Origin of the sequence: Arthrobacter sp. StoSoilA2, from assembly GCF_019977195.1 — a bacterium.
Classification (GTDB): Bacteria; Actinomycetota; Actinomycetes; order Actinomycetales; family Micrococcaceae; genus Arthrobacter.
In genome coordinates this window covers 4417402-4642743 of record NZ_AP024643.1, presented here as the reverse complement: position 1 = coordinate 4642743, position 225342 = coordinate 4417402, and the positions used below count along the sequence as shown (strand labels likewise).

The window sequence follows — 225342 nt, the reverse complement described above, 5'->3', positions numbered from 1 at the left end:
CCAGCGACCTCGCGGGATACCTTGCCGATGCCGTGGATGCGGAGATAACCGATGGCGAACGCATCGACATCGGCTGGACCCGGCCCGTCAGCATGTCCGAGGCGGTGGATCTCCTGTCCAGGCACGGCGGGCCCGACGGCAAGGACATCAAAATCATGGCCGTCCCAACGCCTGTGCTCAAGGGCCTGGGCAAAGTCACTGAACGCTTTGTTCCGCTGATAAGCGACATGGCCAGCATGTCCGCCTGGTTCGAGACGGGCCGATATGTGGCCAACACGAGCCGGCAAGCCGAAGTTTTTGGTCCGCCGCCCACTCCGGAGGACGCCGTCGCCCGGTTTGCTGCAGGTTTTGGGCACTGATCCGCAGCCCACGTCGGGGCGGCCGGGAGGGGAACAATGGCGGGCACAATCTATCGCATGCCGCAAATTGGGAAGTATGCTTACGATATCGACGCAGTTCCGTGATCACCCGTTCGCGGGCCGGTCGGAAGTGAGAGGAGCACGACATGAGAATAGGTTCTTCCATAGCACTGATCGCCATTGGAGCGATTCTGGCCTTTGCGCTTGCCCCCGGACTCATCCCCTTCGTGGACCAGGTCCTGATCGGCTACATCCTGATGGCTGTAGGCGTATTGGGCCTGATCATTTCCATCATCATGGCAAGCCGCACCCGGCGTACGGACCATATCGTGGAGCGTCGCGATGCTCCCGAAACCATCATCGACAGGCGTCCGCGACCCGAGGTTTAGCTCCTTCCAAGGCAGGCAAAAACGCACGACGACGGGTGGTCGCCGTCGTGCGTTTTCTTGCCTGCAATCCGGGCGAAAAAGCTCGTATCCTCAGTCCAGCGGTGATTCCCAGGTGAAGCCGTCCGGGTCGGTGAAGGTGCCTGCATCGCCGCTGATGAGGAGGCGATGTGACCCGGTGCCGTCAAGTGATACCCCGGCGGTCTTAGCAAGCGCGCTGCGTTTATTGAGCGTCAGCTTGATGGTGCCGGTATCAAACTCGACGTACCGGTTTCCGAAACTCTTGGCCAAGGTGAGGCCCCGCTCGAGATAGAACTGCTTGCTGGCAGCCACATCCGCGACTCCGAGTTGGAGCACCATCGCATCAATGTTCATATTGGCCGGACCGCTGTCCTTCTTGGACGAGGAGGCGACTGTCCAGATGGTGCCGTCCGGAGCCTGGAGGACTCCGCCGTACCCCCACAGCGATTTGGCGGCCGGCTTGATGACCATCGCGCCGGCGTCGCGGGCGTTGTCCATAAGGCTGTTTACGCTGGCTGGCTGGGAGAGCACAAGCGACATCGTAAATCCACGAAAGCCCGTGGTCGGCGCCTCGGATGGACGCACCTGAACCCTGCCGCCCATGCTGAAAACGTCAGCGTAGAAGGCCTCCACCTGCTGCGTGGTGGGAGCGACCTCGATAATTACAGATTCGATGGCTGCCATGCAGTCATCCTAGTGAACAACCAGCGGTCACGGCTGAACACGACGTAGGCTGCTGCCATGGAGAAGTCATTCGATGTGGAACTCGTAAATCAGGATGAATACTTGGTGCGCTGGGAATCCGAAGGGCAGACCGCGGAATCCGTCTTCCGGATCACCCCTGAGTTCCTCGCCGAGGCCGGGCTGGACGGCCAGGATGGGCAGATCATCACTGAAGAGACGGCCAACTTTCTGGCCGGGCACCAACCCGTGATCGACTTTCCCCAAACGGTGGATCTGGAAGAGATTGCCGCGGCCTATCCCGACTTCGTACAGCAACTGCGAAGCCGGCTTGAGGCCCGTTGACCCAACCCGGGCCGGCTTGCTCAGCATTGGAACTGGACGTCGAACTCTTCCGGCTTCCGGCCGCTTGAGGCAGTTGCGGCGTCGAGCACAGTTTGTGCCGCCTCTTCCAGCCGGGAAACGTGGAGCACCAGCCCCGGTATTTGAATGACGCGAAGTTCAAACCAGCCGTCGGTAGCGAGAGTCACCCTTGCCGTCAGCGTGATTGCGTTGGCCCGGCAGGCTTCAGTGGTCACGAGTCGGGAGCCAACAAGTGTGAGAGCCAAGCTGACCTCCAGGGAACCGGAGCGAATGGCGCCAACTGCTTGACCCTCTTGAGCATACAGAAACTGGCATGCGCAATGTCAATAAGATTCGCTGAATTTCGCGGTTGTGTCAGCTGTCCACGTCAGCCGTCAGCAGCTCGCCGTTGAAGTACTCCAGCTTCCAGCCATCCGAGGCATGGTGATGGGCGAGGTTCAGCACGGCATTGTGGACGCTATCAAGCGCGCGTCCAATCGCCCGGCTAAGCGTCAGCCGGATCAGGGTGCCGTGGGTTACCACCAGGACGCGCTGTCCTGAAAATTCCTGTGCCAGCTGTTCCAGGGCGTCAATGCCACGGCTGGCTGCATCGTCATCGCTCTCGCCGCCTCGGAAACCGCCAGGGATGCGGAGTGCTTCGAGTTCCGGGCCAGCCTGGAGACCTTCGGCCGGTCCGAAGCTTCGCTCAATAAGCTCCGGAACCCGCCGGGCGACAGTAAGGCCCAGGCCCTCGGCGATCAGATCAGCGGTTTCTGCGGCACGGCTCAAGGGCGAGGAAACGATCGCGTCCCACTGGTAATTGGACAAAGTGGCAACGGCTTCACGCGCCTGTTCGCGGCCGACGTCGTTCAGTGGAATGTCGGTGGCCCCCTGCAACCGGCGCTCCGCGTTCCAGTCGGTCTGGCCATGGCGGAGGAGGGCGAAGGTAGTAAGGGTCATGCCTTCCATTGTGCCTTCCAGCCGTCCGGGCCGCAGTTTCGTCCGTCACGTAAGGAAAACGTCCGACGGCGGGAGGTCGCGTTTCCCTTCCGGGTCAATACTAAGTATCCTGATGACTTATCTGGTGAATTCCGGATGATGCTGTTTGACGCAGGACTGCTCAAGCCGTAGCGGTTTCGCCGAACAGGGCGGCCGCGCGGCTCTCGTGAAAGTTTGATCGGCGGCGTTGCCTGGTAGCAGCGGACACTGTTAGGGTCCGATGCACGCAGGTGGGCCTGAAGGGCGTGACAATTCGTGGGCAACAAAGACGAGGCCGTGGAGTTCCACGTGACCGATTCCAGTGCGACTGCTATTGATGGCCGCTATCTGCTGGGACCTGTTTTGGGCCGGGGAGCCATGTCCACGGTGTACCGGGCCACGGATTTGCTCCTTGGCCGGGACGTGGCAATCAAGATCTTCCTTCCTGGCTCCGGCGACGACTCATTCAGGGCCCGCCAGGAAACCGAGATGCGGCTGCTGGCCGCCTTTGACCATCCAGGCTTGGTGGCAGCCTTCGATGCGGGCGTGGATACCCGCAATGAGGAAGAACGCGCCTACCTGGTCATGGAACTCGTAGAGGGTCGTGACCTGAAAGCCGTATTGTCCGATGGGCCTCTGACGCATGCCGAAACAACCCGCATCGGCGTGCGACTGGCTGGCGCCCTTGCCCAGGTGCATGCCCAGGGCGTCATTCACCGCGACATCAAGCCGGCGAATATCGTCGTCTCCGAGGGGACAGATGGAGCCGAATCTGTGAAGCTGGCAGATTTCGGAGTCGCCCTGGTCATGGACGATAACCGCCTCACCGCAACGGGCTTCACCGTCGGCACCGCCCAATACCTCAGCCCGGAGCAGGCACAAGGGTTGCACCTGACGCCTGCCAGCGACATCTACTCTTTGGGCTTGGTCCTCCTGGAGTGCCTCACTGGCAAGACCGAATACCCTGGAACGCCGGTAGAGACGGCCTCGGCACGCCTTCACCGGGCACCTGAGATCCCGGAAGACCTACCCAATGGACTGCGCGGACTCCTTCAGGCAATGACCGACATGGATCCCGGACGACGCCCTACGGCGGGCGACGTTGAAGAAGTCCTGGCCGGCCGACGTCGAAAGCTGCCGCCTGTGGCAACGGCAACCCTGCCGGTAGTTCCAGCGGCGCCTGCCATTCCAGCGAAGCCGGCTTTGCCGTCGCGGCCGCCGCAGGTGGTTACCTCAAGCCCCGGGCCCGCTCCTTCAGCCGGGGGAAGGCGCGCTTCCGCTGCGGGTCCAAGGGCTTTTGGCAAGAAGTCCAAGGTGCTCGCCGGGCTGGTTGCGGCTGCCCTCGCCGTTCCGGTCGCTGTGGCGTTGGTCTTCAATGGCGTCTTTTCATCGGCACCTTCAGCCGAACCGACGCGGCAGACCGATCCCGGTGTCTCCGTCATTGAGTCCCAACCCAGCGGGCCGGCGACTCCCCTGGAAACGGCGCCCGCGGTGGCGCCTGCAGTCGAGGTGGTGGATGTGCAGGATCAGCAGCCCGTTCCGGCGCCCGCCGTTCAAGCGATCGTGCCTGCCGAAGATGGTGCAGGCACCGATCCCCAGGATCTCGCGGACGCCAAGAGCGGCGGAAAGAGCGAGACCAAGCCTGAAAAAGGTAAGGGGAACGGCCGCGGCTAGCGCCTGAGGCCGGAAACGCACGACGGCGGCAGGTCGACGTCGAGCGTTTTCTTGCCTTGCGTGCCGCTATGGTCAGGCCGGAAAGCTCACTGCCACCGTGGTTCCGCCGCCGGCAGTTTCCGAGAGCGTGAGTTCACCGCCATGGGCCTTGGCGATGCTGCTGCAGGTGGCCAGTCCCAGGCCGGAGCCAGGCCCGTCGCCTTGGCGGCGCAGGCGCACCAACGGTTCCAGGACTTTGGCCCGATCCTCCGCGTGGATGCCCTTACCGTTATCGGCCACGAAAATGGTGGCGCCGTGGTAATTGGAGACTCCACTGATCCGGACACGCAGGTCCCTTTCGGGGCTGCGGTAGTTCATGGCGTTGGACAGCAGGTTCTGCAGCAGAGTGCGCAGTTGGCCCTTGTCTGCCTGGAGGTTCAGGTCCTGCACTTCAAGGATGTCGTCCTCGATGCCGAGGTCCCTGGCCACCTCGCCCGCTGCCTCTTTAAGTGAAACCTGTTGCGGCTGGATGCCACCGCCCACCCTTGAGTAGCTCAGGACGTCTTCCAGCATCCCCAACATGCGGCGGCCGCTTGCCCCGATGCGGCTCAGGTATTTGGCTGCCGCGCTGTCCGTTTGGACGTCCGGATCGTCCTCCACCAACTCCACGTAACCCAGGATTGTGGTGAGCGGAATCCGGAGGTCGTGGCTGACGCGGCCCGCGAAACCAGCCAGCTTTGCGTTGCTCTCCCTCAACTCTGCATACGTGCGGTCCAGTTGGATTGTGCGGTGCTGCAGCTCCAACAGCTCCACCACTTGCTTGGCCAGGACTTCCAGCATGCCGACTTGCTCAGGCCGGATCTCTTTGGGCTTGTCAGAAAAGACGCACAAGGTGCCTGGAACGAATCCTGACTCGGTTTGCAACGGAACCGAAGCGTAGAACCGCACCCGGCCCAATTCACCGGTCACGAACGGGTTGTCAGCGGACCGCGGATCCAGCGAAGCGTCAGGGATAACGGTGATCTCGCGGGAGAGGAACACCTTGGCACACATGGAATCTTCGCGAGAGCACATGCCCGGTTCCACACCCCAGGCGCCAATTTGGTATTGGTATTCGGCGCTAATGATGTTGACTACCCCGAAAGGGGCGCCGCAAAGCTCAGTGGCAAGGCGCACGAGGTTCTGGAGGGCACTCATCACGGCGGCGTTGGGAAGCAGGGTGGAATCTTCTCCGGGGTCCAGTCCGTACTCCCGCAACTCCAGATCCCGGCTAACGTCGTCGGTGAAGGCGAGCTGGCCTTTTGCACCTTTCATCAAGAATTTCCCCCAGGCTTCTTTAGGATTCCCTGCCGATCCTACCCGGAGGTTGGCCGTGTTGGATTGTCACAAGGTTTGCGTTGGCGCCAACCCTTATCTGCGGCAATTGGTGTCAGTACACTGGAACGCATGACCGAGCAGGAACCGGCTGGGGTTACTGAAGTTATCGACCTCTCCCTGCGCACTCCGGCACAGCGATCCCGGACCTTCATGGGGATCCTGGTGAACACCGCCCTGGCAAATATCACCACAAGTTATCTCTGGTTCGCCCTGACATTCTGGGTTTATCTCGAAACCCGCAACGTGATTGCCACGGGGGTCGTCGGGGGTGCCTACATGCTGCTGATTGCACTCTCCAGCATCAGCTTCGGCACGTTCGTGGACAGGTATCGGAAGCTTGCCGTGATGCGCTTCGCTGCCGGGTTCACCCTGGTGATGTTCGTGCTGTCAGGAGTGCTGTTTCTCCTCACCCCTACAAGTCTTCTGCTGAACTTGGCACAGCCATGGTTCTGGATTTTCACGCTGATCATCCTCGTGGGTGCCGTCGTTGAGAATTTGCGCAACATTGCCCTCTCCACCACCGTCACCATCCTCATTGAGCCTGATCGCCGGGCCAATGCAAATGGAATGGTGGGGATGGTGCAGGGTCTCATGTTCATTGTCACCTCCGTCCTCTCCGGACTGTCGGTGGGCCTGCTGGGCATGGGCTGGACCATTGTGGCCTCCCTGGTTTTTACGGCGCTGGCGTTCGCGCACCTGCTCACGTTGCGAATGCCCGAAGAGGTGCAAGCGGCAGCCACTGACGCACATGGCGGTTTCGACTTCCGCGGCTCACTTGCCGCTGTGCTGGCTATCTCCGGGTTGTTCGCACTGATCGTGTTCTCCACGTTCAACAACTTCGTGGGCGGTGTGTACATGGCGTTGATGGATCCGTACGGATTGGAAATGTTCTCCGTTGAGATGTGGGGAACGTTCTTCGCCGTGGGTTCCACCGGCTTCCTTGTGGGTGGCGCGCTGGTAGGAAAGTTTGGGCTCGGCTCCAACCCCTTGCGAACCATGCTGATCGTTGTCGCCGTCATGGGATTCCTTGGTGCAGTGTTCACCCTGCGTGAATGGGCATGGCTGTACGTGGCTGGCATCTGGCTGTATTTGACCTTGGTTCCAATCGTGGAAGCGGCCGAGCAGACGGTTATCCAGCAGGTGGTTCCCCTGAACCGGCAAGGCAGGGTATTCGGATTCGACATGGCGTTCGAGTCCGCCGCAGCGCCCATCACCGCTTTCCTCATTGCCCCGCTTGCCCAGTTCTGGATCATTCCGTACGCGCGCTCCGCAGAGGGTGCCGCCCAGCTCGAACCACTATTGGGTCAGGGCACGTCCCGCGGGATCGCCCTCGTGTTCCTGATTGCCGGATTCGTTCTCATTGCGGCGGCATTGATCGCCTTCCTGACGCCCGTTTACCGGAGGGTCTCGGCGTCCTATATGGAGAAGGCAGCGGCCGGGGGAGCTGACACAACTCCTTCCGGGTGAGTGACGTGGTCATCTGTCGGCAAACCCGGGGACCGCATTCCAGTCGATGTGATGGCCGTACAGCCACTCGAAGTTGTCTGCCGCCTTCCGGGCAAGTCCCCGGAAGATGGCACGCATGGCCAGGTCCTGGAGTACGCGGGTGAACTGGTTCCTGACCTTGGGTTCGGAATTCCGGCGGCCCCAGGCAACCACCGTCTCCGCACGGGGGCGGCGCTCCGCCTCGTAGGCCGCAAACCGGGCAGTGAGGCTGGCTTCTTTGTCGTCGCCCGTGGCCCCCCGAAGGGCGCGGCCCAGCGTGACGGCGTCCTCGATCGCCATCGATGCGCCCTGCCCGGAGGAAGGGGACGCAGCATGGGCGGCATCGCCCACCAGGACCATCCTGCCGCGGTGCCAGCGGGGGACGCTGGGAAAATCGAACGTGGAATACGGCTTGATGATGTCTTCCGTGGCACAAATCAGGGCCGCCATCGGTGTCCGGTCTGCCTTTACCAAGCTTGTTGACCAAGCTCTGAGATCCTCCTGGCCGAGCAAAGAAGGATCAGCACTGGAGCGCTGCAAGGGATTTGCGAACCACCAGATCCTGCCGTCGGGGCTGGGCATGAAGCAGTAGAAGCAGCGCTTGCCGAACACCATCTTCATGCGCCCCGGGGACACGCCCAGGTCGACCTCCTTGAGCGCCAACGAGACGGTGTTGGCCGGAATGATGCCGCCCGTGTTGAGCAGCGGGATGGTGCGCGGTGCGGGCGAGGCGGGGTCGATCAGCGGCCGCACCGCCGAGCGCAGCCCGTCGGCACCAACCAGCAGGTCGCCGCGGGCGGAGGTGCCGTCGTCGAAAACGGCCGTGACGCCGTCGGGCCGGTCCTTGACCGCTGCCAAGCGCCTGCCGTGCTCGATCCGGATCCCACGGCGGACTGCCTGCTCCCGCAAGAGGGTGTACAGCTCCGAGCGGGTCATGGTCCGGGCCGTGGTGCCATCCGGGAGGGTGCCGCCGAAATCGAAATCGATCAGGTGGCGACCCGTGCTGCCCAGGTACATGGACATAAGGGGAGTGCTGAAGCCCAGTTGCGCGGCGTGCTCCTTGAGTCCCAGAGTGTCCAGGGCGTCGAAACCGTTGACGGCGAGGGTGAGGAAGGCGCCGACTCCGTCAGAAGGTCCATTGTGCGCTTCAAAAACGGTGGCGGAGTGGCCGGCTTCCTGGAGTGAGAGGGCCGTAGAAAGGCCGGCTACGCCCGATCCGATGACAACGCAGTTCAGCACGGGAGCTCCTTCTTGGATTTATTTCGTTCGGTTAAAAGAAAGATAATCCTGAGTCGCTAGCCCGTCAATCGTTTCGGGCAAGCGAAAGACTTTGCTAGCCTCGGAGTATGACGAATCAGGGGCAACGCGAAGCTCTGCTGGAAACTGTTTATGAGTCTGGCCGGGAGCTGTCCACTGCCGCGATCATGTTCCACACCGCGCTGTCTGAACTGCGCGGCCTTTCGGCGACGGAGGGCAAGGCCATCGATATCCTGCTGCGCCACGGACCAATGACGGCGGGTGAGTTCGGGGAACATTCAGGCCTGGCCCCCGCATCGGTCACCGGACTCATGCAGCGCCTCGAAAGCAAAGGCGTGGCCCGGCGGGTCAAGCATGGCGAGGACAAGCGGAAGGTCCTGATCGAGCTCGTAGGTGACCAGGTTGCTGCCGCGGCGCCCTATTTCACCGATTTCATGGCCGGGATGGCCGCGCTGCTGGAAGGCTACAGCGACGACGAACTCCGGATCATCGCCGACTATTCAAGCAAGGCTGCCCGCGTCCAGCAGGAGGCGGCCGTTCGGCTGAGCCAGGGAGCTGGTTGAGGCGGTCCGTTACCCCCGCCAAGGCGTCAGCCGCGGCCACCACCCCGGAACGTTGCGCCGGTACTCGAGGTACTGCTCACCGTACGTGTCAGTGAGGGTCGGTTCCTCGTAACTCTTCACGAAAGTGACGACGGCGATGAGGGCTATCGCAGCATAGATCACGAGCCACCAACTGCCGAAGAGCAGCGCCTGGCCGAGGATGATTGTGAGCACCGCAAGGTACATGGGATTGCGCACGAATCGATAAACCCCGGTGACAACCAGCGTCCGGGTTGGCGCAACCGGCGCGGGCGTTCCCTGGTGAAGGGCGAACAGCGCGAAGGCGTGAAGCAGGAAAGCTACCCCCAGGGTGATCGCGATCCAGGCGACCGGCACCACCAGCCACGTGCCACCGTCCCAGTCGTAAAGCCGCCATCCGGAGATGAGCCAGGGGATGAGACCCGCCACGATGCCAGGCGCGAGGAACAGGAAGACGATGGTCCCGATCCATGCGCGCGCTGACTGAGTCATGTCAGTCAGGTTAGTCCTCGGCTTGAGGGCTGACGTAGCTCACGCCGCCAGCCCCGCCCCTGCCAACACCGGAACAGTGTCAACCCGAACCGGCAACTCGTGAAGCATCGCGTAGCCCTGCAGTTGTTCAAGTGCATCCGGTTCGATCAAGGCGCCAGTAAGGTCCATCTCGACGTCCCTGCCGTCGGCCAGGCTGTTGGTGCGTTGAACGATTGGATACAGCGCGTGGAGATTGGAGGTGGTCACATGACCTGTTGCTGCGATCTGGATCTGTGCTCCGTCAAGGTCGACTCGAACAACTACAGAGAGCTTCTCGCTGGTCAATATGCTGCCTTTCATCCGTTCGCTGCCACGCTGCAGCCACCCCAGCGTAGGCAGCAAATGTGATCTGCGCAACATTACGGTCCGTCGGCGCGGCACCATGAGAGCCCGCCGGGAATGCGCTATGCCATGAACGCCAGGTCTTCCGCCGCCACTGGAAATTGCAGCGCTTCCCCCCTGGACAACCGCAAAGCTTCGCCTACTGCGCTCGCCGCCATCCGCTCCAGCTCGTTACCCAGCGACCCCGCCAGATGGGGTGTCAGCAACACGTTGGGATGCGTGTAGAACCGGGAATGGGAAGGCAGCACCCACGGCGTCGTCACGTCCAGCACAGCATATAGATCGCCGCGCTCAAGCCGGGCCAAGAGGGCGTCCTGGTCCACCAACTCGCCGCGCGAGGTGTTGATAAAAGTAGCCCCCGGACGCATCCGATCGATGCGACCGGCGTCGATCAGGTTCTTTGTGGACGGTAACGACGGCGCGTGGAGGCTGACGATGTCGCAGCCCGCCACCAGTTCGTCCAGGCTAACAAGCTCGACGCCGAGAGCGCCCGCCTCAGCGGCGGACAGGTACGGGTCGGCCACCACGATGTCCAGCTCGTAAGCGGTAAGCAGCCGGATGACGTGACGGCCGATCTTTGACGCCCCGATAATTCCGACGCGCTTGCGGTAGTTGCCCATGTCGGGGAAGAGCTGTTCAGGGAGGACCTCCATCCGGGTGCTGTGCAGGGCGCGGGCTATTTGCAGGACCCGTTTGTTGGCCAGGACGATCATGGCCACGGTGTATTCGGCCACGGGAATGGCGTTGGCGTCCGCGGCGGAACTCACCAACAAGCCCCGCTCCCAGCACGGGCCACTGATGTGGTGCTTGACGCTTCCGGCGGCGTGAAGGACGTAACGTAACCGTGGGGCAGCGTCCAGCACGTCGTCGTCGATCATTGGACAACCCCAACCAGTGATGAGGATGTCCGCTTCAGCCAGGAGTGCCCGGCCGGTTACTGAACCAAAGTCCTCGATCGGATTCCGGCTGAGGAGGTTCAAAGCAGGCTCCAGCGGGTCCAGGCTTCGGGGCGGGAACACGGCCCGGGCAGTGTGGACAGGCATGGCCAAGGCAACGTTCAGGCTCATTTAACGCTCCCTGCCGTGAGACCGGATTTCCAGAAGCGCTGGAGCATGATGAACGCGAGCAGCAGCGGAATGATGGACAAAAGTGATCCTGTGATGACCATCGGCGTGAACTCGGGCTGGGGGAGTGAGTATCCCTGCCAGATCGAAATTCCGACGCTGACAGGCAGCAGCTGCTGGTCCTGGAGCATTACCAGCGGGAGCATGAAGTTGTTCCACACGCCAACAAACTGGAACAACGCAATGGTGATGTACCCCGGCATCATCATGGGCAACCCCAGGGAAAAGAAGGAGCGGATCGGTCCGGCTCCGTCCACGCGCGCTGCCTCCAACGTTTCGCCTGGAACGTACGCCGCCGAATACACGCGGGCCAAGTACACGCCGAACGGGTTGCAGAGCACGGGGATGAGGATGGCCCAGATGGTGTTGGTGATGCCAAATACGGAGGCCAGCAGATACATCGGAAGGACTGTGGCTGTGTTGGGAATCAGCACGCCCACAAGGACCAGGCCGAAGAATGAGTCCTTGCCGCGGAACTGGAATTTATCGAAGGCGTAGCCAGCCATGACAGAGACCAGTCCACCAAAGATGGCCCCGAACGCGGCATAGAACATGGAGTTGGCCATCCAGCGGAGGAACACGCCACCATCCTGCCCAAGAACCGCGCCAACGTTCTCCACAAAGGAAGGTTGCCCGAAAGCATAAGCACCGGTGGAATAGAGGTCGGCGGCGTTCTTGGTGGAGGCAAAGAACAACCACAGGACAGGCAGCACCATGTAGGCGCAACCCAGTATCAGCAGCGCGTTCACGGTGAACGCACTTGCCAGGCCGCCGCGGGTGCCACGACTCCGGCGGCGTTTCCTCGACGGCGCAACCGGACCGGTAACCCCTGGACGGGACAACGTTGAGGTGCTCATGCTTTGTTCATCCTTGAGCTGAAGCGGGTGACGGCCCAGGACAGCACCGCTGCCATGAGCGCGATGATGATGGAGGCCGCGGCGGCCTGGTTGAGGTTGTGCCGGTTGAAGGCGGCATCGTAGGCCCACATATTTGGAACCCAAGTGCTGGTTACGGAGGCCGTTGCTTTGGAAATGATGGACGGCTCCGTGAACAACTGCAAGGTTCCGATCACTGTAAAGAGCATGATGACGCCAAGTGCAGGCAGGATCAGCGGCAGCTTGATGCTGATGGCAGCACGGATTTCGCCTGCGCCGTCCACCCGGGCGGCTTCCAGGGTTTCCCGCGGAACCGCCTGAAGCGCGGTGAACAGCACAATGACGTTGTAGCCCGTCCACTCCCACACCGCGATGTTCACGATGGACGGCAGGATCATGTGGTTGTCCAGGAAGTCCAGGGAAATGCCGCCGGTTTCCAGGACCGAAACGATCGGGCTGACACCGGGGGTGTAGAGGTAGGCCCAGATCAATGCAGCGATGACGCCCGGCACCGCGTGGGGGAGGAAGACGAGGAGCTGGAACAGCTTCCGGGCACGCGCTGCGGCAGCATCAAGCAGCAGTGCGAAGGCCAAGGCGCCGCCCACCATGCACGGGATGTACAGCAGGCAGTACATGATGAGGCGACCTATGCCGCCCACAAAACTTTCCGATTGCAGGACCTGCAGATAGTTCTCAAGTCCCACGAACGAGGTCTTGGCCTGGCCGAAGCCGAGTCCGGACTTCTGCTGGGCGAAGAAGCTGAGCACGATCGAGTAGATGACGGGTGCCACCATCGCCAGGGTAAACACCGCGAAGAACGGGGTCAGGAAGAGAGCGGCTGTGCGGCCGCCGGTTCCGGACTTCGTGCGGGGTTTCCTCCGGGAGGTAGCAGGTGCCTGGTTGGCCATGATGATTCTCCTCGCTGGTGGGGCGCCCCTATGAAGAGGCCGCCCCACCGTGCGGGCCTACTCCTTGACGGAGAGGCCGTTCTGCTTGAGTCCGGCTACGGTTGCGGTCTGGGCGGTATCAACGGCGTCCGCGACCTTGCCGCCGGTGGTCAACTTTCCATAGGCGTCCTTGAGAGCCGTGTTGGTGATGTCCCAATTGGGACCCCATTGCCACCCCGGGGTGATGGTGGAGTACGCGTTGTCGAAGACCTCGTAGATGTCGTTGCCGAAGTAGCTGGCATCGAATGCCTGCTGCGCAACCGGTGTCAGCCCCGGGAAGGCGAGGAAAGCCGAACCGGTGTTGCCGCGCGCTTTGATGGCGTCCGGGTTGGTTGCGAGGAACTCGATGAACTTGGCCGCAGCGGCCGGGTTCTTGCTGCTCTTGGTGATGTTGAAGCTCGAGCCGCCATAGAACGCATCTGCCGGAGTTCCCCAGTTGGGCACCTCCGCTGCGATCCACTGTCCTTTCTGGCCGCTTGCTTCGGTACGCTTCTGGATGCCGGTGGCACTCCAATTGGCGCCCAGAACACCGACGACGGCGCCGCTCGCCAAATCTGCCGACCATTCGTCGCTGAAGGACTGTTGGACCTTGACGATCTTTTGGTCGATCAGCTTCTGCCAGAAAGCAGCGACTTTTTGCGTGGGCTCATCGTTCACTCCAACCTTCCAGCTGTCGCCTTCGGTACCGAACCATTTGGCTCCGGCTTGCCAGGACAAGGCGGCAGTAAGTGCGGCTTCGTTGGGGTTGAAGCTGGCCAGGTGTGCTTCCGGGGCTACTGCTTTCAGCTTCCTGCCGGCCTCTTCGAATTCATCCCAGGTTTTGGGGACGCCGACGCCGGCCTTGTCCAGCATGTCCTTGCGATACCACATGATCATCGGCGCGGCGTCGTAGGGGAGTGCGTATGTCTCTTCGCCGAATTGAACCAGGGCTTTGGTCCCGTCCGTTAGCTTGTCCACTGTTTCGGCTTTGTTGATCAGCCCGTCCAGTGGCTGGAGCTGGCCGTTGCTCACGAACTGGGGAAGCTGTGGGTATTCGATGGTGGCAACGTCCGGGCCGTTGCCGGCGGTGATTGCTGTGGACAACTTGGCGTAGCCGCCGCTCGCTCCGTTGGGGACGGTTTCGAAGTTGACCTTGATTTTGCCCTGGCTCGCGTTAAAGGCTGCGGCCACCTTGTCCATCCCGGCCATCGACGACCAGAAAGTGATGGTCCCGGACGGGTCTTCAGCGGGCGTTGGCGTGGCTGCCGGGGTGCTGCCACAGCCGGTGATGAGGGCAGCACTTGCCATAATGCTGGCTGCTCCTAGCAGAAGCTGGCGACGCTTCATTCTGTTCTCCTTTGAAGTTCACGATGCGAAGTCTCGTGGTGTGCGCTGGGGGCACCTTGGACTAGGCACAATGAAAGCCACAAAAGTGAACACAGACAACGAAGTGAACAGAAGTAAACAACGATGAGGCGGGCTCTACACCTGTGTTGAGTCCCGAACCACCAACTCGGGCGAGAGGTTCACGCGCTGCAGCGCGGACGTGCTTCCACGACGTGCACCGATCCGGTTCAGGCACATCACCAAGGCTTGATGCCCGACGTCGTACTTCGGTGGTGCCACCGCGGTCAGGGGAACGGCCCCCAAAGCGGCGATTTCGTCGTCGTACGCAATGATCGCAAAGTCCTCCGGAATGCGAAGCTGCCGTTCCTGGCAGGCGCTGGCGAACTGGAGTGCGTCCTCATCAGTGTGGACAATCGCGGCTGTGACGTCGGTTTTTGTACACCAATCGAGGATGCCGCCCACCACCAGTCGATGGGCCTCGGGATCATTCAGGGCCCGGGACATCGAACGGACCATCGAATCAACGTCGCGATGTCCGGCACGCTGCATGGCGAGGTGGTAGCCATCGATAAGCTGCGGCGCGGTCGGGCTGTTCTCGCGAAGGCACATGGCGATCTTGCGGTGGCCAAGGCCCAGAAGATGGTTGACGGCGATTTCCGCGCCCCGCACGTGATCACTTCGCACGGCTTCGAGGCGGCCGTGGTCCAGTGCGTTGTCAATGGAACGCTCGACGACGACTACAGGCACCACAGCTTCAGCTAACAGGTCCATCGTTTCGGTGCCAGCCAAGGATTGCTCGCTCGGCGTGATCAGGATCCCGTCCACGCCGTGTTCATACAGGCGGCGGAGCTGGCGGCGTTCCTCCTCGCTTGAGTAGTTGGTCACGCCCAGCACCAACCGCACACCCGCTTCCTGGGCAGCCGCCTCGGCGCCGCGGATCACCCCCGGGAAGTAGTACGACGCCGAGGGAACGATCATGCCGATCGTCGCCAAGGGTCGCCTCCCGCCCGGTCGCCAGGACGTTGATTGCTGTGGTGTCGCACTACTTCCGGAAGCACGGCCGCCGATGGGAACAGCTCCACCATGGACCCGCTCGAGCAAGCCCTGCCCCGCAAGTAGTGCGAGGTCCCGGCGCACTGTCATGCCGGACGTTCCAAGCTTGGCCGCGAACTCGGCAGCGTTCAGGGATCCGTGAAGGGCCAATTCCCTCAGGATGAGCTGTTGACGATCCTCGGACAGCATGCAGGTTTCCGCCTTCAAGTTCACTAGTGTTCAGTTTGTTCATTATGAACTATCACGCAACATTCGGTCGCGGACGAGAGGTGCACGTTCAGTTTTGTTCAACTCGCGCCGTGAGGCCGATGAGGAGCCTAAGGTTAGGGCTCACCGTGTCCGCACCCCCGCAGGAGACCCATGGCCACCGGCTTCACGATGCCAGCACCGGATTACGGGCTCAGCCCCATCACCGGATGGACGCGCGAGCACTGGGTCGCTTTCGCGGATCAGCAACTTCTCGCGGTGCGCCCCTGCTTCTCCGCGCAGAAGGCACTGATCCGGCTAAACGGCCGCCCGTCGTCGTCGGGTGTTTTTTCCGACGGCATGGAGGGGTTCGCGCGCACCTTTATGCTGGCCGCCTTCCGGGTGGCGGGAGAGCAGGGCAACGACCCGCACGGCCATCTTGACCTGTACAGGACGGGCCTCCTTGAGGGGACGCGGCCAGGTAGTTCTGAAGCGTGGCTGCCCATTTGTGACCGCTCGCAGCCGATGGTGGAAGCCGCCTCCATTGCACTGGGCCTGCAACTGACCAAACCCTGGCTATGGGACACACTGTCCGGGGACGAGCGGGCCCAGGTGGCCGAGTGGCTGCAGGGTTCCTCGCGGAGCACCTGCGTGGACAACAACTGGGTGCTCTTCCAGGTCCTGATCGCCGAGTTCCTGGCTGGCGCCGGATTCGAGCACAACGCGGCGCAGATCGAACATGGACTGAAGCGGCTCGAAGACTGGTACGTCGGCGGCGGCTGGTACCGGGACGGGGACAACGACGGCACGGGCGATTTCTTCGACTACTACTGCGGCTGGGCCCTTCATCTTTATCCGGTGTTGTGGGCCGGGTTTGCGGCCAACCGGCACCCGGAAGCCCAAGCAAGGTCCGAAATCTACAGGTCGCGGCTCGCCAGGTTCCTGGCCGATCACGTGAGTTTTTTCGGCGGGAACGGCGCCCCGGTTTTCCAGGGCCGCTCCCTGATCTACCGCTATGCCGCCGTGGCTCCCTTGTTCCTCGGGGAGGCCATCGGCGCGACACCCCTCAACCCCGGACAGACCCGCCGCATCGCCAGCGGCGCAGCAAAATACTTCCTCGATGGCGGCGCTTACGACGACGGGCTGCCGTCGCTCGGTTGGCTCGGCGCCTTTGAGCCGATGACCCAGGAATACTCCGGTCCAGCGTCGCCGTACTGGACCTCCAAGGCGTTCGTGGGACTTCTCCTCCCCGCCGACCATCCAGTGTGGACCGCCGTCGAACAGCCCTCGCCCCTGGAGGGCATTGACGCCGTTCAACACGCAGAAGGCCCTAATTACCTGCTCCACTCCACTGCCGTGGACGGTATCGCCCGCGTGCTCAACCACGGCAGCGACAAGTACTACGCCCCCGGACCGGACGACCCCCACTACCGCCGCCTCGCATACTCGAGCCACACCGCGCCGCTCTTCACCAAGGACCCCGTGGACAACCACTTCGCCGTCCTCGATGCCACTGGAACACCCAGCCGTCGCGCGAGGATTCACCGGCTCAAAGCCGGGCATCTTCAAGCCGGGCATCTCCAAGCCGGGCATCGCCAAGCCGCAAGCTGGCATGCGCCAGTCTGGAGCGACGAGGAGGATCCCGCCAATTCCCGCTGGCGGGTGGCAACAGCGACAACTGCTGCCAGCGGATATGAACTCAGGGTCCACGTGGTTGAGGCGCCCAACGTGGACGTGACCAACCCAGGGCCTGCGCCGTCCGGGCTGCGCGTCCGCGACGCCGGATACGCGCTCGCAGATACCCGGCCGCCTGAGCTGCATGACCACGTTCTTGGAGTCGGCGGACTTTACACAGGCATATGGCCTTTGCACGGATACTTCGACAACGGCACGTTCCGGGCCGAGGGCGTCTCGCCGTTGGGTGGGCACGCTGCGTGCGGATACCTGGAAGGCCGTTTGGCAGGCGGCCGCAGCATCTTCGCCTCACTGGTCTACCTGGGAGGCGAGGCACCCGCAGCGGTTCCTGCCGACGTCGTGATTAACGACGACGGCACGCATGTAAGGGGGCACGTTACCCTGTCGACGGGGCAACAACTGGAGGTCCTTTTCGCCTTCTGAACCTGCCTTCGAAGCACGGCGGATTCTTGAGGGAATCTTGAGATGACCCGGCGTCCTTCTTGAGGGCCCCGTCCCATGGTTGAACTATCAGCCAATGGAGTTGATGGGAACTCTCAGGAAGGACCACCGAAATGCCTGACCAGATCGCAGCCACGTCCCTGAATACCGGAGCTGCCCACGTGAAGTCCGACCCCCTCGCGGGTACCGGGGAAGCTGACGGCCGTGGAGGCGAAGTCCCTGGCCAGGCCCGTGCCGTCACCAGCGTCCGCGAGCAGTTCAACCCTTTGGGTGTAGGGCTTCGGAGCATCTGGCCGCAGTCGGTGTGTGGCTTCTAGCAAGCCACTTGCGCCCCGTGGTCTTGTGCTCGTTCGAGTGGCACCATGGTGACAAGTCACAAAATAATAAGGAGGCTTGTTATCAAAGAGGAGATGAAGAAGGCCGCTGATGTGGCCGAGGAAGCCTCAAACTCACGTGCCCTGGTTGTTGTAGCGAGGGCTGGATACGCCGTCAGCGGACTCCTGCACTTACTCATCGGGGTTATTGCGTTTCAGCTCGCCTTTGGGCGCGGTGGTGAAGCCGACGTCAGTGGCGCTGTTGCCGAACTGGCCGCCCAACCGGTGGGTCCCATCCTGCTCTGGGCGTGCTTCGGCGCCTGCGCTGCCTTGGCGCTGTGGCAATTGGGCAACGCAACCCTCGGTTACCGCAGGGCATCGGACAACAAACCATCCAAGCGGCTTTCCGCTGTGGCCCAGGCAATCGTGTTTGCCGGCCTGGCGGCCACCATCCTGTCTTTCACTATGGGGCAGGGAAAAAACAGTCGGGAGTCTGCCAGCGATGTAACAGTGACGCTCATGAACGCGCCCTTTGGGATAGTCCTGCTTGTCGCAATTGGCGCCGGCATCATGATCACCGGCGTTGTGTTCGCGGTGCGTGGCTTTATGAGGACCTTCGAAAAGGACCTCGCGCTCTCCCTTAAGGAGCCGACCCGCAAGTTCCAATCGGGTGTTGGAGTGGTGGGCTACATCGCCAAAGGCATTGCCCTGTTGCTCGTAGGCCTGCTGGTGGTCATTGCCGCGGTCCGCGTTCAGCCAGAACAATCCACAGGACTTGATGGAAGCCTGCGGGCTTTGAGGGAGCAACCGTATGGTCCGTACCTTCTGGCCGCCGTTGCCGTGGGCCTGATCGCCTACGGAATATTCCTCATGGTGAAGGCCAAAACGCTGCGGACCTAGCCCTTTGCGTGCGTTTAGAGTCCAATGTGCCTGGGTACAGCCAACGGTAGCCTCGCAAGCCGGAAATCAGACATCTGAGAAAGGCCAGAACCATGACTCAAGCCGACCCAAACCACAGTGGACAGCAAGGAAGTGGGGATCATCGCCTCACCTCTGCCCCGAAGGATCCCCGCAGCGGATATCACTCCGACGAATTTCCCCAACAGGAGCAAGAACAGCCCGGCCTGACCAAGCCCTTGAACCCCCAGCCCGATCATGGCGAGTCCAGCTATGTGGGGCACGGCCGCCTGCAGGGCAAGAAAGCCCTGATCACCGGCGGTGATTCAGGCATCGGTGCCGCTGTAGCCATCGCGTATGCCCGAGAAGGCGCGGATGTGGCCATTAGCTATCTTCCGGAGGAGGAAGAAGACGCGAAGTCGACGGCGGAATGGATCCGTGAGTGCGGGGCGCAGGCGCTGTTGCTGCCCGGCGACGCGCGCGACGAAAAGTTTGCGGCTGAGATTGTGGAGCGAACGGTGCAGGAGCTCGGCGGCCTCAACGTTGTGGTCCTGAACGCCGCGTACCAAAAGAACCGCGAGGGTTTGGAGACCATTCCTACCGAGGAATTCGATCGGGTCTTCAAAACCAACCTGTACTCCTTGATCTGGACAGCACAGGCTGCGATTCCGCACCTGCGCCCGGGGGCGTCGATCATCGTCACGGCGTCTATCCAGGCTTTTAATCCTTCCGCCCAGCTGGTGGACTACGCCATGACCAAGGCCGCCCAAGTGGCATTCACCAAAGCCATGGCAGAGGAACTCGGGCCTACGGGAATCCGTGTCAACGCAGTGGCCCCGGGCCCTATTTGGACGCCGTTGATCCCCGCCACCGAGTGGCCGGACAAGCTTCCCACCTTCGGCCAGGACACGCCGCTGGGCCGTGCCGGACAACCTGCTGAGCTGGCACCGGCCTATGTGCTCCTCGCATCCGACGAAGGATCCTACATCTCAGGCGCTGTGCTTCCGGTGACAGGCGGCAAGGGTCTCTGACCCAGGATTGGAAAGGTGATGCCCGCATGATTGCTGTGCTGGTAATCGATATGCAGAACGCCTTTTTTGAGGAACCGGCCCTGAAGCGGCGTCAGGAAGAAGTTGTTGCTGCGTGCAACTCATTGACCAGTGCAGCGCGCGCTGCAGGGGCAAACGTGCTCCTGGTTGCTACTCAGCACGAGCGGGACAAGTCCACGTGGAGCCTGAACATGCTGGACGATAACCAAGGCTTCATCTTCAGGGGAAGCGAGCAGGCCAATTTCGTTCCAGGCCTGGTGACGGCCGACTTCCCGCAGATGGGCAAAACCCGCGACAGCGCGTTCTTCGGTACGGACTTGGGGATGCGCCTCAGGAACTGGGGTGTCGAAACTGTGGTTCTGGCCGGCGTCTCGGCCCACAACTGCATTGCCCAGACTGCTGCTGACGCTTTCGCCCATAACATTCGGGTGATCTATGCGGCCGAAGCCGTGGCAACAGAGAACCCGGAGGCTGCCGAGGCAGTCCTCCGGGTTCTTACCCGTGAATATCGTCAGAGGGTCTTGCCGCTTGACGAGGTGCTGAAACTCTTGAAGGCGCCCTAAGGGTGGCCCGAGCCGGAAGCTTCGTCATCCGGCTCGGACGAGAACGGCCTGTCCTCGGGCGTGTCCTCCGTATTGTGCTCGTCGAGCTCCGCATCCGCAGACGGGACCGTTTTCTCGGCGTAGTCACCTGCGGTGTAGTCCCCGCCGGCGTCCTCTTTCAGGGCTTCGGGCGATGCGCCGGCAGCGCCGTAATCACCTTCTGCGTATTGACCCTCAAGGTCGTCCTGGTTGGTGTTGGGCGTGGTTTCGTCAGCCATGGTGGGCCCGGCGTCCTCCTGTGGCCAGGCCGTAGATCAGCAGAACGATGATGGATCCGCCGATGGCCAGGAGCCACGTTCGAATGGCGAAGAATTCTGTCAGGCCCTCGCCGAAGATCAGCCCGCCGATCCAGCCGCCCAACAGGGCGCCGACGACGCCGAGCAGCAAGGTGACCAACCAGCCGCCTCCCTGGCGTCCCGGAAGAATAAGCTTTGCGATAGCCCCAGCCAAAAGGCCGAGCAAAAGAAAACCAAAGAAACCCATTTTTGCTCCTACTTTCTTGTTGATGGAAATTCCATGAACTCGGTGAAGCGGTTCCGTTCATCGGTTGTCAGTTCCAGCGGATAAGCGCTGTAACAGGGCCACAATGGGCCCAGTGGAATATGGGGCGGGACATTATTTTGCAAACGTCGATGAATTATTAAATGCAGCCAAAAGCACTCCTGTCCAAGGGGCCGGACCGTAGTACTACAACAGCAACGCTAGCTGGTCCCGGGAACAACAGCAAGTAACCTTGCTATTTTTGCCGGTCGGGGCCCCTTGCCCCCTGGACGGGGTTGTATGGCCGTGAAATCCGGCTACTTATCGCCGAAGGCGTCCTTCGCGGCGTCCTTGACCTTCTCTCCAGCCTGCTTCACATTGGCCGACGCCTGGTCGCCCATGCCCTCGGCCTGGAGGTCCCGGTCGCCAGTGGCTTCGCCGGTCTTTTCCTTGACCTTGCCCGTTGCTTCTTCCGTGGCATTCTTGATCTTGTCATCCAGTCCCATGGTTTTCACTCCTCGGGTTGCCATGTGGTTGTAGCCTGCGGGATTTCCGCTGGTTGGCATTAAAGTTTAGTCCTCTTTCTCAATTCAGCAAATGTCCATTAACCGCCCGCCCTTGAAAGCACACGTGACAGTGGGTGAAGGCCGGACTAGTGTCGTAGGAATAGCACCTCGAAAGGAGTGGGTCCTGTGAAAGGGAAAGCATTGTTCGCCGCTGGCATCGCTGTTGGCTATGTGTGGGGGTCCAAGTCTTGGCCGGAGGTGTATCGGCGCGTTCGCGGAGGCGCCCAAAAGGTCTGGAAGAACCCGGAGGTTCAAGAGAACGTCCATCACGCCACGGAAACCGTCCAGGAATCAGTCCCGGACATCCTGGACAATCTGTACGCCGCGGGCAAGAAGCTCCTGGAGAAGGCGGAGACCATGTTTCCGGGCATCCTGGAGACAAAGTCCGGGCACCAAGGCAACTCCAGCACGGGTTCTTCTGCTTCTGCTTCCGCTCCGGCTTCCACCTCAACGCCACCGGTCAGGTCGGACGTAGTATCCGATCCTGCACTCGACGATCAGACGGGAAGCGATTGGACGGACGAAGGCGGTGCAGCGCCCGAAGGGCCCGCGACCAACACGCCCGCCAAGCCCTGACGCATTACGGGCACGCCTCAGAATCTCGGCGTTTCAGGGGTGGCTCTGCCCCGAAAGGCTTATCCCGCCGTCGAGCGCTATTTCGCGCGCTCGACGGCCGACAGGATGGCTTCACCCAGTTCACGTGGCTTGGTGAACTGTGGCCAGTGTCCGGTGGGTAGGTCGATGAAATCAACGTCCCGGATCCGCGCGAGTTCCTCCGTGAACGGGTGCCCGGCATCCATCCATTCCTGAAGCAGTGATGATGGGAACTGGCAGGCGATGATGGTGGCCGGGACGTCATAGCGCCGGACATCGTGAAGGTGTTGTTGGTCGAAGGCAACGCCCTTCGGTTCGGGGATGGCCCGTGAACGGAAACCTTCCTTGAGGTCGTCAGTCAGGTCGATGAGATCCGCATCTTCAAAACCTTCCCAGGGCGGGAGGGGGATTTCGTCGCCGTCGTCGGGCAGTTCGTCGTTGATCACGCCGCCCTCACCCAGTGGCCCGCTGTCCACATAGATGGCCCGATCCACGCGATCCGGACGGGCGTCGATAACGCCGTGGATGATTGCGCCCCCGCCGGAATGGCCCACCAGGACCACATCGCCGCCGAGGGAATCCACCTTGTCCACCACGGCGTCGATATGTGTGCGAAGGCCAATCCCGGCGCGTGGCGTGTCAACGGACTCCAGCCCGGGAAGTGTCAGGGGGTGAACCGAGTGCCCGGCTGCGACAAGGGGCGGCGTCACCTCCGCCCATGATGACGCGTCCAACCAGAAACCGGGTACCAGGATGATGTCCATGCGGGTACCCTACGGGAGTCCATGCAGGGGATGCACGCATTTCTTGATGGATGATTTGGCAGGCCGCCTCGTCATATGCGCGCCGATCCAGCAGAAATTACGCTTCCCCCATCAGCTTCCCAAGGCAACGTGCCATTGCCTTGGCTCGTGAGTCCGCCGTGCGGGCCTTGAGCAACTGCAGGATGATGAGGTAACGCTGCGTCTTCCCGAGGCTTTCGAATGCTTCGCGGGCTGCTGGGTTGCTGGCCAAGGCGGCCGCGAGGTCTTCCGGAACCTCCGCGTTGGCCTGGGAAACGTAGGCAGCTTCCCAGCGGCCATCAGCCTTTGCGGCGTCGATTTCAGCCAATCCCGCAGGATGCATGCGACCGGATTCGATCAACGCCTCCGCCTTGCCGACGTTCACTTGTGACCATGAGCTTCGCGGCCGGCGCCGCGAATATCGCTGCAGGAAAGTCGAGTCGTCGTTGCCTTGGCGCTGCCCGTCGATCCAACCGAAACACAGGGCGCCGTCCAGGGCCTCCCCAATGCTGAGTAGTTGGGCACCGGCGTTCTTCTTGCCGATCACGAGCCAGGCTTCGGCCCTTTGTTCGTAGTTCGCGGCGAGCCAGGACTCCCATTCGGAACCGTTGGCGAACCTGAGCAACTGGAGGTCGTTCTTTTCCGGCACGTACTTCCTTCCCTGCTTTGGGGATCAAAACAACCACTATGTCCGGATGAATGCGTTTGGGAAAGGGGGTTGACGGCTTGCGCTTCAAAGGTAATAGTTATCGTATACGATTTCGTACTTGATGGATGTTCGAGCAGATATTTACAAGAGGAGGCGCCGTGACACTGGAGTTTCGGACCGGGGAAGTCAACCAGGACATGCTGGCCCGTACGCGCAAAGTCATTGCCGTCCACATCAACTACCCCAGCCGTGCAGCGCAGCGCGGGCGTACTCCCGGGCAGCCGTCGTACTTCCTGAAGCCGTCCACGTCTCTGGCGCTCGGCTCCGCTGATGCTCCCGGCACTGTTGAACGTCCGGTCGGCTGCGAACTGCTTGGATACGAGGGCGAGATTGCGTTGGTCATCGGCAAGTCTGCACGCCGCGTTGGCCTCGAGGACGCCTGGAGCCACGTCGAGTGGGTGACCGCCTCCAACGATCTGGGTGTCTACGATCTTCGCTACGCAGACAAGGGCTCCAACGTCCGGTCCAAGGGCGGCGACGGGTTCACGCCCGTGGGTCCCGCGCTGATCCCCGCCGACGCGGTCGATCCCGCGGCCCTGCGGATCCGCACCTGGCACAACGGCGACCTCGTCCAGGACGACACCACCGAAGACCTGCTCTTCCCGTTCACCCAACTCGTCGCGGACCTCTCCCAGCTGCTCACGCTCGAAGAGGGCGACATCATCCTCACCGGCACCCCGGCCGGGGCTTCGGTGGCCAAGCCGGGTGACGTCGTCGAGGTTGAGGTCAGTGGCGGTAGCTTCACCAGCGGCCGCCTGACCACCAAAGTAACGGAAGGTACGACGCCGTTCGCGGACTTTGGTGCCAAGCCCAAGACTGATGACACCCAGCGGGAAGAGGCATACGGATCCCGTGAAGCTGCGGGGCTCCCTGCTGACGTCTCCGTCCTGACGCCCGAGCTGAAGGCGAAGCTGGAAAGCGTCGCAACGGCCACGCTTTCTTCGCAGCTCCGCAAGCGCGGACTGAACAACGTAAGCATCGACGGCCTGCAGGCCACCCGCCCGGACCGCAAAGTAGTGGGCCTCGCGCGGACCCTGCGCTATGTGCCCAACCGTGAGGATCTGTTCAAGACCCACGGCGGCGGATTCAATGCACAGAAACGCGCGATTGATTCCGTGAATGAAGGCGAAATCCTCGTGATGGAGGCCCGCGGGGAGAAGGGCACCGGCACAGTTGGCGACATCCTCGCGCTGCGTGCCCAGGTCCGTGGAGCCGCTGCGATCATCACCGACGGTGGGGTCCGCGACTACTCAGCAGTGGCCGAGCTGGAGATGCCAACGTATTTCGCGAATCCGCATCCAGCAGTCCTGGGTCGCCGGCACATTCCTTGGGATACGGACATCACCATTGCCTGCGGCGGAGCCACGGTGCAGCCCGGCGACATCATCGTTGCCGATTCGGACGGCATCCTGGTGATCCCGCCAGCCATCGCCGAGGAACTTGTGGATGACTGCATCGAGCAGGAAAAGGAAGAGGCTTTCATCTTCCAGATGGTCAAGGAAGGCAACAGCGTGGATGGGCTTTACCCGATGAACAAGGAATGGCAGGCACGCTACGAGAAATGGGTTGCAACGGACTGGCAGAGCCGGCAAGTCCCGGAAGGAGCCCAAGGTGACTGAAACCGCCGTCGAAAGCGCCGCTGCCCAAAGCAAGTCGCAACAGGCGTATGACGCCGTCAAGGCCAGGATCGTGGAAGGCATCTACACGCCGGGTTACCGGCTGGTGCTGGCGAAGATTGCCGAGGATCTGGGCTTCAGTGTGGTCCCCGTGCGGGAAGCGATCCGCCGTTTGGAAGCCGAAGGCCTGGTGAAGTTCGAGCGGAACGTTGGCGCCACCGTCTCCGGAATTGATCCCACCGAGTACCTGTACACCATGCAGACCCTAAGCATCGTGGAGGGTGCGGCCACCGCGTTGTCCGCACCGTTGATTGATTCCGTTGCGATCGCCCGGGCCCGCGCCGTGAACGAGGAAATGCGGGAATGCCTGGAGCACTTCGATCCGGTTCGTTTCACTGCTTTGAACCAGGACTTCCACAGTGTCTTGTTTGAGCACTGCCCCAATCCGCACATCCTGGACCTGGTACATCGTGGATGGAACCGGCTGGCCTCCCTGAGGTCCTCCACGTTTCGCTTCGTTCCCGGCCGCGCCCAGGAATCGGTGCGCGAACACGAGGCGCTGCTCCAGCTCATCGAAACAGGAGCGGACGCAGACACGATCGAAAAAGCAGCCCGACGACACCGCGCCGCCACCCTCGACGCATACCTGGCCACCACCAACTAAAAGCAACCCGGGGTCACTTACGGCCCATAAACGCACCGCACATGGGCCATAAGTGACCCCGCGTCGGATGAAAGAGGAAGACAACGATGACGACCCCTGTAGAAACAACAGCAAAGCATTACGTACCCGAGAACCTGCCCACGCACATCCAGCACTTCATCAACGGTGAGTTCGTTGACTCGGTGTCGGGCAAGACCTTCGATGTCCTGGACCCGGTGTCCAACCAGAACTACGCCACTGCTGCGGCTGGTCAGAAGGAAGACATCGACCTTGCCGTCGCCGCCGCGCGCGAAGCGTTCGTCAACGGTCCGTGGCCGAGGATGAAGCCGCGCGAACGTGCCCGTGTGCTGAACAGGATCGCCGACGCCGTGGAGGCCCAGGAAGAGCGCCTCGCGGAGCTGGAGACGTTTGATACGGGCCTGCCGATCACGCAGGCGAAGGGCCAGGCGTTGCGTTCAGCCGAGAACTTCCGCTTCTTCGCGGACCTGATCGTGGCACAGTTCGACGACGCCATGAAGGTCCCCGGCTCGCAGATCAACTATGTGAACCGCAAGCCGATCGGCGTCGCCGGCCTGATCACCCCGTGGAACACTCCGTTCATGCTCGAGTCCTGGAAACTCGCCCCGGCCCTGGCCACCGGCAACACCGTTGTGTTGAAGCCTGCCGAGTTCACGCCTTTGTCCGCGTCTCTGTGGGCCACCATTTTCAAGGACGCGGGCCTGCCCGATGGCGTGTTCAACCTGGTCAACGGCCTGGGCGAAGAAGCCGGTGACGCCCTGGTGAAGCACCCGGACGTACCGCTGATCTCCTTCACGGGCGAGACCACCACGGGACAGACGATCTTCCGCAACGCCGCAGCAAACCTCAAGGGCCTGTCCATGGAGCTCGGGGGTAAGTCCCCGTGCGTCGTCTTTGCTGACGCCGACCTGGACGCTGCCATCGACTCCGCCTTGTTCGGTGTGTTCTCCCTCAACGGCGAACGCTGCACGGCCGGCTCCCGCATCCTCGTCGAACGGGCCATCTACGACGAATTCTGCGAAAAGTACGCCGCCCGTGCCAAGAACATCGTGGTGGGTGACCCGCACGATCCCAAGACCCAGGTCGGCGCGCTGGTCCACCCGGAGCACTACGAAAAGGTGGCCTCGTACGTGGAGATCGGCAAGTCCGAAGGTCGGCTCCTGGCCGGCGGCGGACGACCCGACCACCTGCCCGAAGGCAACTACATCGCACCCACGGTGTTTGCCGACGTCGCGCCTGATGCGCGGATCTTCCAGGAGGAGATCTTCGGTCCCGTCGTGGCCATCACGCCGTTCGAGAACGACGACGAAGCCCTCGCCTTGGCGAACAACACGAAGTACGGCCTGGCGGCCTACATCTGGACGCAGAACCTGACCCGGGCCCACAACTTCTCGCAGAACGTGGAAGCCGGCATGGTGTGGCTGAACAGCCACAACGTCCGCGACCTCCGTACCCCGTTCGGTGGCGTCAAAGCTTCGGGACTGGGCCACGAGGGCGGCTACCGCTCGATCGATTTCTATACCGACCAGCAGGCTGTGCACATCACGCTCGGCTCCGTTCATACGCCCAAGTTCGGCGCCTAGTACCCAACTAGGTCGCAATAGTGCGCGTTTTGAACGCTCAAAACGTGCATCTACTGCGACTCAGTTGGGTCCCCACAACCACCCCTTTCAACGAAGAGAGACCATCATGAGCAACCCCTTCACCGGCCCCATCCCCACACCGTCAGTCCCGGCTCCGGACATCGTCCGCTGCGCCTACCTCGAACTCGTGGTCACGGACCTCGCCAAGTCCCGCGCGTTCTACGTCGACCTGCTCGGCCTGCACGTCACCGAGGAAGACGAGAACGCCATCTACCTGCGCTCCTTCGAGGAGTTCATCCACCACAACCTGGTCCTCCGCAAGGGCCCGGTTGCCGCTGCTGCTGCCTTCGCGTACCGCGTGAAGTCCCCGGCCGAGGTGGACGCCGCCGAAGCGTACTACCGCGAACTCGGTTGCCGGGTGGAGCGCCGCAAGGAAGGCTTCACCAAAGGCGTTGGCGACTCCGTCCGCGTGGAGGACCCGCTGGGCTTCCCGTACGAGTTCTTCTACGACGTTGAGCACGTGGAGCGCCTCACCCAGCGCTACGACCTCTACTCCGCCGGCGAACTGGTCCGCCTGGACCACTTCAACCAGGTCACCCCGGACGTCCCGCGCGGCCGCAAGTACCTCGAAGACCTCGGCTTCCGTGTCTCGGAAGACATCAAGGACTCCGACGGCGTCACTTACGCCGCGTGGATGCACCGGAAGCAGACCGTGCACGACACTGCGTTGACGGGCGGCAACGGCCCCCGCCTGCACCACATCGCGTTCTCCACGCACGAGAAGCACAACATCATCCAGATCTGCGACAAGATGGGCGCCCTGCGCATCTCCGACCGCATCGAACGTGGACCCGGACGCCACGGCGTGTCCAACGCGTTCTACCTCTACATCCTGGACCCGGACGGTCACCGTGTGGAGATCTACACCCAGGACTACTACACCGGTGATCCGGACAACCCCACCGTCACCTGGGACGTCCATGACAACCAGCGCCGCGACTGGTGGGGCAACCCCGTCGTCCCGTCCTGGTACACCGAAGCCTCCCTGGTCCTGGACCTGGACGGCAAACCCCAGCCCGTCATCGAACGCGAAGAGAAATCCGAAATGGCTGTCACGGTCGGCGCCGACGGCTTCTCCTACACCCGGCCGGAAGGCGCGGCCGGTGAGGCCGCTGAAGGCTTCAAGCTGGGGGCGCAGGTCTAAACCATGATGGACGCGAAGACGATCGAAGCAATTGCCGACGAACTGCTCGAAGCCGGCCGGAACCGCAAGCCGGTTGCGCGCCTCACCGCCCGCTACCCTGACATGACGGTCGAGGATTCCTACGCCGTTCAACAGCTGTGGCGTCGACGGAACGAGGAAGCCGGTCGCACGTTGGTGGGGCGGAAGATCGGCCTCACGTCCAAAGCCATGCAGGCAGCCACAGGCATCACCGAACCGGATTACGGGGCGATCTTCGATGACATGGTGCTGGAAACCGGCTGCTCCGTGCAATGGGACCAGTACACGCACCCCCGGGTGGAGGTGGAGCTCGCCTTCGTGCTGAAGGACGGGCTCAAAGGGCCTGGTTGCACGATTTTCGATGTCCTCAATGCCACCGACTACGTGGTTCCGGCCCTCGAAATCCTGGACTCCAGGATCGAAATGGAGGGCCGGACCATCGTGGACACCATCTCGGACAATGCAGCTATGGGGGCCATGGTGATAGGTGGCCGACCAGTGCGTCCCGACGCCGTCGATCTCCGCTGGGTCTCTGCGATTCTCTACAAAAACCAGACCGTGGAAGAGACCGGAGTAGCCGCCGGAGTGCTGGATCATCCCGCCAACGGGGTGCACTGGCTGGCCAACAAAATCGCCGCGCACGGGGACTCAATGAAGGCCGGAGATATTATTCTTGCGGGCTCGTTTACCCGGCCCTTGTGGGTGTACAAAGGTGATACCGTGCACGCGGACTACGGACCGTTGGGAGTCGTGACATGCAATTTCGACTGAGCCCCACCTTCTATTCGGCCCTCTCAGAGGCTGGCCGTCCGTTGGCTGGCATGTGGGTTTGTTCCGGTAGCCCATTGGTGGCTGAGGTGTGTGCGGGATCCGGGCTGGACTGGCTGTTGATCGACGCCGAGCACAGTCCCAATGGCCTCGAATCGATTCTTGCGCAACTCCATGCCGTGAGTGGCTACCCCGTGCAGGCCATGGTCCGGCCGCCGGTCAACGACACCGTGGTCATCAAGCAATACCTTGACCTCGGAGTGCAGAATCTCCTGATTCCCATGGTGAATTCTGCGTTCGAAGCCGCTTCCGCAGTGGCAGCCGTCCGCTATCCGCCGCTGGGTGTACGTGGTGTGGGTTCTGCTTTGGCCAGGGCGTCACGCTGGAACCGTGTTCCCGACTACCTTGCTGCTGCTTCAGAATCGATCAGCCTCACAGTTCAGATTGAATCCGAGGCAGCGGCTTCGGCTGTGGAGGAAATCCTGTCTGTCGACGGCGTGGACGGCATCTTCCTTGGCCCCTCGGACCTCGCGGCCTCCATGGGTTTGCTGGGACAGCAGGAAAATCCCTTGGTGAGGGCCGTCGTCGAGCATTGCCTCGAAGCCGCCAAAGCGGCCGGCAAACCAGCCGGCGTCAATGCCTTCAATGAGTCCACCGCCCGCGCCTATCTCGACGCCGGTGCCTCCTTTGTGCTGGTGGGCGCCGATGTTGCTGTTCTGGCCCGCGCCTCGGAAGGGTTCGCCTCGACGTTCATTCCTGTGTCCGAAACGGCGGAGCGCGACAGCTACTGAGCCACTTCCCCGGTTGTACTGTCGGGCTCGGTGTCCGGCGTTGATTCCTTCCTGGCCATGTACCACTCGGTGAATTCGCGCGCACGACCATCCTGGGCAAAGCGGATGACCCAAAGGTTGTCGTAGGTAGGCTCGCCGTTGAGGTAGGTGGTCACGGCCTGGACGAAAGCCGTGTCACCATCCTGGCCAAGGAGCGTCCACTCGAAGGTCCAATCATCGGGCGTGTCGCCGGCGTCCAACCATGCTTTCACGATTTCTTCATGGCCGTTCCACGGTGATTCAGTGTTCGGCTTGTCGTAGTAGATGGCGTCCTCAGTGAACAATGCCCGGATGTCATCGGGCTCATTCGAGGTCCACGCGCGGATATATTGGCTCATCCAGGAGTTCACGTCGGTCATGCCTCCGTTCTACCCTCCACGACTCGTGGGTTCAACGATGGGCGCTTAGGTTCCGTCCCAGTTAGCCGGGCCGGCAGTGGGACTCCGACGGAGCGTCGCGCTACGCCGACCGCGCAAGGCCCCGGGATGCCCGTCGGATGTGGTCAGGAGTGAGCGCGGTCAACGAGGCGAGTTCGAGGTCATCGAAAACCTGGGTGCGGAGAGCCATGACGATCAGGGCCTCGCGTGCCTCCGTGATCCCGTCACGATGTAGTCCAGCTGCTTTCAACTCGTCACTCTTGGCCTTCAACCTGGCCACGTGCGCATCGCGGGGGACTCCGCTCGCGTGGAGGTCGTCATAAGCCAAACCGATGGTCCGGACAGTCCGCAGGTTCTCCCCGGTGACTGCGGCAACTGTGGTCAAGGTCAGCCCGTCTTCCAAGGCTTGGGCGATCATGTCGTTCCGCGCCGCGGTCAGGGTCCTGATGGCGCTGGAAGCATGGGACAGGAGCTGGCGATGCGCTGCAAGTGCATGGGCGAGCCTGGCGCGCTCACCTTTGGCCGCTGCATGAGACGGGGCTTCTGACCGTGACGCCTTGGCCCGGTAGGTGTAGCGGCCGGTAGCTGACCGGGCTTGAACGGAAACGGTTGCGGCTCGCATGGGCTCCTTTCCGACGAGTGGCGAACACTTCTGAGCTATGAATCTAGGCATCCTTCAGCCGCGGGAGGAAATACCAATACCGCGTGAACCCATAAGCAAAGTGCATGGAAGCGCGTCATAAGAGTCCCTTATTGATCCACGCACATTAGGTCTTATCCACAGCGCCCGCGGATCCCTAGTCTCGAAAAAGGGGATGCGCGAATCCGCGCGTCCTGAGTTCCACATTCCTGGAGGAGACATGTCCGACTACGTGCCGGCGTCGAGGGTCACCCGCATCAAGACCTCAGCGAGCGTCGCCGCCGCCGCCCGGGTCCGCGAACTGAAAGCTGAAGGCATCCCGATCATCGACCTGACCGTCGGCGAACCGGACTTCGATACCCCGGAGCACATCAAGGCTGCCGCCATCGAAGCGATCAACGCCGGCGAGACCAAGTACACCTCGGTGACCGGTACGCCCGAGCTGCAGACCGCGATCCTCCGCAAGATCGAGAACTACACCGGGCATCACTATGAGCCCAATCAGCTGACCATCGGCGGCGGTGCCAAGCAGGTTCTCTACGTTGCCCTGATGGCCTCGCTCAACGAAGGCGACGAAGTGATCGTCCCCGCGCCGTACTGGGTTTCCTACCCTGATATGGTCCTCGCCAACGACGGCACGCCTGTGATCGTCCCTTGCGGCGAAGACAAAGACTTCAAGCTGACACCGGCTGCCCTGGAACAGGCCATCACCCCCAAGACCAAATGGCTCATCCTCAACGCGCCATCCAACCCGACCGGCGCCGTTTACTCACGCGAGGAACTGCGGGCACTGGGGGCGGTCCTTGAGGAGCACCCGCACGTCTTCATTCTCACCGACGAGATCTACGACGAAATCCACTTCGGCGATGGCCGCGTCACCAGCCTGGTCACCGCCGCACCGGCGCTCAAGGACCGCATCCTGCTGGTCAATGGAGTCTCCAAGGCGTATGCCATGACTGGCTGGCGACTCGGCTACGGTGTGGGTCCGGCGCCCTTGATCGCGGCAATGAACAAGCTGCAATCGCAGACATCCTCGTGCCCCTCGTCCATCAGCCAGGCTGCCGCAGCAGCGGCGCTGAACGGCGACCAGTCCTTCGTCCGCGACAGCGTGGAGGTGTATCGCAAGCGCCGGGACGCCGCCGTCGAAGGTCTCAACGCCATCAACGGACTGTCCGTCGCTCCAGCGGAAGGCGCCTTCTACGCGTACGTGAACTGCAGCGGCGTTATCGGCAAAACCGCACCCGATGGCAAGGTCATCGAGAACGACCAGGACTTCACGCTCTACCTGCTGGACGCGGCCCGCGTGGCCGTCATCCAGGGCTCGGCCTACGGCTTGGGCCCTTACTTCCGGATCTCCTTCGCCACCTCGCTGGAGACCATCAACGCCGGCGTGGACTCAATCCGCGACGCCGTCAACGCCCTGTCCCAGGCCCCACAGAAAGATCCCTCAAATGATCCACGTTAAGACCAAGTTCGAGCGCCCTGATGCCGACGTCGTCAGCCGCCTCGCTGCCTTTTCCTCAGCGACCATCCATGAAGCACAGGGCCGCCGCGGCGCGTTGAGTTCCAGGATCAAACCGATCGACCGTTCCATGTCTTTCTGCGGCCCGGCCGTTACTGTCGCTTGTGCGCCGCAGGACAACCTCATGCTTCAGGTCGCCATCCACTACGCCCAGGCAGGCGACGTCGTCCTGGTGGGGGCGCAGGAAATGACCGAGGCCGGCACGTTCGGCGACGTCCTGGGCAACGCCATGAAGGCCAAGGGCATCGCCGCGATGGTCACCGATTCCGGCGTGCGCGACACCCAGGACCTGATCGAACTCGGCCTGCCCGTGTTCTCCGGCAGCGTCAGCATCAAGGGCACAGTCAAGGAAACCCTCGGCCCGATCAACCACCCCATCGTCTTCGGCGACGAAATCATCTACCCCGGCGACATCCTCCGCGGTGACGCCGACGGCGTGGTGGTTATCCGTCGTGAGGAGGCCGAGGAAGTCATTGCACTGTCCCAGGCCCGCGACGACCACGAGCGCGAACTCATCAAGCTGTACCACGACGGCGGCAACACCATCGAGCTCTGCGGCCTGACAGAGAAGCTCAAGGAGAAGGGCCTCCTGGTCGAAGACTAACCGTCCGCACAGGGCCGGTCGCGCGTCTTGGAAGGCGTTGCGGCCGGCCCTTTGGTGTGCACTCTTTTGGGCATGATAAAGGCGCCTTGCCAGTGGCAGGGCGCCTTAAGGTGCTACGGCTTTTGTTGATGTACGACGGCGGCTGGCCGGGTTTCGCGGGAAGCCTGGGACGGATGGGTCAGTCAAGTCCGGAGTGTCCGGGGCGGGTGTCCACGAGGTGCCATTCGATGCTGCTGCCGGCGTGGGCGGGCATCAGGCTTCCTTCGAAGACGAACAATGGTTCACCAATGCCACCGATCGGACGCCAAAAACCATTCCGTGGGCAGTGAAATCCGGTTCGTGCGCTCATCGTTCCGCGGGTTGGATTGGAAACCCATCCGGCCGTGCTGATCTTTTTCACCGTTTATTCCTTTGAACTTGCCCGCGGAATCCGTGAGCTGCTTTCGAATTTCTTGCTAATTCGATAGTAGGAAATTAAAACGGCATTGAATAAGACCAAAGCTGACTGTCCGGATAAGGCTTTGTTATGGATGGGCCGGTAGCTGCACGGGGTCGGTTCCGTACTTGTTGATCAGTTGTTGGTGCAGCATCTCCTTGACCACCAGCAGCACAGCGGAGGCAGCCTCGGAGAGTGGCTCGTGGTCGGGTGTGCAGAGGGCGATCTTGCTCTGCAGGCCAGGCTCGATGATGCGCAACACCTTGAAATCCTGGTCCGGGAAGAGGGCATCGGCAGCGGATTTGGGTAGGACAGTGCCGCCCAGGTTCGCTCGGATAAGCCGGATCAGCGAAGGGACAGACTCCACTTCCCCCACCAGGCGGAGCGGCAGGTCCTGGTCGGCCAGGCCCTTCTCAATGAGCTGCCGCAGCGTGTGGTTCTTCTCGGGAAGGAACAGTCCCACCGTGCTCGCTTCCGCGAGCGTGATGGTGTCCTTGCCGTCTTTGCCGAGGGCGAGGTCCACGTCCGGGTGGACCACCAGGTGAAGGTCTTCCACGATCATGGTGGTGAACTGAACCCCTCGGATCTTCCCGGGCTCGTAGATGAGGGCCATGTCGAGGCGGCCGTTCTTGATGGCTTCGCTCAACACGCCGCCGAAAATCTCTGTCAGGTGGACCACGATATCCGGGTAACGCCGTCCCACTTCCCTGATGATCTGGGGCGTCAGGCTGGAAGCCATGCTGTAGGGCGCGATCGCGATGGAGACCCTGCCGGAGGGTGCAGCTCCGGAGGTGGCAACGTCCTGCCGGGCCTGCTCAACCAGGCGCAGGATCGACTGGGCATGGCGGTATAGCGTATGCCCGGCTGCGGTCGGCTCAACACCTTGCTTGCTCCGGATCAGGAGCCGCTGCTTGAGGTCGTTCTCCAGTGCGGATACTTGCTGGCTGAGAGCAGGCTGGGCAACGTGCAGGGCGGCGGCGGCCTTGGTAATGCTTCCCGAATCAACGATCTGCACGAAGTATGAAAGCTTTCGTGTGTCCATGATCTGCCTTCCTAGAGAGCCACGTCCCCGGGTGGCATGCCATAAGGAAATTCTATCCGGGGCAGCACTGGGACCCCTGCCACAGTACAGGGTGGTGCAGGTCATAACGGAGAGCTATCACGGGATAGCTATTAGGTCTTTGTGCAACATGGTTGACCGGTGCGAGACTTTTGGAAAGAACTTCAGGCAACGCTTTGGAATCCATAAGCGTCAGACATTTACCGGGAATTCAACTAATCCTCGAGCAGATTATTTATGCCCTTCCCGGACTTGAATGCAAAACCACGGAAAGAGAACCACGTGAACCCGACAATTGATCTTGTAGCGGATCTTGGGGAGGGATTCGGCGCCTACACCATTGGCGACGATTCCGAGCTCCTGGAGATCGTCACAAGCGCCAATATCGCATGCGGGTTCCACGCCGGTGATCCCGACATCATGGCCTCCACTGTTGCTGAATGCGTTCGCCGCGGCGTAGGCATCGGCGCCCACCCGAGCTTCCCGGACCTGCGTGGCTTTGGTCGCCGTGACATGGGCCTGAGTGCTCAGGAAGTACAGAACGATGTGCTCTACCAGCTCGGCGCCCTGAACGGCTTTGCCGCCTTCCAAGGCACCAAGGTCACCCACATTGCTCCTCACGGCCGGCTGGGCAACCTCGTGGCCGTCCGCGCCGACTATGCACAGGCCGTGGCGGAAGCCGCTGCCTCTGTGGACAACGAGCTCATCGTGGTGGCGCAGGAAGGCGAACTGGCCAGGGCAGCGCGCAACGCGGGACTGGACGTGGCAATCGTTGGCATCGTGGACCGTGGCTATCAGGAAGACGGCACGTTGGTTCCCCGGAGCCAGACGGGCGCCGTCTTGCACGAACCGGCAGAGATCGTGGAGCGGACCCTGCGCATGGTTGTCGAAGGCAAGATCCGCTGCGCCAACGGCGTGGACATGGATATCGATGTCGACACCGTCCTCCTCCACGGCGATAACCCCGGTGCGGTGGAACTTGCCCGTCTGATCCGCTCGGAGCTCGTCTCCGCCGGCGTGCGCGTCACCCCGCTGGCCGAGGTCATGGACGCCAAGAGGAAGGCGGCCTGACATGTCCGTACTCTCAACGGCTCCGACCGAGATCTACGAATCCGGAGACTCCGCACTGCGCGTCGTGGCGATCTCGGAGGCCAGCGAAGACAACTGGCTGACCGTCCACAGCTTGGCCGACTGGCTGGAAAGCTGCGGCGCCGAGGGCCTTCACGGTGCGGTTCCTACGTACGACTCCGTGCTGGTTGAGTTCGATCCCATCCTGGTTTCCGCCCGCCAGGTTCGCGCGTTCGTCAGGCTCGGGCTCCTGGAGATCGCCCACGCGGGCGGGTCGCAGAGGGCGCCCCGGGAGTTCGATGTACCTGTGGTTTACGGCGGCGAATACGGCCCGGATTTGGTGCGTGTTGCTGAGCACCAGGGCATCCCAGTGGACGAGGTCATCCGCCTCCACACCGAAAAGACCTACACAGTCCGCTGCCTGGGTGCGCCTGCGGGCTCGCCCATGATGGACGGGCCCATGTTCCCCAAGCCCGTCCCGCGTTTGAAGGATCCCCGGCTCAGCGTGCCTGCGGGGGCCGTGGCGGTGGCCGGGCGCCAGGCAGTTATCGCGCCTGCTGTTGCCCCGGGCGGCTGGTGCGTCATCGGCCAGACCCCGTTGTCCGTACTGAATATCCGGCGCGAACCGCTGGTCCCGTACAAGCCAGGCGACATCCTCAGGTTCCGCCAGATCCGCGCGGAGGACTTCCACACCTTCGCTGGGGTGGAATTGGAGCCACTGGAGTTGGAGGGGCAGCCATGAGCGGGGCAATCCTGATCCAGCAGCCGGGCAACTCCGTGGTCACCGACCTCGGCAGGACCCGCGGACCGCGTTTCGGGCTTCCGGTCAACGGCGCCCTGGACCAGTACTCGGCCCGGGCCGCCAATATCCTGGCCGGCAATCCGGACAACGATCCCCTGATGGAGATCACGGCCCTTGATTTTCGGATGAAGGCCGACGCCGACATCCTGATCGCCGTCACCGGTGCCCCGCTCACGCTCACGGTCGGTGGACGACCGTGCAGTCAGTGGGAACCGGTCTCGGTGCGTTCCGGAGAAGCGGTGTCCATCCGCGGAATCCACCGCGGGCTCCGCGCCTACCTGGCTATCCACGGCTCGCTGGAAGCCGAAACTCTGCTAGGCAGCTGCGCACCGGACACCGTGGTGGGATTCGGACTTCAGCTTCGGGAAGGAACCACGCTCCCCACCCGTAGGAGTGTTGGCCCGGTACGCCAGCCGTACTTTGACCTTCCACTCTTCAGGCTGGGCCTTGAACGGCCAAGCATGGGAACAGATCTGTTGGTCGATGTGACCGATGGGCCGGATGTCGCCGAATTTGGCGAATCCGGTGAACTGCTCTTCACCTCGGAATACGCCGTCAGTGGCCGCAGCAACCACATCGGCCTGCGGCTCGGCGGAGAACTTCCGGAAAGAACTTCCAGCGGTGAGGTGCTGTCCCGCGGAGTGCCAGTGGGCGCCGTCGAGGTTCCCTCACGGGAAGAGTTGCTGGTACTGCACCGGGGAAGAGGCGTCACCGCCGGGTATCCCGTACTTGCAGTAGTAACCAGCACCGGACTGGATGTCCTGGCCCAAGCAAGGCCAGGGGACAAAGTCCGTTTTCGGAAAACCACAGTGGCAGAAGCAACTGCCGCCCACAGGCGCTCGCGGGCCCAACTGGAAACCCTCCGCGAATCCGTCAACACCGTCTTCGGACTTCTCGGTATCGGATGCCGACCCCAGTGGCAGGACCTACCAGTTGCGGCATGCAGCTAAAAACCCTGTCGTCATACCAGTAGGCGTTGCTACGCTCATCTCAGTAAGGAAAAGTCATGACCGCAAGCACCAACGCTGCGCCAGCGCAGCATGAGCGGCTCACGGGCCGCCAAACCCGCAAGGTTGTCACCGCAGGTTGTGTTGGCATCTTCGTGGAACTCTACGACAACGGCATTTTCGCCTTCATGGCGGGAACGCTGGCCCTGGTCTTCCTGGCCCCCGGCAACCCGGACAATGCACTGCTCTTCGTGTTTGCCGGTTACGCGGTCTCGTTCTTCGTTCGACCCCTCGGCGCTGTTGTTTGTGGCTACCTCGGAGACCGGATCGGCAGGCAAAAGCTACTGGTCTTTGTGATTCTCCTGATCAGTGTTGCCACGGCAGGCATCGGGCTCTTGCCGCCATATGCGGCCATTGGCATTGCCGCGCCGATCCTGCTGGTGCTCCTGCGTATGCTGCAGGGCTTCTCCGTTGGTGGCGAAGCTGCCGGCGCCATGACCTTCCTTGCCGAGCACGCCCCTGAAGGCAAGCGCGGTGTCATCACGTCATACGCCCAGATCGCCTCCTTCGCAGCGCTGCTTACCGGTACGCTCGTGGCGTTCTCCATGTCGCCGTGGCTCACCCAGGCAGCGATCGACGGCGGTGGCTTCGGTTCCTTCGCATGGCGCATCCCGTTCCTCGTTGCCATCCCCATGGGCATCATCGGCTGGTACATCCGCAAGGCCATCGCCGATACCCCCAACTTCGTAAAGCTCAAGGAAGAGGGCGGACTCTCCAAGAACCCGCTGAAGGAAGCCTTCAAATCCGCCGAGCACCGCCGTGCCATGCTCCTGGCCCTCTTCATTCCGCTCATGAACGGCTCCGGCTACTACGTCCTCTTCTCCTACATGCCCACGTTCCTCAAGGGCAAGCAGCTGAACTTCTCTATCGGCCAAGCCCTTCTGGTCACTGCCTGCAGCCTGGTGGTCATCTGTATTGCCATCCCCTTCATGGGTGCCCTCTCGGACCGTGTTGGACGCAAGAAGGTCATCGCCGGATCCGCAATAGCCATGGCTGTCCTCGGCATCCCCTCCTACGCCCTCATTGCAACCGGTGAAATGGGCCTCGCAATCCTCGGCGCCTGCATCATGGCAGTCGTTTTCGCTGGCCACACCGCCGTCATCCACATCCTCATCGTTGAACTGTTCCCCACCCGGGTCCGCTACTCCGCTTACGGCCTTGGCTACAACATCTCCTCTGCGCTGTTCGGCGGCACGGCTCCGTTGCTCATGACCTGGCTGATTTCATCCACGGGGAACATCTACATGCCGGCCTTCTACGCAGTGATCACGGCCTTGGGCACGCTGATCGCCGTCAGCACCGTCAAGGACCGCGCCCACGAACCGCTGCGCGACGCCTAGCCATCACTGACCTCCGGCTCTTACGTCCGGCCACGTGGCTGGATGTAAGAGCCCCTACCAATCCCCACCTTTTGGAGGACCAATGTCTTTTTCCGACTACACCACCGCCCTCGTCACCGGAGCTTCGACCGGTATGGGTGCAGCCATCGCTGAACGCCTCGCCAAGCGCGGCCTGACTGTCCACGCCGTGGCCCGCAACGAGGAACGCCTTGCGGAACTGGCCGACCGCACTGGAGCAGTCCCGCATGTGGTGGACCTGACCGACACCACCGCGCTGGCCGCTGTCGTGAGTGGACTCAAGGTGGACGTCCTGGTGAACTGCGCCGGAGTGTCCCGGCCGGGCAACATCCTGGACTCGTCCGAAGAGGACATCGACGAGCTCGTGGACGTGAACCTCCGCGGCCTGCTGCAGCTCACGCGCCTGGTCCTGCCCGGTATGGTGGAGCGCGATCTCGGCCACGTCATCAACATCAGCTCGATTGCCGGCGTCTACAACTTCTACGGCCACACCGTCTATCACGCCACGAAGGCGGCCGTGCACCAAATCTCCCGCCAACTCCGAAACGACACCGTGGGTAAGCGGATCCGCGTTACCGAGATCTGCCCGGGACGGGTGGAAACCGAGATCTTCGGGCGCAACATGGGCGGTACGCCCGAGGCAATGGAAGAAGCCTGGAAGACCTACTACGAGGGCTATGAGTCGCTGACCACCGACGACATCGTCAATGCCCTGGATTACGCGATCGAAACGCCGCGCCACGTCAACGTGGGCATGCTTGAGCTCATGCCGACGTTCCAGGTGCCCGGCGGGCTGACGTTCGACCGGCGCTGATTTTCTGAATCAGGCGCCCCATAGGTTCCGGTGACACTCACTCCCGTCACCGGAAAACATAGGCTGGCGGCCGCATTCCCGCGGCCGCCAGCACCCGTTAACGCGGACGATCCGACGTTCCTGCCCACTTACTGGATACTCCATCCCGCAGACCTAACGGGGTTCCGCGGGATTCCAAGGCGAACTTGGGCCTGGACAGGTGGCATTCAGGGCTCCGGGGGAGCTAACTGGGCGGGAGCCCTGGGTCGGGTGCGCGCACGACGCCGGGGTTCAGTCCTCGTGCAGGGTCTCCGTGAGGTGGTGCGTGGGGATGCGGTCGCGATCGTATGTGATTTCCGTGTAGCCGTGCGGCTGCGGGCGGCCATCAGCGCCCATGTTCACGAACACGATTTCCTCGATGGTCAGGATGCTCTGCCGGGTGATCATGTTCCGGACCTCGGCGCGCATGGTCAAGGACGTGCGCCCGAAGCGTTTGGCCGTCAGTCCCATTTCGATGAGGTCGCCCTGAACGGCTGAGCTCACGAAGTTGATTTCGGAGATGTACTTGGTGACCGCGCGGCCATTGCCCAACTGGAGGATGGCGTAGATCGCTGCCTCTTCATCGATCCACTTCAGCAGGCTTCCACCGAAGAGTGTGCCGTTGGCATTGAGGTCCTCGGGCCGCACCCATTTACGCGTGCGGAAGGTGATGTCTGCTTTTTCCATTTTCCGAGATTATCCGACTACCGCAGTGTGTGCTTGATGTTGCGCGACGCTTGGTTGCTGCCGGGGCTCAGGTGTTTACGCCATCGCGGTGTGGGAAGCGCTGTGGGAGTTGATCCGCTTGGAGTAGCAGTAAGACCCATTTACGCCGATATACGGTCCAAAATTGGGAACTTCGGCGAATCCGGCGCTTACATAGAAGCTTCGTCCATCAGACTGCGCTGATCCCGCCTCAGCTGCGATGACGCTGAATCCGTGTGAGTGGGCCTGTGCTTCGAGTGCGGCGAGGATGGAGCTTGCAACTCCTGATCCGCGTGCGTAGGGAACCACGTACAGTCGCTTGATTTCAGCTGTCTTCTCGTCCAACATCCTCAGGCCGCCGCATCCGAGCGGCTGTCCGGAGCATTTCTCGTAAGCCACAACAAAAACGGCCGTGTCAGCTTCCGAGGGCGGGGGACCGGGCTCGTGATCCGTGGTTCCGAACCGGGCGTCCAGTTCGGCCTGTTGCGCGGCGCGGAGGTCAGCGCCTACCGGGTTCGCCCAGGTGACCTGCCGGATATTGAGCCGGGGGTTGGTCTGCATCGATGCCTCATTTCGCTTGGTTTCGCTGAGGTGTTTATGCGTCTTAAGCCTAGGAAGCTGTGGTTACCGCCGTGTTTCCTGCGCGTAAGCTTCGGGAGAATTGCTGAATTTCCTGCGTTGCGGGGCCTGCTCTGCGCCTTCCCGTGGGAATTTGGCGCGCAGAACAGGCCTCACAACATGCTTAGAGCGCCTCGCCTGTTGGGTCCTCGGCCGTCTGGTCTGCCAATGCCAGGCCACCCACTGGAATCTGGTCCCAATGCAGGACCCGCCACCCTGATTCCGGATCACCTTCGAGTGCCACGATTCCGGTATTGGGCAATTGATGGGTCTCAGCGAAGAGGGTGTCGATATCCTCTGCCCTGCGGCCGGCCCAACAGCGGATGGCGGCGCCGTGGCTGACGATGGCGGCGGTCGAATGTCCTGCGGCCGCAACCTTTTCCACGGAGGCATCGAAGCGGGCAAAGAAGTCATGGCCGTTGAAAGCGCCCGGCATGCGAACGTCGAGGTCGCCGTCAGACCAAGCGAACACCGTGCTCATGTACCGCATATGCGATTCATGATCCGTCTTCTTCTCCAAGGCTCCTGCCTCAATCTCATGGACGCCGTCCAGGATTTCCGGTTCCAGTCCCGTTGCGGCGGCAAGTGGTATCACCGTCCGCTGGGTCCGGAGCAGGGTGGAAGTGTAGAGGGCCTGAATGGACTCGTCCGCTAGAGCCTCCGGGAGCGCTTCCGCTTGCCGCTCGCCGAGTTCCGTCAATCCCGGGCCGGGAAAGGCAGTATCCAGTTGACCCGCCACGTTGCCGGGGGTCTGTCCGTGCCTGATCAGTAGGAGCTTCATGGGTGCTCCGCTCCTTACGTCGTTGCTGTCTTGGCCATGCGTTCCTGCCCGGTGCGTTCCTGCTCGGTGCGTTCCTGCCCAGTTGCTTCAAGCCAATCAGCGGCTAACGCAAGCGAACGCCCCGACACGCCGTTTCTCCGCACATGGAAGGGCATGCCCCGGTGACAAAGCGGGCGGGAACGCGCCGGGTGCCCACTAGTTTAAACGCCGACGGCGGGCCTGTTTAAACGCCGACGGCGGGCCTGGGCATCCCGCCCCGGCCCGCCGTCGTCCAGCGTTTGTTGCTACTTCAGGTGGTCCACCAATTTGTCAGCGATGCCGGTGTACTTGCCCGGGGTGAGGGCGAGCAGGCGGGCTTCGGCGTCGGCGGACAGGCCGAGCCCTTGCACGAACTCCTGCATCCTGGCGCCGTCCACGCGCTGCCCCCGGGTGAGATCCTTCAGGCGCTCGTAGGGGTTTTCCATGCCTTCCACACCGGCAATGGCCTCTGCACGCATAACCATTTGGATGGCTTCGCCCAGGACCTCCCAGTTGGTGTCGAGGTCACCCGCAAGGACTTCCTCGGCCACGTCCAGGGCCTTGAGGCCCTTGGCGACATTGGAGATTGCCAGCAGGGAGTGACCAAAGGCGACGCCGATGTTGCGTTGTGAGGAGGAGTCCGTGAGGTCGCGCTGCCAGCGTGAAGTAACCAGCGTTGCGCCCAGAGTGTCCAGCAGGCCGTTGGAGATCTCCAGGTTGGCCTCGGCGTTTTCGAAGCGGATCGGATTGACCTTGTGCGGCATCGTGGAGGACCCGGTGGCACCAGCAACAGGAATCTGCCGGAAGTATCCGATGGAGATATAGCTCCAGATGTCCGTGCAGACATTGTGCAGGATGCGGTTGAAGCGGGCAATATCGGCGTAGAGCTCCGCCTGCCAATCGTGGCTTTCGATCTGCGTGGTGAGCGGGTTCCAGGTGAGGCCCAGTCCTTCGACGAAGGTCCTGGCAACAGCTTCCCAGTCGGCACTCGGGACGGAAGCAACGTGTGCCGCGTATGTGCCGGTGGCACCGTTGATCTTGCCGAGGTATTCGGTCTTGGCGATCCGTGCCAGCTGGCGGTTCAGGCGGTGCGCGATGACAGCCAGTTCCTTGCCGAGTGTGGTGGGCGTGGCGGGCTGGCCATGTGTGCGGGACAGCATGGGCACGGAGCGGTTGGCTTCGGCCATGGCCTCAATCTGCTGGACCAGTGCGGTGGCGTTGGGGAGCCAGACATTCTCTACGGCGCCCTTGATACCAACGGCGTACGAGAGGTTGTTGATGTCCTCCGACGTGCAGCCGAAGTGGACCATGGCTGTCAGGTTTTCGATGCCAATCGCGGGCAGTCGGCGGCCGATGTAGTACTCCACTGCCTTGACGTCGTGGACAGTGACGGCCTCGATCTCGGCGAGTTCGTCGACCGATGCGGCGTTGAATTCGGTGACGATGGCACGGAGCTGCGAAACCTGCTCGTCCGTCAGGGGACCCGCGCCAGGCAGCACAGACTGGCTGGTCAGGTGGATCAGCCACTCAACCTCAACGTGAACGCGATCGCGGTTCAATGCGGCCTCGGACAAGTAGTCAACGAGGGGCGCGACGGCGGCACGGTACCGGCCATCGAGGGCGCCAAGAGCGAGGGGTTCGGAAGCGAGGGACACGCGAGGGGATTCAGCCATGGTGCCTATTCTTTCATGTTCCGTGGAGGCGCCCGAGTTGATGACTGCGCTATGTGGACAGCCGTGCGCGTTATCCACATAGCCGACGGCGGCACTTCCGCCCGGTTTCCGGGCTCCGTAGCGTCATACCTACCGATCAGCAGAACAATCAATGGAGTACACGGACATGAGCGTCGGCCTGATGCCTGCAGCCACCCCACCCACCTTCGATCCCCTGGAGTGTGCCTCGCGCAGCCACGAGGTCCAGAGGCTCGCTTGGCGTATTAAGTCGTGCGTGGACCAGACGGATGCCGTGCTGGCATCCTTGCGGCGGACCCAGTTGGAGGAGTGGCAGTCTCCCGCCGGAAGTGCATACAGGACAACTATTGCCCTTCACGCGTCGGCGTTAATGCGTGCACGGGAATCATTGGAAGTCGCTGCTGCCTCCGTTCTCCGTCATTCCCAGAACGTAGCTGTCTCCGGTGGGAGGGGCAACTGATGGCTGATGTTGCTCCTGTTGGTGCGGGTTCGGCCCCCCAACCTACGGCGCCCGCCCCCGATGGCATCCTGGGCATTCGTGGCGGAGTGGGCGGAATATCCTGCCAGTTGGAAGAGCTCCTGCGTGGAGCGGCACTGCTTGACGAGTTGGTCCAACAGTTGGTTGGTGTGGAAGCGGAAGCCCGCCGGGTGAAGGCAGATTTGGGGTCCTACCTCTTCGACTCGTACGCCTCGGGGTGCGCCGCGATCGATGCGGTGGCCATAAGTGGTCAAGAGGTAGGCAGGGTACGGCAGGAATTGGTTGGTGTCAGCTCGAGTGTGCGGTCCAGCCATCACGATTACGTGCAAACAGAGGTCAAGAATCTGTTCCCGCGGATATTGAGGCTTGATGAGATGAAGATGTCAGGTGCTCCCTGGGTACCTGGCCCGGACATCACGCAAAACGTAGTCACAAGCATCATTCCACCGGGCATGGATGCGGGGGACATCATGCGTGGGCTTCTGCAGTCACCCGTCGTCCCCGGACTGAGGCCGCGCCCGGTGAGCATCGAGAAGATCGACGAGTCGATCGAGCAAGTGGATCCATCCATGGCGCAAAGCATCCGGCGACTCGAGCAACTCCATGCCCGGGGCGATGGAGAGATTGAGATCATTCAGCTCCACCACGATGGCTCGTCCTCGTGGATGGTGTTGATTCCGGGAACACAACCCGAAGCACCAGATACCAATCCTTTCGATATTCCCGGCGTTGGTGAAGCCCTCGGTTATGACTCGGAAGAAGTGGTGCCTGCTATTGGTCAGGCGTTGAGGGAAGCCGGAGCTGAAGCCGGCGAGCAGGTGGTAGCAGTGGGGCATAGCCAAGGAGGGGCACACGCCATGAACCTCAGCCGGAACAAGGCGTTCCTCAGCGAATTCGACCTCAGGTATGTCCTCACAGCTGGAGCTCCTGCTGGCGGCATTAGCTCGGAACCGGGAATTGCTGCGTTGCATCTGGAGCACGTCCAGGACTGGGTCCCGGGTTCGGATGGCCGCGTGAACCCGGATACCAAGGACAGGGTCACGGTCACGCTGAACAATGACGTCAAAACACCCGAGGGGGAGGACCCAGGCCTGGGGCCCGGTCACCGCCTGGAGAACTACGCGGCAGGTGCCGAATTGGTCACGGCGAGTCGGGATGCCTCGCTTGCAGCTTCGACAGCGGCGTTCGCTGGTGTTGTTGGTGTGGGCGGTGCGGCGAAGGTAACGCACTTCAAACTGGAACGGGCACCCTTGCCGGACAAGAGGCCGGGCCTTCGTAACCGCAATCTGCCAGAGACACGATCCGTGGCCGGGGCGCGGTAAGTCCAGCGCGATGGTGGGTGCAGCCCAAACGGTGCCGGGAGCGCGAGCGACGGGAACTGCTTCTAGCGTTTGCGGGCGCCTGGGATGAGTCCGGCAACCAGGCTGATGATGCTGATGATGATTGAGGCAAGGATGGCTGTCCAGAAGAACGAGTCAATGGTGAGGTGCACAGGCGTAAAGCTGCTCAGCCACGCTGTCAGGTACAGCATTGCCGCATTGATGATGATCGTAAACAGGCCCAGGGTCAGGATCGTCACAGGGAGGGACAGAATCTTCACCAGCGGGCGCACGAACGCGTTGACCACTCCAAAAATCAGGCCGATAAAGAGGTAAGCCAAGACGATGCCTGCTGCATCCGCGCCTTGAGTGATCCCCGCGTTGGCTGCCGCCTTTTCAGTGGCGGAGGAGGATATCTCCAGTCCGTCCAACAGCCAGCTGGCGACCCACAGGGCCAGGCCATTGATCAGGACGCGAACTATGAATGAACCCATGCGCCCATGCTTTCACACTCGTCTGTGGCTCGGCTGGGACATTACTAGGAGAAGGAACTTGAGGAGGATGAAGGTTGGGCGGGAGAACACCCAAACGCCGCAGGGGTACAAGTAGGCTTGAATCCATGACTACTACTGACAACGCACCGGAGGGCGTACTCCCTCGACCGGTCGTGGACAGGCTCCCCAAGTACGCGGCTGGTAAACCCCCCGCTGCGATTGAGGGCCTCACCAGCTACAAATTGTCGTCCAATGAAAACCCGCTGCCTCCGATCCCTGCAGTGTTGCAGGCCATCGCAGACCAGACTGACATCAACCGATACCCAGACCCCCTGGCAACCAAATTGCGCAATGCTTTGGCTGGTTTCCTGGACGTCCCCGCTGACGACGTCGTCACCGGTGCAGGAAGCCTCGGCGCACTCAACCAGATTCTTGCCACTTTTGCGGGCCAGAATGATGACGGCAAGTCGGACGAGGTGATCTACGCCTGGCGCTCCTTCGAGGCTTACCCCATTTGTGTGGGCCTTGCCGGGGCGGCCAGCGTGCAGATCCCGTTGCTTCCGGATGGCCGTCACGATCTCGAAACCATGGCCGCAGCGGTGACGGTGCGCACCAAGGTGATCTTGCTCTGCACCCCGAACAACCCCACGGGACCCATCCTCACGGCTGAGGAAACGGAGCGTTTCATCCAGTCGGTGCCACCCAACGTGGTGGTGGTGATCGATGAGGCGTACCAGGAATTCGTCCGCGACCAGGCTGCTGTAGACGGGATCAAGCTCTACCGGAAATACCCCAATGTCGTTGTGCTGAGGACTTTCTCCAAAGCCCACGGGCTGGCGGGACTGCGCGTTGGCTACAGCGTTTCCGGCCCGCAGCTCACCCAGCACCTTCGCGTCACGGCTACACCTTTCGCCGTTTCGCAAATTGCAGAGCGCGCCGCGATTACATCCCTTGAGAATTTCGACCAGGTTGTCGAAAGGGTACAAAGCCTGGTGGACGAGAGAGACCGCGTCACTTCGGGTCTTCGAGATCTCGGATGGTTCGTGCCGGAAGCCCAAGGGAACTTCGTTTGGTTGAACCTGGGTGCGAACAGTGGCGAGTTTGCAGCGTTGGCAGCCGAGCAGGCCTTGTCTGTCCGGGCCTTCGGAAACGAGGGAGTGCGGGTCAGTATCGGCGAAGTGGAAGCCAATACACGGTTCCTGAAACTCTGTGCAGGTTATACAAAGGCTCCGCACAGTTCCTAGCGGTTAACAAATGCGCCTACGCTACTTACTGCCGATAAAGTAAGGACGAAAGCCAAAATATATGCCCATTCCGGAATGCATTCCGGAATGGGCATATATCCCAGCGACAGACATTGCCCGGCACTAGCTGCGGCAAGCAAGGAGACGGAATGGGCTCGACACAACTGCCCCCCGGGACCGATGAAACTCTGGCGGCAACCTCAGCGGCTGTAGCTGCCTCGGGTGAACCCGTAGAGATGGTCCAGTTGCTCGGCCCTGACGGAAAGCTAGGCACCGATCCCGTCTTCTCTGACTATGCCAAGCGGATAGACCCCGAAAAGCTCCGCGTCTTTTATGCCGACATGGCCAGAATCCGCCGGTTTGACCAGGAAGCTACTGCTCTGCAGCGCCAAGGCGAACTCGCACTGTGGGTGCCCCTGACCGGTCAGGAGGCCGCCCAGATAGGCTCGGCCCACGCCAGCCAGCCGCAGGACTACATTTTCCCCACTTATCGTGAACACGGTGTCGCACTGGTGCGAAACGTGGACCTGGCCGAATTGTTGAAGCAGTTCCGCGGAGTCTCCAATGGAGGCTGGGACCCGCGGGGGAACAACTTCCACCTCTACACCCTGGTCCTGGCCGCCCAAACGCTTCACGCCGTGGGCTACGCCATGGGCATCCAGCGGGACCAGAAGCTCGCGGTTGCCGGTGATTCCAATGATCCCAAGGCTGCGGTGATTGCCTACTTCGGTGACGGCGCCAGCTCCGAAGGCGACGTCCACGAATCGATGGTTTTCGCTGCCTCCTACGATGCCCCGGTTGTCTTCTTCTGCCAGAACAATCACTGGGCCATCTCCGTGCCTACGGAAGTCCAGACCAAGGTCCCGTTGGCCAACCGTGCCAAGGGCTACGGTTTCCCGGGAATCCGTGTGGACGGAAACGACGTCATTGCCGTCCACGCCGTCACTGAATGGGCCCTTGAGCATGCCCGTGAAGGCAGGGGCCCGGTGCTCATCGAGGCTTACACCTACCGGGTTGGCGCACACACCACAGCGGACGACCCCACCAAGTACCGCGAACTGGCTGAAGAAGCCGCGTGGCGTGAGAAGGATCCGCTGGAGCGTTTGGAGAAATACCTGCGTACGGAGGGGCTCGCCGATGAGGCCTTCTTCGAGCAGGTGCAGGCCGACGGCGATGAGCTGGCCAAGTATGTCCGCAGCACTACGCATGGCCTTGAGGTGCCGGACATCCGGGATTCCTTCGCCAACGTCTACGCCGAAGCACACCCGCTGATTGCGGAGGAACAGGCGTGGTTCGAAGAATATTCGGCAGGCTTCGAAGCCGACCAGGAGGCAGCTAACTGATGGCAACAATGACCATTGCAAAGGCCATCAACGAAGGTCTCCGCGCATCGCTGAAGAGCAACCCCAAGTCCCTCTTGATGGGCGAGGACATCGGGCACCTCGGTGGTGTTTACCGGGTGACGGACGGCCTGATCAAGGAATTCGGGGCGGACCGGGTCGTCGATAGCCCGCTGGCTGAGTCCGGCATTGTTGGTACCGCTATTGGGCTCGCTTTGCGTGGCTACTTTCCGGTGTGCGAGATCCAGTTTGATGGCTTCGTCTATCCGGCTTTCAACCAGATCACCACGCAGTTGGCCAAGATCCATGCCCGCAGCCATGGCCGCCTGACTGTTCCTGTGGTTATTCGGATCCCGTACGGTGGCGGCATCGGTTCCATCGAGCATCACTCCGAATCCCCGGAAGCGTTGTTCGCCCACACCGCCGGCCTCCGTATCATTTCGCCGTCCAACGCGCACGATGCTTATTGGATGATCCAGAAGGCTATTGAGTGCCAGGACCCCGTGATCTTCTTCGAGCCCAAGCGCCGCTACTGGCTCAAAGGCGAGGTGGATGTTGAGAATGCCGGTCTATCAGAAGACCCGTTCAAAGCGCACGTGGTCCGTGAAGGTACGGACGCCACGATTGTGGCTTACGGGCCGTTGGTTCCGGTTGCCCTTGCTGCAGCAAACGCCGCAATTGAGGATGGACGCAGCATCGAGGTCATCGACCTCCGTTCCATCTCGCCTGTGGATTTCGACACCGTTGAGGAGTCGGTCAAGAAGACCGGCCGGCTGATCGTCGCCCACGAAGCACCCACGTTCGGTGGCATCGGCGGAGAAATCGCCGCCCGGATCAGCGAACGGGCGTTCCTGCACCTTGAAGCCCCTGTGATCCGCGTTGGCGGTTTCCACATGCCGTATCCCGTGGCCAAGGTTGAAGAGGACTACTTGCCGGATATCGACAAGATCCTCGAAGCGCTCGACCGCTCCCTGGCTTACTAAACCGCCCTGATCCAGTCCGGCTCCACAGCCGGGCAGACGGAAATCGAGGACCACCGTGACTGTAAAGAAATTCAACCTGCCGGACGTCGGCGAAGGCCTGACCGAGGCCGAGGTAGTGGCTTGGAAAGTCAAGCCCGGCGACACCGTTGCAATCAACGACGTCCTGTGCGAGATCGAGACAGCGAAATCGCTCGTTGAGCTCCCTTCGCCCTTCGCCGGAACGGTCACCGAGCTGTTGGTCGAAGAAGGCATCACGGTGGAGGTCGGCACGGCAATCATCGCCGTTTCGGACAACCAGCCCGGGGACGCAGGACCGGTGACCCAGGCTCCGGCGTCGGCTCCCGCGGCCGATGCCCCTCTCTACGGCAAGCTTCCCGCTGATACCGACAACGGCGAAAACGGCCCGGCAGGCGGGCCGCTGGTGGGTTCCGGCCCCAAAGCCGACGCCGTGAAGCGCCGTGCGCGCAAGCGTCCAGCCGGTGCTGGCGAGGCAACTACGGTCGCCGAAAACGCCGAAGGTACAGTCCAGGACCACCAAGCGGTTCTGGCTGCCCAAGCAGCCCAGGCGCCGGTGCCTCATCGCCCGACGGCGGCACGTGCCGCCGTCGCGCAGGTCACCCATGCGCCGGTCACCCAAGCGCCGGAAGTCACGACGCCAGAAGGCACAGCGCAGGGAGTATCAACGGCCCAGACCGCCGCATCACGCGGTGCCGCCATCAGCGGCACCATCAGCGGGCTCGTCAACAAAGTCCTGGCGAAGCCGCCGGTGCGCAAGTTCGCCCGCGATCTCGGCATTGACCTTGCCGACGTCGTAGCCACGGGACAGCGCGGCGAGGTGACCCGCGAGGACCTGGTCAGCTATCAGGCGCAGCGTGACGCTGAGCTGGATCAGGCGGAGTCTTTCTGGGGTGCTTCCAAGAAGCCGCAGGACCAGAGGATCGAGCGCGTACCCGTTAAGGGTGTGCGTAAGGCGACCGCCAAGGCCATGGTGGAGTCCGCGTTCACGGCACCGCACGTCAGCATCTTTGTTGACGTCGATGCGAGCCGGACCATGGAGTTCGTCAAGCGGCTCAAGGTTTCGCGGGACTTCGAGGGAATCAAGGTATCCCCGCTGCTTATTTTGGCCAAGGCAGTCATTTGGGCGGCCGCGCGGAACCCCAGTGTCAACGCCACGTGGGTGGAGAACGCTGATGGCAACGGCGGTGCGGAGATCCAGATCAAGCACTTCATGAACCTGGGCATTGCAGCTGCAACACCACGTGGCTTGATGGTGCCCAATATCAAAGACGCACAGGACCTCTCCCTCAAGGAGCTGGCCCTCGCCCTGAACGATCTCGCCACCAAGGCCCGGGCGGGCAAGACGCAGCCCGCCGAGATGCAGGGCGGCAGCCTGACCATCACCAACATCGGTGCGCTTGGCATTGATACGGGTACGCCCATCATCAACCCGGGCGAGGTTGCCATCATTGCGTTTGGAACCATCAAGCAAAAGCCGTGGGTTTTGGACGGGGAAGTGATTCCGCGGTGGATCACCACGCTGGGTGGCTCCTTTGACCACCGGGTGGTGGACGGCGACCTCTCGGCCCGCTTCATGGCCGATGTGGCTGCCATCCTTGAAGAACCGGCCCTATTGCTTGACTGATCGCCGTTGCTTGACTGATCGCCCGGCCGCCAACACGGCGGCTTCAGGGTCGAACACCGCTGTGGCTTCTGGCAACTCTGGTCATGTGCCTGTCCGGTTGCTGTCAGGACCCTGGCCCGTTGTTGCCCGGGTCCTGACGGAAGCCTTCCAGCCGCCCATCGTAGTGACGGCTCTCCTGTTGATCAGTCCGGCTATCGAACCCGGCTTTCCCGGGACCATGGGTTTTGGGCTGCTGGGAGCTCTCTTCGTCTGTGTCCTGCCGTTGGCGTACGTGCTGGTGATGGTCAGGCTGGGCAGAATCACCGATCATCATGTCAGCGACCGCCGGCAGCGGCCACCGTTGCTGTTGCTTGCCTTGATTTCCGTGCTGGCGGGCGTGGGGGTGCTCCAGCTGATCAGGGGTCCGACGAGCGTTTCACTGATGATCATTGCGCTGCTCGGAGGCATTGCCGTTCTTGCGGTGGTGAGTGCTTTTTGGAAGATGAGTGGACACGCTTCGGCCATCGCAGCCGCTGCAGTCATTACCGTTTTGATGTTTGGGCCAGCTTGGCTGCCCGTGTTGGTGATTGTTCCGGCCGTGGGGTGGTCGCGGGTGGTGCTTCGCGCCCATACGCTCGGTCAAGTCGTCGCCGGGTCTTTGTTCGGCGGTACCGTCATCGCGGGTTTGTGGTGGCTGCTGCGGGAGTGGATGCTCTGAGGCCAGGCCAGCACCTGCTGTAAGGGCGGCCCCGCTTTAGAACGCGGGGTAGTTGACCAGCAATGCCTGAAGTTCCGTGGTGGACATGTGGTTTGCCATCTCCACGCTGATGCCCATAGCCATGGCTGCGAAGGTGATCATTGCGACGCAGGCAAGGGAGAGGAACCGCCAGTCCTTGCGCATGATGCTGGTGAGAGTTTCCGGCATGTTCAGGCTGGGGGAAATCATGTTGGGGGCGCTGTCCCAGGAGCCGTCGTCGAGCATCGCGATGATGCGGTCATTCGCGCGGTCAAAACGCATCGTGCTGATGCTCTTGCCGTGGCGGGCAAGCAGGATGTCGTGTCCAACGCGCTGGCGCGGCTGCAAAGTAAGCAAGTGAAGTCCCCTGAAGTCAGTTGATGGAGGATGGCTCACGCCATTGGGGGCATCTCAATTTTATAACGATGACTTCGGGGGACAGGCCAAAATCACGCCAAAAGCCGGGTGAGGCTCCCCACCCGGCGGCGTGATTCAGGTCGCTTACGGCTGGTCGGTCTTGGCGATGTAGACATCGCAGGGGGCATTGTGGGCCACTGTGTTGGCTACGCTGCCAAGGACACGACCAAGGCCTTGCATGCGCCGGTTGCCCACCACGATCAACCGCGCTTCGAGCATTTCTGCTTCTTTGACCAAGGCTTCACCGGGTTTGCCGCGGGCAGCCGAGTACGTTACCTCGAGGCGCTCATCAGCCAGGCGCTCCGCCACTGTGCGGGCGACGGCTTCGGCTTCGGCAGCGTCTGACACGATCCATTTATCGGTCCCGATCTCAACTACCTCGGTCTTGTTGCTATCGAATGCGCTCACCACGCGAAGACTGGCGCCAATCCCGATGGCCAGTTGCTGGGCAGCCTTGGCCGCCCTCATCGCCGTCTCGCTACCGTCTACTCCTACAATGACAACCCCGGTCATAGTGATGCTCCTTCAGTGTTGGCTTTGATGGCCTCTGCGAGAACAGGGGCCAGACGACGTACGCCTTCGGCAATCGTATCCGGCGGTACAGCACTGAACGCCAGACGAAGCTTGTTGGATGGGCCATCTGCCGGCGAGAACGCTGCGCCGGGTATGAAGACAACCCCCGCATCGATGGCCTTCTTCAACAAAGGGTAGGTGTCCACGTTTTGGGGCAACGTGACCCAGACGAAGAATCCACCGTCGGGACGTGTCCACGAGAGCCCCGCTGGCATGTATTCGTCCAGGGCGCCGAGAAGGGCTTTGCAGCGTTCTGCGTACAGGCCGCGGTAGGTTTCGATTTGCCCCCGCCAGTCGTAGTCACGCAAATATGCGGAGACAAGCATTTGGTTCAGGGGCGGTGGGCAAAGCGTGACTGCTTCGGAGGCCAGGTAGAACCGACGCTGCAGGTGGGCGGGCACCAAGGCCCAGCCAATGCGGAGACCCGGCGCGAAAATCTTGGAGAAGGACCCCAGGTAGATGACGTCATCGGGATTTGCAGCCCGCATCGGTGCGATCGGGTGGCCGTCAAACCGCAGCAGGCCGTAGGGGTTGTCCTCCAGCACAATGATATTCGCTTTGCGGCATATATCTACGATCCGCTGCCTGCGCGACTCTGCCAGGGTGATACCCGAGGGATTGTTGAAGTTGGGGATCGTATAGAGGAACTTGATGCTCTTGCCCTCTGACTGGAGCGCGGCGATCCTGGCCTCAAGCAGTTCAGGTACCAACCCGTCGTCGTCCATTTCGATTGGCTCCACCTGCACCTGGTAGGCCTCGAACGTATTCAGGGCACCGACGTAAGTGGGGTTTTCGACAAGGACAACGTCGCCGGGATTGCAGAAGACCTTGGTGGCCACATCCTGCGCTGACTGGGAACCAGCAGTAATCACGATGTTTTCAGGCTGGGCGTCCATGATGCCTTCTGCGGCCATGATCTCGCAGACTTGCTGGCGCAGTTCAGCGGTCCCTTGGCCACCGCCGTATTGCAGGGCGGTCATCCCTTCTTCGGCGATGATCCTGGCGGCGGTCTGGCCAAGCTTTTCCAGCGGCAGCGACTGCAGGTACGGGTTGCCGCCTGCGAGCGAGACAAGGCCGGGCCGCATGGAGATATCGAAGACGTCGCGGACAGCGGACTGCTTGATGTTGGCGGCCCGCGCGGAGAACAGTTCCTCGTGCGGGTGGGCGGCGGCCGTGGCGGCCCGCTCAATGGCGTCGATGGCTTCAGCGGGCAGCTTGGTGCCGGCATCCAATGTTTCGTGGGTCACAGTGACAGGATACTCCTGAAGGTTGCTAATTAGGCAACATATGTTTTCAAGAACGCGCCGGTTTGCGTGGATTCCTTTACGCCGGGAACGGTAGGGGCTGGAATGTAGCTATGACACTGCACCGGGGATCCGTGACCAAAGCCGAACTCTTCCACAAGCTTCACGACGCCGGACCCACGCCGCTGGTCCTGGTGAATGTCTGGGACGCGGCTTCCGCCCGCGTGGTGCAGGAGGCTGGTGCGACGGCGATAGCTACCTCAAGCTCGGCAGTTTCCTGGAGCCTGGGCTTCCGGGACGGGGACCACGTGCCTTGGGGACTGGCGATGGCGGCGCTCGGGCGGGTGGTAGGGGCAACCAAACTGCCGGTAACTGCCGACATCGAAACTGGATACGGGCGCACGGACGATGAACTTCGGGCCACCGTGCACGGAGTGCTGGATGCAGGCGCGATCGGCATCAACATTGAGGATTCGGCTGCGGAGCCACTGACGGACATCAACGAACAATCGCGGCGTATCGCTTTGATCCGTGCCGTGGCGGACGAGCGTGGAATCCCTTTGTTCATCAATGCCCGAACCGACACATACCTCTCCGGACAATATTCGGACAACGCTTACGACGAGACCTTGCGCCGTGCTGAGTCCTACCTCACGGCGGGTGCGGACGGCATCTTCGTTCCCGGGGTCGTGGACCTTCACGTCCTGCACGAACTCTCCAGCAAGATCCCCGCGCCCCTTAATGCCCTTGCGGGAGTGGGTGCGCCATCGCCACTCGAACTTCACGACGCCGGCATACGGCGCGTCAGCATCGGCGGCAATACGGCTAAAGCTGCCTACGCAAAAGTCGCACGGGTGGCGAAGGAAATTCTGGGCGACGGCAACTGGGCAGGATTGGCAGGCACCCGCAGCCACGACGAGATGGATGCGCTCTTCGCCCAAGGGCCCAAGTACAGGCCTTAAGCAGCGCGGTTTGCGGCAGATGAAAGCGCACGACGCCGGAACCCGGCTTTAATGTCTGACCCCGCCATTAGCTTGGAATCAGTAGCAAAGACCGCAGGCAGGGGAGGGCGGATGGCAAGACGCAGTGTGCAGTTCTGGCGCATTGACCAACTGAATGGCGAGGACCTGCGCGCTCCGTTTCCGGCGCGCCGCGTTGCGGAGGTACTCAAGAAGGCCCAGGAAGCTGGGACGGACCGGCATTTCATCGGCATGGACGGCACGGTGTTGGTTGCCCAGACCGCATCTTTCTCACCGCATCCGGTGATCCTCCTGGATCGGGTCCGCGATACGAACCTGCCCAGCGTCGGGGATGCGCTTGGGCGCCGCAAGCCCCTCCCCTTGGAGCCGGGTGACCATCTTCTGGAAACCACCTACTTTGCCTTCCTGAAGCGGAACGTCATCGCCGTGTTGACCAGTGGCAACGGCCCCCGGGCTTCCAGGATGGGGGAGTACCTCGAAGGCATGCTGGGGCTTGAACCCGGACTGGTCCCGGTGGTCCGTGAGGATATCGAGGAGATCCTTACCAGGCTTGAGGTGAGTCGCTTCGAGTTCGCGCTTCCTGCTGAACGCCTCTCCGGAAAGTTGATGGAGGGTGAATGGGCTGACGTTCTGGAGAGTGCCTCACGCCTGGTGACTGAGGGAACCTTCCGGATTTCCCTCACTGTGGGCCGTTCGGGAGGGGCCGGGGACAAGCAGCGGATCCGGGAACGCATTCAGCAGCTCATTGACCTCTTCCGCAGGGCGGGATCCGTAGAGCACTTCGACTACGTCGTGGCCGAGGGCAAGGACTCCCTGACCGGTGACCGCGAGGTGGTTGACCTGCTGAAAGAGCGTTTCATCTCCCATGTCGAGGTGGACCCCGATGTGTTCAACGATCCCCGGAAGTCCGCTGCCGAGGCAGTCGCCATCCTGAACAAGCAGGCCAGGGACAACGAAGCATTCTTCGCCCTCACGCTGCCGGAAATCAGAGGCTCAGCAGACTCGGTCCCTGTGCCGGACATCGTCGCAGGTGGAATGGCGGCAGTGCGGGAAGCTCTGGCAGCGTCCACAAAGGAGGAAGCCGCCAAGGCAAAGCCCGGGGATGTTAAACCAGCGGAGGGATCAGAAGGCAGCGCGGATCATGAGCTTGTACGAGGTTGACGTAGAGCACGCCGGGCGACGCCGGACGGTGTGGAGGTGGTTTCTGCTCCATCCGCCGGCAGACTATGCGTGGGCGGTAGTGGCTGTGCTGATGTGGCTTGGGTTGGCCTGGCTATTGGAGCAGCCCTTGATGCTGGAGGGCGTCGATCCAGGTGCCCGTCGAACCCTATTCCAAACCCTCGCTACGTTGGCTGGTGCTACCGCTGGCCTCACGCTCACCAGCGTCTCCATGCTGATCAACGTGCTCGGCAAAAAGGCGGCGCCCGGGCAGCGTGAGCTTCCCCTGGAGAAGCTCACCGCCTTGCATCGTCGCCAGATCGGAGAAGTGTTCCTGTTCGCCATCCCGGGGCTTGGCCTGCTGGTGGTGGCTGCCCTCGTCACCGTGGTGCTGGAGGGCGATGGTCCCAGGGGCCTCTGGATCCCGGAGGCGGTTGTCTTCGTTCTCGCCTTCGCGTCCGTGCTTGCGCTGCTCCGCGTGGCGTGGGCGCTCCGGCGGGTGCTGGCCATCGCAACGGCTTGAGAGGCACTAACCGCACAAACCGCACTAACGCAGGCTCAGCGCCTCAGCCAAAGTCTTGCCATTGATGTAGATTTCGGCCCGGGATGCTCCGCTGGCGGAGACGATGGTGTGGGTCAACTGGGCTTCAATGCGCGGGATGTCGCAGACTCCTCCGGGGCGCAGCGTTCCACTCAAATTCACCACCACGGTTGCTCCGCTGACGTATCCCGACGCGAAGTGCAACGAGGAATCAGCCAGCGAATCGTAGAGGCCCGCGCCGGTGTCCAAGGGCATGCCGGCTTCCAGCAGGCGGCTCAGGGCCAGCGTCAAAGGGTCGCCGGGCGCCAGGGCGCCCCGGACCGGCACCAGGCTGTCGTTGCATCCGAAGCGGACACCTCTTGAGCCCCCGTCGTCAACGGCAACGTAGTAGACAGCCGGCCCCAAATTCAGGTCCTGGGGTACGGTCGCAGCCCGGGCGACGGGAGCAACAGCCGTCGGTGAAGGGCTCGGCGTAGCGACGGGTACAGGCTCGACGGCGTCACCTTGCTTGGGCGTTTCGGTCGCCCCAATGCCAGGGGTACCCGTGCCGGAACTGCCGGAGCTGCCGGAACTGCCCCTGCCCCCAGGGCCCGAAGTGCTGGAAGGTTCGGCTGTCGAATCACGGTCCGCAGTGCCCCCGGTCGTCGTGGACGGCAGAGACGGAGCGCCGGAAGCCCCATCCGCGGCAGCATTGCCATCACGCGCCGGACTCGAGGGGCCCGCCACGGGAACAGGCGAACCAGCCTCGGGCGATGGCAAACGACCCGGGTCCGAAGTGCAGCCGGCCAGCAGCAGACCCAGCACGAGGCAGGCAGCCGGGATCGCCGTCGTACTTGTTGGCCTCCGCCCGGCACGCATGACAGCCCCACGCTCCTGTCCGTCCACCTGTAGTTCAACGTTAGGCCCGTGTCACTTGGAGCAAAATGCCGCTACGGTGACGGTTCGGACAAGAGTTGATCACGCTGCGTCCCGTAGACACGGGAAACGCAAATGCCCCCGCTCCATCCTGCAAATTCGCAGGCACGGAGCGGGGGCAAGGAAAGCGCTAAGACTAGGCTGCGGCTTCTTCTTCCTGAACGGCAGTCAGGGGCTCGAAGATAGCCTTGATCTGCTCGACAACCTCGGCGTCGTCCTTCGGGTGGAGTTCAGCGAAGCGGATCATGGAACCCGGGACTGCCAGCTTGACGTCGTCAAGGACCTTGGCGCCGGCGATCCCGACAGCCTTGCGGGCCTCGTCCTGTGCCCAGACTCCGCCGAACTGGCCGAAAGCGGTTCCGACGACGGCGGTCGGCTTGCCGCTGAGTGCGCCGGCGCCGTAGGGGCGGGACAGCCAGTCAATGGCGTTCTTCAGCGATGCGGGCATGGTGCCGTTGTGCTCGGGGGTGACGAGGAGAAGGGTGTCGGCGTTTGCTGCAGCGGCGCGCAGGGCCGCAGCTTCGGCGGGAACCTGGCCTTCGACGTCGATGTCCTCGTTGTAGAACGGGATGGTGCCCAGGGAATCGTGGATCTGGACTTCGACGTTCTCCGGTGCGTTCAGCTGGATGGCTTCGGCGAGCTTCTTGTTGTGGGAATCAGCGCGGAGGCTGCCGACGAGGGTAAGAACGGTGCTCTTTGACATGGTGTCTCCTTTGTAAGTGTTGGGACCTTCACTGATACTAAACGGACTGCGGTCCGGTTTCTATTCCCGGGTCTAGAATGTTTCTTGTGAGCTCGATCCCAATCCAGCCGGACGTGCCCTTCGGTCCGCCGCATGAGCGCAGCGATGCCGCCCGGAATCGCGAGCGGTTGCTCTGCGCTGCCCGCGAACTGGTTGACGAGTTCGGAGTAGAGGCGCTCACCATGGACGCGCTCGCCTGCAAGGCCAAAGTAGGTAAGGGAACGGTGTTCCGCCGCTTTGGTAGCCGGGCCGGCCTGATGATGACCCTTCTGAGCGACTCTGAATCTGAATTCCAGCGCGGCTTCATGTTTGGCCCGCCACCACTGGGCCCGGGCGCGACGCCGAGCGAACGCCTGGTGGCCTTCGGCGAGGGCCGTATCTACTTCGTCCTGGAAAACGGTGAGCTCCTCAAAGCCGCCGCAACCAATGCGCGCAATCGCTTTGACGTGCCGGCCACCGTCCTTGCCCACCGACATGTAGAGGTCCTGCTGCGGGAGGCCGGCATCGCGGATCCGTGGGTCATGGCGATGTCACTGCTTTCCGCGCTGGATCCGGAACGAATCGTCAACGACGTGAGGGTTCACGGCATCTCGCCGAAGAGGCTCACGGACTCCTGGCGCGAACTGGTCACGCGCCTCATGCGATCTTCCTAGCCCACCTACGAGACTAGGCCGTAAGCGCCACAGTGCCGCGGACGTTGGGATCGTGACGCGAATACAGATAACAATCTGGCTGCAGGCTTGAAACGGGGCCTCTTTGAGCGAAACGTGAAGCAGTTATTGTGGTAGTTTCCTCTTGAATGTGACCCATGCCATAAAAGGGCGGTGTTCACGTGGAGGGGTCTGGGGGCCATCACCCTTCATGCCAATTCGTAGCTGATGCCGGCCACAGCCGGGAACCGCGGAAGGACGAGCATTGAGCTTTGCCACGATCCAGGGCAGCCGCCCGACATGCTGAAATATCTGACTAAGCGGTCGGGCATCTACCTGATCATGATCTTCCTGACCACGAGCGCGGGCTATTTCCTGGCAGTATCAACGCTCAAACCGGCGGTCCTGGAACAAGAGAAGATCCCGCGGCCAACCCCGGAACAGGTGGCAGCCTCCTTCCGTGGCCTTGGACTGGACCCTGACGCCAGTCCCTGGGAACGCTATATTGGCTGGCTCGGCGGCATCATTACCCGCTGGGACTGGGGCCGCAGCCCAAACGGGGCATTCGTCAACGCCGAATTCGCTGACCGGGTACTTGTTTCCACAAGGCTGTTTATCGCCTCCATCATCCTGACGCTGATCATCGGCGTCGCGCTCGGCGTTTATTCAGCAGCGCGGCAGTACAAGTACCAGGACCGCGTCATCACGTCCTACAGCTACCTGGTGCACATCCTTCCCGCGCCGATCGCCTACTTCCTGGTGCAGTTGGGGGCCATCAGCGTCAACGAAACCGTAGGCCAGCGCATCTTTTTCGTCACCGGCATCTCGACGCCGGGGATCGAGCCGGGTTGGCCGGCTTTCGTTGACCTCGTGGCCCACTACGCCGTGCCCACCTTCGCGATGACCATCTTCGGCTGGGCCGGTTACCAGATAGCCCAGCGGCAGTATCTCCTGGACAACGTGAATGCCGACTTTGTCCGCACAGCCAGGGCAAAAGGTTTGACCCGCAACCAGGCCATCAGACGGCATGCCCTGCGGGTCTCCTTCATTCCTGTGGCGCAAAGCATCGCCTTCACCATCCCCGCGATCTTTACCGGTGGCTTCTTTGCCGAGGCGATCTTCGCCTGGCCAGGCATCGGCCTGTGGAGTATCCAGGCAATCGGACTTCAGGACGTCAACGTCGCCACGGCTACGCTGGCCTACGGCTCAGTGATCTTCGCAATCGGTGCCATCCTTGCCGATTTCGCCACAACGCTGGTCGACCCACGAGTGAGGGTCCAGTAATGACGAACATCATTGACCCCATCGCGGAAATCGACGAATCCAGGGTTGCCGACCAGGACGTCGTCATCGGCAAGACCCGCATTATCTTCCGTCGCTTCATGCGCAACCGTACCGCCGTCGCCGGTTTGTTCATCTTCCTGGCGCTGTTCCTCTTCTCCCTGTTCGGCGGGTTCCTGACACCCTGGGACAAGGACACGATTGATCCCCTCAACATCGGAATGGGACCATCACCGGATCACTTCCTGGGCACGTCCCAAGCAGGGATCGACCTCCTGGCGCTCATCGTTGAAGGCACTCGGATCTCGATCTTCATCGGCCTGATCGTGGGAGGCGTATCTGTCCTGATTTCCGCCGTCTATGGCTGCACCATGGCGTTCTTCGGCGGCAAAGTGGACGCCGTGATGTTGTTCATCCTTGAAGCCCTCATCATGATGCCGGCCATCCTTGTGGTCGCCGTGGCCACCAGTGGGGGCGGCGGACTCAAGGACCTTCCCAGCTGGCTCCTGCTGATCATCGTGCTGCTGTTCTTCAGCTGGATGGGCACGGCCCGCCTGGTGCGCTCATTGTCGATGTCCCTCATGCAGCGGGACTACGTCAAAGCCGCCAAGTACATGGGTGTCCCGTCCCGCAAGATCGTCTGGCGCCACCTCGTCCCGAACATCGGCTCGCTGTTGGTCCTCGATTTCACCCGCGGTATCACCGGTGCGGTGCTGGCCGAAGTGGCGTTTTCCTTCATCGGCATCGGCATCAAACTCCCCGATGTCAGCCTGGGTGTCCTCATCGGCCAGGCCACTGGCCAGGTGTCCTCGTTCCCGTGGATGTTCTGGGTTCCGCTGACCGTCATGTTCCTCCTGACCGGTTCGCTCGCGATGATGAACGATGGCCTCCGTGACGCCTTCGACCCCAGCTCCAGTTCGATCGGCCGCGCGAAGCGGACCACAGCACGAACAGTAAAGAAGACCCGCAAATGAGCACCAACATCTCCCACACGCCCGCAGAGCGGCTTCGCGACGCTGGACTCTACGCCCCCGGCGACGCCGTCCTGAGCGTCCGGGACCTCAACGTCCGCTTCAATTCCGAGAACGGCGTGGTCCACGCAGTGCGCGGCGTGGACTTCGACCTCATGCCCGGCAAGACCCTGGGCATCGTGGGCGAATCGGGGTCGGGAAAGTCCGTGACGTCCATGGCCATCATGGGACTCCTCCCCGAGACTGCGGACATCTCCGGTTCGGTGCGCTACAAGGGCAAGGAACTCCTGGGCCTCAGCGACAAAGCCATGTGCAAGCACCGCGGCAGCGACATCGCCATGGTGTTCCAGGACCCGCTATCGTCGCTGACCCCCGTTTACACCGTCGGGAACCAGATCATCGAGGCCCTGACCGTCCACAACCCCACCATGAGCAAGCAGGCCAAAGAAGCCCGCGCCGTCGAACTTTTGCGGATGGTTGGCATCCCCAGTCCCAAGGACCGGTTGAAAGCCTTCCCGCACGAATTCTCCGGCGGGATGCGCCAGCGCGTGATGATCGCCATCGCGATCGCCAACGATCCACGTGTGCTCATCGCCGATGAACCGACGACGGCGTTGGACGTCACCATCCAGGCGCAGGTGCTGGAAGTCCTGCACACCGCGCAAGAGGAGACCGGCGCCGCCGTCGTCATGATCACGCACGACCTCGGCGTCGTGGCGGGCATGGCCGACGACATCATGGTGATGTACGCAGGGAAGCCGGTGGAAACCGGGACTGTGGAGGACATCTACTACAACCCACGGATGCCGTACACCATGGGTCTCCTCGGCGCCGTGCCCCGCGTTGACACCGCCAACAAACAGTCACTGGTTCCGATCGAAGGCACGCCGCCCAACCTGACGCTTCCCGTAACCGGCTGCTCGTTCGCGCCGCGTTGCCCGCTGGCCAGCGATGCCTGCCTGCACGGCGAGCCCGAGCTCTTTTCGGTGCCGGGTTCCGAAGGCCACAGGGCAGCCTGCATCAAAACGGACCAGCTATCGGGCGACGCGGACGTCCACGAGATTTTCCAGGCGCCGCCCAAGCCCGTTTCAAAGTTCGACGGCGTGGCTCGCCTTAAGCGGGACAAGGTCCTTGAGCTCAAGGACGTGAAGAAGCACTTCCCACTCCTCAAGGGCGCGCTGATCAAGCGCAGGATCGGCACGGTCAAGGCCGTTGACGGGCTGAGTTTCGACATCCGCGAAGGCGAATGCCTCTCGATCGTCGGCGAATCCGGCTGCGGCAAGACCACCACGCTCCTGGAAATCATGGAATTCCACCCGGACCAAGTGGGCGAAGTGGTCATCGGCGGCGTCAGCAATAAGGTTGCCACCGACGCCAGGACCAAGATGGCCATGCGCAAGGAAATGCAGATGGTGTTCCAGGACCCCACGGGTGCACTGGATCCACGCTTCACGGTGTACGAAGTCCTGGCCGAACCGCTGGAAAACCTGGGCATGCCCAAGGCCGCCGTCCGGAAGCGCATTATGGAACTCATGCGGCTCGTGGGCCTGCAGGCGGACCACGTCAACCGTTTCCCCAACCAGTTCTCCGGAGGCCAGCGCCAGCGCATCGGCATTGCGCGGGCGCTCGCAGTGAACCCGAAACTTGTGGTGCTGGACGAACCTGTCTCTGCTTTGGATGTCTCCGTCCAGGCCGGCGTTATCAATCTCCTGGACCAGCTACGTGCCGAACTGGGCCTGAGCTACCTGATGGTTGCCCACGATCTCTCCGTGGTCCGCCATATCTCGGATCGCGTGGCCGTGATGTACCTGGGCAAGATCGTGGAAACCGGCGACGTGGACGAAGTGTTCGACAATCCGCGGCATCCCTACACGAGAGCCCTGCTCTCTGCGATCCCGGTACCCGATCCCAATCTGGAACGCACGCGTGAACGCATCATCCTGCAGGGCGACCTTCCCAGCCCGCTTGATGCGCCAAAGGGTTGCAATTTCGCAACGCGTTGCCCGGTATTCGCCGCACTACCTGCCGCCAAGCAGGAGAAGTGCCTTACTCTGGAGCCGCCACTTGCTTCAGAAGGTCAACAGGAGTTTGCATGCTTCTTCCCGGACGGGGAAATAGATGCCGACATGCTGGTGGTGCATGCCTGACGACAAATGACTCATTGATTGAACCCTGTATTCAATTCGTAAAGATTTCCAGTCGTAAACATGAAGGGCAAACCATGAAGAAGTACACGACGATCGGCGGCGTAGCAGTTGCAGCTGCGCTGATGCTGACCGCTTGCGGCGGGGGAACGCCGTCGGGTCCGGCCTCCCAGAAGGCCGAAGAAGCTGGCGGTGACATCAGCAAGCTCATTAGCGTTAATGCCAAGGAAGCCAAGGACCTGGAGCAGGGCGGCACTGTCACCCTTGCCATAGGCAGCATTGGCCCTGACTTTAACGGCTTCTCCAATGTGGGCAACAGCGCAGACAACTCTGCGCTGATGACTCCGGTTAATACGGCCTCCATCAACAGCGGCGGCATCGGCGGCTGCTGGAAGCTGGACTTCGACGGCAAAGCAGAGCCCAACAAGGACTTCTGCGAAGACGTCAAGAGCGAAGTCAAGGATGGGAAGCAGACCATCACCATCAAGGTCAATGACAAGGCGACCTGGAACGACGGAACGCCGATCGACGTCAAGACCTTTGAGAACACGTGGAAGATGCTCAAGGGCGACGATAAGTCGATCGACATCGTTTCGGCCGGCGCTTACGCTTTCGTGGACTCGGTCAAGGCCGGCGCCAACGACAAAGAAGTCATTGTCACCACCACCCAGCCCGTCTTCCCTTTGGAAGGTCTCTTCTTCGGCCTGATCCACCCGGCAATCAACACGCCTGAAATTTTCAACACGGGCTTCGCAGGCAACATGCACCCCGAATGGATGGCCGGCCCGTTCAAGATTGAAAACTACGACACCACCGCAAAAACGGTGACTATGGTTCCCAACGACAAGTGGTGGGGCCAGAAGCCGGTCCTTGACAAGGTGGTTTGGCGCCAGATGGAGCCAAGCGCCACGATTGCCGCGTTCAAGAATGGTGAAATCGACGCAGCCAACGGCCGTACCCTGGGCCGCTACAAGCAGCTCGAAGGTACCAAGGATTCCGATATCCGCCGCGGCCAGCGCCTGTTCGCAGGTGGCCTCAACCTGAACGCCAAGCGCCCGGCCCTTACGGATGTGGCCGTACGCAAGGCAATCTTCACCGCAGTGGACCGCAAGGCCATCCGCGATGTCCGCTTCAACGGCTTGAACTGGTCCGAGGAAAGCTCGGGTTCCATGATGCTCATGCCTTTCTCCGAGTACTACCAGGACAACTACCCCGTGAAGGAAACCGGCCCTGAGCAGGCCAAGAAGGTCCTGACCGATGCCGGCTACGCCCCGAATGACAAGGGCATCATGGCGAAGGACGGTGTTCCTGTTTCCTTCAAGATCACCAACTTCGGAGACGACCCCACCACGGCGGCAACGTCGCAGACCCTGCAGAACCAGCTCAAGGCAGCGGGCATGGATGTTTCCATCGATCAGCGCGGAGACGCCGACTTCGGCAAGGTCATTGGTGGCCGCGAGTTCGACGTAACCATCTCCGGTTACACCGTGGGTGCAGACGCAACCGACGCCGTGAAGCAGTTCTACGACTCCACCACCAACGAGAACGGCCTGGGCGACGCTGAGCTGGATGCCGAGATCAAGCGCCTGGCAACCATCGCAGATGACAAGGAGCGCAACAAGGCGGCCATGGACGTAGAGAAGAAGCACATGGAGAAGTACTTCTCCATGGGCACCGTCCTCAACGGCCCGGAGATCCAGTTTGTACGTACGGGTCTGGCCAACTACGGACCGTCCCTGTTCAAGAGCCTGTCCAACGTTCCGGACTGGACCACTCTCGGCTGGGAAAAGGGCGCCAAGAAGTAACGCTTTGCCCTAGGACCTAAACACAACGAGGCCGGGAGCTTCCCTGAACCTGCTCAGCGGTTCAGGGCGGCTCCCGGCCTTTTCCGATCCTTCTCTCACGTCCTGCCGCCTTTTCCCGATCGTTCTCTCACGTCCTGCGGCCTTTTCCCGATCGTTCTCTCACATCCTGACCTTCCGCAGTGCGCACCGCCGGGAGGTTTACTGAATTAGCCTTGGGGCATGACTTCCAGGCCGATTCGCACCGCCATCGCAGGTTTTGGGCTATCAGGCAGCGTGTTCCACGCGCCCTTCATTGCAAGCAACAGTTCGTATGAGCTTGCCGTCATTGCAACATCCGACGCCCAAAGACAGGCCAGAGCCGCTGAACGATACCCGCAGGCAAAGGTAGTCAGCACGCCGCAGGACATCCTGGCGCTAGCCGGCGAACTGGATCTCGTCGTCCTTGGAACACCGCCCGCCACGCATTATCCGCTGGCGAAAGCCGCTCTGGAAGCCGGGCTCGACGTCGTCGTCGATAAGCCGTTTGTCGTCCACAGTGCCCAAGGTGAGGAGCTGATCCAACTCGCCGCGCAAGCGGGCCGTGTCCTCACCGTCTACCAGAACCGCCGCTGGGACGGAGACGCGCTCACGCTTAAGAAACTGCTCGACGCCGGGACGCTGGGTGCGGTGACCAGGTTTGAAGCGGGAATGGAGCGCTGGGCGCCGGAGATCGCGAAAGCGTGGAAGGCAAGCGCAACTGCCGAGGACGGCGGTGGGGTCCCGTTCGACCTCGGTGCACACGTGCTGGACCTGGCCGTCCAATTCTTCGGACCCGCGCACGTCACCTATGCGGAGATCATGGCACGACGTCCGCAGGAGAAGGCCGACGACGACGTCTTCATCGCGCTCCAGCACCAATCCGGCGTCGTCAGCCAAGTGACCCTGAACCTCAACAGCCACCTCCACGGCCCCCGCTTCCGCGTGCTGGGCACGAAGGGCGGCTTTGTTAAGTTCGGCACCGATCCGCAGGAACCCTTTATTCTGGGCGGTGGACTGCCGACGGCCGCGGAGTACGGCGTCGAACCTGCCGAAAACTACGGGACCCTTGAGTTGGACGGCAAGCGCCGAACCGTCGCCACCGAGCGCGGGGCCTACCAGGAGTTCTATCGCCTCCTCGCCGAAAAGATCGACGACGGCGGTGCGGCCTCCGCGCTTCCCTCACCTGTGGATCCGGCCGACTCAGTGGCGGTGCTGAAGCTGATCGAACAGGCCAGGGCATTGGCTTCCTGAGTGTGGATTTGTTCAGGCAGGTCCTGCCCGGAAACATTTTTTTGAGGAAGGCGTAACCTCAACGGTGCCCGGAACGATGTAGAGGGTGTGCGGGCCACGTCCGCACGCTGATCATCCGGCAGCGACCCAAACGCTGCCGGGGCAATCCCCACATCGTTTGTCGGAGGCTTTTATGTCCTTGTTCACTGTCCTTGCCACCAGCAAAGTCGCCGCCGGCGTCCTGGCTGCCGGAGCCGTAGCTGCCGGCGGAACCGGTGTCGCTGCCTTCAATGGCGCGCTTCCCACCGAAATCCAGCAGAGCGCCCACGACCTCGTCGGCGCACCTGCACCGCTCGCCACGAAGGCGGCAGACGCGGCCGAAGCCGGCCAGGCCAAGGCGACTGACGCCGTCGAGACCGCCCAGGCAAAGGCTACCGACGCCGCCAAGACTGGCGAAGACAAGGCAACGGACGCTGTTGACGCTGCGAAGTCCAAGGCCGAAGACGCCGTCGCCGCAACGCCTGAAGCTTTCGGTCTCTGCACTGCCTTCATCAACGGTGGCCTCAAGGCTGACACCAAGGTCCCCGGTTTCAAGTCCCTGGTTGTTGCCGCAGGCGGCGAAGCCAACGTTGAAGCCCACTGCCAGGCAGTAGTCGACGCCGGCAAGGCTGCCGGTCTGAAGGCTGAAGGATCCGCAGACGCTGACGCTTCCGTTGCAGCCAAGGTGCCGGCCGTTCCGGCTGTCCCGGCTGTTCCGGGAACGGACGGCGCCCCGGCTGTCCCCGCTGTCCCTGCAACACCGGCCGCTCCGGCGCTGCCGACGCAGGTGCCCACCGAGGTTCCTGCCGCTCCCGGTGCAGGCCTCGATTCGGTCCGCTAAGCGCTCAGCGGTTACGGTTTAAGGGTGGGGCTCCTTCGTCTGGTACGGGGAGCCCTACCACTTTACGGACGGTCGAGTACGTAACAGACGGCAGTGGCAACGGATGTCCTGACCCCGGGAAGGAACCGGGGAGGGTGCTCCAGAGAGGCCGCTGCGCTGCGCGGGATGGAGGCATCCACGGGTGCTAAACCCATTAGCTGATGAATATGTGCAGACGGACGATGACGATCCCGCTCTGCTCTTCACCGATGCCTACAACCAGTTCTCCGGCCCGGTTTTCGGCTACCTCCGCGCCCGCGGTGTGGACGATCCCGAGGCCGTGACACAGGACGTCTTCCTCGCCCTGTATCCGAAGCTGCCGGACCTGCAGGGCGGCCTCCAAGGCGCCAGGACCCTGCTGTTCTCGATCGCCCACGCGCGCATGGTGGACCATTACCGCAAGCGTGAACGGACCCCGGATTCAGCTCCGTATGAGGCTGAGCTGGATGCGCGGCGGGCGCCCTCGGCCGAGGACCAGGCATTTGGCCGCGGCAGCCTGGGCGTCACGGAACTTCTGGAGGACCTCGCCGCAGATCATCGCGAAGTCCTGGCGTTGAGGGTGGTGGCTGACCTCTCCGTGGAAGAAACGGCGGCCATTATGGGCAAATCCCAAGGGGCAATAAAACAACTGCAGCGCAGGGCATTGAGTGCACTGAGGAAAAGTGCACTACGAAGGAATGGCACACCATGAGTGAACACATCACCCCGGCCGGACGACGGACCGGTGGCGCCGACGGTTATACAGGCGAGCAGGCCGTTGACCGTCTGTTGGCCGATTCCGGATTCGACGACGCCCGCGACATCCGTGCCGAACTTCTTGAACTGCGCTCCCTCGCCAGCACCGCTCCGCCGCCCTCTGCGTCCGTCCGCGCGTTGATGATCGGCGGCCGGGCGGCCAGCGGCACAGGCACGACGGCGGAGGTCGCCTGCGCCACGGCGGGTGCACCGACGGCGGTACTTACGTCCGTCGAAGGATCCACTGACTTAACTTCCCTTGACGAACTCGCGGCCCGTCGTCGTCGTAAGCGGCGCACTGCGATCGCCGGGCTCGCTGTGGCAGTGTCATTGGCAGGCGGTGCTACGGCCGCGGCTGCTTCCGAGGGTGGCATCCCGGGTGCTTTCCAACATCTGGGCTCGACAATCGGCTCAGTAGTTTCGCAGCTCACGCCGGGATCAGGCAATGGATCGGGGCATAATCCTGGTTCCCCCTCCGAGCAGGAGCGTGGCCGCACTGTGACTCCGGCAACCCCATACCCATCCGGCCGCAACCCCGGGGGCAATGGCACCTCGGGAAATGGCGCCAACCCGGGCGAGGAGCCTCAAGGGGGCACCAATGGCGCGTCCGGACATTCCAATTCACCCAAGGCTCCCAACGGGGGAACGCCCGAAATACCCAGGATTCCCGGGAATGGTCAGCCCGGCAACATCAGCATCCCGACTCCCGCTGCACCCATCACCCCGCCGGGCATCGAGGCCCCCAACGTAACCCCGCCGACCCTTCGGCAATCGGATAGCCCTGTGCCGGTTCCCACTCACGTGGTCCCTGAGGAACCAGTCACCCCCGGCAACGGCTAGAGCACGGGATTTCTGCCCAGCAATTTTCTGCCCAGCACGTGCAAAGCCCGCTGTTCCGTTGCTGGACAGCAACGGAACAGCGGGCCGGCGACTTGTCACCGCCGCAAGGGGCAAAGCCTAGGCGGTAACCACGCTGTGCCAGTCGGCAACGAGGGGCAGGTTGTGCGCCTCGGAAACCGAGTGGTGTGCCACGTGGCCTGCGGCGATGTTGAGGCCGGCGGCCAGGGCGGGGTCTCGGTCGAATGCGGCCTTGACACCCAGGTTGGCCAGTGCCACGGCGTAGCGCAGGGTGACGTTGGTCAGTGCGTACGTGGACGTGTTCGGAACAGCGCCAGGCATGTTGGCAACGCAGTAGAAGATCGAGTTGTGGACCTTGTACGTCGGTTCCTGGTGGGTGGTGGGGTGTGTGTCCTCGAAGCAACCGCCCTGGTCCACGGCGATGTCCACCAGCACCGAACCCGGCTTCATCCGGGACACAAGTTCGTTGGTGACCAGCTTGGGAGCCTTGGCGCCCGGGATCAGGACGGAGCCGATCACGAGATCTGCGTCGACAACTGACTTCTCGATCTCGTAGGCGTTGGATGCCACGGTCTTCAAGCGGCCCTGGTAAAGGGCGTCGAGTTCCCGCAGGCGGTTGATGTTGATGTCCATGATGGTGACATCGGCACCGAGGCCCAGCGCCATGGCGGCAGCGTTGGTTCCGGCAACACCGGCACCGAGGACAACAACTTTGGCCGGACGGACGCCCGGTACGCCGCCAAGGAGGATTCCCTTGCCGCCAGCCGGTGCCATCAGCGAGGAAGCGCCGACCACCACGGACAGGCGGCCTGCGACCTCGGACATCGGGGCGAGCAGCGGAAGGGTGCGGCCTTCCTGCACCGTTTCGTAGGCGATGGCCGTGACGCCGGAGTTGATGAGCTCGGCAGTGAGTTCGGGCTCGGCGGCGAGGTGCAGGTAGGTGAAGAGGATGAGGCCCTTGCGGAAGCGGTGGTACTCGGCCTTGATGGGTTCCTTGACCTTCATGACCATGTCCGCGCGGCCCCAGACGTCGTCCGCGTCGGCAACGATTTCAGCGCCCGCGATCGAGTATTCCTCGTCCGTGATGCCAGAGCCCAGGCCCGCACCCCGCTCAACCAGAACGGTGTGTCCGTGAGTGCGGAACTCGTGGACACCTGCGGCCGTGATGGCTACGCGGAACTCGTTGTTCTTGATTTCTTTGGGGACGCCGATGATCATTTGCTGGCTCCATCGTTTGCGGCTTTTTCGGCCGGATATTTGCTGTGGGCTGTGATTCCAGAATAAATCCGGCTGTGAGGCAGGCGACATGGATCTTGTAGCCCGCCTGAATGGAAACCGCGGAAATTCAAGGAACTTTTGCTATGCGCCTCGACATTTGTCGAGGTCTGGGGCGTCAGGTGTCGCCTGATGTTGGTACGCTTTCTGGATGCAGCAGGACGTCGAGGAGATCGTTGAACGCGTGGCGCTCAAGCTTGGCAGGGGGCTGTCCCTGGAAGACCTCGACGGCGTCCTCCTCGCCTACAGTTCCAACCAATCGCACGCAGACCGCGTGAGGGTGAACTTCCTCCTGAGCAAACGCGTGCCCAGCGATGTCAGTGCCTGGCAGCTCTCCCACGGCATCGCGACGGCGGTGCGCCCGGTTGTTGTTCCGGCGAACGACGAGCTGGGCATGCTCGGCCGCGTTTGCGTCCCGCTGCTGGTGCGCGGTTTCCGGGTGGGCTACTTGTGGGTGCAGCAGGACCTTGAGGAGCAAACCGCGACGGCGATACTCGCCGAACTGCCCGGCGTACGTGACGAACTGGACCTGTTGGCTGCTTTGTTGCTGGACTCAAACACCGCGGAATCGGAGTTCAGAAGGAGGCGGGAGCAGGAGTTTCTGGCGGCCTGCACAGGCGAATCGAATGCAGTGGCAGCGGTGGCCGGTTGGAAGGAGATCCAAGGCCGCGGTCCTTGGCAACTGGTGACCATCCTGGACGCGGATGGCGGCGGAACCGACGTCGACCCCATTGCCGCAACGCTAACGCACCGAACAGCAGCGTTGCAGTCCACCATTGGTGTCAACGCCGCGCTGTTCAGCGCCGGGACGGAGACCCATTCCGTTGTCCTGTTCCGCGAATCCGGTGGCCGGGCTGATCACGCCCAGGTTCTGGTGCACTATCAATTGGAGCTTGCAAAGCGGGCTGGCCGCAAAGTGGACCGGGTGATCCTGGGCATCAGTGAGCCGTTCCAGGTTATCCGGCAACTGGCGGGCGCCTACAGGCAATCGAAAGTGGCAGCCCAGGCCGCAGCCGTGGATCCGCCCCTGGGGGAATTGGTGGAGAGCCGGGCGGTGGGCGTGTATCAACTCTTCGATCGTCTTCAGGCGCCGGGCGGTTGGGATGACACGGGTTCCGTTCATTTCCGGACGTTGGAGGACCAGGACAAGAACGGCGAACTCCTGCCCGTGCTGGAACTGCTCTATGACAACGACAGCTCAGTGCAGGACGTCGCAGCGAAACTTCATCTGCACAGGAGCAGCATCTACAACCGCCTTGGCCGGATCCGCCAACTCATCGGAGCTGATCCGTTGAGCGGGGCCATCAGGCTCGAGTTGCACGCTGCACTGAAGGCACAGCGCTGGGCTTCGCGGCCCCGGATCTAGCGAATATCCAGGGTTTCAGGCCGCCAAGTGTTTTGGGCCGCCGAGTGTTGTAGAACGTGTGCTGCGGAACGGCCGGAATTGGACAGTCCTCCAGGCGTCACTTACGCTGAGAAAACGGTTTCTGACGAATTCTTAGGAGCACTGTGGGCGGCGTTGTGTCGGGGATCCTCATCGTCGCCTCGGTCATCGCGGTGGGTTACTTCGCCGCCCGCTACAAAGTGCTGGCCCCGGATGTACAAAGCGCACTGACCCGGACGGCTTTCTACATCACCAATCCTGCACTGCTGTTCACGGTGGTAGGTGGAAGCGACATTCGTGCCGCCTTCGGCGTCGACGCCCCTCTTGCGCTCCTGTCAGCAACCGTCATAGGCCTTCTCTATTGTTTGCTGAGCTTTCTGTTCTTCCGGCGGCCGGTCGCGGAAACGGCGGTTGGTGCCATGGCAAGCAGTTATGCCAACGCGAACAACATCGGTATTCCTGTTTCCCTGTATGCAGTGGGCACGGCGCAGCACGTTGCTCCAGTCCTTCTGGTTCAACTCCTGATCATGGCGCCCTTCTACCTGAGCGTCCTGGGCGTGGCGGGCGGCACAAGAATCTCGTGGAAACGGATGCTGTTGCAGCCTTTCTCCAATCCCATGATTATCGCCTCGGGCCTGGGGGTGGTGATGGCCCTGACCGGGTGGGAGGCTCCGGAGCTCGTTCAGAGACCCATCGATATGCTGGCCGGCGCGGCCGTCCCCATGGTTCTGCTGGCTTTTGGCATGTCGCTGGCTGGCAAGGCGCCGCTCCAAAAGGGCGATGGCCGCGTGGAGACCGTAGTTGCCACCACCTTGAAGGTGGCTGGCATGCCAGTGGTGGTCTGGGCGCTGGGGCGCTTCGTGTTCGGCTTGGAGGGTCAGCACCTCTTGGCCAGCGTCATCATGGCCGCACTGCCAACCGCACAGAACGTCTTCCTATTCGCTTCTCCCTACGGACGCGGGATGACAATGGCCCGGGATGTCATCCTCTGTACAACAGTCCTGTGCATCGGGGCGTTGGTTATGGTTGCGTGGCTGCTTGGATAGAAGCGATCGAGGCCGGGAAAAAGCGACACACGAAACAAAAGAGGCAGGCACCCGGGTGGAGCAGTTCAGGGTCGGGTGCCCGCCTCATCTTGTTGTCGTGATTCCGGTTCCTGTGATTCCTTAGGCCCGGCGCAACCGCTGGCAGCTCCAGCGGCCCATCCGATTGCGGAAGGTGGCAGTGCGGCTGCTGCTGCAGTACCGGCCATGCCATCCGACGTGCGCGCTGGTCCTGGGAAGCCGCGTGCTCATTTCAAGATCCCTGTGGCGCCGTCAAGTATGCCGTCCAGGTCCAGGGGTGAATCGCTGGACGGTGTGGTGGTGCTGGGACTGCCGGTCGGCTTTGGCTTTGGCGCCGGAGCCTGTGTTGGAGTGGGTGCCGGAGTAGGTGCCGGAGTGCCGGTGGGGGTCGGCGTCGTCGTGGCAGGTGGGGTGGTGACCGTGTCCGACGGAACCGGGCTCGGGGCCGGCTGGGTTGGAACAGGAGTTGTCACGCCCGGGACGGGAACAACAGCCGACGGGACTGCCGAAGGCACCCAAACAGGATCCGCGAGTGACACTTGCGGAGTCGGAAGGGACGACGACGGCGCCTGGTCGGGTGCCTCTCCTGACGACTGCGTTGCTACGGTTGCCGGCTTTCCGGCCTCGCTGGTGGCCGACGACGCGGAGGCGCTGGCGTATGACGAGCTGGGTGCAGGGGTAGCCGAAGTTGACTGCCTGCTGTCGCTACCCGTCTTTGCGTCGCTTGCTTCCTGGGCCGGCGTTTCCTGCCCGAAGAAGGGAAGCTCGAAGGCCTGGCTCATGGTGCCAACGGTCAATACCAAGCCCAAGGCCCCAGCGACGACCGCCATGCGCTGGCCCATTGTTTTGACCGATGCGGCCTTGGTGAGCACGGCGTGTGGTTCATGGCTGAAGGATGACCCACCCAAGGACGAAGCTCCCAGGGACGAAGCTCCGAAGGCAGGGGCGCCGCCTGCCGGGGTTTCGCCAGCAGTTGCCGCCTTTCGGGCCGTACCGCTCCCGGATTCCTGTGCGCGAAGGGCTTTCCGGCTTGCGAGACCAGAGGCGGCGGTCGCGGCTGCGGCAAGCTGTGCGGGGCTCTTAGCCTGAACGATCGGGATGGCAGCGGTGGCAGGTTCGGGATTCGCTGCGGGTTCGGGCGCGACCGGTTCGGGCGCCTGAACGGTCGGGATGGCAGCGGTGGCAGGTTCGGGATTCGCTGCGGGTTCGGGCGCGACGGGTTCGGGCGCCTGAACAGCTGGAATCGCAGCAGTTGCCGGCTCAACGGGAGCAGGGTCCGCCGGAGCAGAGTCCGCTGTTGCAGAATCCGCTGGTGCTGTTTCTGCTGGAGCAGTTTCAGTGGGGACTGTCTCAGCAGAAATAGCTGCCTGGGCTGCCCGTTCACGCTCTGCCGCCCGAGCGGCCGCGCGCGTGGTGGGTGCCGCCGTTTGGGGATTGGAAGCAGAAGCGGGAATAGAAGCAGTGGCGGGTTCCGGCGTCGCGCCTGCTAAACCTGCTTCTGCTTCCGGCGTGCTGGTGGAGGATCCGCTGGGTTGGGCCCGACGGCGTCCGGTTGGCTGGGTACGCTCGCGCGCTATTTGGGCGCGGCGCGGCTGATCCATGGTTGGGGACATGGTGGTTGCCTCTCAACGCCTGCGAGGTTAGCTGTCGGGTTCGGACGAGGCCGTCCGGCCGCACATGGCGGCTTCACCCCAAGGGCCTAGGGAAAAATCAGGCCCGGGAACTCTGGGTCCCCCGTCTCTGCCGCGGGTCTGGCGGATTCCGGTTTGCGGCAGAGCTCGGCGTCAACCCGGAAGCGGCCCAGCGGAGATGAGGGTCGCTCTTCGACGGTACATGAGCGGCATAGCAAAGTCACATTAATGTAACGGGCGGGACGCCTTCCGGCTCGAAGGCCCGTTAGGACTTAGGCTCCGGGGCCGGAGCCGGGGCTGGCAGCTCGTACTGGATCCTTTGGACTTGGTGTGCGTAATGGGTCTCGGGTCGGAAAATTTCGTCGGCCACACCAAGCATCCCACCCGTGGCGCCGCGCCGGACTTTACCCTTGCTGTTCTGGCGCAAGACCCAGAACCAAAGGGCCGCAATGAGGGCAGGTGCTGCCAGCACTGCCACTAGTACGGCCAAGATATCCATGGCCCAAGACTAGCTTCCGCCGCGGGCGGCAGGTAGAACATAGTCGTATGGACCTCCCAGTGATGCCGCCCATTTCGCCCATGCTTGCCAAGTCTGTTCCTTCGATCCCTGATGTGGGCCATTTTGAGCCAAAGTGGGACGGGTTCAGGACCATCGTTTTCAAAGATGGCGATGAGATCATCCTGGGTAGCCGAAACGAACGTCCTATGACACGGTATTTCCCTGAGCTGGTGGAAGCCCTTCGGAAGAATCTCCCGGACAAATGCGTGATCGACGGCGAGATCGTCCTCATAACCGGGAACAGGCTCGACTTCGAGGGTCTTCAGCAGCGCATCCATCCCGCCGACAGTCGTGTGCGGATGCTGGCCGAAAGCACCCCGTCCTCCTTCATCGGATTCGACGTCCTAGCCCTGGGAGACGAGAACCTCATGGACAAGCCGTTTTCCGAGCGTCGCGCCGCCTTGGAGAAGGCACTGGCCAAGGCTGAGGCGCCCGTTTACGTAACACCGGCGGTGACGGACATTGATCAAGCACAGGAGTGGTTCGTGCAGCTCGAAGGTGCTGGGCTTGACGGCATACTTTCCAAACCGCTCGAGGGGACGTATCAACCGAATAAGCGCGTCATGTTCAAAACCAAGCATGAACGGACCGCGGACTGCGTGGTGGCCGGATTCCGCTGGCATAAAACGGGAAAGGTTGTCGGGTCGATGCTGCTTGGGCTGTATAACGACGCCGGTCAGCTGCAGCACGTGGGGGTGGTGGCTTCATTTCCCATGGCCAAGCGCGAAAGCCTGGTGGCTGAACTTGAGCCATACCAGACGGAGTTCAGCGAGCATCCTTGGGGTCAGTGGGCCGACCAAGGAGATGCCGCCGCTACTGGTTCCCGGATGCCGGGCGCGCAAAGCCGGTGGAGCGGCGGCAAGGACTTCTCCTTTGTTCCCCTTCGGCCCGAGCTCGTCATCGAGGTTGCCTATGACTACATGGAAGGCGACCGGTTCCGGCACACCACCCAGTTTCGTCGATGGCGGCCGGACCGGACTCCGGAGAGCTGTACCTATTCGCAGCTGGAGGAGCCAGCTGATTATGACCTCGGGGAGATACTGAGTCTGCCGTAACCGGAGTTGCCCCCGCTAATACGTTGCTGGGCCGCTGATACGTTGCTGGCCATCGACGGGATAGCGGCTTGGGGACGAGCTACTCTTCGTGTCCTTGGTCGCTGCTCATGCTGCCCTCCGCGGGTGGGGTTTCGCCCGGCGGTACGCCGCCTCCAGGCTCAAGTCCCGTGACGTTGCCGTCCAGGGGATCGGGGTTGGCGGAAGCTGCAGGATCGTCGTCCTCGTCCTGGCGCATGTCGGGATCCGTGTGGACATCGTCGGTGTCGCCGGCAGTGACGCCAGCGGTGTCGCCTGTCGTGTCGGCTGGCTCGGCGTCGCCGGAAACTCCGAAGGTCCGGGGATCGTCCTCAGGGTCATAGCTGGTCATGGTCACCCTTCCTAAGCAAACTTACTATTGTGCTTGCCCGGCCAGCCTAGTCTCCAGATCGCAAACCCAACAAGGGGCACCCACGCCGGGTTCCGCCGTCGTGCATCAGTGCTTGCATCAGTGCCTAACTCTGGCGGGAGGTGGCAGCGACGAAGCTCATGATGGCGTCGGCCACGGCCTTCGGCCGCATGTGTTGGGCGACGTGTCCAACTCCGGGGATTTCAACGAGGCGCCCTTGGGGCACCGCGCGGGAGAGCTTAAGCGCCCACTCCGGCCCGGCCACATGATCGCGGCTCCCTCGAAGCACCAGCACGGGAGTCCGGACTTTGGCCAACTGCTTCTCGGTCGGGTACTTCATCATTACCGGCAACTCGGTGAGGTACCAGCGGGGCCCGCATTGCAGGTAGTCCGTGATCACGATCCAGTTGGACGATGGGCTTTCGCGGAGAAGGCCATCCAGGAACAGGGCAAGCGACTGCCGCCCCACGTTCTTGTGGCGTGAGTCAACCACGGGACCCATGAGGACAAGATGCAAGGCGCGTTCAGGCGCATGGAGGGCCGCTTCAATGGCGAACTGCACGCCCATCGAGTGTCCTACCAGGATGTACGACTCGATGCCGCAGGCCTTCAGTGCTTCTGCGATGAACGCGCCGTAGTCTTCCACGGACAGTTGCCGCCCGGGCTTGGGAGTACCCGCAAAACCTGGAAGGTCCAGCGAGAAGGTGGGTGCGCCCGCTGCCAGGACGCCGTGAAGGCGCGCAAGGTAGCGGTGCGAGACGCCGATGCCGTGGATAAGGATGTAAGCGGGCTGCGCGCTCCCATGCGTCCCCGGAGGAGGCGAGCCCTCCGTCCAGAGAATCCGACCACCTAGACCGCGGGCCTCGACGTCGGCAGACAGCAGCGTGCTCCGCTTGCTTCGGCGCCCCGTCAAGGCCGGGCCTGTTCCAGGAATACCGGAGCCCCGGGGCCGGTTAGCTCGTCCTCAGACACTGGCCGTCCGGAAACAGCGAGAAGCAGGGAAATGGCCGGTCCTTGAACCTCCGAGCCGTCGCCGTGCTGGAAGTCGGTGTCCGTAGCAACCAGTCGCCAGCCCGCGGCTATCTCCTTGCCGCCGCCGATCCTTGTTGTTGTCTTGACCTGGTAAGCAAGAGCCAACGCGACCTGCCCGGCCGGATAGTTGCGTGTCATGCCAAGGGGGCGCCGGATGTCTTCGCCATGGACGAACGCTTCCACCAATCGTGTGGCAATCCCCGCCGGTGGTCCCGATGTCCGGGACACTACAGCGCGCAGCGCCGTCAGTGTGCCGCCGGGATCCTTGGCCTTTTCGCGTTCCACCCCCACGGCGTTGTCGCGGTCGAAGTCGAAGCGGGCTTCAATCATTCGCTTGAGGAAGCCCAAACGGGTGGTCTTTGCGCTGTCCACAACGTGCGCCAGTACGTCATGGATGTCCCAGCCCGGGCAAAGTGAAGGCGTCTCCCAGAGTGGCTCGGGGAGCGGTTCCAGATCCTGGATCAGCGCACGACGTTCATCGTGCACGGCGGGCCAAACGACGGAGCGGGAAGTCGAAGCCATACCGCTATTGAAACAGCCCTGGTTCGGGTTTGGGGCTCTTCGACCCGCCCGCATGCTAATCCCGGGTGGCGTCGTCCGATTCGGCGGGGTCGCCGGCGGCGCGCGAAGCGTCGGGGGCGGCGGCAGCGTCAGCCGCGTCCCGGCGTCGGGCGATCTTGGATTCTGTCCACATGGCGACCGCGACGAACGCGACGCACGCGAACATGAAGGTGGCTACGAAGTTCAATCCCATGGCCGATCCCAAGGGTGCGGCAAGGGCCATTGCGGCCACCCCGGCCACGATATGCCACCCTTTGAAATTGCCCACCAAACAAGCGTAACCCCGGGGTAATCAGGTGCTGGCCCGTTGGCTGGGATCGTTGCTTGATCCTTATCACTCCGACGCTTTTAGTCGCTGCGTGCGTCATTTCCGGTGTCATCGCGGCCATTGTCTTCGCCTTTATCTCCCACGGAGGTCTCGGCCTGCTTGCGCTTCTGGGTTTCAAGCCACTCCATGATCGCAGCCTGGCGGATTCGCCGGTGCGTGCCGCGGTATTCGACTGGGATTTCTCCGCGGTCGGTCATATTGCGCAGGTAGGTGTGTGAGATGCCTGCGAGCTCCGCGGCCTGGGAGGTCGTGAGCATTTCCTCCACGCTGCTGACCGTGACGGTTTCGCCGCGGCCCAGCCTCGCAAGAAGATCGACGACGGCGTCCCTCGCCTGGTCGGGGAGGCGGTGGACCGTGCCATCGACGAACACGGTGATGTCGTTGCTGTCCTGGAGGGAGCGTGCCAGGTTCCGGGCGTCGTCGGCCGGGAGGCCAGCTGTAACGCGGGGAGCTATCAATGCCATGGCAGAAGCCTAGCGCGGTGCCGGCTTTGTGGCTGCGCGGGACGAGGCTTGTGGCTGCGGGGGACGAGGGAGCTAGCCCGATTCGATGCTTCGCTGCGTGCAAGACGGTAGGAGTCGTCTTCTGCGCAGCGAGTCGTCGAATCGGGCGGTGGCGGCGCAAAAGAAACCCGTTGACAGGAAGCAGGTAACGCGCGTAACCTAAATCACACGTTCCAAGTAACGCGCGTTACGAACTTCCGCATTACCAACAGGCATCAGAACCAGGACCCGGAGCATTCAATGGCGAAAAGCACCAGCCCCAACAAAGCTGCGGCTGTGCGGCAGCGGGGAGTCACCATGAATGACGTCGCCAAGCACGCCGGCGTCTCCCGGACCGCAGTCTCGTTCGTGCTGAGCAACCGCGAAAATGCCAGCATCTCCGAGGAAACCCGCACCCGTATCAACGATGCCGTGCAGGCACTGGGCTACCGCCCGAACGCCGGAGCACGTGCGCTGGCATCCCAGCGCAGTGATTGGTACGGGATCGTCACAGAGATCGTGACGGCACCGTTCGCCGTCGACATCATCAAAGGAGCTCAGGACCAGGCATGGATTGATCGCCGGTTCCTGCTCATCGCGCCCTCCGACCAGGCCGATGCCGTAGGACCCAACCAGGGCTTGGAAGATGCCGCCATTGAAAAGCTGCTGGAACAACGAGTGGAAGGACTTCTCTACGCAGCCACTTTTCACCGGGGCGTGCACGTTCCGCAGAGTGCCAACGAAGTACCAACCGTGCTGATCAACTGCTTCGACGCGGACGGAAAACTGCCCTCGATCGTTCCTGATGAGCGTGCGGGTGGCAGGGTCGCCGTCGAGCGCTTGCTTCAAGCCGGCCACACCCGGATCGGAATCATCAACCTTGACCCGGTCATTCCCGCAGCAGTTGGGCGATTGGAAGGTGCCCGCGAAGCACTGGCCGTCGCAGGACTTGAGCTGGACCCGGAACTGGTGGTGTCCGGATACGCAACGGCCGACGGCGGCTACGACGCCGCCTGCCAAATCCTGGACCGCTATCCGGAAAAGGACAGGCCAACCGCCCTGTTCTGCCTCAACGACCGCATGGCGATGGGCGCGTATGACGCCATCAAAGAGCGGGGCCTGACCATCCCCGGAGACATCGCTGTGATCGGCTTCGACAACCAGGAGCTCATCGCGGCCTACCTAAGGCCAAAGCTGACCACCGTTGCCTTGCCGTTCCAAAAAATGGGAGCCCTGGGAGTCCAGACGCTCGCCGCTCTTACAGCAGGACAGCCGATCATTGCCGACCAGCAATTGGTCGACTGTCCGCTGCTAGAACGCTCTTCGGTCTGACCGCGAAATCAACCTCGAAGAGCAAACCCCTTACCCACCCCTTCACCTTGGACGATGAAGATAGGAAAGAGATAACCATCATGACACAACCCCGATTCCTGAGGTCTGCCCGCATCACGGCGGCCGGACTGGCGGTGGGCGCGATGCTGCTGACCGGCTGTGCCGCCACCGTCAACAAGACCGCCGGCACAGACGCCGCAGCAAACGCGAGCGCGTTCCTCACCATCCCGCGTGAGGACATGGGCACGTTCGTGCAGAACTTCAACCCGTTCGCACCCACCGTCAACCCGATGGTCCAGCAATCCATCTACGAGTCCTTGCTGATCTTCAACCCGGCAAAGGGAGACACGGTGCCGTGGCTCGCGACAGAGTGGAAGGCAGCCGACGACGGCAAATCGATCACCTTCACGTTGCGGGACGGCGTGAAGTGGTCCGACGGCCAGCCCTTCGTCGCTGACGACGTGGCTTACACGTTCGGCCTTCAGAAGAAGATCAAGGGTGGCTACGAGTACCTGGACAGCGTAACGGCTGATGGCACTAACAAGGTCACGTTCAACTTCAACAAGCCGTGGTCCCCGGCGCTTTACGACGTCGGACAGCTCAGCATCCTGCCCAAGCACATTTGGTCCGCGCTGGCCGACCCGGAGAAGGACCCCAACGCCAAGCCCGTGGGCACAGGACCGTACACCGAGGTGGACAGCTTCCAGGCCCAGTCCTTCGTACTGAAGAAGAACCCCAACTACTGGCAGCCGGAAAAGCAGAAGATCGCCGGCATCAAGATGCTCGCTTTTGCAGGGAACGACGGCGCCAACCTCGCCGCTGCGAACGGGGACGTGGACTGGGCCCCGCAGTACATCCCGAACATCGAAAAGACGTTTGTTTCCAAGGACAAGGAACACCGCCAGTACTGGTTCCCGGCAACCGGCGCCATGATCAACTGGCAGCTCAATACCACCAAGGCCCCCTTCAACGATGTTGAGGTCCGCAAGGCGCTGAGCATGGCCGTGGACCGCGACCAGGTGACCAAGATCGGCATGAGCGGCTACGCCAAGCCGGCCGACTGCACTGGCCTCTCCGGCAACTACGAAAAGTGGAAGAACTCCGAGGTCAAGGACAACTGCACCTGGACCAAGCTGGATGTGCAGAAAGCCAACGAGCTGCTGGACAAGGCCGGGTACGCCAAGGGTGCTGATGGCAAGCGCAAACTGAAGGACGGTTCGCCGTTCGAGTTCAAGATCTCCGTGGGCGCGTCTTCCTCCGACTGGCTTTCGGTAGCCAACGTGATTTCGCAGAACCTCGCCGAGGTTGGCGTCACGGCAAAGGTTGACTCCCCGGACTGGGCTGCCGTGGTTGCGGGTTACGAGACGGGCGACTTCGATTCCGGCATCGTGTGGAGCGCCAACGACCCCAGCCCGTACAAGTACTTCAACACCTCCATGGGCACGGCAACAGTGAAGCCGGTAGGAACCAAGACGTTCGACAACTACCACCGCTTCGGTGACACCAAGGCTGATGCCCTGCTGGCTGAATTTGCAGCAGAGTCCGACGAGTCCAAGCAGAAGGACATCGCCAACAAGCTCCAGGAAGAGTACAACGACGTCGCACCGCTGGTGCCGCTGTTCTCCGGCCCGGAATGGGGTGCCTTCAATGACACCCGCTTCACAGGCTGGCCCACCGAGGGCAACCCGTACGCAACCCTCTCGGTACGGTCACCCACCACAGTCCTGGTGCTGACCACGCTGGAACCGCGCAAGTAGTCCCCACCGCCGCCCTAACCTCGCTGCGCTTCGGCCAGGGAACCCGGGCGGCGTGGGCCCAGCCCCGCCGGCTCCGGCCTGCACACCGCCGTCCGGCGGCCGCCGTCCCACGGACCGGCCGCCGGGCGTGCCCCAAACTTTCCGTAATTCCCGAATGGAGGGAAACCGTGCGCTTTATCCTGCGCCGCCTGGGTTTCTACCTGATCGCCTTCTGGGCATCCATCACCCTGAATTTCCTGCTCCCGCGCTTCATGCCCGGCGACCCCGTCTCCCGCATGTTTGCCCGCTCCCAGGACAGAATGCAGCCCGAACAGATCGAGGCCCTGCGCAAGCTTCTTGGCGTGGACGATCGGCCCATTTGGGAGCAATACGTCGACTACATGCACAACATCTTCACGGGCCAGATGGGCGTTTCCATCTCCCGTTTCCCAACACCGGTCACAGAGGTTATCTCCTCGCAGATCGGGTGGACCCTCCTGCTGGGCGGAACCGCCCTGGTGATTGCCGCCGTCGTGGGTAACCTGCTGGGCATCCTGGCCGCTTGGCGACGGGGTGGCGCGATCGACTCGGCACTGCCGCCGGTGCTCGTGTTCATCGGCTCGTTCCCGTACTTCTGGCTCGCGATGGGTGCGCTGTACCTGTTTGGCGTGGTGCTGGGTTGGTTCCCGATCCGCCACGCGTTCACGGATGGTTTGGAGCCCGGGTTTACGTGGGAGTTTATCGGCGACGTCGGCGCGCACCTGGTGCTGCCTGCGCTGACGATCGTGCTGGTTTCCATTGGTGGCTGGATGCTGGGCATGCGGAACACCATGATCGCCACGAACTCCGAGGACTACATCACCATGGCCGAGGCCAAGGGTCTTAGGCCGGGCCGCATCATGCTCCGCTACGCAGCCCGGAACGCGATGCTGCCCTCGGTCACGAGCTTCGGCATGGGACTGGGTTTCGTGGTGGGCGGTGCGCTGCTCACCGAGGTGGTGTTCGCGTACCCCGGCGTGGGCTACCAACTCCTCAACGCCGTCCAAGGCCTGGACTACCCCCTCATGCAGGGCCTGTTCCTGACCATCACCGCCGCCGTGCTGCTGGCGAACTTCCTGGTGGACATCCTCTACGTCCGCCTCGACCCGCGCGTGCGCAGCAACTAGAGGACTGATCATGACAACCGCACTTCTGAAGCAGCCAACTCCAACCCCGGCTGTCCGCAAGCCAAACCGCAGCTTCGTCCACGGGCTCCTCACCAATAAGAAAGCCATGCTGGGCATGGCCGTGATGTTCGTGTTCATCGCCCTTGCGCTGCTGGCGCCCGTGCTGTTCCCCGGCGACCCATCGCGCATCACCGGGATGGCCTCACTGGAACCCTCCCCGGAGCATTGGCTGGGCACCACCGCCAAGGGACAGGACGTGCTCGCGCTGACCGTCCACGGCTCAAGGAGTTCCTTGTTCGTCGGGCTGACCGTAGGCTTCGCGTCCACATTCGTTGGCATCCTCGTGGGCCTGGCTTCGGCGTACTTCGGCAAGTTCATCGACGAAGCCCTCTCCTTGGTGACCAACGTCTTCCTGCTCCTTCCCGGCCTGCCGTTGCTGGTCATCCTGGCCGCGTTCCTGCCACCGGGCCTTGGCACAGTGATCCTGGTCCTCGTGGTCACGGGGTGGGCCGGTTCGGCACGTGTGCTGCGCTCGCAGGCCCTGTCCATCCGTTCCAAGGACTTCGTGGCCGCTGCCGTGGTGTCCGGTGAACGGGCGGGCCGGATCATGTTCCGCGAGATCCTGCCGAACATGGCCTCGATCGTCATGGGCACGCTGCTGGCTTGCGTCATTTACGGCATCGGAGCCCAGGCTGGCCTGGAGTTCCTGGGCCTCGGTGACGTCAGCACGGTCTCGTGGGGCAACAACCTCTTCTGGGCCGGTAATGAAGGCGCCCTGCTGACCGGTAGCTGGTGGGTGTTCGTGCCCTCCGGTGTCTGCATCGCTTTGGTCGCGTTCGCGCTGGCACTTATCAATTACGCCGTGGACGAGGTTACCAATCCGCGGCTGCGGAAAATCAAGACACCCAAGACACCTGAAACCACCGAAAGGAGCACGGCCAAGTGACTGTCTCCCAAGTCTCCTTCGGCTCCCACGAGCCCGTCCTGGACGTCAGGAACCTCACCGTAAAGTACGTGGGCGATACCCGCTCAACCACCGCCGTCGACCGCGTTTCCTTCAGCATCGGCACCGGTGAGGTGTTCGGGCTGGCTGGTGAATCCGGTTGTGGGAAGTCGACCATTGCCAACTCGATCATGCGGCTCCTGAAGGACCCGGCCAAGATCGTTGGCGGCAGCATCCGCTTCGGCGGCAAGGACGTCCTGGCCATGAGCCCGGAGGAACTGCGGCGCTTCCGTTGGCAGGACGTGGCCATGGTGTTCCAGTCGGCCATGAACTCGCTGAATCCGGTGCTGACCATCGGCGAGCAGATCGTGGACATCTTCACTACGCATGCGGGCTACTCCCGCAAGGAATCGCTCCGCCGTGCGGGCGAGTTGCTGGAGCTCGTGAGGATCGACCCCGCGCGCCTGAAGTCCTACCCCCACCAGCTCTCGGGTGGCATGCGGCAGCGCGCAGTGATTGCCATGGCCGTTGCCCTCAAGCCGTCGCTGCTGATCCTGGACGAACCAACTACTGCACTGGATGTGGTGGTGCAGCAGGAAATCATGGCGCAGATCAAGGAACTCCAGCGCGAACTCGGGTTCTCCGTCCTCTTCATTACCCACGACATGTCCCTCATGGTGGAGCTCTCGCACCGCATGGCCGTCATGTACGGCGGCCGGATCGTCGAAACCGCCAAGGCGCAGGACGTCTACGCCAACCCGCGTCACCCCTATACACAGGCGCTCATGGGTGCGTTCCCGCCGCTCACTGGTCCCCGCGTTCCGCTTACGGGACTGCCCGACGGCGTGAAGTTCCGGAACATCCCGGACCTCACCGAAGTGGCGCCCGGGCACCTCGTGGCACCGTTTGGTGCCGACACTGAAGCACTTGTTCTGGAAGGAGTCGCACCATGAGCCACTCTGCACTGTCCCCTGCGATCGAAGGCGCGGCGCGTCAAGCCGCTGCTTCCGAAACACCTGCCCTCGAAGTCCGCGGTCTGGGCAAATCATTCCCCATCGGCGGCCTGTTCTCCCGCCAATCCGTCCGGGCCCTGCACGGCGTGGACCTCACCATTGGCCGCGGCGAAATCGTGGCGCTCGTGGGGGAGTCCGGCTCTGGCAAGAGCACCCTGGCCCGCTGTGTTGCCCGGCTCGAAAAGCCGAGCTCCGGCGCCATCCTGGTTGACGGCGTCGACGTCCTTAAACGCGACCGGTTCCAAGCGTCCCGTGCCTTCCGATCACAGCTGCAGATGGTCTTCCAGGATCCGTTCGGCTCGCTGAATCCGGCCCACAGGATTGAGCATTTCCTGCGGAGGTCGTTGGCCATCCACGGGAAGGGCGGTTCGGAGTCCCAGACCCAGCGCCGCCTTGAGGAGCTCATGAGCACCGTCGGCCTGCAGGCCGACATGTTGAATTCCTACCCGCACGAGCTCTCGGGTGGGCAGCGCCAGCGCGTCGCGATCGCCCGGGCGCTCGCCGTGGAGCCACAGGTCATCCTGGCTGACGAACCCACCTCCATGTTGGATGTGTCAGTGCGGATTGGCGTGCTGAACCTGATGCGCAAACTCCGCGACGAGCAAGGCATCTCCATGCTCTACATCACCCACGACCTCGCCTCGGCACGCTACCTGGCAGACCGGACAGCGGTGATGTTTGCCGGTGAGCTCGTGGAGGAAGGGGAGTCCCTTGACCTGCTGGCAAACCCCGCCCACCCCTACACACAACTGTTGGTTTCTGCCGTTCCGGACCCGGCCCGCGCAGGCTCCTACGATCCCGTCCGCCGCGCTGAACTGCGGCAGGCCGTCATGGCCTCCACGGGCTGCGCTTTCGACGGCGATCCCCACCAGGCCTGCTCCGCCACCGAACCTGTGCGCCATCAGGTGGGCGATCCCGCGAACCGCCACTGGGTGCGCTGCCACCTCTACCAGCCGCGGGCTGGAGCCGGCGGACACGCGCTGGCGACTGAACCCGTGGCTACCGAACCCGTGGCGACCGAAAAGACTGACAAGAAGGCTTCCGCATGACTGAACTGACCCACCCGCTCGCCACCGTGCCCCGGGACGAGCTGGTTGCCCGCGCCGAGTCCGACCCCCTCCGACCCCGCTTCCACTTCGTTTCCCCAGCGGGCTGGCTCAACGATCCCAACGGCGTGAGCCAGTGGAACGGCACCTACCACCTCTTCTACCAATACAACCCGGAGGGCGCCTTCCACCACCGCATCCAGTGGGGCCACGCCACCAGCACGGACCTCGTCACCTGGACGGACCAGCCGGTTGCCCTGGAACCGTCCGCGGGTCCGGACGCCGACGGCTGCTGGTCAGGTGTGTTGGTGAACGACGGCGGTACGCCCACCTTGGTCTATTCGGGCCGGCTCGGTGAGCGCGAACTGCCCTGCGTTGCCGTGGGATCTGCCGATCTCCTGAGTTGGAGCAAGGTGCCCGAGAACCCGGTCATCGCAGCCCCTCCTGCGGGGGTGGACATCACAGCGTACAGGGACCACTGCGTGTGGCGCGAGGGAACCAAGTGGAGGCAACTGGTGGGCTCGGGCATTCGTGGGCGCGGCGGCACGGCGTTCCTGTACGAGTCCTCGGATCTGCGTTCGTGGGACTACATCGGGCCCCTGTTCATTGGCGATGCATCCCAAGGCGATCCCGCCGATACTGACTGGACCGGGACCATGTGGGAATGCGTGGACCTGTTCAGGGCGGGTGGAGGTGCTTTGGGTGCTGACTCGCTCGGTTCTGTTCAGCCGGACGCCGATCCTGATGTGCTGGTTTTCTCCGCGTGGGACGACGGCGAGACCCGTCACCCGTTGTATTGGACCGGTCGCTATTCGGGAGATTCCTTCCAGCCTGCAGCCCTGCACCGGCTCGACTACGGCGGACGGTTCTTCTACGCTCCGCAGTCGTTCGAGGACGGGTCCGGGCGGCGCATCATGTTCGGCTGGATGCAGGAAGGGCGTAGCGACGCCGCGATGGTGGAGGCCGGATGGTCTGGCGTGATGAGCCTGCCGCGCGTCACTACCTTGGCCAACGACGGAACCCTGGCTTTTGCGCCTGTCCCTGAAGTGGAGAAGCTCCGCCGGGATCACGTCAGCGTTCCGGGACAAGTCCTGGTGGGCTCCGGCAAGCCCCTGGATACGGGAGTGTCCGGGAACCAGCTGGACCTTGAGCTGGAAGTGCAGCTGGCACCGGGTGCGGTGCTGCGGCTGGGCGTGTTGGGGTCGGAGGATCGCGCTGAGGAGACGGTAGTCCAACTAAGCCGCGATCTTGAGGGCGAAAACGGCACGCTCAAACTGGACCGCACCCGCAGCAGCCTGGCTCGAGCCGATGCGGGCCTGGCCCTGGATGTGGAGGACAAGTCCGGCCCCGTTCCGATGCCCGACGGACGCGTGCGCCTTCGTGTCCTGGTGGACAGGTCCGCCGTCGAGATTTTCGCGAATGGCAAGCCGCTCACTGCCCGTGTTTACCCGACGCTGGGCGGGGAGCGCGTGACCCTCTCGGCGGCTGAGGGAACCGTCCGCGTCCTGACCTTCGACGCCTGGACCATGGCCGACATCTGGGGAGGACCGCGCCCGCTCTTCCCCTAGCACCGCCGCCCAAACCATCCCTCTCTCATATCCCGAGCGCTTTTCGCCGATCTTCTCTCACATCATGGGCGGTTTTGGCGAACGCTCTCTCACCCCTGAGATCAAAGGCGATCTGAATGCATCAGAGAATAGTTGCCGGCCTCACGGCCGCGGTCCTTGGTGTTGGCTTGGCTGGGACGGGGGTCACTGCTCCGGCGGTGGCCCTCGACCCTGTGCCCGTCACCCTCAACAGCACCACGAGCCCCGTTCCGGATGTCGTCGGAGTCAGCGGTTCGTGGACCCGGACAGAGCAGGGCGGGTACACCGCCGTCGCGCCTTCGGGGCAAAATGCGGCGGCTGTCAGCGAGCAGGTCGTGGCGGGAACCGCCCGCTACACGGCTTCGGTGACGGTCGACGCCGGGAGTCCCTACGGTGTTGGGGCGCTCGTCTTCCGAGCGACTCCCGACGCCGGTGCGGGTTACGCAGCGACGATCGATCCCAACCTGGACCGGGTGAGGTTGTTCGACCTCGCGACCGGACAGGACGTGGTTACGCCTGTGTCCCTGCCACTGAATTCGGGGCAGGCCTACACGGTGGATGTTCATGTGGACGGACCACGGATCTACGTTGCGATCGATGGCATCAAGAGGATTGACGCCACGGACTATCGCTACGAATCAGGCCGTGTGGGCCTGCATGCGTTCAACGGATCGGTGTCTTTCGGCACGCCCGGTGTGCGGACCATCGACGCAAACATCAGCGGCTGGGCTGTCACCGCGAACGGCTGGCAGGCCTCGGCCACAGGTTTCCGCGGTGTTGCCCCTGCGAACACCAATATCCGAGCCGTGGCCACCGGCCAGTTGCCCACAGACGTCGACTTTTCCACAGATGTTCAGGTCACGTCGCAATACGGCGTGGGCACAGCACTGTTTCGAACCAATGCGTCGGGAACGTCCGGTTACGCCGCGGAGGTCGACCCCAACGCTGGCCGCTTGCGCCTGTACCGGGTCTCGGACAACGCCACGCTCGGCACGTTCAGCACAGCCATCACCCTCAATAAGGTGTACCGCCTGCGGGTCACGGCGCTCGGCAACCAGCTGGCTGTCTATTGGCAGACCGATTTCCTGGACCCGAACGGCGTCATGCCGGCCATCACGGCCACGGATGCCGCCCATGCTTCCGGCCATGTCGGGCTGGGCTCCTACAACGGCACCGCGGTGTTCCAGAGCATGACACTTCGAGGACTCGAGACTTCGTTGCAGGGTTGGCGCTCGGCTGCAGGCTCGTGGGAGCCCGATGCCAAGGGCCTCCGGGCTTCCGCGGCGGATGGCACCGCGCTGAGGTACGTCCCGGCGGTGGCGTCCGACGTCGTTGCCTCCTTGGACCTGACCGTCACCTCACCCGCCACGGCCTCAGTGGTTGCCCGCAGCGGTACCGACGGCACCGGCGGCGTGGAACTGAGGATCGACCCCGGGGCGGGCACGGCGAAGCTGTACAACCGGACCACCTCGGCGTTGCTGCACTCCGGCAACATTCCCTCCACAAGTTTCCAAGCCGGCCAACTCAACCGTGTCCTGCTCACTGTCCAGGGCACCGAAGCGTCTGTGCTGATTAATGGCACAGCCGTGCTAAATGGCTCTGTGCCAGCGGCATCTGGCAACGGTTTCGCCCTGTTGACCGCCGGAACGGCCTGGTTCCAGAGTGTCCGCGCGGACAGCGTGGATCAGTACATGAACGGGCTCTACCAGCCGGGCTACCACTACAGCCAGAACTCGGGCAGCAGTTCGGACCCCAATGGCCTGGTGTACTTCGAGGGCGAGTACCACCTGTTCCACCAGGACCGCGGACGCTGGGCGCACGCCGTCAGCTCGGATCTGATGCACTGGAAGCAGTTGCCCATCGCCCTCCCGCACATGGCTGCGGGGGAGTCGTGGTCCGGATCGGCCGTGGTGGATGCCTCTGACTCGAGTGGTCTTTTCGACGGCGGCTCCGGCCTCATTGCCTACTACACCAGCTTCAATCACGACGCCTGGAACGGAAACCAGTCCGTCCGTGCGGCCTACAGCAAGGACCAAGGCCGCACCTGGCAGACGGTCCAGGCAGATCCGGTTGTGGAGAACCCGGGCGGCCCCGACGGCGGCTGGGACTTCCGCGACCCCAAGGTCACCTGGGATGCAGGGGCCGGCAAATGGGTCATGGTGGTGGCCGCCGGAGACCACATCCGCTTCTACTCCTCCACAGACCTCATCCACTGGACCTTCGCCAGCACGTTCGGCTACGGCGACTGGATCCGCGGGGGCGTGTGGGAATGCCCGGACTTCTTCGAAATGCCTGTGGAGGGACAGCCCGGGGTGAAGCGCTGGGTGCTGTGGTGGAGTACTGGGGCGGTCCGAGCCACGAATGGTTCGGCCGCGCAATACGTGACGGGTACGTGGAACGGTACCGCATTTACGCCGGACACTCCCGCCTCCCAGGTCCTGCAGGCTGACCATGGCCGGGACTACTACGCAGCGATGAGCTTCTACGGTGTGCCCGATGGCAGGCGCATCATGATCGGGTGGATGAGCAATTGGGACTACGCGTTCAGCCCGCCAACGGGCCGCTGGAACGGCCAGCTCAGCATCCCGCGCGAGCTCAAGCTCGTTGATGTTGCCGGCGCCGGACTCCGCCTGACGCAGACTCCCGTTGTGGAGGAAGAGTCTCTACGGACATCAACCTGGCAGGCCTACGATGTCACTGTGACGCCGAGCTCGGCGAACGCGCTCGCGGGAGCGTCCGGCAGGTCCTTTGAGCTCGAGGCGGAGGTCGGGATTCCCACCACCGGCGGGGCCAGCTCCTTTGCCTTCGGGCTGAGGAAAGGGGCCGGCACCTCTGGCGCGCAGGAAACAACGGTAAAGTACGACGCCGGTCCGGGAACGTTGACGGTGGACCGTGGCACCTCCGGACGGGAGGACTTCACGAGGTACTTCGCCGGGTCTCCGGCGGACAATTCCTCGGCGCCATGGAGCTCCACCGTGGTGGGTTCCGAGCGCCGCGTGAAGCTCCGGATACTGGTAGACGCGTCCTCTGTTGAAGTGTTTGGTGGCGATGGCACGGCCGCCGTCACCTCACTGATCTTCCCGGACCCTTCCTCCACAGGCCTGTCCTTCACGGCTACCGGAGGGAATGCACGGCTGGTGTCCGTCAAAGTACACCAACTCAGCGACACGGCCCGCCTGACTACCGCGCCGCCGTCGGACGTTCTGCCTTCCACCAGCGGGACAGCACGCCACAACCTGGGCGCGTATGCCGTGGTCCCGGGCGGCAAATGGGAGAGCACAGGCGCAGGCCTGGCTGGTACGTTCGACAAAGATTCGACGGCCATGAGCGCAGCCGCGTTCACCAACGCGAGGGTGCAGGCAACGGTGCGGTTCGACGGCGAACCGTTCAACGGCGAACTCCTCAACCGGGACCTGGCGCCGGAGAAAGGGTACGGCGGTGCAGGCTCGGTGTTGCTGAGATCCTCCGCGGACGGATCGAGCGCCTATTACGTGAACCTGGACCCCAACCTGCGCGAGGTCCGTGTGTTCAAGCTGGTCAGTGGCGTATTCACCGTCATTGCGAGCACGCCCGCAGCCCTGAGCCATGGAGTGAGCTACTCACTGGATGCCGCAGTGAATGGCAACCGGATCACGGTGTCCGTGGATGGAACGCAGCTGATCGACGTCACGGATTCTGCGCTGGTCTCCGGCAGGGTTGGCGTCAACGTGTTCGACGGACGTGCCGCCTACCAGGACGTAGTGGTGACTGCGCTGCCGTAGCTAGTCGAGCCCGATTCGATGGCTCGCTGCAGATCAGACGATTCCTACCGTCTTGTACGCAGCAAGCCGTCGAATCGGGCGCAGGGCACAGAAGGCTACTCCGCGTCCAAATCCGTCTCCAACAAGGCTACGAGCGCGTCCAAGGCAGCGTCGGCGCCGTCGCCCTCCGCCCGCAGCACGACGACGTCGCCCTTAGCAGCGCCGAGCGTCATGAGCGAGAGGATGCTGGCGGCGTCCAGGGCTTCATCGGCGGGTTCGCCTTGCATGGCAATGGTGACCTCCACCGGCTGCTCACCTGCCGCTTCGGCGAACAGGGCAGCGGGCCGGGCGTGCAGGCCGGAGCGGCTGGCGATGGTGGCTGTGCGTTCTGGCATGGTTTTCTCCTTATGGGTGGACGAAAAACGGGTTAGAGGCCGAGCTCTTCGAGTATGGGGAGCTTGGCCCGGACCCACTCGCGGGCCTCGGTGGCGCTGGGCGCAGTGAGAGCCAGGCGGGCGAGTTCCTGCGACTGCTCCAGGGTGACGGTCTTCAGGACAGTCCCGACGGCGGCCAGCGAGCGCGCGGTCATGGACAGCGTGCTGACGCCGAGTCCGGTAAGTACGACGGCGAGGGCAGGGTCCGCGGCTGCCTCGCCGCAGACGCCCACGGGTTTGCTGCTGCCTTCCCGGCCGGATGCTTCCTGCTCTGCACCTTCCACTGTGAGCTGCACCAGCCTCAGGACAGCTGGCTGCCATGGCGTGTTCAGTTCCGCGAGGGGTCCTAGTTGGCGGTCGGCGGCCATGGCGTACTGAGTGAGGTCATTGGTGCCCAGTGAAGCGAAGCCAACTTCCCGGAGCACGGAGGCGGCGGTCAAAGCAGCCGAGGGAACTTCCACCATGACACCCGGCGCTTGGATGCCGGCAGCAGCACACAATGAGGCGAAGCGTCCAGCTTCGGCGGCTGTGGAGATCATTGGGGCCATGACCCAGACGTCGGCCTCGGATTCAGAAGCTGCCCGGGCGATGGCTTGCAGTTGGCGTTCCAAAACACCGGGCGTGGTGAAGTCTGTCCGGTAGCCGCGAACACCCAGGGCGGGGTTGGGTTCGGTGGCGTCTGTGAGGAAGGGGAGGGGCTTGTCGGCGCCGGCGTCGAGGGTTCGCAGCACTACTTTCTTGCCGGGGAACGCGTCAAACACAGCCTTGTACGCGGCGGCTTGTTCGTCGACGGAGGGCTCGGTATCGCGCTCGAGGAAGCAGAACTCGGTGCGGAACAGGCCAACACCCTGGGCGCCGAGGCCAGCTGCTGCCACGGCATCCTTGGCTCCACCCACGTTGGCGAGGAGCGGGACCAGGTGGCCGTCCGCCGTCGTGCCGTTTCCGTCAAAGGCGGCGAGCGTTGCGGAGGTTTCCGCCCAGGCGGTCGCTGCAGCGCGCTGCTCCTCCGACGGCGGGGCAGCCACGAGGCCGGCTGCCCCGTCTACGTAGACCTCTGTGCCATCAGCAATGGAATCAACGCCATGGGCCGCAACGACGGCGGGCAGTCCGAGCGAGCGCGCAATGATCGCTGTGTGTGACTGCGGTCCGCCACCAGAGGTCACCAGTGCCAGCACTTTGGAAGGATCCAGCGTGGCGGTATCCGCCGGTGCGAGGTCCTCTGCCAGCAAAATGAAGGGCGTCTCCGAAGAAGGGATGCCGGGCGCGGACACGCCTCGCAGTTCGGCGACGATGCGGGCGCGCACATCCAGCACGTCCGTGGCGCGTTCGGCCATGTACCCGCCCAGGTTGTGCAACATTTCCGAAACCGAGGCACCGGATTCCCAGATGGCCCGTTCCGCGGACGAGCCCGCATTGATGAGCTTGGCCGCGGACTTCAGGAGCATGGTGTCCTTGGCCATGAGCGCGGTGGCCTCGAGGACGGCCTTGCCGTCGCCGGAGGCGGAATCCGCGCGCCCCTTGAGCTGGTCGTGGACGGCTTGCGCTGCGGCTTTCAAGCCCGCGACGGCGTCCTCCGGACTGACGTCTGCGGCCAGCCGCTCGCCCGACGGCGGTTCACTCACCGGTTTGGGCATCTGGCGGACGGAACCAATGATGCGGCCAGGGCTTACCCCTACTCCTTGGAAATTCTGCACTGAATCCTCTGTTCCTGCGTGTTGGTTCAGACCCACCGGCGACGGCACCACGAGCCTGCGAAATTAGCCTACAAAATTCTGTTGTGAGCCACTTCATATAGCAACGCTATAGGTGCTAGGGTAGCGGTTATGAGTTTCGATGACCAGCTTCCGCCAAAAATTCGGTTGCTCCGTGCAGCTGCTGAATTGCTGGCAAATTCGGAGGGGTCAGCGGTCTCTACGCGCCAGATCACAGCGTTGGCCGGGGTTACGGCCCCAACGCTCTACCACCACTTTGGAGACAAAGAAGGACTGTTCGACGCCGTCGTTTCCGCCGGCTTTGAAGAGTACGTGGCAGGGGAGAGGGACTTTGCTCCTTCCGGGGAGCCCTTGGAAGATGTCCGGCGGATGTGGGACAACCACGTCCAGTTCGGGCTGAGCCAACCCCACCTGTATTTGGTGATGTTCGGCAATATCAGGCCGGAAAGCCGCCCAGCAATCGTGGCCGATGCTGAAGCGCTTCTGGAAGAAATGCTGAACAAGGCCGCCATCGCCGGTCAGATCAACGTGCCGCCCCGCGAAGCGGCACGAAGCATCCTCGCGGCCAACGTGGGTGTAACGCTCATGCTCATCGCCGAACCGGTGGAAGAAAGGAACCTCGAGCTCTCAACGATGACCCGGGATTCCATGATTTTCGCCGTCTCCACGGATACCGCCCGTGGCGCCGCACCGGAGGACTCCGGTAAGTCCTCCGTGGTTGTTGCGGCAATCGCCCTGAATGCGGCACTGCAGGCCTCGCATTCGGACCAACTTTCCAGCTCTGAATTGAAGCTGTTCCTTGAGTGGCTTCACCGCATTTCCAGCAGCTCCTAAGGCTGTTCTCTCTCGATCTATATCGACTGACCCCGCGCCGCTGCGGGACACACGTTAGGAATTCACATGGCAACAGAGACCGTTGCGAAGCCCCGCACAAGTGCGCGCGTAGGTGTCCAAAAGTTCGGAACCTTCCTGTCCGGCATGATCATGCCCAACATCGGCGCCTTCATCGCCTGGGGCCTCATCACTGCCCTGTTCATCAAAGTCGGCTGGATTCCAGTCCCGGAGCTGGGTGGCTTCGGCACGAATGCCGAGGGCGCACCCAACGTGGGCATCGTTGGCCCCATGGTCACGTATCTGCTCCCGATCCTGATTGGCTACACCGGCGGCAAGATGGTTTATGACGTCCGCGGTGGCGTCGTTGGAGCCATCGCGACCATGGGCGTCATTGCGGGTACAAGTTCTCCGATGTTCATCGGCGCAATGATCATGGGTCCGCTGGGAGGCTGGACCATCAAGCAGCTCGACCGGCTCTGGGACGGCAAGATCCGTCCCGGCTTCGAGATGTTGGTGAACAACTTCTCGGCCGGCATTTGGGGCGCAATCCTGGCTCTGGGTGGGTTCTATGGCCTCTCCTGGCTGGTCAAGCTCTTCACGGCGGGCGCCGGAAATGTGGTCCAGTTCCTGGTCAACAATGGCCTGCTACCGCTGACCAGCATCTTCATTGAGCCCGCCAAGGTCCTCTTCCTCAACAACGCCATCAACCACGGCGTGCTTACGCCGCTGGGCATCCAGCAGTCGCTGGAGCAGGGCAAGTCCATCCTGTTCCTGCTCGAAGCCAACCCGGGGCCGGGCTTCGGCATCCTGCTGGCGTACATTTTCTTCGGCCGCGGCGCTGCACGCGCTTCGGCTCCGGGTGCTGCCATCATCCACTTCTTCGGTGGCATCCACGAGATCTACTTCCCGTACGTCCTGATGAAGCCGATCCTCATCCTCGCTGCCATCGGCGGTGGCATGACCGGCATCGCAACCCTGGCGATCACCAACTCCGGCCTTGTGGCTCCGGCCGCCCCGGGCTCGATCCTCGCAGTCATCTTCCAGACGTCGCGGGACAGCTACGTCGGCGTGATTCTGGCTGTGGTGCTGGCAACCACCGTTTCCTTCCTCATCGCTTCTTTGATCCTTCGTACATCCAAGAACAAGGGCGAGGATGACCTCTCCGCCGCAACGTCCCGCATGGAAGCCATGAAGGGCAAGAAGAGCTCCGTCTCATCGGCGTTGGTGGGCGACCGTGAAGGCCGCAGCGACGTTGCCGTGCTGACCCGGCCGGTTCAGAACATCGTGTTCGCCTGCGACGCCGGCATGGGCTCCAGTGCCATGGGCGCCTCGGTGCTGCGCAACAAGATCAAGGCAGCCGGCTTCCCGGACGTCAAGGTCACCAACTCCGCAATCGCCAACCTGAGCGATACGTACGATGTTGTGATCACGCACCAGGACCTCACGGAACGCGCCCAGCCGAAGACATCCAGCGCGGTGCACTATTCCGTGGACAACTTCATGAACAGTCCCAAGTACGACGAAATCGTGGAGCTGGTCAAGACGAGCAACACCGAAGGTCCGGCCGCTGCCCATCCAACCGGCGCAGCAGAAACAGAAGCAGCAGCAGCCGCCGCCCACGGTGCGCATGCCGCTGTGCCCGCTGCCGCCGTCGGGGGTAAAGAAGTCCTGCTCCCCGAAAGCGTTGTGCTGAACGGAACGGCGCACGACCGTGATGCTGCGATCGACGAAGCCGGTCAGCTCCTGCTTGACCGCGGTGCCGTGGATGTCAGCTACGTCCATGCCATGCACGAACGCGAGGAATCCGTGTCCACCTATATGGGCAGCTTCCTGGCGATCCCGCACGGCACCAACGATGCCAAGGAGCACATCCGGCACTCCGCAGTTTCCATCGTTCGGTACCCCGAGGGCATCGACTGGGGTGGAAAGCAAGTGAAGTTCGTGGTCGGCGTCGCTGGCCTCAACAATGAGCACCTCCACATCCTGTCCTCGATCGCCAAGATCTTCACCAACAAGGCCCAGGTGGCCCAGTTGGAGGAAGCGACCACCGTTGAGGAAGTGCTGGAGCTGTTCGGAAAGGTCAACGCATAGTGAAGGCAGTCCATTTTGGGGCAGGCAACATCGGACGCGGCTTTGTGGGGCTGTTGCTGCACGAAGCGGGCTACGAGGTGGTGTTCGCCGATGTTGCGGACGCACTGATCAGCCAGCTGGCCTCCGCGAGCAGCTACGAGGTCCATGAAGTGGGCGAGAACCCCGCGGTCAAAACCGTGGACGGGTTCCGTGCGCTGAACTCGAGCACGCAGGAAGCCGCCGTTGTGGAGGAAATCTCGACGGCGGATGTGGTCACCACCGCGGTGGGGCCGCACATCCTGAAGTTCGTGGCACCGGTGATCGCTCGCGGACTCGCAGCCCGGGAACCATCGTTGCCGCCCCTGCAGGTGATGGCGTGCGAGAACGCCATCAACGCCACGCACCTCCTGCAAGTGGAAGTCCGGGCGGCCTGGGACGACTCCGCAGCCAATTTGGACTCAGTGGCTGTGTTCGCCAACACCGCAGTGGACCGTATTGTCCCGAACCAGGCGCCGGGCCAAGGCCTGGATGTCACAGTGGAGACGTTCTACGAGTGGGTCATCGACCGCACACCGTTTGGTGACCACGTCCCCGCGATCCCTGGAGCGACGTTCGTGGACGAACTTGGCCCGTACATCGAGCGCAAGCTGTTCACAGTGAACACCGGGCATGCATCTGCTGCGTATTTCGGCTACGCGGCGGGCCTGGAAAAGATCTCCGATGCCATGGCCGATCCGTCCGTGGCCGCGAAGGTCAGGGCCGTGCTGGAAGAGACCAAGGAACTGCTGGTTGCCAAGCACGGATTCGTGGAGGCCGAGCAGGAAGCGTACGTGCAGAAGATCCTGTCCCGCTTCACCAACCCGTACCTGCCCGATACCGTGGTCCGCGTCGGCCGGGCACCGCTGCGGAAGCTTGGCCGGCACGAGCGGTTTGTTGGCCCGGCGGCTGAGCTCGCCGAGCGTGGTGTCACACCGGTCGCGTTGCTGGAGGCGATGTCGGCTGCCCTTCGTTTCGACGACGGATCCGACGACGAAGCCGTGGAACTCGCAAACATGCTCTCCGAGCTGGACGCAGCTGCCGCCGTCGAGCGCATCACCGAACTTCCGCCGTCACACCCGCTGTTCCCGGCGATCCAGAAACTGATAGAGGACCGCAAAGCCGAAGCCTAGTTCCTCCCCACAAATGGTTGACGGCGAAGGCGGGTGAGATTGATCGCCAAGCGAGAGAGCGTCTATGGGGCTGCGGCGTGGTGGGCATCGCGAAGCGGGCACAGCCCCATAGACGCTCTCAGAGCGCCGCTGCTACTTTGTCGCTGCCGCGGTTTCTGCTTCAGCCATCGCCTTCCATTCGGCCACGCGGGCCTGGTGCAGCGGCGACTTACGCACGACCGCATAGGCGATGCCGAGGATCGCGAACCAGATAGGCGTCACCAGCAGGGCCGTGAGAGTGTCCGGCTGCGTGGTGAGAGCCCAGACCAGGAAAGCGAAGAACGCGAAGACCACCCACACCATCGGGATGCCGCCAGGCATCTTGAAGGGTGACGCCGCGTGCTGCTCCGGGCGGCGCTTTCGGTAGACGAGGTAGCTGGCAAGGATGATCGACCAGACGAACATGAAGCAGACAGCGGACACCGTGGTCACCATGTCGAACGCGGCGCCGACGTCTTTGCCTGCGTAGAGGAGTACGACGCCGGCCAGCAGCAGAACGCAGGACAGGAACAGCGCGTTCTGGGGTACTTTGCGGCTGGAGAGCCGGCCGAAGACCTTTGGTGCGTCGCCGTCGTTGGCCAGGCCGAACACCATGCGTGACGTCGAGTAGATGCCCGAGTTGGCCGAAGACATGGCAGAGGTGAGCACCACGAGATTGACCACGGTTGCCGCCATGCCGAGGCCTGCCAGGGAGAACATGGCGATGAACGGGCTGTGTCCTGCCTTGAACTCGGTCCACGGGGTGACGGACATGAGGATGATGAGCGCGCCTACGTAGAACAGCATGACGCGCAGGGGGATCGCATTGATGGCGCGGGGAAGGTTGTGCTCAGGGTTTTTGGTCTCGGCTGCTGCCGTGCCCACGAGTTCGATGCCCACAAACGCGAAGACAGCGATCTGGAAGCCGGCGACGAAGCCCATGAATTCCTTGGGGAAGAACCCGCCATGGCTCCACAGGTTGGTGAAGCTTGCGGTTCCGGCGTTGGACTGGAAGCCGGTGAAGATCATGACCAGGCCAACGACGATCAGCGCCACAATGGCCACGATCTTGATGAGCGCGAACCAAAACTCGGTCTCGCCGAATGCCTTCACGGTGGGGAGGTTCAGGAGAAGCAGGATGATGATGGTCGCAATTCCCGGGACCCACAGTTGAACGCCTGGCCACAGCTCATTGGCATAGCCGGCGATGGCGATAACGTCCGCAACACCTGTGACTACCCAGCAGAACCAGTAGGTCCACCCGGTGAAGAAGCCTGCCCAGGGGCCGAGGAGATCGCCGGCGAAGTCGCTGAAGGACTTGTAGTTCAGGTTGGACAACAGGAGCTGGCCCATGGCGCGCATGACGAAGAACAGCATGAAGCCGATGATCATGTACACGAAAATCACGGAGGGTCCGGCGACGGAGATGGTTTTGCCCGAGCCCATGAAGAGTCCGGTTCCGATGGCGCCGCCGATTGCCAGGAGCTGGATGTGGCGGTTGCTGAGCGAGCGTGACAGGTGGGGCTCGCTGTCCCTGCTGGACGCGCGGAGTTGCGCTTGTGTTGTCTGGTCGGACATTAGTTCAAGAACCCTTCGAAGAGCCCACCAAAATGGTGACGGCCGTTACAAATCTGTTTCGATAAAGCTATAGCTAATGTCTGACCAATGGCTAATCGGCTCTCACGGCGAAAGCTCCCCTGTGGAAAAGGGGAGCTTAGGCCGGGGGGATTAGGCGATCTTCCGTCGGTAAGCGGCAATTGCGAAGGCGAACGCCAGAACCAGGATGCCGAAGCACCAGGCCAGCGCAATCCAAATGTCGCTGCCCACCGGCTGTTGTGCGAACAGCGCGCGAATGGAGTTCACGATCGAGGTCACTGGCTGGTTCTCGGCGAACCAGGCCACAGGGCCGGGCATCGTCGCAGTCGGCACGAAGGCCGAACTGATGAACGGCAGGAAGATCAGCGGGTAGCTGAACGCGCTGGCGCCGTCGACGGTTTTCGCGGAGAGCCCTGCGATCACGGCCAGCCAGGTCAGGGCGAGCGTGAACAGGACCAGGATGCCGGCGATTGCAAGCCAGGTGCCCACGGATGCTCCGGTGCGGAACCCCATAAGGAGGGCCACTCCGACGACGATCGCGACCGAGACGAGGTTGGCCACGAGCGAGGTGAGCACGTGCGCCCAAAGCACGCTCGACCGTGCGATCGGCATGGACTGGAAGCGCTCGAAGATGCCGCCCTGCATGTCCAGGAACAGGCGGTAGGCGGTGTAGGCGATGCCGGAGGCAATCGTGATCAGCAGGATGCCGGGGAGCATGTAGTTGATGTACGACTCGTCGGATCCGGTATTGATCGCACCGCCAAGCACATAAACGAACAGCAGCATCAGCGCGATCGGCGTGACCGCGGTGGTGATGATCGTATCGGGGCTGCGCAGGATGTGGCGCAGCGAGCGGCCGGTGAGGACGCTGGTATCGCTAAGGACGTGGGTGCTCATCGGGATGCCTCCTGTTCTTTCTGCTCTTCAGCCGTTTCGCCGACGAGCGCCAGGAAGATGTCTTCGAGCGAGGGCTGCTTCTCGACGTACTCGACCTCGGCCGCCGGCAGCAGCCGCTTGAGCTCGTCGAGCGTGCCGTTCTGGATGATCGTGCCCTTGTGCAGGATCGCGATCCGGTCGGCGAGATGCTCGGCTTCGTCGAGGTATTGGGTGGTGAGCAGCACTGTTGTGCCGTTCCGGGCGAGATCCTTGACGGTCTGCCAGACCTCGAGGCGGGCTTCGGGGTCCAGGCCTGTGGTGGGTTCGTCCAGGAAGATCACCTTCGGCTGCCCGATCAGGCTCATGGCGATATCCAGGCGGCGACGCATGCCGCCGGAGTACGTCGCCACCTTGCGGGACCCCGCTTCGGTGAGGCTGAACTGAGCCAGCAACTCATCTGCGATCTGAGCCGCGTTTTTCAGGTGACGCAGTTTCGCCACCAGAATCAGGTTCTCCTTGCCGGACAGCACCTCGTCCACCGCTGCGAACTGCCCGGTCAGGCTGATGGACTGCCGTACCTGGAGCGACGCGGTGGCAACATCAAAACCCTCGACGGCGGCAGTGCCGGCATCCGCTTTGAGCAGTGTGGACAAGATCTTCACCATGGTGGTTTTGCCTGCTCCGTTGGAGCCGAGGAGGGCGAAGATGCTGCCCGACGCCACCTCGAAGTCCACGCCGCGCAGAACATGGAGATCCTTGTACGACTTCTCGATGCCCTCTACCCGGATTGCGGTAGCAGTCATGATTCAGCCTCCTTCGCTTTATCAACGGCCTTCGTGAGGCGCTCGCGTTCCTTATCAATCCAGCGCTTTCCGCCGTATGCCTGGGCAAAGGCCTCGGCGAACTCGATGGGGTCCTCGCCGACGATCTCGCTCACAGGCGTGCCGTCGACTGCGGCGCGTTCCCATAGGTCGGCGAGGTCGGTGAACATCTGCACGATCGTGTCCCCCTCGGTGACCCCGCCGTAGTACATGAAGTATCGGTTGAAGGCGTTCGCCACGGAGGAGTAGGGCTCAGGCAGCGCATCCAGCCGCGCCTTGGCCTGCTTGTACTGCTTCTTCTGCTCGAGCGATCCGGTTACCAGCTCGATCCACTTTGCTGCCATGTTAATTTCCTCCCTTGCGGAGCTGTTCAAGCCGTTCGGACAAGAAGCTCCATGTGTTCCAAAATTCCTTCAGTTCTTTTTCGCCCTGCGCGTTGAGGGTGTACACCTTGCGGGGTGGCCCCTTTTCGGATGGTCGCTTTTCGACGTCCACCAGCCCTTTTTGTTCGATCCTGACCAGCAGTGCGTACACGGTGCCCTCAGCGATCTCGGTGAAGCCCTGCGCCCGGAGCAGCGTTGTGATTTCGTATCCGTACGCCGCCTTTCCGGTGAGGAGGGCCAGAACAATGCCCTCCAACGTGCCTTTGAGCATCTCTGTCATTTGCTTGCCCATCGGACACCTCCTTCACTACTCAGTAATACTAGCTACCGCTACATAGTAGAACTAGGTACCGGTACTTAGCAATACTGAGTTCTGATCAAAATGGCATGCTGGGGTGGTGACCCCAGACTCTGCCGCCATGCCCGCCCTGATGACTGCCGACGTCGGCTCCGGAACCTTTAGTCTTCGGCGCGCCACTAAAGCCGACTTGCCGCGCATCCTTGCGCTGCTGATTGATGACCAATTAGGTGCCGCGCGTGAAAATCCGGACGACCTCGTGCCGTACGAGCTGGCTTTTGACGCGATCGACGGCGATCCGGCCCACCTCCTGGTGGTGGGCGAACTGAACGGCGACCTGGTGGCCACTTTCCAGCTCAGCTATCTCCCGGGCCTGTCCCGCAAGGGCTCTTGGCGGGCGCAGATCGAAGCCGTGCGGGTTTCTGAAGTGCTCCGTGGCCAAGGCGTAGGCGCGCTCATGATCCAGTGGGCCATCGACCAGGCCCGGGACCGTGGCTGCTCCCTGGTGCAGCTCACCACGGACAAGTCGCGCGTTGCTGCGCACCGTTTCTACGAACGGCTGGGCTTCGTCGCGAGCCATGAGGGCATGAAGCTCACGCTTTAACCCGACTGAGTCGCATTTGTGCGCGTTTTCAGGGCTCTAAACGCGCTCACCTGCGACTCACTTGCGTGCTGCATCGCTTGACTCTTAGGTATCCTAACTATTAGGCTACCTAAGTATGACGAGCACTTCGGCTTTAGACCCACGGCTTCTCCATATTGCTCAGGAATTTCGCGAGTCACTCCGCCTTGGCGTGTACATGTTCCGCCGCCTGGATCCGGAGGGTGAACTCACCGCAGCGCAGCTCAGCCTGCTGTCCATGATTTCCGACGGCGGACTCCGCGTGGGTGACATCGCCAAGAACCTGGGGATCAAGGTCCCCAGCGCCACAGAGCAGATCATCAAGCTCGAACGCTCAGGGCTCGTCAGCAGGCAGCCTGACGTCAACGATTCCCGCGCCGTGCAGGTGGTCATCACCAAAGCCGGGAGGGTCGCCGTCGAGTCCGCCAACCAGCGGCGAAACGCGATGGTGGCCGGGCTGCTGCAGGAGCTGAGCAGCGACGAAGTCGAGCAACTCGCCGCGGCGCTCCCCATCATCAGCAAGCTCAACAGCTCATTCCAGAACTAACCACAACTAAACGCATCGACAAGGAGCCCTTGAATGTCACGCCAATTGGCTGACGCTTCAGAAAGCGCCGAGACAACTACTGAAACCACCCTTGCGGCTGAAAAGGCTTCATTCCTGAGGCAGCCGAAGGCCGTGTGGGCCACTGCGCTGGCTGCCGTGTTCGCGTTCATGGGCATCGGGCTCGTGGACCCGATTCTTCCGGCAATCGCCAAGAACCTCGAGGCCTCCACCAGCGAAGTTTCCCTGCTCTTCACGAGCTACTTCCTGGTGACGGCGATCGCCATGCTGATCAGCGGCTTCGTGTCCTCGCGCATCGGCGGCAAGAAGACGCTCCTGATCGGGCTGGCAGTGATCGTGGTGTTCGCATCGTTGTCCGGCTTGTCCGGCAGTGTTGAGCAATTGGTGGGTTTCCGTGCTGGTTGGGGCTTGGGTAACGCCCTCTTTGTCGCCACCGCCCTGGCAGTGATTGTCGGTGTGGCCAGTGGTGGGACCGGAACGGCCATCATTCTCTACGAAGCGGCGCTCGGCCTGGGTATCTCGCTGGGTCCGCTTCTCGGGGCCTTGTTGGGCGGCTGGCAGTGGCGGGCGCCGTTCTTTGGAACCGCGGTCCTCATGGCTGCCGCTTTTATCGCGCTGCTGGCCTTGCTTCCCAAGACGCCCGCTCCCGCCAGGAAGTCACGCCTGCGGGATCCGCTTCTCGCGCTGGGACACAAGGGCCTCAGCACCACCGCGGCAAGTGCCCTGTTCTACAACTACGGCTTCTTCACTATCCTCGCTTTCACGCCGTTCATCCTCGGCATGGATGCATACGGCATCGGGGGAGTGTTCTTCGGTTGGGGCGTTGCCGTTGCCGTGTTCTCGGTGTTCGTCGCGCCCGTGCTCCAGAAGCGTTTCGGCGCTGTTAAGGTCCTGACCGGCACTTTGGCAGCGCTCATGCTCGATCTCCTCGGACTGGGACTTGCTGCCGGGCACTCGGTGACTGCCGTCGTCGTGCTTGTGATCGTGGCGGGTGCCCTGCTGGGCATCAACAATACGATTTACACCGAACTGGCCATGGGCGTCTCCGATTCTCCGCGACCCGTCGCATCCGCCGGCTACAACTTTGTGCGTTGGATGGGTGGTGCGCTGGCCCCCTTTGCCGCCGCCCAGCTAGGCGAGCACTTTGGGCCGCAGGTGCCCTTCTTCGCCGGTGCCGTTGCCATGGTGATCGCGATTCTCATTTCCTTCGGAGGCCGCGGGTACCTGAAGTCGCACGAGCCGCACCTGGTGTGATTGCCCCGACTACTGCTCGTGGGAGGTAACCGGAAGCGGTGCCACCGGCGCGCCCTTGGGGACGAAAAGCGTCTCGGCCTGCTCCAGCGACATGCCGTTGGTCTCGGGAACCTTGAACATCACAAAGAAGAACGACGCCGCAGCGAACGCCGCGTACAAGGCGTACGTCAGCGGCAGCGAACCCGCCGCCATGATGGGGAAGCTGAGCGTGATGGCAAAGTTGGCGATCCATTGCGCGGCCGCCGCCAGTCCGAGCGCGCGGGCCCGAATGCGGGACGGGAAGATCTCGCCAAGCAGCACCCAGACGAGTGGACCCCAGGAAGCACCGAAGCTGATCACGAAGACGTTGGCCGCAACCAGGGCAACTGGCCCCCAAGCGCCCGGGAGGCTGATCTCGGAGCCCGTACCAACAGCTGAGGAGAACGCCAATGCCATGACGCCGAGCGAGGCGGCCATGCCGATGGAACCGGTCAGAAGGATCGGTCGGCGACCAATGCGGTCCACCAGTGCAATGGCTACCAACGTCACCAGAATGTTCGTCACGGACGTGGCGACGGAGATGGTCAGGGAGTCCTTCTCCTGGAATCCAACCGCCTTCCACAGCGTGGTTGAGTAGTAGAAGATCACGTTGATGCCAACAAATTGCTGCAGCACGGACAGGATGATGCCGATCCACACCACCGCCTGCAGGCCGAATGTGTTGCCCCGCAGCGAGCCCTTCTTGGTGGACAGCTGGTCCTGCTGGATGGATTCGCGGATATCGCGGATGTGCCGTTCGGTGTCGTCGCCCGGGATGAGGGTGTCGAAGATCTTGCGGGCGGCACCTTCCTTGCCGTTGAGCACCAGGAAGTGCGGCGACTCGGGCAAGCGGAATGCGATCCAGCCGTACACGGCAGCGGGGACGGCACAAGCGATGAACATCCAGCGCCAGGCCTCCATGCCGATCCAGAAGGTGCTGCCGGCGCTGCCGGCTGAATTAGCCAGGACGGCGTCGGACAACAGTGCCGCAAAGATACCCGTAGTGATGGCTAGCTGCTGAAGGGACGCCAAGCGACCACGCACGTGTCGGGGAGAAATCTCGGAAATGTAGGCAGGGGCGATCACCGAAGCAAGGCCGATGCCCAAGCCCCCCACCAAGCGCCAGAAGATCAGGTCCCACACACCAAAAGCCAGTCCTGTACCTACGGAACTCACCAGGAACAGGAGGGCACCGATCTTCATGGCCGGGATGCGGCCGTAGCGGTCGGCCACCTTGCCCGCAAGATAGGCTCCCAGTGCGCACCCCAGCAGGGCGACGGCGACAGCAAAGCCAGTGACGGCCTCGCTCATCAGGAATTCGTCCTTCATGGCATCCACGGCACCGTTGACCACGGAAGAATCGAAGCCGAACAGGAAGCCACCCACCGCCCCAGCGACGGCCAGGCCGATCACTTTCCTGGACACTGGTGGCACGCCTTCGGTGCTGGGATTGGACATGGGTCTCCCTTGGGAATGGTGGTGTGGGATTCACGGTGCGGGACGTCGTCGGCTGTTCCGACGGGGACGCCGGTGCACACGCGCTACACAGTGTGGCACGCCATATCCGCCAAGTTCCAGTCAAGGCGGTTCAGATGACGTGCATTCACTAAATTAACGCACCTCTCCTGATTGGCAGCTGGGAGTGGGCTGGAAGGTCCAAACACGCCCTCTCAAGGTCGGAAGGGTTGCCTTTGGCGTCACTACTTGAACGCAAAGCACGACGGCGGCAGGTGCGTTGGGATCGGAACGCACCATGCCGTCGTCGCCCCTTGGAGGAGCGCATCATGACGCTAGGAAAGCTCTTGCAGCGCCTCCGACAGAAGACTGCCCGGGCTGCCGAGCTGTGTGTGGACGCCGTGCGAGGCCACCAGTTCTCCGGCGATGATGACCTCGGTGACGTCGCTGGAAGTTGCGCTGAATGCCATCTGCAAAGGTCGGGACCCGGCAGTGCGGGTGGATGCCGGATCAATAACCATGAGATCGCACACGGCGCCGACCTCAAGGCCCGACGCGGCAATGGGCGTAGCCATGGACCGGGCACCCCCTTCGGTTGCGGCCCGCAGGAGTTCCTGAGGTGAGAACCTGCCCCGCTGTCCTGTGCCCAACCGCTCGCCGTGTTCCAACGTGCGCATTTCAGTCCATGGGTCGATCACCGCATGCTGGTCCGTGCCCAGCGCAATGGCTGCCCCGGCGTCGGCAAGCTCCCGCGCGGGACCTATCCCGTCTGCGAGGTCGGCTTCCGTGCTGGGGCACATGACCACCGTGGCGCCTGCGTTTCCGAGCAGGGCGATGTCTTCCTGCGTCAGGTGAGTTGAATGGACGGCGGACAGCCTGTTGGAAAGGAGTCCGTGGCGTTCCAAAAGACCCGCTGGCGTGGTGCCGTAGGCCTCGAGGCAGGCTTGGTTCTCGGCAGGTTGCTCACTGAGGTGGATGTGAAGGGGGATGTCTTCGGGCAGCTGCCTGGCTACAACTTTGAGGTCTTCCTCCGGGACGGCCCGGACGGAGTGAAGAGCAGCTCCGACGCTGACAAGTTCCGGCGGAAATTGCTGGGCAACAGCTGCCCGGAGTGAGCTTAGGCGATCGAGCCAGGCGTGCACATCCGCATCCCCGAACCTTGCCTGTTCGGGATTGAGGGGCGTACCGATTCCTCCGGCCAGATACAAGGTGTCCAGAAGAGTGAGCCGGATCCCGGCGGACATTGCCGCTCGCGCCAGGGCCAGCTCCATGGCATGGGGTTCCGCGTAGGGCCTGCCGTCGGGTTGGTGGTGGACATAGTGGAATTCGGCCACGCTGCTGAAGCCCGTGACCACCATTTCAGCAAAGACAGCAGTGGCGAGCTTCTCGTATTTCTCCGGAGTCAGCTCGGATGCGCTTCGGTACATCTGCTCCCGCCACACCCAGAAATCTCCGCGGCCGTCGTGGGTGCGTCCGCGCAGCACCCGATGGAAGGCATGGGAGTGGGCGTTGGCAGCTGCCGGGAAGGTAATTCCGGTCAGCCTCTTGTCGCCGGGCTGCGGTTCAGCTCCGGTGGTAATGCTGGAAATCCGGCCGTTTTGCGTTTCGATGCGTACTCCGGCGGCAGCCGTCAGCGTGGTGGGTCCGGCGGTGCGGTCCTTCGAACCGGCGGAATCGTCTGACGTGATGATGGCCGTTTCGCACCAAAACGCGTTCACAGGAGTCCTTCCAGAACATCCGCGAGGGCAACGGTGCCTGCCGAAGCGTCCTCGTCGGCCACATATTCTTCCGGTGAATGCGAGATTCCGCTGGGATTACGGACAAAAAGCATGGCCGAGGGAACATATCCGGCCAACACGCCGGCGTCGTGCCCCGCGCCGGTTGCCAGGACCGGGGCTCCGGGCAGCAGGCCGCTGATGCGTCGACTCAGCCCCGGGTCAAAGTGCACGGTGTCGCTGTAGGACTCTTCCGTGAGGGTTGCCGTGCACCCTTCGGCTGCGGCGACTTCCTGCGCCGTGCTGTAGATGGCCTCGATAAGGTGAGCCGTCACGGCGTCGTCGGGATGACGGGCATCCAACCATAGATCGACGCGCGAGGCGATCACGTTGGTGCCGCCGGGAACGGGGGTCAAACGGCCGACCGTGGCCCGGGCATCGGGCTGTTTGGCGGCCGTATCGCGAACGGCGACGATGATCTGCGCGGCAGCAACCATAGGATCGGCCCGGTCTGCCATGAGGGTGGTGCCGGCATGGTTTCCTTGGCCGCTGACGCTGATCTTCCAGCGTCCGTGACCCAGGATCGAACTTCCCACCGCGATGGCCGGCCCGTCTTGTCCCAGGCCCTTGCCTTGTTCCACGTGCAATTCAACGAAATCGCCGATCCGCGCCAAGGCCTCAGGATCAGGGCCGACATGCCGGGGATCGAGGCCGTTGTCCCGCGCGACGTCGGCGAAGGTGTTTCCGTCCGCGTCGCGCAGGTTCAGTGCCTTGTCGACGTCGATGGCGCCGGTGAGGAGCCGGGAACCCAAACAGGCCACTCCAAAGCGGGACCCTTCTTCTTCCGGGAAGACCGTGACGGCCAATGAACGCGGCGGCTGAACTCCGCGGGCTTTGAGGAGATCGACGGCGGCGAGCGCGGAAGCGACGCCGAGGGGTCCATCGAAGGCGCCGCCACCAGGGACGGAATCGAGGTGGCTGCCGGTGACGAGGGCGCCATCCTGTGGGTCTCCCCACCAGGCCCAGATGATGCCGTTGCGATCTGTTTCAACGTCCAGGCCGCGGCTTTTTGCCTGCTCAATGAACCAGTGCCTGAGATCAAGTTCGGGTGTCGAGTAGACGGCCCTGGAGTAGCCTCCGCGCACCGCATCGCGGCCCACATCCTGTATTGAGGCAAGGAGCTGATTGACGGTTTCCACGTGTTCCTCCGATTGATGAAGACTGCCACCAAGTAAAAACCAGATGCCACCACATGGCAAGAGTTCGAGTAACTATTAACAGGCTCGAAACCTGTGCGCGCCTTAAAGGAACAAGCGACGTCTCAAATCCCGGAATGTCAAGTAATCTGCAGCCAAGCCTTGCCATTTGATGAAAATTGAATTTTACTTAGTGGCAAGACATGGTGACTTGGACCACTTGAAAGCAGGTCAGGCAGTGGCAGCAGATTCCTCCACCCGCACAGTCGAAAGGGCGTTGGCTCTCCTTAGCGCAGTCTGCACTGACGGCTCCATCAGCCTCAGTGACGCTGCGCGGGTGGTTGACCTTTCTGCCAGCACCGCGCTCCGCCTCCTTCGCACTCTGGAAGGCAGCGGCTTCGTGACACGGGATCCGGGCGGCAATTTCCGTCCGGGAGCCAGCGTCATCCAGCTGGGAGCCCTCGCCTTGGGACAGGAATCCCTGGTGTCGCTCTGCACGCCGCACATGAAGCGGCTCGTCGCGGAAACCGGCGAGTCCTGCTATTTGAGTATTCCCGGTCCTGGGGAAACCGGGATCTACATCGCCATCGTCGAAGGTACGCGCTCTGTCCGGCACACCAGTTGGGTCGGAAGGAGCATCCCACTGGAAGGGTCCGCCGCTGGCAAAGTCCTGACCGGCGGGCAGAACGGCCGCGGTTACGCCATTGTGCGCAGCGGCGTTGAAGACGACATCACTGCTGTTGCCGCGCCCATCGTGATCGGCGGCCGCACTGTGGCTGCCCTCAGCATCGTCGTTCCCAGTTACCGCTTGGACGAGGCGAAGGCCCGGACATTTGGCGAGGAACTGGTGAAGGTAGCGAACAACATCCTCGTGGAACCCGACGGAAACCATGAAGTGCCCCAGGAAAGCATGGAAGAAAAATGATCAAATTTGAAAATGTCACCAAGGCGTACCCCGACGGTACTGTCGCCGTCGATGGCCTCAACCTGGAGGCCCCGACCGGCAAGCTGACCATTCTGGTGGGCCCGTCCGGCTGTGGCAAGACCACCTCGCTGAGGATGATCAACCGCCTCATCGAACCCACCAGCGGCACCATCTATCTTGATGACGAGCCCACCTCCGGCATGGATGCAGCGTTGCTCCGCCGGAGGATCGGATATGTCATCCAGCACGCAGGACTCTTCCCGCACAAGACCATCGTGGACAACGTATCCACCATGCCGGTCCTTCTGGGCGAGAGCCGCCAGAAGGCCCGCACCAAGGCCCTGGAACTCATGGAGCGGGTGGGGTTGCCCGCGAGCTTCGCCAAACGTTACCCATGGCAGCTCTCCGGTGGCCAGCAGCAGCGCGTGGGCGTGGCCCGGGCACTGGCATCTGACCCGGCATTCATGCTCATGGACGAGCCGTTCAGTGCCGTGGATCCTGTGGTGCGCGGGCAGTTGCAGGAGGAGTTCCTCCGCCTCCAGCGTGAGATCGGCAAGACCATCATCATGGTCACCCACGACATCGATGAAGCCCTCAAGCTCGGCGACCAGGTTGCCGTGATGCGTGTCGGTGGCAAGCTTGCCCAGATGGCAACGCCGTCGGAGCTTCTCACCTCGCCGGCGGATGAGTTCGTGGCAGACTTCGTGGGCCGTGACCGCGGTTATCGCTCCCTCGGTTTCACGAAGGCCGGCAGTGTGGCCATCGGTGAGGAAGCTGTGGTTCAGCTCGGCGCTTCCGGAGAAGAGGCCCGCGCCAAGGCTTCGGGTGCGTGGGTGTTGGTAGTCGACGGCGGCCGGAAGCCTCTTGGGTGGGCCCAGCCCGAACTTCTCAACGGTGAGCTCAAGCGTGAAAACCTGAACCTTAGCGGCATCCCGGCAGCTGCCTCGGGAACGATGCGCCAACTGCTGGACGCTGCACTCTCCTCGCCCAGCCGCCGCGGTGTCGTTGTCAACGAGCATGGTGAGCTGATCGGAACCGTGACAGCCACCGACGTCGTCAAGGCCATCGAGGCTGAACCACACCTGGAGACGGCCCGATGAACTTTGAGTGGCTGGGCCGCCAGTTCGACAACATTGTTTTCCTTCTCGGCTGGCACGTCCTGCTGGCCGTCATCCCCTTGGTCCTTGGTCTACTGATCGCCTTGCCCCTGGGCTGGTGGGCACACCGGAGCCGCAGGATCTATCCGCTGCTGGTGGGCGTCGCAGGACTCCTGTACACCGTCCCCTCCCTGGCACTCTTCGTTCTGCTGCCACTTGTCCTTGGCACCAAGATCCTGGACCCGCTGAATATCGTGGCGGCGTTGACCATCTACACGGTTGCGCTGCTGGTGCGGGTCGTGGCAGATGCCCTGGACTCCGTCCCTGAAGACACCGTCCAGGCTGCCAAGGCGATGGGCTACCGCGGGTACCAGAGCCTCCTGAAGGTAGAGCTGCCCGTGGGCGTACCCGTTATCTGCGCGGGCCTTCGCGTGGCCGCTGTATCCAACGTCAGCCTGGTCTCCGTTGCCGCACTGTTGGGTATCCCGCAGCTCGGCTCCCTGTTTACGCAGGGCTTCCAGCTCCGCTTCTTTACGCCGATCATCGCCGGCATCGTGCTCTGCGTGATTCTGGCCATGATCCTGGACGGGCTGATCATCCTTCTCAACCGGTGGCTGACACCGTGGACCCCCAAGGTGGTGGCATCGTGAACTACTTGTTCGACCCCGCGCACTGGAGCGGCGCAGACGGCATCCCGACCCTGATCGGTGAGCACCTCCTCTACTCCCTGATCGCTCTGGCTATCGCTGCCGTTATCGCCGTTCCCCTGGGAATCTACATTGGCGTAACCGGCAAGGGCGTGTTCATGATCGCCGGCCTGGCCAATGCCTTGCGCGCCCTGCCGAGCGTCGGCCTGCTGATCCTTTTGGTTCTGCTCATTTCGCCCGCGTTCCCATCGAGGATGGGCTACATCCTGCCAAGCCTCATCGTCCTGGTACTCCTTGCGGTGCCTCCGATCCTGACCAACACCTATGCCGGCGTGCGCGCAGTGGATGCTGCCGCCGTCGACGCCGCCCGGGGCATGGGCTTCCGCACCATGAAGATCCTTACGGATGTCCAGTTGCCGTGTTCGCTTCCGCTGGTTTTGTCTGGTGTCCGCAGCGCACTGCTGCAGATTATCTCGACCGCGACCATCGCAGCATACATTTCGCTTGGCGGCCTGGGCCGGCTCCTGATCGACGGGAAGGCCCAAAATGACTACAGCCAAATGGTCGCCGGCGCTGTCCTCGTTGCTTTGCTGGCCCTGTTCTTCGACCAGCTCCTCGCCTTCATCACCCGCCGCGTTGTCTCACCCGGACTGACACGGCGAACCATCAAGTCGGTTCCAGTAGCCGAACCCGTGAAGACCCCCGTCACGGTCTAAGCAACACACTGCGCTGGACTTCCAGCACGCAAGAATCACCTCCACCCACCCCCCACCTGGCCACTGCATGCCCTGTAAGCGCCATTTCAGGAGAGTTGACATGAAGAAGTACTTGACTGGTTTCACCCTTGCGGCCGTCGCCGCCATCACCCTGAGCGCCTGCGGCGGCGGGGACCCTATGAGCACATCCAACACCGCGGCAGCTGGGGGCTCCGGCGACAGCATCATTGTCGGTTCGGCTGACTTCCCCGAGAGCCAGTTGGTCGCCAAGATCTACGCCGAGGCCCTCAAAGCCAAGGGTGTCAATGTCACGGAAAAGCCCAGCATTGGCAGCCGCGAGGTCACCATCCCCGCCCTCAAGGACGGCTCCATCGACCTCATGCCGGAGTACGGCGGTGCGCTCCTCCAATACCTCGATTCCGCCACCAAGGCAGTATCGTCCGAGGAAGTCACCAAAGAATTGGCCACCAAGATCCCCTCTGGCCTGACGGTTCTGACGGCTTCGGAAGCGGAGGATAAGGACGTCCTCACTGTGAAGAAGGACATCGCCGACCAGTACAAGCTGAAGACCATCGAGGACCTCCAGCCGGTCGCCAAGGAACTCGTCCTGGGCGGGCCGCCGGAGTGGAAGACCCGCCTCAACGGCGTTGCCGGACTGAAGTCCGTCTACAACCTTGAGTTCAAGGAATTTTCAGCGCTCGACGCCGGTGGGCCGCTGACATTGAACGCCCTCCTTTCCGGCCAGATCCAGGTTGCCGACCTCTTCAGCACCGATCCCGCCCTGGCCGAGAACAACTTGGTGGCGCTTGAGGACAACAAGAACCTCTTCCTGTCCGAGAACATCCTGCCGGTCATCAACCAGAAGAAGTCCACGGATACCGTGAAGGAAACACTGGACAAGGTCTCTGCTGCGCTCACCACTGAGGACCTCATCAAGATGAACGGCCGCGTAGCGAAGTTTGAGGACATCGGCGAGATCGCCAAGGAATGGCTCAAGAGCAAGAACCTGGGCTAAACCCGGCCCTCGTGCTTCCGCTGGTTTGCAGGATTTATAGGAGTAAAGAATGACTGCCGATTTCACTACTGGTGCCCGTCCGGTTAAGGCCGCGCGGGGTACTGAGCTTACTGCCAAGTCGTGGCAGACCGAGGCGCCGTTGCGCATGTTGATGAACAACCTGGATCCGGAGGTTGCTGAGCGTCCGGATGATTTGGTGGTGTACGGGGGTACGGGTCGTGCGGTGCGTTCCTGGGCTGCGTTTGATGCGATTACCCGGACCTTGGAAACGATGGAGAAGGACGAAACGCTCCTGGTCCAGTCGGGCAAGCCGGTGGGTGTGTTCCGCACGCATGAGTGGGCTCCGCGGGTGTTGCTGGCGAACTCGAACCTGGTGGGGGACTGGGCGACGTGGCCGGAGTTCCGCCGCCTGGAGGCCGAGGGTTTGATGATGTACGGGCAGATGACGGCCGGGTCCTGGATTTACATCGGCACGCAGGGCATCCTGCAGGGCACCTATGAGACGTTCGCCGCGGTAGGGAACAAGCTCGCCGCGGAGGGCCGCCACCCGGCCCCCGCCGCCGAGGGCTCATCCGAGGGCCCCCTGGCCGGCACCCTGACCCTGACTGGTGGGTGTGGTGGCATGGGTGGTGCGCAGCCGCTGGCGGTGACGTTGAATGATGGTGCGTGCCTGATCGTGGATGTGGACGAGACCCGTTTGCGTCGCCGGGCGGGCAAGCGGTACCTGGACGAGGTCGAAACGGATCTGGACGCGGCGATCGCGAAGGTCCAGGCCGCGAAGGCCGAGCGCCGTGGCTGGTCGGTGGGGTATGTGGGCAACGCCGCTGAGGTGTTCCCGGAACTGCTCCGCCGCCACAAGGCCGGGGACGTGACCTTCGATGTGGTCACCGACCAGACATCCGCCCATGACCCGTTGTCGTACCTGCCGGAGGGCATCACCGTGGCGGAGTGGCACACCGAGGCTGAGGCTGATCCGGAAGGGTTCACGAAGAAGGCCCAGGCCTCGATGGCCCGGCACGTGCAGGCGATGGTGGAGTTCCAGGACGCCGGGGCTGAGGTGTTTGATTACGGCAACTCGATCCGTGATGAGGCACGCAAGGGCGGCTACGAGCGGGCGTTCGAGTTCCCCGGTTTCGTCCCTGCCTACATCCGTCCGCTGTTCTGCGAGGGCCTGGGCCCGTTCCGCTGGGTCGCGCTGTCCGGGGACCCGGAAGACATTAGGGTCACGGACGAGGCGATCAAGGAGTTGTTCCCGGAGAACAAGCACCTGCACAAGTGGATCGACGCGGCCCAGGAACGGGTGGAGTTCGAGGGCTTGCCGGCGCGTATTTGCTGGCTCGGGTACGGCGAACGGGCCAAGGCCGGCCTGCTCTTCAACCAGCTCGTCGCCGAGGGCAAGGTCAAGGCCCCGATCGTGATCGGCCGTGACCACCTGGACTCCGGCTCGGTGGCGTCCCCGTACCGGGAGACCGAGTCCATGGCCGACGGCTCCGACGCGATCGCTGACTGGCCGTTGCTGAACGCCCTGATCAATACCTCCTCGGGTGCTACCTGGGTCTCGATCCACCACGGCGGCGGGGTCGGTATCGGCCGGTCCCTGCACGCCGGGCAGGTCTCCGTCGCTGACGGCACCGACCTGGCCGCGGAGAAGCTCGAACGGCTCCTGACCAACGACCCCGGCATGGGCGTCATCCGCCACGTCGACGCCGGCTACGACCGCGCCGTCGAAGTCGCCAACGAACGCGGCGTCCGCATCCCCATGAACGAAAAGTAGGCAACAAAGTGACTCTGACTACCCACGAACCCCTGACCGTTACCCTCGGTTCCAGTGGCGTGGCCCCAGAAAACAAGTAAGCCCACCCTCCCCAACTAGGTAGCAGCAGATGTCGTTTTGAGGGCTGAAAACGGCATCAGCTGCTACCTGGTTGGTGGACCGAATTCACGAAGGGATCATTCCATGGTCGAGATCGACGGACGACGCCTTGGGCTTGCCGAGATCGTGGCAATTGCCGCTGGCGGCGAGAAGGTGGTTCTTGCGCAGTCGGCGATCGAACACATGGCCGCCTCGCAGCGCTCAGCCCGCGCAACGGCACAGAGACGTCCGGTTTATGGGCGCTCCACTGGTGTGGGGGCTAACCGTTCCGTAACCCTGGATACATCGGATGCGTCCGCAGACCAGCACGGAGTCAACTTGCTTCGGAGCCATGCGGTGGATGCCGGACGAGCCCTTGACCGCGAAACGGTGAGGGCCATGCTGGTGGTCAGAGCGTCCCAGCTGGCGGCTGGGGCATCCGGAATCAACCCGGACCTGGTCGAGGCCGTCGTGCAGATGCTGAACGCGGATACCCTGCCCGAAGTGCGGGAATTTGGCGGTATTGGCACAGCAGACCTGCCGGCCCTGGCAGGAACCGCGTTAACACTCTTGGGTGAGCGTCCCACGATGGATGGCACGCCGGTGCCGAAGGCTTTGGATTCCTGGCCCACTGAAGACGCGCTTCCCTTCATCAGTTCCAGTGCCCTCACCATCGGGCAGGCGATCCTGGCTCACCAGAAGCTGGTCACGATGATGGAGAACCTGACCACCATCAGTGCTCTGTCGTTCACGGCCATGTCCGGCAATCCGGAAGCGTTCGGCACCGAAGTCGCAAAGGCCACTGAATCGGACGCCATGGCTGATGTCGCTGCGACCCTGCAGGAATTGGTGGCTGGATCCGGCAAGCCTGCAAGGATTCAGGATCCGTACTGCTTGCGCATGTTGCCGCACTCTCTGGGGGCGGTCATGGAAGAACTCGAATCGATGAGGATCGCTCTGGAGCGCTTGTCCGTGGCGGGCCACGAGAACCCCATGGTCTTTGGCTCAGTGGAAGATGGCACGAACGGCGTGGCACATCACGGCCTGTTCCATATGTCCACACTGGCGCGGCGCATCGATGCCCTGCAGGTGGCCCTTGGGGCCGCGTGCACTACGACGTTGGGCAGGATCACCCGTCTCTGCGATCCCACTTTCACCGGCCTCCACCCATTCCTGGCAGGCAACGATGCAGGCCAGTCCGGAGTCATGATGCTGGAGTACGTCGCCGCTGCAGCGGTAGGCCGTATTCGCGCCAACGCCCAGCCCGTAAGCCTGCAAACCGTCAACTTGTCCTTGGGTGCTGAGGAAGACGCGAGCTTCGCAACTCTTGGTGCGGCGCAGTTGGAGTCCACTGCGCACGCATTGGCGACCGTCGCCGGCGTCGAGCTTCTTTGTGCGTCACGTGCGCTCCGCGCGCAAGGCAGGCGTCCGGGCGAATTCAGCAGCCCCAGGCTGCGAGCCATGATGGAGGCAGGCTTCACCTTGCCATCCGACGTTCAGGACCGCGACTTGCGGGATGACCTTGAGCAGGCGCAACGCCTTGTCCAGGACTCGTACTGATCTCAAGCCCTGAAATGCACTGACACCGAACGACAATGGCTTCACGACAAGAACGGCAGGCAATCCTCGGACTGCCTGCCGTTCTTGTCGTGGAAGAGCACGTACCGCTTAGTGCGCCGGGACGGATTCCTTGGCTGCTGCTTTCGGGTCCATGAGCTTCTTGTTGGGCAACGCGAAGCTGATGAGGAACGCGATCAGCATCAGGCCAGCTGCTGTGAGCATCACAGTGTCAATTGCCTGTGCGAAGCCCTCGGTGATGGGCCGGGTGAGGGTGCTGTTGGCCGCATGCAGCCAACTGGTGTCGTTCAGGGAATCGTTGGTGGCGCCATTCTTGAAGAAATCGAAGAGTTTGGCATTCGCGGGATCTGCGGCCACGGCCGGATCCTTCATGACCGCTTGGTAGTCCGGGCTGGAAGCAGCGGTTTTCATGCCATCGGCGATCTTGTCCGCTGCCAGGCTGAACAGCATGGAGATGAACACGGCCGTGCCCACGGCGCCACCCATGGAACGGAAGAACGCCGCAGTAGAGGTTCCGACGCCCATGTCCTTGGGCGGCACCGATACCTGCATGGCAAGTGTCAGCGGCTGCATGCAGAAGCCCAAGCCGACGCCGAAGAACACGGCGATGAGTCCGGGAACCCAAAGGCCAGTGTCCACGCCGAGCACCAGGCCCATCACAGCCGCGGCGCCTGTCAGGATTGCCGTACCGAGGATGGGGAAGATTCTGTAAACGCCCGACGACGAGATGGTGCGGCCGGCGCTGATGGAACCGAACAGGATGCCCACGGTGAACGTGATCATCATGAGGCCCGCTTCGGTGGGGGTAAGTCCCTTCACCAGCTGCAGGTACATGGGCAGCATGGCGATGGCACCGAACATGCCGATGCCGATGATGAAGTTCAGCAGGGATGACAAACCGAAGGTTGCGTTCTTAAAGAGACGCAAGGGGATCAAAGCGTAGTCCCCGGCCCGCATCTCTGCGAACAGGAACGCCACGATGCCGACGACGCCAAGGCCATAACACAGCCAGGATGCGCCCGATGCCCAACCCCAGGACCGGCCCTGCTCGGCTACAAGAAGGAGCGGAACGATTGCCAGGGTGATGGCTGCCGCGCCCCAATAGTCGATCTTCTGCTTCACGTGCCGTGCAGGCAGGTGAAGGAACATGAACACCACAGTGAGTGCCGCAAGGCCAATGGGAAGGTTGATGAAGAATACCCAGCGCCAGCCGTCGAAGCCCAGGATGGTCGATGTTCCCGCGAAAGCGCCGCCGATGACAGGACCGAGGACGGAGGAGATACCGAATACTGACATGAAGTAGCCCTGGTATTTGGCCCGGTCCTTCAGAGCAACGATGTCGCCGATGATTGTCAGTGCCAGCGCCAAAAGGCCACCTGCGCCCAGGCCCTGCACGCCACGGGCGATGGCAAGCTCCGTCATGGAATGGACGGACCCGGCATAGAGGGATCCGGCCAGGAAGATCAGGATGGCTGCCAGGTACAGCGGACGGCGCCCGAAGATGTCACTGAGCTTGCCGTAGAGCGGCGTACTCACAGTAGAAGTGATGAGGTAGGCGGTAGTTGCCCATGCCTGGAGTGACAAGCCGTCGAGGTCATTGGCGATGGTGTAGATGGACGTGGACACAATGGTCTGGTCCAGTGAGGACAGGAACATGCCGAGCATGAGTCCCACCATGACGGTGAGCGTCTGACGATGCGTCAGGACCTCGCCGGCGGCCCGGACGGGCGCAGATTTGGACATATCTTCTCCAGAGGTGGCAGAAAAGTGGATTTTAAGCAGGATAGTTGCTTTCAGTAACTATCCTAATGCCTGTTTGATTCCCGGAAGAAGAATGTTTCTTGAACAACCTTCGTAAGTCGGCCAGTCCCAGGGGTCAGCGTTCCACGAGAATGCCATCCGGGTCGCTGTAGATCATTACTCCGGGTTGGATTCTCACGCGGTCAATCACCAGCTGGACGTCAACCTCGCCTACACCCGTCTTTGCGCTCTTCTTCGGGTTGCTAGCCAGCGCCTTGATGCCCAGCGGGAGGCGGGCGAGTGCTTCCCGATCCCTGATGGCTCCGTTAATAATGACGCCGGCCCAACCATTGGCCACCGCGCTTTCAGCGATCATGTCCCCCATGAGGGCAGTCCTCAATGATCCCTGACCGTCAACCACCAGAACGGCTCCTTCGCCGGGCGTCCCGAGGACTGTCTTCACCAAGGCGTTGTCCTCGAAGCACCTGATGGTTCGTACCTGTCCGCTGAAGTGCGTGTGACCGCCGAGGTTCTGGAACTGGACAGCAACCGATTCCAATTCCTCGCCCCGATCGTCATAGAGATCAGCTGTATTAATCTGCTCGTTCATGTCCTTCTCCTCACTACGTTTGAGGCCACACTAACGCGTGCGCCAGGTAAGCGGCACGGACCGTCGAGGGCTATGTGGATAACTGACATGAACTTAGGTTCCATGCCCTCCACCCGCGCTAATCTGAATCCAGACGTTGAAACTAGGGGGAACCTGCCATGAGCCTGTCCGACCTGCCCGGTCCTGTGCCGGATCCTGCCATAGTCCGGGGCGGCACGGCCACTGCCCTCGCCGAACCAGTGGACCGGGTCCGCGCACTGTGGATTACTGGCGTCGTGCTCATCAACGTGGGCATCAATGCGGCGTTCTTCGGCCCCATCCAGGTGCTGTTGGGCCAGCAGGCGGCTCACTTCGATGAGGAACAAAAGGAAGCGATCCTGGCTCTGGTAACGGGCTGCGGCGCCGCCGTCTCGTTGGTTGCCAACCCCTTGTTCGGGGCGTTTAGCGACCGGACCGTCTCCCGCTTCGGACGTCGCGTTCCGTGGGTCCTCGTAGGAGCAATCCTGGGCGCTGTAGCACTCGTAGGACTGGCGGGAGCGCCGAACGTCGCGGTCATGACGGTGCTGTGGTGCTTGGTGCAGGCCGGATGCAACGGCGCTTACGCTGCCATTACAGCTGCGATTCCAGACCGCGTTCCGGTGCCGCAACGTGGCACTGTCGGTGGTTTGGCAGCGATGGGACAGACAGTTGGCATCCTGGCCGGCGCGGTGATTGCCGCCGTCGTAGCGGGAAACTTTGCTGCCGGGTACCTGGTGTGTGCAGCGGCGCTGCTTGCCGGCGTCGTGCTTTATCTTTTCAAGAATGACGACCAGCCGCTTCCAGCCCAGGCCCGCCCACCGTTCAGTCTTGCGCGGTTTTTCCAGGGCTTTTGGGTTTCGCCAGCACGCTATCCTGATTTCGCCTGGGCTTGGCTGACGCGACTGTTGGTAAACATTGGCAACCACATGGTCACCCTCTATCTCCTGTTCTTCCTCAGCGATGCCGTGCATGTGAAAGAAACCGAGGGCATCGAACCCGCGATCGGAGTGCTTATCCTGACAGGCCTGTATGCGGTCATGGTGATTATCACCAGCGTGATCGGCGGAGCTTTGAGCGACCGGATGGGCAAACGGAAGCCTTTGGTGATCGCGTCGTCCGTGATCATCGCCGTAGCGTCCTTGATTCTCGGGTTTGCGCCGACGTGGGCCGGTGCCATCACGGGGGCACTGGTCCTGGGCCTCGGCTTTGGAGCCTATCTTGCCGTGGACTTCGCACTGATCACCCAGGTCCTGCCGACGGCACTGGACCGTGGCAGGGACCTGGGCGTGATCAACGTGGCAAACTCGCTCCCGCAAGTCATCGCCCCGCTTATCGCTTTCCCGTTCGTCACGTATTTGGGCGGCTACGTCTCGCTGTATGTGGCCGCCGCGGTCATCGGGCTGCTGGGTGCGGTGTTCGTGGTCAAGATCAAGAGCGTGGCGTAAGCCTAGAGGCCTAGAAGACGGCCGTGAAGCCGCCCCAGCCCCAGCCGACTGCTGATTGGCCGAGCCAGTAGCTACCGGGCAGTCCCTGGGCCAGGTAATCCGCGCCGTTGCCGTAGTACATGGTGAGCTGGCCGCTGCGGTCGATGCCAAACACGTCAATCTTGTCGTCACCGTTGAAGTCCCCTGCAGAGCCGATCGTGGCGAGGGCCTCCCAGCCGTAACCGACCGTCGATCCCGTGTAGCGCTCGAAGGACCCATTGCGGCTGCTTGAAAAGACCATCAGGTTTCCGTATTGGCCCCTCGCTGCAACCTGCAAATCGCTTCTGCCTTCGAAGTGGCCAACGCTCATCAGGGAGTCATATCGGCCCCACCCCCAACCGATGGTGTACGAAGGCAGCCAACCGCCGTGCCCGTTGCCGGGGTAGAGGACCAGGTTGGTCGATGCGTCCCTTGCAATGAGATCGTTCGTGCCGTCACCGTTGAAATCGCCAGCACCAAAAATGGCTGTGAATCCGTTCCAGCCCTGACCGACCTGGATTGCCTTCTTCCAACCGCCGGACCCGTTTCCCTGGTACAAGTACAACCGACCCTGGGCATCGCGTCCCATAACGTCAACGGTGCCGTCGCCGTCGAAATCACCCGGTGAGAATAAAAGGTTGAAGGCATTCCATCCGGTTCCGATGACTTGGGTGGGTTGCCAATGTCCCCGCCCGTCTGTCGGGTACAGCAAGAGACGGCCAGCCGCGTCGCGGGCGAAGATATCCATGGTGTTGTCCCCATTGAATCCGCGAGCCCGGGGCTTGGCGGCGATCCGCAGCGATTCACGGGCTTGCAGGGTCAAGGTTGACTCGGCATCGTAGGTGACAGTTGCAAAGGCAGTCACCACCCGGCCGTAGTCAGCCATTGTTGCCCGGTACGTTTGGCCCGTGGCACCAGGAATGACCTGGCCATCGCGTGTCCAATAGAACGAAAGCGAAGGGGTTCCGCCGTCGGGCACCACCGTTGGCGTGGTCCAGCTCAGATCAGCCTTCAGCAGGCCGCCCACTGCAGGTTCACCAGTGAGTTCGGGTGGTGCCATGTACACCTGGCGCATCGGCACTGCCAAGGATGGAACGGCAGCCTGGGCGGGCAGGCCCGGAGCGATGAGAGCACCGGCCAGAGCCGAAACAGCGAGAAGGAATGACAGCCGACGCAGTCGGGTTGGCACGCTTGGGCGCGCGGGTTGTTGAGAGTTCAAGATTTCCTCATGAAGAAAGTTGGCCGAGGCGGCCTTGCGAACGTGATGCTGAAGAGAGCCTGACCCGGCGGACCAGGACCCGGATCTAGAAAACGGCGGTGAACCCTCCCCAGCCCCAGCCGACAGTGGATTGCCCCAACCAGCGGATCCCAGGCTGTCCACTCGTCAAATAGTCGGAGCCTTTGCCGTAGTACATGGTGAGTTGTCCCGCGGAGTCAATGCTGTAGACATCGATCTTGTTGTCACCGTTGAAGTCACCGGCCGAGCCCACAGTGGTGAATCCCGTGAAGCCCCAGCCGATGCCATCCGTGTGGCCATCGAACCATCCGTTGCGGGTGGACTCATGAAGGACCAGGGTCCCGAAGATATCGCGGGACACGATTCCGAGCTTGTTCTGGCCACCGAAGTGTCCCACGGTGAAGACTGGGTTCTGGTTGATCCAATAAGTATCAACGCCGTAGGGCTGCAGCCATCCGCCGCGTCCGTTCCCAGGGTAGAGAATAGCTTGGTGCCACTGGTCCACGGCAAGGAGATCGTTGGTGCCGTCGCCATTGAAGTCACCTGCAGCAGAGATTGTCTTGAACGCCTGCCAACCTTGACCAATCTGCAAGGCCTTCTTCCAGCCCCCCGTGCCGTTGCCCTGGTAAAGGAAGAGTCGGCCCTGACCGTCGCGGCCAATGACGTCCACTGTGCCGTCTCCGTCGAAGTCGCCCGGCGATACCAGCAGGTTGAAGATGTTCCAACCCGTTCCGAGCACTTGGGCCGACTGCCAATTGCCGCGGCCGTCGGTGGGGTACAGCAACAGTCGTCCGGCGGCATCCCTGGCGAAGATGTCCAGCGTGTCGTCACCGTTAAACCCCCGGGCCCGGGGTTTGGCGGCTATCCGCAACGGATAGTCTGCCTGCAGGGTCAATTTCGATTCGGCATCATAGGAAACCGTGACGAACGCCGCTACAACGCGGCCTTGGTCAGCTCGGGTTGCACGGTAGGTCGAGCCGGTTGCCCCTGCTATGGTTTGACCGTCTCGCGTCCACCTGTAGGTGAAAGCCGGCGTGCCACCCTCGGGTATGACGAATGGCGCATATCCCTCCAGGTCCGCTCTTAGCAGACCTCCAACGCTGGGGTCGCCGTTCAATTGCGGCTGGCCCATGTAAATCTCGCGGGCAACTGCTGCAACTACGGTAGGCACTTGGCTTGACGCGGCTTCCGCAGGGCCGGCCAGTGTGCAGGCTGCAGCCGCACAGGCAACGGCGGAGGCGGTCAGCAAAGTCAAGAATCGACGACGGCGGCTTGGTGCGCTTGGATACGAAGCAAGAGCTGATTCCATGGTTCCCCTACAAGAATGGCAATTCTGAAGGACCCCGCCCGATGCCTTGGGACGGGGTCCTGTTGATGGTGACTACTTAGAAAACAGCGTTGAAGCCGCCCCAGCCCCAGCCAACCACAGCGGAGCCCTTCCACCCGCCTGAGCCGCTGCCGTAGTACATGCGCATCTGACCCGAGGTGTCGATGCCCCAGACGTCGTTGGCGCCATCGCCGTCGAAGTCGCCGGCACCGCCGAGCTTGGTGATGGCGTTCCAGCCCTGGCCGATCACGCGGCTGCTAGTCCAGCCGCCGTGGCCATTGCCACCGTAGAAGATTAGGTTTCCGGCGCCGTCGCGGGCCAGGACGTCAGGCTTGCGGTCGCCATCGAAATCACCAGGGGAGAACACCGAAGTCATGCCGCCCCATCCCCAGCCGACTGTCGAGGCAGCCAGGAAGCCGCCGTGGCCGTTGCCCGGGTACAGCACGAGCTCACCGGAAGACTTGCGGGCAAGGAGGTCGTTGTTGCCGTCTCCACTAAAGTCGCCTGCCGCGAAGATGGTGCTGAAGATCCCCCAGCCCCAACCGATCTGCTGTCGCGGGTACCAACCACCATGCCAGCCAGCTGGGTAGAGGAAGAGCGAACCGGAAATGTCGCGGGCAATGACGTCATTCTCGCCGTCGTTGTTGAAGTCGCCGGCAGCGAACATCGTGTTGAAGATGTTCCACCCCGAGCCGACTTCATATGCCTGCTGCCAGGTGCCGTTTCCGCCGGTCGGGAACAGGCCGAGTCGCCCCCAGGAGTCCCGGACGAACAGGCTCATCGTGTACGAATCCCAATATTCGGCACGGTAGAAGCCGGACGTGTGGGGACGATCGATGTCTACGGGAGTCACATAGTTGAAGTCCAAGGCGTCCAAGGCCACAGCCGCGGTTCCGGAGGTGGGGAGGTTGCCGGGGTTGTGGATCAGGGAACCGTCGCGCCAGTAACCTACTTCCTGGCCGGCTGCGGTTTGAATCTGCATGTACTGGGCAAGGTAGGTTCCCGGCGGGGTCCCCTGTGCAAAGAAGACGTCGAACGAGTATGTCGAATCAGCGGAACTGTACGAGCCCTGCGTCATCGTCGTGTGGAGTTTACCCGTTGCTGTATTCCGGAACAGGACGTAGACGTCGGTAATCGGACCGGATGCCTGGAAGGTAACGCGTGATGTTGCCTGCCCTCCAGCGCCGATCGCGTCTGGCGTCGTGGAGACCGCTACAGGTACCGGTGCGAAGGTGTCATCAGCATGTGCTGCGGGTGCCAACCCCAGCCCGCCGACCAAAATAACGCTGCCCAAAAATGCGGCCAGCCAGCTGCGCACGCGGCGCAGAGGAGTGCTCCCCATGGTTCCCCCAAATTAGGCCGGTCACAGATGGCCGGCGGGTGTAAGTGACTTGAGAGTACATGGCGACACCGACAGTCTGGGAATTTGCTGGCAAATATTCACGCGAAAGACAAGTCAAACTCAAAACGCAACCAAAATCGGCTTAGAAAACCGCCGTCAGGTAACCCCAGCCGGTGCCGATCTCATGCGATTGGCGGTAGTAGTACCCGTCGGGACTCATCTCCTCGCCGCGGAAGGCACCCTGGTCCGTCACGTTAAAGAAGTAGTTGTACTGCTCCCACAAATTGAAACCACCGAGGGGCCCCATATAACGGCTTGACCCGTAATTTCCCAGCAATACCCGTGAGGAAGACCAGCCACCCTTGCCATCGGGATAGTAGGCATGCAGCCTCCCGTCCGTTCCTCTGGCAAGAATGTCGGAGACGCCGTCTCCGCTGAAGTCGCCGGGTGTGAACACTTTGTTGAAGACGTTCCACCCCTGCCCGACCTGCGATGCTGTGAGCCATCCGCCACGACCGTTGCCCGGGTAGAGGAACAGCCGGCCCTGCGCATCGCGGGCAAGGATGTCGCTTGTTCCGTCGCCGTTGAAGTCACTGGCGGGAATGATCTCGCTGAAACCACCCCACCCCGTACCAATGACCGAAGAACCCAGCCAGCCGCCGCGTCCGTTGCCCCGGTAAAGCCATAGCTGTCCGGATGTATCACGGGCCAGAACGTCCATGCCACCATCGCCGTCGAAGTCACCCGGGGATGACAAGGACGTGAAGTTGGCCCAGCCCCAGCCGATGTCTTTGCTCCCGCTCTTGAACTCGCCGCTGGCGCCTCCGGAGAACAGGGTGAGTGTGCCGTTCGGTTTCCTGGTGATAACGTCAGGCCTGCTATCCCCGTCGAAGTCACGCAGGAGCGAGTGCAACTTGACCCTTGGGTCGCTCGAGCTGCGGAAGATACCCACCACACTTCCGGCGTAGCTCACCACCGCTGCCACACCGAGCTCCTTTCCTGCCTCACTTGGCTTGGGGCTGTAGGTGGCGCCGGTTGCTCCGGCAATAGGCTCTGCGACGTCCACCAGCCATTGGTAGCTGACCGTCGGCTTGGCTCCTGCAGGGAGTCCTTTGATGGTTGAGGCGTCGAACGCGGCCTTGACGGGGTCCGTACGGAGACATTGGGTGGCAGGTGCGGATCAGCAGCGTCCACCAGGTAGAAGGGAGCGGTTTCCACTGTTTCCGGCAGGCGGCCCGCCGCCATTGCGGTGAGTTTCAAGGTCAATCCGGACCCCGTACCGGCGAGGTTGTCTGGAACGTGGAACCAGCTGGCGTCCGAAGACTGTCGGATTCCGTCCCGGAACCACTCGTAGGTGTACGCCGTAGGTGGAGCGGACCATGTGCCATATTGGACGGCGAACGACAAGTAGGAGTACCCGGCCTCTTTTCTGATCCCAAGACTGGGCGGATCCAGATTGTTGTTGGGCGTAAGGACCTTGGCGGGGTTGTTTACGGTGAAATCGAGGCTTTCCCACGAAACAGGAAAGTTGTATTGGCTGGGCGTGCCACGGAAGTACGTCAGGGTTTCCGAGCCGTAGTTGATAATCACGCTCTGCAGTTTGTGTGACCCTTGGAAGAACGCGTCCGCAGTGACGGATGCTGATGCAGTTGCGGTCAGCGGGCCGGCGGCGGGCGTCCCCGACCATTCAATGCGGTGTTCCGTTACTAGTGATTCATCCGTGAAAGTGAAGACCACGCGATCCGCCCGCTGGACGAGGGTGAAGCCTATCTGCACTGTGGATCCAGGGGTGGTAGTCGCAGGCGAAACGCGTTTCAGGGACGTCAGCTGGGGCACCGGTTGTTCCGCCGCCACGGCTGGGGCACTTGTCAACACAGTTCCTGGTCCCACCACGACGGCGGACATCGTGAGCCCCATGAAGAGAGCCAGGAACCGATGCACTGAGGTTTTGCGTCGGGGCGAGGCGGCCGTAGTTGTAGTCAATTGATCCCCCGGGGAAGTGAAGTAGATGCCAGCACAAGGTGCGTTAGAAGACGGTATTGAAGGAGTTCCAGCCCCAACCGATAGTGGCTTGGCGTTTCAGGGCGACGTGGCCCAATCCATAGAACATGGTCAATCGCCCGTCAGGGTAGATGCCGTACACTTCCGGGACGCCATCGCTGTCGAAATCTCCGGGTGCACCAATCCGGCTGAAGCCTCCCCAGCCGTAGCCGGCGTAAGAACTGAAGGCGTTGGGAGTCCATGAATTCTCGTGGAAGTAGCCGTTCCCGTCACCATCGTATTTTCGCAGGTTGCCGTCGCTGTCACGGGCGAAGACAATCCTCGACGACGGTGAGACGAACGTATCGAACTGGCTCCATCCACCGCTCAGGACGTGCGGTGTGAGGAAGCCGCCGTGGCCGTTGCCCGGGTAGAAGACCATGGTGTTTGAAGCGTCCCTGGCAATCAGGTCCGCCGTTCCATCGCTGTTGAAGTCTCCCGGGGCCACGATGTCCTTCATGGAACCCCAGCCCTGGCCGATCTGGTAGGCGCGGAGCCACCCGCCCTGGCCGTTGCCTTGGTAAAGGAACAGCCGCCCCACTCCGTCCCGTGCCATGACGTCCACATTCCCGTCGCCGTCGAAGTCGCCGGGTGAAAGGAGGGCGTTGAAGCCGTTCCACCCTTGGCCAATCTTCTGGGCTGCAAGCCAGCCGCCGTTTCCGTTGCTGGGGTAAAGCCAGAGGTTGCCGCCGGCATCACGCGCGAAGATGTCGCCTGTGCCGTCTGCGTTGAAACCCTTGCCACGGGTTTTGTCTGAGAGGGGACCCCTGAGGTCCACTACTTCGGTGACCGCCGAGCCTGCGTCGAAGCGAGCCGTTACTCCCGCCGTGATGACTACACCCTTGTCGGCAAGCGTTGGCCGGTAGTCCCGGGACGTGGCACCTGGAATCGGAGTCCCGTTCCGCTTCCATACATAGGTGTAGCTGGGCTGCCCGCCCACTGGGTCGACGCCGGCAGCATCGTGTTCCAGCCTGAGCTGGCCTCCCACGGACGCGTCACCAGTGATGCGTAGATTTCCAACCCAGACGCGGCGTGGCATTGGCCCGAAAGCCGAAGTGGACACGCTGGTGGGCAGATATCCAGCCGCCCGCGCAGTCATCTTGACCCAGATCATGTTGCCGGGGTCGAAGGACATGTTGGACTGGTATGTGTCATTGACGGCGTAGTCGATGGGTGTGCCGTTCCGGTACCACTGAAAATCTGACAACGAGGCTTCCACCGGCCACGTTCCGGGGTTGATGCCAAGTCTGGTGTTGTAGACCAGGTCGCCGGTGATGCTCGGATTGACAGTGGGAGTAAGTTTCGACAGCACCTTGGCGGGGTTGTTCACCGCAACATCACCGGTAGCAAGTCCTGCCCGCACCGCGGTACCAAGTGGAACAGGTGACGTCCGCTCCAAGGTGCCGTCCCGAAGATAGGTATCCTTGGCGAGACCGTCGAAGTAACTGATGACCACACGCTCCAGCGTGTAGCGTCCGGAGGCCTGCGCGGCTGTGATGGCCCCTGTCGCGGAAACGGTTTGCGGTCCGGGAGCGGGATTCCCGGTCCATCCGAGCTCAAAGGTGGTGACTTCGGACGGGTCTCGGTATATGAGCCGGACTTCCTGGGCCAGTTGGGACAACTTCACTTGAACGGCGGCGTTCTGGCCCGGCGCGAACGTGGTGTTGGCGGGAGTGAAGGCAACCGGAACGGCGGCAGCGTAAGGAAGCGCGGGATTGTTGATTTTGAAGTCGCGTGCGGCTGGATCCCCGAAGGGTGAGGTTCCCGTTCCGGGTGGGTAGACGGAACCTCCGCGATAATAGACCTGCGACGCTCCTGCCGTGGTTATCACTTGGATGTAGCTGACCTCGATGGTGCCGTTGGGCCACGAAGAGCGTGAAGCCGTGCCGGCTACCGTTCCGCTCGTGGCACCGGTCGACGACCACGCCAGGATGTGCGTTCCGGCCGCACTCCGTAAGCCCACTTCAACGCGTTTGGCCGAGACCGAAGTCGTGAAGTTGAAGCTGACCTGGGCCCCGGCGTCGACCGTCGCAGGGGAAGTCCGAACGAAAGTCGAAAGCACCGGGCCGGCCGCCTGGGCAGGCACCATCGGTGCCGCCACGAAAGCCGCCAGAGTCAAGACAAGAGCTACAAGAAGAGTTTGCGCAGCTTTGAATGCGGCATGAAGGCGCAGAGCAGAATGAGACCCCAACTGTCCCCCAAAAAGTCCCAAGTTTCCCCCAAAAAGTACAGGCCAGAGCGGCCTGTCGAGGCCAATTGACTTGACACTACAGCCACTTGCTTTCAGGAACAGCAATTGGGATTGAATTACCGCATTTCACAGAAATGTGTCGTGCATCAAACTCAAAACGCAACCAAAATCGACTTAGAAAACCGCCGTGAACCCGCCCCAGCCCCAGCCAACGACACCGGCGCCTTTCCATCCACCGATGCCGCTGCCGTAGTACATGTTCAGTTGGCCGCCGGCGTCGATGGCCCAAACGTCGTAGAAGCCGTCTCCGTTGAAATCTCCGGCCCCACCAATGCGTGACATGACGTTCCAGCCTGTGCCGATGGACCGGGCAGTGGTCCATCCGCCGTTGCCGTTGCCACCGTAGAGCCGTAGGTTTCCTGCGCTGTCACGGCCCAGGACATCAGGGTTGCCGTCACCGTCGAAGTCGCCGGGCGAGAAGACCTCGCTGAGGGCGTCCCACCCTTGGCCTACGGCGCCAGGGGATTTGAAGCCGCCCGTCCCGTTGCCGGGGTAGAGCACCAGGGCGCCCAAAGGCGTGCGGGCAAGGACATCGTTGTTGCCATCGCCCGAGAAGTCGCCTGCGGCGATGATCGAATCGAAGACGTCCCATCCCCAGCCGATCTGCTTGCGTGGAAGCCAGCCGCCGGTTCCGTTGCCCGGGTACAGGAACAGCGATCCATCGTGGTCCTTTGCGATGACGTCGTTGAAACCGTCTCCGTCAAAGTCGCCCGCGTTGAAGGCGGTATCGAACACGTCCCAACCAAGGCCGATGGTCCGCGGAGCTTGCCAGCGGGCCGCGCCATCGGTGGGGTACAGGAGCAGGTTCGCCGCAGCATCGCGCGCGAACAGGTCAATGGAGGCCCCGGCGTCGAAACCTGTTGTGTGCGGTTTGTTTCGAACTACGGAGCGGCCGAAAACCGTAAACGGACGCGTGGCCGTCACTGGATTGCCCGCTTGGACTACTGCCCGGAAGCCGACGACGGCGCCACGGTCCGCTGCCTGAAGGGTGTAAGTCTTCGACGTGGCACCGCTGATCGCGGTACCGTTGCGCACCCATTCGTACCTGATGATGACGGGGCCGCCGAGTGTCCCGCCGGAGACGCTGCCCTCGTTGAAGACGCCGGTGAGCTTCTCTCCGACGATCAGCTTGCCTTGGAGTGTGGGAGCGGTAGCTGTGATGGGTGACGTGGGCGTCAGTGGGAGCGAGGATGCCGACACAGCCCGGAAGCCTGCCCTTGTGGCCGTGACCCGTACTGACAGGGTCTGGTCAAGGTCTGCTTCTGCGATGCGGTAATTGCTGAGCGTGGCTCCAGGGATCGGCTGGCCGTTGCGCAGCCATTGGTAGGCGAAGCCGGTGGGCGGTTGGGTCCAGGAGCCGTTGTCCGTGGTCAGCACTTGGTCGTAGCGTGCCACGCCTGTGATGGTTGGTGGCTTGATATTTGGATTGTCCACCAGTGGGAAGCCGGGATTGTTGACGGCGAAGTCGACGCCGTCCAAGGCCCCTGGCCGCTGTGTTGGTGCTTCCAGTCCTTGCGAAAGGAAGATGATGTTGCCATCGCGCCCGTAGCGGATTACCCCCTGGCCCAAGGGGAGCATGATGTTGACGCTGAGGAGTTTGTAGCGCCCGGTTCGCTGGAAGGCGCTCCCGTCCACCGGCAGTTTGGCTTGCGCGCTGTAAGGCCCGGACAGCTGGCTGGCAGGTCCGTAGAGGGTGGCCTGCTCCAGGGTGTCCTCATTGACGTACGTGAAACCTACTTCCTTCGCGGGACCGCTCAGTGTGAAGGACAAGGAGACAATGCTCCCGGGACCCGCCGTTGCCGCCGACGTCCGGGTAACCACGGTGGGAAGGGGGACGATTGTTCCCCCAGCTGTAGCGCGGGGCGGCGGGACTGCAATTGCCAGCGCAGAGCAGAGGAGCATGGCTAGAAGGATGTGAAAACCCGACCGCACCGAATGCACAAAAGCCGCTGGGCGCACGGAAGAAAAAGTCGTCATGGTCTCCCCCAACCCCCTAGAACAAGGCGTTAAAACCGCCCCAGCCCCAGCCAATGGTTTGGGCGCCGTTCCAGCCGCCGTCGCCGTCGCCGTAGTAGGCCAGCAGCTGGCCGGATCCGTCCACTGCATAGATGTCCACATTGCCGTTACCGTCGATGTCGCCGGCGGCGCCAATGGCTGCCATGCCGTTCCAACCTTGCCCGATCACGGCCATGCCTGCCCAGCCGCCGCTGCCGTTGCCCTTGTACAGGCGCAGGCTGCCGGCGGAGTCCCTCGCCAGGATGTCCACGTTGTAGTCGCCGTCGAAGTCGCCCGGCGTGATGATCTGGTTGACCACGTTCCAACCACTGCCGGCCAGTGAACGGTTCAGCCAGCCGCCGCTGCCGTTGCCGGGGTAGAGATAAAGCAGTCCGCCGGAATCACGGGCGAGGATGTCGTTGTTGCCGTCGCCGTTGAAGTCGCCGGGGGAGACGATCGACGTAAAGCTGTTCCATCCGCTGCCCACTTGGCGTCCGGCAAGGAAGCCGCCGTCCCCAGTACCTGCGTAGAGGAAGAGCCTTCCGGAGGAGTCCTTCGCAAGGATGTCGTTGGTGCCGTCGCCGTTAAAGTCGCCGGGGGAGAGGACCGTGCTGAACCCGTTCCAGCCGGAACCAACGGTCCGGGGGGCCTCCCAGGCGCCGCCAATCCGGGGATACAGCATGAGGGTGCCATCCGTGCGGCGAGCCAGCATCTCATAGGCGCCCCGACCGGTGAAGCCGTTGGCCCTGTTGGATGCTGAGATGGGCGCTGTTTCCTGGCTGGAGACTTCCTGCGGTTCACACCCGTTTTGGCTGGCTGCGACATGGGCGGCGATGGTCTTGCCGCGGTCTTCTTCGCCGAGCTTGTAGTTCCACCACTCCCAGTGGTCCCCGGCTCGAACACCGTCGCGGGTCCAGTAAATCTGGTAGTCCGGGCCGGCCGCTTTGCCGCAGCCACGGTAAGAGTCAGGATCGATCTCCAGCGTGAGCGTTGAGCCAACAAACGGCGCACCGTGAACCACGGGATCTGCGGGGTCCATGGTTGCCATGGCAGGTGCCGGGGCGAAAGCGACGGCGGCAATAAGCGCAGCCGCAATTCCGGCTACCGCTCGGCGCACGCCTGATACACGGCATGATAGAGCGTTCATTGTGTCCTCCCCAGACTTATGCGGCTAATCTTACCGCGGCTGGGACTCAGCTAGAAGATTGCTGTGAAACCGCCCCATCCGTTGCCCACGGACTGGGATGTGCGCCAGCCGGTCCGGCCATCGCTGTAATAGATCACCAGCCGGCCCTGTTGGTCCACGCCGTAAACGTCCTGGAAGCCATCCTTGTCGAAGTCACCCGCGGCACCCGCAGCTTTGAGGGCATTCCAGCCGACACCGATGAGCCACGACCGCGTCCAACCGCCCGCCCCGTTGCCGCCGTAGAAATACAGGTAGCCGCTGCGGTCACGGGCAAGCACGTCCACCTTGCCGTCGCCGTTGAAATCGCCAGGCGTCAGCAAGGCGTCCATCACCTGCCAGCCCTGCCCGACGGCGGTCCTCGCCAGCCAGCCTCCGGAACCATTGCCCGGGTACAAATACAGGGCGCCGCCGGGTTCCCTGGCCAGAATGTCGTTGTTGCCGTCCCCGTTGAAGTCACCAGGGCTGACGATTGAGTCGAAAATGTTCCAGCCTTTGCCGATGGTCTGGGCGGGCTTCCATCCACCGGTTCCGTCGCCGGCGTAGAGATACAGCGTCCCCGCCGAATCCCCTGCGATCGCGTCACCCTTGCCATCACCGTTGAAGTCGCCGGGGGAAAGGACAAGGTTGAAGACGTTCCACCCCCAGCCCACGGTGCGGGCGGCGTCCCAAGCGGTGCCTGTCCGCCCGTACAACATCAACGAGCCGTCACTTGCGCGTGCCAGGAGTTCGAAGCTGCGGCCCGTGAAACCACTGGCCCGGTTGGGCGCAGCGACGGGTCCGGTCTCGTCGCTGTGAAGGGTTTCACCCCCGCAGGCAGTCTTGCTGGCGGTCAGGTGCACAGCCATGCGTGCGCCCGTGTCATCCTGCTGCAGGAGGTAGCTGCGCCCGGTTTCGCCCGCCACCAGGAAGCCGTCCCTTGTCCAGTAGACAGTGAAGTCGGGGCCCTTGCCGCCGCCGCAACCATAGAAGGTGTACGGGCCTATTTCGGCTGTTAGCGTCTTGCCGACAAACGCTTCACCATTGACTATGGGGTCCGGCCCGTTGCTGGCCGCCGACGCCGGCAGGGGGCCAAGTGCCACGGCCGCCACAGCGGCGGCCAGCAGCGCTGCTGCCATCCGGCGTCGAAAATTCCCCATAGTGGTCTTCCTCCCGTGCGTGGACCCAACTGGGTCGCATTTAAGCGCGTTTTGAGCGTCCAAAACGCGCTCTACTGCTACCTAGTTGGGTTTACCTGAGCTTCCTGCAGTTTAGGGGCGCAGCGGGGGAATCCTGGGAACGGCATGGACGCGTTGCAAGCAGGGCGCTCTCAGGAAACGGTCATTTTGCTCACGTATCATTGGTGCGATCGGCCTGCCGCGGGTCCTGTGACCTGAGCCGGCCGTTTCCTTGCCAGCCTGCCAAGAGATCGCCGGAAATGCCCGAACCGTTTTCCCTGGAACCGTACTCCCTTGACCTGACGACGGGGTTGCCCCGTATGGCTGCCGCACCTACCACCCCGCGGCAGCTTTTGCGCTATGCCCGCATCCTGAAGACAGCCTCCGGCTTTGCGCAACGTCAATTCGACACCTTGAGTTTGTCGGACGTTGCCGCCAAAGCGGACGTTCCGCTGGGCACCCTCTACCGTTACTTTCCCTCTACGGCGCACCTCATGTTGGCCGTCTACCGGCAGCAGTTGCGCGAGCTTCGCGACGGCGTGCGCCAGAGGAAAGGCAAGGGCCATGCACTGTCAGGTTTGATGATGGAGATCTTCCACCTGAGGGTTATGCAGCCCGGCGTGGAGCACTGCCTCATCCGGCCTGCCGGCAAGGACAGCGATACCGCCCAGCTGCTGCGGGAGATTGACCTCTTGTCCGAAGAAGTTGTGGGTTCGTTGAGCAAAGAGCCCGGAAATGACGCACCGAAGGCCAGGATTCTGTTGCATCTGGTCAGTGGTCTGGTCCAGGCCGTCCGGTGTCGTCGCTTGTCGCTCTTTGAAGCCGAAAAGGACCTCAAGAAGGCATGCAGCCTCATGACGGGGGAATGACATATAGCTCTTCCGGTCTAGACCACCGGCCCCTGAGAATGCGTTTTTTCGCGTGAGCTGAGTCACTTTTAGACCTGCATAAACGTTTTACTCTCGAATCGTCTCTCTTGGTATTGAATCTTGTACCCTCCGGGCTTCCCTACGCTGGAAAGACCGAAGCGGCTAGCAGCCCAACCTGCAGATGCACCTTCCGGGCCAGCCACCCTTGGTCCGAACCAGCAGTTCTGTTCCTGCCCGAACCATGCCGTGGGTCCACGGCTAGCCTGAGGAGACAAAGACGTGTCCATTGAGACAATCGCTACTGACAACGACGCCTTGGTATTGAGCGAAGAAGAGATCTTCGCAGCACACGAGGGCGGCAAGCTGACGATTTCCAGCACCGTTCCCCTGAACAACAAGCGTGACCTTTCCATCGCGTACACCCCGGGCGTCGCCCAGGTTAGCCGCGCAATCCACGCCAACCCCGAGCTTGCCCGCACCCACACCTGGGCTGAGCGCCTGGTTGTTGTCGTCAGCGACGGCACCGCCGTACTGGGCCTGGGCAACATCGGCCCCAGCGCTTCCCTCCCGGTCATGGAAGGAAAGTCTGCCCTCTTCAAGTCCTTCGGCGACCTCGACTCCATCCCGCTGGTTCTCAACACCACCAACGTGGACGAGATCATCGAGACCCTGGTCCGCCTCCGCCCGAGCTTCGGTGCAGTGAACCTCGAGGACATCTCCGCGCCGCGTTGCTTCGAACTCGAAGAGCGCCTCATCGAAGCACTCGACTGCCCCGTCATGCACGATGACCAGCACGGCACCGCCGTCGTGGTTCTCGCGGCCCTGACCAACGCTGCCAAGGTGACCAAGCGCGAACTTTCCGGCCTTAAAGTAGTTGTCTCGGGCGCAGGTGCCGCCGGCATTGCCATCGCCGAGATTCTTCTTGCTGTTGGCATCGAGGACGTCATCCTGCTCGACTCCAAGGGTGTGGTCAACGCTGACCGTGCCGACCTCGTGGCCGATCCCGGCAGCGTCAAGGCCCGCATGGCGCAGCGGACCAACCCCCGCGGCGTCACAGGTGGTCCCGGCGAGGGGCTGACCGGCGCCGACGTTTTCGTAGGCGTCTCCTCCTCCAAGCTGGACGAAGAGCACCTGAAGTTGATGAACGATCAGTCGATCGTGTTCGCGCTGTCCAACCCGGACCCCGAAGTACTCCCCGAGGTTGCCCAGAAGTACGCGGCAGTTGTCGCCACCGGCCGCAGCGACTTCCCGAACCAGATCAACAATGTGCTGGCCTTCCCCGGCATCTTCCGCGGCGCCCTCGACGCCAAGGCCCGCCGCATCACGCCGGCAATGAAGATCGCCGCTGCACGAGCCATCGCAGAGCTGGCCGAGGAAGACCTCTCCGCTGACTACATCGTGCCGAGCCCCCTGGACGCCCGTGTAGCACCGGCTGTCACCGCGGCAGTTGCCGCAGCCGTGACCGAGTAGCGGTAACCAACTAAAAACCGACGACGGCGACGACTCCCAGGCAGGGGAGCGTCGCCGTCGTCGGTTTGTTAAGGAGCAACGCGGGGTCACATACGGCCCGTGTTGCCCCGTCGGATGGGCCGTAAGTGACCTCGCGTTGCACGTTGGGGGGGGGGGGGGGGGGGGAGGGGCCACACCTAGACTGGGGCCATGAACGCCGAACTCGTTGTGACCATCCTCTGCGGCCTGGCTATTGCCGTGGGTGTGGCCGGAACCATCATCCCTGTCCTCCCGGGAAGCATCCTCATTGGGGCGAGCCTGCTCGCGTGGGCCATTTGGGGTGGTGCGGGAACGCTCGGCTGGGTGATCTTCGCCATCGGCATGGTGTTCGTGGTGGCAGGGATGGCCGCCAGTGCTGTGCTCACAGGGCGAAAGCTGAAACAGCATGGGATTCCCAACAGGTCTGTGCTGATTGGGATAGTCCTTGGCGTCGTGGGGATGTTCGTGATTCCAGTGATCGGGCTCCTGGTGGGGTTTGCCGTCGGGCTTTTGCTGAGCGAAGTCCAGCGGACCCGTGACTTCCGGACGGCCGTCCGCTCAAGCGGCGCCGCGCTGAAGGCCACCGGCATCGGGATTCTCGTGGAGTTCGGCCTCGCATGTGCCGCCGCGAGCACATGGGTCATCGGGGTGTGGCTGTCCTAGTTCACCGAGATGGCAAAAGATGACAATCCCAGGGCCTGGGATTGTCATCTTTTGCCATCTCGGCGGGACTAGCGGAGGCTGGGTACCCGCACCTGGGCTGGACGGAATGAAGCACCGGCTCCTGGGAACAAAGGGACGTCGATCCGGGCGTGGGTGTGGATTTCCTGAACCGTGTCCTTCGTGTGCTGTGCGATCTCAGCAAGCGTGGTGACCCACATACCTTCGAGGCCCTTGACCCGTTCGATCAGCTGCTCCAACGCGACGGCCCGGGACGGCCTGCCGGAGATGAACGGGTGGTTGGTCAGGACGAAGCAGCTGCCCTGGGCGTGGTGCGCCTGGGCCTCGAGCGTCCACATTTCCAAGGCTTTGGCCGGGCTTTCAATGACCCCGCTGCCCGTGATGCCGGGGTAGAACGCGTACTGCTCCCAGTCGTCCAGGGCCCAGTCCACAGGAATTTCCACGATGTCCCGGGGATCATCCCCGGCCACTGACATGCGGTAGGGGGCATCGCCGTCGAGAAGGCTTGAGTCATACAGGAAGCCGCGGTCCGCGAGCAGCGCGGGAGACTGCCAGTTCAACTCCCACCACGGAGCCCGGTAGCCCACGGGCCGAACACCGGCGACATTGGCGAGAGCCTCCAGGCCGCGGTCCAGGTAACTGGCTTCGGTTGCGGCGTCGATTCCCTGCATGGGCTCGTGAAGGTAGCCATGGTGGGCGATTTCGTGCCCACCGTCAGCGATCTTGCGCACCACGTCCGGGTAGCTCTCCGCCGTGAAGCCGGGGATGAAGAACGTTCCCTTGATGCCCTGGCGATCAAGGATCTGAAGGAGCCGCGGGACTGCGATCTTTGGGCCATAGGACTGGTGGCTCATGAGGGACATGCGCCGGGTGCTGGACGGATCGTGGGCGATGGTGCAGGACTCGGCATCGACGTCGAAGGTGAAGGACGCGGCGGCCTTGAAGCCCTCTGGCCAGGTGATCGGGTGCAGGGAGTCCGCGAAGGCGGGCTGGCTCATGCTGTGGTCCTTTCGGGAACGACGGGAGTAGCTGATGCGGCCGACGCACTGGCGGAGACGTGGTTTTCGTCCGCGAGGACGTATTTCCGGTGCGCCCGCGGGCCGAGGATTGCGTAAGCTGCTGCGCTGGTAAGTCCGCCGGCCAGCCACGAGAGATCCCAGCCACCAAGTGCCACGGCGATGGGGCCTTGCATTACGGGTATCAGCCCGTACATGAACAGCCAGGTGCAGAAGATGCCGACCAACAGGGAGACGATGCCGGCCCAGTTGATCACGGGGAGGCGGCGTGTGCCGACGCCGTCGAAGAGCCGTTCCACCTTGCCCGGCCAACGCTTCTCCAGCCAGAAATAGTGCACCAACATGACGCCGCCCCAGGCAGCTACCCACGCCACGAGGCCGATCAGCCAGGCGTCCAGTACGGAGGCGAAGTCCTCCTGGAAGATGAAGAACACCACGGCGAGGAGCGAGAAGACGCCCACGAACAGGTTGAGCTTGCGACGATTGATGTTGATATCCAGGGCCTGCGTGGCCACGGAGAAGGTGTAGATGTTCAAGATGTTGGTGGCGATGGGGCCATGCAACACCATGAGGAGGACGGGAAGGGCAAGGACTCCGAAGTTCTGGACGATCAGCTTGCCGGGGTCGATCTCGCCGCTGTTTGTCGCAAGGCTCGCGCCGAGGACACCGAGCCAGACCACGGGAATGAACTGGCCAAGGACCGAGGCCAGGTAGACCTTGCGCTTGGGAACCGAGGTGCTGACAAAGCGCGAGTAATCCGCGGCGTAGGTGAACCAGGTGATGCCCCAGCCGATGCCGATGGCAGTCATGACCGCACTCATCGCCGCGATCCGCTCGGATCCTTCAAGAATGTTGCCGGCCGGACCTGCGTAACCCCAGTCGATCTTCATACCGAACCATGCCACGGCGGACATGACGGCCAGGATGATGATGGTGGGCGGAACGGTCCACTTTTCAAAAGCGGCGATGGCCTTGTAACCGAACCAGGCGATGGCAACCTGGGCGGCCATGATGACGGTGGCCACGCCGATCTTCCAGGCGTAGTTCTTTTCAGTGGGGTCCACCCAGCCCAGCGTTCCGAAGAGCGCCATGACCAGGTCCAGGATGATCCATGTATTGACCGCGCACCAGCCGATGACCAGGAGAGCCTGGATGGCGGCGGGGAGATAGTTGCCGCGACGGCCGAACGCGGCCCGGGCAAGCACCATGCCGGTGGCACTGGTCTTTTGGCCGAGGAGGACGAAGCAGCCAAACAGCAGCATGCCGATGAGGTTGCCGAGGACGAGCACAAACACAGTATCGGCGAAGCCGAGGCCGAGGTGGATTCCGAGTGCGCCCAGCACCCAGTTGATAGGGGCAAGGTTGGCGCCGGCCCAGATCCAGAACTGGCCCGAGACCTTGCGCGTGCGGTCTGACTCGGGGATGGGCTGCAGCCAGGCTTCGCTGTCATGGGCCGGCGCCGTTGCCGGAACTGACTGCGATGAGCCTGACTGCGATGCGCCTGGCTGCGATGCGCCTGGCTGGGGTGAGGCAGGGGAGAGGTTGTCTTGCATGAGGGGGAGCCTCCGTGTGTGAAAGGGACTCTTTCAGCGTATGTGCCACAGATCACAGCAACAAGATACGATGTGTCTAAAGAAACTGCATTCGACCATACGGAGTGTCATGCCTATCCTTCTGGGCCAGGCCTTGGAACGTGAAAGCCTCAAAGCCGCTGAGCCACGCCTGCTTAATTCAGTGGCGGACGCCCTGACCCGCCCCGTCCGATGGGTGCACTCCAGCGAGGTTTTGGACATTGCTCCGCTCCTCAGCGGTGGCGAACTGCTCCTCAGCGGTGGCCAGGCGCTTGCCCTTGAGAGCTCCGGGCGGCAAGCCGAATACGTCCGGGAACTCGCGGCACGCGGGATTGCGGCACTGGCACTGGAGACGGGCCCGGCCCTGCCCCAGGTGCCGGCCGGCATGCTGGAAGCCGCCGAAGCCGCAGGCCTACCCGTTATTGAATTGCGTCACGTTGTACCGTTCGTCGCCGTCATGCAGGAGATCAACTCACTCCTGGTCAGCGAGTCCGTCGAACAGCTTCAACGCGGCGACCAAACCAGCCACGCGATGGCCGCCGAACTCGCCCATGGCGGCGGACTTGACCAACTTCTGGCTGTCCTGGCGGAAAGGACGGGTGCCAGCGCGCGGTTGGTATCGCCGTCGGGCCTTACCCTGGGTTCGGCAGCAGGCTCCGCAGCAGGTTCCGCACCAGGCTCAGCGCCGCCGGTGGAGGACCGCGGGCTCATCACAGTTGATGTGCCTGTGCGTGGCGTCCTCGCCGCCCGCTTGGAGCTGCGAGTGCCCGACGACGGCGACAGCGGCCTCGCGCGCGTGGCGGGAGAGCGGTCCGTGGACATTCTTGGCCTGGCCCTGTTGCAGCGGATGCCGCCGGGATTGAAGGAATTGGCGGGCATCGAACTGATGCGGGCCATCAATTCCGGGAGCCAATCGTGGCAGCTCCAGCAGCTCGGGCCGGCGTCGGGTTTTCCCGCCAATGGCCCTGTTGCTGCGCTGGTGATCCGCTCCACGGGTGCCGGGCATCTCCGCTCGGCCTTGGATTCATTGCTGCGTGCGAACGTGCCGCACAGCGCCAGCTATGCAGATAATGCGGAGCTGATCGCACTCGCGTCCGTTGGCGATGGCGCTGCGACCCGGGCTGCCTTGATGGACGCGCTCAGGGCATTGGAGACGCCGGCCGGTTCAGCGATAGCGCTTGGCCCGGTGGGCAAGGGGATCGATGAGGCCCCGTGGTCGCTGGCCGAGGCTCGCCGGACCTTGGACCTGGATTTGGCGGAAGGTGGCGTGGTGGATGCTGAAGCTTTCGCCGTGGAACGCCTCGCCGAGGAACATCTGGACTCAGCCACCCGGGAAGGGTTCGTTCAGCGGCAGCTGGGGGCCGTCGTCGAGCATGACCAACTGCGGCGATCCGAGCTCCTCCGGACGCTGACCGTCTGGCTGGACACCGGCTGCAACACAGCCCAGGCCGCACGCGAACTGCACCTGGAACGGCAGTCCATGCACCATAGGCTGCAGCGGATCTTCGAGCTGTGCGGGGGAGATCCGCGTGGAACGGGACGGCTCGCGGCCCTGCATGTGGCTGCGCGGTTGGCTCGCCTGCAGAACCTTTAAACGCCAAAACGACGGCCCGCTGCGCACACGACGTTTTAATACGTCCAATGCGTAGCGGACCATCGAAATGGGGCGCGCAAGGCCTTACTTCAGCACAATCGTCCTGTTCCCATTCAGGATGATCCGCCCTTCGCAGTGCCAACGAACGGCGTTGCTGAGGGCCTTGCACTCCGTGTCCCGACCGGCGGCTACGAGATCGTCCGGTCCGAACGTGTGATCCACCTCAACCACCTGCTGGGAGATGATCGGGCCCTCGTCCAGCTCGCCGTTGACGTAGTGGGCGGTGGCGCCCACGGTCTTCACTCCACGGGCGTAAGCCTGGTGGTACGGCTTGGCACCCTTGAAGCTCGGCAGGAACGAGTGGTGGATATTGATGGCGCGCCCGTCGAGCTTGCGGGCGAGATCGTCGCTGAGCACCTGCATGTACCGGGCCAGCACAACGAGTTCCACGTCCAACTCGTCGATGATGTCCAGCAAACGCGCTTCCGCCGCAGGTTTGGTCGCGGCGGTGACAGGGACGTGGAAGAAGGGAATCCCGTGCCACTCAGCCAAGCCCTGGTGGTCCGTGTGGTTGGACACGACGCCCACCACATCGATCGGCAGCTCACCGATCCGCGCACGGAACAGCAGGTCATTGAGGCAGTGCCCGAACTTCGAGACCATGATCAACACGCGACGCTTGGACCCCTGGCGTTCCAGCTGCCAGTTCATGTTGTACTTCTCGCCCACAGGGGAAAACGCAGCCCGCAGCGTGTCCACGGTTGATTCGTCACCGGAGGAAGCGAAGTGCACCCGCATGAAGAAGTGGCCCTCGGCACGGTCACCGAACTGCTTGTTGTCGATGATGTCGCAGCCATGCTCCAGCAGGAAGCCGGACACAGCGTGCACAATGCCGGGACCTTCAGGGCAGTCCAGGGTAAGGACGTGCTCCACGGTGGTTTCTTCGGCAGGGGTAACAGAGGTTTCAGTTTGGATGGCAGTCATGGCTAGCACTCCACTACGTTGACGGCGAGGCCTCCACGGGAGGTCTCCTTGTACTTGGATTTCATGTCGGCGCCTGTCTCGCGCATGGTCTTGATGGCTTTGTCCAGGGACACCTTGTGGCTGCCATCGCCGTGCAGGGCAAGGCGGGCAGCGTTGATCGCCTTGACGCTGGCGATGGCATTGCGTTCGATGCACGGGATCTGCACCAGCCCGCCTACGGGATCGCACGTGAGGCCCAGGTTGTGCTCGATGCCCACCTCGGCCGCATTCTCCACTTGCTCCGGCGTCCCGCCCAGAACCTCGCAAAGACCAGCGGCGGCCATGGAGCAGGCGGAACCCACCTCACCCTGGCAGCCAACTTCGGCGCCGGAAATGGACGCGTTGATCTTGAACAGAATTCCGACGGCGGCTGCCGCGAGCAGGAACCGCACGACACCGTCGTCGTTGGCCCCCGGAACAAACTTGGTGTAATAGTGCAGCACGGCCGGCACAATTCCGGCGGCACCGTTGGTTGGCGCGGTGACGATCCTGCCGCCGGCCGCGTTTTCCTCGTTGACGGCAAGGGCGAACAGGTTTACCCATTCCATGGCGAGCAAGGGGTCCGCTGAGGATTCGCCGTTCAGCTCGGCGTCGGTCTCGGAAAGCTTCTTAAACAACGACGGCGCCCGTCGCCTGACCTTCAGACCTCCAGGAAGGATTCCCTCGGCAGAGCAGCCGTTGTCCACGCATTCGCGCATGACGGCCCAGATGCTGAGGAGGCGCTCCCGGAGCTCGTCCTCGGATCGCCACACCAGTTCGTTGGCCAGCATGACATCGGAAATCGACATGCCCTCGCGTGAACAAATAGCGAGCAACTCGTCAGCAGTGGAGAACGGGTAGGGGAGCACGGTGTCATCGGCTACCACTTTGTCCGTGCCCGTGGCGTCCCCATCCACCACGAAGCCGCCACCGATCGAGTAGTAGCTGCGCTCACGCAGTACTGCCCCGGTGTGGTCAAGTGCCCGGAACGTCATGCCGTTGGGGTGTGCCGGAAGGGACTTGCGGCGGTGGAGGACCACGTCCTCGTCCCAGTTGAAGTCCACCCGGTGGTCGCCACCCAGGCGCAGTTCGGCGTCGAGGGCAGCTGCGGCCACCTGGTCATCAGCCGTTTTGGTGTCGACAGTTTCGGGTGATTGGCCCTGCAGCCCCAGCACCACGGCTTTGTCGGAGCCGTGGCCCCGGCCGGTGGCGCCCAGGGAGCCGAAGAGCTCAGCCTGGACGCGCACCGTGGCCGGAAGCTGGCCGGACGATTCAAGACCGTCCGTGAACTGCTTTGCCGCCCGCATCGGGCCGACCGTGTGTGACGACGACGGCCCGATGCCAACAGAAAACAGGTCAAGCACACTCAGTGCCATTAGGGGACCTCGGGGGAGGCGTACTCCCGCATGGCATCAAGAAGCCAGCGTCCCAGGAAATCGGCAAACGAGGCCCGGGGAAAGATCCGGTAGTTCTCGTCCGAGGTCTTCCAAAGCATTACGGGGATGTGTGCGAGCTCCGTTGAGACGGCGGTGCCTGCCTTGAAGACGCGGGGGTGAAGGTCCAGCGAGCACGTCTTTTCGAGCACAGCGCGGGCGTGGCTGCCGGAGAGCTCGAACGTGGTGCGGTTGGCGGACAGGTCCACCACCTGACCTTCACCGTTGCCCAGTGCCTTGGTCAGATCGCTGACCAAGGAGCCGCCGAGTGAGTCATGGGACTCCTCCGGAGCGACTACCAGGAACTCGGTGGGGCCAAGCCAGAGTGTGTTCACGGAACCGGCCTCCGTCACTTCACCACAAGTGGCAGGCAAGCCGCCGGTGATGGAGGCGACGCGGGCACCGGCGTCGGACGTTCGCTCAACCCGGATACCCACCATGGCCTGGTACGGGATTTCCTTGAGCGTCACCGTGCCCGGCACTGAGCCGGAGGTGAAGGCGTCAGCGAGGTGCTCGGCCGGGCTGCGGCGGGCTCCCCGTACGCGGTCGACGTGTGCGGTTTCTGCTGGTGTTGCTGTTTCAGCCATCTTTGCGGGTCCCTTCAGCATCGAAAAGTACGGTTTCGCCAACAACCACGTCCACCAGTTGGTCTCCCACCGAGGCCACGAGGGTCTCGCCGATGCGGTTGCGGCCGTTTTGGATCAGGGCCAGGCCGAAGGATCGGCCCAAAGCGGCACTGTGGTAGCTCGAAGTTACGAAGCCCTCCATGGGGACGGGTCCGTATGCCGGGTTGACCGGGATGCCCTTCTCCACAAGCTGCGTGCCTTCGGGCAGCCTCAGCGAGTGGTCCACGGGAAGGACGCTCACCAGGTGCTTGCGGTCCTCGCGCTTGGCATCCTCACGGAGGTAGGAGCGCTTGCCGATGAAGTCCTTGGCCTTGGAAACAATCCAGTCCATGCCGGCGTCCTGCGGGGTGACCGTGCCGTCGGTGTCCTGCCCGACGATCGGGTAGCCCTTCTCGGCGCGGAGCACGTGCATGGTTTCCGTGCCGTACGGGGTGATGTTGAACTCAGCACCCGCGGCGGCAACGGCTTCCCAGGTGTTCAGCCCGTACCAGGACGGAACGTTGATTTCGTAGGCCAGTTCACCGGAGAAGGAGATACGGCAAACGCGTGCCTGCACTCCCGATGCCAGCGTGGTTTCGCGGAAGGTCATGAACGGGAAGGCTTCAGCATCCAGGCCGCCGTTTTCGGCGAGCTGCGGGGCAACCTTCGCGATCACTGCACGGGACTTGGGACCAACGACGGCGATGGTGCTCCACTGCTCCGTGACGGAGGTGAAGACGACGTCCAGTTCGGGCCACTCCGTCTGGTGCCACTCTTCCAGCCAATCCAGCACCTTGGCAGCGCCGCCGGTGGTGGTGGTCATGAAGTAGCGGTCCTCGTCCAGGCGCAGGGTCACGCCGTCGTCGAAGATCATGCCGTCCAGGGTGCACATGACACCGTAGCGTGCGGATCCCGGTGCGAGTTTCTTGAAGGCGTTGGTGTACACACGGTTCAGGAATTCGCCGGCGTCCGTGCCGCGGATCTCGATCTTGCCCAGCGTGGTTGCGTCCATGAAGCCCACGGAATCGCGGACTGCTGCGCATTCACGCAGGACTGCCGTGTCCATGTCCTCGCCGGACTGCGGGTAGTACCAAGGGCGCTTCCACTGTCCGACGTCTTCGAACAGTGCACCCTGGGCAACGTGCCAGGGGTGGATGGAGGTCACTCGGGCGGGATCGAAAAGCTCCCCGCGCTGGCGGCCTGCCAATGCGGCGAATGCGACCGGGGTGAACGGTGCGCGGTAGGCGGTGGTGCCGATCTCGCCGACGCCGGGTACGCTTTCCGCGCCGCCGAACTTCAATGCAGCGGCGATGACGCCGATTGCGTTTACGCCGGAGGTCTTGCCTTGATCGTTGGCGGTGCTGATGGAGGTGTACCGCTTCACGTGTTCCACCGAGCGCATGCCGGCGCCCGTGGAGCGAAGGACGTCAGCCACGGACTGGTCACGCTGGAAGTCAACGAAGTGGTGGTGCCACTCGCCAGGTTCGCCTTCCTGGCCGGGAACCAGCCACAGCTGCCGTGTCGGCGCACTAGCCACAGGTGCCTGCAGGTCCACCGGGGTGGTTGCGGACTCAAAACCAGCAGCGATGGATGCTGCCGCTCCAGCCGAGATGCCCTCTGCGAGGCAGTCCTGGAGTTCGTAGCTGCCGCGGCCTGCGCCAACTACCTGCTGGTCCCGAACCACCGTGGACGGAACAAACGCAGCGAGCTCGTCGTCCCAGCGCAGCTTGCCTTGGCGCTGGCTGTGGAGGTGCACCACCGGGCTCCAGCCGCCGGAAACAGCAAGGAGATCTGCGGCGATCTGCTCGACGCCCGAGGTGAGTTCGCCGTCGTCGTTAATGCTGCGGACGGTGACGCCGTTGAGGCGGCCCTTGTCATCGGCGCTCGTGTCAGCAACCGCGCTGCCAATGAGGACCCGGATACCGGACTCGACGGCGGCAGCGGCCTTCGCGCTGATCTGCGGACGGGCATCGACGACGGCGGCAATCGCCACGCCTGCTGCCTTCAGGTCTGCGGCGAGCAGGTAAGCGGAGTCGTTGGTGGTGCTGATGACGACGCGTGAACCGGCCGCGACCGCGTAGCGGTTGAGGTACGTGCGGACAGCCGAGGCGAGCATGATGCCCGGGCGGTCGTTGTTCTCAAAGACCAGCGGACGCTCGTGGGCACCCGGTGCCAGGACAACCTGCTGTGCGCGGATGTGCCAGATACGCTGACGCGAAACGCCCGGCGCGGCCGGAACGGTCAGGTGATCCGTGCGGTTCTGCGCTGCGATGAAGTAGTTGGAATCGTAGGAACCGAAGGCAGTGGTGCGGTTCAGCACGGTGCATTCTTCGGCGGAGACCAACTCGGCTTCCACATCGGCAACCCATTCCAGGGCAGGCTTGCCCTCGATGGTTTCCTGCAGGCCTTCGGCCGTGGAACCGGAGAGCAGTGCACCGCCCAGTTCGGGCTGGTCGTCGATCAGGATGACGCGGGCACCGGTGCGGACTGCTTCACGGGCGGCTGCCAGGCCGGCAACACCACCGCCGACCACCAGGACGTCCGTGTGGACGTACTTCTTGTCGTACTCAGCCTTGTCCTCGGCAGGGTCAAGCTTGCCCAAACCGGAGAGCAGCTCAACGTTCATGCCGTCCACGAGTGAAACGGCGGTGGCGGGGAGCATGGATTCGGCAACGTGGCCCGGGAAGCGGGGAGCGATCTTGACCAGGGCGTTGGATTCCTCCACGCCGGCGGCCATGATGCCGCGGGGGCGGTCCTCGTAAAGGGAGTTGCCTGCGTTGATGTGGCCGTTGGCCAGCAGCGCCGAGGCGATGGTGTCGCCGGGGTGGCCGGTGAATTCCTGGCCGTCCACAGTGAAGCGCCAAGCGATGCTGCGGTCAATGCGTCCGCCAGTGGCGAGGCGTGCGTTCTTGCTGGTCACTTCTAGACTCCTTCCGAGGAGGTGGGGGCGGCAGTGGCCGTCGGGGTGGTGGGGGCGCCGGGGGCGAGGCCTGCTCCGCCGGCCTGGCCGTACTCGCCGGTTGTATCCGGGCGGGGCTGTCCCATCGCGTAGATGGAGTGGATGTCGTAAGTCACGGTGTCCCGCAGCATGTTGAACCACTGGCGGCAGCCTGTGCTGTGGACCCAGCGTTCTGCGAATGCACCCTTGGTGTTCTCGCGGTAGAACAGGTACTCGGCCCACTCGCGGTCGGTGAGTTCGTTCGGGTTCTCCGGGTAGGCAACGTGCGCCTGGCCGCCGTAGTGGAATTCGGTTTCGTCGCGTGGCCCGCAGTTGGGGCATGAAATGAGAAGCATGTCTTTTCCCGTCCTTATTAGTGGGCCACGGCTGCGGCGCCGTGTTCGTCGATGAGCGCTCCGGTTTCGAAGCGTTCCAGGGCGAAGGGCTTGTTGAGCTTGTGCGGGGCGCCGGTTGCGATGGTGTGCGCGAAGGTCAGGCCAGCCGCAGGAGTGCCCTTGAAGCCACCCGTTCCCCAACCACAGTTGACGAACATGTTCTCCACCGGGGTGAGCCCAACAATGGGCGAGGCGTCCAGTGTGGTGTCCACGATGCCGCCCCAGGTCCGGAGCACGTGGGCCCGGGCGAAGATCGGGAAGAGCTCCACGGCGGCTGCCATCTGCTCCTCGATCACGTGGAACGATCCGCGCTGGCCGTAGCCGTTGTAGGAGTCCACGCCAGCGCCCATCACCAGTTCGCCCTTGTGTGCCTGGGACACATACACGTGGACGTGGTTGGACATGACCACCGTGGGGTGGACCGGCTCGTGCAGTTCAGACACGAGCGCCTGGAGCGGGTGGGACTGGATCGGGAGGCGGAACCCGGCCATCTCGGCAAGGACCGAGCTGTGGCCTGCGGCGCAGAGGCCTACCTTTTCGGTGTTGATGGTGCCACGGGTTGTCTTGACGCCCGTAACCCGGTTTCCGTCCTTGATGAAGCCGGTGACTTCGCAGTTCTGGATGATGTCCACGCCGAGTTCATCGCACTTGCGGGCGAAGGCCCAGGCCACGTGGTCGTGCTTGGCGATGCCGGCACGCGGCTGATACGTGGCGCCCATGACGGGGTAGCGGATGTTGTCGCTGGTGTTCAGGATGGGGCAGAGTTCCTTGACCTGGTCCGGCTCCAGCCACTCTGCGTCCACACCATTGAGGCGGTTGGCGCCCACGCGGCGCATGCTTTCGCGGACATCGCCCAGGGTGTGGGCAAGGTTCATTACGCCGCGCTGGCTGAACAGGAAGTCGTACTCCAGCTCTTCCGGCAGGATTTCCCACAGCTTGAGGGCGTGCTCGTAAATCGCAGCGCTCTCGTCCCAGAGGTAGTTGGACCGGATGATGGTGGTGTTGCGGGCCATGTTGCCACCGGCCAGCCAGCCCTTTTCAAGGATGGCGATGTTGGTCATGCCGTGGTTCTTGGCCAGGAAGTAGGCCGTTGCCAGGCCGTGCCCGCCGCCGCCGACAATAACGGCGTCGTACGAGGATTTCGGTTCCGGGTTGCGCCAGAGGAAGTCGGGGTGTTCGGGGAGGTGGTCCGCGCTCACTGGGCTGCTCCAATCATTTCTTCGAGTTCAGCTGCGGCGTCCTTGCCGTTGCTGAGGTGTGGGTAAAGCGGGAACTTGTCGGCCAGCGCGCTCACGCGGCGGCGGAGTTCGACGGCGGTCGCATCGTCAAGGGTGACGTCACCATCGGTGCCTGCTTCGGTTCCCTCGCCGTTGGTGCCGCTGTTCGCTGCGGCGATCAACGCCGTCGCAATGATGTCCGAGACTTCGGTGAAGTCCTCGGCGCCGAAGCCGCGGGCTGCGAGGGCGGGGGTGCCGATGCGCAGGCCCGAGGAAACCATCGGCGGGCGGGGGTCGAAGGGGACGGCGTTGCGGTTGACCGTGATGCCGATGCGGTGCAGCGTGTCCTCGGCCTGCTGGCCATTAAGGACGGAGTGGCGGAGATCGGCGAGTACCAGGTGGACGTCGGTCCCACCGCTGACCACGGAAATGCCGGCTGCGGCCACGTCGTCCTGGAGGAGGCGCTCGGCAAGGATCTTGGAACCCTCAAGCACACGGACCTGGCGTTCCTTGAACTCCGGCTCGGCAGCCATCTTGAACGCTACGGCCTTGGCTGCGATGACGTGCTCCAGCGGGCCACCCTGCTGTCCGGGGAAGACTGCGGAGTTAACCTTCTTGGCGATGTCGGCGTCGTTCGTCAGGATGACGCCGCCGCGGGGACCGCCCAGGGTCTTGTGGGTGGTGCTGGTGACGATGTGGGCGTGCGGGACCGGGCTCGGGTGCAGTCCAGCTGCGACGAGACCCGCGAAGTGGGCCATGTCCACCATCAGGTAGGCACCCACGAGGTCCGCGATGCGGCGGAACTCTGCGAAGTCCAGGTGGCGGGAGTACGCGGACCAGCCGGCCACGATCAGTTGCGGCTTGTTTTCCAGGGCGAGGCGCTCCACCTCCGCCATGTCGATGGTGTGTGTGTCCTCCTGGACGCCATACGGGACAACCTTGTACAGCTTGCCGGAGAAGTTGATGCGCATGCCGTGCGTCAGGTGGCCGCCGTGGGCGAGGTTCAGGCCCATGATGGTGTCGCCAGGGGTGATCAGTGCGTGCATTGCGGAGGCGTTTGCCTGGGCGCCGGAGTGGGGCTGGACGTTGGCGAATTCTGCGCCGAACAGGGACTTCAGGCGGTCGATGGCCAGCTGTTCGATCACATCAACGTGTTCGCAGCCGCCGTAGTAGCGCTTGCCCGGGTAACCCTCGGCGTACTTGTTGGTAAGGACCGAGCCCTGTGCTTCCATGACGGCCGTGGGGGCGAAGTTCTCAGAGGCGATCATTTCCAGCGTGGACTGCTGGCGGATGAGTTCCAGGGCGATCGCCTGATCGACCTCCGGGTCCGCCTGTGCGAGCGGGCGGATCAGCGGTTCAACCATGGTGTTCTCCTTCAAAAGCTTGTCTAGTGGCCGACTGTTAGGCAACTGATATATTAGAACTATTGCCATAGTATGTTGAAGATCACAAGGTCGTCAACAGGTCTGCGGCAATCCACCCAAACTGGATTGGCGACAACGGGAGAGAGCAATGAGCGCAGCATTGGAAGCACTGGAATCAGCTCCACAGGGTTCGTCCCTGGCGGAGAACGCCTACCTGCTCCTGCGCGACAGGCTCATCATGCTGGACATCAAGCCCGGCGACCCCATCAACGACGGCCAGATTGCAGCCGAGCTGGGCATTGGGCGCACACCCGTCCGCGAGGCCATCAAGCGTCTCGAAAGCGACCACCTGGTGGTCTCCTACCCGCGGCGCGGGACGTTTGCCACGGGCGTGGACATCACCCAGCTCGCTGAGGTCTCCGAGATCCGCGAGCTCCTGGAGCCACTCGCCTCCAGGAAGGCCGCCCGCATGGCCAGCCCTGCAATGCGTTCAGAACTCCGCGCTGTCGCTGGTGCAATTCGCGATCTTGAAGGCCAGGACAATTCCTCCCAGGAACTCATGCGCTACGACATCCAGGTTCACCGCCTGATCTACAAGGCCTCCGCGAACGCACATCTGGAAGACGTCCTGATCCGGTATGACAACCTGGCTACCCGCATCTGGTGCTACATGCTGGAACGGATGCCCTCCGTCTCAGGCCACATCTCCGAGCATGCGGAATTGCTGACAGCCATCGCCGATGGCGACGAAGACCGCGCCGCCGAACTTGCCCTGCACCACGTAGTCAGCTTCGAAGAGACGATCCGCAAGGTCCTCTAGAGCCCCCGCCGGCTCCGCCGCCGGCACGTTCTCTCACATCCGACGGTCTTTTGGCGGATGTTCTCTCACGTCCAACGGTCTTTTGGTGGACGTTCTCTCACGTCCAACGGTCTTTTGGTGGACGTTCTCTCACGTCCAACGGTCTTTTGGCCGATGTTCTCTCATTTCCAGCGGTTTTTTGGCCGATGCTCTCTCACGTCCGACGGTCTTTTGGCCGATGTTCTCTCAAATCCTGCGGCGGCATCTGACTCGCTGTCACGCGCTAAGCCCGACGTCGGCAGTCACCGTGGGAGTGTCCGCTTAACGGTGGATTGGGTGTTGGCGCTATGTGATTCTTCCTTCGAAGCTGATGGCAAAGGCGTTCAGGGCCGGTTTTCATCGTGCAATCCGTCGTGCTCTGCTCCTCCCGGTGGGATCCAGTGCGTGGGTGGCCGGGTAGAGGCAATTAACGGCCGCCGGGATGGTCGGGAAGTGTCCGCGGGCCCTGACTGCGCGACGATAGCGGGCGTTGAGGATTCGATGCGTTCGTGCTGCAGATGACGCGACAGATCTCCACGTCGTAGTCCAGGAAGGGGACGAACTCGCTCCACGCGTTCTCCCACAACCGGATGATCGCCGGATACGGCTTGCCCCATTTACCGGTGAACTCTCCAGGGCGTTCCTTGGCCGCGGGCTCGGACGGCGCCGTGTAAACCGGGCGGAGGTCCGGGCCATTTCGGTCCAGTCCTCCTTGAGGCGTAGCGGAAAGTGTTCCGCACCAGATGCACGATGCAGGTATGGACCACAGCCAAGGGCCAAACGGTGTTGATCGCTTCCGGCAGGCCCTTGAGGCCGTCGCAGACAGTGATGCACACGTCCTCCACGCCCCGGTTCTTGATCACAGTCAGTACCGCGAGCCAGAACTCCGCTCCTCACCGTGGGTGTCCGACGTCGGGCTTTCTTTATGAAAGTGAGAGAACGTCCCGCAATGGGCCGTTGGATGTGAGAGAGCGTCCGGAAATGGGCCGTTGGATGTGAGAGAGCGTCCGGAAATGGGCCGTTGGATGTGGGAGAGCGTCCGGAAAAGGGCCGTTGGATGTGGGAGAGCGTCCGGAAAAGGGCCGTTGGATGTGGGAGAGCGTCCCGCAATGGGCCGCTGGATTTGAGAGAGCGTCCGGAAAAGGGCCGCTGGATGTGAGAGAACATCCGGGGGTTGGGGCGACTGGTGCAACTCAGTCGCTTCGGCTGCAACAACCATAGGATCGGGCTCGCGAACGCTGAACATACCCGAAGCGCCCAACAAACCCCTGAATGACTTTTGAAAACACTCTTGACCGTGACGCGGCCCACACGTAGTCTGGTGCAACAGCGTTGCTTCTAATGCAACCCCAAATATTCTTGGTGGACACATGAGTAATGAACTTTCCTCTGTGGCAGCCGTTCCGGGAGATCAGTCCAATGGTGGACTCGGCACTTCTCCCGAAGCCGGCCCCAATCACACAGTCAGCAAGGACACGCGCCGACGCGTAGTCACTGCAAGCTTCATCGGCAACTTCGTGGAGTGGTTCGACTACGCCGTCTACGGATACCTGGCCGGCATCATCTCGACCGTCTTCTTTCCCGAGTCGGACCGGCAGACAGCCCTTCTCGCGACCTTCGGTGTCTTCGCCGTCAGCTTCTTCGTAAGGCCGCTCGGTGGATTCATCTGGGGCCACATCGGAGACAGGCTGGGCCGGAAGCAGGCGTTGTCGCTCTCGATCGTCCTGATGTCGGTAGCCACGTTCTGCATCGCCCTGATTCCCGGCTACGCCACTATCGGGGTCATGGCCCCGATCCTGCTGTTGCTCGTAAGAGTGGTCCAAGGCTTCTCCGCTGCAGGGGAGTACGCCGGCGCGTCCGCCTTCCTGGTGGAGTATGCGCCGTCGAATCGTCGCGGACTCTATGCCGCCGTCGTGCCTGCCAGTACCGCAGCGGGTCTCCTGCTGGGCTCCTTGCTGGCCGCCTTGCTGAGTTCAGTCCTGACGCCGGAACAGCTGAACGAATGGGGCTGGCGGCTGCCGTTCCTGTTGGCGGCGCCCATGGGCTTGATCGGCAGGTACATCCGCACCAAGCTCGAGGACACCCCTGCGTTCCGTGAACTGTCCGAGAAGGAGACCCCTGTCAAGGCTCCGGCCCTGGCGATGTTCAAGACCTACCGCAAGCAGCTCATCATCGCCACGGGCGCAGTGCTGCTGAACGCCGTCGGCTTCTACGTGATCCTCAGCTACATGCCCACATACCTGTCCGTGGAACTGGGCTTCGGAGCAGCGGAATCGTTCCTTGCCACTACCATCGCCCTGGCAAGTTACATCGGCTTCATCTTCCTGACCGGCATCGCGTCGGACAAGTTCGGCCGCAAGCGCATGCTCATCACGGCGTCTGTACTGTTCGTGGTACTGACGGTCCCGGCGTTCATGCTCCTGGATACGCGCAACTTCCTGGTGATCGTGCTGGTCCAGATCCTGCTGGGCGGAATGCTCACCCTCAACGACGGCACCCTGCCGAGCTTCCTGGCCGAACTCTTCCCGACGAAGGTCCGCTACACAGGGTTCGCTGTCAGCTTCAACCTCTCCAACGCGTTGTTCGGCGGTACTGCGCCGTTCATGGCAACGCTCCTCATCGGCATGACCCACAATCAACTGGCCCCCGGCTGGTACCTCGTGGCTGCCGCCCTTGTTTCCCTCATCGCAGTCCTGTTCGCCGCCGAGACTTCCAAGAAGCCACTGCAGCAGGACTGAAACCAACCAACCCATTGAAAGGAACACCATGACCATCACCGAGAACGAGGCCATCAACGATGTGGCCAAGCTCGATCGACTCAAAGTCCTCAACAACGGCGAGAAGGTTTCCCTGACCTTCTCCGACACAGAGTTCGAGCGTCGACTCGCCGGACTTCGCAACATCATGGCCGAGAAAGACCTCGACGCCGTCATCCTCACCAGCTACCACTCCATCAAGTACTACTCCGATTTCCTCTTCACCTATTTCGGCCGCTCCTACGGCATGGTGGTCACCAAGGATGACACCGTCACCATTACGGCAAATATCGACGCCGGTATGCCTTGGCGCCGCAGCTACGGCGACAACCTCGTGTACACGGACTGGCGCCGGGACAACTACATCCACGCCATCCAGGAAGTCCTGCGCACCCGCGGCATCAACCCGCGCCGCATCGGCGTCGAGGATGACTCCCTGCCGCTGGACAACCGCAACAAGATCCAGGCCGCATTCTCCGGGGCCACGCTGGTGGACGTTGCCCAGGCTGCGATGCGCCAGCGCATGATCAAGTCGGACGAAGAAATCGCAGTCATCAAGCACGGCGCCCGCATCGGCGACCTCGGTGGAGAGGCCATCCGCAACGCCATCACGGCGGGAATCACCGAGTACGAGGTTGCCCTGATCGGCACCGAAGCCATGGTCCACGAGATCGCCCGAACGTTCCCGGACTCCGAAATCCGTGACACGTGGGTCTGGTTCCAGTCCGGTATCAACACCGACGGCGCGCACAACTGGGCAACTACACGGAAGATCCAGGAACACGACATCCTGTCCCTGAACTGCTTCCCTATGACAAGCGGCTACTACACGGCACTGGAACGCACCCTGTTCTATGGCGAACCGGACGCCCGCTCACTGGAACTGTGGAACATCAACGTGGAGGTCCACAAGAAGGGCCTGGAACTCATCAAGCCCGGCGCGGTCTGCAAGGACATCGCCGCCGAGCTCAACGAGATCTACATCGGTCACGGGCTCCTGGCCAACCGCACGTTCGGCTACGGCCACTCGTTCGGCGTCTTGAGCCACTACTACGGACGCGAAGCAGGCCTTGAACTTCGTGAAGACATCGATACAGTGCTGGAACCGGGCATGGTGGTTTCCATGGAGCCGATGATTACGGTGTTGGACGGACAGCCGGGTGCCGGCGGTTACCGCGAGCACGACATCCTGGTGGTGGGTGAAGACGGAGCGGAGAACATCACCAAGTTCCCGTTCGGCCCCGAGTACAACATCATCGGAGCCTAGGTGATCCGGCCGGTGGACGCAGTGCACGGCGTCCACCGGCCGAAACCTGTCCCTGTCCGCGAGCTTCAGCCAAATATAGTGAACCCATGACTCCCACGGAATCCAGCGACGTTTCAGGCAACGGCGAAGCCAAAGGTACCTCGGTCATTGTCAACGCCATCGCGGTCCTGCGCAGTTTCAGTGCCGAAGAGCCGCTGTTGGGGGTCACTGAAATCGCAGGGCGCATTGGCCTGCACAAGAGCACAGTCTCCCGCATCCTGGCCACGTTGGAGCAAGAGCATTTGGTGGAGCGCGACGTCGATTCGCGCAGGTTCCGCTTGGGGCTGGGAATGATCGCCATGGCGGGCCCACTCCTGGCGGAACTCGAAGAGCGACGCGTGGCGTATCCGGTACTGCGCGAATTGACCGAGCGAACCGGGGAGACCAGCGCCCTCATGGTCTGGAACGGCACTGAATCCATGAGTGTGGAGCAGATCCCCAGCCGGCACCAGGTCAAGCACCTGGCCCCTTTGGGCGTGCGTTACAACGAGGCACTCAGTTCCTCTGTTCAGGTCTTCCTGGCCGCGGAGGACAAGGATCGCGTCCGGAATCTGCTCAGGAGCGGTGCGGTCACTCTTCCGGGCCTCGATGAAGAAGCCGTGGAGGCGTACCTGCAGCGCCTGGAGGACTCGACGAAGCGCGGCTGGACGGTGAACTTTGGCGAAACGTCCATCGAGGAAGTGGGCGTGGCCTCGCCCGTCTATGACCACAGGGGAAACATTGTGGCGTCCGTGCTCATCCCCGCACCAAAGTTCCGCGTCTCCCAGGACACGCTTACGAGCCTCGGTGAAGCTTGCGCCGATGCCGCCGCCAAGGTCACCACGCGCCTTGGTGGGCGCGCACCACGCTGAGCCCCGCCGAGATGGCATTTGATGCCAATCCCAGAGCCAAGGATTGGCATTAAATGCCATCTCGGCGGAGTCAAAAAAGAACGGCGACCGTCCCCACGCAGGGTCCGACCGCCGTCGTTCGTTGAACCGACGTCCGCGACGTTACATCCTCCGCCGTGCCGCCGTTGTCTCGTCCATGACATCCCTGCCCAGCCAAGCACCCAGACCGATCATGGCTACGCCAAGAACAAAGTGCAGCCAGTTGTCAGCGGTGTTGAACGGAACAAAGTTGGCGCCCGTTTCCTGGTTGATGATCAGGCCGTAGATCCACAGAACGAGATATACGGCGCCGCCACCAATGAGGAAGAGGCGAGCCATGCGTGCTGTCCTGGCCATGGCCAAACCGGCTACGCCAAACAGCAGATGGACGATGTTGTGGAGAATGGATACTTGGAACACACCAAGCAGCATGGCGCCGGATTCATGTCCCGCGAAGGTCATGGCGCCGTAGTTGGTGGTGATACCCGGGATGAAGCCCAGGACACCCACGAGCAGAAATACAATGCCAACGCCCATGGCGGTGTTGTGAAGAGTCAACCCCATCGCATGATGGTGTTCGGTGGGGTGCGAAGCGGTGGTCATGAAGTCCTCCCTTTCACGCAGTTACACGGCTCTTCTCATGGAGAGCCGTCCCGCGGCAAGGGTGTCGGAAAACCTTGCCGACGCCGCCATAATACTCCTGAAATGCCTCCAATTGCAGGGGAATGGCCAGTCAGGTGGCAGTTAGCATGGGTTCATGAGCCAGGCTCCCAACGGCGATTTCCAATCAATCTTCCATGACACCCGGGATCTCACTCCCTTCCGCGAAGGATATGTGCGCACGACTGTCCGTGGATTGGCCGATGGCGTGGGCGAAGTGTTGTCCGGTGTTCTGACTGGCCGGGATCCTGCCCGCCTTTCCGTGCTGGGCGATGTTCCCCGTTTGAAGCGCCTGTCCACCAAGCAGGCCAAAGCAATGCACGAGGCCGTTTTCACCTCTACTGAGCCTGATCGGCTGATCTCCCTGGGTCGGGTCTACCCGGGGTGGGCGGGCTTGTGTTACGTGATGGCGGGGCTGTTGGCGTACAAACACGGCGGCTATCTGCGGGCGTCGGAGTTGTTGCGGCGCGGCTTAACAACAAGGATCGACGACGACGCGAGCCAGTTCTCGGCTCTCTACCTTGGGCAGGTGGTCACCCGGGTTGAGGTGGCCGAACGCATTGAAGTCCCGGTTTTGTTCAGCGAGGAGTCCGTGTTCCTAGCGTTGGCCCATTGCCTTCGGGAGATGGGAATGATCGAGTCGGCGTTGGAAGCTGTGGTGGGTTTGCCGCCGTCGTTGCCTTCTGCTCTGGCGCGCTGCACCGCAGCGTTTGCGCTGGGCCGGCACCGGGATGTGGTGATGTGTACGGAGGGGCTGTTGAATACGGATGATCTCTCGGCGGCATTGCTCCTGATCCGGGCTCGATCGCAACGGGCGCGTGGCGACTTTGAATCGGCCCAGGCGGCGCTGAAGGAGGTCCTTCGGCGCAGGAAGACCAGCCTGGCCTTGCGCAATGACGCCCTCACGGACCGCGCCCTTCTGGCGTTGGACCAGGGCCGCCGGACCTTGACTCCCCGGTCCAAGCGCCCCGCCCCGCCGGCAGAGCTGGAGGCCTTGGAAGTGATCCGCAAGGACGCCGAGATGCGCCGTTTGTGGGAGAACGACTTCAGGCAGCTAAGCGGGGAATAAGGCATTGTGCACGCCCTGATGCGAGCGTAGTCTTGTAATCAACCAAGTGATTGATAAAGCATTTGGTTGACAAAGAAAGGTCGCGCAGGGTTATGGATCCAGACGCTCTGGACAAGGCCTTCATGGCCCTTGCTGATCCCGTCAGGCGGGGAATCGTTGCCCGGCTGTCCCGGGGAGACGCAACGGTCAACGAATTGGCGGAGCCCTTCGCGATCACCAAGCAGGCTGTCTCAAAACACATCCAGGTCCTGGAGCACGCAGGGCTGGTGACCCGGTCCCGTGATGCCCAACGCAGGCCCGTGCACCTGGATGCAGCTGCCCTCGAAGAGCTGACGGCGTGGATAGACCAATATCGACTGATCGCCGAGCGTCGCTTCCGGCAGCTCGACGAACTCCTGGTCGAGTCCGGCCCCGGGGTCCTCCAGGGGTCACAACAACAAGATGAAGAGGAATTGAAATGAGCAATCCAACAGCAATCACTGCTGATGACGGCGTTCCGTTCGTCGATACTGTCCGTGAATTCGATGCGCCAGTCAGCGCGGTATTCAAGGCCCACGTGGACCCGGATCTCCTGGCCAAGTGGCTTGGTCCGCGGGACGCGATACTGAACGTCACCGAATACAACGCCACCACGGGCGGCAGCTGGCACTACGAAAGTGGCCACGAAAACGCGATGTACGGATTCCGCGGGGTCTTCCACACCGTGGACACCGACGAGCTGATCATCATGACCTTCGAATTCGACGGTGCCCCTGGCCAAGTGGGCATCAGCACCACCAGGTTCGAGGAAATTGACGGTCGCACCAGGATCGTCGTCCACGAGGTCTACCCATCGGTGGAAGCGCGTGACATGGCCCTCGCCACAGGCATGAATTACGGCGTGATCGAAGGGTACGAGCGACTCGATGAGGTACTTGCCGGCTAGGCCCGGCTTACCAGGATGGGAAGGAGTTGCTCCGTCAACAGCACTGCTCCCAGCCCGATCATGATGATCCCGCTTGCCAGCGTCACCACGCGTGCAGCGCCTGGACGTGAAGCGAGCAGTTTCCGCGAGGTCAGCGCGACCCCGGTGTACACCAGGCCGGCGAGGATCACGAACGTTAATCCGAGCAACCCGGACTGAACAGGAACAGGCAGTGCGGCTTCCGGGCTGACGAATTGCGGCACCAGCGCCACAAAGAACAGCAGGCCTTTGGGGTTGATGCCGCTGGTGCCCATGCCTTGGAAGAACGTGCGGAGCTGGTTTCCGGACTGCACGACGGCGCCTTCCGCACTAAAGCTGGCCCCTCGCCAGGAACGGATGGTCCCGAAGCCAAGCCACAACAGGTACGCGGCGCCGGCAACCGTGAGCCACCCCAGCAGGCCTGGCACTCCCGCCAGCAGGGCTGCCATACCTGCCGTCATGAGCACGGTGTGAATCACGTATCCGCTGCATAACCCGGCGACAGCGGGCACGAAGCTGCGCTGGCGAAGTCCAGCCGAGATCGAGTAAGCCCAGTCGACGCCGGGGGTGCAGGCCAATGAGACTGCGACGAGCATGAAGGCGAGGAACAGCTGTGGGTTCACGATCTCTCCAGGGGGTTAGTGGTAGGAAAACTCTAGGGAAAATCGCCCGATAAGTGTTCCCTTATTTATCCCCAAAACCTTCAATCTGGGTAAGATCATTGCGTGATTGACCACATTGACAGAAGTATTTTGCGCCACCTTCAAGAGGATGGCCGAATGACCGCCACTGCCTTGGCATCGAAGGTGGGATTGACGGTTGCTCCGTGCCATCGCCGGCTCCGGGATCTGGAGGCTTCGGGAGTTATCCGCGGGTATCGCGCGGACGTCGATCCAGCAGCGGTGGGGCTCGGATTCGAGGCAATTGTGTTCGTCACGCTCCGGCAGGTGGAGCGCACCATCATGGCGGAGTTTGAGGAGCGCGTGACGGCAAGCCCCAACATTGTGGAGGCGCAGCGGCTGTTCGGCTCGCCGGACTATTTGTTGAAGGTCATCGCGGCCGACCTCCCTGCCTATCAACGCTTCTATGACGACGAACTCGCAGCCCTCCCGGCTGTTGAGCGACTCACTTCAACGTTGGTGATGAAGAACCTGAAGACCAATATCGGACCGCCGGTCTGAGCGCTACTCCTTCAGCAGCCCGGTAGTCCGGTAGGGAATCACTTCGCGTAGGAACATGCTGGTGGATGTACGCACGATTCCCGGGCAGAGCCTGATTTCCTCCGAGACGCGGTAGAGGTCATCCGGGCTCTTGGCAACCACCCTGATGATGAGGTCGGTATCGCCCGCGGGTGCATGGCATTCGAGTACCTCAGGGATCTCCCGTAGCGCCGCGATGGCTTCGTTGAGGTGGCTTTGATCGAGTTCGGCGCTGACAGCGGCGGCCACACCCCGGCCAAGTGCCGAGGGCAGCACGCGGCTGCTGTTGGCGCGCAATGCGCCCGATGCCGTCATCCGCTCCAGCCGCGACTGGACCGTGCCGCGCGCCAGGTGAAGTTTCTGGGCAAGGACCATGATGGGGACGCGGGGATCCTCATCGAGTGCGGCGATGATCCTACGGTCTGTCGCATCGAGTTCCTGCAAAATGACCACTTCCTGTCTACAAATTCAACTGTGATTAGTCAGATCGACCACTTAATGCCATGTCTATTGCACCTACTGTATGCGTACTGTTGAAATGGTGACAACGAAGCAGGGCGAGGCTACCGCCGGATCCCGCAGGCAGCAGGCACCTGGAACACCACCCGGACCCCTGTACAGGTTTCCCGCAAGGAAGCAGCCGCTGATTGACTCTTGTTCACAGCATTGTCATTCTGCACCCGCCCGTCCTGACGGGCAGCACAGCAAGAGCCCCTGAGCCACCGGATCGTTGCGGTAGCTGAGGGGCTCTTGTGTTGTGCCCGTACGCATAGGCTTGGATCATGACGTCTGCAGGCCGCTTCGCCCCGAGTCCTTCCGGGGAACTGCATGTAGGCAATCTCCGGACGGCGATCCTCGCCTGGCTCTTCGCCAAATCGACTGGCCGCGACTTCCTGCTCCGTGTTGAGGACCTGGACCGTGCCCGGTCCGGCGCGGAAGCTGAGCAGCTCCGCGACCTGAAGGCCGTCGGCGTCAGTTGGGACGCCGACGTCGTACGTCAGACTGAGCGCGGGCCGCTGTACGAGGACGCAATTGGCCGCCTGACTGCCCAGGGCCGCACCTACGAATGCTTCTGCACGCGCCGCGAAATCCAGGAAGCGCCGTCTGCGCCGCACTCTCCACAAGGCGCGTATCCGGGGACGTGCCGCAGGCTGTCCGAGGCCGAGCGCGAGATCCGCCGGGCGTCGCGTCCGGCCTCGATCCGCCTCCGGTCGGACGTCGCTGAGTGGGCTGTTGAGGACCAGTTGCACGGACACTACGTGGGTGTGGTGGATGACTTTGTACTGCGTCGCAATGATGGCGTCACGGCCTACAACCTGGCAGTTGTAGTAGACGATGCCGCCCAGGGAATCGACCAGGTGGTCAGGGGCGATGACCTCCTTCCGTCCACTCCGCGGCAGGCGTACTTGGCCACCCTGTTGGGCTTGCCAGTGCTGGAATATGCCCACGTTCCGCTGGTTGTAAACCACGACGGCGTGAGGCTGGCAAAGCGCGACGGTGCGGTGACGCTTGGCGACCTCGCCGCCGTCGGGGTTTCAGCGGTGCGCGTGCGCGACCTCCTCCTTGAGTCGTTGGGATTGCCGGCAGGTTCCTTGCAGGATGCGGTGCCCGAATTCGACCCCGAAAGGCTGCCAAGGGAGCCCTGGGTGTGGAAAACGCCCAAGAGCTGAAGGCAGGCCAAGTAGGCTGTCTGGATGCATTCACAGGTGATCGCCCCAGGGTTCGAATCCGTAGCCGGGCTCTTCGAAACTTTCCTCGAACAAGACCCTGAATATTCCGCCCAGCTGGCGGCGTACCATCGGGGTGTCAAGGTGCTGGATATCAGCGGCGGGCCCCATACTCGTGCAGATTCAGTGACAGGTGTTTTCTCGTGCTCCAAGGGCATGGCAGGCCTTGTTATGGCTCTGCTCGCTCAAGACGGCGAGCTGGATCCCGACGCGGAAGTGGTCAAATATTGGCCGGAGTTCGGTGTTGAAGGGAAGGCCTCCGTCACTGTTTCCCAACTCCTTTCGCACCAGGCCGGTCTGTTGGGCGTCGAGGGCGGCGTGAGCCTTGAGGAAGTCAACAATTCCGAACTCGCGGCCGCGAAGCTCGCCAAACTTCCGCCCCTGTGGAAGCCCGGTGCGGCGTTCGGCTACCACGCCCTGACAATCGGCATTTTCATGGAGGAGCTGTGCCGTCGAATCACGGGTTCCAGGCTCCAGGAGGTCTTCGAACAGCGCATCCGCTCCGTCACCGGTGCCCACTTCTACCTTGGCCTACCGGATGCTGAGGAAGAACGCTTCGCGCCTTTCCGCTGGGCGGCCGACCCCACCTGGCCCTGGGTAGACCCCGCCAGCCACTTCGGATTGTCAGCCAATGCTGCAGAGGGCGACATCCTGGATCTTCCGAACATCCTCGAGGTCCGCGCCGCGGGTATGAGTTCGGTTGCAGGCGTCTCCAGCGCTGAGGGGATGGCCAGGATCTACGCTGCGGCGGTAACGGGGTTGGCCGCCGGCGGTCAGGACGCCGTCGCACCCTTCCTGACGGAGGAGACCATCCGCAGGGTTTCCGCTGAGCAAGTGTTCGGAATTGATCGCGTCTTCGGCGAGGCCGGTTGCTTTGCCACTGTCTTCATGAAGCCCCACAGCCGCATGCCCTTCGGCAGCTACCGCGCGTTCGGGCACGACGGCGCCAGCGCGGCTTTGGGGTTCGCGGACCCGGTGTATGAACTTGGCTTTGGATACGTCCCGCAACAGGCCGAGCCGGGAGGAGTTGGATGCCGCAACCTCCTGCTCAGTTCAGCCGTCCGGGAGGCAATTGCAGGGCTTTCGTAGTCCTGCCTGCGCCCTCACGCTCGCTGGCCCTCAGGCTGGCCGGCCCTCAGGCTGGCTGGCCCTCATCAGGCTGGTCAGGCGCCCGCTGTCTGTGAGAGCTGCGCGGCTGGAACTCCCGCCGCCATGCCGGCCCACAGGGTGTCAGTAGTGGCAGCAACAACGTCCTCAACACTGTTGCCGTCCAGTTGCTTGCCTGCTGCCAGGAGCGCGGCGCCATGCAAGCTCACGAAGCACACCATTGCCAGGGTTTCGGTGTCGCCCGGGGCCAAGGCCCCATCATCCTGTGCCTCCGCAATGAGGGCGCGGGCTACATGGATTCCTTGCTCGCCGATGTTCCGCAACTCGGTGCTGGACCCGGGGTGATGCTTGGTGGAATACATGACGGTCAAGAGCGCCGGGTGGGTGACTGCGAAGTCCACATAGGCAGTGGCCACGCTTGCGAAGCGCTGACGAAGGTCATCTCCGGCCTGGGAGGCAGCGAGGATCCGATGGTTCATTGATTCGAACCCAGCCAACGCCAAGGCGTCGATGAGGGATTGCTTGTCGCGGAAATGTTTGGCCGGGGCCCCATGGCTGACATTGAGGTCCCTGGCCAGCTGCCTGAGGGAGAGTCCGTCGACGCCGGCTTGCTCAATGGTTTCCATGGCGCGCTCCAGTAAGGCCTCGCGCAGCTTGCCGTGGTGGTAGGGCTGGTCCGTCATACCGATAGTCTAGCGGAGAAGTAGTCATTGACAACAATGTAGACAGTGCCTACGATGTTGGCATTGACTACATCGAGTCAGCGGGCTTCATCCGGAGCCGGCGCTTACAGATTGGACTTGCCATGACCATGACCTATTCGGGTACTACCGCATTGATCACAGGCGCCAGCTCCGGGCTTGGCGCTGAATTCGCGAGCCGCTTTGCCGCTCGAGGTTCCAACCTGGTCCTCGTAGCCCGCCGGGCAGACCGTCTCGAAGAACTGGCCGGGAAATTGCGCTCCGAGCATGGCGTAGCCGTCACAGTGCTTCCCATGGACCTGGGCCGGGCCGGTGTTGGCGCCGAACTCGTGGACGAAATGGCCAAGCGCGGAATCACCGTGGACACCCTCATCAACAATGCCGGGTTCGGAACACGCTCTCCCTTGGTAGAGGAAGATCCGGAAGTCATCGCTTCCGAGATCGCACTCAATGTGGCTGCCCTGGTGGATATCACCCGGGCCTTCCTGCCAGCCATGCTCTCTTCGGGCAAGGGCGCCCTGTTGAATGTCGCCAGCACAGCCGCTTTCCAGCCCATCCCCGGCATGGCCGTCTATGGTGCCACGAAGGCGTTCGTCCTCAGCTTTACCGAGGCCGTCGCCCACGAGGTCAAGAGTTCAGGACTTCGTGTACTCGCTCTCTGCCCGGGCGCCACCCGCACCGAGTTCTTCGATGTCCTTGGCAGCGAATCGGCTGCAGTTGGCCGCATGCAAACTTCGGCGCAGGTTGTGCAAACAGCGCTCAAAGCGCTGGACCGCCCCGGAACGCCGGCAAGTGTCGTGTCCGGCTGGGCCAACCGGATCGCCGCCGGTCTGGCGCAGCGCGTGCCGAGGGCGCTCGCAGTAGGCATCGCCGCCCGCGCCGTTCAGGAGTAGGACCTGTTCAGGAGTAGTGCCAGTGCCTGGGTAGGCGCTGCGAGGGACTTTACGGATAGCCTGAAGAGAGGTCCGATTCCTGTTCGGTGCCTACATCAATCCGGAGGCCCGCATGACCGAACCACGCTTCACCGTTGAGACGGCGAAGATACTCGCCGAGGTGGCCCACAACCGCCAAAAGGACAAGCTCAAGCGCCCTTATCGGGAGCATGTCCTGGCGGTGGGGGACGCGCTCGCCGACTTTGACGAGGACATCCGGATTGCGGGCTACCTTCACGACATCGCCGAGGATACTCCCATCACGCGGCAAGCCCTGTTGGACATGGGAGTGTCCGATCGCGCCCTCGCCATCATCGAACGTGTCACCCGCCGCTTCCACGATGACCCCGACGATTATGAAGCAGGAATCCGGTTTGTGGCCGAGGACCACGACGCCACCTTGGTCAAAATCGCCGATAATGCCCACAATTCCCTGCCGGAACGCGTCCAGGCACTGGCGGAGAAATGGCCCGACAAGCCGCCCATGACGCGCTACGCCGACGCCCGACCGGTGCTCTACCGGGCCGTGCCGCGTGATGAAGTGGCGCTGATCCTGCAGCGGGTGAACCCGTATCTGCTTCCGGAGCTCGACGAAATCGTTCCTGGGTAACCCGGGAGTCAGCCCTCCATCAGGCGCCGACGATGCTTGAGCTCCTTGGTCCACTCCTTGGTTTGCCTCGCCGCGAAGGGCGAGGCGCCGCCGTCGAGGTCGCTGATCAAGGAGCCGGTTGCTTTGAGGGCGATGTCTACCGAATGCAATGCCGCCCGTTCAGTCAGCCCAAGCTTCGCGGCCCAGGCGAGGAAGTGCTTTCGGGAGATACCGGTCTTCTTCCCGCCGACGGCCAACGCGAGCGTCTTGTCGCCGTAAACCACTGTGGAGGGAATGTCGTAGACCGGGGCGATGGTGAATTCGCGCGCGCCAAGAACCCCGGGCGCCTCCACCATGGAAACGTTCTTGGCGTGCAGATCCCCGTTCCCCGTCAGCCAGGCAAAGGCGAGTTGGATGACCAGATTCCGCAGTGCTGGAAGGCGGGCAGGGCAATGCCCGGCCAGCGCCGCGCAGACCTCGCTGAACGGAACACTGTACTTGTCCGCGGGGTACAGCCCCAGGATCTGGGCGCCGTCCTCCACCGCCAGCCGCAGAGGCGAGCCGTCGGCTGCGGTGACCCGATCAAAACGCTCCACCAGGAGACCGGCCCTGCCACCGACGTCGTGCACCAACTGCACGTTGCTCACCGGAATCCGCAGCCGGCGCGCATAACGGAACATCAGGAACTCGTTTTCCACCACAGAGGGGAACTCCGGGGCGTTGAGCTTAAGGATGTACCGCTTGCCAGCCTGCGCCACGGGCAGTGAAATCATCCCGGCAGACAACTTGTCCTGCACACCCGCCAGCGCCACGGGATCGATCAATCCGGAATCGCCCAGCAACGCATCGAAGTCCAGCGGCAGTTTTGAATCAAGCACGACGGCGGCGCCCCCTTCCGCCAGTGCCTCGCCGTGGGGGACCGTCTGGACGTCGCCCACTGCGTCGCCGCCCGCTGCCATGAGGAGGGCGAGTTCGTCGTCGGCGCTCGCCTTGACACTGCGCCGCAGGGAGTTGAGCCGCCGGCCCTCAGGCAGCAGGCCGGTGAAGTAGGGCGGTACTGCGCCGCTCGGCGTGAAAACAGGCTCGGCGCTCACAGGGAGCGTCGTTGCCACGGCGGGTAGGCCGGCGTCGAGGTACTTCGGAAGGTAGCTGAACTTGGTGCCGCCCTCATGCCGTTCGAGGCGCGCCGCGAGGATGCCCCGTTTGTAGACGTCGGCGATGCGGTGGAAGGTCATTGTGCTGGCTCGGAAGCTGTCCAGGAAGCGCCAGGCCTACCGGCTTGTTGGAGGGAAAGTTCCAGGCCGAGGGTGTCCAGCACTGCCACAAGGGGCTCAAGCTGGACTGTGCTCTTGCCTGTTTCCACGAACCGGACGAACCGTTCGGAGACGCCCGCGAGATCGGCGACGTCCTGCTGGCTCAGGCTCAATGAGGCGCGGCGGGCGCGGACTTCAGAACCGAGAGTTGCCATGAGGCTGTTGGCTGGCATGAGGTCCTCCCACTTCGTGAATCGGTACGAACGTGCCGATTCCCCAAGTTTGCACCCGGAAACAGCGGCAAATCAAGGCATTCCTGTGAAAAACCGGCACGAACGTACCGACTCCATCCGTGCACCCTCAGCCCGCCGCCGCCTCCAGCCGACGCAGGGCTGCTGCCCGTCCCTTGTGTCCACGGCGTTCATCGAAAATGATCGAGAGCCCAAGCACCACCATCATTTCCAACATGCAGAGGGGTACGGACGCGCCCGCTGCCGCCATGGCGATGCTTCCCGCCAAAGCGATCACCACCAGCGCTGAGCTCCAGAGAAGCTCCCGGTCCGGGCCGAGCATAATGCTGTAGAGCGTAGTCAGCGAGACCTTGAACAGGATGACAGGGATGGCGATCGAGGCGACCGCGCCAGCCGCCGGGATGTGTGCCTCATGATCGATGAAGTAGGCGGCAACGTGAAGTCCGGCGCCGGTTGCTGCGATAGCTGCGAAAAGGGGGAGGTGCCCGTAGCCGAAGATCCACGAGCGGTGCCGCTGTACGTGGAGGGCAGGACCTGAGGGCAGGATGAAGTAAATCCACCACAGGGCGAAGGCCAGGCCCGTCCCGCTCAAACCAACCAGCGCAGCATCCAAGGTCCAGCCGTGGAGGGCAACGATTGCGCGAAGCGTTTCAATGGCGCCGATCAGGCACTCGCCCAGGGCAATAATGGCCAGTAGACCGTACCGTTCGGCGATGTGATGGGCATGCCAAGGGGTACGGATCTTCCGTTCTGCGAAGTATGGCGCCGCCATCTCCAGGATGAACAACGGGGCTGCCATGAGGAAGGTAGTGGCGATGCTCGCATCGATCAAGAGGACTGCGACCCACCCCACTTGTACCAGTGCGACGTATTTTGCATACCGCAAACACGTTTCTCGGCGGGCAGGATCCTGGCGGGCGGCGCGCAGCCACTGGAAGATCAAGGCGACACGCATGATGATGTAGCCCAGCACCATGGTCACGTTGTCCACGTGCTTGCCTTCGATGATGGAGTGGAATACCGGCTCTATGCCCATGGCCAGGATCAGCACACCCACCATTTGGACCATGGTGACCACACGGAACACCCAGTCGTCGGTGTCGTAGGCGCTCGCGAACCAGGTGAAGTTTATCCAGGCCCAGATCACGGCAAACATGGCGAACGCGAACGCCAGGAGTCCTGGCCAGAAATGCGCCTCTGCAACAGCATGGGCGAACTGGCTGCCGGCAACCCCGAAGGCAATGACAAACGTCAGGTCGAAAAACAGCTCCAGCGGAGTGGCCGTGCGGTGCTTCTCGTGGGGATCTCGGCCGCCCATGCGGGCCAGGGCATGGCGAAGTGGGTTTGTGGACATGCGTCAAAGATTACCGTTGCCAAACTTTACACGCGCCCCAGCACATCGATGTCTTCGAGGAACTCCTGGTACACCTCGTCGCTCACCGTCGTGCGGGTATCGGCGATTGCGTCGAGGTAGTCCTGTGTGACCGGCCCCTTCCGTCCGTTCGACGAGACTGCGGACGACGCACCCGAAGCAGCACCGTCGTCGTACACGGCCTTTTCCAAGGCGCGCTGGGACGCGCTGCGCGCGGCAAACTCGATGTCTGCCGGCGAGAAACCCTGGGTGCGTTCCACCAACTGGGCAATATCGACGTCGTCCACAACGGTGGCGGGGATGAACCGCTGCCACATTGCTTCGCGGGCGTGGACGTCCGGCAGGCCGATGGGGATGACGTAGTCGAACCGGCCGTGGCGCAGGAACGCGGTGTCCAGGGCGCGAATGAAGTTGGTGGCGCAGACCAGGAGGCGGCCTGGCTGTTCGCGGAAAGCCGGGATGATCTTGAGGAGCTCGTTGGTGACGCCCTGCAGCGGCGACGGGGGATCGCCCGCGCGCTGCGAGGCGATCTCCTCCACTTCGTCAATGAACACCACTGCGTGTTCCAGCTCGGCGATTTCCAGGAACGTCTCCCGCAGCGCCCCGGCCAGGCCCTTGGGGTCAGAAGCCAGGCGCGACGGGAACACCTCCACGAACGGCCACTCCAAACGTGAAGCGATCGCCTTGGCAAAGGTCGTCTTGCCGGTGCCCGGAGGACCAAAAAGCACGACGGCGCGCGGCGGCACCACACCGTATTCGTCGGCGAGGTCCGCCTCAGCCAGCGGAAGGACCAAACGGCGTTCCAAGAGTTCCTTCTCGCGCTTCATGCCCGCCACGTTTTCCCACAGGTCGCGGGCCAGGATCCGGCCACCGAGAAGGCTCAGCGGTTCCAGCTCCTGGCGCTGCACGGGAATGGTCCGTTCGAAGTACCGCAGGTTCTTCTTCACCACGAAGCCGCGCCCCAGGAACGCTTCCACGCGGGTTTCGGTTTCCGGCATGAGCGCGGACAGCTTGTTGAGGCCGTGCGGAGCCATGCGGTTCTCGACGGCGGACAGCAGCGAAGTGCCGATGCCCCTGCCACGGAACTCCGTCAGCGTGGCGAGGAAAACGACCCAGCCTTGGTCATGCGCCGCACGTCCAACCGCGGCGCCAACCACTTGATCGCCCTGGACAGCCACCACTGCATGGTCCTTCTCACACGAGGCAAGGACCTCAGAGAGTGCGTACACGGGCTCAACACCATCAGCCTTGAGTGACTCCCAGAGGTGCAGGATGCCGTCAAGATCGGACGAATGGAAGTCCCTGATACGCCAGTTGGTCATGGGGTTTCTCCTGGGTGTGCTTGGTGGATCGCCGTTGATTCCTTGGAGTTGAGCATAGGGGAAGCATCCGCCCTGGGACGTTGCAGGCCCGTTGCGTTACGCAGCCAACACCCGACGGCGGCCTGTCGCCACCCGCTTTCGTCCCGGCGTCGTTTCCCGCACCTAAGATAAGCGCAACACCTGGCTGGGCCACGCCGTAAAGAGGGGGATCCGTGGGTTTGCTGATTGGCACAACGTTTGCTCCGCCCGCGGAAGCTGTCGACGCCGATGACCTCGTGATGTACTACGGCGATGGCCGCGGCGGTTGGAAGGGCGTCGAGACCATCGGCTGGGGCTGGAACATTTTCAACGGGCTCCACTGATTCAAGGCCCACTGAGGGGGAGGGCGAACATGTCACCAAAGAACTCGATCATCAAAAGCATTGCGGCGCTGTTCTTCGGTCCGGCGCTCGTTGTTTCGGGCTTCGTTTCCCCTGCCCACGCTGCGGATGCGTCTGGCGTGAAGATCTCCGGTGCACCTATTGTCGGCTCGGCGCTGTTCGTTCAGGGTGCCCAGGACTACTTTTCGGGCTGCGGAGGAGACGGGGATCCTGGCTACTCCGTCCAATGGCTCCGGGACGGCCAACCCGTAGACGGGAACCCGCTCTACAACCGGAATCTCTACGTCCTGGAGAAAGACGACATCGGCGGGCGAATCTCGGCAATAGTCAAGGCTTCGCCCGGCAAGTGCCCCGGCCAGGAACTGGTCACGGAAGCAACACCGGCCGTAGCGCAGGGACCGGTGCGCGCGGCTGGCTTCACCGGCCGTGGGGTTTTTGAGCTGCTTGGCCGTACCCATGGCGGCGCACTCATTTTGTACCTCGGTAAGGACAACGTCAAAGGGTGGAAGGAATCCCGCTATGTAGGTCCGGGGTGGGGCTTCTTCACCACGATCATCGCCCCGGGCGACGTGACCCACGACGGCATCGCCGACCTCATGGTCGAGAACACCTCGGGGACGCTCTACCGCTACCCGGGAACGGGCGACGGAGGGTTCCATACGCTGTACCCGCAAGCCACTTGGGAGTGGCAGCCGACGGTTCTTGCGATTGGACCAGGGGACTTCGACGGGGACGGAATGAACGATCTCCTCAGCGCAGAGACGAACGGCGACCTTTACATCTATCCGTCCAAGCCCTTCGGCAGCTGGAATCCTCGCGTGAAAGTCGGCCAAGGCTGGGACGTCATGGACCTGCTCATCGGGCCTGGTGACTGGGATGGAGACGGCAACGTGGACGTCCTGGCGAAAGACAAAGCCGGACGACTGTATCTGTATGGCGGTGACGGCCACGGTGGCTGGACCATGGTGCGCCAGATCGGCCAAGGCTGGAACGTCCTGACCATGGTTGGCAGTGCTGGCGACTTCAACCGGGACGGTTTCAATGATGTCCATGGCGTGAATGCCGCCGGCGATCTGGTGATGTACTACGGCGATGGTCGCGGTGGTTGGAAGGGCATGGAGACTGTCGGTTGGGGCTGGAACATCTTCAACGGGCTTTACTGAAACGCCACGTCAAACCAGCCCCAACCGAGGCAGTCCCAATCACAGCGCCCCTACTGAACCGGCCTTAGCCGCAAACCCTGCATGCCGCCGTCGACGGCCAGGGAGGTTCCCGACGTCGAACCGGACAGCGGGCTTGCGAGGTAGGCGACCGCGCCTGCAACCTCGGCAGGGTCCACCATCCGGCCTGACGTGGCTCATTTGCTCAGTGCGTGAGTTTTGGACTCCGGATGGCATCGAGAATGGCTTGTTGCTCGTTGGCGATGTCGGGTGCGAAGGTCTGCGTGTGCCGTTGATGGTGATGGTCGCTGAGCGCCAGATGCCGTCCGCACCCTCCTGATCAATGCCACACCGTGACACTAGATCAAGTTCCATCAGTGCGTGAAAAACTGTACATCCGCAAACATCACCACAGGTCAGCGGCCTGCCGCTCCGCGAGACCACTGCCCGTGAGCCAACTCAGGCCCGAAGCGATTCCTGGGGTGGAGGCGGCGGCGAGGGAGCACCGGCAGGCCGGGCATCGTCTGGATAAGACCGTTGCGGCTGCGAAAGCGGCAGGCGCTTCCTGGACGGATATTGGCCGGGCAGCTGGCATCAGCCGCCAAGCTGGGCAGGTTGCCGTGACGAATTGACAGCACATTAAATGGATATCCTCCTAGCTGCTGCATTGGTTTTCTGAGCAACCAGGAGGACATCCCATATTTAGTTTGTATTAGCGAGCAAACACGTTTGCCCAGCTACCGCTTCCGGAGACTCCCACTAGTCCAGGATCAGCTGCACACCATCGGCGGCTGTGAGTACGGGCGGGAGCTCGTTGCTCGGGCTTGGAGGCATCAATTCTTCCTCTGAAACTGTCCCACGAGCTGCGTACGCTGGCCAGAAGTTCATGCTCGCTCCCCACTGACTCAAAAGAGTGTCTATGGGGATGTAGCAACCGAGAACGGAACCGTTGTAGTTAAGGGCCCCGACGTGCATGCCAACAGCTCGCAGACCTTGGCTGTCCTGTCGCCAAACGGGACCGCCGGAATCACCTCCGGCTCGGGCATAGTTGGCGCAGTAGACGTAAACTCCGTTCCAATCCAAAAAGCGGTATTGGATCGTTCCTTCAGTCCAGCCTGTTGTATTGCCCATCTTGCCGACCGCAGTGCCGAGAGTCTGATCAGCACTGGGCATCTTTCCCGTTACATGTCCGCTGCCAGGAGCATTCCCTGTCTTCGGATCAACAATGGTCTGGTACACGTCGACGCCGGCGTCGGGTCGAACGAGCCCGGAGTCACCGTCAGTGCCGTTGTTCTTTCGGTACTCCAGCGTGCCGAACTGGGCGCCCGTGCCGGACACCCGTTCGCCCACAGAAAAGCAATGGCCAGCCGTCAGGATAAAAGTCCCGCTCGTGCCGTTAATGACATAACTGCCGGTACACCAAGGCGAAGTGCCTTTGTACATCGGGTGACCAGCCAAATAGTTGTACCACCCTGCGTGAGCCGGCTGCACGCCGATCACAACGACAAAAAGTGCCGCAATCAGGGCCGAGATCCCAGAGATCCCGCCCTTGATTAACTTCCGCATATTGCCCCCATAATTGAGATTTGGTTGTCGACCACGCCGACTGGAGCAGACTCTAACCTGTTCCTCAGACAATCTGGCTTCGCCACGCCTTTTGCGATCTGGAGCCGCCGTCGTAAGGAAAATACAAGGGCGGAAAGCGGGAGTAACGGGCTCGCTGTTTCTGCCGGTGAACTCGCCTAGGACGCCGCAGCAATGGGAAACTGCTCAATACTGCTTCGCGTGGGCGGGAATTGGCTGGCTAAGTGAAGCCGACGATTCTTCCTCTAACGAAATGATGTTCTGCTGAACGTGCCTCGCGACGTTCGGCGTCCTGTTGCTGTCGAATCGCAAAACAAGTTCATAGGGCGTGACAAACGAGAATCACTTTCCGGATACTCTCCAGCACTCCTTCGGTCAAAGATTTCCGAATCTCAAAATCTATGCCAGATTAAAGGGGTTTAGCGTCCCTGGGGTTCATCCCAGCGGTGAGGAGAACCATCATCGCGAGGTAGGCATGCAGGGCCGGTGGACGGACCGTTCGGGCTCAGTCCGTCCACTTGGGGCGGTCATCCCCCAACGGCGACCGCCCCGCCGTGATGTGGGGCAAATCTCTCTGGGGCGACAGCTTAGGGAGCGAAGTCCACCACTGAGGTCCTCAGCGAGGTCCAAGTCGTGACGGTCCCCGCGGGATATCCGGGATAGTCCTTGAGCAACACGGACTGTACCCCGATGACCAGACCCGAGGCAGGATCGATAACGATGTTCGCTCCCGTCACTCCGTCAGATGATGCGATACCGATGGCGATGCCTGTGCGGTCGTCGATCATTGCGTGCCTGTCAGTCACCGTAACGCCGGGAATTAGAGCAGCTGCCTTGTACAGCGCAGCGCGCAGGTCAGCCGGAACGACTCCTGTCCGCAGGCCGTCCGCGATTGCCGTGAAAGCCTCACCGTCGGGAGACTTCCCGGCGCCCTTGATGCGTTCGTAGATCAAATCCAGGAGAGCCCGTGGATCCCTAGGCAGACTCGCGGCCTCCCTTAACGGCGTACCAACGATGACGGTCGGCTCACTCCCATAGAAGACACCTCCCGGGGAACGCAGAATCCCGACGAACTCAGGCTGCCCATCCCACTCGGCTTCCTGAGCCTCACGGACCTCGTCTGGCAGAGCCTTGGCTTCCTCGCTCGGCGAGTCCAAAATCAGGCGAGGTTCCCGGTTCCAGACCCATACATCTGCCCTGTCGGCTGGCACGTACATCTGACTGTTTGTGGTCTCTTCCCATCTCACGTCGCTTACATTGGCAGCCTGCCCCCCCGTTCCAAAGACCGACCTCGTTGCGATCTTCAGATACTGGCCGGGTCCCACCACAGGGTCGGACGTTTGAATGGTTGCAGCAGCGGCGTTGTTCAGCACCTCGGCCGCCTCTGCCGTGGTTCCCGGACCTCCAGGTCTGACGACATCGGCAATGACGATACCGCCGACCAACAGCGCGGCAGCGGCAGAAGCGAAAAGGGCACGTCGCCGGAACCGAATAGGCGAAACGGTGGGTTTCCGCTGAGACGCTGAGCTGACGGACGCTTGCACTTTGGCCATGACTTTTTCCCTGCCCCGGGCCAACGTAGCAGGTGGTGCTGAGCCGACATCGCTACGCATCTCGCGGAGCAGCTGAAGGTCGTCCATGGTGGTTCTCCGTTTCGGTAGGTCTTTCAAGGTTGAGCTGGGCTTGAAGTGTTTGCCGCGCACGGTTCAAGCGGGAGCGAACCGTCCCGACCGGAACGCCCATGGCCTGGGCAATGCCTTCGTAAGTCAGATCAGCCCATGCGTAGAGCAACAACGTTTCCCGGTCGATCGCAGCCATATCCCGGAGGGCTTGAGCAATTCTCCCGGTGGCTACCTTGGCGTCGACCTCAGCAGCGATCCGGTCGGAGTCATCGGCTATGGCCTCACTTGAAGCCGTTTTCGCGGCTGTTCTGAGGACGCTGGCTTCGGCCCGGTGATGCTGTCGAAGCAAGTTGGTAGCGATGCCGAACAACCATGGCCGGGCATCGTCCCGGCTCGTGTCGTATCTTTCCAGATGCTCCCAAGCGACCAGGAAGGTTTCCGAGGTAACGTCGTCCGCGGCGAATTCCCCTGCCCTTCTGGCCGCATACCTGTAAATGGCTGAGGCATGCCGATCGTACAGCTCCCCGAAAACTGCGGGGCTGTCCCGGGACCGCCTGATGATTTCGCTGTCTGTGCTCACACTATGTATTGACCGCTGGCCACAAAAGAGTTCACGCAGCGGCCCTTCTTCCTCCCTTGGACCTCGACCACAGACTATCCGTGCCTCGTCATCTCATCTGGGACGCGGCCTTACTCAAGCACTTTGACAAGGTGCAGTGAAGAACCGTCCCACTTGGGTTCTTAGTGGGAACCGCGTGGGAGCGCAGGCGGACCGGGGAGGGTTTGGACGAGTTTCGCAAGGGCAACGGAACTGGTGGTTGCAGTGCAGTGGGATGGAATCGGCCGCAGACCCTTCGGTCGCTGCCCAGCTGTTCCAGCCCGTCAGTCGCCGGGCATCTGCCAGCAGACCGAGCAGACAGGGCGTCGCTCGCTACGCTCACCCGTGCCTGGCACAAACCGAAATGCCACAACAAGCGACAACCGATGGGTACCCCGTAGGCGACACAGGAAGCCGCGCAAGTGGTAGTAAGCTTTGCTCTCATCGGTACGATAACCAGCGCCCCATTGTCACTCGGCATCCAACGTCAAGTATGGACGAGGGGCACGACAGGATAACCACGCCGGATCGGCTGGACGGCTAGCAGTCGGCACAGCCAGCTTCGAGGCCAGGGGTTCCGGCGCCTGCCTCGGAAGGTTCGAAGTCCCACTGTCCATCTCTCTTTTGACACAACACCGCAGCTCAGCGGCCTGCCGGTCCGCGAGACCTGAGCCCGTGAGCCAACTCAGGAGCCATCCCCAACCAACGCACCCCCTACTGAACCGGCCTTAGCCGCAAACCCTGCATGCCGCCGTCGACGGCCAGGGAGGTTCCCGACGTCGAACCGGACAGCGGGCTCGCGAGGTAGGCGACCGCGCCTGCAACCTCGGCAGGGTCCACCATCCGGCCATGAGGTTGACGGGCATTGAGCGCGGCGCGCTCAGCTGCAGGGTCAGCGGCGGAATCCAGGAGGCGGCCCACCCAAGGAGTGTCCACGGTGCCTGGGTTGACGCAGTTCACGCGGATGCCCTCGCGGACGTGGTCGGCAGCCATGGCCAGCGTCAAGGACAGCACCGCACCCTTCGACGCCGAGTACAGCGCCCGCTGGGGCAGCCCGGCGGTCGCGGCAATCGAGCACGTGTTCACGATGGCCGCGGACGGCGACTCACGCAGGTAGGGCAGCGCCGCTCTGCTGACGCGCGCAATTCCCACGACGTTGATGTTCAGGACCCGGAGCCACTCGTCGTCGTCGTTTGCGGCGATGTCACCTTGGGCGCCTATACCGGCGTTGTTGACCACGATGTCCAGGCGGCCGAACTGCCTGGCAACGGTCTCGACGGCGGAACGCACCGAGGCGTCATCGGCCACGTTGCATTCCACGCCGAAGTGCGGGCTGGTTTCAGGTGCCAGGTCCAGGACGGCGACCTGCGCGCCACCGGCGGAGAGCCGGTGGGCGATGGCAGCACCAATCCCGGAGGCCCCGCCGGTTACGAGTGCTGCCAGGCCTTCGAATTCCTGGCCCATAGGGGTTGCCATCAGGCGCTGATGTGGGCAGGGACGGCGGAAACGGTGCCGGCCTGCGCGCGGTAGTATTCCTGGCGCTGCCGGCCCAAGCCGTCGATCTCCAGTTCCACGACGTCGCCGGGCTGGATGTACGGGAACCTACCGGAGAGGGCCACACCTTCGGGTGTGCCGGTGATGATGACATCACCTGGCTCCAGAACCATGTACTGGCTGAGGTGGTGGACAATCGTGGCGGGATCGAAAATCATGTCCGAGGTGTTCGAGTCCTGGCGGGCTTCGCCGTTGACCAGGGTCCTCAGCCGGAGGTTGTTGGCATCAACGTCAGCGGCGGGTACAAGCCACGGGCCCAAGGGAGTGGAGGCGGGGAGTGACTTGCCCTTGGTCCATTGTCCGGCGGCTCCGGGAATCTGGTAGTCGCGCTCGGACAGGTCGTTGGCCACTGCGTAGCCGACGATGCATGCTTCGGCCTCGTCCAGGGAGGAAAGGTAGGACGCTTCCTTGCCGATCACGATTGCCAATTCCACTTCCCAGTCGTACTTTTCCGACGACGGCGGGATGGGCGCTGCGTCGAAAGGTCCGCTGATGGTGTTGGACGGCTTGAGGAAAACCACTGGTACCTCGGGCGGCGTGGCCCCGGATTCGGCGGCGTGCGCGGTGTAATTCAGGCCGATGGCAATCACCGAGCCGGGCCGGGCAATGGGAGCGCCGATGCGCATGCCCTCGACGGAAATTTCCGCAAGTTCCCCCGATTGGAGGGCTGCGCGGGTCCGGGTGAAACCGTCGGAGGCGAGGAAAACGCCGTCGATGTCGTTGGTCAGCGTCGAGAGATCGAAGTACTTCTCTGTGCCGTCGGCGTCCTGGGCGATGACGGCCGGTTGTTCGTTTCCGGCCGTACCCAGCCTGGCGAATTTCAAGGTCATGGCTTCCTCCGTGCGTTTGGGACTAACATCCGAGCTCTAGTGTGCTGTTTCACTACATAATACGGAAATGTGACCCATTGACAAGGTAGACATCGGATGTTTAGCTCTACCTAGATCAACCGCCAGCTGCCAAGCAAGGAGCGCAATGAGCGTCGTCACCGCAGTGGACACTTTCGATATCCGCTTTCCCACCTCACAGGACCTCGATGGCTCCGATGCCATGAACCCGGACCCCGACTATTCAGCCGCGTACCTGATCATTCGCACTGATGCCGGTGACGGTCATGAAGGCCACGGCTTCGTGTTCACGATCGGGCGCGGAAACGAGGTTGAGACGGCAGCCCTCGACGCCCTCCGGGAGCACATTCTGGGCCGTAACGTGGAGGACCTCCTGGGCGACATGGGTGCCACCTGGAAGCTGATGGCCCACGATTCCCAGCTCCGCTGGCTTGGACCGGAGAAGGGCGTCATACATATGGCCATAGGTGCGGTGGTCAACGCTCTCTGGGATCTGAAGGCCAAGCGGGCAGGCTTGCCGCTCTGGGAACTGCTGGCAGACATGAGTCCCGAGGAACTCGTGGCATTGGTGGACTTCAGATACCTCTCCGACGCCCTCACGCCGGATGAAGCGCTGGCGATCCTCCGGATGGCGGAGCCGGGAAAGGAGCTACGCAAAGCAGCCCTCCGCGCTGAAGGCTACCCCGCCTACACCACGACGCCGGGTTGGCTGGGTTACAGCGACGAGAAACTTACGCGCCTTGCCAAGGAAGCCGTGGCCGATGGGTTTGCGCAGATCAAGCTCAAGGTGGGTGCCTCCTTGGAGGACGATATCCGGCGCGTCGGGATTGCCCGGGCGGCGGTGGGTCCGGACACCAGGATCGCGGTGGACGCCAACCAGCGCTGGGATGTCCAGGAAGCCATCGATTGGATGGCCCACCTGGCTCCCTATGACATCGCCTGGATCGAGGAACCTACCAGCCCCGATGACGTCCTGGGGCATGCGGCCATTGCCCGCGGGGTTGCCCCCATCCCCGTGGCAACAGGCGAGCACGTCCAGAACCGGGTGGTGTTCAAGCAGATGCTCCAGGCTGGCTCCCTCCAGGTCCTGCAGATAGATGCGGCCCGTGTAGCCGGGGTCAACGAGAACATTGCCATCCTGCTGCTCGCGGCCAAGTTCGGGATCCGGGTGTGTCCGCATGCCGGCGGCGTGGGGCTGTGCGAGGCCGTTCAGCACCTGTCCATGTTCGACTTCGTTGCAGTCTCTGGTACCAAAGAAGGCAGGATGATCGAGTTCGTGGACCATCTGCACCAGCACTTCATCACACCCGTGGACGTCCGAAGCGGCGTCTACTGGCCGCCGTCGGCTCCTGGCGCGGGCAACGAAATGGTGCGTGAAACACTGACGGAATACGCCTTCCCCGACGGCCCCGTCTGGGCCCGATAACGTACCGCGACAGCACGTGCACGCTCACAAGGAAGTGATCGCATGACCCAGCAAGCACCACCGCTGCTCTCCCTTCATGGAGTCAGCAAGAGTTTCCCCGGAGTCCGGGCCCTGAACAACATGGGGCTGGAGCTTCGCCATGGTGAAGTCCTTGCGCTCGTGGGTGAGAACGGCGCCGGAAAGTCCACGCTGATGAAGCTTCTATCCGGCATCTACACACCGGACAGCGGCGCCTTCGAGCTGAACGGAACGGCCTTTGTCCCCAACAGTCCCAAGCACGCGCAGGAACTGGGCATCAGCATCATCCACCAGGAATTCAACCTGATGCCGGACCTCACCGTGGCCCAGAACATCTTCATCGGCCGCGAACCCCGGCGCTTCGGAGTGCTGAACGAACGGGCCCTCAACCATCAGGCCCGGGAACTGCTGGACAGGATCGGGCTGCAGTTGAATCCCCGTCAGAAAGTGGGGCAGCTGACGGTCGCCAAGCAGCAGATGGTGGAGATCGCGAAAGCACTGAGCCACGATTCCAAAGTGATCATCATGGACGAACCAACGGCAGCACTGAATGACGCCGAGGTGGCCGCCCTGCACCAGATCATCCGTGGATTCATCTCTCCCACCACAGGCGTCATCTACATCTCCCACAGGATGGACGAACTCAAGCAGATCTCACAGCGCATCACCGTCATCCGCGATGGCGAGTACGTGGACACCGTCAATACAGCGGAAACCACCATGAAGGAAGTCATCTCCCTGATGGTGGGGCGTCGGATTTCGGGAGAACAGCGCCCGACGGCGGTCCCCGCCGAGGTGCGTAACGACGTCGTGCTTTCGGTTGAGGGGTTATCGACGCGAGCCTTGCTGCGGGATGTCGGATTCGAACTGCGACGCGGCGAAATCCTTGGCTTCGCCGGGCTCATGGGCGCAGGTCGGACGGAGGTGGCACGGGCCCTGGTGGGCGCCGATCGTGCCACGTTCACCCGGCTACAGGTACGCGGTGTTGATGCGGCCATCCCGAACCCTGCCGCTGCCGCGAAGCTGGGCATCGGCTACCTGTCCGAGGACCGAAAGCATCTTGGCCTCATGCTTGAGCGGGACGTGAAGGAAAACATCATGCTCTCCTCACTCGCGGCGAACGCGCCGGGTGGTTTCATCAAGGATTCGGCGTTGCGCAGGACCGCTGAGGAATACAGCAGGAAGCTACGGATCAAAACGCCATCCATCAACCAGCTGGCGCGCAATCTCTCCGGCGGCAACCAGCAAAAGATCGTGATCGCCAAGTGGCTGGTCAAGGACTGCGACATTCTCATTTTTGATGAACCCACGCGTGGAATCGACGTTGGTGCCAAGGAGGAAATTTACAGGCTCCTTAACGAACTGGCCGCCGGTGGGAAATCGATCATCATGATCTCCTCGGAGCTTCCCGAGATCCTGCGCATGTCCCACCGGATCGCCGTTATGGCCGAAGGCCGGATCACAGGCTTCCTCAGCAACGCTGAAGCCACCCAGGAACAAATCATGGAGCTGGCCACCCGCCGCGCCATCGCCACACCAGGAGCAATGACAGCATGAGCCTTGTAGAGACCCCCGCGTCCCGCAACCAGGGTACAAAGCCCGGACCCGCCGAACAGAAGCCCGTACGTGACCTGGCAACCCGGTTCCGTTCATCCCTTCAACAGCTCCTGGCCTTCGGTTCACTCATTGTCCTGGTCATCTTTTTCGGTGCGATGAACTCAAGGTTCCTGGTGCCAAGCAATCTTTCGGACATCCTTCTCTCCACCGTCGTGATCGGGTTGCTGGCCCTGGGCGCGACGTTCGTGATCATTACCGGAGGCATTGATCTCTCCGTAGGTACCGGCATGAGCCTGTGCTCGGTCATGACGGGCGTGGTCCTGACCTATCTCGGGCTGCCGCTGTGGGCCGGCGTCATTGGCGGCATCCTGATGGGTGCTGTGATCGGTGCCGTCAATGGGTTCCTTATTTCGTTCCTGAAGATCCCACCGTTCATTGCCACCTTGGCCACGATGCTCGTAGCACAGGGCATGGCCCTGGTGGTTTCCGGAACCAAGCCCATCTATTTCACCAGCACTGAAGGCTTCGCCAACCTTGCCCTCGGCAAGCCCATCCCGGGCCTGGTAGTTCCCAACGCAGTATTCATCTTCTTCGCGGTGGCCGTACTGGCCGGACTCGTCATGAGCAAGACGCTCTTGGGCCGCTACACCTTTTCCATCGGCTCCAACGAGGAAGCAACAGCACTTTCCGGCATCAATGTGCGGAACTGGAAATTGTGGATCTATACGGCCGCCGGAGCCTTCACAGGCCTGGCCGGCGTCATCATTGCAGCCCGCCTGAACTCCGCCCAGCCGGGGCAGGGCATGGGCTACGAGCTGCAGGCGATTGCCGCCGTCGTGATCGGTGGAACATCCCTGGCCGGAGGCAAAGGCTCCATCGTCGGAACGGTGATCGGCGCCCTCATCATGTCCGTCCTGACCAACGGCCTGCGCATTATCTCCGTGCCGCAGGAGTGGCAGAACGTGGCAATCGGCGTCGTGATCCTCGTGGCGGTCTATCTGGACATGCTGCGCAGGAAGGAGACCACCAAATAGCCGCTGCGTTTCGGCTCCAACCACCCGCTTCCGCTCCACCCAATCGCATCCTCTCCAGAACGCATCTTCTCCAGAACGCATCCTCAGAAAAGGGAGTCTTCAATCGTGAGCAAGTCCATCCACAACCGCCGTTCCTTCCTTACCCTCACCGGCCTCGCCCTAGGTGCCGTTGCCATCGCCGGCTGCGAGGCACCGGCCGGATCCGCCTCCGCCAGCGGAGCAGCAGCCGACGGCGCCAAGCCGTACATCGCCGTCGTGTCCAAAGGTTTCCAGCACCAGTTCTGGCAGGCCGTCAAGCAAGGAGCGGACAAGGCTGCCAAGGAATTCAACGTCGAGATCAGCTTTGAGGGCCCGAACACCGAGAAGGACGTCGACCAGCAGATCCAGATGCTCACCACGGCACTGGGCAAATCGCCTGCAGCCATCGGCTTCGCAGCGCTGGACTCACAGGCCGCCACGCCCCTCCTGGAGCAGGCCAAGAGCAAGAACATCCCGGTCATTGCGTTCGACTCCGGCGTTGACTCCACCATCCCGGCCACCACGGCTTCCACCGACAACAAGGCTGCAGCAGCTGAGGCTGCCAAGCACCTTGCTGAACTGATTGGCGGATCAGGGGAGATCGCCATCATCGGCCACGACCAGACGTCCAAGTCCGGCACGGACCGTCGGGACGGCTTCAAGGAATACATCGAAAAGAACAACCCCGGCGTCAAGATCGTCGCCATCCAGTACGCCGGTGGTGACCAGCTGCTCTCGGCAGACGCTGCCAAGGCGATCATCACCGCCAACCCGAACCTCAAAGGCATGTACGGAACCAACGAAGGTTCGGCAATCGGCGTCGTCAAGGCCGTGGAGGAGCTTGGCCTCAAGGGCAAGCTGACGATCGTCGGATTCGACTCCGGCAAGGCGCAAATCGACGCGATCAAGTCCGGGCTCATGGCAGGCGCCGTCACCCAGAACCCCGTTGGCATCGGCTATGAGACGATCAAGGCCGCCGTTGCCGCGATCAAGGGTGAGAAGTTGCCGGGCAAGATCGATACCGGCTTCTACTGGTACGACGCCAAGAACATCGACTCCGAGACCATTAAGCCCAACCTCTACCAATAGAATCAGCCCGGATTGGGAAGCGCTGAGCGGCTCCCAATCCGGGCCTGACGCTCCAAAAAGCACTGCCAAATCCCGGCACACGGAAGGTATCCCGTTGATCCAGCACGCACCTTGGTTCGAAGAGGCACGCTTTGGCATGTTCGTACACTGGGGCCTGTATGCCCTGCCCGCCCGGCACGAGTGGGTGATGAACCGCGAGGAAACCACTGTGGAGGAGTACTCCAAATACTTCCGGCGCTTTGACCCCGATCTCTACGATCCCCACGAATGGGCACGGGCCGCGCGCAGGGCCGGCATGAAATACGTGGTCCTCACCACCAAGCATCACGATGGCTTCTGCCTATGGGACTCAGCCCTGACGAACTACAAAGCCACCAACACCCCAGCGGGCCGTGACCTGATTGCACCCTACGTGGACGCGCTGCGGGCTGAAGGGCTCAAAGTCGGTTTCTACCACTCGCTGATCGACTGGCACCACCCGGACTTCACCATCGACGGCGTGCACCCCCAACGCAACGCAGCCGACGTCGAAAACCTCAACGCCGGACGCGACATGGCACGCTACCGCGAGTACCTGCACGGACAGGTGCGCGAGCTCCTGGGCAACTACGGCACCATCGACTACCTGTTCTTCGATTTCTCCTACGCAGGAGACGGACACGCAGAGTTCTGGGGCGGCAAGGGTGCCAAGGACTGGGACTCCGAAACCCTGCTCGCCATGGTGCGGGAACTGCAGCCGGGCATAGTGGTCAACGACCGCCTTGGTATCCCCGGCGACTTCGTCACCCCCGAGCAGTACCAGCCGGCCGGACCCATGATGGTCGACGGCGTCCCCGTCACTTGGGAGGCCTGCCAGACCTTGAACGGCAGCTGGGGTTACGACCGCGACAACCTCAACTACAAATCCGTGGACCTGCTCATCCGAATGCTGGTGGATGGCGTCTCCAAAGGCGGCAACCTGCTGCTTAACGTAGGCCCAACAGGCCGGGGCAGCATCGACCCCCGGGCGCTCGCCTCCCTTGAAGGCATCGGCGAGTGGATGGAACTGCATTCCCGCTCGATTTACGGCGCGGGGACTTCACAGTTCACAGCACCTGCGGATGCCCGCTACACCCAGCGCGGGGACCGCCTGTACGTGCATCTCTTCGCCTGGCCCTTTGAATACGTCCATCTCCCGGACCTGGCCGGCAAAGTGGAGTATGCCCAACTCCTCAACGACGCATCCGAGGTCTTCCTCCAACAGGTGGACCCCGCACAGCAGGCCATGAACATGACCCCCGGAGGCCAACCAGCCGGGACCCTGACCATCAAGCTCCCCGTCCAGCGGCCCGACGTCGCTGTGCCCGTGCTTGAACTTTTCCTGAAGCCGGGGAATCTCAATGACTGAAAGCATCGCCCTCCACACCCGGCTCAAACCCGGAACCGAAGAGGCATACGCAGACGCCCACGCGAACATCCCGCCCGAACTCGTTGAAGCCCTCAAAGGAGCCGGCGTACGGAATTGGCGGATCTGGCGCAGCGGGCTGGACCTTTTCCACGTGGTGGACGTCGAGGACTACCAAGCCATGCGCCATGCGCTCGCGGATCATCCGGCGAACGTTCCCTGGCAGGCCCGGATGGCAGAACTTCTTGAGGTTCAGGACGATTACTCCGGAAACGATTCGGGTATCCAGAAAGTATGGGAACTGCCATGAACTCTGAACCACTGACTCTCGGCAGGCTCGGATTCGGTGGGGCCGGCATCGGAAACCTGTACAAAGCCATCCCGGATGGGGAAGCATTGGCCACTGTCCTGGCGGCCTGGGATTCAGGGGTCCGCTATTTCGACACCGCACCCCACTACGGCCTGGGCTTGTCCGAGCAGAGATTGGGCGCCGTCCTCCGGGACAAACCCCGGGAAGAATTCGTCATCTCCACGAAAGTGGGGCGCTTGCTGGAAGCCAACCCCCATGCCGGCTCGGCAACGGACGGCTCGGCAACGGCTGGCCCGGCAGCGGCCGGCTCGGCAAAGGACGACGAGGGCTTCGACGTCCCCGCTACCAGCAGGCGCGTATGGGATTTCACCGAAGCCGGCATCCGGCGCAGCATCGAGGACTCCCTGGAACGCCTGGGCCTGGACCATGTGGATATCGCATACCTCCACGATCCCGATGTCCACGATCTCCAGAAGGGCATCTCCCACGCCCTTCCAGCGCTGGAGAAACTGCGCGCCGAGGGCTTGGTCAAAGCCATCGGCGTCGGCACCAACTCCGCGGAAGCAGCCTTGGAATGTGTCGAGGCCGCGGACCTGGACCTCATCATGCTCGCAGGACGCTACACGTTGCTTGAGCAGCCCAGCGCCCCGCTGCTCGAGCGCTGCGTGGAGCACCGCACCGGCGTCGTGGATGTTGGCGTCTACAACTCCGGGCTGCTGGCCCGTCCAGAAGTCCCCGACGACGCGCATTACAACTACGACCGCGCACCGCGTGCAGTGGTTGAGCGTGCGCGTGCGCTCGCGGCAGTCTGCCGCGACTTCGGGGTGGAACTCCCGACGGCGGCACTCCAGTTCCCCCTGCGGCATCCGGCCGTGGTGAATGTGACAGTCGGGGCCAGCAGACCTGAACAGGTCACTTCGAACGCCAGCCGTATGCAGGAATCGGTGCCCGAAGAATTGTGGGACGCGTTGGAGGCCCTGCGGCGTGATTGACGCGCATCTGCATCTCTGGAATCTCGATACCTTCGTAACGGGAGGTGCCCGGCCCTACTCATGGCTCGGCCCGCAGCACGGTGGGCTGTTCCGCAGCTTCGGCGAGGATGAGGCCGAAGAGGTCCTGGCCGCAGCGGGGGTCAGGGGAGCGGTCCTGGTCCAGGCCGACGACTCAGTTGCTGACACCGAGAGCATGCTGGGGGTGGCGTCGCGCAATCCGTGGGTACTCGGCGTCGTGGGGTGGATCCAACTGGACTCTCCCGCGGAAGCCGCGTCCCAACTGGACCGCTTCGCCACTCATTCCGTCTTCAGGGGCGTGCGGCATTTGGTGCACGATGATCCCCGGGATGACTTCCTTGACCTGCCCCCGGTACGCGAATCCCTGGCTTTGCTTGCCGCACGCGGCCTGGCCTTCGACGTCCCCGATGCCTTCCCACGCCACCTGGGAGGCACTGTACGGCTTGCCCGCGAACTTCCTGAGCTGACCGTGGTCCTGGATCATCTCGGCAAGCCACCCCTTGCGGACGCAACTGCGATGGACCTTTGGCGCGCTGATTTTCGAGAACTAGGGCGTCTGCCCAACACCGTGGCCAAGTTGTCCGGCTTGCACTTGCCCGGCGTGGAGTATTCCGCAGATTCGTTGCGGCCCTTGTTCGACGAAGCGCTGGAAGCCTTCGGTCCCGATCGCTTGATGATCGGCAGCGACTGGCCGGTCAGCACACTGGGTGCGCCTTACGGCAGGACCTTGGATGTGTTGTTGGAACTCGTCTCTTCACTGAGCGTCCCTGAACAGGATGCCGTGCTCGAGGCGACAGCAATCCGTGCCTACGGGCTGCCGGTCACGCCGCTTCCACAGGACTAACTCTTTCCAGGGATTAGGGCTTCCCCGGACTAGAGCGCCTGCCGCAGCCAGTTCTCCACGCCGCTGATGTGGACAGTCACGAGGGCCCGGACCAGTTCGGCATCGCCGCGTTCCAGGGCGTCGGCGATAGCGCGGTGTTCTGCCAGCGTATGGGCCACGGCTTTTTCCTGCGTCAGGCCACGCCAGATCCGGGCTCGGACCGTACTGCTGGACAGGGCTTCCAAGAGGCTGCCAAGGTAGTCGTTTCCGGCGGCTTCGGTGATGATTCGGTGGAATTCGAGATCGTGGGCTACGAGTTCTTCGACGTCCGTGTTTTCGTCGATGCCGTCCATGGTGGCCCGGAGCGCCATGAGCTCTGCCGGTCCGATCTTGCCTGCAGCGAGGTGGGCGGTGGCCGGTTCAAGGATTCGTCGGACCTCAAAGAGTTCCAAAATGGAGCGGTCCTGATGCAGGTCAACCACAAATGCCACGGCTTCGTTGAGCAGCTTGGCATCGAGGCTGGTGACGTAGGTTCCGTCGCCGCGGCGGACGTCGAGCACGCGGATCAGCTCCAGTGCCTTAACCGCCTCACGCAGTGAACTGCGCGAAAGGCCGAGCCGCTCGCTCAGTTCCTTCTCGGGCGGAAGCCGATCCCCGGCCTTGAGTTCCCCGCGGATCAGCATGTCCTTGATCTTGCCAATCGCCTCATCTGTGACAGCCATGGGTCCATAGTAGTCGCGAATCATCGGATGTTTGGCTTTGGCGCGCTCTCACCCAACTAGGTAGCAGCAGATGCCCTTTTGGGTGTTCAAAACGGCATCTGCTGCGACTTACTTGGGTTCGTTAACCAACGACGGCGGCACTTGCGTTCCGTTGTTACGGAACCCAGGTGCCGCCGTCGGGCGTTACTCGGAACTGGCGCTATTGGGGCTTGTTAGGAGTCGCCGCCGCGCATGGGGCGGTTGGCAATAACCGGGGCGCTGCCGGTGTAGCCATCGCGGGTCGCAGCAAGCTCGTGGATCTGCTTGCGGCACAGGTACCAGCCAACCACCATAAGTGCGCATGCGATCGCCGTGACCAGCATGGTGAGCGGGGAGTCGATGAAGACCATCACCAGCACGCCCACCAGGAACAGGAGCGAGAGGTAACCGGTGTACGGCGCACCAAACATCCGGAAGGACGGGCGCTTGAGCCAGCCCTTGTCCGCCCAGCGTTTGAGTTGCATCTGGCACAGGACGATGGTGGCCCACGTGACGATGATGCCCACGGAAGCAACGTTCAGGACGATTTCGAACGCCTGTGACGGGACGAGGTAGTTCAGCGGAACGCCGAGGAGCGAGACACCTGCCGTGATCGCAATGCCACCGTAGGGGACACCGGCCTTGTTCATGCGCTGGGCAAACTTCGGGGCGGACCCTGCAACGGACATCGAGCGCAGGATACGGCCGGTGGAGTACAGGCCGGCGTTCAGCGAAGACAGCGCGGCGGTGAGGACCACGAGGTTCATGATCACGTCCACGCCCTGGATGCCGATGGAACCGAAGAACGTCACGAACGGGCTGACGCCCTTCTCGTAGGACGTGTAGGGGAGCAGCAGAGCGAGCAGGATGACCGAGCCAACGTAGAACACTGCGATACGGAAGACCACGGAGTTGATGGCCTTGGGCATAATCTTCTCAGGGTTCGGAGTTTCACCGGCGGCGGTGCCGATGAGCTCGATCGATGCGTAAGCGAACAGCACACCCTGCATGAGGATGATCATGGGAAGGATGCCATTGGGGAAGATGCCGCCGTTGTCGGAGAGGAGGCTGAAGCCAACTTCCTGGCCCTCCACCGGGGTGCCGAAGATGACGAAGTAGCTGCCTACCACCAGGAAGGCCACCAAAGCAGCGACCTTGACCAGGGCGAACCAGAATTCAAGCTCGCCAAAGACCTTGACCGAAACCAGGTTCAGGCTCAGGACCACGACAAGTGCGATAAGCGCCCATGCCCACTGTGGAACCACGCCGATCCACGGGACGTATTTGCCGAAGAAGTTCATGTACAGCGCCGCTGCTGTGATGTCCACGATGGTGGTGGTGGCCCAGTTGATCCAGTAGAACCAGCCGGAAACGAAAGCTGCCTTCTCACCGAAGAACTCACGGGCGTAAGAAACGAAGGATCCCGACGAGGGGCGGTGGAGAACGAGCTCACCGAGAGCGCGGAGGATCAGGAATGCGAAGAAGCCACATACGGCATACGCGATGACGAGCGAAGGGCCCGCAGCGTTGAGGCGGCCACCGGCGCCCAGGAACAGCCCGGTGCCGATTGCACCGCCGATCGCGATCATCTGGATCTGGCGGGGCTTCAGATCCTTGTGGTAGCCCTTGTCCTCCTTGTGGAGGGCTTTCTCGCTGGCATGCGCTTGGGCCGGGACCGTGTGGTCCGTGATGGGTGGGTTGGTCATTGGAATCCTTAGGGGTGTCCTGTTGGGGGTGTCCTGGACGCGTCCGATCGGGGGCCGGAGCGCAGGACAGGGCCTCGTGGGGGTGTGCCTTATCGGGCGGGACGGCTCTCTTGAGCCGCTGGGCTTACTGGCCGGATTCGGCTTACTTGCTCAGGTTTGCCAGACGTTCCGGGCTGAGCAGTTCCTCAAGCTGGGCAGCGGTCAGCAGACCGTGCTCCAGGACGAGTTCTGCAACACCCTTGCCGGTAGCCAGCGCTTCTTGGGCGATGGCCGTGGCGGAGGCATAACCGATGTGGGGGTTCAATGCCGTGACGAGACCGATCGACTGCTCCACGGTAAGCCGTAGCCGTTCGGTGTTTGCTGTGATGCCCCGGACGCAGCGTGCCGTAAGGGTGCGGCACGCTGCTTCCAGGTGGGAGATGCTCTTGTGCAGGCTGTGCACAATGATCGGTTCGAAGGCGTTCAGCTGAAGCTGGCCCGCCTCCGCGGCCATGGTGACTGTGACATCGTTGCCGATGACTTCGTACGCCACCTGGCTGACCACTTCCGGGATCACCGGATTGATCTTGCCGGGCATGATCGATGAGCCGGACTGAACAGCCGGCAGGTTGATCTCGCCCAAACCCGCACGCGGTCCAGAGGACAGCAGGCGGAGGTCGTTGCAAATCTTGGAGAGCTTCACTGCCACACGCTTGAGGACGCCGGACAGATGAACGAAAGCGCCAACATCCTGGGTGGCCTCAATGAGGTCCGCCGACGTCAGGAGCGGAAGGCCAGTGATTTCGGCCAGGTGACGGCAGGCGGCATCTGCGTAACCGACTGGCGCGTTCAGGCCTGTGCCAATAGCGGTCGCCCCAAGGTTGATCTCGTGGATCAGCATGTGGGACTCGTCCAAGCGGGCACGGTCCTCGCCAATGGTCACGGCGTACCCACCGAATTCCTGGCCCAAGGTCATGGGAACGGCGTCCTGAAGCTGGGTGCGGCCCATCTTCACAACCGTGCGGAATTCACGGCCCTTCTCGGCAAAGGCCAACTCGAGTTCTTCCAGGGCGAGGAGGAGTTCCTTCACTGAGAAGATCGTGGCGAGGTTCACCGCCGTCGGGTAGACGTCGTTGGTGGACTGGCTCAGGTTGACGTGGTCATTGGGGTGCAGCTTTGAGTAATCGCCCTTGGGGTGACCAAGGATTTCCAGTGCACGGTTGGCGATGACCTCGTTTGCGTTCATGTTGGAGCTGGTGCCCGCGCCGCCCTGGATCACGTCCACCATGAACTGCTCCTGGAGCATGCCATCCATGACGTCCTGGCATGCCTGGTCAATGGCTCCGGCGCGTTCGGCATCCAGGAGGCCGAGCTCATGATTCGTGCGGGCCGCCGCTTGCTTTACCGCGGCGAGGCCGCGGACCAAGTGGCGGTTGGTGGACAGAGGCTGTCCTGTGATGGGGAAATTCTCGATGGCCCGCAGGGTGTGGACGCCCCAGTAGGCGTTCCCGGGAATATCGCGGTCCCCCAGGAGGTCGTGTTCGGAACGGATGGGGATCGCCTGATCGACGGTGGTCATAGCTGTCCTTGGTTTAGTTCTTGCTGAAAAATTGCGCTGCGCGGAGCTCGCCGACCGGAAGGCCGCCGCCCAACACCGGTGGGCTTTGAAGCGTGTCCAGGCTGCCGCCGTCGACGCCCAACTGGCGGAGAACCTCAACGGTGACGGGCATGCGCGCGCGGTCACCGCCGTCGGAAATCTTCACGGCCACGCCGCGGCCGTCCGGCAAGCCCACCAACTGGAGGCCTTCAAAACCGTCCTTGGCCAGCAACCCCGGGACTGCGCGCATCAGAGCAGTGACGTCGCGGCCTTCCCCGGCCACCATCTCCGGGAAGCGGCGCATGGCGTGGGCAACCTTGCCTTCGACGGTGCTTTGGTCAGCGGCGGCGAGGCGGCCATAGGCGCCGGCCATGCCGTGAAGCGTGTGGGCAAAAAGCGGCGTACCGCAGCCATCCGTGCTCACCGCGGCTGCATCCTCGCCGGTCAGTTCGGTGATGGTGTCACGAACCAGGACCTGAAGCGGGTGCTCCGGGTTCAGGTATCCCTCCACGGGCCAACCGTTAATAACGCACACTGCGGTCATGGACGCGTGCTTGCCGGAGCAGTTCTGGGCAAGTTGGGTTGGGCCGTTGCCAGCGCGGAGCCATTCTTCGCGCTCAACGACGCCGTATGGCAGGTCGGTGCTGTTGCCCAGTGCCGCTTCGGTCAGGCCGTGAAGCGCCAGGATCTCGGCGGCGCCGTCGCGATGCGCTTTGCTGCCCGAGTGGCTGGCCGCCGTCAGGGCGAGGAGGTTCTGGGGGATGTCCAAGCCCGCGCGGAGGAGGGCAACGGCCTGCAGCGGCTTAAGGGAAGAACGCGGATACATCGGCGCGTCCGGCTCGCCGGCTTCGATGGCACTGCTGCCATCGGCGTTCAGGGCGATCAGCGATCCATAGTGGATGCTCTCCACCAAGCCGTCGCGGGTCTGTTCGACGAGCGGGACGTGGTTGGGTGTTCTCTGTGCTGTTTGGGCCGCTGCTGCTGCGGTCGCTTGAGGCATGGTGTCCTTTGGGTGGTTCATTTGCTGAGGATCGTGTCCAGTGCGACGCTGACGGCCTGAAGGTGATCGGCCATCGCTTTGCTCGCTGCTTCGGCGTCGCCTGCTTCGATTGCGTTCAGCACGGCAACATGTTCCTCGTCCGAGCGGTGTTGCCGGTCAGCGACGAGGTTGAGGGTTTCGGATTGGTGGGCCAAGGCGTCGCGGATATCGGAGACGACGCTGGCGAACACCCGGTTGCCACTGGCCCGGGCGACGGCGGAATGGAAGCTGGCGTCCAGGTTTACCCACGCTTCGGGATCGTTTTCGTTGAGCATTTCCTGGACGATGTCCTTCAGGTGCTCAAGTTCTTCCTCGGTGCGACGCTGCGCTGCCAGTCCGGCTGCGGGAATCTCAATGTGCGGACGTGCCTCGTTCAGATCACGCGCACTGTACTGGCCCAAGGTAAGGTCATTGGCGACCTTGTTGGCCACAATGAACGTGCCCTTGCCGGTCTTGGTCACAGTCAAGCCCAGCGTGTTGCAGGACCGCAGGGCTTCGCGAATGACCGAGCGGCTCACGCCATACTGGGCTGCCAGCGTTGCTTCAGAGCTCAGCTTGGTGCCGATATCGAACTGGCCGCCCTCGATAGCCCTTCTGAGTGCCGCGAAGACAGCCTCAGCCGCGGAAATGCGCGAGATCGGCGTATGCCCAGCGGAAGAGCCCTGAGGGGCTGGCTGTCCGGCTGTCCGGCTGTCTGACAGGTTCACGTTATCGAATATGGCACGGGTCACAAGGCTGTGTCAACGCTGAAAGATTCGCTTCACGCTTTGGGGCCGGGGCGCTCCGCTGATTGCGGCGGGGACCTAGCTCACGCGCGCATGACCCTCGATAGACCGGAGGATGCCGAACAGCTTCACCACACCTTCGTCGCCGAACAACACGTTCACGACCGCACGGTGCCAACTCGTTGTAGGCCGCATTGGGTCCCACCCATAAACGCGGCGAGTGCTCGGGCATTTACCATCGGACCAGGCCAGTCTCGCTGTTGCGTATGGCAATTTCGAATCCCAAGGCTTGGAAGACGTCCATGAATTTCGACGTCTCCACCGTGGCCTTGCCGGACTCAAGGTCGCAAGCCCGGCACCGCAGACGCGCGGTTGACACAATGGACCATGCTCTTCACCAAAAAGTCCCTCACCGCCGAAGGTTTCACGGGCTTCCGAGCCTTGGACGACCTCGACGTCATGCGCATCCCCCAGGGCCCCGGGGTCTTTGCCCTGCTTTGCCCTGCCGGCTTCGAGCCCGTTTTCCTCAACAAGGGCACCGCCGGAACCTTCAAGAAGAAAGACCCATCCCTCAAGCGTGACGCTTTGGAAGCGGAGTGGGTTCCCGATGCTTCCCTGTTGTACCTGGGCAAAGCCAGCGCCGGAAGCCAGGGAAACCGGGGGCTTCGGAAGCAGATCCAGGAGTTCATGGATTACGGCCGAGGGCGACCCACTGTCGTCTGGGACGCCCGCCTCATCTGGCAGCTTAGGGACGCCTTGGACCTGATCATCGCGTGGAAAGAACTACCTCCTTCGGAAGTGAACGCAGCCGAGGCTGCCTACCACGCTGATTTCGTTGCGACCTATGGCCGCCTGCCGTTTGCGAATCTGGTTCAAGCCCGCTCCAGGAAGTAGGGCGTCAAGCACGACGGCGGCACTGGGCTTCTGTTCGGGGCCTGCCATGGGAGCGGCGGGCGGCGCATAATGTCATGCATGACGGCCAGTAACCCCGCTGGAGGCAAACCGCATGAATCCCGGATCACTGTCGAGGTGCCTGTCCTCCGCATAGGCGCCGGGCAAACCGATTACGAGGGACTAAGCCATTACGTCGACTTCCTTCGGAAGCCGCAAGGGCTGCACATGACGTTGCTGCACGTGGGTATCCTCGATGATTTGGTCCAGGACATCGAAGCCTGGACCAAAGGAATGTCGCGGTCAGAGAAGGTACTTCCGGAGATTGCGGGTTGGCTGACAGGGTTGCCCGTACTGCAAGGATTTCTGGGAAAGTCGGACAAACTGATCCCCTTGGGCGGTGGCCGCCTCATGGGCCTGGAAGTGGACGTTCCCCAAGAGGTGCACGACTATCAGGCCCTTCTGGTCCAGGGGCTCCATGTGCTTCTGGACGACCTGGGCCTGGACAACATCGACGACTTCATCCTGAGCTCACCTGCCCTTGGTTACAGGTCACCCCGCTGGTTGCCCCATATCGCCGTTGGCAAGGCCCGGACCCGCCATGAGCCGCCGATGGAAATTGCCCCCGTGCCTGTCGAATTCGGGGACTCGCAGATCCGGAACCGGGACTCGCTTCCTCTGCCGGGGTGAACGTGTTTGTCCTGTCACGGTAAATTGGACGTGACTCCCGTTTCCCAGCTGAGGACTTCCATGCTGCCCCGCACCCTGTTTCGTACCGTTGCTTTTGCCGAAGCTGTGACGTGGACGCTGTTGCTGATTGGGCTGTTCCTCAAGTACGTCACGCACACCACGGAAGTGGGCGTCAGCGTAGCGGGAGGCATCCATGGCTTTGTCTTCCTTTGCTATGGAGCGACAGCAGCCTTCACATGGATCAACCAGAAATGGACTGCCCGCACAGGACTGCTCGCAATCGTCTCTGCCGTGATCCCGTATGCCACGGTTCCCGTGGAAAACTCGCTTGACCGTCGAGGCCTCCTTGCCGGCGATTGGCGCTTGGCTGCCGGAGGAGAGGAACCTCAAGGCGGGCTGGAGAAGCTGCAAGCTTGGGTTCTCAGATACCCGATCCAGGCCGTTGCGATTGTTCTGGTGGGCGTCGCGGGCGTGTTCAGCTTCCTGCTCTTCATGGGTCCGCCGGACACGTGGTTCTCCTGATCTCCTTGCCTGTGTTCCTTTTGGGTGCTGTGGTTTCCTGACCTTCTTTGCGGGCCAAGGCTGCTGTTTTCGGGCGATTTGGCTCCCTTTTAGTCTCAATGAGGGTCGGGAAGCTGCGGGCTCCGTCATTTTTCGGCGTTGGGGCAGCCCCAGGATGTGGGGTTTTCCTGGCAGGTGTCGGCGACGAGTGCTTTTTCTGTTTTCCAGACCTGGATGGTTTTTGGTGGGGTGGTCAGGTCCAGGGTTCCGTTGATGGGCAGTGGTGGGCCGTTGTTCACGGAGTAGGTGCCGGTGAAGCTGGTGGTGATGGTGGCGGGGTAGTTCCCTGTTGCCGTGTAGCTGTGGCTGGTGCGGGTGTCGTTGAGGAGCCAGTCGGCTTCGGGGATCGAATAGCCGGCTGCGGGGGTGGGGCCGAGGCTGGTGCCGTCGCCGAAGGTGTAGGTGAAGCTTGCCGGGGTTGCTCTCAGGTGGACGGTCTGGCCGAGGATGGTGACGTTGAAGCCTTGTTCGGTGGCGGTGGTGTAGAAGTTTGTTGGTCCGCCTTTGAGGGTGTGGGGGAAGGGTTGGGCTTGCAGGGTTCCCGGGTTGACGGGGAGTTGGCGGAAGTCGTTCAGGATCCGGGCTGCGATGTTCGCGAGAACGTTTTCGGGTTGGGTGTCGTACAGGCAGGTGGGTCCGCTGATCGCCGGGTAGTCTGTCCACTGCGGGTTCGCGATTGACTTTGGAGCTTGTTTCCAGATCACGGGTGTTCCTTCTTCGCCACCCGGCGTTTTAGCGGGGCATTCCATCGTTAGGCACCCCCTGTCCGGAGTGTCTGACCCTCCCGAGCGGCAGTGAACATCCGGCATGTACTGGTTAGGATCTTCCGCAGCGGACGGGCCGTCCAGCTTCGGCACGAAGCTTCCGGTGGCAGGGTCCTTCCTCCAGTGCGTGGCTGTCAGGTTAAGTCCATTGTCTACGTACCCGATGTCGATCTTGGGCTCCTTGGCGGTGGCCCCGGGGCCCTGCAGTAGGAGGATAACGCCCGCAGCAATGACAAAAGTTGATGCGGGGAGCCAAAGTTTGATCACCATTGGCTCAACGAATCAGGCCGAGATCGACCATGATCCAACATTCATCTTTGAACTCGAATTCAGCCCGACTGGCTGAATTCGTCGCTGGCGTGGGGTCTTGATACAGGGAGCCGTCGCCGTTTCTGATTTCAACAGCTTCTTGTATTACTTGAACAATGGCCACTTGCGAGGATCTTGCAGGATCGAAATCCATTTCCAGTGAAGCGGTAAGTATTCCCGCCCCAGCGACCCACCGACCGTCCTTCCATGCAGCCTCAACACTTTCGCGAAGTGAGGTGCACCAAGAGCAGTTCGCGGCACTGAGGGACCGAAGCGTTCCTGTCTCACCAGACTCATAGCTGTAGTTCAGTTGCGCGTACCAATACCTGATAAACGCCTCCAGCCCCTCCTTCGTGTTCTCCTTCGCCAGCTCGGGCATCACAGGAACTGGCACATTCTCTGCCTTGCCCTTCGCGTCGGCTGGCTTGTAGACAGCGGCGGGAGTAGCACTCCCCGAAGATTCAGTAGCCGAAGGACGCGGCGACAAAACCCCTGAGGTGGGTGACGCCGTCGTCGAGCTTGTTTCGGAAGGAGGACCGCCGGGCTGGCCGCCCTGACAGCCAGTGAGCAGCAACGCGGCTGTCAGTCCGAGTCCGAAGACCGATCCTCGAACAAGGGCACGTGAAGAATTGGCAAAAAGGCGTGACATGACAGGCTCCCCCAGCAGCTGTTTGGCGATGTGTCGGCCAGTCTAGGCGGGGCAGAGGCAGGGTTTCACGTCGAAGGGGGCCGCTTGTGGATAACTATTGTCATTTGTGGTGATGTTGCCCGCAGCCTACGAGACGTCGCGCCGAGGCTTCTCGGCCGCGAGCTGCCTGACCCAGTCGGGAGTTTCTTTTCCCAGCCGGCGGTCTGTGACCAGGCGTAGCTGGGCGGCTGCGATTTGCACGCCGCGGTCACGCGCGGCAGCGCCGCGGTCGATCCTGTCGGTTGCCCCGTTGCGTTCGCCGTGGTGTGCCGGTGTTCTCATTGGCTCCGTCATCGTCGACCTCTTATCTGGTATCGCTTGCCACCATTCTGCCCTGTTATCGGACGCCGTTTTCTGCCGCAGCGACTTCCACGCTATCCAAGCAGCAATGACGGCTGCGGCCAGCGCAGCCAACGGCGCCAGCCCTGCAACAGTTTGCCACCACTCGACCGGCCCAGTATGGATGTTCACGTCGATAGGAGCAGGGGGCAGAGGGATCACTCAACCAAGCTAAACGGCCGCAAGCCAGCAGCGGGTCAGCGGGTGACCGTATGTGGAAAACTAACCCCGCAATTTCTCCATGTCCCGCCGGTCCTTCTTGGTGGGTCGTCCGGCGCCGCGGTCGCGCTGGGGAAGGCCGAGCTTGGGGGCGACGGGCCGTGGGGGAGTGTGGTCGGTGAAGCAGTGCGACGCAGCCTCGGCTCCGACGCGTTTGGCGATCAGTCGCCTTACTTCGAGGATCCGTTCCCAGCCGGATTCGCGGACCCTGATGGTGTCGCCGATAATCACGCTTTGCGAGGCTTTCGCGGGGTTTCCGTTGATGCGGATGTGGCCGGCGCGGCAGGCAGCGGTAGCCGCGGATCGGGTCTTGTAAGCGCGGATCGCCCACAACCAGGCATCCACCCGGACATTCGCTGGAGATGAAGACGGGATACTCATGATTTGAACGAGTCTAGTCCGGCGTTGACAGCGATCTCGAGAAGCCGGACGGACAAGCCCTACCGAACTGTCACCTCAACCCGCTGGGCCATGTTGTTCCCTATGCCCTGGTAGTTCCACACTTGATCGCTGGGCTGCAGCGCACCCGAGGAGTCCATCGCACGGCACCGCAACTCGTGCTCTCCCGGGCTCGCGACCCACACCATGGTCCACGAACGCCAAGCAAAGTCACCGACAGCAGGTTCGAGGTGGGCCGGCATCCACTCGCCGTCGATTCCTACCTCCACGCGTTCCACCTCGCCGTGCCCGGACCACGCCCTGCCCTGCAGCATGACTGGGCCGGCGTCCACTACCCGGCGTCGGGTGAAGAAGTCAGGAATCCCGGGCGGCACCATCAGGGAGCGGACGCGAATGTGCGTCACGGGCAAACCTGGCCCATCGGGTCCCTGGAGGTAGTGATAGGCCACGGCCTGTTGGAATCCCATGAAACGTGAAGTCACTGCCTCAATGGACGTCAACCACTTCACGCTTGCCATGCCATACCAGCCCGGCACCAGCAGCCGCAGCGGGAAACCGTGCTGGATAGGGAGCGGGTTGCCGTTCATGGCGTAGACCAGCATAACTTCGGGGTGCATCGCCTCGGCGATCGAAAGACTGCGGGCGTATGGTTCCTCAACTCCGCCTTGGATACCGCTGTCGGCGCCCGTAAAGACAAGCTCGACGGCGTCATCCGCCAACCCTGCCTCCTCCAGCAGGGGTGCCAGAGGGGTTCCGGTCCACTCCGCAGTGCCTACTGCTCCCAGCACCCAGGGCTGGCTGAGGGGACGTGGTTGCAGGAGCGAGCGTCCATTTCCGGCGCATTCCATGGTGACTGGCATGGTCACAGAGGGCCGCGCCTTGATGTCGTCGAGGCTCAGTTCCAAGCTGTGATCAACCGCGCCACCGAGCCGCAGGCGCCATGCCTCGGCGGAAACGTGCGGGATATCGAAGTGTATGAGCAGATAGTGCAGGCCCGCCGGCGTGATGTCGTCTTGGAGGGCTTCGAGCGGCATTGAATGGTTGCGGCCGGAGAGCTGCAACTCTTCGTGGGTCAGGGGACCTTCGGTCGGCTGTCCCGGGATGACGGCTTTCGCCGCTTCTTGCTTGACATGGGGTTTGGACATGGGAGGCGGCGTTCTACTGGACCTGACGCTGCGGGCGTGCCGCAGCACTTAGGACAAGGATCACGCCATGGTCCAATGCCGTCAATAGGCGATTGTGCGCCCTGCCCGACGTGCTTCACTAGGACTGAAGGCCACGGAGCGGGCCTCACAGCGCAAGGAACCTAGCGGCGTCGAAGTTCCGGGTACTCCAGATGGGGAGCGACCGTGCCGGCGTCCCGCTCAAGGAAGTTGACGGCGGGGGCCACGATGTCATCGATTTCATCCAAAACCGCTTCGCTGAGCACCACGTCGGCGGCCTTCAGGTAGTCGGTGAGATGGTCCTCGGTCCGCGGTCCAATGATCACACTGGTCACGGCGGGGTGGTTCAGGGCAAAGGCGACAGCAAGCTGGATGAGGGACAGTCCATACCTGGCCGCCAGTTGTGCGAGTGCGTCCGCCGCGTGCAGCTTGCCCTGGTTGAAGGGAGCGGCCACGTCGAAGCGGCCGGGAACCGCAGCCGCACGTGAGCTTTCGGGCTGGCCCGCGCCAACGCGGTAACCGCCAGCCAGCCAACCGCCGTCGAGTGGTCCATAACTCAAAACCCCGACGCCGTATTGCTGGGTGATGGGGAAAACGTCGCGTTCGTTGGCGCGAACCAGAAGGGAATAGGGAACTTGGTCCACCACCGGGGGCGTCAGGTGGTTGGTGTTCGCGATCCACTGTGCCTCGACGAGCTGCGCCGGACTGAACACTGAGGTGCCGTAGTAGAGGATCTTGCCCTGCCGGATGAGATCGTTCAGGGTGGTGATCGTCTCAAGAAGATCGGTGTTGTAGTCGGGACGGTGCGCTTGGTAGAGGTCGATCCTGTCCGTGTTCAGCCGCCTCAAACTGTCCTCAACAGCCCGGACGATCCACCGGCGCGAATTTCCGGCATGCGCTGGATTGGACCCCATCTGGCCGTGGAATTTGGTGGCGAGAAAAACGTCGTCGCGCCGTCCGTGGATTGCCTGGCCCACCACGACTTCGGCCTCACCCTGCGAGTAGATATCGGCGGTGTCGATGCTGGTGATGCCGCCGTCCAATGCCGCCTGAATGATGCGGATGCTCTCCGCAGGGCCGGTGGGAGCGGTCCCGGTGCCAAAGTTCAAAGTACCCAGCGTGAGGGGGCTGATCAGGGCGCCAGTGCGTCCAAGCGTTCGTAGCTCGTTGAGGCTCATGTCGGCTTCCTGTGGTGGGTCAGTGGTTTGACAGCTGCGGGCCAGTGGATGGCTCAACCGTCATCAAGGGATGTCCAATCGAGGCTACACAGGGCCGTGGGACCCCGAAATGCAAACGGTAGAACTTCTTCGTTTTTCGTCTTGCGAGGTAATGGAAGGGGCCTTACTTCGCGACATTTCTTGACACGCGGCAACACAAATGTCTTTCGAATCAACAAATATTGCCGTTCCCGGAAGCGGGTGAATTATGGGAAAGGAACTCAAGCAACGCACGATAGGGGACAGCACAATGACACAGACGACCGTGGAAGAAACGGCGGCCATCAAGGCTGCATTTGCGCAGTTCCCGTCCGGAGTGGCTGCCTTCAGTGCCATGGTGGATTTCACGCCGGAGGCACTGGTGGCGTCGTCCTTCACTGTGGGCGTGTCATTGGAACCGCCGTTGGTGATGTTCGCGGTACAGAACTCCTCCACAACGTGGCCCAAGCTTCGGCAGGCCAGCAGGTTGGGTGTGTCCGTGCTGGCCGAGGGCCAGGAAGCTGCCTGCCTTCAGCTGTCCTCCAAGACCCGGGACCGCTTCGCCGGATTGTCCACCAGTGTCAGCGACTCGGGGGCCGTTCTTATCGACGGCGCGGTGCTGGGTTTCGAATGCGAAGTTGTCTCCGAAACGCCGGCGGGGGATCACGCGATCGTTGTCCTCGAGGTCAAGGCCACCACCATCAACCACGAATCCAAGCCACTGATCTACCACGGAGCATCGTTCCGGCAGCTCGCAGCCTAGGAGTTGCGGCTTGCCCCGCTGAGCGATCCTTTACGGATGGGGCTCGAAGACTTTCCATTCTTGGAAGTGTTCGGGCCTGATTTCTTCGGGCTGTTCCCTTGGGTGGGGCCGTTCCCTTGGCCGGACCTGTTGGATTGAGGCCCGGACTTTTCAGGACCGCTGCCAGGAGACTGCTGCGCGTCCGGGGCCTTCGGGGCGGACGGTTCGTCTTTGCTGGACGGCGGTGTTGGCTCGTCCAGCTCCCGGACCGTCACCTTGATGGCGGGCGGTTCCTCTGCCTTTGCGCGCTCGGCCGCCCTCCGGTCAGCTTCCGCGACGGCGTCGGCCCAGTCCTTTGCAAGTACGGGGGGTTCCTTGCTGGCGGCCACAAGCAAGGGGTGGTGGGCGGTTTGCGTTTCCACCACTTCCTTAACGTGGACCGGCTTGGGCACCTTTTTAGGGCGAACCTTCCACGCACCGTCCTTGACGGCAGAAGTGGCATCCGAGACCCGGCGTCGAACATCGCCAAGGAGGTCCTTCTTGGGTTCCGCGGCAGCAGGATTGTGTGCGGGCTCGGCAGCGGATCCGGCAGGAACGTAGGCAAGATCTTCAAGCGGCGACTCAACACCGCGACTGGAGTAATCGACGTCGTCACCCGCCGGTGAGGGTACGCGTTCCGGAGCCGGGGGCAAGTGGACGATGGTGACTGTTTCCTTCTTGGGGAAGATGCCGACCATCGCCAAAAGAATCACCGACACAAGCCGTCCCACTCCGGCAACTACCAGAGTGATGATGACGACCACACCCAGGCCCAGGAACATGAGGATAGCCATCCCCACTGTGCCCAAATATGTCAGGTTGATGGCGAGTGTTGTCGGATCCTCCACGTAGCCTCCCCTGGCTGTCGTTTTGCGATGCGCGCATTGCCCACCCAGCTTGCACATCTAGCCTACGGTCCAGCACCGACGGAATCACGCCGCGCACCACCCTCGGGCAGGGTTGTTTCGAAGCTGTTATACGGCGTGGGAAAATGTGTTGCCCAGCTCTCATTTTCAGCCTCAGATTGGGACCCAGTGACCCCTGATTTCAGCCGACTCCGCGACGGTGCATGCCCCTGCCTCTCCGGAGAGCAGTACGACGATTGTTGTGGGCGGTTCCACCGCGGTGAGGCCGACGCACCCACAGCCGAGCAGCTGATGCGCTCCCGGTATGCGGCATTCGTCATTCTGGACCCGGCGTACCTCCTGCGAACGTGGCACGCCTCAACCCGCCCGGCTTCCTTGGAACTGGACGCTGACATGCACTGGCGCAGGCTCGACATCCTGGGCACGTCCAAGGGCGGGCCCCTGGACAGCACCGGGACTGTTGAGTTCGCTGCGCACTATCGGTCCGACGGGGAACGGGGCGTCCAGCGGGAACTCAGCCGTTTCGTACGCGAGGACAAGGTCTGGTACTACGTGGACGGCGACGTGCGCTAACGCTCCTTCCCGGTTGCCACGGCAAAAACGGCCGAACCGGAGCTTCAGCCCGCGTATCCTTGCGGACGCGGCGAGGTGCGCCTGGGACTAAATGGGAAGGAACGCGCCGGATTACCGATACTTGCGGTGCAGGTTCTCCTTGCTTGAGGCACCAGGGGACGCATCGGCGATCCACGGCCCGGTGCCTTCGGACTGGTCCAGGACTCCGGCCTCAAGCCAGGCGTAATCCCCGGCGAGGACTTTGCGCGAAAGGTGGTGGTCGCCGTCGTCGGTGTTCCGCCACAGCTGGTCGAAGTATTCGTCCACCCGCACCCGTGCCTGCTCACAGTAGGCCTCGGCGAGTTCAAAGGCGGTGGCGCCGTGTTCCGGATGGGTACGAAGCAGCATTTCGGCACGTGAGCAACATGCTGCCATGGCGAACAGTTCGGCGCCGATGTCCACGATCCTGCCCAGGAACGCTTGCTTGTGTTCCAGCTTCGCCTGCCAGCGCCCCATGCCATAGAAAGTCTGCCTGGCGAGCCGTCGCGAGGACCTTTCAACAAACCGCAGGTGCTTGCCCAGACGCCCGAACTCGCCGTAGGAGCGCGGGTCCATGCCTGCCCCGGCAACGAGTTTCGGCAGCCAGCGGGCGTAGAAACCTGAAGCGCCGACGGCGGCTCTCGCCTTGTCCTGCAGGCTCGCGTCCGCTGAGGCGAGGTCACCTGCGGCGGCAAGGTGCGCGTCCACGGCTTCGCGGGCGATGAGGAGTTTCATGATCTCGCTGGAACCCTCGAAGATCCGGTTGATGCGGAGGTCCCGGAGGAGTTGCTCGGCCGCCACGGCGCGCTCGCCCCTGGCTTCAAGGGACTCGGCGGTTTCAAAGCCACGGCCGCCGCGGATCTGAACCAGTTCATCGGCGATCCGGCAGCTGAGTTCGGTGGACCAGAGCTTGGCCAGCGCGGCTTCGATGCGCACGTCCTTTTGGCCGGCGTCGGCCATCTCGGCCGACAACTCAAACACGGCTTCCAACGCGAAGGTCGTGGCGGCGATGAACGCAATCTTCTTTCCAACGGCCTCATGCTTGCCTACCGGACGGCCCCATTGCGTACGGGCGTTTGACCATTCGCGGGCAATCTTCAGGCTCCACTTCCCAGCCGCAACGCAGAGCCCGGGGATGGAAAGACGTCCCGTATTGAGCGTGGTGAGGGCGATTTTGAGGCCCTGGCCCTCGCGGCCCAGGCGGTTCTCCACCGGCACGCGCACTTGGTGGAAACGGGTCACGCCATTCTCGATACCGCGCAGGCCCATGAAGCTGTTCCGGTTTTCCACCGTAATGCCGGGGGAGTCCATCTCCACGACGAACGCGGAGATGCCGCCTTTGTGCGTGGTGCCGTCGGCGTCGGTGTGGGCCGGAACTCTTGCCATGACTACCACGAGTTCGGCGATCACACCGTTGGTGGTCCAGAGTTTCACGCCGTCCAAAAGGTAAGACCGGCCGTCGTCCGACAGAACGGCAGTGGCGCCCATCCGGGCGGGGTCGCTGCCGACGTCGGGCTCGGTCAGGAGGAAAGCCGTGATGGCGCCGGCGGCGCAGCGCGGAAGGTATTCCTGCTTCTGCTCGGGCGTGCCGAATTCTTTGACGGGCTCCGGAACGCCAATGGACTGATGCGCCGAAATCAGTGCGCCCAGGCTCGGATGGACGGAGCCCACCAAAGCCAGCGCGCGGCCATAATAGACCAGGGACAATCCCAGGCCACCGTATTCGCGGGGGATTTTCATGCCGAAAACGCCCAGATCCGCGAGGCCTGCAAGGTACTCATCCGGGATCTTCGCGTCGCGTTCGATCACCCGTCCGGACATGGACCTGCAGAACGCATCGAGCTTGGCCATGAACTCTTCGCCGCGCTCCACGTCCTCCGTTTTGGCTTGTGGCCACGGATGGATCAGGCTGAGGTCGAAGCTGCCCAAGTACAGGCCCTTGGCAAAGCTGGGCCGGTTCCATTCAGTTTCGCGGGCAGCCTCGGCGACGGCGCGGGCTTCTTCTGCTGTGGCGTTGACGCTTGCGGCGGTGAGACTGTTGTCAGTAGCGGACGTCATGGAATAACTCCTCTAGCCGGTTGTGCCGGATGGAGCCAGGGTCCGCCTCGGGTGGGAACCCTTCAGCTGTCCCTCAATGCTACCCGCGGGTAGCTACCCGTGCCAGAGGAAACCTGGGGCTGGAATTCGGCCGGGATTTCCACTTGTCCTGCGTGATGGACCAGGCTGTCCCACGCAAAATTGATGCCATGCACCAAGCCGCCCAGGACTGCCTTGACGGTGTACCAGGCCATTCCCATGGCACCGATCAGAACGATTGTTGCTATGGCCGCTGCTGCGATAAACGCCACCAAAATGGCGGCGAAGACCAGCGTTCCAATGAATACGTAGGTGGCTGTTTCCAGAGCAGTGAAGTCGAAATCCATGGTTCCCCCTATGCGACAGTGCGTGGGTAGACGCGGCGTGGCTGCGTCGATGATCCGACATTAGGGGTGGGCGTGGTTTTCGGCCAGCACGGAATCGCGCCGCGGCCGTGTCGATATGGGATCGAAACCGAACCGGGCGGTATGTAACGGAATGAGTACGACGGCGGCGTGCGGCTTCGGCACCTGCCCCGCCCAACTGGGAGTCTAGGTCGCAGTAGAGCGCGTTTAGGGGCCCGTAAACGTGCTCTGCTGCTACTTAGATGGGTAGGGACGCTCTGCGTTAACCTTGTACGGGGCAGTTTCCGCTGCCAGCCAGGTTTCGCAGCAGCTGAAGGAGAGTAGTTGTCCCGTTCAGCGATGTCCTCCGCCGACGCCATCAGTGCCCGGCTTCGCGACCTTGAGCAACTGACCAAAGGTCCCGCCTGGGCCCTGACACGTTCGGCACCTTGGGTGATCGCGGTGCTGCAGGCTTCCTTCACCCGCACCCGGCCGCAGCTTCCGCTGGAAGAGTTCCATGCCGACGTCGACGCCTTCCTTGAGCAGCTCCGCCGCCAGGAACCAGGGCTGGGCGGCCAGCAGAACGGCAAAGCCTTCGGCGACGAATGGACGCGCAAGCAATTTCTGACACGCCGCAACCAGTCCGGCCAGATCGTCTACGAGGTCACCGAAGCAGCGGCTCGTGTGCTCGCATTCCTGGACAGCCTTTCCAGCGAGCGCTCCACGCTCAACGGTTCCCGCCTGGGCACGCTGCTTGGCGATGTGGAGAAGCTCGCCAACGAGACCAACCCGGACCAAAGCGCACGTTTGGAGGCACTGGAGGAAGAAATCCAGGAGCGCCAGCAACTCGTCCAGGACATTAGCTCCGGCGAATTCGACGGCCTCCTGGACGACGAAGAAGCTGTTGAGGCCGCAGGCAATATCCTTGACCTCGCCGCCAGCCTTCCCGCTGACTACAAGAAAATGCGCGACCGCATCGAGGAGTTGGTGGGCGAGCTCCGCAACCAGATCATCGAGGAGTCGCTGAGCAAGGGCGCAACCATGGCCCAGGTCCTGGAGGCCGACAAACGCCTGCGCCAAAGTCCCGAGGGCAGGACGTTCCGCTCCTTCACAGCCTTCCTGGAAGACCCGCAGCAGCAATTGCGTTTCCGATCCGCGATCGGCGAGGTCCTCAGCCGGCAGTTCGCGGACGATCTTTCGCACGAAGACCGCGAAACGCTGAAGAACCTCGTGGCTGAACTGCGAACCCAGCACAGCCAGATCCAGAGAATCTACGGCAAGCTCTCCGAAAGCCTGAACACCTACATCCAGAGCGACGACGTCCGTCAGTCCGTCAGCCTGCGCAAGGTTCTGGCTGAGGCAGAGCAAGCCATCCGGTCCATGCCCTACGAACGTGACCGTCCCGGCCTGGTACGCGGCCCCGTCCTGTATAACGCCGGATTCGAGTCGTTGGCCATGGTCAAGCTCTTTGACCCGGACGAGTTCGCGACCCCGCCCCGGCTGGCGGACCCCATCGCCTTCAGCGATTCGGACCGGGTGCGCTCGGCACGCACCGGCAAGGCCAAGCCGGCCGTTGTGCGGGCCGCGATGGCCGGCGCAGCCACCCTGGGCGAGGCATGGGAAAACCTGCCCGCCGAGGAACGACACATCAACACCGTCCGATCCCTGCTGTCCAGGGCGCTGCACAGCGGCGCGGGGTTCGACCGGGCCGCCTGGGAACACATCGACTTCGAACAAATCGACGGCAGTATCCGCACTGCGTACCTGCCTGTCGTCACGCTGAATGAGGATTCTGATGACTGAGGAAATCACGACGACGGACGTCACCGAGGAGGAGCAAGTCACCCTTGAGGAGGCTGAAGTCCCGGCTGAAACTGCGCCCCCCGCCAGCCAAGGCGACCCATTCCGCATTACCCCGCGGGACACGTTCGTTGACGGCGCTGCGCTTTTCCCCGGTGACACAGGCGTGCTGCCGATGAAGGTCCGTCACGCGCTGGTCAAACTGCTGAAAGGCCCCTACATCGACGGCGGCCGGGACGAGAAGCTCTGGACCACCCTCCTGGACAACCAACTCATCCTCCGCAGCCGCCTTTCGGAACTGTTCCTCACCCTCCAGCTCGATCACGACCGTAAGATCGCAGTCCTCCGCCCCGTTGACCCTGAGATCATCGGCGCCAGTTCACGATCAAGCATCCTGCGGCAGCAGCGTGCACTGAGTCGTGTGGAAACCATCGTCCTGCTGCGCCTGCGGCTCCTCCTTGACCGCCACGTCACAGCCCAGACGGACCCCACCATCACCCGCGAAGAGATCTCGGACCTCGTGGCCAATTACACTCCCCCCGGCCAGCAGGATGCGCTCCGCGACTCCGACGTCGTCACCCGCACCATCACCAAACTCCTGGCCCGCCAACTCCTCCTCCCCACCCCCTTGGACGACACCTACACCATCAGCAACGCCCTCCCCCTGGCTCTCCCGTTCGAAAACATCGGCGACATCCCGGCCCAAATCGAAGCCCTCATCGCCGTAGCCGCCGACGAGTCGGGCACGGAGCCCGTCCTGGACATCGACCCAGACTCAAATCAATCCACAACCTCAGATGACGACCTGGACGACGACGCCGCGCCCGGGGCTGGGGACGACGACGCCGATGCCGCCCCCGCCCCTTCGCCGGACGACTCTGCTGCAAGCAGCGAGCCGCCCGGCTCCGGAAGGCCCGATGCCACTCCCGGGGCGGCATCGGCGTCGTCTACCTCGGGCGCGAACCTCACCGAAGCGAGCGGCGATCCCGGAGACATGCGGCAGCATGCGTCCAAGGTGGGCCCACAACCGCAGGGTTCCCTAACCGAGCTTGCGAGGTCAGGGGGCGGTTGGGGAGGTACGAGCGAGCATGCAGAGCATGTGTCCGGTACCGCCGCGTTAAGTGACCCAAAAAGCGACCAGGAGCCAGCCAAGTGACCATCGCAAGCATGCTCCCGCTCGGCGAGCTCACCAACCCGGGCCAGATGCGTTTGGCACTCGTGCAGGTGGTCAACTGGGGCACCTTCCATGGGGCCCATACGATGCACGTGGATCGCAACGGGACCCTCCTGACGGGCAATTCGGGCGTCGGCAAGTCAACGCTGTTCGATGCCATGCTCCGTGTCTTTGATGCCCGACCGCGCTCGAATGAGGCTGCTGCGCAGCGTTCCGGTGGCGCTGTGGAGGACAAGAGGACCACGTTCACTTATATGCGCGGCAAGGTCGGTGATAAGGCTGTTGGGGATGGTTCGGCCAGTGCCTTCCAACGCCCTGGTGCCACTTGGTCCGCCGTCGCTCTGACGTTTGATAACGCGGCAGGCACGAAGGTGACGGTCTCTGCGCTGTTTGATTTGCCGAAGAATGGCACGGAGTCCAGCGTCGGTCGTTTTTACGTGATCGACAACAAGCCGCTGGACTTGGAAGCGATCGAGGGGATCGCCCGGAAGAGGTTCACCAAGGGCGCGCTGGAATCGATCTTCCCGGATGGGCAGGTCTTCGACGTCCATAAGGCGTTCGCGGAGCGGTTCCGTAGGCTCCTGGGCATCAACTCTGACCAGGCGCTTCCCCTGCTGCGCGTCATCCAGGCCGGGAAAGGCCTTGGCGGAAGCGTTAATACGTTTTTCCGCGACCAGGTACTCGATGCTCCGGCTACGTTGGCTGCGGCTGATGATGTGGTGGAGGAATTCAGCAACCTGATGTCCATCCGGCAGCGGTTGGAGGATGTCCGGCAGCAGCGCGATCAGCTGGCGCCGGTACCTGGGCTGAACAAGGATTATGCGCAGGCGTTGTTGGACGCGAACAGGCTTCGCGAGTTGGCTGGCGAGGAATTTGAGGCGTACAAGCAGCAGCTTGCTGTCACCGTCCACGCCAAGACCTTGGCGCGTTTCAAGGAATTGGCACAGTCCAAGGCACAGGAACTCGCTGCCGAGCGCACGGTCCGGGATGCTTTGGCCAAGGAGCTCCGTGAGCTGGAGCTGGATTACAACAACCGCGGCGGTAACGCCATTTCGGCTATCGAGCAGTCGTTGGAGAACGCCCGCGTCAGTTTGAAGTTGCGCCAACAGGTGGAGGAATCTGCCCGGAAGGCGCTGGCCGATGCCGGGCTGAACCTTGAGTGGTCGGCCGAGGGCTGGGACCAGGCCCATGAGCAGGCGGCTGCCCGTTCGGCGGAGTTGAAGGACGATTCGGAGGCTTTGAAGGAGCTCCGTTTCGAGGCCTTCGACGGCCACGCGACCAAGAAACGCGAGCTGGCTGCGGCTGAGCAGGAGCTGTTGTCGTTGCGGTCGCGCAAGTCCCTCTTGCCGCCGTCGAGCATAGAAAACCGGGCCGCGATCGCAGCCGCGACCGGCATCCCCGAGGAACGGATGCCGTTTGGCGGTGAGCTGATCGACCTCGCCGAGGGCCAGGATCAGTGGCGTCCGGCCGCGGAACGTGCGCTCCGCAACCTCGCCACCACGCTGTTGGTCCCGGGAGAGCACTTCGCTGCGGTTACGCGGTACTTGAACGACAACACGGTCCGGGGTGCACTGCGTGCGGTTGATGTGTCCAAGCCCGTTGCCGGTGGCGCGCTGGCTGTGGAGGACGTGTCCGACGGCGACCTCTTGACTAAGTTGAGCATCCTCACCTCGGGCGCCAACGCCGACGCCGGGGCATGGATCCGCGAGCGGATCGCCTTGGACTTCGCGTACCCGTGCGTGGAGAACCCGGACGAGCTTGCAGCGATGGACAAGGGCCTCAGCCTGGGTGGCGTGGTCAAACGCAACCGGCACACCGTGGAAAAGGACGACCGTTTCACGAGCCGGCAGGATTACGTCCTCGGCTTTGACAACGCATCCAAGCTCGAACTGGTGGCGGCCCGCGTGGGCGAGCTGGAAAACGAGCTGGCCAAGGCTGCCGAATTGGCGCAAAGCCGTGAGGATTCCCACCAAGGGATGGCCCGGCAATTGGAAGCCCTTCGCAGGGTGGCCGAGGATGAGCGTCCATGGGAACAGGTCTCCGCAGCTGTTGCCGCGGACGAGCTTGCCCGGATTGAGCAGCGGCTTTCCGATGCGTTGGCTGCCCAGGCGGACCTTGAACCGTTACGCGCCAACATCGAGGCAGTACGGGAAAAGCACCAGTCCTCCACAGGTGCGGCGGCCGTGCTGCAGAGCGAATACAAAGCGCTCGACCAAAAGATGATCACGGCTGACGGCCTGCTCGATGCCGCCAGGTTGAAACTTGAGCAAGCACCGCCGTCGAGCTCCACCGTGGCCGCGCTGGAACCGTACTTTGCCGGCGTCGGCGAGGTATCCGAACTGTACGAACTCGACAACCTGGCCAACAGCGTCCGCAACAAGCTGCTCGACGAGCTGCACGCCGCCGAATCGCGCAGCCAAGCGACGGCCGAGCGTTTGACGCGAATTTTCGAGGCCTTCGTGCGTGATTGGGGCAGCGCCATCAGCGCTGACCATGGCACGTCCATCGGGGCTGCCGGGGACTTCGAATCGCGCTATCACGCGATCGTGAGCGATGGCCTACCCGCCCAGGAGGCCGAGTTCCGGCTGTTCTTCAACCAGCGCACGCACGAATCGTTCAGTACGCTGCTGCACCTGCTGGATGAGGAGCGCCGGAGTATCACCAGCCGGATCCTGCCCCTCAACGGCATCTTGTCGGAGGTCAATTTCCACGAGGGCAGCTATCTGGAGCTGGACATCAAGCAGACGCTTCCGGCTACGGCCAAGCAGTTCAAGGATGCGATCCAGAACGCGCTGAAGGCCAAACACACGCGGCCCTCCCGCAGCGCATCTGCCGCAGCTGGAACGGAGGTCGACGACGACGCCGAGCTCACCGCCCGCTACAAGTCGCTGGAGACCCTGGTGAAGCGTCTCGGTTCCCAAACCCCTGAGGACCGCCGTTGGCGCGCCGAAGTGCTGGACGTCCGCGGCCACCTGTTTATCCAGTGCAAGGAGCACAAGGAGGTGGCCGGGAAGTCGGCGAAAACCGGCAAGGCCGGCAAGAAGAAGACCGAGGTCTTCATGCATGCCGATACCGGCTCCATGTCCGGCGGTGAACGTCAGCGCTTCACGGCGTTCATCATGGCCGCGGCCCTGAGCTACCAGCTGGGTATTGCCGAGCAGGGCTTCACTACCTACGGCACCGTGATGATGGACGAAGCGTTCGTGCTGGCATCCGAGGAATTTGCAGGAGCCGGAATCAAGGCGCTTCACGAGTTCGGCTTCCAGTTGTTGCTGGCCGCGCCGGAAAACGTGATCGACCTGTCGCGTCACCTTGGTTCGGTTACGGAAATCCTCCGCGACAAGCGGACCAACCGGTCCGGCGTGCTCACGTCTCCCGTCATTGCGGGCCCGGGAGAGCCCGGCGCATGGCGGTCCGAGGCGAATCCCGTGGATATCGTCCTGCGCTAAAGCAACGCGGGGTCACCTACGGCCCATGCTGAGGCCATTTATGGGCCGTAAGTGACCTCGCGTTGCCTTAGCGGGTGGAGGTGCCCCGGACCCGGTCCAGGAACTGGCCTGTGCGCTCCTCAAGCCCGGCGATTTGCCGAGCCACGACGACGGCCGGGTCAGGGTTGATTTCATTGGCGGGCGGCTCCTTGCGCACATTGGCGCTGCAGCCGAACTCGGCGCAGATCAGAGTCCCCACGGTGTTGCCGTCCTTGCCTGACTGTCCGGCCTTCTTGGCGACCCACAGATAGACGTCGTCTTTGGAGAAGACGTCACGGCACAATTCACAGAGGACCACACGCTTCTTTCCGGAGCCTCCTTCAGGCGCCCGGAGCATGATTCCGGTGAGCTTGCCCCGGTGCGGGACCACCAGGTAGCCGCGCTGGGGCATTTTTTCGTCGCGCCAGCCGAGGAACTCAAGGTTTTCCCAGTCGATGGTTTCCAAGTCGCGCGGAAGGTTGAGCCTGGCGGCTTCGGACCGGCTGGCATTGATGAATGACGAACGGATTTGTTGGGCAGTAATTTTCTGCATGGCAAAGTTTCTTTCGGAGTTGATCGACGGCGCGCTGAGCATGAGCGCCAGCTGGAAAGGAGCGTCGGTCATCTGTGAAAGCGAGGCACAGCAAAGAGACCCAAACAGGAGTTCGGAGTGCGTGTACCTAGAGTGATGCCGACGGGTGGGGGAGTGCCAAGCAGGCCAAAATGGCCACCTCGCCCTCCATGGCTGCAGCAACTGAAATCGTGCGCACGCTCATCTCCTCGTCGTTCTCCTTGGAAGCGGTAGTCCGCTGCCGATATCTTAGCAATGTGCAAGAGGGGCATTACGTGACGCAAACGTTTCGTAATTATCCAAAGGGTAGGCTAGCCTTACTTAGGTTCGCATCCCTTACCTAAGGAGTCCCGTGGCTTCCCTTCTTCCACGCCGCGCCCTGCTGAAGACCGCAGGCACCGCGACAGCCGCTTTGGCCGCCGTCGCCCTTTCCCTCACTGGCTGCTCCACCGGGCCCGCCACCTCCACTCCGGCAACGGAGCAGGCAGAAACCGCTGCTTTCCCGGTGACCATCAAGCACGCTTTCGGTGAGACCACCATCAAGGAACAGCCCAAGCGCGTAGTCACCATCTCCTGGGTGAATGACGACGTCGCAATAGCCCTGGGCGTTGTCCCGGTTGGCCTTCCCAAGAACGAGTGGGGCAACAACGACAAGGGCTCCACCCCGTGGAAGGATGCCGCGCTGGAGAAGCTTGGTGCCGGATTCGGTTCGGACAAGGCTCCCGTGCAGTTCTCCGAGGCGGACGGGATCAACTTCACTGAGATCGCCAAGCTGAACCCGGACGTCATCCTCGGCGCCTACTCCGGCCTGGAGGAAGCCGATTACAAGAAGCTTTCCGAAATCGCTCCCGTGGTTGCCTACCCGGAGCTCGCCTACGGTACGCCCTGGCAGGAAAGCACCACCATCATCGGTAAGGCCCTCGGCAAGGAAGCCGAAGCCAAGAAACTGATTGAAGACACTGAAGCCACCGTCAAGGACAAGGTTTCCAAGTACCCGCAGATCAAAGACAAGACCTTTATCTACGGCAACCTGGAACCGGCCAAGGGTGACGGCGTGAACGTCTACACGGCCATCGATAACCGCCCGCGCTTCCTCTCCGAAATCGGCATGAAGCTCGCTCCGGTAGTGGAGCAGAACACGAAGACCAACAAGGACTTCTTCATTGCGTGGTCCGCTGAAAAGGCCAACGAGCTCGAGTCCGATGTCTTCGTGACGTGGGTGCCCGAAGCCGCCACGGCCGACGCCATCAAGGCCGACCCCCTGCTGGGCCAGATACCCGCGGTCAAGTCCGGCGCACTCGTCGCCGACGCCGATCAGACCCTGACGCTGTCCATTTCCGCCTCCTCGCCGCTGAGCCTGCCGTGGGCCCTGGACACGTTCCTGCCGCAGCTGGGCAGTGCAGCGGACAAGGCAACGGACGCGGCAGGCAAGTAACTGCAATGAAATTGAGTACGACGACGGCGGCTTCCGTGGGGCAGGTTGGCGGCACATCTGTGCCTGGTAACCAGCGCGATAGCGCACCCCGGAGCAATGTGGCCGGAGGGGGAACCGGTTCCAGGGCAACAAGCGGGCGGAGTGCCTGGCTGCTGGTCGCCGTCGTCGTACTCGTCGCCGCGTGCGCAGCATCCTTGGCGATCGGCGCGCGCGGGCTTCCCCTGTCCACCATTTGGGAAGCCATCACCAACTTCAATCCTGAAAGTGGCGACCACGCAGTGGTCATCGCACGGGTTCCCCGAACAGTATTGGGTCTCCTGGCAGGCGCCGCCCTGGGCTTGGCTGGAGCGGCAATGCAAGGAGTGGCCCGCAACCCCCTGGCTGATCCCGGGATTCTGGGACTCAATGCGGGTGCGGCCCTTGCGGTTGTCGTGGGCATCTATGTTTTCGGCGTCGGTTCGCTCACCGGCTACATTTGGTTCGCCTTCATCGGCGCCGCAGCGGCCGCCGTCGTCGTTTACGCCATCGCGTCCAGGGGACGTGACGGTGCGACGCCGGTCAAGCTCGCCCTCGCGGGCGCGGCGCTGAGTGCCGGCCTGTTCTCGCTGATGAATGTCATCCTGGTCTCAAGCCAGGACACCCTGGACCGGTTCCGGTTCTGGCAGGTGGGAAGTATTGGCGGACGCGACTGGTCCGTTCTGCTACCTGCTCTTCCCTTCCTGGCCGTCGGCGCCGTAATCGTTCTGGCCAGTGGCCGCATCCTGAACAGCCTCGCCCTGGGTGACGACATCGCACGTGGACTCGGTCAGAATGTTGGCCTATCCCGTGGAATCATCGGCCTTGGGATCGTCCTGCTGTGCGGATCCGCCACCGCGTTGGCTGGACCCATCGCGTTCCTCGGCCTGGTGATTCCGCACGCTGTCCGCTCGCTCACCGGTCCGGACTACCGGTGGGTCCTGCCGTTCTCCATGATCTCGGCGCCCATCCTGCTGATCATCGCCGATGTGATCGGCCGAGTGGTCCTGCTTCCCGGCGAAGTTCCGGCCGGCATCATGACCGCGCTCGTCGGTGCGCCGGTGTTCGTGTGGCTCATCCGCCGCGGAAAGGGGGCCGGACTGTGACCACCCTTCGCAAACTCCCCGCCGAGTTGGCACTTAATGGCAATGTTCCCCGGAAACATTCGCATCAATTGTCATTTCGGCGCGTGCCCAGCCCAACGTTCTTCCTCGGCTTGGCCCTCGTTGTCATGTTCGCCGTGTACGTGCTGCTGGGCAGCTACACGGTGACCATCCCTGATTTCTTCAAGATCGTCATCGCACACTTGACCGGCGGCGAGAAGATCCCCGGGGCCAGCTTCATTGTCATGGAGCACAAACTGCCCCGCGCTGCCATCGGAACACTGATCGGCATGGCCTTCGGCCTGGCCGGCGCGCTTTTCCAAACCATGCTGCGCAACCCCTTGGCCAGCCCTGACATTATCGGCATCAGCTACGGAGCCAGTGCAGCGGCCGTGACGGCGATTGTGGTCTTTGGTGCTTCCGGAGCCGTCGTTTCCTGGGCAGCCCTTGGCGGTGCGCTGGGTGTTGCTGCCATTATCTACGCGATTTCGCGCGGCACCGGGTCCGGGGCGGGCGGAGGCAGCCGTGGCAATGCTGCCGGCAACCGCCTCATACTCGCGGGTGTGGGCATCGCCGCGGCACTGCACGCAGTGGTCAACTTTCTCATGACCCGTGCTGACATCCGTACCGCGGCTGACGTCCTCGTCTGGCTTAACGGTTCGCTGAATTCTGCGAATTGGGAGCGCACCGGGATCCTCATGGCCTCCTTGCTGGTCCTGGTTCCGGCTGTCATCATCCTTGCCGGCCCGCTGCGCATCCTCGAACTCGGTGACGATGCAGCCGCCGGCTTGGGCATCAGGGTCAACGCCACCAGGCTGGGACTGGTCTTGACCGCCGTCGGGCTTGCCGCCTCCGCGACGGCGGCTGCCGGTCCCGTTGCCTTCGTCGCTTTCCTGGCCGGACCAATTGCCCGACGCATCGTCCGCAAACCCAGCCTCCCGGCGTCGGCCTTTACCGGCGCGCTGATCGTGTTGGCCGCAGACTTCTTCGCCTCCAACATCGCACCCGCCATCCTCGACGGAACCGTCCTCCCGGTCGGCGTCATCACGGGCGCCCTCGGTGCACCCTTCCTGCTGTGGCTCCTGGTCACCTCGAATCGAAAGGAAGCCTGACATGGCAATGCTTAAGGCCAAGGACCTGACACTCCAATACGAGCAGCGCAAGGTGGTTGAGGGCCTCACCACGGAAATCCCCGAGGGTAAAGTCACGATGATCGTGGGCGCAAACGCCTGCGGTAAGTCCACGCTTCTCCGTGGATTGTCGCGGCTGCTCAAGCCCGCCGGCGGGGCCGTGACCCTCGACGGCAAGGACATCCATTCCCGGCCAGCCCGTGAGCTCGCCCGGACGTTGGGCCTTCTTCCGCAGCACCCCACGGCTCCGGACGGTATTAGCGTGCGCGACCTCGTGGGACGGGGCCGGTATCCGCACCAGGGATTCTTCCGGAGTTGGAGCGATTCCGACGACGCCGCGGTGCAGCGGGCGCTCCAAGCCACCGCAACGCTGGAGCTCGCAGAGCGAAGCGTCGACGAATTGTCGGGCGGACAGCGCCAGCGCGTCTGGATTGCCATGGCCCTTGCGCAGGAAACTGACGTGCTGCTGCTTGACGAGCCAACCACATACCTGGACCTTGCGCACCAGGTGGAAGTGTTGGACCTCGTTACGGACCTCAACCGCAGCCGGGGCACCACCGTGGCGATCGTGCTCCACGACCTCAACCTCGCCGCGCGCTACGCCGACCACGTCATCGCCATGAAGGGCGGATGCATTGTGGCCGAAGGACCCGCACCCGTTGTGGTGACCGAGCAACTGGTCTACGACGTCTTTGGCCTGGAATCCCGCGTGGTTCCAGACCCCATCTCAGGAACACCGCTCATTGTCCCCATCGGACGCCACCACGCACAGCCCGTTTCAACCAACGAACTGGAGATCGCCTCATGAGTGCACAACCAACACGGACCCAAGCGAGCGCCAGCGTGGAACCCATGACCCTTGCCTTCGACGTCACGGTCTCGGCCGTGCAGGACCTGAGCCCGAATTTCCGGCGGATCACGTTCGGTGGCTACTCGCTGCGGGGCTTCGGCGTTGCAGGGGATACCTTGGACCTGCGCGTGAAGCTGATGATTCCTTCATTCGACGCCCAAGGACAGCAGATCCCCCTGCCCGAATTCAAGATGGAAGATGCCGGGTGGTACCAGGAATGGTTGGCCATGGATACTTCCGTCCGGGGAGCCATGCGCACCTACACGGTCAGGGCTGAGCGACTCGACGCCGTGTACCCCGAAATCGACATCGACTTTGTCATGCACTTTGACGACGCAGGCCATGGCGGACCCGCAGCCAACTGGGCTGTCGCGGCGAAGCCAGGTGACGCCCTCACCATCATCGGCCCGAACAACCGTGCAGCCCAATGCACCACGGCCGGTGCCTACGGCGGCATCGAATGGCGGCCCGGGCTGGCCCAGAGGGTCCTGCTCGCCGGAGACGAGACAGCAGTGCCGGCAATCAGCGCCATCCTCGAGAGCCTGCCCGCGGACATGACCGGCCACGCATTCCTTGAAGTACCCGAAGCCGGCGACTTCCAGGACATCAGCACACCTGCCGACGTCGAAATCACCTGGCTCGCCCGCGGCGCAGCGATTGGGCGCTCCCGCCCACATGGCGAACTCCTCAAAGAAGCCGTCGCCAAGGCCGTTCCCGTCCCCGGTTGGGTAGGAATCAAGGGATCCGAAGCTGCCGGACCCGAGCCCGAAGACGTCAACGTGGACCAGGACATCCTCTGGGAAACCCCGCAACGCATGGACACTGCCGCCATCGAAGCCACCAAGAACCCCACTTCGCCTGCCGGTGCGCTGCCCTTCTACGCCTGGATCGCCGGGGAAGCGTTCGTCATCAAGGAAATGCGGCGGTACCTGGTGCGGGACGTCGGAATCGATCGGAAGCAGGTTGCTTTCATGGGTTACTGGCGACGCGGCAAGGCAGAGGGCTAAGCCTGTTTGGCGTCGTGGCTGGGTCGGCCGCTTGGGTCCGGCCGGTTGGCGGCCATCCTCTGCATGCTGCTCCTTCATCGCTTTGACGCACGCTGCCGGATGACCGCCAACCGGCCCCGTGCACCCTTCACACTCCGATGCTCGCTCACTTCCCGCCCGTTTTTTGGGGATGCTCTCTCACTTCCCGCCCGTTTTTTGGGGATGCTCGCGCACTTCCCGCCCGACCTGTTCACTTTGGGTTGGTTGGGGAGTAACCGGGGGTGGGTAGCGTTGTCTGGATGCGGGATGGTTACGCGGCTGGGGACAGCGGACGACGGCGGTACGTCGCCCTTGGGGATTCCTTCACCGAGGGCGTGGGGGATCCGAGCAAGGTTTTGCCCAACGGGGTACGCGGCTGGGCAGACCGTGTCGCCGAGAAATTGGCCAAAGCGCAGCCGGGCTGGGAGTACGCAAATCTCGCCGTACGCAGCAAACGGCTCCGGCACATCATCGATGAACAACTCGAGCCTGCCCTCGCCATGGAACCAACACTCATCACGCTTTATGCCGGTGGCAATGACATCCTGGACTTTGGCACGGACATGGACGCGCTCCTCAACGACTATGAACTGCTGGTCGCCCGGCTTGCTGCCACCGGGGCCACGGTGGTCCTTTTTACCGGTTTTGACGTGAAGGTCTCAGCCGTCCTGGAACCGTTCAAGAAGCGCAACACGATGTACAACCAAAAGGTCCGTGATGTGGCCGCAAAGTACGGGGCGATCCTGGTGGATTACTGGTGCTTTGACGCCTACAAAGACTCACGGATGTGGGCTCCCGACCGGCTTCACATGTCCAAGGCCGGCCACAAATATCTTGCCGCCCAGGTCCTTGACCATCTGAACGTCCCGCACAAGATTTCTCCGAAGCAATGGGACCCACCCCAAAGAATGACCATGCGCGAATGGGAACGCAGGCAGCGGCGCTGGGTGAACGACTGGGTTCTGCCTCTCTTTGGACGTAAACTCCGCGGCATCACCCTGGGGGACTCCCTGAATCCCCGTTGGCCCCAGCCCGTGAAAGTCCCCCGGAAGGGCGGACTGAAGAAACTGGTCGAAAACCAGCAGGCCACGCAGTGAAGGCAGCCAGCAAGCCTTAGTTCTCGAGCAGGTTCTCGTAGCCGTCGGCCACAGTGGTCGCCGTGAATTCGATGATCTCGAACTCGGCCACGCCGTTGCTGAAGAACGGGTCTTTGGCCAGTGAGTCATCCAGGGTTTCCCGGTCAACCTTTGACAGCAGCACGCCGCCCGTGGCTGGAACGCGACGTCCCGACGCAAGGAACACGCCGGCGTCGAACGCGTCTTTAAGCCAGGCCATGTGGGCTGGACGATGGAAGTCGACGATTTCGTCGGGAACTTTGTAGGTCAAGGCGACAACAAACATTCCGCCAGCCTACCGTTTGCGGCTGCAGCAAGGCCGGGGCAACCGGCTAATTCTCCTAAGATGGATCCATGACTGAACCCCGCTGGCTTAATGCCGACGAACGCCGTGCCTGGTTGGCCCTCTTGAGCATCAATACGTTGCTCCCCTCGGCGCTGGATACGCAGCTTCAGTCTGCTGGAAAATTGTCGCTGTTCGACTACAACGTGCTGGCGATGCTCTCGGAAACCGAGGGCAGGTACCTGCCCATGAGCGAGCTTGCCGCCCGGACCAGTGCCTCGCTGTCGCGTCTGTCCCACGTGGTCACCAAACTCCAGAAGCGCGGCTGGGTGGAACGCCAGGCACACCCCGGCGACGCGCGCGTCACCGTCGCCCACCTGACCGAGGCCGGAATGTCCACCATTGTGGCCCTGGCCCCCGGTCACGTTGAGTCCGTGCGGGCGCTGATGCTCGATTCACTTTCGCCCGACGACGTCGCGGACCTCGCGCGCATCGGCGAGAAAATTGTCTCCAGGCTGGACAATAACCATTGGATCCTGCGCGAATCGTAGCCTTGTCCGTGCTTTGTAGGTAGCGGTCGCCTAATGGCAGACTGACGGCATGGATTTTTCTGCCCGTTATGTTGCCTTGGGGGATTCCTTCACTGAGGGCGTTGGCGACGACGACCCAACGCGACCCAACGGCGTCCGCGGGTGGGCCGACGTCGTTGCCCGGCAGCTGGCCCACAGCAACGAGGACTTCGGCTACGCCAACCTCGCCATCCGCGGCAGGAAGCTCCGCCAAATCATGGCGGAACAAGTGGACGCGGCCGTCGCGCTGAAGCCCACTTTGGTGACGATGTATGCCGGCGCCAACGACATCCTGCGGCCCAAGATCGATATTGACTCGCTTTTGGAGGATTACGACGCCGGAATCGCCAAGTTAAGCGCGACCGGCGCCACTGTTGTGCTCTTCACGGGCTTTGACGCCCGCGGTTCGAAGGTTTTCAGCACGATGCGTGGTCGGACCGCGATCTACAACGAACTGCTCCGCGAAATCGCCGAGAACCATGGTGCCCTGCTGGTGGATTACTGGCGGTTCGATGAGTACTACGACGTCAGGATGTGGGCGCAGGACCGGATGCACATGTCGACGGCGGGCCACGTCAATATGGCCAAGCGCGTGCTGGACGTCCTCGAGCATGAGCATGTGCTCGAAGTCCCGGAGCTCGCACCGCTTCCCACGCTGAACCGGTCCGAAGCTATTCGGGCAAACGCGCGATGGGTCCGGGAATTCGCCGGCCCGTGGGTAGTGCGCCGTGTACGGGGTACGTCCTCGGGCGATGGGCTTAGCCCGAAGTATCCGGCTCTGATCCGCCCCGTGTAGTTAAGCCGGGCTAGCAGAACTGACTCAGCCCGCGTTACGAAAACCTGGTGTGGCGAGCAGCGTTCCGGTCCTGCCAACCGCGAGCACGTCGACGCCCCATTTCTCCACAGCGTGATCCAGGGTTTGCGGTCCGCCTGCGACGATGGCTGTTGCCAGGACGTCGGCCGTGACAATGTCCTGTGCCGCGACGGAAACCTGAACGAACTCCGGCCGCACTGCACCGACGGTCCAAATGTGTTCCCCGCGTTCCGCCGAGCCCGACGTTGCAAGGGCCCTCACTCCGCGTTCCGCCGAGGCACTGAGGCGGTATGTACTGAGCAGCTTCCGGTGGTCAAACGGATCAACGATGCCGGCCAGCCACGGATTGGGTTCTTCAAACCCGGAGTCCACCGGCTCCGGTGATCCGCTTACCAGCACGTCCCCGCCGGCGTTGAGGCACCAATTGTGCAGGCCGAGGGCACCCAGGGACAGTGCAGCTTCGCGCATGGCGTGGGCTTTGACGATTCCGGAAAGATCCAACGCACCGTCCGGTCGCTCGGCCGTGAACGCGCATTCGGTCTCCACGCGCCATTCCGAGGCCACGGCATAGAGCTCCTGCATTGGCTCCGAGGCATAGGCCAACGTCAGTTCGCCACGGGCCAGCCGGCTTGCTTCAGATCCTTCCCGGTAAAGGCTGAACGTCAGGTCCAGCTGTGTAAATATTTCCCCTACGACGTCGACGGCGGACTGCAGCTCATCGACGCCGGTTTGGGCGGAGGTTCCGCTCGCCACGGTCAGGCTCACCACAGTGCCCATGCTGCGGAACGTACGCGCACGGAGCTGTTCGCCGTTAAAAGTTGGCTGCATCGAGGGCCGCCTGGAGGGAGGTCAGATAGGCCTGACTGGTGACTGTCGCGCCACTGACAGTTTGTACGTCGGCTGACTGGGCCCGGAGGACTTCGGATCGCAGGACAGGTGCTGCCCTGCTGCTGATCTGGGCAGACTTCCGTTCCGCATCGGTGAGTTGCAGGGGTGTGACCTCGGTGATCTTGCCATTCTGGATAGTCACCTGGACCTGAACCGTGCCGAAGCGGGTCTGGACCGACGCGCCGTCGTAGGTTGCCGCCGTCGTGCTTTCCGCGGTGCTGCCGCTGGTTCCGGTGGTGCCGGTGCTGCCGTTCGCCGCTGAACTGCCGGCCGACATGCTGCTGCTCAGGCTTGTTGTTGTGGACGTGGTTGTTTCGGCAACATGAGCTCCTGATTGCCAGCCTGCGAGCAGTATGCCCGCGGACGCCAGGGCCGTTGCCATTGCTGCGCGGATTCTCACCAGTCGAACCTTTCGTAGTGGAGTTGTTCTGCGGGTACCCCTGCGGCCTGTGCGTCCTGGACCACCTTGCCGGCCCAGCCAGCAGGGCCGCAGACGTAGACGTCGGCGTTGGCCACGTCCGGGATATAGGAACGGAGTGTGAACCCGGCTTGGACGGCTGATTCGGGGAGCCATGCGTTGGGGCGTGCGGAGCGCGGGCCGGTCAGGTGGAAGAGGGTCGCGCCGCGGGCTTGGCAAAGGGCCATGATTTCCTGACCAAGGAAGAGCTCGGATTCGTCGTGTCCGCGCAGCAGGACCGTTGCATTGCCAGGCTCAAAAGGCGTGGATTCCAACAGCGACCGCAGAGGAGCAATGCCGATGCCGGCGCCGATCATCACCACTCTGTTGCGGGACCGGGCGGCGGTGCTGAACATCCCATAGGGTCCCTCAAGGGCGACCCTGGTGCCGGGTCTGAGACGGGCCAATCGGGCGGATCCGTCGCCTAGTTTTCGGACGGTGATACGGAGTTTGCCCACGGCAGTGCCCGTAGCGGGGAGTGGCTCCGCGGATAGGCTGAAGGGATGCGGCTGCCACCAGAACCCGGGAGCCAGGAACCTCCAGATGAAGAATCTCCCGCCGCTGCCAGCCAGCTTCTCCAGATGCAGTCCGGTCATTTCGATGCTGAAGACATCAGGTGCAACACGCACTACACGACTGACCGTGAGCTGATGCCGGACTGTCGCAGCGAGTGGCAGGTAAATCCTGAAGAACAGGAGCGCCGCGCCCGTCCCGATGCAGAAAGCCAGCCAATACCAGCGCTGCCAGGTTCCTTCGGCAAAGAGTCCGCCAACACTGAACTGGTGGGGGATGGCCGCTGCCACTGCTGCGTAGGTCAGGAGATGGATTACGTACCAGAATTTGTACGGGAACTTTCGTCGCACCGCCACTAACGAGGTCACGACCACGACGAGGAACAGCGCCATCGCGACGAACGCGAGCCACATATCCGGGACGTTGACCCACAGGGACACCGATTCGCTGATGGGGTCGAGGCCTTCTGCGGCGCCATAGCCGACCGCCAGGAGGATCCCATGTGCCAGCAGCAGGTAAAGCGCCGGCTTACCCAGTGATTTATGGATCTCAAGAGCGCGGTCATGGCCGATTGTGTTGTTGACCAGCGGGATCCGGGCCGCCAGGAGCAGCATGAGGAGGACCACGTCCATGCCGACCAAACCAGCCACGATTCCGAGGCCTGTCGCACTTCCGGCAAAGGAGGAGAACCCGCCTGCGCCGCCGTCTGCAAGCCACAAGGCGACCGCGGCCACCGGGGACACCCACGCGAGGAAACCCAGAATGTCAGCCCGGGCCAGCCGCCGTCGGGCTTGCGCCTGGAAGCGTTCGACGGCGGCCGGCGGTGTCCGTGGGCCCGGCGCCGCGGACTGTTCAGCACCCGAAACACGTGAAAGAAGCGATGTCATGATCCAAGACTCGCCAGGCATCCTTTCGTTCTGCTGTGAAAGGGCTTGCGAGGGCTTATGATTCCTGATTGGTCTTAATTTGGCCTGGCCCGTAGAATAGTTAGGCGCTAGGTAGTGCGGATCGTGTGCAATTGCTCCGGTTGGCGGTGAGGTCAGTCTGACTGACATCCCGATGGCCGGTAGTTAGGGGCTCAAGTTGCGTGCATTCCTGTATTCGCCCGGTATCCCAGGATCTGTTCCAGTGTTTATCACTGACCGGTTCTGAGGCCCAACCTTCTTCGCCGTACTTGATGCGGAAACTACCGAAATGGTATGGATCGGACGCGAACGCTGCCTGTCGCACGGTAACGCAGGAACATCTGCACACCGTTACATTCAATCTTTGGAGGAGAGTCATGGCAGCACACTGCCAAGTGACCGGGGCCGAGCCGGGCTTTGGACACAGCATTTCGCACTCGCACCGCCGCAACAAGCGTCGGTTCGACCCGAACATTCAGAAGAAGCGCTACTGGGTTCCGTCCCTGCGCCGTAACGTCACGCTGACCCTGTCAGCCCGTGGCATCAAGACAATCGACGTACGCGGCATCGACTCTGTCGTCGCCGACATCCTGGCACGAGGAGTAAAGCTCTAATGGCAAAGGACAAGGACGTACGTCCGATCATCAAGCTGAAGTCCACTGCGGGCACGGGTTACACCTACGTAACGCGCAAGAACCGTCGTAACGATCCTGACCGTCTGGTCCTGAAGAAGTACGACCCCAAGATCCGCCAGCACGTCGAATTCCGAGAGGAGCGCTAAACACATGGCAAAGAAGTCAAAGATTGCTCGCAACGAGCAGCGCAAGGTCATTGTTGAGCGTTACGCTGCCAAGCGTCTCGAACTGAAGAAGACCCTGGTTGACCCCAACGCGACTGACGAAGCACGCGAAGCTGCACGCCTCGGCCTGCAGAAGCTGCCCCGCAACGCCTCCCCGATCCGTCTGCGTAACCGCGACCAGATCGACGGCCGTCCCCGCGGCACCTTCCAGAAGTTTGGTATCTCCCGTGTTCGCTTCCGCGACATGGCTCACCGCGGTGAGCTCCCGGGTATCACCAAGTCTTCCTGGTAATCACGAAGCTCTGAAAGGGCCGGCAACCGTTATGGTTGCCGGCCTTTTCTGCGTTTAAGGGTGTTTGTGCGTGGTTGGCGCGAAGGCGGTTGGGAGGTTGGCGCGTGGGTGGCTGGGTGGCTGGGTGGTTGGTGCGGCGCGAAGGTGGTGGTCTTCCTCTGCGCGCTCGGTCGTTCCTGCCTTGGACGCGCGCTGCCGGATGAGCGCCGCCTTCTTCGGATGTTCTCTCATGTCGTGCGGGGTTTGGGGGATCGTTCTCTCGGATCGTGCGGGGTTTTGGTGGGTTGGGGGTGTGGTGTTCGACGGCGGTGGTTGGCTTGGGTGTTTGGCGGCGGGGTGGTGGGGGTGTGGTTGGTGTGATGGGCTTCACTGGGGTTGGTTTTTGGGGTTTTGGGGTGGTTTTGGCGGGTCTGTGGCGTTGTTTGGCCTGTGTTTGGGCGGTTTTGGCCGGTTTTTGGGTGGTGTTGGGGTGGATTTGTGTGGGGGCTGGTGGGCGTGTAATGTCTTCTGAGTCGCCGCGAGTGAGACAGCTTGGTGCTGGGAACTGCGGGGGCCGACCCCCTTTGATAACAGCCTGGAATATGGTGCGCTTTTGGGCGTGCTGGTTGCCGGGTGGGGCCGGGGCCTGGATCGGGAATCGCGGAAACGTTGATTTGCCAAGATCGGGTTGATCGGGTAACTTTGAAAAGTTGCTCCGGAGCGATCCAGCGAAGGCTGGTGGTACTGCTTTGGAATAGTGACCTGTTGTTTGAGAACTCAATAGTGTGCCAAGTTTGTTGATGCCGATTGTTTTTTTGATTGGTTGAAATTATATGCCGGATCGTCATGCACCCCCGTGTGTGGTGGTTTGGTTTTCAGCTGGTTTCGAATTTTGTGCAGCCGTGTTCGCCGTTATTTCCGGTGGGTGTGGTTGTGTCTGTTTGATTTTTTGTTTTCAACGGAGAGTTTGATCCTGGCTCAGGATGAACGCTGGCGGCGTGCTTAACACATGCAAGTCGAACGATGATCCCTGGCTTGCTGGGGGGATTAGTGGCGAACGGGTGAGTAACACGTGAGTAACCTGCCCTTGACTCTGGGATAAGCCTGGGAAACTGGGTCTAATACCGGATATGACCATCTGGCGCATGTCATGGTGGTGGAAAGCTTTTGTGGTTTTGGATGGACTCGCGGCCTATCAGCTTGTTGGTGGGGTAATGGCCTACCAAGGCGACGACGGGTAGCCGGCCTGAGAGGGTGACCGGCCACACTGGGACTGAGACACGGCCCAGACTCCTACGGGAGGCAGCAGTGGGGAATATTGCACAATGGGCGAAAGCCTGATGCAGCGACGCCGCGTGAGGGATGACGGCCTTCGGGTTGTAAACCTCTTTCAGTAGGGAAGAAGCGAAAGTGACGGTACCTGCAGAAGAAGCGCCGGCTAACTACGTGCCAGCAGCCGCGGTAATACGTAGGGCGCAAGCGTTATCCGGAATTATTGGGCGTAAAGAGCTCGTAGGCGGTTTGTCGCGTCTGCTGTGAAAGACCGGGGCTCAACTCCGGTTCTGCAGTGGGTACGGGCAGACTAGAGTGCAGTAGGGGAGACTGGAATTCCTGGTGTAGCGGTGAAATGCGCAGATATCAGGAGGAACACCGATGGCGAAGGCAGGTCTCTGGGCTGTAACTGACGCTGAGGAGCGAAAGCATGGGGAGCGAACAGGATTAGATACCCTGGTAGTCCATGCCGTAAACGTTGGGCACTAGGTGTGGGGGACATTCCACGTTTTCCGCGCCGTAGCTAACGCATTAAGTGCCCCGCCTGGGGAGTACGGCCGCAAGGCTAAAACTCAAAGGAATTGACGGGGGCCCGCACAAGCGGCGGAGCATGCGGATTAATTCGATGCAACGCGAAGAACCTTACCAAGGCTTGACATGAACCGGAAAGACCTGGAAACAGGTGCCCCGCTTGCGGTCGGTTTACAGGTGGTGCATGGTTGTCGTCAGCTCGTGTCGTGAGATGTTGGGTTAAGTCCCGCAACGAGCGCAACCCTCGTTCTATGTTGCCAGCGCGTTATGGCGGGGACTCATAGGAGACTGCCGGGGTCAACTCGGAGGAAGGTGGGGACGACGTCAAATCATCATGCCCCTTATGTCTTGGGCTTCACGCATGCTACAATGGCCGGTACAAAGGGTTGCGATACTGTGAGGTGGAGCTAATCCCAAAAAGCCGGTCTCAGTTCGGATTGGGGTCTGCAACTCGACCCCATGAAGTCGGAGTCGCTAGTAATCGCAGATCAGCAACGCTGCGGTGAATACGTTCCCGGGCCTTGTACACACCGCCCGTCAAGTCACGAAAGTTGGTAACACCCGAAGCCGGTGGCCTAACCCTTGTGGGGGGAGCCGTCGAAGGTGGGACCGGCGATTGGGACTAAGTCGTAACAAGGTAGCCGTACCGGAAGGTGCGGCTGGATCACCTCCTTTCTAAGGAGCTGCTAACAACCGTGTCTGGTTCCCGTGCATGCGGGGGCTGGTGGTTGTCAGTGTTGCCCATTGCGCAGGCGTATGTTCTGCGGTGGGTGCTCATGGGTGGAATATCAACGAATCAAACGTTTGTTTGGCATGGCCTGACCGGTTGTGTCCTGGTGTTAGTACGGCAGTGCGTGCCCCCTTGGGGGTGTGTGTTGTTGGGAACGTGCCGGGGCGTGGTTTGTGTGGGTTGTGTTTGGCGCACTGTTGGGTCCTGAGGCAACAGGACCTTTTTGCAGCAATGCAGGGGGACACAGTTCTGGTGTTTCTTTTGTTCCTGCTTCCGGTTCGTACCGGCACCCGTGTTTGTGGGTGTTGGGGGTCTGGTTGACGGGGTTGTTGTTTGAGAACTACATAGTGGACGCGAGCATCTAGAACACGCACATGTTTGTGTGTGTGTTCTTACAGCAATTTCTTATGAATGAACCTGGCCCTTTGTGGCCGTGGTTCTCTCGAATAGATGATGCATCGTGAACCGGTGGGCCCCTTTGTTGTGGGTTTGCTGGTTTGTGTGTGGTCAAGTTTTTAAGGGCACACGGTGGATGCCTTGGCATTAGGAGCCGAAGAAGGACGTAGGAATCTGCGATAAGCCTGGGGGAGTTGATAACCGAGCGTTGATCCCAGGATGTCCGAATGGGGAAACCCCGCACAACGCTTTTGGGTGATTGTGTGACCCGCATCTGAACACATAGGGTGCGTGGGGGGAACGCGGGGAAGTGAAACATCTCAGTACCCGCAGGAAGAGAAAACAAGAGTGATTCCGTTAGTAGTGGCGAGCGAACGCGGATCAGGCTAAACCGTTTCCATGTGTGATAGCCGGCGGGCGTTGCATGGGCGGGGTTGTGGGACTTTCCGTACTGGTTCTGCCGGACCGGTGGGGTGTGTAGTGCAGGCATAGGTGAACGGTCTTGAAAGGCCGGCCAGAGAGGGTGTGAGCCCCGTAACCGTAATGTTGTGTACCGCCTGGAGAGGATCCCAAGTAGCACGGGGCCCGAGAAATCCCGTGCGAATCTGTCAGGACCACCTGATAAGCCTAAATACTTCCTAATGACCGATAGCGGACCAGTACCGTGAGGGAAAGGTGAAAAGTACCCCGGGAGGGGAGTGAAACAGTACCTGAAACCGTGTGCTTACAATCCGTCGGAGCAGTCGTGAGTAATCACAAGTAACTGTGACGGCGTGCCTTTTGAAGAATGAGCCTGCGAGTTAGTGTTACGTCGCGAGGTTAACCCGTGTGGGGTAGCCGTAGCGAAAGCGAGTCTGAACAGGGCGAGTGTAGTGGCGTGATCTAGACCCGAAGCGGAGTGATCTACCCATGGCCAGGTTGAAGCGACGGTAAGACGTCGTGGAGGACCGAACCCACTTCAGTTGAAAATGGAGGGGATGAGCTGTGGGTAGGGGTGAAAGGCCAATCAAACTCCGTGATAGCTGGTTCTCCCCGAAATGCATTTAGGTGCAGCGTTGCGTGTTTCTTGCCGGAGGTAGAGCTACTGGATGGCCGATGGGCCCTACAAGGTTACTGACGTCAGCCAAACTCCGAATGCCGGTAAGTGAGAGCGCAGCAGTGAGACTGTGGGGGATAAGCTTCATAGTCGAGAGGGAAACAGCCCAGACCACCAACTAAGGCCCCTAAGCGTGTGCTAAGTGGGAAAGGATGTGGAGTTGCGAAGACAACCAGGAGGTTGGCTTAGAAG

General features: G+C 62.4%; 215 protein-coding genes, 2 rRNA genes, 3 pseudogenes and 1 riboswitch (2 of these 221 cut by a window edge). Of the genes and pseudogenes, 116 read left to right on the top strand and 104 right to left on the bottom strand.

All coding sequences use genetic code 11. The features are described 5' to 3' along the window. Together LDN82_RS21235 and LDN82_RS21230 are read left to right on the top strand one after the other, a co-directional pair. Positions 1 to 359, top strand: the final stretch of a protein-coding gene (locus tag LDN82_RS21235; RefSeq protein WP_224165755.1) for an SDR family oxidoreductase. Its footprint begins 547 nt before the window's first position; 359 of the gene's 906 nt are visible here — the last part of the coding sequence; its start codon lies off the left edge, out of view; the stop codon is at positions 357 to 359. Positions 360 to 505: 146 nt separating this feature from the next. After that, a complete protein-coding gene (locus LDN82_RS21230; protein ID WP_224093076.1) occupies positions 506 to 748 on the top strand; it encodes a DUF6458 family protein in 243 nt (80 codons plus the stop codon). A 90-nt stretch (positions 749 to 838) separates the two neighbouring features. Here LDN82_RS21230 and LDN82_RS21225 read toward each other — a convergent pair whose 3' ends face one another. Next, entirely contained in the window at positions 839 to 1450 is a 612-nt protein-coding gene (locus LDN82_RS21225; protein ID WP_224165754.1) for a glyoxalase, read from the bottom strand. A gap of 57 nt (positions 1451 to 1507) precedes the next feature. On the opposite strand from LDN82_RS21225, the gene LDN82_RS21220 reads away from it, so the two are divergent. Beyond that, positions 1508 to 1792 (top strand): hypothetical protein, encoded by a 285-nt coding sequence (locus LDN82_RS21220; RefSeq protein WP_224165753.1) that lies wholly within the window; start codon positions 1508 to 1510, stop codon positions 1790 to 1792. A gap of 20 nt (positions 1793 to 1812) precedes the next feature. Here LDN82_RS21220 and LDN82_RS21215 read toward each other — a convergent pair whose 3' ends face one another. Together LDN82_RS21215 and LDN82_RS21210 are read right to left on the bottom strand one after the other, a co-directional pair. Beyond that, positions 1813 to 2055, bottom strand: a complete 243-nt coding sequence (locus LDN82_RS21215; RefSeq protein WP_224165752.1) for a hypothetical protein — start codon at positions 2053 to 2055, stop codon at positions 1813 to 1815. Positions 2056 to 2164: 109 nt separating this feature from the next. Next, entirely contained in the window at positions 2165 to 2758 is a 594-nt protein-coding gene (locus tag LDN82_RS21210; RefSeq protein ID WP_224165751.1) for a histidine phosphatase family protein, read from the bottom strand. 318 nt (positions 2759 to 3076) lie between these two features. Here LDN82_RS21210 and LDN82_RS21205 point away from each other — a divergent pair, with 318 nt between their 5' ends. Further along, positions 3077 to 4441, top strand: a complete 1365-nt coding sequence (locus tag LDN82_RS21205; protein WP_224165750.1) for a serine/threonine-protein kinase — start codon at positions 3077 to 3079, stop codon at positions 4439 to 4441. A 72-nt stretch (positions 4442 to 4513) separates the two neighbouring features. Here LDN82_RS21205 and LDN82_RS21200 read toward each other — a convergent pair whose 3' ends face one another. Next, complete coding sequence (locus LDN82_RS21200) at positions 4514 to 5734, bottom strand: GAF domain-containing sensor histidine kinase (RefSeq protein ID WP_224165749.1); 1221 nt, start codon at positions 5732 to 5734, stop codon at positions 4514 to 4516. Between the two features lie 132 nt (positions 5735 to 5866). Here LDN82_RS21200 and LDN82_RS21195 point away from each other — a divergent pair, with 132 nt between their 5' ends. Next, a complete protein-coding gene (locus tag LDN82_RS21195; RefSeq protein WP_224165748.1) occupies positions 5867 to 7264 on the top strand; it encodes an MFS transporter in 1398 nt (465 codons plus the stop codon). 9 nt (positions 7265 to 7273) lie between these two features. Here the strand turns inward: LDN82_RS21195 and LDN82_RS21190 are convergent, their stop codons facing one another. Continuing rightward, positions 7274 to 8521, bottom strand: a complete 1248-nt coding sequence (locus tag LDN82_RS21190; protein WP_224165747.1) for an NAD(P)/FAD-dependent oxidoreductase — start codon at positions 8519 to 8521, stop codon at positions 7274 to 7276. Positions 8522 to 8628: 107 nt separating this feature from the next. On the opposite strand from LDN82_RS21190, the gene LDN82_RS21185 reads away from it, so the two are divergent. Continuing rightward, positions 8629 to 9102: a MarR family transcriptional regulator gene (locus LDN82_RS21185; RefSeq protein ID WP_224165746.1), complete on the top strand. Its 474-nt coding sequence runs from the start codon at positions 8629 to 8631 to the stop codon at positions 9100 to 9102. A 9-nt stretch (positions 9103 to 9111) separates the two neighbouring features. Here LDN82_RS21185 and LDN82_RS21180 read toward each other — a convergent pair whose 3' ends face one another. The 7 genes from LDN82_RS21180 to LDN82_RS21150 form a co-directional block, all read right to left on the bottom strand. Continuing rightward, positions 9112 to 9612, bottom strand: coding sequence for an isoprenylcysteine carboxylmethyltransferase family protein (locus tag LDN82_RS21180; protein ID WP_224165745.1), 501 nt, complete (start codon positions 9610 to 9612; stop codon positions 9112 to 9114). Positions 9613 to 9651: 39 nt separating this feature from the next. After that, positions 9652 to 9936, bottom strand: coding sequence for a hypothetical protein (locus tag LDN82_RS21175; protein ID WP_224165744.1), 285 nt, complete (start codon positions 9934 to 9936; stop codon positions 9652 to 9654). A gap of 119 nt (positions 9937 to 10055) precedes the next feature. Further along, positions 10056 to 11060, bottom strand: coding sequence for a hydroxyacid dehydrogenase (locus LDN82_RS21170; RefSeq protein ID WP_224165743.1), 1005 nt, complete (start codon positions 11058 to 11060; stop codon positions 10056 to 10058). Next, positions 11057 to 11974: a carbohydrate ABC transporter permease gene (locus tag LDN82_RS21165; RefSeq protein ID WP_224165742.1), complete on the bottom strand. Its 918-nt coding sequence runs from the start codon at positions 11972 to 11974 to the stop codon at positions 11057 to 11059. The genes LDN82_RS21170 and LDN82_RS21165 overlap by 4 nt, the downstream gene beginning before the upstream one ends. Beyond that, complete coding sequence (locus LDN82_RS21160; RefSeq protein WP_224165741.1) at positions 11971 to 12900, bottom strand: sugar ABC transporter permease; 930 nt, start codon at positions 12898 to 12900, stop codon at positions 11971 to 11973. The genes LDN82_RS21165 and LDN82_RS21160 overlap by 4 nt, the downstream gene beginning before the upstream one ends. A 57-nt stretch (positions 12901 to 12957) precedes the next feature. After that, positions 12958 to 14265 carry a sugar ABC transporter substrate-binding protein gene (locus LDN82_RS21155; protein ID WP_224165740.1) on the bottom strand — a complete coding sequence of 436 codons (1308 nt, stop codon included), beginning with the start codon at positions 14263 to 14265 and terminating at the stop codon, positions 12958 to 12960. Positions 14266 to 14400: 135 nt separating this feature from the next. Further along, positions 14401 to 15507: a substrate-binding domain-containing protein gene (locus tag LDN82_RS21150; RefSeq protein WP_224093112.1), complete on the bottom strand. Its 1107-nt coding sequence runs from the start codon at positions 15505 to 15507 to the stop codon at positions 14401 to 14403. A gap of 171 nt (positions 15508 to 15678) precedes the next feature. Between LDN82_RS21150 and LDN82_RS21145 the strand changes: the two genes are divergently transcribed. From LDN82_RS21145 to LDN82_RS21125, 5 genes are all read left to right on the top strand, one after another. Continuing rightward, positions 15679 to 17622: a DUF2264 domain-containing protein gene (locus LDN82_RS21145; RefSeq protein ID WP_224165739.1), complete on the top strand. Its 1944-nt coding sequence runs from the start codon at positions 15679 to 15681 to the stop codon at positions 17620 to 17622. Between the two features lie 131 nt (positions 17623 to 17753). After that, positions 17754 to 17957, top strand: coding sequence for a hypothetical protein (locus LDN82_RS21140; protein ID WP_224093121.1), 204 nt, complete (start codon positions 17754 to 17756; stop codon positions 17955 to 17957). 93 nt (positions 17958 to 18050) lie between these two features. Continuing rightward, entirely contained in the window at positions 18051 to 18854 is an 804-nt protein-coding gene (locus LDN82_RS21135; RefSeq protein WP_224165738.1) for a DUF1206 domain-containing protein, read from the top strand. 92 nt (positions 18855 to 18946) lie between these two features. Beyond that, entirely contained in the window at positions 18947 to 19882 is a 936-nt protein-coding gene (locus LDN82_RS21130; RefSeq protein ID WP_224165737.1) for an SDR family oxidoreductase, read from the top strand. 26 nt (positions 19883 to 19908) lie between these two features. Beyond that, positions 19909 to 20463: an isochorismatase family cysteine hydrolase gene (locus tag LDN82_RS21125; RefSeq protein ID WP_224165736.1), complete on the top strand. Its 555-nt coding sequence runs from the start codon at positions 19909 to 19911 to the stop codon at positions 20461 to 20463. Here the strand turns inward: LDN82_RS21125 and LDN82_RS21120 are convergent. The 3 genes from LDN82_RS21120 to LDN82_RS21110 all read right to left on the bottom strand — a co-directional run bounded on the left by LDN82_RS21120 (position 20460) and on the right by LDN82_RS21110 (position 21488). Continuing rightward, positions 20460 to 20720, bottom strand: coding sequence for a hypothetical protein (locus LDN82_RS21120; protein WP_224093138.1), 261 nt, complete (start codon positions 20718 to 20720; stop codon positions 20460 to 20462). The two genes, LDN82_RS21125 and LDN82_RS21120, sit on opposite strands and share 4 nt — an antisense overlap. Further along, entirely contained in the window at positions 20713 to 20985 is a 273-nt protein-coding gene (locus LDN82_RS21115; protein ID WP_224093148.1) for a GlsB/YeaQ/YmgE family stress response membrane protein, read from the bottom strand. The genes LDN82_RS21120 and LDN82_RS21115 overlap by 8 nt, the downstream gene beginning before the upstream one ends. Positions 20986 to 21299: 314 nt before the next feature. Then, positions 21300 to 21488: a CsbD family protein gene (locus LDN82_RS21110; RefSeq protein WP_224093815.1), complete on the bottom strand. Its 189-nt coding sequence runs from the start codon at positions 21486 to 21488 to the stop codon at positions 21300 to 21302. A gap of 186 nt (positions 21489 to 21674) precedes the next feature. Between LDN82_RS21110 and LDN82_RS21105 the strand changes: the two genes are divergently transcribed. Next, positions 21675 to 22124: a hypothetical protein gene (locus LDN82_RS21105; RefSeq protein WP_224165735.1), complete on the top strand. Its 450-nt coding sequence runs from the start codon at positions 21675 to 21677 to the stop codon at positions 22122 to 22124. 77 nt (positions 22125 to 22201) lie between these two features. On the opposite strand, the gene LDN82_RS21100 is transcribed toward LDN82_RS21105, so the two are convergent. Both LDN82_RS21100 and LDN82_RS21095 read right to left on the bottom strand, forming a co-directional pair. Continuing rightward, on the bottom strand, positions 22202 to 22906 hold the full coding sequence (locus tag LDN82_RS21100; protein WP_224165734.1) for an alpha/beta hydrolase: 705 nt from the start codon (positions 22904 to 22906) through the stop codon (positions 22202 to 22204). Between the two features lie 97 nt (positions 22907 to 23003). Next, positions 23004 to 23573, bottom strand: a complete 570-nt coding sequence (locus LDN82_RS21095) for a YdeI/OmpD-associated family protein (protein ID WP_224165733.1) — start codon at positions 23571 to 23573, stop codon at positions 23004 to 23006. Positions 23574 to 23770: 197 nt separating this feature from the next. Here LDN82_RS21095 and LDN82_RS21090 point away from each other — a divergent pair, with 197 nt between their 5' ends. The 6 genes from LDN82_RS21090 to LDN82_RS21065 all read left to right on the top strand — a co-directional run bounded on the left by LDN82_RS21090 (position 23771) and on the right by LDN82_RS21065 (position 30295). Continuing rightward, positions 23771 to 25252, top strand: a complete 1482-nt coding sequence (locus LDN82_RS21090) for a fumarylacetoacetate hydrolase family protein (protein WP_224167591.1) — start codon at positions 23771 to 23773, stop codon at positions 25250 to 25252. Beyond that, positions 25245 to 25913, top strand: coding sequence for a GntR family transcriptional regulator (locus LDN82_RS21085; protein WP_224165732.1), 669 nt, complete (start codon positions 25245 to 25247; stop codon positions 25911 to 25913). The genes LDN82_RS21090 and LDN82_RS21085 overlap by 8 nt, the downstream gene beginning before the upstream one ends. An 86-nt stretch (positions 25914 to 25999) precedes the next feature. Then, on the top strand, positions 26000 to 27514 hold the full coding sequence (gene hpaE, locus LDN82_RS21080; protein WP_224093157.1) for a 5-carboxymethyl-2-hydroxymuconate semialdehyde dehydrogenase: 1515 nt from the start codon (positions 26000 to 26002) through the stop codon (positions 27512 to 27514). Positions 27515 to 27620: 106 nt separating this feature from the next. Next, positions 27621 to 28718, top strand: a complete 1098-nt coding sequence (gene hpaD, locus LDN82_RS21075; protein ID WP_224165731.1) for a 3,4-dihydroxyphenylacetate 2,3-dioxygenase — start codon at positions 27621 to 27623, stop codon at positions 28716 to 28718. A gap of 3 nt (positions 28719 to 28721) precedes the next feature. Continuing rightward, a complete protein-coding gene (hpaH, locus tag LDN82_RS21070; protein ID WP_224093159.1) occupies positions 28722 to 29507 on the top strand; it encodes a 2-oxo-hept-4-ene-1,7-dioate hydratase in 786 nt (261 codons plus the stop codon). Continuing rightward, positions 29492 to 30295 (top strand): HpcH/HpaI aldolase/citrate lyase family protein, encoded by an 804-nt coding sequence (locus LDN82_RS21065; protein WP_224165730.1) that lies wholly within the window; start codon positions 29492 to 29494, stop codon positions 30293 to 30295. The genes hpaH and LDN82_RS21065 overlap by 16 nt, the downstream gene beginning before the upstream one ends. Here LDN82_RS21065 and LDN82_RS21060 read toward each other — a convergent pair. Both LDN82_RS21060 and LDN82_RS21055 read right to left on the bottom strand, forming a co-directional pair. Next, positions 30289 to 30693: a nuclear transport factor 2 family protein gene (locus LDN82_RS21060; RefSeq protein ID WP_224093161.1), complete on the bottom strand. Its 405-nt coding sequence runs from the start codon at positions 30691 to 30693 to the stop codon at positions 30289 to 30291. The genes LDN82_RS21065 and LDN82_RS21060 overlap by 7 nt on opposite strands. Positions 30694 to 30793: 100 nt before the next feature. Beyond that, a complete protein-coding gene (locus tag LDN82_RS21055; RefSeq protein ID WP_224093163.1) occupies positions 30794 to 31333 on the bottom strand; it encodes a hypothetical protein in 540 nt (179 codons plus the stop codon). 238 nt (positions 31334 to 31571) lie between these two features. Between LDN82_RS21055 and LDN82_RS21050 the strand changes: the two genes are divergently transcribed. Together LDN82_RS21050 and LDN82_RS21045 are read left to right on the top strand one after the other, a co-directional pair. Continuing rightward, positions 31572 to 32816, top strand: coding sequence for an aspartate transaminase (locus tag LDN82_RS21050; RefSeq protein WP_224093165.1), 1245 nt, complete (start codon positions 31572 to 31574; stop codon positions 32814 to 32816). Next, positions 32803 to 33477, top strand: a complete 675-nt coding sequence (locus tag LDN82_RS21045; RefSeq protein ID WP_224165729.1) for a 4-carboxy-4-hydroxy-2-oxoadipate aldolase/oxaloacetate decarboxylase — start codon at positions 32803 to 32805, stop codon at positions 33475 to 33477. The genes LDN82_RS21050 and LDN82_RS21045 overlap by 14 nt, the downstream gene beginning before the upstream one ends. A gap of 178 nt (positions 33478 to 33655) precedes the next feature. Here the strand turns inward: LDN82_RS21045 and LDN82_RS21040 are convergent, their stop codons facing one another. Both LDN82_RS21040 and LDN82_RS21035 read right to left on the bottom strand, forming a co-directional pair. Next, positions 33656 to 33877, bottom strand: a complete 222-nt coding sequence (locus LDN82_RS21040; RefSeq protein ID WP_224165728.1) for a hypothetical protein — start codon at positions 33875 to 33877, stop codon at positions 33656 to 33658. Between the two features lie 124 nt (positions 33878 to 34001). Beyond that, positions 34002 to 34955: a LysR substrate-binding domain-containing protein gene (locus tag LDN82_RS21035; RefSeq protein WP_224165727.1), complete on the bottom strand. Its 954-nt coding sequence runs from the start codon at positions 34953 to 34955 to the stop codon at positions 34002 to 34004. 300 nt (positions 34956 to 35255) lie between these two features. Here LDN82_RS21035 and LDN82_RS21030 point away from each other — a divergent pair, with 300 nt between their 5' ends. The 5 genes from LDN82_RS21030 (at position 35256) to LDN82_RS21010 (ending at position 40022) form a co-directional block, all read left to right on the top strand. Next, on the top strand, positions 35256 to 36044 hold the full coding sequence (locus tag LDN82_RS21030; protein ID WP_224165726.1) for a 5-oxoprolinase subunit PxpA: 789 nt from the start codon (positions 35256 to 35258) through the stop codon (positions 36042 to 36044). Between the two features lies 1 nt (position 36045). Next, complete coding sequence (locus LDN82_RS21025; RefSeq protein WP_224165725.1) at positions 36046 to 36783, top strand: carboxyltransferase domain-containing protein; 738 nt, start codon at positions 36046 to 36048, stop codon at positions 36781 to 36783. Further along, positions 36780 to 37793 (top strand): biotin-dependent carboxyltransferase family protein, encoded by a 1014-nt coding sequence (locus tag LDN82_RS21020; protein ID WP_224165724.1) that lies wholly within the window; start codon positions 36780 to 36782, stop codon positions 37791 to 37793. Before LDN82_RS21025 ends, LDN82_RS21020 begins: the two co-directional genes overlap by 4 nt. 56 nt (positions 37794 to 37849) lie before the next feature. Continuing rightward, complete coding sequence (locus LDN82_RS21015; RefSeq protein ID WP_224165723.1) at positions 37850 to 39190, top strand: MFS transporter; 1341 nt, start codon at positions 37850 to 37852, stop codon at positions 39188 to 39190. An 82-nt stretch (positions 39191 to 39272) separates the two neighbouring features. Beyond that, complete coding sequence (locus LDN82_RS21010; RefSeq protein ID WP_224093172.1) at positions 39273 to 40022, top strand: SDR family oxidoreductase; 750 nt, start codon at positions 39273 to 39275, stop codon at positions 40020 to 40022. Positions 40023 to 40292: 270 nt separating this feature from the next. On the opposite strand, the gene LDN82_RS21005 is transcribed toward LDN82_RS21010, so the two are convergent. The 4 genes from LDN82_RS21005 to purB all read right to left on the bottom strand — a co-directional run bounded on the left by LDN82_RS21005 (position 40293) and on the right by purB (position 43835). Then, positions 40293 to 40727 carry a hotdog domain-containing protein gene (locus LDN82_RS21005; RefSeq protein ID WP_224093181.1) on the bottom strand — a complete coding sequence of 145 codons (435 nt, stop codon included), beginning with the start codon at positions 40725 to 40727 and terminating at the stop codon, positions 40293 to 40295. Positions 40728 to 40802: 75 nt separating this feature from the next. After that, entirely contained in the window at positions 40803 to 41306 is a 504-nt protein-coding gene (locus tag LDN82_RS21000; protein WP_224093183.1) for a GNAT family N-acetyltransferase, read from the bottom strand. Between the two features lie 181 nt (positions 41307 to 41487). Then, positions 41488 to 42144: a histidine phosphatase family protein gene (locus LDN82_RS20995; RefSeq protein ID WP_216926240.1), complete on the bottom strand. Its 657-nt coding sequence runs from the start codon at positions 42142 to 42144 to the stop codon at positions 41488 to 41490. Between the two features lie 284 nt (positions 42145 to 42428). Continuing rightward, positions 42429 to 43835, bottom strand: a complete 1407-nt coding sequence (purB, locus tag LDN82_RS20990) for an adenylosuccinate lyase (RefSeq protein WP_224165722.1) — start codon at positions 43833 to 43835, stop codon at positions 42429 to 42431. Between the two features lie 166 nt (positions 43836 to 44001). Between purB and LDN82_RS20985 the strand changes: the two genes are divergently transcribed. Both LDN82_RS20985 and LDN82_RS20980 read left to right on the top strand, forming a co-directional pair. Continuing rightward, positions 44002 to 44313, top strand: coding sequence for a hypothetical protein (locus tag LDN82_RS20985; protein ID WP_224093189.1), 312 nt, complete (start codon positions 44002 to 44004; stop codon positions 44311 to 44313). After that, positions 44313 to 45653, top strand: a complete 1341-nt coding sequence (locus tag LDN82_RS20980; protein ID WP_224165721.1) for a hypothetical protein — start codon at positions 44313 to 44315, stop codon at positions 45651 to 45653. The genes LDN82_RS20985 and LDN82_RS20980 overlap by 1 nt, the downstream gene beginning before the upstream one ends. Before the next feature lie 62 nt (positions 45654 to 45715). Here LDN82_RS20980 and LDN82_RS20975 read toward each other — a convergent pair whose 3' ends face one another. Next, on the bottom strand, positions 45716 to 46144 hold the full coding sequence (locus tag LDN82_RS20975) for a phage holin family protein (protein WP_224165720.1): 429 nt from the start codon (positions 46142 to 46144) through the stop codon (positions 45716 to 45718). 125 nt (positions 46145 to 46269) lie between these two features. Between LDN82_RS20975 and LDN82_RS20970 the strand changes: the two genes are divergently transcribed. The 5 genes from LDN82_RS20970 to LDN82_RS20950 all read left to right on the top strand — a co-directional run bounded on the left by LDN82_RS20970 (position 46270) and on the right by LDN82_RS20950 (position 52050). Next, positions 46270 to 47388, top strand: a complete 1119-nt coding sequence (locus LDN82_RS20970) for a histidinol-phosphate transaminase (protein WP_224165719.1) — start codon at positions 46270 to 46272, stop codon at positions 47386 to 47388. 149 nt (positions 47389 to 47537) lie between these two features. Further along, positions 47538 to 48731, top strand: coding sequence for a pyruvate dehydrogenase (acetyl-transferring) E1 component subunit alpha (gene pdhA / locus LDN82_RS20965; RefSeq protein WP_224093203.1), 1194 nt, complete (start codon positions 47538 to 47540; stop codon positions 48729 to 48731). Beyond that, entirely contained in the window at positions 48731 to 49711 is a 981-nt protein-coding gene (locus LDN82_RS20960) for an alpha-ketoacid dehydrogenase subunit beta (RefSeq protein ID WP_224165718.1), read from the top strand. The genes pdhA and LDN82_RS20960 overlap by 1 nt, the downstream gene beginning before the upstream one ends. Positions 49712 to 49766: 55 nt before the next feature. Continuing rightward, a complete protein-coding gene (locus LDN82_RS20955) occupies positions 49767 to 51353 on the top strand; it encodes a dihydrolipoamide acetyltransferase family protein (protein ID WP_224165717.1) in 1587 nt (528 codons plus the stop codon). Positions 51354 to 51453: 100 nt separating this feature from the next. After that, on the top strand, positions 51454 to 52050 hold the full coding sequence (locus tag LDN82_RS20950) for a phosphatase PAP2 family protein (RefSeq protein ID WP_224167590.1): 597 nt from the start codon (positions 51454 to 51456) through the stop codon (positions 52048 to 52050). A 36-nt stretch (positions 52051 to 52086) separates the two neighbouring features. Here the strand turns inward: LDN82_RS20950 and LDN82_RS20945 are convergent, their stop codons facing one another. The 3 genes from LDN82_RS20945 to LDN82_RS20935 all read right to left on the bottom strand — a co-directional run bounded on the left by LDN82_RS20945 (position 52087) and on the right by LDN82_RS20935 (position 54305). After that, positions 52087 to 52425 (bottom strand): hypothetical protein, encoded by a 339-nt coding sequence (locus LDN82_RS20945; protein WP_224165716.1) that lies wholly within the window; start codon positions 52423 to 52425, stop codon positions 52087 to 52089. A 144-nt stretch (positions 52426 to 52569) separates the two neighbouring features. Further along, positions 52570 to 52998, bottom strand: coding sequence for a universal stress protein (locus LDN82_RS20940; RefSeq protein WP_224165715.1), 429 nt, complete (start codon positions 52996 to 52998; stop codon positions 52570 to 52572). Further along, positions 52995 to 54305, bottom strand: coding sequence for a PLP-dependent aminotransferase family protein (locus LDN82_RS20935; protein ID WP_224165714.1), 1311 nt, complete (start codon positions 54303 to 54305; stop codon positions 52995 to 52997). Before LDN82_RS20935 ends, LDN82_RS20940 begins: the two co-directional genes overlap by 4 nt. 110 nt (positions 54306 to 54415) lie before the next feature. On the opposite strand from LDN82_RS20935, the gene LDN82_RS20930 reads away from it, so the two are divergent. The 3 genes from LDN82_RS20930 to LDN82_RS20920 all read left to right on the top strand — a co-directional run bounded on the left by LDN82_RS20930 (position 54416) and on the right by LDN82_RS20920 (position 56963). Further along, entirely contained in the window at positions 54416 to 55264 is an 849-nt protein-coding gene (locus LDN82_RS20930; protein ID WP_224165713.1) for an isocitrate lyase/phosphoenolpyruvate mutase family protein, read from the top strand. A 111-nt stretch (positions 55265 to 55375) separates the two neighbouring features. Further along, positions 55376 to 56443: a hypothetical protein gene (locus LDN82_RS20925; RefSeq protein WP_224165712.1), complete on the top strand. Its 1068-nt coding sequence runs from the start codon at positions 55376 to 55378 to the stop codon at positions 56441 to 56443. Next, positions 56424 to 56963 carry a hypothetical protein gene (locus LDN82_RS20920; RefSeq protein ID WP_224165711.1) on the top strand — a complete coding sequence of 180 codons (540 nt, stop codon included), beginning with the start codon at positions 56424 to 56426 and terminating at the stop codon, positions 56961 to 56963. The genes LDN82_RS20925 and LDN82_RS20920 overlap by 20 nt, the downstream gene beginning before the upstream one ends. A gap of 24 nt (positions 56964 to 56987) precedes the next feature. Here LDN82_RS20920 and LDN82_RS20915 read toward each other — a convergent pair whose 3' ends face one another. Then, positions 56988 to 57866 (bottom strand): GerMN domain-containing protein, encoded by an 879-nt coding sequence (locus tag LDN82_RS20915; RefSeq protein WP_224165710.1) that lies wholly within the window; start codon positions 57864 to 57866, stop codon positions 56988 to 56990. A gap of 166 nt (positions 57867 to 58032) precedes the next feature. After that, positions 58033 to 58599 carry an NADPH-dependent FMN reductase gene (locus LDN82_RS20910; RefSeq protein ID WP_224093246.1) on the bottom strand — a complete coding sequence of 189 codons (567 nt, stop codon included), beginning with the start codon at positions 58597 to 58599 and terminating at the stop codon, positions 58033 to 58035. A gap of 86 nt (positions 58600 to 58685) precedes the next feature. On the opposite strand from LDN82_RS20910, the gene LDN82_RS20905 reads away from it, so the two are divergent. The 9 genes from LDN82_RS20905 (at position 58686) to LDN82_RS20865 (ending at position 69231) form a co-directional block, all read left to right on the top strand. Further along, positions 58686 to 59291, top strand: coding sequence for a TetR/AcrR family transcriptional regulator (locus tag LDN82_RS20905; RefSeq protein WP_224165709.1), 606 nt, complete (start codon positions 58686 to 58688; stop codon positions 59289 to 59291). Positions 59292 to 59588: 297 nt separating this feature from the next. After that, entirely contained in the window at positions 59589 to 60572 is a 984-nt protein-coding gene (locus LDN82_RS20900) for an ABC transporter permease (protein ID WP_224093251.1), read from the top strand. Next, entirely contained in the window at positions 60572 to 61543 is a 972-nt protein-coding gene (locus tag LDN82_RS20895) for an ABC transporter permease (RefSeq protein ID WP_224165708.1), read from the top strand. Before LDN82_RS20900 ends, LDN82_RS20895 begins: the two co-directional genes overlap by 1 nt. Next, positions 61540 to 63687 (top strand): ABC transporter ATP-binding protein, encoded by a 2148-nt coding sequence (locus tag LDN82_RS20890; RefSeq protein ID WP_224165707.1) that lies wholly within the window; start codon positions 61540 to 61542, stop codon positions 63685 to 63687. The genes LDN82_RS20895 and LDN82_RS20890 overlap by 4 nt, the downstream gene beginning before the upstream one ends. A 74-nt stretch (positions 63688 to 63761) precedes the next feature. Then, positions 63762 to 65489, top strand: a complete 1728-nt coding sequence (locus LDN82_RS20885; RefSeq protein WP_224093255.1) for an ABC transporter family substrate-binding protein — start codon at positions 63762 to 63764, stop codon at positions 65487 to 65489. Between the two features lie 219 nt (positions 65490 to 65708). Further along, a complete protein-coding gene (locus tag LDN82_RS20880; RefSeq protein ID WP_224165706.1) occupies positions 65709 to 66758 on the top strand; it encodes a Gfo/Idh/MocA family oxidoreductase in 1050 nt (349 codons plus the stop codon). 172 nt (positions 66759 to 66930) lie between these two features. Continuing rightward, positions 66931 to 67617 (top strand): hypothetical protein, encoded by a 687-nt coding sequence (locus LDN82_RS20875; protein ID WP_224165705.1) that lies wholly within the window; start codon positions 66931 to 66933, stop codon positions 67615 to 67617. 181 nt (positions 67618 to 67798) lie between these two features. Continuing rightward, entirely contained in the window at positions 67799 to 68347 is a 549-nt protein-coding gene (locus tag LDN82_RS20870; protein ID WP_224165704.1) for a sigma-70 family RNA polymerase sigma factor, read from the top strand. After that, positions 68344 to 69231: a hypothetical protein gene (locus tag LDN82_RS20865; protein ID WP_224165703.1), complete on the top strand. Its 888-nt coding sequence runs from the start codon at positions 68344 to 68346 to the stop codon at positions 69229 to 69231. Before LDN82_RS20870 ends, LDN82_RS20865 begins: the two co-directional genes overlap by 4 nt. A 117-nt stretch (positions 69232 to 69348) precedes the next feature. Here the strand turns inward: LDN82_RS20865 and ald are convergent, their stop codons facing one another. Further along, positions 69349 to 70467, bottom strand: a complete 1119-nt coding sequence (gene ald, locus LDN82_RS20860) for an alanine dehydrogenase (RefSeq protein WP_216926266.1) — start codon at positions 70465 to 70467, stop codon at positions 69349 to 69351. Between the two features lie 208 nt (positions 70468 to 70675). Here ald and LDN82_RS20855 point away from each other — a divergent pair, with 208 nt between their 5' ends. Next, positions 70676 to 71890: a helix-turn-helix domain-containing protein gene (locus LDN82_RS20855; protein WP_224165702.1), complete on the top strand. Its 1215-nt coding sequence runs from the start codon at positions 70676 to 70678 to the stop codon at positions 71888 to 71890. Positions 71891 to 72033: 143 nt separating this feature from the next. Further along, positions 72034 to 72954: an AEC family transporter gene (locus LDN82_RS20850; RefSeq protein WP_224165701.1), complete on the top strand. Its 921-nt coding sequence runs from the start codon at positions 72034 to 72036 to the stop codon at positions 72952 to 72954. A 245-nt stretch (positions 72955 to 73199) separates the two neighbouring features. On the opposite strand, the gene LDN82_RS20845 is transcribed toward LDN82_RS20850, so the two are convergent. Further along, positions 73200 to 74585 (bottom strand): hypothetical protein, encoded by a 1386-nt coding sequence (locus LDN82_RS20845; protein WP_224165700.1) that lies wholly within the window; start codon positions 74583 to 74585, stop codon positions 73200 to 73202. Between the two features lie 2 nt (positions 74586 to 74587). Then, positions 74588 to 74739, bottom strand: a riboswitch (cyclic di-AMP (ydaO/yuaA leader). A 129-nt stretch (positions 74740 to 74868) separates the two neighbouring features. Then, complete coding sequence (locus tag LDN82_RS20840; protein ID WP_224165699.1) at positions 74869 to 75102, bottom strand: hypothetical protein; 234 nt, start codon at positions 75100 to 75102, stop codon at positions 74869 to 74871. Between the two features lie 47 nt (positions 75103 to 75149). Here LDN82_RS20840 and LDN82_RS20835 point away from each other — a divergent pair, with 47 nt between their 5' ends. Continuing rightward, entirely contained in the window at positions 75150 to 76217 is a 1068-nt protein-coding gene (locus tag LDN82_RS20835; RefSeq protein ID WP_224165698.1) for an ATP-dependent DNA ligase, read from the top strand. Positions 76218 to 76296: 79 nt separating this feature from the next. Here LDN82_RS20835 and LDN82_RS20830 read toward each other — a convergent pair whose 3' ends face one another. The 5 genes from LDN82_RS20830 to LDN82_RS20810 all read right to left on the bottom strand — a co-directional run bounded on the left by LDN82_RS20830 (position 76297) and on the right by LDN82_RS20810 (position 78987). After that, positions 76297 to 76584 (bottom strand): DUF6480 family protein, encoded by a 288-nt coding sequence (locus LDN82_RS20830; protein ID WP_224165697.1) that lies wholly within the window; start codon positions 76582 to 76584, stop codon positions 76297 to 76299. Between the two features lie 124 nt (positions 76585 to 76708). Then, positions 76709 to 77515 (bottom strand): alpha/beta hydrolase, encoded by an 807-nt coding sequence (locus LDN82_RS20825; RefSeq protein WP_224165696.1) that lies wholly within the window; start codon positions 77513 to 77515, stop codon positions 76709 to 76711. Next, positions 77512 to 78156 (bottom strand): maleylpyruvate isomerase family mycothiol-dependent enzyme, encoded by a 645-nt coding sequence (locus LDN82_RS20820; RefSeq protein WP_224165695.1) that lies wholly within the window; start codon positions 78154 to 78156, stop codon positions 77512 to 77514. Before LDN82_RS20820 ends, LDN82_RS20825 begins: the two co-directional genes overlap by 4 nt. Positions 78157 to 78211: 55 nt before the next feature. Beyond that, positions 78212 to 78463, bottom strand: coding sequence for a hypothetical protein (locus LDN82_RS20815; RefSeq protein WP_224165694.1), 252 nt, complete (start codon positions 78461 to 78463; stop codon positions 78212 to 78214). 80 nt (positions 78464 to 78543) lie between these two features. Beyond that, a complete protein-coding gene (locus LDN82_RS20810) occupies positions 78544 to 78987 on the bottom strand; it encodes a helix-turn-helix domain-containing protein (RefSeq protein ID WP_224165693.1) in 444 nt (147 codons plus the stop codon). A gap of 279 nt (positions 78988 to 79266) precedes the next feature. On the opposite strand from LDN82_RS20810, the gene LDN82_RS20805 reads away from it, so the two are divergent. From LDN82_RS20805 to LDN82_RS20770, 8 genes are all read left to right on the top strand, one after another. Continuing rightward, on the top strand, positions 79267 to 80337 hold the full coding sequence (locus LDN82_RS20805; RefSeq protein ID WP_224165692.1) for a LacI family DNA-binding transcriptional regulator: 1071 nt from the start codon (positions 79267 to 79269) through the stop codon (positions 80335 to 80337). Between the two features lie 80 nt (positions 80338 to 80417). Then, the gene (locus LDN82_RS20800; RefSeq protein WP_224165691.1) at positions 80418 to 82094 is read left to right on the top strand and encodes an ABC transporter substrate-binding protein; all 1677 of its coding nucleotides are present in this window, start codon (positions 80418 to 80420) and stop codon (positions 82092 to 82094) included. A gap of 167 nt (positions 82095 to 82261) precedes the next feature. Further along, positions 82262 to 83239, top strand: coding sequence for an ABC transporter permease (locus LDN82_RS20795; protein ID WP_224165690.1), 978 nt, complete (start codon positions 82262 to 82264; stop codon positions 83237 to 83239). 10 nt (positions 83240 to 83249) lie between these two features. Beyond that, on the top strand, positions 83250 to 84185 hold the full coding sequence (locus tag LDN82_RS20790) for an ABC transporter permease (protein ID WP_224165689.1): 936 nt from the start codon (positions 83250 to 83252) through the stop codon (positions 84183 to 84185). Beyond that, positions 84182 to 85135: an ABC transporter ATP-binding protein gene (locus LDN82_RS20785; protein ID WP_224165688.1), complete on the top strand. Its 954-nt coding sequence runs from the start codon at positions 84182 to 84184 to the stop codon at positions 85133 to 85135. The genes LDN82_RS20790 and LDN82_RS20785 overlap by 4 nt, the downstream gene beginning before the upstream one ends. Continuing rightward, on the top strand, positions 85132 to 86244 hold the full coding sequence (locus tag LDN82_RS20780) for an ABC transporter ATP-binding protein (RefSeq protein WP_224165687.1): 1113 nt from the start codon (positions 85132 to 85134) through the stop codon (positions 86242 to 86244). The genes LDN82_RS20785 and LDN82_RS20780 overlap by 4 nt, the downstream gene beginning before the upstream one ends. Next, positions 86241 to 87809: a glycoside hydrolase family 32 protein gene (locus LDN82_RS20775; protein WP_224165686.1), complete on the top strand. Its 1569-nt coding sequence runs from the start codon at positions 86241 to 86243 to the stop codon at positions 87807 to 87809. The genes LDN82_RS20780 and LDN82_RS20775 overlap by 4 nt, the downstream gene beginning before the upstream one ends. A 116-nt stretch (positions 87810 to 87925) precedes the next feature. Beyond that, on the top strand, positions 87926 to 91588 hold the full coding sequence (locus tag LDN82_RS20770; RefSeq protein ID WP_224165685.1) for a glycoside hydrolase family 32 protein: 3663 nt from the start codon (positions 87926 to 87928) through the stop codon (positions 91586 to 91588). A gap of 95 nt (positions 91589 to 91683) precedes the next feature. On the opposite strand, the gene LDN82_RS20765 is transcribed toward LDN82_RS20770, so the two are convergent. Both LDN82_RS20765 and ptsP read right to left on the bottom strand, forming a co-directional pair. Further along, entirely contained in the window at positions 91684 to 91962 is a 279-nt protein-coding gene (locus LDN82_RS20765; RefSeq protein WP_224093305.1) for an HPr family phosphocarrier protein, read from the bottom strand. A 32-nt stretch (positions 91963 to 91994) separates the two neighbouring features. Then, entirely contained in the window at positions 91995 to 93695 is a 1701-nt protein-coding gene (gene ptsP, locus LDN82_RS20760; protein WP_224165684.1) for a phosphoenolpyruvate--protein phosphotransferase, read from the bottom strand. Positions 93696 to 93824: 129 nt separating this feature from the next. On the opposite strand from ptsP, the gene LDN82_RS20755 reads away from it, so the two are divergent. The 3 genes from LDN82_RS20755 to LDN82_RS20745 all read left to right on the top strand — a co-directional run bounded on the left by LDN82_RS20755 (position 93825) and on the right by LDN82_RS20745 (position 97786). Next, positions 93825 to 94547 (top strand): TetR/AcrR family transcriptional regulator, encoded by a 723-nt coding sequence (locus tag LDN82_RS20755; protein ID WP_224093309.1) that lies wholly within the window; start codon positions 93825 to 93827, stop codon positions 94545 to 94547. A 66-nt stretch (positions 94548 to 94613) separates the two neighbouring features. Continuing rightward, positions 94614 to 96638, top strand: coding sequence for a PTS mannitol transporter subunit IICBA (locus tag LDN82_RS20750; protein ID WP_224165683.1), 2025 nt, complete (start codon positions 94614 to 94616; stop codon positions 96636 to 96638). Next, positions 96638 to 97786, top strand: coding sequence for a mannitol-1-phosphate 5-dehydrogenase (locus LDN82_RS20745; protein WP_224165682.1), 1149 nt, complete (start codon positions 96638 to 96640; stop codon positions 97784 to 97786). Before LDN82_RS20750 ends, LDN82_RS20745 begins: the two co-directional genes overlap by 1 nt. A 132-nt stretch (positions 97787 to 97918) precedes the next feature. Here LDN82_RS20745 and cycA read toward each other — a convergent pair whose 3' ends face one another. The 5 genes from cycA to LDN82_RS20720 form a co-directional block, all read right to left on the bottom strand. Beyond that, positions 97919 to 99382, bottom strand: coding sequence for a D-serine/D-alanine/glycine transporter (gene cycA, locus LDN82_RS20740; RefSeq protein WP_224165681.1), 1464 nt, complete (start codon positions 99380 to 99382; stop codon positions 97919 to 97921). A 150-nt stretch (positions 99383 to 99532) separates the two neighbouring features. Continuing rightward, a complete protein-coding gene (locus LDN82_RS20735) occupies positions 99533 to 100297 on the bottom strand; it encodes an ABC transporter permease (RefSeq protein WP_224165680.1) in 765 nt (254 codons plus the stop codon). Next, positions 100294 to 101079: an ATP-binding cassette domain-containing protein gene (locus LDN82_RS20730; protein WP_224165679.1), complete on the bottom strand. Its 786-nt coding sequence runs from the start codon at positions 101077 to 101079 to the stop codon at positions 100294 to 100296. Before LDN82_RS20730 ends, LDN82_RS20735 begins: the two co-directional genes overlap by 4 nt. Beyond that, positions 101076 to 101441, bottom strand: coding sequence for a DUF1048 domain-containing protein (locus tag LDN82_RS20725; protein WP_224165678.1), 366 nt, complete (start codon positions 101439 to 101441; stop codon positions 101076 to 101078). Before LDN82_RS20725 ends, LDN82_RS20730 begins: the two co-directional genes overlap by 4 nt. Position 101442: 1 nt before the next feature. After that, complete coding sequence (locus LDN82_RS20720; RefSeq protein ID WP_224165677.1) at positions 101443 to 101772, bottom strand: PadR family transcriptional regulator; 330 nt, start codon at positions 101770 to 101772, stop codon at positions 101443 to 101445. Between the two features lie 139 nt (positions 101773 to 101911). Between LDN82_RS20720 and LDN82_RS20715 the strand changes: the two genes are divergently transcribed. From LDN82_RS20715 to LDN82_RS20705, 3 genes are all read left to right on the top strand, one after another. Next, positions 101912 to 102382 carry a GNAT family N-acetyltransferase gene (locus LDN82_RS20715; RefSeq protein WP_224167589.1) on the top strand — a complete coding sequence of 157 codons (471 nt, stop codon included), beginning with the start codon at positions 101912 to 101914 and terminating at the stop codon, positions 102380 to 102382. A 115-nt stretch (positions 102383 to 102497) separates the two neighbouring features. Further along, the gene (locus LDN82_RS20710; RefSeq protein ID WP_224165676.1) at positions 102498 to 102947 is read left to right on the top strand and encodes a MarR family transcriptional regulator; all 450 of its coding nucleotides are present in this window, start codon (positions 102498 to 102500) and stop codon (positions 102945 to 102947) included. 33 nt (positions 102948 to 102980) lie between these two features. After that, complete coding sequence (locus LDN82_RS20705) at positions 102981 to 104219, top strand: MFS transporter (RefSeq protein WP_224165675.1); 1239 nt, start codon at positions 102981 to 102983, stop codon at positions 104217 to 104219. Between the two features lie 9 nt (positions 104220 to 104228). On the opposite strand, the gene LDN82_RS20700 is transcribed toward LDN82_RS20705, so the two are convergent. The 3 genes from LDN82_RS20700 to LDN82_RS20690 form a co-directional block, all read right to left on the bottom strand. After that, positions 104229 to 105695 carry a sugar porter family MFS transporter gene (locus tag LDN82_RS20700; protein ID WP_224165674.1) on the bottom strand — a complete coding sequence of 489 codons (1467 nt, stop codon included), beginning with the start codon at positions 105693 to 105695 and terminating at the stop codon, positions 104229 to 104231. 332 nt (positions 105696 to 106027) lie between these two features. Then, positions 106028 to 107410, bottom strand: a complete 1383-nt coding sequence (locus tag LDN82_RS20695; RefSeq protein WP_224165673.1) for a formimidoylglutamate deiminase — start codon at positions 107408 to 107410, stop codon at positions 106028 to 106030. Further along, positions 107407 to 108606, bottom strand: coding sequence for an allantoate amidohydrolase (locus LDN82_RS20690; protein WP_224165672.1), 1200 nt, complete (start codon positions 108604 to 108606; stop codon positions 107407 to 107409). The genes LDN82_RS20695 and LDN82_RS20690 overlap by 4 nt, the downstream gene beginning before the upstream one ends. 235 nt (positions 108607 to 108841) lie before the next feature. Between LDN82_RS20690 and LDN82_RS20685 the strand changes: the two genes are divergently transcribed. The 7 genes from LDN82_RS20685 to LDN82_RS20655 all read left to right on the top strand — a co-directional run bounded on the left by LDN82_RS20685 (position 108842) and on the right by LDN82_RS20655 (position 116415). Then, positions 108842 to 109528 carry an IclR family transcriptional regulator gene (locus LDN82_RS20685; protein WP_224093359.1) on the top strand — a complete coding sequence of 229 codons (687 nt, stop codon included), beginning with the start codon at positions 108842 to 108844 and terminating at the stop codon, positions 109526 to 109528. After that, positions 109525 to 110628, top strand: coding sequence for an ATP-binding cassette domain-containing protein (locus tag LDN82_RS20680; protein ID WP_224093361.1), 1104 nt, complete (start codon positions 109525 to 109527; stop codon positions 110626 to 110628). Before LDN82_RS20685 ends, LDN82_RS20680 begins: the two co-directional genes overlap by 4 nt. Continuing rightward, positions 110625 to 111275, top strand: a complete 651-nt coding sequence (locus LDN82_RS20675) for an ABC transporter permease (protein ID WP_224093363.1) — start codon at positions 110625 to 110627, stop codon at positions 111273 to 111275. The genes LDN82_RS20680 and LDN82_RS20675 overlap by 4 nt, the downstream gene beginning before the upstream one ends. Then, complete coding sequence (locus tag LDN82_RS20670) at positions 111272 to 111988, top strand: ABC transporter permease subunit (RefSeq protein ID WP_224165671.1); 717 nt, start codon at positions 111272 to 111274, stop codon at positions 111986 to 111988. Before LDN82_RS20675 ends, LDN82_RS20670 begins: the two co-directional genes overlap by 4 nt. 100 nt (positions 111989 to 112088) lie before the next feature. Beyond that, positions 112089 to 113003, top strand: a complete 915-nt coding sequence (locus tag LDN82_RS20665) for an ABC transporter substrate-binding protein (RefSeq protein ID WP_224165670.1) — start codon at positions 112089 to 112091, stop codon at positions 113001 to 113003. 49 nt (positions 113004 to 113052) lie between these two features. Then, positions 113053 to 114777: a urocanate hydratase gene (locus LDN82_RS20660; RefSeq protein WP_224165669.1), complete on the top strand. Its 1725-nt coding sequence runs from the start codon at positions 113053 to 113055 to the stop codon at positions 114775 to 114777. A 183-nt stretch (positions 114778 to 114960) separates the two neighbouring features. Next, positions 114961 to 116415, top strand: coding sequence for an aromatic amino acid ammonia-lyase (locus tag LDN82_RS20655; protein ID WP_224165668.1), 1455 nt, complete (start codon positions 114961 to 114963; stop codon positions 116413 to 116415). Between the two features lie 108 nt (positions 116416 to 116523). On the opposite strand, the gene LDN82_RS20650 is transcribed toward LDN82_RS20655, so the two are convergent. Beyond that, positions 116524 to 118176, bottom strand: coding sequence for an MDR family MFS transporter (locus LDN82_RS20650; protein ID WP_224165667.1), 1653 nt, complete (start codon positions 118174 to 118176; stop codon positions 116524 to 116526). Between the two features lie 133 nt (positions 118177 to 118309). Further along, on the bottom strand, positions 118310 to 118783 hold the full coding sequence (gene rraA, locus LDN82_RS20645; RefSeq protein ID WP_224165666.1) for a ribonuclease E activity regulator RraA: 474 nt from the start codon (positions 118781 to 118783) through the stop codon (positions 118310 to 118312). A 158-nt stretch (positions 118784 to 118941) separates the two neighbouring features. On the opposite strand from rraA, the gene LDN82_RS20640 reads away from it, so the two are divergent. Continuing rightward, entirely contained in the window at positions 118942 to 120246 is a 1305-nt protein-coding gene (locus LDN82_RS20640) for an MFS transporter (RefSeq protein ID WP_224093392.1), read from the top strand. Between the two features lie 10 nt (positions 120247 to 120256). Here LDN82_RS20640 and LDN82_RS20635 read toward each other — a convergent pair whose 3' ends face one another. The 9 genes from LDN82_RS20635 to LDN82_RS20595 form a co-directional block, all read right to left on the bottom strand. Beyond that, positions 120257 to 121483, bottom strand: coding sequence for an FG-GAP-like repeat-containing protein (locus LDN82_RS20635; protein WP_224165665.1), 1227 nt, complete (start codon positions 121481 to 121483; stop codon positions 120257 to 120259). Between the two features lie 85 nt (positions 121484 to 121568). Next, the gene (locus LDN82_RS20630; protein ID WP_224165664.1) at positions 121569 to 122672 is read right to left on the bottom strand and encodes an FG-GAP-like repeat-containing protein; all 1104 of its coding nucleotides are present in this window, start codon (positions 122670 to 122672) and stop codon (positions 121569 to 121571) included. 214 nt (positions 122673 to 122886) lie between these two features. Beyond that, entirely contained in the window at positions 122887 to 124170 is a 1284-nt protein-coding gene (locus LDN82_RS20625) for a VCBS repeat-containing protein (RefSeq protein ID WP_224165663.1), read from the bottom strand. A 142-nt stretch (positions 124171 to 124312) separates the two neighbouring features. Further along, positions 124313 to 125155, bottom strand: a complete 843-nt coding sequence (locus LDN82_RS20620) for a VCBS repeat-containing protein (protein ID WP_224165662.1) — start codon at positions 125153 to 125155, stop codon at positions 124313 to 124315. Further along, positions 125140 to 126153, bottom strand: a complete 1014-nt coding sequence (locus LDN82_RS20615) for a hypothetical protein (protein WP_224165661.1) — start codon at positions 126151 to 126153, stop codon at positions 125140 to 125142. Before LDN82_RS20615 ends, LDN82_RS20620 begins: the two co-directional genes overlap by 16 nt. A 43-nt stretch (positions 126154 to 126196) precedes the next feature. After that, positions 126197 to 128299, bottom strand: coding sequence for an FG-GAP-like repeat-containing protein (locus tag LDN82_RS20610; RefSeq protein ID WP_224165660.1), 2103 nt, complete (start codon positions 128297 to 128299; stop codon positions 126197 to 126199). Between the two features lie 276 nt (positions 128300 to 128575). Next, complete coding sequence (locus LDN82_RS20605; protein WP_224165659.1) at positions 128576 to 130438, bottom strand: FG-GAP-like repeat-containing protein; 1863 nt, start codon at positions 130436 to 130438, stop codon at positions 128576 to 128578. A gap of 16 nt (positions 130439 to 130454) precedes the next feature. Beyond that, positions 130455 to 131603: a VCBS repeat-containing protein gene (locus LDN82_RS20600; RefSeq protein WP_224165658.1), complete on the bottom strand. Its 1149-nt coding sequence runs from the start codon at positions 131601 to 131603 to the stop codon at positions 130455 to 130457. 50 nt (positions 131604 to 131653) lie between these two features. Continuing rightward, complete coding sequence (locus LDN82_RS20595) at positions 131654 to 132778, bottom strand: VCBS repeat-containing protein (protein ID WP_224165657.1); 1125 nt, start codon at positions 132776 to 132778, stop codon at positions 131654 to 131656. 278 nt (positions 132779 to 133056) lie between these two features. Here LDN82_RS20595 and LDN82_RS20590 point away from each other — a divergent pair, with 278 nt between their 5' ends. The 3 genes from LDN82_RS20590 (at position 133057) to LDN82_RS20580 (ending at position 135816) form a co-directional block, all read left to right on the top strand. Further along, positions 133057 to 133665 carry a TetR/AcrR family transcriptional regulator gene (locus LDN82_RS20590; protein ID WP_224165656.1) on the top strand — a complete coding sequence of 203 codons (609 nt, stop codon included), beginning with the start codon at positions 133057 to 133059 and terminating at the stop codon, positions 133663 to 133665. A 279-nt stretch (positions 133666 to 133944) separates the two neighbouring features. Continuing rightward, positions 133945 to 135135 (top strand): NADP-dependent malic enzyme, encoded by a 1191-nt coding sequence (locus LDN82_RS20585; protein WP_224165655.1) that lies wholly within the window; start codon positions 133945 to 133947, stop codon positions 135133 to 135135. A 189-nt stretch (positions 135136 to 135324) separates the two neighbouring features. Continuing rightward, the gene (locus tag LDN82_RS20580) at positions 135325 to 135816 is read left to right on the top strand and encodes a DUF456 domain-containing protein (protein ID WP_224093416.1); all 492 of its coding nucleotides are present in this window, start codon (positions 135325 to 135327) and stop codon (positions 135814 to 135816) included. Positions 135817 to 135884: 68 nt separating this feature from the next. Here the strand turns inward: LDN82_RS20580 and LDN82_RS20575 are convergent, their stop codons facing one another. Then, entirely contained in the window at positions 135885 to 136832 is a 948-nt protein-coding gene (locus tag LDN82_RS20575; RefSeq protein WP_224165654.1) for a polysaccharide deacetylase, read from the bottom strand. Continuing rightward, the gene (locus tag LDN82_RS20570; protein WP_224165653.1) at positions 136829 to 138403 is read right to left on the bottom strand and encodes a cytosine permease; all 1575 of its coding nucleotides are present in this window, start codon (positions 138401 to 138403) and stop codon (positions 136829 to 136831) included. Before LDN82_RS20570 ends, LDN82_RS20575 begins: the two co-directional genes overlap by 4 nt. A 109-nt stretch (positions 138404 to 138512) precedes the next feature. Between LDN82_RS20570 and LDN82_RS20565 the strand changes: the two genes are divergently transcribed. Beyond that, positions 138513 to 140015, top strand: coding sequence for a PucR family transcriptional regulator (locus LDN82_RS20565; RefSeq protein WP_224165652.1), 1503 nt, complete (start codon positions 138513 to 138515; stop codon positions 140013 to 140015). Positions 140016 to 140099: 84 nt separating this feature from the next. Here LDN82_RS20565 and purU read toward each other — a convergent pair whose 3' ends face one another. From purU to glyA, 7 genes are read right to left on the bottom strand one after another with little or no spacing between them, the layout of a single operon-like run. Next, entirely contained in the window at positions 140100 to 140999 is a 900-nt protein-coding gene (gene purU / locus LDN82_RS20560) for a formyltetrahydrofolate deformylase (RefSeq protein WP_224165651.1), read from the bottom strand. Positions 141000 to 141001: 2 nt separating this feature from the next. Continuing rightward, positions 141002 to 142393 carry an L-serine ammonia-lyase gene (locus LDN82_RS20555; protein ID WP_224165650.1) on the bottom strand — a complete coding sequence of 464 codons (1392 nt, stop codon included), beginning with the start codon at positions 142391 to 142393 and terminating at the stop codon, positions 141002 to 141004. Continuing rightward, on the bottom strand, positions 142393 to 143037 hold the full coding sequence (locus LDN82_RS20550) for a sarcosine oxidase subunit gamma family protein (RefSeq protein WP_224165649.1): 645 nt from the start codon (positions 143035 to 143037) through the stop codon (positions 142393 to 142395). The genes LDN82_RS20555 and LDN82_RS20550 overlap by 1 nt, the downstream gene beginning before the upstream one ends. Continuing rightward, entirely contained in the window at positions 143030 to 145975 is a 2946-nt protein-coding gene (locus tag LDN82_RS20545; RefSeq protein WP_224165648.1) for a 2Fe-2S iron-sulfur cluster-binding protein, read from the bottom strand. Before LDN82_RS20545 ends, LDN82_RS20550 begins: the two co-directional genes overlap by 8 nt. 2 nt (positions 145976 to 145977) lie before the next feature. Then, the gene (locus LDN82_RS20540; RefSeq protein WP_224093433.1) at positions 145978 to 146349 is read right to left on the bottom strand and encodes a sarcosine oxidase subunit delta; all 372 of its coding nucleotides are present in this window, start codon (positions 146347 to 146349) and stop codon (positions 145978 to 145980) included. A 17-nt stretch (positions 146350 to 146366) separates the two neighbouring features. After that, positions 146367 to 147587 (bottom strand): sarcosine oxidase subunit beta family protein, encoded by a 1221-nt coding sequence (locus LDN82_RS20535; protein WP_224093436.1) that lies wholly within the window; start codon positions 147585 to 147587, stop codon positions 146367 to 146369. Beyond that, positions 147584 to 148969 (bottom strand): serine hydroxymethyltransferase, encoded by a 1386-nt coding sequence (gene glyA / locus LDN82_RS20530; RefSeq protein WP_224165647.1) that lies wholly within the window; start codon positions 148967 to 148969, stop codon positions 147584 to 147586. Before glyA ends, LDN82_RS20535 begins: the two co-directional genes overlap by 4 nt. A gap of 148 nt (positions 148970 to 149117) precedes the next feature. Between glyA and LDN82_RS20525 the strand changes: the two genes are divergently transcribed. Beyond that, a complete protein-coding gene (locus LDN82_RS20525) occupies positions 149118 to 149789 on the top strand; it encodes a GntR family transcriptional regulator (protein ID WP_224165646.1) in 672 nt (223 codons plus the stop codon). A 378-nt stretch (positions 149790 to 150167) separates the two neighbouring features. On the opposite strand, the pseudogene LDN82_RS20520 reads toward LDN82_RS20525, so the two are convergent. Further along, positions 150168 to 150700: pseudogene (locus LDN82_RS20520) on the bottom strand (transposase); the annotation flags it as partial. 477 nt (positions 150701 to 151177) lie between these two features. Here LDN82_RS20520 and LDN82_RS20515 point away from each other — a divergent pair. The 3 genes from LDN82_RS20515 (at position 151178) to LDN82_RS20505 (ending at position 154720) form a co-directional block, all read left to right on the top strand. Then, entirely contained in the window at positions 151178 to 152545 is a 1368-nt protein-coding gene (locus LDN82_RS20515; RefSeq protein WP_224165645.1) for an MFS transporter, read from the top strand. 28 nt (positions 152546 to 152573) lie between these two features. Further along, the gene (locus LDN82_RS20510; RefSeq protein ID WP_224165644.1) at positions 152574 to 153830 is read left to right on the top strand and encodes an aminopeptidase P family protein; all 1257 of its coding nucleotides are present in this window, start codon (positions 152574 to 152576) and stop codon (positions 153828 to 153830) included. A gap of 86 nt (positions 153831 to 153916) precedes the next feature. Then, positions 153917 to 154720 carry an IclR family transcriptional regulator gene (locus tag LDN82_RS20505; protein ID WP_224165643.1) on the top strand — a complete coding sequence of 268 codons (804 nt, stop codon included), beginning with the start codon at positions 153917 to 153919 and terminating at the stop codon, positions 154718 to 154720. Positions 154721 to 154861: 141 nt separating this feature from the next. Here LDN82_RS20505 and LDN82_RS20500 read toward each other — a convergent pair whose 3' ends face one another. Continuing rightward, positions 154862 to 155341, bottom strand: coding sequence for a DUF4383 domain-containing protein (locus tag LDN82_RS20500; RefSeq protein WP_224093452.1), 480 nt, complete (start codon positions 155339 to 155341; stop codon positions 154862 to 154864). A gap of 154 nt (positions 155342 to 155495) precedes the next feature. On the opposite strand from LDN82_RS20500, the gene LDN82_RS20495 reads away from it, so the two are divergent. The 3 genes from LDN82_RS20495 to LDN82_RS20485 all read left to right on the top strand — a co-directional run bounded on the left by LDN82_RS20495 (position 155496) and on the right by LDN82_RS20485 (position 157392). Next, a complete protein-coding gene (locus LDN82_RS20495) occupies positions 155496 to 156467 on the top strand; it encodes a hypothetical protein (RefSeq protein WP_224093453.1) in 972 nt (323 codons plus the stop codon). A 92-nt stretch (positions 156468 to 156559) separates the two neighbouring features. Continuing rightward, positions 156560 to 156928, top strand: a complete 369-nt coding sequence (locus tag LDN82_RS20490; RefSeq protein ID WP_224165642.1) for a metalloregulator ArsR/SmtB family transcription factor — start codon at positions 156560 to 156562, stop codon at positions 156926 to 156928. Further along, on the top strand, positions 156925 to 157392 hold the full coding sequence (locus LDN82_RS20485) for an SRPBCC family protein (protein WP_224093456.1): 468 nt from the start codon (positions 156925 to 156927) through the stop codon (positions 157390 to 157392). The genes LDN82_RS20490 and LDN82_RS20485 overlap by 4 nt, the downstream gene beginning before the upstream one ends. Here the strand turns inward: LDN82_RS20485 and LDN82_RS20480 are convergent. Continuing rightward, on the bottom strand, positions 157389 to 158033 hold the full coding sequence (locus LDN82_RS20480; RefSeq protein ID WP_224165641.1) for a LysE family translocator: 645 nt from the start codon (positions 158031 to 158033) through the stop codon (positions 157389 to 157391). The genes LDN82_RS20485 and LDN82_RS20480 overlap by 4 nt on opposite strands. 102 nt (positions 158034 to 158135) lie before the next feature. Between LDN82_RS20480 and LDN82_RS20475 the strand changes: the two genes are divergently transcribed. Continuing rightward, on the top strand, positions 158136 to 158591 hold the full coding sequence (locus tag LDN82_RS20475; RefSeq protein WP_224165640.1) for an Lrp/AsnC family transcriptional regulator: 456 nt from the start codon (positions 158136 to 158138) through the stop codon (positions 158589 to 158591). A gap of 3 nt (positions 158592 to 158594) precedes the next feature. On the opposite strand, the gene LDN82_RS20470 is transcribed toward LDN82_RS20475, so the two are convergent. Then, complete coding sequence (locus tag LDN82_RS20470; protein WP_223937668.1) at positions 158595 to 159053, bottom strand: Lrp/AsnC family transcriptional regulator; 459 nt, start codon at positions 159051 to 159053, stop codon at positions 158595 to 158597. A gap of 338 nt (positions 159054 to 159391) precedes the next feature. On the opposite strand from LDN82_RS20470, the gene gluQRS reads away from it, so the two are divergent. Together gluQRS and LDN82_RS20460 are read left to right on the top strand one after the other, a co-directional pair. Further along, positions 159392 to 160279, top strand: coding sequence for a tRNA glutamyl-Q(34) synthetase GluQRS (gluQRS, locus tag LDN82_RS20465; protein WP_224165639.1), 888 nt, complete (start codon positions 159392 to 159394; stop codon positions 160277 to 160279). A 24-nt stretch (positions 160280 to 160303) separates the two neighbouring features. After that, positions 160304 to 161425, top strand: a complete 1122-nt coding sequence (locus LDN82_RS20460; protein WP_224165638.1) for a serine hydrolase domain-containing protein — start codon at positions 160304 to 160306, stop codon at positions 161423 to 161425. A 74-nt stretch (positions 161426 to 161499) separates the two neighbouring features. Here the strand turns inward: LDN82_RS20460 and LDN82_RS20455 are convergent, their stop codons facing one another. Next, on the bottom strand, positions 161500 to 162126 hold the full coding sequence (locus LDN82_RS20455; protein WP_224165637.1) for a TetR/AcrR family transcriptional regulator: 627 nt from the start codon (positions 162124 to 162126) through the stop codon (positions 161500 to 161502). A gap of 122 nt (positions 162127 to 162248) precedes the next feature. On the opposite strand from LDN82_RS20455, the gene LDN82_RS20450 reads away from it, so the two are divergent. Both LDN82_RS20450 and LDN82_RS20445 read left to right on the top strand, forming a co-directional pair. After that, positions 162249 to 163037, top strand: a complete 789-nt coding sequence (locus LDN82_RS20450) for an SDR family oxidoreductase (RefSeq protein ID WP_224165636.1) — start codon at positions 162249 to 162251, stop codon at positions 163035 to 163037. A 112-nt stretch (positions 163038 to 163149) separates the two neighbouring features. Continuing rightward, a complete protein-coding gene (locus LDN82_RS20445; protein WP_224165635.1) occupies positions 163150 to 163686 on the top strand; it encodes a phosphohydrolase in 537 nt (178 codons plus the stop codon). 8 nt (positions 163687 to 163694) lie between these two features. Here the strand turns inward: LDN82_RS20445 and LDN82_RS20440 are convergent, their stop codons facing one another. The 4 genes from LDN82_RS20440 to LDN82_RS20425 all read right to left on the bottom strand — a co-directional run bounded on the left by LDN82_RS20440 (position 163695) and on the right by LDN82_RS20425 (position 167863). Beyond that, positions 163695 to 164900, bottom strand: a complete 1206-nt coding sequence (locus LDN82_RS20440; protein ID WP_224165634.1) for a HipA domain-containing protein — start codon at positions 164898 to 164900, stop codon at positions 163695 to 163697. Further along, complete coding sequence (locus LDN82_RS20435) at positions 164897 to 165151, bottom strand: helix-turn-helix transcriptional regulator (RefSeq protein ID WP_224165633.1); 255 nt, start codon at positions 165149 to 165151, stop codon at positions 164897 to 164899. Before LDN82_RS20435 ends, LDN82_RS20440 begins: the two co-directional genes overlap by 4 nt. Positions 165152 to 165278: 127 nt before the next feature. After that, a complete protein-coding gene (locus LDN82_RS20430) occupies positions 165279 to 166523 on the bottom strand; it encodes a low temperature requirement protein A (RefSeq protein WP_224093468.1) in 1245 nt (414 codons plus the stop codon). 26 nt (positions 166524 to 166549) lie between these two features. Further along, a complete protein-coding gene (locus LDN82_RS20425) occupies positions 166550 to 167863 on the bottom strand; it encodes a GNAT family N-acetyltransferase (RefSeq protein WP_224093469.1) in 1314 nt (437 codons plus the stop codon). A 212-nt stretch (positions 167864 to 168075) separates the two neighbouring features. Here LDN82_RS20425 and LDN82_RS20420 point away from each other — a divergent pair, with 212 nt between their 5' ends. Further along, the gene (locus tag LDN82_RS20420) at positions 168076 to 168225 is read left to right on the top strand and encodes a hypothetical protein (RefSeq protein WP_224165632.1); all 150 of its coding nucleotides are present in this window, start codon (positions 168076 to 168078) and stop codon (positions 168223 to 168225) included. A gap of 29 nt (positions 168226 to 168254) precedes the next feature. Further along, entirely contained in the window at positions 168255 to 169406 is a 1152-nt protein-coding gene (locus LDN82_RS20415; protein WP_224165631.1) for a VCBS repeat-containing protein, read from the top strand. 50 nt (positions 169407 to 169456) lie between these two features. Here LDN82_RS20415 and LDN82_RS20410 read toward each other — a convergent pair. From LDN82_RS20410 to LDN82_RS20385, 6 genes and pseudogenes are all read right to left on the bottom strand, one after another. Further along, positions 169457 to 169591: pseudogene (locus LDN82_RS20410) on the bottom strand (SDR family oxidoreductase); the annotation flags it as partial. Positions 169592 to 170162: 571 nt separating this feature from the next. Further along, positions 170163 to 170969: a trypsin-like serine protease gene (locus tag LDN82_RS20405; protein WP_224165630.1), complete on the bottom strand. Its 807-nt coding sequence runs from the start codon at positions 170967 to 170969 to the stop codon at positions 170163 to 170165. Between the two features lie 605 nt (positions 170970 to 171574). Beyond that, positions 171575 to 172627: a CU044_5270 family protein gene (locus LDN82_RS20400; protein ID WP_224165629.1), complete on the bottom strand. Its 1053-nt coding sequence runs from the start codon at positions 172625 to 172627 to the stop codon at positions 171575 to 171577. Beyond that, the gene (locus LDN82_RS20395) at positions 172593 to 173189 is read right to left on the bottom strand and encodes an RNA polymerase sigma factor (protein ID WP_224093477.1); all 597 of its coding nucleotides are present in this window, start codon (positions 173187 to 173189) and stop codon (positions 172593 to 172595) included. The genes LDN82_RS20400 and LDN82_RS20395 overlap by 35 nt, the downstream gene beginning before the upstream one ends. Positions 173190 to 173921: 732 nt before the next feature. Then, positions 173922 to 174683, bottom strand: coding sequence for an SDR family oxidoreductase (locus LDN82_RS20390; protein ID WP_224165628.1), 762 nt, complete (start codon positions 174681 to 174683; stop codon positions 173922 to 173924). Then, positions 174683 to 175591: a fumarylacetoacetate hydrolase family protein gene (locus LDN82_RS20385; protein WP_224165627.1), complete on the bottom strand. Its 909-nt coding sequence runs from the start codon at positions 175589 to 175591 to the stop codon at positions 174683 to 174685. The genes LDN82_RS20390 and LDN82_RS20385 overlap by 1 nt, the downstream gene beginning before the upstream one ends. A gap of 145 nt (positions 175592 to 175736) precedes the next feature. On the opposite strand from LDN82_RS20385, the gene LDN82_RS20380 reads away from it, so the two are divergent. The 8 genes from LDN82_RS20380 to LDN82_RS20345 all read left to right on the top strand — a co-directional run bounded on the left by LDN82_RS20380 (position 175737) and on the right by LDN82_RS20345 (position 184299). Beyond that, a complete protein-coding gene (locus LDN82_RS20380; protein ID WP_224165626.1) occupies positions 175737 to 177035 on the top strand; it encodes an L-fuconate dehydratase in 1299 nt (432 codons plus the stop codon). A gap of 42 nt (positions 177036 to 177077) precedes the next feature. Then, positions 177078 to 178610 (top strand): sugar ABC transporter ATP-binding protein, encoded by a 1533-nt coding sequence (locus LDN82_RS20375; protein ID WP_224165625.1) that lies wholly within the window; start codon positions 177078 to 177080, stop codon positions 178608 to 178610. Next, positions 178607 to 179644 carry an ABC transporter permease gene (locus LDN82_RS20370; protein WP_224165624.1) on the top strand — a complete coding sequence of 346 codons (1038 nt, stop codon included), beginning with the start codon at positions 178607 to 178609 and terminating at the stop codon, positions 179642 to 179644. Before LDN82_RS20375 ends, LDN82_RS20370 begins: the two co-directional genes overlap by 4 nt. 105 nt (positions 179645 to 179749) lie before the next feature. After that, positions 179750 to 180751 carry an ABC transporter substrate-binding protein gene (locus LDN82_RS20365; RefSeq protein WP_224165623.1) on the top strand — a complete coding sequence of 334 codons (1002 nt, stop codon included), beginning with the start codon at positions 179750 to 179752 and terminating at the stop codon, positions 180749 to 180751. 94 nt (positions 180752 to 180845) lie between these two features. Beyond that, complete coding sequence (locus tag LDN82_RS20360) at positions 180846 to 182138, top strand: alpha-L-fucosidase (RefSeq protein ID WP_224165622.1); 1293 nt, start codon at positions 180846 to 180848, stop codon at positions 182136 to 182138. Further along, positions 182131 to 182445 carry an L-rhamnose mutarotase gene (locus tag LDN82_RS20355; RefSeq protein WP_224093482.1) on the top strand — a complete coding sequence of 105 codons (315 nt, stop codon included), beginning with the start codon at positions 182131 to 182133 and terminating at the stop codon, positions 182443 to 182445. The genes LDN82_RS20360 and LDN82_RS20355 overlap by 8 nt, the downstream gene beginning before the upstream one ends. After that, entirely contained in the window at positions 182442 to 183437 is a 996-nt protein-coding gene (locus tag LDN82_RS20350) for an aldo/keto reductase (RefSeq protein WP_224165621.1), read from the top strand. Before LDN82_RS20355 ends, LDN82_RS20350 begins: the two co-directional genes overlap by 4 nt. After that, on the top strand, positions 183430 to 184299 hold the full coding sequence (locus LDN82_RS20345; protein WP_224165620.1) for an amidohydrolase family protein: 870 nt from the start codon (positions 183430 to 183432) through the stop codon (positions 184297 to 184299). Before LDN82_RS20350 ends, LDN82_RS20345 begins: the two co-directional genes overlap by 8 nt. 29 nt (positions 184300 to 184328) lie before the next feature. On the opposite strand, the gene LDN82_RS20340 is transcribed toward LDN82_RS20345, so the two are convergent. The 6 genes from LDN82_RS20340 to LDN82_RS20315 all read right to left on the bottom strand — a co-directional run bounded on the left by LDN82_RS20340 (position 184329) and on the right by LDN82_RS20315 (position 190443). After that, on the bottom strand, positions 184329 to 185000 hold the full coding sequence (locus tag LDN82_RS20340; RefSeq protein ID WP_224093485.1) for a FadR/GntR family transcriptional regulator: 672 nt from the start codon (positions 184998 to 185000) through the stop codon (positions 184329 to 184331). Between the two features lie 212 nt (positions 185001 to 185212). Beyond that, positions 185213 to 186724 (bottom strand): amino acid permease, encoded by a 1512-nt coding sequence (locus LDN82_RS20335; RefSeq protein WP_224093486.1) that lies wholly within the window; start codon positions 186722 to 186724, stop codon positions 185213 to 185215. A 142-nt stretch (positions 186725 to 186866) separates the two neighbouring features. After that, complete coding sequence (locus LDN82_RS20330) at positions 186867 to 188282, bottom strand: aspartate ammonia-lyase (RefSeq protein WP_224165619.1); 1416 nt, start codon at positions 188280 to 188282, stop codon at positions 186867 to 186869. 13 nt (positions 188283 to 188295) lie between these two features. Next, the gene (locus tag LDN82_RS20325) at positions 188296 to 189300 is read right to left on the bottom strand and encodes an asparaginase (RefSeq protein ID WP_224165618.1); all 1005 of its coding nucleotides are present in this window, start codon (positions 189298 to 189300) and stop codon (positions 188296 to 188298) included. 17 nt (positions 189301 to 189317) lie between these two features. Next, a complete protein-coding gene (locus LDN82_RS20320; protein ID WP_224093488.1) occupies positions 189318 to 190046 on the bottom strand; it encodes a FadR/GntR family transcriptional regulator in 729 nt (242 codons plus the stop codon). A gap of 250 nt (positions 190047 to 190296) precedes the next feature. Next, positions 190297 to 190443, bottom strand: coding sequence for a hypothetical protein (locus LDN82_RS20315; RefSeq protein WP_224165617.1), 147 nt, complete (start codon positions 190441 to 190443; stop codon positions 190297 to 190299). An 8-nt stretch (positions 190444 to 190451) separates the two neighbouring features. On the opposite strand from LDN82_RS20315, the gene LDN82_RS20310 reads away from it, so the two are divergent. The 3 genes from LDN82_RS20310 to LDN82_RS20300 all read left to right on the top strand — a co-directional run bounded on the left by LDN82_RS20310 (position 190452) and on the right by LDN82_RS20300 (position 192167). Further along, positions 190452 to 190958 carry a hypothetical protein gene (locus LDN82_RS20310; RefSeq protein WP_224165616.1) on the top strand — a complete coding sequence of 169 codons (507 nt, stop codon included), beginning with the start codon at positions 190452 to 190454 and terminating at the stop codon, positions 190956 to 190958. A gap of 78 nt (positions 190959 to 191036) precedes the next feature. After that, a complete protein-coding gene (locus LDN82_RS20305) occupies positions 191037 to 191645 on the top strand; it encodes a hypothetical protein (protein ID WP_224165615.1) in 609 nt (202 codons plus the stop codon). Between the two features lie 30 nt (positions 191646 to 191675). Beyond that, entirely contained in the window at positions 191676 to 192167 is a 492-nt protein-coding gene (locus LDN82_RS20300; protein ID WP_224165614.1) for a DUF3817 domain-containing protein, read from the top strand. Between the two features lie 125 nt (positions 192168 to 192292). Here LDN82_RS20300 and LDN82_RS20295 read toward each other — a convergent pair whose 3' ends face one another. From LDN82_RS20295 to LDN82_RS20270, 6 genes are all read right to left on the bottom strand, one after another. After that, entirely contained in the window at positions 192293 to 192910 is a 618-nt protein-coding gene (locus LDN82_RS20295) for a hypothetical protein (protein ID WP_224165613.1), read from the bottom strand. 334 nt (positions 192911 to 193244) lie between these two features. Next, positions 193245 to 193673, bottom strand: coding sequence for a DUF6318 family protein (locus LDN82_RS22610; protein WP_263422273.1), 429 nt, complete (start codon positions 193671 to 193673; stop codon positions 193245 to 193247). 381 nt (positions 193674 to 194054) lie between these two features. Then, positions 194055 to 194261, bottom strand: a complete 207-nt coding sequence (locus LDN82_RS20285; protein ID WP_224165611.1) for a hypothetical protein — start codon at positions 194259 to 194261, stop codon at positions 194055 to 194057. Between the two features lie 267 nt (positions 194262 to 194528). Further along, on the bottom strand, positions 194529 to 194906 hold the full coding sequence (locus tag LDN82_RS20280) for an RNA-binding S4 domain-containing protein (protein ID WP_055975330.1): 378 nt from the start codon (positions 194904 to 194906) through the stop codon (positions 194529 to 194531). Positions 194907 to 194965: 59 nt separating this feature from the next. After that, on the bottom strand, positions 194966 to 196069 hold the full coding sequence (locus LDN82_RS20275; RefSeq protein ID WP_224165610.1) for a sulfite oxidase: 1104 nt from the start codon (positions 196067 to 196069) through the stop codon (positions 194966 to 194968). Positions 196070 to 196230: 161 nt separating this feature from the next. Next, the gene (locus LDN82_RS20270; RefSeq protein WP_224165609.1) at positions 196231 to 197265 is read right to left on the bottom strand and encodes an aldo/keto reductase; all 1035 of its coding nucleotides are present in this window, start codon (positions 197263 to 197265) and stop codon (positions 196231 to 196233) included. Positions 197266 to 197554: 289 nt separating this feature from the next. Here LDN82_RS20270 and LDN82_RS20265 point away from each other — a divergent pair, with 289 nt between their 5' ends. Next, complete coding sequence (locus tag LDN82_RS20265; protein ID WP_224093506.1) at positions 197555 to 198046, top strand: flavin reductase family protein; 492 nt, start codon at positions 197555 to 197557, stop codon at positions 198044 to 198046. On the opposite strand, the gene LDN82_RS20260 is transcribed toward LDN82_RS20265, so the two are convergent. After that, positions 198043 to 198912, bottom strand: coding sequence for a hypothetical protein (locus LDN82_RS20260; RefSeq protein WP_224165608.1), 870 nt, complete (start codon positions 198910 to 198912; stop codon positions 198043 to 198045). The genes LDN82_RS20265 and LDN82_RS20260 overlap by 4 nt on opposite strands. A 186-nt stretch (positions 198913 to 199098) precedes the next feature. On the opposite strand from LDN82_RS20260, the gene LDN82_RS20255 reads away from it, so the two are divergent. Continuing rightward, entirely contained in the window at positions 199099 to 199503 is a 405-nt protein-coding gene (locus LDN82_RS20255; RefSeq protein ID WP_224093512.1) for a YchJ family protein, read from the top strand. A gap of 111 nt (positions 199504 to 199614) precedes the next feature. Here LDN82_RS20255 and LDN82_RS20250 read toward each other — a convergent pair whose 3' ends face one another. Both LDN82_RS20250 and LDN82_RS20245 read right to left on the bottom strand, forming a co-directional pair. Further along, positions 199615 to 201579 carry an acyl-CoA dehydrogenase family protein gene (locus LDN82_RS20250; protein ID WP_224165607.1) on the bottom strand — a complete coding sequence of 655 codons (1965 nt, stop codon included), beginning with the start codon at positions 201577 to 201579 and terminating at the stop codon, positions 199615 to 199617. Between the two features lie 62 nt (positions 201580 to 201641). Continuing rightward, positions 201642 to 201944 (bottom strand): hypothetical protein, encoded by a 303-nt coding sequence (locus LDN82_RS20245; protein ID WP_224093514.1) that lies wholly within the window; start codon positions 201942 to 201944, stop codon positions 201642 to 201644. A gap of 342 nt (positions 201945 to 202286) precedes the next feature. Here LDN82_RS20245 and LDN82_RS20240 point away from each other — a divergent pair, with 342 nt between their 5' ends. The 3 genes and pseudogenes from LDN82_RS20240 (at position 202287) to LDN82_RS20230 (ending at position 208364) form a co-directional block, all read left to right on the top strand. Beyond that, positions 202287 to 203744, top strand: a complete 1458-nt coding sequence (locus LDN82_RS20240) for a DUF3375 family protein (protein ID WP_224165606.1) — start codon at positions 202287 to 202289, stop codon at positions 203742 to 203744. Continuing rightward, positions 203737 to 204558 (top strand): annotated as a pseudogene (locus LDN82_RS20235) (DUF4194 domain-containing protein); the annotation flags it as partial. The gene LDN82_RS20240 and the pseudogene LDN82_RS20235, both read left to right, overlap by 8 nt. A gap of 335 nt (positions 204559 to 204893) precedes the next feature. Then, positions 204894 to 208364, top strand: a complete 3471-nt coding sequence (locus tag LDN82_RS20230; RefSeq protein WP_224165605.1) for an ATP-binding protein — start codon at positions 204894 to 204896, stop codon at positions 208362 to 208364. Positions 208365 to 208431: 67 nt separating this feature from the next. On the opposite strand, the gene LDN82_RS20225 is transcribed toward LDN82_RS20230, so the two are convergent. Continuing rightward, positions 208432 to 208935 carry an FBP domain-containing protein gene (locus LDN82_RS20225; protein ID WP_224165604.1) on the bottom strand — a complete coding sequence of 168 codons (504 nt, stop codon included), beginning with the start codon at positions 208933 to 208935 and terminating at the stop codon, positions 208432 to 208434. A 370-nt stretch (positions 208936 to 209305) separates the two neighbouring features. On the opposite strand from LDN82_RS20225, the gene LDN82_RS20220 reads away from it, so the two are divergent. The 6 genes from LDN82_RS20220 (at position 209306) to LDN82_RS20195 (ending at position 215608) form a co-directional block, all read left to right on the top strand. Then, positions 209306 to 210388 carry an iron-siderophore ABC transporter substrate-binding protein gene (locus LDN82_RS20220; protein ID WP_224165603.1) on the top strand — a complete coding sequence of 361 codons (1083 nt, stop codon included), beginning with the start codon at positions 209306 to 209308 and terminating at the stop codon, positions 210386 to 210388. A gap of 5 nt (positions 210389 to 210393) precedes the next feature. Continuing rightward, complete coding sequence (locus LDN82_RS20215) at positions 210394 to 211509, top strand: iron chelate uptake ABC transporter family permease subunit (RefSeq protein ID WP_224165602.1); 1116 nt, start codon at positions 210394 to 210396, stop codon at positions 211507 to 211509. Next, complete coding sequence (locus LDN82_RS20210; protein WP_224165601.1) at positions 211506 to 212618, top strand: iron chelate uptake ABC transporter family permease subunit; 1113 nt, start codon at positions 211506 to 211508, stop codon at positions 212616 to 212618. The genes LDN82_RS20215 and LDN82_RS20210 overlap by 4 nt, the downstream gene beginning before the upstream one ends. Before the next feature lies 1 nt (position 212619). Then, a complete protein-coding gene (locus LDN82_RS20205; protein WP_224093522.1) occupies positions 212620 to 213444 on the top strand; it encodes an ABC transporter ATP-binding protein in 825 nt (274 codons plus the stop codon). Then, a complete protein-coding gene (locus LDN82_RS20200; protein WP_224165600.1) occupies positions 213441 to 214493 on the top strand; it encodes a siderophore-interacting protein in 1053 nt (350 codons plus the stop codon). Before LDN82_RS20205 ends, LDN82_RS20200 begins: the two co-directional genes overlap by 4 nt. Positions 214494 to 214771: 278 nt before the next feature. Continuing rightward, complete coding sequence (locus LDN82_RS20195) at positions 214772 to 215608, top strand: SGNH/GDSL hydrolase family protein (protein WP_224167588.1); 837 nt, start codon at positions 214772 to 214774, stop codon at positions 215606 to 215608. A gap of 16 nt (positions 215609 to 215624) precedes the next feature. On the opposite strand, the gene LDN82_RS20190 is transcribed toward LDN82_RS20195, so the two are convergent. Then, a complete protein-coding gene (locus LDN82_RS20190; protein WP_224165599.1) occupies positions 215625 to 215912 on the bottom strand; it encodes a YciI family protein in 288 nt (95 codons plus the stop codon). A gap of 68 nt (positions 215913 to 215980) precedes the next feature. On the opposite strand from LDN82_RS20190, the gene LDN82_RS20185 reads away from it, so the two are divergent. Together LDN82_RS20185 and LDN82_RS20180 are read left to right on the top strand one after the other, a co-directional pair. Then, a complete protein-coding gene (locus tag LDN82_RS20185) occupies positions 215981 to 216460 on the top strand; it encodes a MarR family transcriptional regulator (RefSeq protein WP_216927438.1) in 480 nt (159 codons plus the stop codon). A gap of 49 nt (positions 216461 to 216509) precedes the next feature. Beyond that, a complete protein-coding gene (locus tag LDN82_RS20180) occupies positions 216510 to 217274 on the top strand; it encodes an SGNH/GDSL hydrolase family protein (RefSeq protein ID WP_224165598.1) in 765 nt (254 codons plus the stop codon). A 24-nt stretch (positions 217275 to 217298) separates the two neighbouring features. On the opposite strand, the gene LDN82_RS20175 is transcribed toward LDN82_RS20180, so the two are convergent. Genes LDN82_RS20175 through LDN82_RS20165 form a run of 3 tightly spaced genes read right to left on the bottom strand, consistent with a single transcriptional unit; the run spans position 217299 to position 220037 of the window. Beyond that, positions 217299 to 218120 (bottom strand): FAD:protein FMN transferase, encoded by an 822-nt coding sequence (locus LDN82_RS20175; RefSeq protein ID WP_224165597.1) that lies wholly within the window; start codon positions 218118 to 218120, stop codon positions 217299 to 217301. Continuing rightward, positions 218104 to 218580, bottom strand: coding sequence for an FMN-binding protein (locus LDN82_RS20170; RefSeq protein WP_224165596.1), 477 nt, complete (start codon positions 218578 to 218580; stop codon positions 218104 to 218106). The genes LDN82_RS20175 and LDN82_RS20170 overlap by 17 nt, the downstream gene beginning before the upstream one ends. Beyond that, the gene (locus LDN82_RS20165) at positions 218577 to 220037 is read right to left on the bottom strand and encodes a ferredoxin reductase family protein (protein WP_224165595.1); all 1461 of its coding nucleotides are present in this window, start codon (positions 220035 to 220037) and stop codon (positions 218577 to 218579) included. Before LDN82_RS20165 ends, LDN82_RS20170 begins: the two co-directional genes overlap by 4 nt. 395 nt (positions 220038 to 220432) lie before the next feature. Here LDN82_RS20165 and rpmB point away from each other — a divergent pair, with 395 nt between their 5' ends. The 5 genes from rpmB to LDN82_RS20140 all read left to right on the top strand — a co-directional run. Then, positions 220433 to 220669 carry a 50S ribosomal protein L28 gene (gene rpmB, locus LDN82_RS20160; protein ID WP_011776361.1) on the top strand — a complete coding sequence of 79 codons (237 nt, stop codon included), beginning with the start codon at positions 220433 to 220435 and terminating at the stop codon, positions 220667 to 220669. Continuing rightward, positions 220669 to 220836 carry a 50S ribosomal protein L33 gene (gene rpmG, locus LDN82_RS20155; protein ID WP_003798558.1) on the top strand — a complete coding sequence of 56 codons (168 nt, stop codon included), beginning with the start codon at positions 220669 to 220671 and terminating at the stop codon, positions 220834 to 220836. The genes rpmB and rpmG overlap by 1 nt, the downstream gene beginning before the upstream one ends. A 4-nt stretch (positions 220837 to 220840) precedes the next feature. After that, on the top strand, positions 220841 to 221146 hold the full coding sequence (gene rpsN / locus LDN82_RS20150; protein ID WP_216927432.1) for a 30S ribosomal protein S14: 306 nt from the start codon (positions 220841 to 220843) through the stop codon (positions 221144 to 221146). A gap of 934 nt (positions 221147 to 222080) precedes the next feature. Beyond that, positions 222081 to 223603 (top strand): 16S ribosomal RNA (locus LDN82_RS20145). Positions 223604 to 224163: 560 nt separating this feature from the next. Then, a 23S ribosomal RNA gene (locus tag LDN82_RS20140) occupies positions 224164 to 225342 on the top strand; it runs 1977 nt beyond the window's last position. Together the 16S and 23S rRNA genes form the textbook arrangement of a ribosomal RNA operon.

What these genes read in the sequence shown, in the direction of transcription:
- LDN82_RS21230 (WP_224093076.1), top strand. Translation starts at nt 506, where the DNA reads ATGAGAATAGGTTCTTCCATAGCACTGATCGCCATTGGAGCGATTCTG.
- LDN82_RS21225 (WP_224165754.1), bottom strand. Translation starts at nt 1,450, where the DNA reads ATGGCAGCCATCGAATCTGTAATTATCGAGGTCGCTCCCACCACGCAG.
- LDN82_RS21220 (WP_224165753.1), top strand. Translation starts at nt 1,508, where the DNA reads ATGGAGAAGTCATTCGATGTGGAACTCGTAAATCAGGATGAATACTTG.
- LDN82_RS21210 (WP_224165751.1), bottom strand. Translation starts at nt 2,758, where the DNA reads ATGGAAGGCATGACCCTTACTACCTTCGCCCTCCTCCGCCATGGCCAG.
- LDN82_RS21200 (WP_224165749.1), bottom strand. Translation starts at nt 5,734, where the DNA reads ATGAAAGGTGCAAAAGGCCAGCTCGCCTTCACCGACGACGTTAGCCGG.
- LDN82_RS21195 (WP_224165748.1), top strand. Translation starts at nt 5,867, where the DNA reads ATGACCGAGCAGGAACCGGCTGGGGTTACTGAAGTTATCGACCTCTCC.
- LDN82_RS21185 (WP_224165746.1), top strand. Translation starts at nt 8,629, where the DNA reads ATGACGAATCAGGGGCAACGCGAAGCTCTGCTGGAAACTGTTTATGAG.
- LDN82_RS21180 (WP_224165745.1), bottom strand. Translation starts at nt 9,612, where the DNA reads ATGACTCAGTCAGCGCGCGCATGGATCGGGACCATCGTCTTCCTGTTC.
- LDN82_RS21170 (WP_224165743.1), bottom strand. Translation starts at nt 11,060, where the DNA reads ATGAGCCTGAACGTTGCCTTGGCCATGCCTGTCCACACTGCCCGGGCC.
- LDN82_RS21165 (WP_224165742.1), bottom strand. Translation starts at nt 11,974, where the DNA reads ATGAGCACCTCAACGTTGTCCCGTCCAGGGGTTACCGGTCCGGTTGCG.
- LDN82_RS21160 (WP_224165741.1), bottom strand. Translation starts at nt 12,900, where the DNA reads ATGGCCAACCAGGCACCTGCTACCTCCCGGAGGAAACCCCGCACGAAG.
- LDN82_RS21155 (WP_224165740.1), bottom strand. Translation starts at nt 14,265, where the DNA reads ATGAAGCGTCGCCAGCTTCTGCTAGGAGCAGCCAGCATTATGGCAAGT.
- LDN82_RS21150 (WP_224093112.1), bottom strand. Translation starts at nt 15,507, where the DNA reads ATGCTGTCCGAGGATCGTCAACAGCTCATCCTGAGGGAATTGGCCCTT.
- LDN82_RS21145 (WP_224165739.1), top strand. Translation starts at nt 15,679, where the DNA reads ATGGCCACCGGCTTCACGATGCCAGCACCGGATTACGGGCTCAGCCCC.
- LDN82_RS21140 (WP_224093121.1), top strand. Translation starts at nt 17,754, where the DNA reads ATGCCTGACCAGATCGCAGCCACGTCCCTGAATACCGGAGCTGCCCAC.
- LDN82_RS21135 (WP_224165738.1), top strand. Translation starts at nt 18,051, where the DNA reads ATGAAGAAGGCCGCTGATGTGGCCGAGGAAGCCTCAAACTCACGTGCC.
- LDN82_RS21130 (WP_224165737.1), top strand. Translation starts at nt 18,947, where the DNA reads ATGACTCAAGCCGACCCAAACCACAGTGGACAGCAAGGAAGTGGGGAT.
- LDN82_RS21125 (WP_224165736.1), top strand. Translation starts at nt 19,909, where the DNA reads ATGATTGCTGTGCTGGTAATCGATATGCAGAACGCCTTTTTTGAGGAA.
- LDN82_RS21120 (WP_224093138.1), bottom strand. Translation starts at nt 20,720, where the DNA reads ATGGCTGACGAAACCACGCCCAACACCAACCAGGACGACCTTGAGGGT.
- LDN82_RS21115 (WP_224093148.1), bottom strand. Translation starts at nt 20,985, where the DNA reads ATGGGTTTCTTTGGTTTTCTTTTGCTCGGCCTTTTGGCTGGGGCTATC.
- LDN82_RS21110 (WP_224093815.1), bottom strand. Translation starts at nt 21,488, where the DNA reads ATGGGACTGGATGACAAGATCAAGAATGCCACGGAAGAAGCAACGGGC.
- LDN82_RS21100 (WP_224165734.1), bottom strand. Translation starts at nt 22,906, where the DNA reads ATGGACATCATCCTGGTACCCGGTTTCTGGTTGGACGCGTCATCATGG.
- LDN82_RS21090 (WP_224167591.1), top strand. Translation starts at nt 23,771, where the DNA reads ATGCTGGCCCGTACGCGCAAAGTCATTGCCGTCCACATCAACTACCCC.
- hpaE (WP_224093157.1), top strand. Translation starts at nt 26,000, where the DNA reads ATGACGACCCCTGTAGAAACAACAGCAAAGCATTACGTACCCGAGAAC.
- hpaD (WP_224165731.1), top strand. Translation starts at nt 27,621, where the DNA reads ATGAGCAACCCCTTCACCGGCCCCATCCCCACACCGTCAGTCCCGGCT.
- hpaH (WP_224093159.1), top strand. Translation starts at nt 28,722, where the DNA reads ATGATGGACGCGAAGACGATCGAAGCAATTGCCGACGAACTGCTCGAA.
- LDN82_RS21065 (WP_224165730.1), top strand. Translation starts at nt 29,492, where the DNA reads ATGCAATTTCGACTGAGCCCCACCTTCTATTCGGCCCTCTCAGAGGCT.
- LDN82_RS21060 (WP_224093161.1), bottom strand. Translation starts at nt 30,693, where the DNA reads ATGACCGACGTGAACTCCTGGATGAGCCAATATATCCGCGCGTGGACC.
- LDN82_RS21055 (WP_224093163.1), bottom strand. Translation starts at nt 31,333, where the DNA reads ATGCGAGCCGCAACCGTTTCCGTTCAAGCCCGGTCAGCTACCGGCCGC.
- LDN82_RS21050 (WP_224093165.1), top strand. Translation starts at nt 31,572, where the DNA reads ATGTCCGACTACGTGCCGGCGTCGAGGGTCACCCGCATCAAGACCTCA.
- LDN82_RS21045 (WP_224165729.1), top strand. Translation starts at nt 32,803, where the DNA reads ATGATCCACGTTAAGACCAAGTTCGAGCGCCCTGATGCCGACGTCGTC.
- LDN82_RS21035 (WP_224165727.1), bottom strand. Translation starts at nt 34,955, where the DNA reads ATGGACACACGAAAGCTTTCATACTTCGTGCAGATCGTTGATTCGGGA.
- LDN82_RS21025 (WP_224165725.1), top strand. Translation starts at nt 36,046, where the DNA reads ATGTCCGTACTCTCAACGGCTCCGACCGAGATCTACGAATCCGGAGAC.
- LDN82_RS21020 (WP_224165724.1), top strand. Translation starts at nt 36,780, where the DNA reads ATGAGCGGGGCAATCCTGATCCAGCAGCCGGGCAACTCCGTGGTCACC.
- LDN82_RS21015 (WP_224165723.1), top strand. Translation starts at nt 37,850, where the DNA reads ATGACCGCAAGCACCAACGCTGCGCCAGCGCAGCATGAGCGGCTCACG.
- LDN82_RS21010 (WP_224093172.1), top strand. Translation starts at nt 39,273, where the DNA reads ATGTCTTTTTCCGACTACACCACCGCCCTCGTCACCGGAGCTTCGACC.
- LDN82_RS21005 (WP_224093181.1), bottom strand. Translation starts at nt 40,727, where the DNA reads ATGGAAAAAGCAGACATCACCTTCCGCACGCGTAAATGGGTGCGGCCC.
- LDN82_RS21000 (WP_224093183.1), bottom strand. Translation starts at nt 41,306, where the DNA reads ATGCAGACCAACCCCCGGCTCAATATCCGGCAGGTCACCTGGGCGAAC.
- LDN82_RS20995 (WP_216926240.1), bottom strand. Translation starts at nt 42,144, where the DNA reads ATGAAGCTCCTACTGATCAGGCACGGACAGACCCCCGGCAACGTGGCG.
- purB (WP_224165722.1), bottom strand. Translation starts at nt 43,835, where the DNA reads ATGGCTGAATCCCCTCGCGTGTCCCTCGCTTCCGAACCCCTCGCTCTT.
- LDN82_RS20985 (WP_224093189.1), top strand. Translation starts at nt 44,002, where the DNA reads ATGAGCGTCGGCCTGATGCCTGCAGCCACCCCACCCACCTTCGATCCC.
- LDN82_RS20980 (WP_224165721.1), top strand. Translation starts at nt 44,313, where the DNA reads ATGGCTGATGTTGCTCCTGTTGGTGCGGGTTCGGCCCCCCAACCTACG.
- LDN82_RS20975 (WP_224165720.1), bottom strand. Translation starts at nt 46,144, where the DNA reads ATGGGTTCATTCATAGTTCGCGTCCTGATCAATGGCCTGGCCCTGTGG.
- LDN82_RS20970 (WP_224165719.1), top strand. Translation starts at nt 46,270, where the DNA reads ATGACTACTACTGACAACGCACCGGAGGGCGTACTCCCTCGACCGGTC.
- pdhA (WP_224093203.1), top strand. Translation starts at nt 47,538, where the DNA reads ATGGGCTCGACACAACTGCCCCCCGGGACCGATGAAACTCTGGCGGCA.
- LDN82_RS20960 (WP_224165718.1), top strand. Translation starts at nt 48,731, where the DNA reads ATGGCAACAATGACCATTGCAAAGGCCATCAACGAAGGTCTCCGCGCA.
- LDN82_RS20940 (WP_224165715.1), bottom strand. Translation starts at nt 52,998, where the DNA reads ATGACCGGGGTTGTCATTGTAGGAGTAGACGGTAGCGAGACGGCGATG.
- LDN82_RS20930 (WP_224165713.1), top strand. Translation starts at nt 54,416, where the DNA reads ATGACACTGCACCGGGGATCCGTGACCAAAGCCGAACTCTTCCACAAG.
- LDN82_RS20925 (WP_224165712.1), top strand. Translation starts at nt 55,376, where the DNA reads ATGGCAAGACGCAGTGTGCAGTTCTGGCGCATTGACCAACTGAATGGC.
- LDN82_RS20920 (WP_224165711.1), top strand. Translation starts at nt 56,424, where the DNA reads ATGAGCTTGTACGAGGTTGACGTAGAGCACGCCGGGCGACGCCGGACG.
- LDN82_RS20910 (WP_224093246.1), bottom strand. Translation starts at nt 58,599, where the DNA reads ATGTCAAAGAGCACCGTTCTTACCCTCGTCGGCAGCCTCCGCGCTGAT.
- LDN82_RS20900 (WP_224093251.1), top strand. Translation starts at nt 59,589, where the DNA reads ATGCTGAAATATCTGACTAAGCGGTCGGGCATCTACCTGATCATGATC.
- LDN82_RS20895 (WP_224165708.1), top strand. Translation starts at nt 60,572, where the DNA reads ATGACGAACATCATTGACCCCATCGCGGAAATCGACGAATCCAGGGTT.
- LDN82_RS20890 (WP_224165707.1), top strand. Translation starts at nt 61,540, where the DNA reads ATGAGCACCAACATCTCCCACACGCCCGCAGAGCGGCTTCGCGACGCT.
- LDN82_RS20885 (WP_224093255.1), top strand. Translation starts at nt 63,762, where the DNA reads ATGAAGAAGTACACGACGATCGGCGGCGTAGCAGTTGCAGCTGCGCTG.
- LDN82_RS20880 (WP_224165706.1), top strand. Translation starts at nt 65,709, where the DNA reads ATGACTTCCAGGCCGATTCGCACCGCCATCGCAGGTTTTGGGCTATCA.
- LDN82_RS20875 (WP_224165705.1), top strand. Translation starts at nt 66,931, where the DNA reads ATGTCCTTGTTCACTGTCCTTGCCACCAGCAAAGTCGCCGCCGGCGTC.
- LDN82_RS20865 (WP_224165703.1), top strand. Translation starts at nt 68,344, where the DNA reads ATGAGTGAACACATCACCCCGGCCGGACGACGGACCGGTGGCGCCGAC.
- ald (WP_216926266.1), bottom strand. Translation starts at nt 70,467, where the DNA reads ATGATCATCGGCGTCCCCAAAGAAATCAAGAACAACGAGTTCCGCGTA.
- LDN82_RS20855 (WP_224165702.1), top strand. Translation starts at nt 70,676, where the DNA reads ATGCAGCAGGACGTCGAGGAGATCGTTGAACGCGTGGCGCTCAAGCTT.
- LDN82_RS20845 (WP_224165700.1), bottom strand. Translation starts at nt 74,585, where the DNA reads ATGTCCCCAACCATGGATCAGCCGCGCCGCGCCCAAATAGCGCGCGAG.
- LDN82_RS20840 (WP_224165699.1), bottom strand. Translation starts at nt 75,102, where the DNA reads ATGGATATCTTGGCCGTACTAGTGGCAGTGCTGGCAGCACCTGCCCTC.
- LDN82_RS20835 (WP_224165698.1), top strand. Translation starts at nt 75,150, where the DNA reads ATGGACCTCCCAGTGATGCCGCCCATTTCGCCCATGCTTGCCAAGTCT.
- LDN82_RS20830 (WP_224165697.1), bottom strand. Translation starts at nt 76,584, where the DNA reads ATGACCAGCTATGACCCTGAGGACGATCCCCGGACCTTCGGAGTTTCC.
- LDN82_RS20820 (WP_224165695.1), bottom strand. Translation starts at nt 78,156, where the DNA reads ATGGCTTCGACTTCCCGCTCCGTCGTTTGGCCCGCCGTGCACGATGAA.
- LDN82_RS20810 (WP_224165693.1), bottom strand. Translation starts at nt 78,987, where the DNA reads ATGGCATTGATAGCTCCCCGCGTTACAGCTGGCCTCCCGGCCGACGAC.
- LDN82_RS20805 (WP_224165692.1), top strand. Translation starts at nt 79,267, where the DNA reads ATGGCGAAAAGCACCAGCCCCAACAAAGCTGCGGCTGTGCGGCAGCGG.
- LDN82_RS20800 (WP_224165691.1), top strand. Translation starts at nt 80,418, where the DNA reads ATGACACAACCCCGATTCCTGAGGTCTGCCCGCATCACGGCGGCCGGA.
- LDN82_RS20790 (WP_224165689.1), top strand. Translation starts at nt 83,250, where the DNA reads ATGACAACCGCACTTCTGAAGCAGCCAACTCCAACCCCGGCTGTCCGC.
- LDN82_RS20780 (WP_224165687.1), top strand. Translation starts at nt 85,132, where the DNA reads ATGAGCCACTCTGCACTGTCCCCTGCGATCGAAGGCGCGGCGCGTCAA.
- LDN82_RS20775 (WP_224165686.1), top strand. Translation starts at nt 86,241, where the DNA reads ATGACTGAACTGACCCACCCGCTCGCCACCGTGCCCCGGGACGAGCTG.
- LDN82_RS20770 (WP_224165685.1), top strand. Translation starts at nt 87,926, where the DNA reads ATGCATCAGAGAATAGTTGCCGGCCTCACGGCCGCGGTCCTTGGTGTT.
- LDN82_RS20765 (WP_224093305.1), bottom strand. Translation starts at nt 91,962, where the DNA reads ATGCCAGAACGCACAGCCACCATCGCCAGCCGCTCCGGCCTGCACGCC.
- LDN82_RS20755 (WP_224093309.1), top strand. Translation starts at nt 93,825, where the DNA reads ATGAGTTTCGATGACCAGCTTCCGCCAAAAATTCGGTTGCTCCGTGCA.
- LDN82_RS20750 (WP_224165683.1), top strand. Translation starts at nt 94,614, where the DNA reads ATGGCAACAGAGACCGTTGCGAAGCCCCGCACAAGTGCGCGCGTAGGT.
- cycA (WP_224165681.1), bottom strand. Translation starts at nt 99,382, where the DNA reads ATGTCCGACCAGACAACACAAGCGCAACTCCGCGCGTCCAGCAGGGAC.
- LDN82_RS20735 (WP_224165680.1), bottom strand. Translation starts at nt 100,297, where the DNA reads ATGAGCACCCACGTCCTTAGCGATACCAGCGTCCTCACCGGCCGCTCG.
- LDN82_RS20730 (WP_224165679.1), bottom strand. Translation starts at nt 101,079, where the DNA reads ATGACTGCTACCGCAATCCGGGTAGAGGGCATCGAGAAGTCGTACAAG.
- LDN82_RS20725 (WP_224165678.1), bottom strand. Translation starts at nt 101,441, where the DNA reads ATGGCAGCAAAGTGGATCGAGCTGGTAACCGGATCGCTCGAGCAGAAG.
- LDN82_RS20720 (WP_224165677.1), bottom strand. Translation starts at nt 101,772, where the DNA reads ATGGGCAAGCAAATGACAGAGATGCTCAAAGGCACGTTGGAGGGCATT.
- LDN82_RS20715 (WP_224167589.1), top strand. Translation starts at nt 101,912, where the DNA reads ATGACTGCCGACGTCGGCTCCGGAACCTTTAGTCTTCGGCGCGCCACT.
- LDN82_RS20710 (WP_224165676.1), top strand. Translation starts at nt 102,498, where the DNA reads ATGACGAGCACTTCGGCTTTAGACCCACGGCTTCTCCATATTGCTCAG.
- LDN82_RS20705 (WP_224165675.1), top strand. Translation starts at nt 102,981, where the DNA reads ATGTCACGCCAATTGGCTGACGCTTCAGAAAGCGCCGAGACAACTACT.
- LDN82_RS20700 (WP_224165674.1), bottom strand. Translation starts at nt 105,695, where the DNA reads ATGTCCAATCCCAGCACCGAAGGCGTGCCACCAGTGTCCAGGAAAGTG.
- LDN82_RS20680 (WP_224093361.1), top strand. Translation starts at nt 109,525, where the DNA reads ATGATCAAATTTGAAAATGTCACCAAGGCGTACCCCGACGGTACTGTC.
- LDN82_RS20675 (WP_224093363.1), top strand. Translation starts at nt 110,625, where the DNA reads ATGAACTTTGAGTGGCTGGGCCGCCAGTTCGACAACATTGTTTTCCTT.
- LDN82_RS20665 (WP_224165670.1), top strand. Translation starts at nt 112,089, where the DNA reads ATGAAGAAGTACTTGACTGGTTTCACCCTTGCGGCCGTCGCCGCCATC.
- LDN82_RS20660 (WP_224165669.1), top strand. Translation starts at nt 113,053, where the DNA reads ATGACTGCCGATTTCACTACTGGTGCCCGTCCGGTTAAGGCCGCGCGG.
- LDN82_RS20655 (WP_224165668.1), top strand. Translation starts at nt 114,961, where the DNA reads ATGGTCGAGATCGACGGACGACGCCTTGGGCTTGCCGAGATCGTGGCA.
- LDN82_RS20650 (WP_224165667.1), bottom strand. Translation starts at nt 118,176, where the DNA reads ATGTCCAAATCTGCGCCCGTCCGGGCCGCCGGCGAGGTCCTGACGCAT.
- rraA (WP_224165666.1), bottom strand. Translation starts at nt 118,783, where the DNA reads ATGAACGAGCAGATTAATACAGCTGATCTCTATGACGATCGGGGCGAG.
- LDN82_RS20640 (WP_224093392.1), top strand. Translation starts at nt 118,942, where the DNA reads ATGAGCCTGTCCGACCTGCCCGGTCCTGTGCCGGATCCTGCCATAGTC.
- LDN82_RS20625 (WP_224165663.1), bottom strand. Translation starts at nt 124,170, where the DNA reads ATGGGGAGCACTCCTCTGCGCCGCGTGCGCAGCTGGCTGGCCGCATTT.
- LDN82_RS20610 (WP_224165660.1), bottom strand. Translation starts at nt 128,299, where the DNA reads ATGGTGCCTGCCCAGGCGGCCGGCCCGGTGCTTTCGACTTTCGTTCGG.
- LDN82_RS20605 (WP_224165659.1), bottom strand. Translation starts at nt 130,438, where the DNA reads ATGACGACTTTTTCTTCCGTGCGCCCAGCGGCTTTTGTGCATTCGGTG.
- LDN82_RS20600 (WP_224165658.1), bottom strand. Translation starts at nt 131,603, where the DNA reads ATGAACGCTCTATCATGCCGTGTATCAGGCGTGCGCCGAGCGGTAGCC.
- LDN82_RS20595 (WP_224165657.1), bottom strand. Translation starts at nt 132,778, where the DNA reads ATGGGGAATTTTCGACGCCGGATGGCAGCAGCGCTGCTGGCCGCCGCT.
- LDN82_RS20590 (WP_224165656.1), top strand. Translation starts at nt 133,057, where the DNA reads ATGCCCGAACCGTTTTCCCTGGAACCGTACTCCCTTGACCTGACGACG.
- LDN82_RS20580 (WP_224093416.1), top strand. Translation starts at nt 135,325, where the DNA reads ATGAACGCCGAACTCGTTGTGACCATCCTCTGCGGCCTGGCTATTGCC.
- LDN82_RS20575 (WP_224165654.1), bottom strand. Translation starts at nt 136,832, where the DNA reads ATGAGCCAGCCCGCCTTCGCGGACTCCCTGCACCCGATCACCTGGCCA.
- LDN82_RS20570 (WP_224165653.1), bottom strand. Translation starts at nt 138,403, where the DNA reads ATGCAAGACAACCTCTCCCCTGCCTCACCCCAGCCAGGCGCATCGCAG.
- LDN82_RS20565 (WP_224165652.1), top strand. Translation starts at nt 138,513, where the DNA reads ATGCCTATCCTTCTGGGCCAGGCCTTGGAACGTGAAAGCCTCAAAGCC.
- purU (WP_224165651.1), bottom strand. Translation starts at nt 140,999, where the DNA reads ATGACTGCCATCCAAACTGAAACCTCTGTTACCCCTGCCGAAGAAACC.
- LDN82_RS20555 (WP_224165650.1), bottom strand. Translation starts at nt 142,393, where the DNA reads ATGGCACTGAGTGTGCTTGACCTGTTTTCTGTTGGCATCGGGCCGTCG.
- LDN82_RS20550 (WP_224165649.1), bottom strand. Translation starts at nt 143,037, where the DNA reads ATGGCTGAAACAGCAACACCAGCAGAAACCGCACACGTCGACCGCGTA.
- LDN82_RS20540 (WP_224093433.1), bottom strand. Translation starts at nt 146,349, where the DNA reads ATGCTTCTCATTTCATGCCCCAACTGCGGGCCACGCGACGAAACCGAA.
- glyA (WP_224165647.1), bottom strand. Translation starts at nt 148,969, where the DNA reads ATGGTTGAACCGCTGATCCGCCCGCTCGCACAGGCGGACCCGGAGGTC.
- LDN82_RS20525 (WP_224165646.1), top strand. Translation starts at nt 149,118, where the DNA reads ATGAGCGCAGCATTGGAAGCACTGGAATCAGCTCCACAGGGTTCGTCC.
- LDN82_RS20515 (WP_224165645.1), top strand. Translation starts at nt 151,178, where the DNA reads ATGAGTAATGAACTTTCCTCTGTGGCAGCCGTTCCGGGAGATCAGTCC.
- LDN82_RS20510 (WP_224165644.1), top strand. Translation starts at nt 152,574, where the DNA reads ATGACCATCACCGAGAACGAGGCCATCAACGATGTGGCCAAGCTCGAT.
- LDN82_RS20505 (WP_224165643.1), top strand. Translation starts at nt 153,917, where the DNA reads ATGACTCCCACGGAATCCAGCGACGTTTCAGGCAACGGCGAAGCCAAA.
- LDN82_RS20500 (WP_224093452.1), bottom strand. Translation starts at nt 155,341, where the DNA reads ATGACCACCGCTTCGCACCCCACCGAACACCATCATGCGATGGGGTTG.
- LDN82_RS20495 (WP_224093453.1), top strand. Translation starts at nt 155,496, where the DNA reads ATGAGCCAGGCTCCCAACGGCGATTTCCAATCAATCTTCCATGACACC.
- LDN82_RS20490 (WP_224165642.1), top strand. Translation starts at nt 156,560, where the DNA reads ATGGATCCAGACGCTCTGGACAAGGCCTTCATGGCCCTTGCTGATCCC.
- LDN82_RS20485 (WP_224093456.1), top strand. Translation starts at nt 156,925, where the DNA reads ATGAGCAATCCAACAGCAATCACTGCTGATGACGGCGTTCCGTTCGTC.
- gluQRS (WP_224165639.1), top strand. Translation starts at nt 159,392, where the DNA reads ATGACGTCTGCAGGCCGCTTCGCCCCGAGTCCTTCCGGGGAACTGCAT.
- LDN82_RS20460 (WP_224165638.1), top strand. Translation starts at nt 160,304, where the DNA reads ATGCATTCACAGGTGATCGCCCCAGGGTTCGAATCCGTAGCCGGGCTC.
- LDN82_RS20455 (WP_224165637.1), bottom strand. Translation starts at nt 162,126, where the DNA reads ATGACGGACCAGCCCTACCACCACGGCAAGCTGCGCGAGGCCTTACTG.
- LDN82_RS20450 (WP_224165636.1), top strand. Translation starts at nt 162,249, where the DNA reads ATGACCATGACCTATTCGGGTACTACCGCATTGATCACAGGCGCCAGC.
- LDN82_RS20445 (WP_224165635.1), top strand. Translation starts at nt 163,150, where the DNA reads ATGACCGAACCACGCTTCACCGTTGAGACGGCGAAGATACTCGCCGAG.
- LDN82_RS20440 (WP_224165634.1), bottom strand. Translation starts at nt 164,900, where the DNA reads ATGACCTTCCACCGCATCGCCGACGTCTACAAACGGGGCATCCTCGCG.
- LDN82_RS20435 (WP_224165633.1), bottom strand. Translation starts at nt 165,151, where the DNA reads ATGCCAGCCAACAGCCTCATGGCAACTCTCGGTTCTGAAGTCCGCGCC.
- LDN82_RS20430 (WP_224093468.1), bottom strand. Translation starts at nt 166,523, where the DNA reads ATGTCCACAAACCCACTTCGCCATGCCCTGGCCCGCATGGGCGGCCGA.
- LDN82_RS20425 (WP_224093469.1), bottom strand. Translation starts at nt 167,863, where the DNA reads ATGACCAACTGGCGTATCAGGGACTTCCATTCGTCCGATCTTGACGGC.
- LDN82_RS20415 (WP_224165631.1), top strand. Translation starts at nt 168,255, where the DNA reads ATGTCACCAAAGAACTCGATCATCAAAAGCATTGCGGCGCTGTTCTTC.
- LDN82_RS20405 (WP_224165630.1), bottom strand. Translation starts at nt 170,969, where the DNA reads ATGCGGAAGTTAATCAAGGGCGGGATCTCTGGGATCTCGGCCCTGATT.
- LDN82_RS20400 (WP_224165629.1), bottom strand. Translation starts at nt 172,627, where the DNA reads ATGGACGACCTTCAGCTGCTCCGCGAGATGCGTAGCGATGTCGGCTCA.
- LDN82_RS20390 (WP_224165628.1), bottom strand. Translation starts at nt 174,683, where the DNA reads ATGGCAACCCCTATGGGCCAGGAATTCGAAGGCCTGGCAGCACTCGTA.
- LDN82_RS20385 (WP_224165627.1), bottom strand. Translation starts at nt 175,591, where the DNA reads ATGACCTTGAAATTCGCCAGGCTGGGTACGGCCGGAAACGAACAACCG.
- LDN82_RS20380 (WP_224165626.1), top strand. Translation starts at nt 175,737, where the DNA reads ATGAGCGTCGTCACCGCAGTGGACACTTTCGATATCCGCTTTCCCACC.
- LDN82_RS20375 (WP_224165625.1), top strand. Translation starts at nt 177,078, where the DNA reads ATGACCCAGCAAGCACCACCGCTGCTCTCCCTTCATGGAGTCAGCAAG.
- LDN82_RS20370 (WP_224165624.1), top strand. Translation starts at nt 178,607, where the DNA reads ATGAGCCTTGTAGAGACCCCCGCGTCCCGCAACCAGGGTACAAAGCCC.
- LDN82_RS20355 (WP_224093482.1), top strand. Translation starts at nt 182,131, where the DNA reads ATGACTGAAAGCATCGCCCTCCACACCCGGCTCAAACCCGGAACCGAA.
- LDN82_RS20350 (WP_224165621.1), top strand. Translation starts at nt 182,442, where the DNA reads ATGAACTCTGAACCACTGACTCTCGGCAGGCTCGGATTCGGTGGGGCC.
- LDN82_RS20340 (WP_224093485.1), bottom strand. Translation starts at nt 185,000, where the DNA reads ATGGCTGTCACAGATGAGGCGATTGGCAAGATCAAGGACATGCTGATC.
- LDN82_RS20335 (WP_224093486.1), bottom strand. Translation starts at nt 186,724, where the DNA reads ATGACCAACCCACCCATCACGGACCACACGGTCCCGGCCCAAGCGCAT.
- LDN82_RS20330 (WP_224165619.1), bottom strand. Translation starts at nt 188,282, where the DNA reads ATGACCACCGTCGATCAGGCGATCCCCATCCGTTCCGAACACGACCTC.
- LDN82_RS20325 (WP_224165618.1), bottom strand. Translation starts at nt 189,300, where the DNA reads ATGCCTCAAGCGACCGCAGCAGCAGCGGCCCAAACAGCACAGAGAACA.
- LDN82_RS20310 (WP_224165616.1), top strand. Translation starts at nt 190,452, where the DNA reads ATGCTCTTCACCAAAAAGTCCCTCACCGCCGAAGGTTTCACGGGCTTC.
- LDN82_RS20305 (WP_224165615.1), top strand. Translation starts at nt 191,037, where the DNA reads ATGACGGCCAGTAACCCCGCTGGAGGCAAACCGCATGAATCCCGGATC.
- LDN82_RS20285 (WP_224165611.1), bottom strand. Translation starts at nt 194,261, where the DNA reads ATGACGGAGCCAATGAGAACACCGGCACACCACGGCGAACGCAACGGG.
- LDN82_RS20280 (WP_055975330.1), bottom strand. Translation starts at nt 194,906, where the DNA reads ATGAGTATCCCGTCTTCATCTCCAGCGAATGTCCGGGTGGATGCCTGG.
- LDN82_RS20275 (WP_224165610.1), bottom strand. Translation starts at nt 196,069, where the DNA reads ATGTCCAAACCCCATGTCAAGCAAGAAGCGGCGAAAGCCGTCATCCCG.
- LDN82_RS20270 (WP_224165609.1), bottom strand. Translation starts at nt 197,265, where the DNA reads ATGAGCCTCAACGAGCTACGAACGCTTGGACGCACTGGCGCCCTGATC.
- LDN82_RS20265 (WP_224093506.1), top strand. Translation starts at nt 197,555, where the DNA reads ATGACACAGACGACCGTGGAAGAAACGGCGGCCATCAAGGCTGCATTT.
- LDN82_RS20250 (WP_224165607.1), bottom strand. Translation starts at nt 201,579, where the DNA reads ATGACGTCCGCTACTGACAACAGTCTCACCGCCGCAAGCGTCAACGCC.
- LDN82_RS20245 (WP_224093514.1), bottom strand. Translation starts at nt 201,944, where the DNA reads ATGGATTTCGACTTCACTGCTCTGGAAACAGCCACCTACGTATTCATT.
- LDN82_RS20225 (WP_224165604.1), bottom strand. Translation starts at nt 208,935, where the DNA reads ATGCAGAAAATTACTGCCCAACAAATCCGTTCGTCATTCATCAATGCC.
- LDN82_RS20215 (WP_224165602.1), top strand. Translation starts at nt 210,394, where the DNA reads ATGAAATTGAGTACGACGACGGCGGCTTCCGTGGGGCAGGTTGGCGGC.
- LDN82_RS20205 (WP_224093522.1), top strand. Translation starts at nt 212,620, where the DNA reads ATGGCAATGCTTAAGGCCAAGGACCTGACACTCCAATACGAGCAGCGC.
- LDN82_RS20200 (WP_224165600.1), top strand. Translation starts at nt 213,441, where the DNA reads ATGAGTGCACAACCAACACGGACCCAAGCGAGCGCCAGCGTGGAACCC.
- LDN82_RS20195 (WP_224167588.1), top strand. Translation starts at nt 214,772, where the DNA reads ATGCGGGATGGTTACGCGGCTGGGGACAGCGGACGACGGCGGTACGTC.
- LDN82_RS20190 (WP_224165599.1), bottom strand. Translation starts at nt 215,912, where the DNA reads ATGTTTGTTGTCGCCTTGACCTACAAAGTTCCCGACGAAATCGTCGAC.
- LDN82_RS20185 (WP_216927438.1), top strand. Translation starts at nt 215,981, where the DNA reads ATGACTGAACCCCGCTGGCTTAATGCCGACGAACGCCGTGCCTGGTTG.
- LDN82_RS20180 (WP_224165598.1), top strand. Translation starts at nt 216,510, where the DNA reads ATGGATTTTTCTGCCCGTTATGTTGCCTTGGGGGATTCCTTCACTGAG.
- LDN82_RS20175 (WP_224165597.1), bottom strand. Translation starts at nt 218,120, where the DNA reads ATGCAGCCAACTTTTAACGGCGAACAGCTCCGTGCGCGTACGTTCCGC.
- LDN82_RS20165 (WP_224165595.1), bottom strand. Translation starts at nt 220,037, where the DNA reads ATGACATCGCTTCTTTCACGTGTTTCGGGTGCTGAACAGTCCGCGGCG.
- rpmB (WP_011776361.1), top strand. Translation starts at nt 220,433, where the DNA reads ATGGCAGCACACTGCCAAGTGACCGGGGCCGAGCCGGGCTTTGGACAC.
- rpmG (WP_003798558.1), top strand. Translation starts at nt 220,669, where the DNA reads ATGGCAAAGGACAAGGACGTACGTCCGATCATCAAGCTGAAGTCCACT.
- rpsN (WP_216927432.1), top strand. Translation starts at nt 220,841, where the DNA reads ATGGCAAAGAAGTCAAAGATTGCTCGCAACGAGCAGCGCAAGGTCATT.